The sequence below is a fragment of the Streptomyces yunnanensis genome (assembly GCF_029011865.1).
Classification (GTDB): domain Bacteria; phylum Actinomycetota; class Actinomycetes; order Streptomycetales; family Streptomycetaceae; genus Streptomyces; species Streptomyces yunnanensis.
Genome location: NZ_CP095749.1, coordinates 7,425,188 through 7,653,652, shown reverse-complemented (window position 1 = coordinate 7,653,652; position 228,465 = coordinate 7,425,188). Strand labels below are relative to the sequence as shown.

The 228,465-nt window shown below is 71.3% G+C and carries 202 protein-coding genes, 8 tRNA genes, 6 pseudogenes and 2 riboswitches (1 of these 218 running past the window's edge); of the genes and pseudogenes, 68 read left to right on the top strand and 148 right to left on the bottom strand.

The window, feature by feature from the left end; genetic code table 11:
* Window positions 1-21 precede the first annotated feature (21 nt).
* Window positions 22-936, bottom strand: coding sequence for a LysR family transcriptional regulator (locus tag MOV08_RS33485; protein WP_039638051.1), 915 nt, complete (start codon window positions 934-936; stop codon window positions 22-24).
* 137 nt (window positions 937-1,073) lie between these two features.
* On the opposite strand from MOV08_RS33485, the gene MOV08_RS33480 reads away from it, so the two are divergent.
* Window positions 1,074-1,598, top strand: coding sequence for a nuclear transport factor 2 family protein (locus MOV08_RS33480; protein ID WP_078875985.1), 525 nt, complete (start codon window positions 1,074-1,076; stop codon window positions 1,596-1,598).
* Window positions 1,599-1,608: 10 nt separating this feature from the next.
* On the opposite strand, the gene MOV08_RS33475 is transcribed toward MOV08_RS33480, so the two are convergent.
* The 10 genes from MOV08_RS33475 to fmt all read right to left on the bottom strand — a co-directional run bounded on the left by MOV08_RS33475 (window position 1,609) and on the right by fmt (window position 13,363).
* On the bottom strand, window positions 1,609-2,064 hold the full coding sequence (locus tag MOV08_RS33475; protein ID WP_039638050.1) for an Lrp/AsnC family transcriptional regulator: 456 nt from the start codon (window positions 2,062-2,064) through the stop codon (window positions 1,609-1,611).
* A gap of 10 nt (window positions 2,065-2,074) precedes the next feature.
* Window positions 2,075-3,547: an amino acid permease gene (locus tag MOV08_RS33470; protein ID WP_275310017.1), complete on the bottom strand. Its 1,473-nt coding sequence runs from the start codon at window positions 3,545-3,547 to the stop codon at window positions 2,075-2,077.
* Window positions 3,548-3,900: 353 nt separating this feature from the next.
* Window positions 3,901-5,364, bottom strand: a complete 1,464-nt coding sequence (locus tag MOV08_RS33465) for a GuaB1 family IMP dehydrogenase-related protein (RefSeq protein WP_039638048.1) — start codon at window positions 5,362-5,364, stop codon at window positions 3,901-3,903.
* Window positions 5,365-5,536: 172 nt separating this feature from the next.
* Window positions 5,537-5,980: a barstar family protein gene (locus MOV08_RS33460; RefSeq protein WP_039638047.1), complete on the bottom strand. Its 444-nt coding sequence runs from the start codon at window positions 5,978-5,980 to the stop codon at window positions 5,537-5,539.
* The gene (locus tag MOV08_RS33455) at window positions 5,977-6,441 is read right to left on the bottom strand and encodes a guanyl-specific ribonuclease (protein ID WP_275310015.1); all 465 of its coding nucleotides are present in this window, start codon (window positions 6,439-6,441) and stop codon (window positions 5,977-5,979) included. The genes MOV08_RS33460 and MOV08_RS33455 overlap by 4 nt, the downstream gene beginning before the upstream one ends.
* A gap of 59 nt (window positions 6,442-6,500) precedes the next feature.
* On the bottom strand, window positions 6,501-7,490 hold the full coding sequence (locus MOV08_RS33450) for a sugar-binding transcriptional regulator (RefSeq protein WP_018539853.1): 990 nt from the start codon (window positions 7,488-7,490) through the stop codon (window positions 6,501-6,503).
* Window positions 7,491-7,697: 207 nt separating this feature from the next.
* Complete coding sequence (rpe, locus tag MOV08_RS33445) at window positions 7,698-8,378, bottom strand: ribulose-phosphate 3-epimerase (protein WP_039638046.1); 681 nt, start codon at window positions 8,376-8,378, stop codon at window positions 7,698-7,700.
* A 130-nt stretch (window positions 8,379-8,508) separates the two neighbouring features.
* Window positions 8,509-10,731 carry an NADP-dependent isocitrate dehydrogenase gene (locus MOV08_RS33440; protein ID WP_275310014.1) on the bottom strand — a complete coding sequence of 741 codons (2,223 nt, stop codon included), beginning with the start codon at window positions 10,729-10,731 and terminating at the stop codon, window positions 8,509-8,511.
* A gap of 149 nt (window positions 10,732-10,880) precedes the next feature.
* Window positions 10,881-12,320, bottom strand: coding sequence for an RsmB/NOP family class I SAM-dependent RNA methyltransferase (locus MOV08_RS33435; RefSeq protein ID WP_275310013.1), 1,440 nt, complete (start codon window positions 12,318-12,320; stop codon window positions 10,881-10,883).
* 104 nt (window positions 12,321-12,424) lie between these two features.
* Window positions 12,425-13,363 (bottom strand): methionyl-tRNA formyltransferase, encoded by a 939-nt coding sequence (gene fmt, locus MOV08_RS33430; protein ID WP_275310012.1) that lies wholly within the window; start codon window positions 13,361-13,363, stop codon window positions 12,425-12,427.
* A gap of 250 nt (window positions 13,364-13,613) precedes the next feature.
* On the opposite strand from fmt, the gene MOV08_RS33425 reads away from it, so the two are divergent.
* A complete protein-coding gene (locus tag MOV08_RS33425) occupies window positions 13,614-14,168 on the top strand; it encodes a hypothetical protein (RefSeq protein ID WP_039638042.1) in 555 nt (184 codons plus the stop codon).
* Between the two features lie 156 nt (window positions 14,169-14,324).
* Here MOV08_RS33425 and MOV08_RS33420 read toward each other — a convergent pair whose 3' ends face one another.
* The 14 genes from MOV08_RS33420 to pyrR all read right to left on the bottom strand — a co-directional run bounded on the left by MOV08_RS33420 (window position 14,325) and on the right by pyrR (window position 31,070).
* Window positions 14,325-16,466, bottom strand: a complete 2,142-nt coding sequence (locus MOV08_RS33420; protein ID WP_078875983.1) for a primosomal protein N' — start codon at window positions 16,464-16,466, stop codon at window positions 14,325-14,327.
* 114 nt (window positions 16,467-16,580) lie between these two features.
* Window positions 16,581-17,789: a methionine adenosyltransferase gene (gene metK / locus MOV08_RS33415; RefSeq protein WP_039638041.1), complete on the bottom strand. Its 1,209-nt coding sequence runs from the start codon at window positions 17,787-17,789 to the stop codon at window positions 16,581-16,583.
* Window positions 17,790-18,063: 274 nt separating this feature from the next.
* A complete protein-coding gene (gene coaBC / locus MOV08_RS33410; protein ID WP_275311977.1) occupies window positions 18,064-19,293 on the bottom strand; it encodes a bifunctional phosphopantothenoylcysteine decarboxylase/phosphopantothenate--cysteine ligase CoaBC in 1,230 nt (409 codons plus the stop codon).
* Window positions 19,294-19,434: 141 nt separating this feature from the next.
* Window positions 19,435-19,710 (bottom strand): DNA-directed RNA polymerase subunit omega, encoded by a 276-nt coding sequence (gene rpoZ, locus MOV08_RS33405; RefSeq protein WP_039638039.1) that lies wholly within the window; start codon window positions 19,708-19,710, stop codon window positions 19,435-19,437.
* Window positions 19,711-19,789: 79 nt separating this feature from the next.
* A complete protein-coding gene (gmk, locus tag MOV08_RS33400; RefSeq protein ID WP_052287018.1) occupies window positions 19,790-20,410 on the bottom strand; it encodes a guanylate kinase in 621 nt (206 codons plus the stop codon).
* Window positions 20,411-20,448: 38 nt separating this feature from the next.
* The gene (locus MOV08_RS33395; protein WP_039638037.1) at window positions 20,449-20,772 is read right to left on the bottom strand and encodes an integration host factor; all 324 of its coding nucleotides are present in this window, start codon (window positions 20,770-20,772) and stop codon (window positions 20,449-20,451) included.
* A gap of 205 nt (window positions 20,773-20,977) precedes the next feature.
* The gene (gene pyrF, locus MOV08_RS33390; RefSeq protein ID WP_039638036.1) at window positions 20,978-21,820 is read right to left on the bottom strand and encodes an orotidine-5'-phosphate decarboxylase; all 843 of its coding nucleotides are present in this window, start codon (window positions 21,818-21,820) and stop codon (window positions 20,978-20,980) included.
* Window positions 21,817-22,926 (bottom strand): quinone-dependent dihydroorotate dehydrogenase, encoded by a 1,110-nt coding sequence (locus MOV08_RS33385; protein WP_275311975.1) that lies wholly within the window; start codon window positions 22,924-22,926, stop codon window positions 21,817-21,819. Before MOV08_RS33385 ends, pyrF begins: the two co-directional genes overlap by 4 nt.
* Before the next feature lie 81 nt (window positions 22,927-23,007).
* Complete coding sequence (gene carB / locus MOV08_RS33380; RefSeq protein WP_275310010.1) at window positions 23,008-26,319, bottom strand: carbamoyl-phosphate synthase large subunit; 3,312 nt, start codon at window positions 26,317-26,319, stop codon at window positions 23,008-23,010.
* The gene (gene carA / locus MOV08_RS33375; RefSeq protein ID WP_275310009.1) at window positions 26,312-27,487 is read right to left on the bottom strand and encodes a glutamine-hydrolyzing carbamoyl-phosphate synthase small subunit; all 1,176 of its coding nucleotides are present in this window, start codon (window positions 27,485-27,487) and stop codon (window positions 26,312-26,314) included. The genes carB and carA overlap by 8 nt, the downstream gene beginning before the upstream one ends.
* On the bottom strand, window positions 27,484-28,071 hold the full coding sequence (locus MOV08_RS33370) for a PH-like domain-containing protein (RefSeq protein ID WP_275310008.1): 588 nt from the start codon (window positions 28,069-28,071) through the stop codon (window positions 27,484-27,486). Before MOV08_RS33370 ends, carA begins: the two co-directional genes overlap by 4 nt.
* Window positions 28,068-29,354 (bottom strand): dihydroorotase, encoded by a 1,287-nt coding sequence (locus MOV08_RS33365; RefSeq protein ID WP_039638030.1) that lies wholly within the window; start codon window positions 29,352-29,354, stop codon window positions 28,068-28,070. The genes MOV08_RS33370 and MOV08_RS33365 overlap by 4 nt, the downstream gene beginning before the upstream one ends.
* A gap of 5 nt (window positions 29,355-29,359) precedes the next feature.
* Window positions 29,360-30,337 (bottom strand): aspartate carbamoyltransferase catalytic subunit, encoded by a 978-nt coding sequence (locus MOV08_RS33360; RefSeq protein ID WP_039638029.1) that lies wholly within the window; start codon window positions 30,335-30,337, stop codon window positions 29,360-29,362.
* A 94-nt stretch (window positions 30,338-30,431) separates the two neighbouring features.
* The gene (gene pyrR / locus MOV08_RS33355) at window positions 30,432-31,070 is read right to left on the bottom strand and encodes a bifunctional pyr operon transcriptional regulator/uracil phosphoribosyltransferase PyrR (RefSeq protein ID WP_039638028.1); all 639 of its coding nucleotides are present in this window, start codon (window positions 31,068-31,070) and stop codon (window positions 30,432-30,434) included.
* A gap of 222 nt (window positions 31,071-31,292) precedes the next feature.
* On the opposite strand from pyrR, the gene bldD reads away from it, so the two are divergent.
* Window positions 31,293-31,793 carry a transcriptional regulator BldD gene (bldD, locus tag MOV08_RS33350; RefSeq protein WP_018539834.1) on the top strand — a complete coding sequence of 167 codons (501 nt, stop codon included), beginning with the start codon at window positions 31,293-31,295 and terminating at the stop codon, window positions 31,791-31,793.
* A gap of 209 nt (window positions 31,794-32,002) precedes the next feature.
* Here the strand turns inward: bldD and nusB are convergent, their stop codons facing one another.
* The 15 genes from nusB to rpsD form a co-directional block, all read right to left on the bottom strand.
* Entirely contained in the window at window positions 32,003-32,440 is a 438-nt protein-coding gene (gene nusB / locus MOV08_RS33345; RefSeq protein WP_039638025.1) for a transcription antitermination factor NusB, read from the bottom strand.
* Window positions 32,441-32,442: 2 nt separating this feature from the next.
* Window positions 32,443-33,009 carry an elongation factor P gene (gene efp / locus MOV08_RS33340; RefSeq protein WP_016572352.1) on the bottom strand — a complete coding sequence of 189 codons (567 nt, stop codon included), beginning with the start codon at window positions 33,007-33,009 and terminating at the stop codon, window positions 32,443-32,445.
* A gap of 66 nt (window positions 33,010-33,075) precedes the next feature.
* Window positions 33,076-34,200: an aminopeptidase P family protein gene (locus tag MOV08_RS33335; RefSeq protein WP_275310006.1), complete on the bottom strand. Its 1,125-nt coding sequence runs from the start codon at window positions 34,198-34,200 to the stop codon at window positions 33,076-33,078.
* Window positions 34,201-34,266: 66 nt separating this feature from the next.
* Window positions 34,267-35,181, bottom strand: coding sequence for a Pro-rich N-terminal domain-containing protein (locus MOV08_RS33330; RefSeq protein ID WP_275310004.1), 915 nt, complete (start codon window positions 35,179-35,181; stop codon window positions 34,267-34,269).
* Between the two features lie 229 nt (window positions 35,182-35,410).
* Entirely contained in the window at window positions 35,411-35,851 is a 441-nt protein-coding gene (gene aroQ / locus MOV08_RS33325; protein WP_039638021.1) for a type II 3-dehydroquinate dehydratase, read from the bottom strand.
* Window positions 35,848-36,939, bottom strand: coding sequence for a 3-dehydroquinate synthase (gene aroB, locus MOV08_RS33320; protein WP_039638020.1), 1,092 nt, complete (start codon window positions 36,937-36,939; stop codon window positions 35,848-35,850). The genes aroQ and aroB overlap by 4 nt, the downstream gene beginning before the upstream one ends.
* Window positions 36,936-37,490 carry a shikimate kinase gene (locus MOV08_RS33315; RefSeq protein WP_275310003.1) on the bottom strand — a complete coding sequence of 185 codons (555 nt, stop codon included), beginning with the start codon at window positions 37,488-37,490 and terminating at the stop codon, window positions 36,936-36,938. Before MOV08_RS33315 ends, aroB begins: the two co-directional genes overlap by 4 nt.
* Window positions 37,487-38,671 (bottom strand): chorismate synthase, encoded by a 1,185-nt coding sequence (gene aroC / locus MOV08_RS33310; protein ID WP_039638018.1) that lies wholly within the window; start codon window positions 38,669-38,671, stop codon window positions 37,487-37,489. Before aroC ends, MOV08_RS33315 begins: the two co-directional genes overlap by 4 nt.
* A gap of 114 nt (window positions 38,672-38,785) precedes the next feature.
* Window positions 38,786-39,622, bottom strand: coding sequence for a shikimate dehydrogenase (locus MOV08_RS33305; protein ID WP_039638017.1), 837 nt, complete (start codon window positions 39,620-39,622; stop codon window positions 38,786-38,788).
* Between the two features lie 10 nt (window positions 39,623-39,632).
* Window positions 39,633-41,522 (bottom strand): endolytic transglycosylase MltG, encoded by a 1,890-nt coding sequence (gene mltG, locus MOV08_RS33300; RefSeq protein ID WP_275310002.1) that lies wholly within the window; start codon window positions 41,520-41,522, stop codon window positions 39,633-39,635.
* Between the two features lie 126 nt (window positions 41,523-41,648).
* Window positions 41,649-42,113: a Holliday junction resolvase RuvX gene (ruvX, locus tag MOV08_RS33295; RefSeq protein ID WP_275311973.1), complete on the bottom strand. Its 465-nt coding sequence runs from the start codon at window positions 42,111-42,113 to the stop codon at window positions 41,649-41,651.
* Between the two features lie 14 nt (window positions 42,114-42,127).
* Window positions 42,128-44,797: an alanine--tRNA ligase gene (gene alaS / locus MOV08_RS33290; protein WP_039638014.1), complete on the bottom strand. Its 2,670-nt coding sequence runs from the start codon at window positions 44,795-44,797 to the stop codon at window positions 42,128-42,130.
* A complete protein-coding gene (locus MOV08_RS33285) occupies window positions 44,797-45,132 on the bottom strand; it encodes a DUF6167 family protein (protein ID WP_039638013.1) in 336 nt (111 codons plus the stop codon). The genes alaS and MOV08_RS33285 overlap by 1 nt, the downstream gene beginning before the upstream one ends.
* Window positions 45,133-45,140: 8 nt before the next feature.
* On the bottom strand, window positions 45,141-45,575 hold the full coding sequence (locus tag MOV08_RS33280) for a DUF948 domain-containing protein (RefSeq protein ID WP_203232607.1): 435 nt from the start codon (window positions 45,573-45,575) through the stop codon (window positions 45,141-45,143).
* Window positions 45,576-46,014: 439 nt separating this feature from the next.
* Complete coding sequence (gene rpsD, locus MOV08_RS33275; RefSeq protein WP_275310000.1) at window positions 46,015-46,626, bottom strand: 30S ribosomal protein S4; 612 nt, start codon at window positions 46,624-46,626, stop codon at window positions 46,015-46,017.
* Between the two features lie 182 nt (window positions 46,627-46,808).
* Between rpsD and MOV08_RS33270 the strand changes: the two genes are divergently transcribed.
* Window positions 46,809-47,561: a DUF2470 domain-containing protein gene (locus MOV08_RS33270; protein ID WP_275311971.1), complete on the top strand. Its 753-nt coding sequence runs from the start codon at window positions 46,809-46,811 to the stop codon at window positions 47,559-47,561.
* A gap of 33 nt (window positions 47,562-47,594) precedes the next feature.
* Here the strand turns inward: MOV08_RS33270 and MOV08_RS33265 are convergent, their stop codons facing one another.
* From MOV08_RS33265 to MOV08_RS33250, 4 genes are all read right to left on the bottom strand, one after another.
* The gene (locus MOV08_RS33265) at window positions 47,595-48,956 is read right to left on the bottom strand and encodes a replication-associated recombination protein A (RefSeq protein ID WP_275309999.1); all 1,362 of its coding nucleotides are present in this window, start codon (window positions 48,954-48,956) and stop codon (window positions 47,595-47,597) included.
* 105 nt (window positions 48,957-49,061) lie between these two features.
* Window positions 49,062-49,703, bottom strand: coding sequence for a vitamin K epoxide reductase family protein (locus MOV08_RS33260; RefSeq protein WP_039638008.1), 642 nt, complete (start codon window positions 49,701-49,703; stop codon window positions 49,062-49,064).
* Between the two features lie 194 nt (window positions 49,704-49,897).
* Complete coding sequence (gene hisS / locus MOV08_RS33255) at window positions 49,898-51,160, bottom strand: histidine--tRNA ligase (RefSeq protein ID WP_275309998.1); 1,263 nt, start codon at window positions 51,158-51,160, stop codon at window positions 49,898-49,900.
* A 12-nt stretch (window positions 51,161-51,172) separates the two neighbouring features.
* Complete coding sequence (locus tag MOV08_RS33250) at window positions 51,173-51,889, bottom strand: MBL fold metallo-hydrolase (protein WP_275309997.1); 717 nt, start codon at window positions 51,887-51,889, stop codon at window positions 51,173-51,175.
* 226 nt (window positions 51,890-52,115) lie between these two features.
* Between MOV08_RS33250 and MOV08_RS33245 the strand changes: the two genes are divergently transcribed.
* Both MOV08_RS33245 and MOV08_RS33240 read left to right on the top strand, forming a co-directional pair.
* Window positions 52,116-52,925: a peptidylprolyl isomerase gene (locus MOV08_RS33245; protein ID WP_275309996.1), complete on the top strand. Its 810-nt coding sequence runs from the start codon at window positions 52,116-52,118 to the stop codon at window positions 52,923-52,925.
* Window positions 52,926-53,167: 242 nt separating this feature from the next.
* Window positions 53,168-54,397, top strand: a complete 1,230-nt coding sequence (locus MOV08_RS33240; protein WP_039638003.1) for a DUF349 domain-containing protein — start codon at window positions 53,168-53,170, stop codon at window positions 54,395-54,397.
* 145 nt (window positions 54,398-54,542) lie between these two features.
* On the opposite strand, the gene MOV08_RS33235 is transcribed toward MOV08_RS33240, so the two are convergent.
* From MOV08_RS33235 to pgsA, 18 genes are all read right to left on the bottom strand, one after another.
* Window positions 54,543-55,685: a caspase, EACC1-associated type gene (locus tag MOV08_RS33235; protein ID WP_052287017.1), complete on the bottom strand. Its 1,143-nt coding sequence runs from the start codon at window positions 55,683-55,685 to the stop codon at window positions 54,543-54,545.
* Entirely contained in the window at window positions 55,669-56,064 is a 396-nt protein-coding gene (locus tag MOV08_RS33230) for an effector-associated constant component EACC1 (RefSeq protein ID WP_275309995.1), read from the bottom strand. Before MOV08_RS33230 ends, MOV08_RS33235 begins: the two co-directional genes overlap by 17 nt.
* Window positions 56,057-57,352 (bottom strand): serine/threonine-protein kinase, encoded by a 1,296-nt coding sequence (locus tag MOV08_RS33225; RefSeq protein WP_052287015.1) that lies wholly within the window; start codon window positions 57,350-57,352, stop codon window positions 56,057-56,059. The genes MOV08_RS33230 and MOV08_RS33225 overlap by 8 nt, the downstream gene beginning before the upstream one ends.
* A gap of 43 nt (window positions 57,353-57,395) precedes the next feature.
* Complete coding sequence (locus MOV08_RS33220; protein WP_039638002.1) at window positions 57,396-59,936, bottom strand: RelA/SpoT family protein; 2,541 nt, start codon at window positions 59,934-59,936, stop codon at window positions 57,396-57,398.
* 196 nt (window positions 59,937-60,132) lie between these two features.
* Window positions 60,133-60,681 (bottom strand): adenine phosphoribosyltransferase, encoded by a 549-nt coding sequence (locus MOV08_RS33215; protein ID WP_039638001.1) that lies wholly within the window; start codon window positions 60,679-60,681, stop codon window positions 60,133-60,135.
* Window positions 60,678-61,802 (bottom strand): protein translocase subunit SecF, encoded by a 1,125-nt coding sequence (gene secF, locus MOV08_RS33210; protein WP_275309993.1) that lies wholly within the window; start codon window positions 61,800-61,802, stop codon window positions 60,678-60,680. The genes MOV08_RS33215 and secF overlap by 4 nt, the downstream gene beginning before the upstream one ends.
* Window position 61,803: 1 nt before the next feature.
* The gene (secD, locus tag MOV08_RS33205; protein WP_039637999.1) at window positions 61,804-63,558 is read right to left on the bottom strand and encodes a protein translocase subunit SecD; all 1,755 of its coding nucleotides are present in this window, start codon (window positions 63,556-63,558) and stop codon (window positions 61,804-61,806) included.
* Between the two features lie 154 nt (window positions 63,559-63,712).
* Window positions 63,713-64,252, bottom strand: coding sequence for a preprotein translocase subunit YajC (gene yajC / locus MOV08_RS33200; RefSeq protein ID WP_039637998.1), 540 nt, complete (start codon window positions 64,250-64,252; stop codon window positions 63,713-63,715).
* 163 nt (window positions 64,253-64,415) lie between these two features.
* Entirely contained in the window at window positions 64,416-65,504 is a 1,089-nt protein-coding gene (gene ruvB, locus MOV08_RS33195) for a Holliday junction branch migration DNA helicase RuvB (RefSeq protein WP_039637997.1), read from the bottom strand.
* A 76-nt stretch (window positions 65,505-65,580) separates the two neighbouring features.
* Entirely contained in the window at window positions 65,581-66,201 is a 621-nt protein-coding gene (gene ruvA / locus MOV08_RS33190) for a Holliday junction branch migration protein RuvA (RefSeq protein WP_275309992.1), read from the bottom strand.
* Window positions 66,198-66,749 (bottom strand): crossover junction endodeoxyribonuclease RuvC, encoded by a 552-nt coding sequence (gene ruvC / locus MOV08_RS33185; protein ID WP_275309990.1) that lies wholly within the window; start codon window positions 66,747-66,749, stop codon window positions 66,198-66,200. Before ruvC ends, ruvA begins: the two co-directional genes overlap by 4 nt.
* Window positions 66,750-66,882: 133 nt before the next feature.
* Entirely contained in the window at window positions 66,883-67,635 is a 753-nt protein-coding gene (locus MOV08_RS33180) for a YebC/PmpR family DNA-binding transcriptional regulator (protein ID WP_039637994.1), read from the bottom strand.
* 63 nt (window positions 67,636-67,698) lie between these two features.
* A complete protein-coding gene (gene pdxT / locus MOV08_RS33175; protein ID WP_275309988.1) occupies window positions 67,699-68,292 on the bottom strand; it encodes a pyridoxal 5'-phosphate synthase glutaminase subunit PdxT in 594 nt (197 codons plus the stop codon).
* 14 nt (window positions 68,293-68,306) lie between these two features.
* A complete protein-coding gene (gene pdxS, locus MOV08_RS33170; RefSeq protein WP_018539801.1) occupies window positions 68,307-69,218 on the bottom strand; it encodes a pyridoxal 5'-phosphate synthase lyase subunit PdxS in 912 nt (303 codons plus the stop codon).
* Between the two features lie 146 nt (window positions 69,219-69,364).
* Window positions 69,365-69,910: a LemA family protein gene (locus MOV08_RS33165; RefSeq protein ID WP_039637992.1), complete on the bottom strand. Its 546-nt coding sequence runs from the start codon at window positions 69,908-69,910 to the stop codon at window positions 69,365-69,367.
* A gap of 588 nt (window positions 69,911-70,498) precedes the next feature.
* Complete coding sequence (locus MOV08_RS33160) at window positions 70,499-71,650, bottom strand: glycosyltransferase family 4 protein (protein ID WP_275309986.1); 1,152 nt, start codon at window positions 71,648-71,650, stop codon at window positions 70,499-70,501.
* Window positions 71,647-72,573, bottom strand: a complete 927-nt coding sequence (locus MOV08_RS33155; RefSeq protein WP_039637990.1) for a phosphatidylinositol mannoside acyltransferase — start codon at window positions 72,571-72,573, stop codon at window positions 71,647-71,649. The genes MOV08_RS33160 and MOV08_RS33155 overlap by 4 nt, the downstream gene beginning before the upstream one ends.
* Window positions 72,573-73,226, bottom strand: coding sequence for a phosphatidylinositol phosphate synthase (gene pgsA, locus MOV08_RS33150; protein WP_039637989.1), 654 nt, complete (start codon window positions 73,224-73,226; stop codon window positions 72,573-72,575). The genes MOV08_RS33155 and pgsA overlap by 1 nt, the downstream gene beginning before the upstream one ends.
* 276 nt (window positions 73,227-73,502) lie before the next feature.
* Between pgsA and MOV08_RS33145 the strand changes: the two genes are divergently transcribed.
* Together MOV08_RS33145 and MOV08_RS33140 are read left to right on the top strand one after the other, a co-directional pair.
* On the top strand, window positions 73,503-75,701 hold the full coding sequence (locus MOV08_RS33145) for an elongation factor G-like protein EF-G2 (protein WP_039637988.1): 2,199 nt from the start codon (window positions 73,503-73,505) through the stop codon (window positions 75,699-75,701).
* Between the two features lie 184 nt (window positions 75,702-75,885).
* Complete coding sequence (locus tag MOV08_RS33140) at window positions 75,886-77,544, top strand: hypothetical protein (protein WP_275309985.1); 1,659 nt, start codon at window positions 75,886-75,888, stop codon at window positions 77,542-77,544.
* A gap of 68 nt (window positions 77,545-77,612) precedes the next feature.
* Here the strand turns inward: MOV08_RS33140 and MOV08_RS33135 are convergent, their stop codons facing one another.
* The 6 genes from MOV08_RS33135 to MOV08_RS33110 form a co-directional block, all read right to left on the bottom strand.
* Window positions 77,613-78,821: a YncE family protein gene (locus tag MOV08_RS33135; RefSeq protein ID WP_275309983.1), complete on the bottom strand. Its 1,209-nt coding sequence runs from the start codon at window positions 78,819-78,821 to the stop codon at window positions 77,613-77,615.
* On the bottom strand, window positions 78,821-79,624 hold the full coding sequence (locus tag MOV08_RS33130) for a polysaccharide deacetylase family protein (protein ID WP_039642094.1): 804 nt from the start codon (window positions 79,622-79,624) through the stop codon (window positions 78,821-78,823). Before MOV08_RS33130 ends, MOV08_RS33135 begins: the two co-directional genes overlap by 1 nt.
* A gap of 92 nt (window positions 79,625-79,716) precedes the next feature.
* Window positions 79,717-80,274, bottom strand: a complete 558-nt coding sequence (locus tag MOV08_RS33125; protein WP_039637985.1) for an HIT family protein — start codon at window positions 80,272-80,274, stop codon at window positions 79,717-79,719.
* Window positions 80,275-80,346: 72 nt separating this feature from the next.
* The gene (gene thrS, locus MOV08_RS33120; RefSeq protein ID WP_275309982.1) at window positions 80,347-82,329 is read right to left on the bottom strand and encodes a threonine--tRNA ligase; all 1,983 of its coding nucleotides are present in this window, start codon (window positions 82,327-82,329) and stop codon (window positions 80,347-80,349) included.
* 102 nt (window positions 82,330-82,431) lie between these two features.
* The gene (locus MOV08_RS33115) at window positions 82,432-83,634 is read right to left on the bottom strand and encodes a hypothetical protein (protein WP_275309981.1); all 1,203 of its coding nucleotides are present in this window, start codon (window positions 83,632-83,634) and stop codon (window positions 82,432-82,434) included.
* Window positions 83,634-84,221, bottom strand: a complete 588-nt coding sequence (locus MOV08_RS33110; RefSeq protein ID WP_039637982.1) for a DUF4365 domain-containing protein — start codon at window positions 84,219-84,221, stop codon at window positions 83,634-83,636. The genes MOV08_RS33115 and MOV08_RS33110 overlap by 1 nt, the downstream gene beginning before the upstream one ends.
* 226 nt (window positions 84,222-84,447) lie before the next feature.
* Between MOV08_RS33110 and MOV08_RS33105 the strand changes: the two genes are divergently transcribed.
* The gene (locus tag MOV08_RS33105; RefSeq protein ID WP_039642092.1) at window positions 84,448-85,173 is read left to right on the top strand and encodes an exonuclease domain-containing protein; all 726 of its coding nucleotides are present in this window, start codon (window positions 84,448-84,450) and stop codon (window positions 85,171-85,173) included.
* Between the two features lie 138 nt (window positions 85,174-85,311).
* Here the strand turns inward: MOV08_RS33105 and MOV08_RS33100 are convergent.
* The 3 genes from MOV08_RS33100 to MOV08_RS33090 form a co-directional block, all read right to left on the bottom strand.
* Window positions 85,312-85,383: transfer RNA gene (locus MOV08_RS33100), tRNA-Val, on the bottom strand.
* Window positions 85,384-85,466: 83 nt separating this feature from the next.
* Window positions 85,467-85,937, bottom strand: a complete 471-nt coding sequence (locus MOV08_RS33095; RefSeq protein WP_039637981.1) for an SRPBCC family protein — start codon at window positions 85,935-85,937, stop codon at window positions 85,467-85,469.
* Between the two features lie 87 nt (window positions 85,938-86,024).
* Window positions 86,025-86,096: transfer RNA gene (locus MOV08_RS33090), tRNA-Val, on the bottom strand.
* Between the two features lie 374 nt (window positions 86,097-86,470).
* Here MOV08_RS33090 and MOV08_RS33085 point away from each other — a divergent pair.
* Both MOV08_RS33085 and MOV08_RS33080 read left to right on the top strand, forming a co-directional pair.
* Window positions 86,471-86,884: an SsgA family sporulation/cell division regulator gene (locus MOV08_RS33085; RefSeq protein WP_003959770.1), complete on the top strand. Its 414-nt coding sequence runs from the start codon at window positions 86,471-86,473 to the stop codon at window positions 86,882-86,884.
* Window positions 86,885-87,109: 225 nt separating this feature from the next.
* A complete protein-coding gene (locus MOV08_RS33080; protein ID WP_039637975.1) occupies window positions 87,110-87,676 on the top strand; it encodes a CGNR zinc finger domain-containing protein in 567 nt (188 codons plus the stop codon).
* 73 nt (window positions 87,677-87,749) lie between these two features.
* Here MOV08_RS33080 and MOV08_RS33075 read toward each other — a convergent pair whose 3' ends face one another.
* Together MOV08_RS33075 and MOV08_RS33070 are read right to left on the bottom strand one after the other, a co-directional pair.
* On the bottom strand, window positions 87,750-87,905 hold the full coding sequence (locus tag MOV08_RS33075) for a hypothetical protein (protein WP_167390759.1): 156 nt from the start codon (window positions 87,903-87,905) through the stop codon (window positions 87,750-87,752).
* Window positions 87,906-87,973: 68 nt separating this feature from the next.
* Complete coding sequence (locus MOV08_RS33070; RefSeq protein WP_039637974.1) at window positions 87,974-88,420, bottom strand: hypothetical protein; 447 nt, start codon at window positions 88,418-88,420, stop codon at window positions 87,974-87,976.
* 174 nt (window positions 88,421-88,594) lie between these two features.
* Here MOV08_RS33070 and MOV08_RS33065 point away from each other — a divergent pair, with 174 nt between their 5' ends.
* Window positions 88,595-89,155 carry a DsbA family protein gene (locus tag MOV08_RS33065; protein WP_039637973.1) on the top strand — a complete coding sequence of 187 codons (561 nt, stop codon included), beginning with the start codon at window positions 88,595-88,597 and terminating at the stop codon, window positions 89,153-89,155.
* A 70-nt stretch (window positions 89,156-89,225) separates the two neighbouring features.
* Here the strand turns inward: MOV08_RS33065 and MOV08_RS33060 are convergent, their stop codons facing one another.
* Genes MOV08_RS33060 through MOV08_RS33050 form a run of 3 tightly spaced genes read right to left on the bottom strand, consistent with a single transcriptional unit; the run spans window position 89,226 to window position 91,987 of the window.
* A complete protein-coding gene (locus MOV08_RS33060; RefSeq protein WP_275309980.1) occupies window positions 89,226-90,056 on the bottom strand; it encodes a GNAT family N-acetyltransferase in 831 nt (276 codons plus the stop codon).
* A gap of 39 nt (window positions 90,057-90,095) precedes the next feature.
* A complete protein-coding gene (locus MOV08_RS33055; RefSeq protein ID WP_039637971.1) occupies window positions 90,096-90,920 on the bottom strand; it encodes an aminotransferase class IV in 825 nt (274 codons plus the stop codon).
* Entirely contained in the window at window positions 90,917-91,987 is a 1,071-nt protein-coding gene (locus MOV08_RS33050; protein WP_275309979.1) for a chorismate-binding protein, read from the bottom strand. The genes MOV08_RS33055 and MOV08_RS33050 overlap by 4 nt, the downstream gene beginning before the upstream one ends.
* 177 nt (window positions 91,988-92,164) lie before the next feature.
* Here MOV08_RS33050 and MOV08_RS33045 point away from each other — a divergent pair.
* From MOV08_RS33045 to MOV08_RS33025, 5 genes are all read left to right on the top strand, one after another.
* A tRNA-Gly gene (locus tag MOV08_RS33045) sits at window positions 92,165-92,237 on the top strand.
* 40 nt (window positions 92,238-92,277) lie between these two features.
* A tRNA-Cys gene (locus MOV08_RS33040) sits at window positions 92,278-92,351 on the top strand.
* A gap of 1 nt (window position 92,352) precedes the next feature.
* A tRNA-Val gene (locus tag MOV08_RS33035) sits at window positions 92,353-92,424 on the top strand.
* 24 nt (window positions 92,425-92,448) lie between these two features.
* A tRNA-Val gene (locus tag MOV08_RS33030) sits at window positions 92,449-92,520 on the top strand.
* A 39-nt stretch (window positions 92,521-92,559) separates the two neighbouring features.
* Window positions 92,560-92,631, top strand: a tRNA-Val gene (locus MOV08_RS33025).
* 247 nt (window positions 92,632-92,878) lie between these two features.
* Here MOV08_RS33025 and MOV08_RS33020 read toward each other — a convergent pair.
* Complete coding sequence (locus tag MOV08_RS33020) at window positions 92,879-93,088, bottom strand: hypothetical protein (protein ID WP_039637969.1); 210 nt, start codon at window positions 93,086-93,088, stop codon at window positions 92,879-92,881.
* Window positions 93,089-93,698: 610 nt separating this feature from the next.
* On the opposite strand from MOV08_RS33020, the gene MOV08_RS33015 reads away from it, so the two are divergent.
* Window positions 93,699-95,057: a serine/threonine-protein kinase gene (locus MOV08_RS33015; protein WP_275309978.1), complete on the top strand. Its 1,359-nt coding sequence runs from the start codon at window positions 93,699-93,701 to the stop codon at window positions 95,055-95,057.
* 54 nt (window positions 95,058-95,111) lie between these two features.
* Here MOV08_RS33015 and MOV08_RS33010 read toward each other — a convergent pair.
* Window positions 95,112-95,543: pseudogene (locus MOV08_RS33010) on the bottom strand (TrmH family RNA methyltransferase); the annotation flags it as partial.
* 73 nt (window positions 95,544-95,616) lie between these two features.
* Between MOV08_RS33010 and MOV08_RS33005 the strand changes: the two are divergent.
* Window positions 95,617-97,365 carry a recombinase family protein gene (locus MOV08_RS33005; protein ID WP_275309977.1) on the top strand — a complete coding sequence of 583 codons (1,749 nt, stop codon included), beginning with the start codon at window positions 95,617-95,619 and terminating at the stop codon, window positions 97,363-97,365.
* Window positions 97,366-97,755: 390 nt separating this feature from the next.
* Here the strand turns inward: MOV08_RS33005 and MOV08_RS33000 are convergent, their stop codons facing one another.
* Complete coding sequence (locus MOV08_RS33000; RefSeq protein WP_275309975.1) at window positions 97,756-97,893, bottom strand: hypothetical protein; 138 nt, start codon at window positions 97,891-97,893, stop codon at window positions 97,756-97,758.
* A gap of 119 nt (window positions 97,894-98,012) precedes the next feature.
* On the opposite strand from MOV08_RS33000, the gene MOV08_RS32995 reads away from it, so the two are divergent.
* Window positions 98,013-100,202, top strand: a complete 2,190-nt coding sequence (locus MOV08_RS32995) for a protein kinase domain-containing protein (RefSeq protein ID WP_275309974.1) — start codon at window positions 98,013-98,015, stop codon at window positions 100,200-100,202.
* Window positions 100,203-101,338: 1,136 nt separating this feature from the next.
* On the opposite strand, the gene MOV08_RS32990 is transcribed toward MOV08_RS32995, so the two are convergent.
* The 3 genes from MOV08_RS32990 to MOV08_RS32980 form a co-directional block, all read right to left on the bottom strand.
* Window positions 101,339-101,761 carry a hypothetical protein gene (locus MOV08_RS32990; RefSeq protein ID WP_275309973.1) on the bottom strand — a complete coding sequence of 141 codons (423 nt, stop codon included), beginning with the start codon at window positions 101,759-101,761 and terminating at the stop codon, window positions 101,339-101,341.
* A gap of 173 nt (window positions 101,762-101,934) precedes the next feature.
* Window positions 101,935-103,107: a serine hydrolase domain-containing protein gene (locus tag MOV08_RS32985; RefSeq protein WP_275309971.1), complete on the bottom strand. Its 1,173-nt coding sequence runs from the start codon at window positions 103,105-103,107 to the stop codon at window positions 101,935-101,937.
* Window positions 103,108-103,175: 68 nt separating this feature from the next.
* Complete coding sequence (locus MOV08_RS32980) at window positions 103,176-104,498, bottom strand: NsdA family TPR-like regulatory protein (protein WP_275309970.1); 1,323 nt, start codon at window positions 104,496-104,498, stop codon at window positions 103,176-103,178.
* A 192-nt stretch (window positions 104,499-104,690) separates the two neighbouring features.
* Here MOV08_RS32980 and MOV08_RS32975 point away from each other — a divergent pair, with 192 nt between their 5' ends.
* The 6 genes from MOV08_RS32975 to MOV08_RS32950 all read left to right on the top strand — a co-directional run bounded on the left by MOV08_RS32975 (window position 104,691) and on the right by MOV08_RS32950 (window position 110,941).
* Window positions 104,691-105,941, top strand: a complete 1,251-nt coding sequence (locus MOV08_RS32975; RefSeq protein ID WP_275309969.1) for a methionine adenosyltransferase — start codon at window positions 104,691-104,693, stop codon at window positions 105,939-105,941.
* Complete coding sequence (locus MOV08_RS32970; protein ID WP_275309967.1) at window positions 105,941-106,858, top strand: aminoglycoside phosphotransferase family protein; 918 nt, start codon at window positions 105,941-105,943, stop codon at window positions 106,856-106,858. Before MOV08_RS32975 ends, MOV08_RS32970 begins: the two co-directional genes overlap by 1 nt.
* A 9-nt stretch (window positions 106,859-106,867) precedes the next feature.
* The gene (locus MOV08_RS32965) at window positions 106,868-107,578 is read left to right on the top strand and encodes a histidine phosphatase family protein (RefSeq protein WP_275309966.1); all 711 of its coding nucleotides are present in this window, start codon (window positions 106,868-106,870) and stop codon (window positions 107,576-107,578) included.
* Complete coding sequence (gene serS / locus MOV08_RS32960; RefSeq protein ID WP_275309965.1) at window positions 107,571-108,866, top strand: serine--tRNA ligase; 1,296 nt, start codon at window positions 107,571-107,573, stop codon at window positions 108,864-108,866. Before MOV08_RS32965 ends, serS begins: the two co-directional genes overlap by 8 nt.
* Window positions 108,867-108,983: 117 nt before the next feature.
* Complete coding sequence (locus tag MOV08_RS32955) at window positions 108,984-109,883, top strand: glycosyltransferase (protein ID WP_275309964.1); 900 nt, start codon at window positions 108,984-108,986, stop codon at window positions 109,881-109,883.
* Window positions 109,884-109,930: 47 nt separating this feature from the next.
* Window positions 109,931-110,941: a hypothetical protein gene (locus MOV08_RS32950; protein ID WP_275309963.1), complete on the top strand. Its 1,011-nt coding sequence runs from the start codon at window positions 109,931-109,933 to the stop codon at window positions 110,939-110,941.
* Between the two features lie 2,265 nt (window positions 110,942-113,206).
* Here the strand turns inward: MOV08_RS32950 and MOV08_RS32945 are convergent.
* Together MOV08_RS32945 and MOV08_RS32940 are read right to left on the bottom strand one after the other, a co-directional pair.
* The gene (locus MOV08_RS32945; RefSeq protein ID WP_275309961.1) at window positions 113,207-113,443 is read right to left on the bottom strand and encodes a hypothetical protein; all 237 of its coding nucleotides are present in this window, start codon (window positions 113,441-113,443) and stop codon (window positions 113,207-113,209) included.
* Window positions 113,444-114,046: 603 nt separating this feature from the next.
* The gene (locus MOV08_RS32940; RefSeq protein ID WP_275309959.1) at window positions 114,047-114,601 is read right to left on the bottom strand and encodes a lytic transglycosylase domain-containing protein; all 555 of its coding nucleotides are present in this window, start codon (window positions 114,599-114,601) and stop codon (window positions 114,047-114,049) included.
* 517 nt (window positions 114,602-115,118) lie between these two features.
* Window positions 115,119-115,289: riboswitch (M-box (ykoK) riboswitch) on the top strand.
* Window positions 115,290-115,591: 302 nt separating this feature from the next.
* On the opposite strand from MOV08_RS32940, the gene MOV08_RS32935 reads away from it, so the two are divergent.
* From MOV08_RS32935 to MOV08_RS32910, 6 genes are all read left to right on the top strand, one after another.
* Window positions 115,592-117,238 (top strand): NRAMP family divalent metal transporter, encoded by a 1,647-nt coding sequence (locus MOV08_RS32935; protein WP_275309958.1) that lies wholly within the window; start codon window positions 115,592-115,594, stop codon window positions 117,236-117,238.
* A 70-nt stretch (window positions 117,239-117,308) separates the two neighbouring features.
* Window positions 117,309-117,644, top strand: a complete 336-nt coding sequence (locus MOV08_RS32930) for a hypothetical protein (RefSeq protein ID WP_275309956.1) — start codon at window positions 117,309-117,311, stop codon at window positions 117,642-117,644.
* A 116-nt stretch (window positions 117,645-117,760) separates the two neighbouring features.
* Entirely contained in the window at window positions 117,761-117,982 is a 222-nt protein-coding gene (locus tag MOV08_RS32925; RefSeq protein ID WP_275309954.1) for a hypothetical protein, read from the top strand.
* A gap of 297 nt (window positions 117,983-118,279) precedes the next feature.
* Window positions 118,280-118,684 carry a hypothetical protein gene (locus tag MOV08_RS32920; RefSeq protein WP_275309953.1) on the top strand — a complete coding sequence of 135 codons (405 nt, stop codon included), beginning with the start codon at window positions 118,280-118,282 and terminating at the stop codon, window positions 118,682-118,684.
* Between the two features lie 59 nt (window positions 118,685-118,743).
* Complete coding sequence (locus MOV08_RS32915) at window positions 118,744-119,082, top strand: hypothetical protein (RefSeq protein ID WP_275309951.1); 339 nt, start codon at window positions 118,744-118,746, stop codon at window positions 119,080-119,082.
* Window positions 119,083-119,388: 306 nt separating this feature from the next.
* On the top strand, window positions 119,389-119,595 hold the full coding sequence (locus MOV08_RS32910; RefSeq protein ID WP_275309950.1) for a hypothetical protein: 207 nt from the start codon (window positions 119,389-119,391) through the stop codon (window positions 119,593-119,595).
* A gap of 164 nt (window positions 119,596-119,759) precedes the next feature.
* Here the strand turns inward: MOV08_RS32910 and MOV08_RS32905 are convergent, their stop codons facing one another.
* From MOV08_RS32905 to MOV08_RS32895, 3 genes are read right to left on the bottom strand one after another with little or no spacing between them, the layout of a single operon-like run.
* Window positions 119,760-120,161, bottom strand: coding sequence for an ArsR/SmtB family transcription factor (locus MOV08_RS32905; protein WP_275309949.1), 402 nt, complete (start codon window positions 120,159-120,161; stop codon window positions 119,760-119,762).
* Window positions 120,145-120,528: a hypothetical protein gene (locus MOV08_RS32900; RefSeq protein WP_275309948.1), complete on the bottom strand. Its 384-nt coding sequence runs from the start codon at window positions 120,526-120,528 to the stop codon at window positions 120,145-120,147. Before MOV08_RS32900 ends, MOV08_RS32905 begins: the two co-directional genes overlap by 17 nt.
* Window positions 120,525-120,833, bottom strand: coding sequence for a winged helix-turn-helix domain-containing protein (locus MOV08_RS32895; protein WP_275309946.1), 309 nt, complete (start codon window positions 120,831-120,833; stop codon window positions 120,525-120,527). The genes MOV08_RS32900 and MOV08_RS32895 overlap by 4 nt, the downstream gene beginning before the upstream one ends.
* Window positions 120,834-121,391: 558 nt before the next feature.
* Window positions 121,392-121,564: riboswitch (M-box (ykoK) riboswitch) on the bottom strand.
* Between the two features lie 416 nt (window positions 121,565-121,980).
* On the opposite strand from MOV08_RS32895, the gene MOV08_RS32890 reads away from it, so the two are divergent.
* The 3 genes from MOV08_RS32890 to MOV08_RS32880 all read left to right on the top strand — a co-directional run bounded on the left by MOV08_RS32890 (window position 121,981) and on the right by MOV08_RS32880 (window position 124,775).
* Entirely contained in the window at window positions 121,981-122,508 is a 528-nt protein-coding gene (locus MOV08_RS32890; RefSeq protein ID WP_275309944.1) for a DUF6542 domain-containing protein, read from the top strand.
* Window positions 122,501-124,147: an LCP family protein gene (locus tag MOV08_RS32885; protein ID WP_275309942.1), complete on the top strand. Its 1,647-nt coding sequence runs from the start codon at window positions 122,501-122,503 to the stop codon at window positions 124,145-124,147. Before MOV08_RS32890 ends, MOV08_RS32885 begins: the two co-directional genes overlap by 8 nt.
* A 292-nt stretch (window positions 124,148-124,439) precedes the next feature.
* A complete protein-coding gene (locus MOV08_RS32880) occupies window positions 124,440-124,775 on the top strand; it encodes an ArsR/SmtB family transcription factor (RefSeq protein ID WP_275311969.1) in 336 nt (111 codons plus the stop codon).
* Between the two features lie 200 nt (window positions 124,776-124,975).
* Here the strand turns inward: MOV08_RS32880 and MOV08_RS32875 are convergent, their stop codons facing one another.
* Both MOV08_RS32875 and MOV08_RS43875 read right to left on the bottom strand, forming a co-directional pair.
* Complete coding sequence (locus MOV08_RS32875) at window positions 124,976-125,242, bottom strand: hypothetical protein (protein ID WP_275309941.1); 267 nt, start codon at window positions 125,240-125,242, stop codon at window positions 124,976-124,978.
* On the bottom strand, window positions 125,173-125,637 hold the full coding sequence (locus MOV08_RS43875; RefSeq protein WP_338057255.1) for an STAS domain-containing protein: 465 nt from the start codon (window positions 125,635-125,637) through the stop codon (window positions 125,173-125,175). Before MOV08_RS43875 ends, MOV08_RS32875 begins: the two co-directional genes overlap by 70 nt.
* 17 nt (window positions 125,638-125,654) lie before the next feature.
* On the opposite strand from MOV08_RS43875, the gene MOV08_RS32870 reads away from it, so the two are divergent.
* Window positions 125,655-126,422 carry a transposase gene (locus tag MOV08_RS32870; protein ID WP_275309939.1) on the top strand — a complete coding sequence of 256 codons (768 nt, stop codon included), beginning with the start codon at window positions 125,655-125,657 and terminating at the stop codon, window positions 126,420-126,422.
* A gap of 89 nt (window positions 126,423-126,511) precedes the next feature.
* Here MOV08_RS32870 and MOV08_RS44225 read toward each other — a convergent pair.
* Window positions 126,512-126,943: pseudogene (locus tag MOV08_RS44225) on the bottom strand (IS982 family transposase); the annotation flags it as partial.
* A 360-nt stretch (window positions 126,944-127,303) separates the two neighbouring features.
* On the opposite strand from MOV08_RS44225, the gene MOV08_RS32855 reads away from it, so the two are divergent.
* The gene (locus tag MOV08_RS32855) at window positions 127,304-128,128 is read left to right on the top strand and encodes a trypsin-like serine peptidase (RefSeq protein ID WP_275309935.1); all 825 of its coding nucleotides are present in this window, start codon (window positions 127,304-127,306) and stop codon (window positions 128,126-128,128) included.
* Window positions 128,129-128,517: 389 nt separating this feature from the next.
* Here the strand turns inward: MOV08_RS32855 and MOV08_RS32850 are convergent, their stop codons facing one another.
* Window positions 128,518-128,889: a beta/gamma crystallin domain-containing protein gene (locus MOV08_RS32850; RefSeq protein WP_275309934.1), complete on the bottom strand. Its 372-nt coding sequence runs from the start codon at window positions 128,887-128,889 to the stop codon at window positions 128,518-128,520.
* Window positions 128,890-129,516: 627 nt separating this feature from the next.
* On the opposite strand from MOV08_RS32850, the gene MOV08_RS32845 reads away from it, so the two are divergent.
* Window positions 129,517-130,122 carry a cadmium resistance transporter gene (locus MOV08_RS32845; RefSeq protein WP_275309933.1) on the top strand — a complete coding sequence of 202 codons (606 nt, stop codon included), beginning with the start codon at window positions 129,517-129,519 and terminating at the stop codon, window positions 130,120-130,122.
* 64 nt (window positions 130,123-130,186) lie between these two features.
* Here the strand turns inward: MOV08_RS32845 and MOV08_RS32840 are convergent, their stop codons facing one another.
* Window positions 130,187-131,965 (bottom strand): DUF1003 domain-containing protein, encoded by a 1,779-nt coding sequence (locus tag MOV08_RS32840; protein WP_275309932.1) that lies wholly within the window; start codon window positions 131,963-131,965, stop codon window positions 130,187-130,189.
* A gap of 890 nt (window positions 131,966-132,855) precedes the next feature.
* On the opposite strand from MOV08_RS32840, the gene MOV08_RS32835 reads away from it, so the two are divergent.
* From MOV08_RS32835 to MOV08_RS32825, 3 genes are all read left to right on the top strand, one after another.
* On the top strand, window positions 132,856-133,434 hold the full coding sequence (locus tag MOV08_RS32835) for a TerD family protein (RefSeq protein WP_275309931.1): 579 nt from the start codon (window positions 132,856-132,858) through the stop codon (window positions 133,432-133,434).
* Window positions 133,435-134,263: 829 nt separating this feature from the next.
* A complete protein-coding gene (locus tag MOV08_RS32830; protein WP_275309930.1) occupies window positions 134,264-134,737 on the top strand; it encodes a hypothetical protein in 474 nt (157 codons plus the stop codon).
* Window positions 134,738-134,849: 112 nt separating this feature from the next.
* Entirely contained in the window at window positions 134,850-136,166 is a 1,317-nt protein-coding gene (locus MOV08_RS32825) for an NRAMP family divalent metal transporter (RefSeq protein ID WP_275309929.1), read from the top strand.
* Window positions 136,167-136,221: 55 nt separating this feature from the next.
* Here MOV08_RS32825 and MOV08_RS32820 read toward each other — a convergent pair whose 3' ends face one another.
* On the bottom strand, window positions 136,222-136,347 hold the full coding sequence (locus MOV08_RS32820; protein ID WP_275309928.1) for a hypothetical protein: 126 nt from the start codon (window positions 136,345-136,347) through the stop codon (window positions 136,222-136,224).
* A gap of 308 nt (window positions 136,348-136,655) precedes the next feature.
* Between MOV08_RS32820 and MOV08_RS32815 the strand changes: the two genes are divergently transcribed.
* Window positions 136,656-139,934, top strand: coding sequence for a tetratricopeptide repeat protein (locus tag MOV08_RS32815; RefSeq protein ID WP_275309926.1), 3,279 nt, complete (start codon window positions 136,656-136,658; stop codon window positions 139,932-139,934).
* 118 nt (window positions 139,935-140,052) lie between these two features.
* Here MOV08_RS32815 and MOV08_RS32810 read toward each other — a convergent pair whose 3' ends face one another.
* Window positions 140,053-140,529 carry a CcdC protein domain-containing protein gene (locus MOV08_RS32810; protein ID WP_275309924.1) on the bottom strand — a complete coding sequence of 159 codons (477 nt, stop codon included), beginning with the start codon at window positions 140,527-140,529 and terminating at the stop codon, window positions 140,053-140,055.
* Between the two features lie 71 nt (window positions 140,530-140,600).
* Between MOV08_RS32810 and MOV08_RS32805 the strand changes: the two genes are divergently transcribed.
* The 6 genes and pseudogenes from MOV08_RS32805 to MOV08_RS32780 all read left to right on the top strand — a co-directional run bounded on the left by MOV08_RS32805 (window position 140,601) and on the right by MOV08_RS32780 (window position 144,765).
* Window positions 140,601-141,218, top strand: a complete 618-nt coding sequence (locus tag MOV08_RS32805) for a TetR/AcrR family transcriptional regulator (RefSeq protein ID WP_275309922.1) — start codon at window positions 140,601-140,603, stop codon at window positions 141,216-141,218.
* Between the two features lie 560 nt (window positions 141,219-141,778).
* The gene (locus tag MOV08_RS32800; protein WP_338057253.1) at window positions 141,779-141,961 is read left to right on the top strand and encodes a hypothetical protein; all 183 of its coding nucleotides are present in this window, start codon (window positions 141,779-141,781) and stop codon (window positions 141,959-141,961) included.
* Between the two features lie 24 nt (window positions 141,962-141,985).
* On the top strand, window positions 141,986-142,762 hold the full coding sequence (locus tag MOV08_RS32795) for an MgtC/SapB family protein (RefSeq protein WP_275309919.1): 777 nt from the start codon (window positions 141,986-141,988) through the stop codon (window positions 142,760-142,762).
* Between the two features lie 304 nt (window positions 142,763-143,066).
* Window positions 143,067-144,149 carry a TolB-like translocation protein gene (locus MOV08_RS32790; RefSeq protein ID WP_275309918.1) on the top strand — a complete coding sequence of 361 codons (1,083 nt, stop codon included), beginning with the start codon at window positions 143,067-143,069 and terminating at the stop codon, window positions 144,147-144,149.
* Window positions 144,150-144,321: 172 nt separating this feature from the next.
* Window positions 144,322-144,531: pseudogene (locus tag MOV08_RS32785) on the top strand (recombinase family protein); the annotation flags it as partial.
* Complete coding sequence (locus MOV08_RS32780) at window positions 144,508-144,765, top strand: helix-turn-helix domain-containing protein (protein ID WP_275311967.1); 258 nt, start codon at window positions 144,508-144,510, stop codon at window positions 144,763-144,765. The pseudogene MOV08_RS32785 and the gene MOV08_RS32780, both read left to right, overlap by 24 nt.
* Before the next feature lie 64 nt (window positions 144,766-144,829).
* Here the strand turns inward: MOV08_RS32780 and MOV08_RS32775 are convergent.
* Window positions 144,830-145,114, bottom strand: a pseudogene (locus MOV08_RS32775) (family 4 glycosyl hydrolase); the annotation flags it as partial.
* A gap of 175 nt (window positions 145,115-145,289) precedes the next feature.
* On the opposite strand from MOV08_RS32775, the gene MOV08_RS32770 reads away from it, so the two are divergent.
* Window positions 145,290-146,170 (top strand): IS5 family transposase gene (locus MOV08_RS32770; RefSeq protein WP_275311966.1). Its coding sequence is split into 2 segments (ribosomal slippage): window positions 145,290-145,653 and window positions 145,653-146,170, totalling 882 coding nucleotides; the frame shifts between segments, so codons are not numbered across the junction.
* A gap of 12 nt (window positions 146,171-146,182) precedes the next feature.
* On the opposite strand, the gene MOV08_RS32765 is transcribed toward MOV08_RS32770, so the two are convergent.
* The 9 genes from MOV08_RS32765 to MOV08_RS32725 form a co-directional block, all read right to left on the bottom strand.
* On the bottom strand, window positions 146,183-146,689 hold the full coding sequence (locus MOV08_RS32765) for a DinB family protein (protein WP_275309917.1): 507 nt from the start codon (window positions 146,687-146,689) through the stop codon (window positions 146,183-146,185).
* A 265-nt stretch (window positions 146,690-146,954) separates the two neighbouring features.
* On the bottom strand, window positions 146,955-147,863 hold the full coding sequence (locus tag MOV08_RS32760) for a TrmH family RNA methyltransferase (RefSeq protein ID WP_275309916.1): 909 nt from the start codon (window positions 147,861-147,863) through the stop codon (window positions 146,955-146,957).
* A gap of 53 nt (window positions 147,864-147,916) precedes the next feature.
* Window positions 147,917-149,155: a uroporphyrinogen-III C-methyltransferase gene (cobA, locus tag MOV08_RS32755; protein WP_275309915.1), complete on the bottom strand. Its 1,239-nt coding sequence runs from the start codon at window positions 149,153-149,155 to the stop codon at window positions 147,917-147,919.
* Between the two features lie 253 nt (window positions 149,156-149,408).
* Window positions 149,409-153,464 carry a nicotinate-nucleotide--dimethylbenzimidazole phosphoribosyltransferase gene (gene cobT / locus MOV08_RS32750; protein WP_275309914.1) on the bottom strand — a complete coding sequence of 1,352 codons (4,056 nt, stop codon included), beginning with the start codon at window positions 153,462-153,464 and terminating at the stop codon, window positions 149,409-149,411.
* Between the two features lie 235 nt (window positions 153,465-153,699).
* Complete coding sequence (gene cbiE / locus MOV08_RS32745; protein ID WP_039637963.1) at window positions 153,700-154,929, bottom strand: precorrin-6y C5,15-methyltransferase (decarboxylating) subunit CbiE; 1,230 nt, start codon at window positions 154,927-154,929, stop codon at window positions 153,700-153,702.
* Between the two features lie 169 nt (window positions 154,930-155,098).
* A complete protein-coding gene (locus tag MOV08_RS32740; RefSeq protein WP_039637962.1) occupies window positions 155,099-155,734 on the bottom strand; it encodes a GNAT family N-acetyltransferase in 636 nt (211 codons plus the stop codon).
* Between the two features lie 282 nt (window positions 155,735-156,016).
* On the bottom strand, window positions 156,017-156,874 hold the full coding sequence (locus MOV08_RS32735) for a MetQ/NlpA family ABC transporter substrate-binding protein (RefSeq protein ID WP_275309912.1): 858 nt from the start codon (window positions 156,872-156,874) through the stop codon (window positions 156,017-156,019).
* Between the two features lie 100 nt (window positions 156,875-156,974).
* Window positions 156,975-157,709 (bottom strand): methionine ABC transporter permease, encoded by a 735-nt coding sequence (locus tag MOV08_RS32730; RefSeq protein ID WP_039637961.1) that lies wholly within the window; start codon window positions 157,707-157,709, stop codon window positions 156,975-156,977.
* Complete coding sequence (locus tag MOV08_RS32725) at window positions 157,706-158,764, bottom strand: methionine ABC transporter ATP-binding protein (RefSeq protein WP_275309911.1); 1,059 nt, start codon at window positions 158,762-158,764, stop codon at window positions 157,706-157,708. The genes MOV08_RS32730 and MOV08_RS32725 overlap by 4 nt, the downstream gene beginning before the upstream one ends.
* Window positions 158,765-159,408: 644 nt before the next feature.
* Here MOV08_RS32725 and MOV08_RS32720 point away from each other — a divergent pair.
* Together MOV08_RS32720 and MOV08_RS32715 are read left to right on the top strand one after the other, a co-directional pair.
* A complete protein-coding gene (locus MOV08_RS32720; RefSeq protein WP_275309910.1) occupies window positions 159,409-159,777 on the top strand; it encodes a hypothetical protein in 369 nt (122 codons plus the stop codon).
* Window positions 159,770-160,231 carry a hypothetical protein gene (locus tag MOV08_RS32715; protein WP_275309908.1) on the top strand — a complete coding sequence of 154 codons (462 nt, stop codon included), beginning with the start codon at window positions 159,770-159,772 and terminating at the stop codon, window positions 160,229-160,231. The genes MOV08_RS32720 and MOV08_RS32715 overlap by 8 nt, the downstream gene beginning before the upstream one ends.
* 49 nt (window positions 160,232-160,280) lie before the next feature.
* Here MOV08_RS32715 and MOV08_RS32710 read toward each other — a convergent pair whose 3' ends face one another.
* Complete coding sequence (locus MOV08_RS32710; protein ID WP_275309907.1) at window positions 160,281-160,769, bottom strand: GNAT family N-acetyltransferase; 489 nt, start codon at window positions 160,767-160,769, stop codon at window positions 160,281-160,283.
* A gap of 196 nt (window positions 160,770-160,965) precedes the next feature.
* On the bottom strand, window positions 160,966-162,147 hold the full coding sequence (locus MOV08_RS32705; RefSeq protein WP_275309906.1) for a glycerophosphodiester phosphodiesterase: 1,182 nt from the start codon (window positions 162,145-162,147) through the stop codon (window positions 160,966-160,968).
* A 315-nt stretch (window positions 162,148-162,462) separates the two neighbouring features.
* Between MOV08_RS32705 and MOV08_RS32700 the strand changes: the two genes are divergently transcribed.
* A complete protein-coding gene (locus MOV08_RS32700; protein WP_275309905.1) occupies window positions 162,463-163,134 on the top strand; it encodes a lysophospholipid acyltransferase family protein in 672 nt (223 codons plus the stop codon).
* A 65-nt stretch (window positions 163,135-163,199) separates the two neighbouring features.
* Here the strand turns inward: MOV08_RS32700 and MOV08_RS32695 are convergent, their stop codons facing one another.
* The 6 genes from MOV08_RS32695 to MOV08_RS32670 all read right to left on the bottom strand — a co-directional run bounded on the left by MOV08_RS32695 (window position 163,200) and on the right by MOV08_RS32670 (window position 171,056).
* Window positions 163,200-165,170: a bifunctional metallophosphatase/5'-nucleotidase gene (locus tag MOV08_RS32695; RefSeq protein ID WP_275309904.1), complete on the bottom strand. Its 1,971-nt coding sequence runs from the start codon at window positions 165,168-165,170 to the stop codon at window positions 163,200-163,202.
* A gap of 235 nt (window positions 165,171-165,405) precedes the next feature.
* Window positions 165,406-167,034, bottom strand: a complete 1,629-nt coding sequence (locus MOV08_RS32690; RefSeq protein ID WP_275309903.1) for an MFS transporter — start codon at window positions 167,032-167,034, stop codon at window positions 165,406-165,408.
* Window positions 167,031-167,582: a TetR/AcrR family transcriptional regulator gene (locus MOV08_RS32685; protein WP_275309902.1), complete on the bottom strand. Its 552-nt coding sequence runs from the start codon at window positions 167,580-167,582 to the stop codon at window positions 167,031-167,033. Before MOV08_RS32685 ends, MOV08_RS32690 begins: the two co-directional genes overlap by 4 nt.
* 180 nt (window positions 167,583-167,762) lie before the next feature.
* Window positions 167,763-169,190 (bottom strand): argininosuccinate lyase, encoded by a 1,428-nt coding sequence (gene argH, locus MOV08_RS32680; RefSeq protein ID WP_039637949.1) that lies wholly within the window; start codon window positions 169,188-169,190, stop codon window positions 167,763-167,765.
* Between the two features lie 116 nt (window positions 169,191-169,306).
* A complete protein-coding gene (locus MOV08_RS32675; RefSeq protein WP_275309900.1) occupies window positions 169,307-170,503 on the bottom strand; it encodes an argininosuccinate synthase in 1,197 nt (398 codons plus the stop codon).
* Window positions 170,504-170,654: 151 nt separating this feature from the next.
* Window positions 170,655-171,056 (bottom strand): DUF488 domain-containing protein, encoded by a 402-nt coding sequence (locus MOV08_RS32670; protein ID WP_052287013.1) that lies wholly within the window; start codon window positions 171,054-171,056, stop codon window positions 170,655-170,657.
* 144 nt (window positions 171,057-171,200) lie between these two features.
* Here MOV08_RS32670 and MOV08_RS32665 point away from each other — a divergent pair.
* Window positions 171,201-171,274, top strand: a tRNA-Pro gene (locus tag MOV08_RS32665).
* Between the two features lie 128 nt (window positions 171,275-171,402).
* Here MOV08_RS32665 and pstS read toward each other — a convergent pair.
* The 12 genes from pstS to MOV08_RS32605 all read right to left on the bottom strand — a co-directional run bounded on the left by pstS (window position 171,403) and on the right by MOV08_RS32605 (window position 182,856).
* Window positions 171,403-172,548, bottom strand: coding sequence for a phosphate ABC transporter substrate-binding protein PstS (gene pstS, locus MOV08_RS32660; protein WP_275309898.1), 1,146 nt, complete (start codon window positions 172,546-172,548; stop codon window positions 171,403-171,405).
* A gap of 185 nt (window positions 172,549-172,733) precedes the next feature.
* The gene (locus MOV08_RS32655) at window positions 172,734-173,288 is read right to left on the bottom strand and encodes an arginine repressor (RefSeq protein ID WP_039637945.1); all 555 of its coding nucleotides are present in this window, start codon (window positions 173,286-173,288) and stop codon (window positions 172,734-172,736) included.
* Window positions 173,289-173,295: 7 nt separating this feature from the next.
* Window positions 173,296-174,564, bottom strand: coding sequence for an acetylornithine transaminase (locus tag MOV08_RS32650; RefSeq protein ID WP_275309897.1), 1,269 nt, complete (start codon window positions 174,562-174,564; stop codon window positions 173,296-173,298).
* Entirely contained in the window at window positions 174,561-175,520 is a 960-nt protein-coding gene (argB, locus tag MOV08_RS32645) for an acetylglutamate kinase (RefSeq protein WP_275309896.1), read from the bottom strand. The genes MOV08_RS32650 and argB overlap by 4 nt, the downstream gene beginning before the upstream one ends.
* Window positions 175,521-175,584: 64 nt before the next feature.
* Window positions 175,585-176,739, bottom strand: coding sequence for a bifunctional glutamate N-acetyltransferase/amino-acid acetyltransferase ArgJ (gene argJ, locus MOV08_RS32640; RefSeq protein ID WP_275309894.1), 1,155 nt, complete (start codon window positions 176,737-176,739; stop codon window positions 175,585-175,587).
* Window positions 176,736-176,888, bottom strand: a complete 153-nt coding sequence (locus tag MOV08_RS32635) for a hypothetical protein (RefSeq protein ID WP_275309893.1) — start codon at window positions 176,886-176,888, stop codon at window positions 176,736-176,738. Before MOV08_RS32635 ends, argJ begins: the two co-directional genes overlap by 4 nt.
* Complete coding sequence (gene argC, locus MOV08_RS32630; protein WP_039637942.1) at window positions 176,885-177,913, bottom strand: N-acetyl-gamma-glutamyl-phosphate reductase; 1,029 nt, start codon at window positions 177,911-177,913, stop codon at window positions 176,885-176,887. Before argC ends, MOV08_RS32635 begins: the two co-directional genes overlap by 4 nt.
* A 51-nt stretch (window positions 177,914-177,964) precedes the next feature.
* A complete protein-coding gene (locus MOV08_RS32625) occupies window positions 177,965-179,455 on the bottom strand; it encodes an FAD-dependent monooxygenase (RefSeq protein WP_275309891.1) in 1,491 nt (496 codons plus the stop codon).
* A 7-nt stretch (window positions 179,456-179,462) separates the two neighbouring features.
* On the bottom strand, window positions 179,463-180,173 hold the full coding sequence (locus tag MOV08_RS32620) for a VC0807 family protein (RefSeq protein WP_275309890.1): 711 nt from the start codon (window positions 180,171-180,173) through the stop codon (window positions 179,463-179,465).
* Window positions 180,170-180,817 carry a TetR/AcrR family transcriptional regulator gene (locus MOV08_RS32615; RefSeq protein ID WP_039637939.1) on the bottom strand — a complete coding sequence of 216 codons (648 nt, stop codon included), beginning with the start codon at window positions 180,815-180,817 and terminating at the stop codon, window positions 180,170-180,172. The genes MOV08_RS32620 and MOV08_RS32615 overlap by 4 nt, the downstream gene beginning before the upstream one ends.
* Before the next feature lie 76 nt (window positions 180,818-180,893).
* The gene (locus MOV08_RS32610) at window positions 180,894-182,468 is read right to left on the bottom strand and encodes a N,N-dimethylformamidase beta subunit family domain-containing protein (RefSeq protein WP_275309889.1); all 1,575 of its coding nucleotides are present in this window, start codon (window positions 182,466-182,468) and stop codon (window positions 180,894-180,896) included.
* A gap of 196 nt (window positions 182,469-182,664) precedes the next feature.
* Window positions 182,665-182,856 carry a DUF1059 domain-containing protein gene (locus tag MOV08_RS32605; RefSeq protein ID WP_039642084.1) on the bottom strand — a complete coding sequence of 64 codons (192 nt, stop codon included), beginning with the start codon at window positions 182,854-182,856 and terminating at the stop codon, window positions 182,665-182,667.
* A gap of 131 nt (window positions 182,857-182,987) precedes the next feature.
* On the opposite strand from MOV08_RS32605, the gene MOV08_RS32600 reads away from it, so the two are divergent.
* Both MOV08_RS32600 and MOV08_RS32595 read left to right on the top strand, forming a co-directional pair.
* On the top strand, window positions 182,988-184,091 hold the full coding sequence (locus MOV08_RS32600) for a class I SAM-dependent methyltransferase (protein WP_052287578.1): 1,104 nt from the start codon (window positions 182,988-182,990) through the stop codon (window positions 184,089-184,091).
* A 131-nt stretch (window positions 184,092-184,222) separates the two neighbouring features.
* Window positions 184,223-185,002 (top strand): helix-turn-helix transcriptional regulator, encoded by a 780-nt coding sequence (locus MOV08_RS32595; RefSeq protein ID WP_275309888.1) that lies wholly within the window; start codon window positions 184,223-184,225, stop codon window positions 185,000-185,002.
* A gap of 118 nt (window positions 185,003-185,120) precedes the next feature.
* Here the strand turns inward: MOV08_RS32595 and MOV08_RS32590 are convergent, their stop codons facing one another.
* Both MOV08_RS32590 and MOV08_RS32585 read right to left on the bottom strand, forming a co-directional pair.
* Window positions 185,121-185,573, bottom strand: a complete 453-nt coding sequence (locus MOV08_RS32590; RefSeq protein ID WP_039637937.1) for a GNAT family N-acetyltransferase — start codon at window positions 185,571-185,573, stop codon at window positions 185,121-185,123.
* Window positions 185,574-185,641: 68 nt separating this feature from the next.
* Window positions 185,642-187,108, bottom strand: coding sequence for an aminotransferase-like domain-containing protein (locus tag MOV08_RS32585; RefSeq protein ID WP_039637936.1), 1,467 nt, complete (start codon window positions 187,106-187,108; stop codon window positions 185,642-185,644).
* Between MOV08_RS32585 and MOV08_RS32580 the strand changes: the two genes are divergently transcribed.
* The gene (locus tag MOV08_RS32580; RefSeq protein WP_039637935.1) at window positions 187,107-188,072 is read left to right on the top strand and encodes a DMT family transporter; all 966 of its coding nucleotides are present in this window, start codon (window positions 187,107-187,109) and stop codon (window positions 188,070-188,072) included. The genes MOV08_RS32585 and MOV08_RS32580 overlap by 2 nt on opposite strands.
* Before the next feature lie 205 nt (window positions 188,073-188,277).
* Window positions 188,278-188,487, top strand: coding sequence for a DUF1918 domain-containing protein (locus MOV08_RS32575; RefSeq protein WP_039637934.1), 210 nt, complete (start codon window positions 188,278-188,280; stop codon window positions 188,485-188,487).
* A gap of 58 nt (window positions 188,488-188,545) precedes the next feature.
* Here MOV08_RS32575 and MOV08_RS32570 read toward each other — a convergent pair whose 3' ends face one another.
* The gene (locus MOV08_RS32570; protein ID WP_275309886.1) at window positions 188,546-189,775 is read right to left on the bottom strand and encodes a glycoside hydrolase family 10-like protein; all 1,230 of its coding nucleotides are present in this window, start codon (window positions 189,773-189,775) and stop codon (window positions 188,546-188,548) included.
* A gap of 159 nt (window positions 189,776-189,934) precedes the next feature.
* Here MOV08_RS32570 and MOV08_RS32565 point away from each other — a divergent pair, with 159 nt between their 5' ends.
* On the top strand, window positions 189,935-190,804 hold the full coding sequence (locus MOV08_RS32565) for a 3-hydroxybutyryl-CoA dehydrogenase (protein ID WP_039637932.1): 870 nt from the start codon (window positions 189,935-189,937) through the stop codon (window positions 190,802-190,804).
* Window positions 190,805-190,919: 115 nt separating this feature from the next.
* Window positions 190,920-191,108 (top strand): annotated as a pseudogene (locus MOV08_RS32560) (IS5/IS1182 family transposase); the annotation flags it as partial.
* Window positions 191,109-191,117: 9 nt separating this feature from the next.
* Here MOV08_RS32560 and MOV08_RS32555 read toward each other — a convergent pair.
* Window positions 191,118-191,747, bottom strand: a complete 630-nt coding sequence (locus MOV08_RS32555) for a UbiX family flavin prenyltransferase (protein WP_275309885.1) — start codon at window positions 191,745-191,747, stop codon at window positions 191,118-191,120.
* An 81-nt stretch (window positions 191,748-191,828) separates the two neighbouring features.
* Window positions 191,829-193,298: a UbiD family decarboxylase gene (locus tag MOV08_RS32550; protein WP_275309883.1), complete on the bottom strand. Its 1,470-nt coding sequence runs from the start codon at window positions 193,296-193,298 to the stop codon at window positions 191,829-191,831.
* A gap of 226 nt (window positions 193,299-193,524) precedes the next feature.
* Between MOV08_RS32550 and MOV08_RS32545 the strand changes: the two genes are divergently transcribed.
* Together MOV08_RS32545 and MOV08_RS32540 are read left to right on the top strand one after the other, a co-directional pair.
* Complete coding sequence (locus MOV08_RS32545) at window positions 193,525-193,959, top strand: MarR family winged helix-turn-helix transcriptional regulator (protein WP_275309882.1); 435 nt, start codon at window positions 193,525-193,527, stop codon at window positions 193,957-193,959.
* 255 nt (window positions 193,960-194,214) lie between these two features.
* Window positions 194,215-194,454, top strand: a pseudogene (locus tag MOV08_RS32540) (hypothetical protein); the annotation flags it as partial.
* 229 nt (window positions 194,455-194,683) lie between these two features.
* Here MOV08_RS32540 and MOV08_RS32535 read toward each other — a convergent pair.
* Window positions 194,684-195,631 (bottom strand): LysR family transcriptional regulator, encoded by a 948-nt coding sequence (locus tag MOV08_RS32535; protein WP_039637926.1) that lies wholly within the window; start codon window positions 195,629-195,631, stop codon window positions 194,684-194,686.
* Between the two features lie 99 nt (window positions 195,632-195,730).
* Here MOV08_RS32535 and pcaD point away from each other — a divergent pair, with 99 nt between their 5' ends.
* The 3 genes from pcaD to MOV08_RS32520 all read left to right on the top strand — a co-directional run bounded on the left by pcaD (window position 195,731) and on the right by MOV08_RS32520 (window position 199,279).
* Window positions 195,731-196,537, top strand: a complete 807-nt coding sequence (gene pcaD / locus MOV08_RS32530) for a 3-oxoadipate enol-lactonase (RefSeq protein ID WP_275309881.1) — start codon at window positions 195,731-195,733, stop codon at window positions 196,535-196,537.
* 835 nt (window positions 196,538-197,372) lie between these two features.
* The gene (locus MOV08_RS32525; protein WP_275309880.1) at window positions 197,373-198,644 is read left to right on the top strand and encodes a hypothetical protein; all 1,272 of its coding nucleotides are present in this window, start codon (window positions 197,373-197,375) and stop codon (window positions 198,642-198,644) included.
* Window positions 198,641-199,279 carry a hypothetical protein gene (locus tag MOV08_RS32520; RefSeq protein ID WP_159030919.1) on the top strand — a complete coding sequence of 213 codons (639 nt, stop codon included), beginning with the start codon at window positions 198,641-198,643 and terminating at the stop codon, window positions 199,277-199,279. The genes MOV08_RS32525 and MOV08_RS32520 overlap by 4 nt, the downstream gene beginning before the upstream one ends.
* Before the next feature lie 154 nt (window positions 199,280-199,433).
* On the opposite strand, the gene MOV08_RS32515 is transcribed toward MOV08_RS32520, so the two are convergent.
* Window positions 199,434-201,584: a tetratricopeptide repeat protein gene (locus tag MOV08_RS32515; protein ID WP_275309879.1), complete on the bottom strand. Its 2,151-nt coding sequence runs from the start codon at window positions 201,582-201,584 to the stop codon at window positions 199,434-199,436.
* Window positions 201,585-201,844: 260 nt separating this feature from the next.
* Between MOV08_RS32515 and MOV08_RS32510 the strand changes: the two genes are divergently transcribed.
* Entirely contained in the window at window positions 201,845-205,123 is a 3,279-nt protein-coding gene (locus tag MOV08_RS32510) for an AfsR/SARP family transcriptional regulator (protein WP_275309878.1), read from the top strand.
* Window positions 205,124-205,601: 478 nt separating this feature from the next.
* Here MOV08_RS32510 and MOV08_RS32505 read toward each other — a convergent pair whose 3' ends face one another.
* Genes MOV08_RS32505 through MOV08_RS32495 form a run of 3 tightly spaced genes read right to left on the bottom strand, consistent with a single transcriptional unit; the run spans window position 205,602 to window position 210,093 of the window.
* Window positions 205,602-206,999 (bottom strand): lanthionine synthetase C family protein, encoded by a 1,398-nt coding sequence (locus MOV08_RS32505; protein WP_275309877.1) that lies wholly within the window; start codon window positions 206,997-206,999, stop codon window positions 205,602-205,604.
* On the bottom strand, window positions 206,996-207,781 hold the full coding sequence (locus tag MOV08_RS32500) for a thiopeptide-type bacteriocin biosynthesis protein (RefSeq protein WP_275309875.1): 786 nt from the start codon (window positions 207,779-207,781) through the stop codon (window positions 206,996-206,998). The genes MOV08_RS32505 and MOV08_RS32500 overlap by 4 nt, the downstream gene beginning before the upstream one ends.
* A complete protein-coding gene (locus MOV08_RS32495) occupies window positions 207,730-210,093 on the bottom strand; it encodes a lantibiotic dehydratase family protein (protein WP_275309874.1) in 2,364 nt (787 codons plus the stop codon). The genes MOV08_RS32500 and MOV08_RS32495 overlap by 52 nt, the downstream gene beginning before the upstream one ends.
* Window positions 210,094-210,582: 489 nt before the next feature.
* On the opposite strand from MOV08_RS32495, the gene MOV08_RS32490 reads away from it, so the two are divergent.
* Window positions 210,583-210,840 (top strand): hypothetical protein, encoded by a 258-nt coding sequence (locus MOV08_RS32490; protein ID WP_039637921.1) that lies wholly within the window; start codon window positions 210,583-210,585, stop codon window positions 210,838-210,840.
* Between the two features lie 12 nt (window positions 210,841-210,852).
* Here MOV08_RS32490 and MOV08_RS32485 read toward each other — a convergent pair whose 3' ends face one another.
* The 9 genes from MOV08_RS32485 to infC form a co-directional block, all read right to left on the bottom strand.
* Window positions 210,853-211,383 (bottom strand): NUDIX domain-containing protein, encoded by a 531-nt coding sequence (locus MOV08_RS32485; protein ID WP_039637920.1) that lies wholly within the window; start codon window positions 211,381-211,383, stop codon window positions 210,853-210,855.
* Between the two features lie 48 nt (window positions 211,384-211,431).
* Complete coding sequence (locus tag MOV08_RS32480) at window positions 211,432-212,769, bottom strand: NsdA family TPR-like regulatory protein (protein ID WP_275309872.1); 1,338 nt, start codon at window positions 212,767-212,769, stop codon at window positions 211,432-211,434.
* Between the two features lie 171 nt (window positions 212,770-212,940).
* Window positions 212,941-215,466, bottom strand: a complete 2,526-nt coding sequence (pheT, locus tag MOV08_RS32475) for a phenylalanine--tRNA ligase subunit beta (RefSeq protein WP_275309870.1) — start codon at window positions 215,464-215,466, stop codon at window positions 212,941-212,943.
* The gene (gene pheS / locus MOV08_RS32470; protein WP_039637916.1) at window positions 215,466-216,590 is read right to left on the bottom strand and encodes a phenylalanine--tRNA ligase subunit alpha; all 1,125 of its coding nucleotides are present in this window, start codon (window positions 216,588-216,590) and stop codon (window positions 215,466-215,468) included. The genes pheT and pheS overlap by 1 nt, the downstream gene beginning before the upstream one ends.
* Window positions 216,591-216,800: 210 nt before the next feature.
* A complete protein-coding gene (locus MOV08_RS32465; RefSeq protein ID WP_039637914.1) occupies window positions 216,801-217,916 on the bottom strand; it encodes a sensor histidine kinase in 1,116 nt (371 codons plus the stop codon).
* 74 nt (window positions 217,917-217,990) lie between these two features.
* Window positions 217,991-218,854, bottom strand: coding sequence for a TrmH family RNA methyltransferase (locus MOV08_RS32460; protein WP_275309869.1), 864 nt, complete (start codon window positions 218,852-218,854; stop codon window positions 217,991-217,993).
* A gap of 194 nt (window positions 218,855-219,048) precedes the next feature.
* Window positions 219,049-219,435: a 50S ribosomal protein L20 gene (gene rplT, locus MOV08_RS32455; RefSeq protein WP_039637911.1), complete on the bottom strand. Its 387-nt coding sequence runs from the start codon at window positions 219,433-219,435 to the stop codon at window positions 219,049-219,051.
* A 107-nt stretch (window positions 219,436-219,542) separates the two neighbouring features.
* Window positions 219,543-219,737, bottom strand: coding sequence for a 50S ribosomal protein L35 (gene rpmI / locus MOV08_RS32450; protein ID WP_016576627.1), 195 nt, complete (start codon window positions 219,735-219,737; stop codon window positions 219,543-219,545).
* A gap of 123 nt (window positions 219,738-219,860) precedes the next feature.
* Complete coding sequence (gene infC, locus MOV08_RS32445; RefSeq protein WP_078875979.1) at window positions 219,861-220,475, bottom strand: translation initiation factor IF-3; 615 nt, start codon at window positions 220,473-220,475, stop codon at window positions 219,861-219,863.
* Between the two features lie 439 nt (window positions 220,476-220,914).
* On the opposite strand from infC, the gene MOV08_RS32440 reads away from it, so the two are divergent.
* On the top strand, window positions 220,915-221,304 hold the full coding sequence (locus MOV08_RS32440) for a DUF1844 domain-containing protein (RefSeq protein ID WP_039637910.1): 390 nt from the start codon (window positions 220,915-220,917) through the stop codon (window positions 221,302-221,304).
* A 92-nt stretch (window positions 221,305-221,396) separates the two neighbouring features.
* Here MOV08_RS32440 and MOV08_RS32435 read toward each other — a convergent pair whose 3' ends face one another.
* From MOV08_RS32435 to MOV08_RS32420, 4 genes are all read right to left on the bottom strand, one after another.
* Window positions 221,397-222,167, bottom strand: a complete 771-nt coding sequence (locus MOV08_RS32435; protein ID WP_039637909.1) for an MIP family channel protein — start codon at window positions 222,165-222,167, stop codon at window positions 221,397-221,399.
* Window positions 222,168-222,303: 136 nt separating this feature from the next.
* On the bottom strand, window positions 222,304-223,035 hold the full coding sequence (locus MOV08_RS32430) for an SseB family protein (protein ID WP_275309868.1): 732 nt from the start codon (window positions 223,033-223,035) through the stop codon (window positions 222,304-222,306).
* A gap of 175 nt (window positions 223,036-223,210) precedes the next feature.
* A complete protein-coding gene (gene mycP / locus MOV08_RS32425; protein ID WP_275309867.1) occupies window positions 223,211-224,404 on the bottom strand; it encodes a type VII secretion-associated serine protease mycosin in 1,194 nt (397 codons plus the stop codon).
* Window positions 224,401-225,717, bottom strand: a complete 1,317-nt coding sequence (locus tag MOV08_RS32420; RefSeq protein WP_275309866.1) for a hypothetical protein — start codon at window positions 225,715-225,717, stop codon at window positions 224,401-224,403. The genes mycP and MOV08_RS32420 overlap by 4 nt, the downstream gene beginning before the upstream one ends.
* Before the next feature lie 172 nt (window positions 225,718-225,889).
* Between MOV08_RS32420 and MOV08_RS32415 the strand changes: the two genes are divergently transcribed.
* Window positions 225,890-227,191, top strand: coding sequence for an amino acid deaminase/aldolase (locus MOV08_RS32415; protein WP_275309864.1), 1,302 nt, complete (start codon window positions 225,890-225,892; stop codon window positions 227,189-227,191).
* A 78-nt stretch (window positions 227,192-227,269) separates the two neighbouring features.
* On the opposite strand, the gene MOV08_RS32410 is transcribed toward MOV08_RS32415, so the two are convergent.
* A protein-coding gene (locus MOV08_RS32410; protein WP_275309862.1) for an HAD family hydrolase crosses the window boundary here: on the bottom strand, window positions 227,270-228,465 show its 3' portion. It continues 94 nt past the right edge of the window; only the last 1,196 of its 1,290 coding nucleotides appear in the window; its start codon lies beyond the right edge, outside the window; it ends in the stop codon at window positions 227,270-227,272.

The following is a 228,465-nucleotide window of genomic DNA, read 5'->3' as shown; positions in this document are numbered from 1 at the left end:
GCGGGGCGCCCGCGGAGTGGTTCAGGCCACCACGGCGGCCACCGTCGCGCGCACCACCCCGCGCAGCCACACATGGCCCGGGTCGGCGTCCTGCCGGGGGTGCCAGGCCATCACCATCCGCAGCGGCGGGAGGTCCAGCGGGACGGGCAGGGTGCGCAGACCCAGTTCCCTGATCATCGAGGCCCCGGCGCGCTCCGGGCCCATGCCCACCGCGTCGCTGTCCCGCACCATCATCAGCGCCGCCGCCAGGGTCGGGACGGTGGCGATCACCCGGCGGCGCAGCCCGTGGTCGGCCAGTGCGGCGTCGATGGGGCCGGTCAGCCGCCCACGCCGGGAGAAGTTGAGGTGCGGCGCGTCGGCGTACCGGCGGACGGTCAGCGGTCCGGCGGTCAGCGGGTGTCCGTCGCGGACGACCGCGACCGCGCGGTCGGTGAACAGCGGCACGGTGCGGATCTCCGACTGCGGGCCGCCGCCCACGCCCAGTTCCAGGTCGGCCGCGCCGTCCCGCAGCAGCGGCAGATCGACATGCCCCTCGCTGAGGAACCGCAGCACCACCCCCGGCGCCTGCCGGGCGACCCGGGCGAGCAGCGCGGGCCCGAGGAGGGTGACGAAGAGGTCGCTGGCGTTGATGGCGAAGCTCCGGGTCAGCCGCGCCGGGTCGACGGGGGCGGACGGGGTCAGCACCACCTGCGCGGCCTCGACCAGCCGCCGCACCTCGGCCTTGATCTCCAGGGCGTGCGGGGTCGGCACCATGTGGCGGCCGGCGCGGACCAGGATCGGATCGCCGACCGTCCGCCGGATCCGGCCGAGCGCCCGGCTCATCGCGGGCCCGGAGAGCCCGATCCGGCCGGCGGCGCCGGTGACGCTCTCTTCCTCCAGGAGTGCGTCCAGGGCGATCAGCAGATTGAGGTCGATGTTTGCGTATCGCGCAATCATGGCGGCACACCTTGCAGTTGAGATCAACTGAGCGGGACTCTACGCGCGGCCCATGATCACGTCAGCACCGCCGTCGACCGGCGCCGCACGCTCCCCGCACTTGACCTCAAGTTCGCTTGAGGTCGCAGGATCGCGGCATGACCACACATGAGAACGCGACCACCGCCCCGATCACCCCCGCCGCCGAGGCCGCCGAGACGGCGCGGCAGCTGCGCCACCTCACCGACCGCGCCGCCGTCGCCGACCTGCTGGGCCGCCAGCTGCGCTCCCTGGACGAGGGGGTGTTCGACGAGGCGTGGGGCCGCGCCTACTTCACCGCGGACGCCACCGCCGAGATGCCGCTCGGCACCGTCCGCGGCCGGGACGCCATCGTGGCGCGGATCCGTGCGGGGATGGCGCTGTTCGACCGGACCATGCACCTGGGCGGCACCCCGGTCATCGAGATCGACGGCGATCGGGCGACCGCCCACGGACCCCAGCTGAGCACCCATGTGCTGGCGGACGGGTCCGAGGCGCTCTTCGTCTCCGGCGGCCAGGCCGAGACCGAGCTGGTGCGCACCCCGGACGGCTGGCGGATCGCCGCCTGCGCCCTGCGCGTCGCATGGACCCGGGGCACCCCGCCGCGCCTGCCGGCGGGTATGGGACCGGCGGACGCCGCCTGAGCGCCGGACCTCAGCCGGGCGTCCCCGCCCCGTAGCGGCGCAGCAGCGGGGAGAGGACCAGGACGGACTTGGTGCGCTCGACGAACGGTTCGCCGGCGATCCGCTCCAGGACCCGTTCGAAGTGCCGCATGTCGGCGGCGAAGACCTGCACCAGGGCGTCCGCCTCACCGGTGACGGTGGAGGCGGACGCCACTTCCGGATAGCGCGACAGGCCGCGGTGGATCGCCTCGGGCGAGGTGTTGCGGCGGCAGAAGATCTCGATGAACCCCTCGGTCTCCCAGCCGAGGGCGGCGGGGTCGACGCGCACCGTGAACCCGGTGATCGCGCCGTCCGCCCGCAGCCGGTCCACCCGGCGCTTGACCGCCGGAGCGGACAGCCCGACCTCCTGGCCGATGTCCGCGTAGCTGCGGCGGGCGTCCTCGGCGAGGGCGTGGACGATGCGTTCGTCGAGATCGTTCAGTCGCACTGCGGGTGGATCACTTCTCTGCGGTGGCCAATCGGGAGCGGCGCATGCCGTATCCGAAGTAGATCACAAGGCCGACCACCATCCAGACACCGAAGACCACCCAGGTCACCGGGCCGAGCTGGGTCATCATGAAGGCGCAGAGCAGGAAACCGATCGCCGGGAAGAGCGGGGAGAACGGGGTACGGAACGCCCGCGGCATGTCGGGACGGGTCTTGCGCAGCACGATCACGGCCACGTTGACCAGCGCGAACGCGAAGAGCGTGCCGATGCTGGTGGCGTCGGCCAGCTCGCCGAGCGGCACCGCGGCGGCGAGCACGCCGCAGAAGAGGCAGACGATCACGGTGTTCACCCGCGGCACGCCGCTCTTGGGGTGAACCTTGGAGAACGACTTGGGCACCAGCCCGTCCCGGGACATCGCGAAGAGGATCCGGGTCTGGCCGTAGAGCACGGTCAGCACGACGCTGGCGATGGCGACGACGGCGCCGAAGGCCAGCAGCACCGACCAGTAGCCGTGACCGGTGACGGTCTTGAGGATCCCGGCGAGCGCCGCCTCCGAGCCCTTGAACTCCTGCCACGGCAGGGCGCCCACCGCGATGGCCGCGACCAGGCAGTACAGGGCGGTGACGATCACCAGCGACAGCATGATCGCGCGAGGCAGGTCGCGCTGCGGGTTCTTGGCCTCCTCGCCCGCCGTGGAGGCGGCGTCGAAGCCGATGTAGGAGAAGAACAGGGTGGCGCCGGCGGCGCTGACCCCCGCCATGCCCATCGGCATGAAGTTGGCGTAGTTGCCGGACTTCACGCCCTGGATCGCGACGCCGCAGAAGAGCAGCAGCGTGGCGATCTTGACGATCACCATGATGGTGTTCGCCCGGGCGCTCTCCCTGGCGCCGCCCAGCAGGAACACCATCGCCAGCACCACGACCAGCAGGGCCGGCAGGTTGAAGTAGCCGCCCTGGCCCGGCGGCGCGGAGAGCGCGTCGGGGATGGTGAAGCCCAGCGTGCCGTCGAGGAACTCGTTGAGGTACTGGCCCCAGCCGACCGCGACGGCCGCCACCGAGACGCCGTACTCCAGGATCAGGCACCAGCCGCAGACCCAGGCGACCAGCTCGCCGAGGGTGGCATAGGCGTAGGAGTAGGACGAGCCCGAGACCGGGATGGTGCCGGCCAGCTCGGCGTAGGAGAGCGCGGAGAACAGCGCCGTGATGCCGGCGATGACGAACGAGAGGACGACCGCGGGCCCGGCGTCCGGGACGGCCTGGCCGAGGACCACGAAGATGCCGGTGCCGAGCGTGGCACCGATGCTGATCATCGTCAGCTGCCAGACGCCCATCGAGCGGCGGAGGGTGCCCCCCTCGCCCTGGCCGCCCTCGGCGACCAGCCGCTCCACCGGCTTGCGGCGCATCAGCCGAGTGCCGATTCCTCCGGCGGCGGGCGGCCCGGAATAGCTGTCCCGCGGGGGCGGGACTGCGCCGTTCTCCAACACAGGGGCTCCTTCGTCGCTGCCGGTCAGACTGACACATTCCGGCACATTCCGGTGACAGGACCGCAGCGGCCAGGCAGGCAGGACGAACCACCCTGCAGCAGGAGACCGCCGAGCAGGCGGTCTCCGCCACTCCACGTACAGCGCATGACCTTACGGCCCCTCGTTGACCTGCCGTAATGCAGGATCCTTGCGCAACCGCGGTGGAACGTTGCGCACGGCGGCGAAGGGCGGCGGAACGTTGCGCTCCACCTCAGTGAATCACGGTCCCGCCCGCAGAACGCAACCGGCCCCGCACCAGGTCGGTGCGGGGCCGGTGAGCGGCGCTGGCGGAGCCGGCAGCGGGCTCCTGGAGGTCAGCTCCAGCTGTTGTGCAGGGGCTTGCCCTCGGCGTAGCCGGCGGCGCTCTGCACGCCGACCACGGCCTTCTCGGCGAACTCCTCGACCGAGGCGGCGCCGGCGTAGGTGCAGGAGCTGCGGACGCCCGCGATGATCGAGTCGATCAGGTCCTCGACGCCGGGACGGGCCGGGTCGACGAACATCCGCGAGGTGGAGATGCCCTCCTCGAACAGCGCCTTGCGGGCGCGGTCGTAGGACGACTCCTCGCTGGTGCGGTTGCGCACCGCACGCGCGGAGGCCATGCCGAAGCTCTCCTTGTACGGCTGACCCTCGGCGGTGTGCTGGAGGTCGCCGGGCGACTCCAGGGTGCCCGCGAACCACGAGCCGATCATGACGTTGGACGCGCCCGCGGCCAGCGCCATGGCCACGTCGCGGGGGTGCCGGACACCGCCGTCGGCCCAGACGTGCTTGCCGTACTTGCGGGCCTCGGCGGCGCACTCCAGCACCGCGGAGAACTGCGGGCGGCCCACGCCGGTCATCATGCGGGTGGTGCACATCGCGCCGGGCCCGACACCGACCTTGATGATGTCCGCGCCGGCCTCGATGAGGTCGCGCACGCCGGCGGCGGCGACGATGTTGCCCGCGACGATCGGGACCTGCGGGTCCAGCGCTCGAACGGCCTTGATCGCGCTGATCATCGACTCCTGGTGGCCGTGCGCGGTGTCCACGACGAGCGTGTCCACGCCGGCTTCCAGCAGCGCCTTGGCCTTGCCGGCCACATCGCCGTTGATGCCCACGGCCGCCGCGATCCGCAGCTTGCCGTCCGCGTCCGTGGCGGGGGTGTACAGGGTGGCGCGCAGCGCGCCCTTGCGGGTCAGGATGCCGACCAGCATGCCGTCCGCGTCGACCGCGGGGGCCAGCTTGCGGTTGGCGGCGTCGAGGCGGTTGAACGCCTCGCGCGGGTCGATGTCCGCGTCCAGGACCAGCAGGTCCTTGGACATGACCTCGGACACCTGGGTGAAGCGGTCCACCCCGGCCAGGTCGTGCTCGGTGACGACACCGACCGGCCGGCCGCTCTCGACGACGATGCCCGCGCCGTGCGCGCGCTTGGGCAGCAGCGACAGCGCGTCCGCCACGGTCGAGACCGGGGACAGCACGATCGGCGTGTCCAGCACCAGGTGGCGCTGCTTGACCCAGGTGATGACGTCGGTGACGACGTCGATCGGGATGTCCTGCGGGATGACGACCAGGCCGCCGCGGCGGGCGACCGTCTCGGCCATGCGGCGGCCGGCGATCGCCGTCATGTTGGCGACCACGAGGGGGATCGTCGTGCCGGAGCCGTCGCGCGAGGCGAGGTCCACGGCCTGGCGGGAGCCCACCGACGAGCGGCTGGGCACCATGAAGACATCGTCGTAGGTCAGGTCGTAGGGCACCGAAGAACTCTCTTCGAGGGCGCCGTTCTTCGGATTGAGGAATCGCATACCGCCAGGATACGGGCCCTGACCAGGACTCATGTGATAGTCCTACGGCCACCCTGGGCCGTGTGTGCGATCCGCCAATCCGCGGTCCACCCACCGGGACGCCGCCTCACGGGACGCATGCGTCACGTCGCGGAACGACGCGGAACGGCGTCCCGTGGGGCCGTGCCCCCGGCTACGTCCCCTGCCGGCCGCGCCCGCCGGCCATGATCACCGAGAGCCCGGTGTCGGTGTCCCGCCAGTAGCCCACGGCGTCCGCCAGCACCTGCTCGAACACGCTCCAGTCCTCCGGCACAGCGCCCGCGTACCCCTGCCAGTCGGTGACGACCAGCAGCCGGCCGCGCGCCGGGGGGCACCAGGACAGATCGGTCAGACAGTCGGCCAGCGCGTCCCAGTTGTGGCCGAAGTACGCCGGGAAGTCCAGGGCGGCGGCGCACCGGTCGAGGAACCCGGCCTTGTCCGCGACCCCGTCGAGATCCAGCGCGGCAGCGCTCCAGCCGGCGTCCTCGGCCGCGGCCAGGGCGTCCGCCACCGGGCGGTCGGCCGGCCAGGGCAGCACCCCCGCCGGCGTCCGCCCGTCGAGCACCGCGGCCAGTGCCGGGGGTACCTCGGGGCTCACCGCAGCACCGCCTTGAAGTTCTTGTAGTGGTCGTCGGTGTAGAAGAACTCGTGGTGCTTGCCGGTGATCAGGCGGCGGGCGCCGCGGTTGCGGGCGCCCGGGGTGTCGACCGTGTACTCGTGGTAGTAGCCGCGCGGCTCGCTGGGCAGCCGCTTCTCGTAGTTGCCGAAGACGGTGCCGTCCTTCGGGTACGGGAACGGCCCGCCGGCGTCGATCAGCTTGAGGGTGTGCTGCGCCTCGGCGGGCAGCCGGCCGACCGGGACGGTCGGCAGGCCCTTCGCCCAGCCCGGTGCGGTGGTGCCGCCGGACGGCCGGCTGGCGGACGCGGACGGCCGGTGCGTGCCGGCCGAACTCCCTTTGCCGTCACCGCCGGTGGAACAACCGGTCAGGACGAGGAGCAGCGCGGCGAACAGCGCGCCGACAAGGGCGGCGGCCCGGCGCGGGGCGGTGTGGATCAGCATGCGCCGATGCTGTCACAGCCACGCGCGGGCTGCTCGCCGGCGGGCGCCGGGGACCCGCTTCACTTCCCGTCGGGGTCCGCCCGGTCCAGGGCCGGCCGCGGGCCGGGACCGGTCTCCAGCAGCAGGTGGTCGGCGGCCGCGGTGTCCGTCACCAGGCTCGTCACAAGCCCGGAGCGGAGCACCGCGCCGATGGCCGCGGCCTTGCGCCGGCCGCCGGCGATCGCCACGACCTCCGGGATGCGGCGCAGCCGGTCCGCCTCGACGGTGATGCACCGCTCCCCGAGGTCACGGCCGACCCGCCGGCCCTCGGCGTCGAAGAGGTGCGAGGACGACTCGGCGACCGCGCCCAGCGAGGCGTAGTGCTCCCGCTCCTCCTCCGACAGCATGTCGTAGACGGTCGAGACGCCCGGCTCCCAGGAGCCGATGGAGACGCAGGCGACGGTGACCTTGTCGAAGTACTCGAAGGCGCGGGCGATGCCGGTCTGGCCGCGCAGCGCGGCGGCGGTCGCCGAGTCGGGCAGCAGCATCGGCGCGTAGATCGGGTGCGCCTCGCCACCGGAGACGTCGGCCGCGCGGCGCACCGCCTCGACCGAGCCGCGGTCGGCGGTGCCGGCGTCGTAGACCCCGGTCAGCTGGACGACGGTGCACGGCGGGAGGTGGTGCAGCGCCGCCGCCATGTGGATCATCGAGCGGCCCCAGGCGAGGCCCAGCACATCGCCCTCGGCGACGAGTTCGCCGAGGAGGTCGGCGGCCACCTCGCCGAGGTTCTCCGGGTCAGCGGCGTCCTCCGAGGCGTCCGCGGGCGATTCGACGACGACCGCGTGCCGCAGGCCGTAGCGGGCACGCAGGGCGTCGGAGCGCTCCGCGTCCAGTTCGGAGGGCACCCGGATCTCGATCCGTACGAGATCACGCTCCAGGGCCGTCTCCAGGACACGGGCGACCTTGAAGCGGCTGACGCCGAACTCCTCCGCGATCTGGATCTTGGACTTGCCCTCGAGATAGAAGCGGCGGGCCATGGCCGCGGCCTGCACCAGCTCGGCGGGGCCCATTCCGGACTGCGGGCGGCTGGCTACCACGAAATTCTCCCCTTTTGCGCATCTGATCGAGTCTTTGCTCATCCTTTCAGAAACCCGAGGTGTACGGGGACCAAGAGCGGCACGACGGGCATGAACGCTCGGTTGCCACCAGGTCAACCGCCGGCACGCAGCGCGCCGGACGGTCCGGTCCCGGGCCCCGTGACGAGCCGGGCGACTCGATCAGTGGGCGCAGCCCCAGCTCGCGGCCGTCGCCGCCTCGGCCTTCTCCCGCAGGTCGCGGACGGCCTTGGCCGGATCGTCCGCGCCGTACACCGCGGAACCGGCCACGAACACGTCGGCGCCGGCCTCCGCGCACCGCTCGATGGTCTCCGCCGAGACCCCGCCGTCCACCTGGAGCCACATCTGAAGACCGTGCCGCGAGATGAGCTCCCGGGTGCGGCGGATCTTCGGCAGCATGATGTCCAGGAACGCCTGACCGCCGAAGCCGGGCTCGACGGTCATGATCAGCAGCATGTCGAGTTCGGGCAGCAGGTCCTCGAACGGCTCGATCGGGGTCGCCGGCTTCAGCGCCATCGACGCCCGCGCACCCTTGGCCCGGATCTCCCGCGCCAGCCGCACCGGCGCCCCGGCCGCCTCCGCGTGGAAGGTGACCGAGCCGGCCCCGGCCTCCACGTACTGCGGCGCCCAGCGGTCCGGGTCCTCGATCATCAGGTGCAGGTCGAGGGGGGTGTCCGTCGCCTTGCTCAGCGACTCGACGATCGGCACGCCGAGCGTGAGGTTGGGGACGAAGTGGTTGTCCATCACGTCGACATGGAGCCAGTCGGCGCCCTCGACGGCCCTCGCCTCCTCGGCGAGGCGGGCGAAGTCCGCGGACAGGATGCTGGGGTTGATCAAGGCCATGCCCCCAGTATGGCGGTCCCGTCACGGACCGACCGCGCCGGGCCGCGAGAGCCCCGTCACCCCGGCGGCACCGGGCCGCCCCGGCCGGACGCGCGGCCCGGCCGGGGCGGACGAGGTGGTGCTACGGTGCTCAGCCCCGCAGGGCCGCCAGCGCCTGGTTCAGCGTCTTCGAGGGACGCATCACCGCGGACGCCTTGGCCGGGTCGGGGCGGAAGTAGCCGCCGATGTCGACCGGGGAGCCCTGCACCGCGATCAGCTCGTCGACGATGGTCTGCTCCTGCTCGGTCAGCGTCTTGGCCAGCGGCCCGAACGCCTCGGCGAGCTGCGCGTCGTCGGTCTGCTTGGCCAGCTCCTGGGCCCAGTAGAGCGCCAGGTAGAAGTGGCTGCCGCGGTTGTCGATGCCGCCCAGCTTGCGGCTCGGCGACTTGTTCTCGTTGAGGAACGAACCGGTCGCGCGGTCGAGGGTGTCGGCGAGGACCTTGGCACGGGTGTTGTCCGTGGTCGTCGCGAGGTGCTCGAAGCTGACCGCGAGCGCGAGGAACTCGCCCAGGCTGTCCCAGCGCAGGTAGTTCTCCTTGACCAGCTGCTGGACGTGCTTGGGCGCGGAACCACCGGCACCGGTCTCGAACAGGCCGCCGCCGTTCATCAGCGGGACGACCGAGAGCATCTTGGCGCTGGTGCCCAGCTCCAGGATCGGGAACAGGTCGGTCAGGTAGTCGCGCAGGACGTTGCCGGTGACCGAGATGGTGTCCGCGCCGCGGCGGATCCGCTCCAGGGAGAACGCGGTCGCCTCGACCGGGGCCAGGATCTTGATCTCCAGGCCCTCGGTGTCGTGCTCCGGGAGGTAGGCGTTGATCTTCGCGATCAGCTGGGCGTCGTGCGCGCGGGTCTCGTCGAGCCAGAACACCGCCGGGTCGCCGGTGGCGCGGGCGCGGCTGACGGCCAGCTTGACCCAGTCCTTGATCGGCGCGTCCTTGGTCTGGCAGGCGCGGAAGATGTCACCGGCGGCGACGGCCTGCTCGATGACGACGTTGCCCTGCGCGTCGACCAGGCGGACGGTGCCCGCGGCCGCGACCTCGAAGGTCTTGTCGTGGGAGCCGTACTCCTCGGCCTTCTGCGCCATCAGGCCGACGTTCGGCACCGAGCCCATGGTGGCCGGGTCGAACGCGCCGTGCGCCCGGCAGTCGTCGATGACGGCCTGGTAGATGCCGGCGTAGCTGCTGTCGGGGAGCACCGCGAGGGTGTCCGCCTCCTGGCCGTCCGGGCCCCACATGTGGCCGGAGGTGCGGATCATCGCGGGCATGGACGCGTCCACGATGACGTCGCTGGGGACGTGCAGGTTGGTGATGCCGCGGTCGGAGTCGACCATGGCCAGCTCCGGGCCCTCGGCCAGCTCGGCGTCGAAGGACGCCTTGATCTCGGCGCCGTTGGACAGCGCCTCCAGGCCCTTGAAGATGCCGCCGAGGCCGTCGTTCGGGGTGAGGCCGGCCGCGGCCAGTGCCTCGCCGTACTGGGCGAAGGTCTTGGGGAAGAAGGCCCGTACGACGTGGCCGAAGACGATCGGGTCGGAGACCTTCATCATCGTGGCCTTCAGGTGCACGGAGAACAGCACACCCTCCGCCTTGGCGCGCACGACCTGGGCGGCGAGGAACTCACGGAGCTGGGCGACGCGCATGACGGAGGCGTCCACCACCTCGCCCGCGAGCACCGGCACGGACTCGCGCAGCACGGTGGTGGTGCCGTCCTCGGCCACCAGCTCGATGCGCAGGGAGCCGTCCTCGGCGATCACGGCGGACTTCTCGGTGGCGCGGAAGTCGTTCTCGCCCATGGTCGCGACGTTGGTCTTGGAGTCGGCGGTCCAGGCACCCATGCGGTGCGGGTGCGCCTTGGCGTAGTTCTTCACCGACGCGGGCGCCCGGCGGTCCGAATTGCCCTCGCGCAGCACGGGGTTGACGGCGCTGCCCTTGACCTTGTCGTAGCGGGCGCGGGTCTCGCGCTCCTCGTCGGTCTTCGGGTCGTCCGGGTAGTCCGGCAGCGCGTAGCCCTGCTCCTGGAGCTCGGCGATGGCCGCCTTGAGCTGCGGGATGGAGGCCGAGATGTTCGGCAGCTTGATGATGTTCGCGCCGGGGGTCTTGGCCAGCTGGCCGAGCTCCGCGAGAGCGTCGGCGATCCGCTGGTCCTCCTTCAGGCGCTCGGGGAAGCTGGCGATGATCCGGCCCGACAGGGAGATGTCGCGGGTCTCCAGCGTCACCCCGGCCTTCGCGGCGTACGCCTCCACCACCGGCAGGAACGAGTACGTCGCCAGGGCCGGGGCCTCGTCAGTGTGGGTGTAAATGATGGTCGAGTCAGTCACCGGGTACTCCGCTCCATCCACGTCTCAAATATTGCTCGACGTCAAGATATCAAGATTGCTCGACATCAAGATATCTGGTGCCCCGATCCGCTCCCGCGGCGGTGCGGCCCCTCGTACGACCGGGGCCGCCCACCGCGGGAACGGGCCCGTCAGCCGGTCCGCCGCAACAGCGCCAGATACATCGCGTCGGTCCCGTGCCGATGCGGCCACAGCTGGACGTCCGGCCCGTCGCCGAGCTCCGGAACACCCGGCATCAGCGGCCGGGCGTCGATCCACTCGGCCTCGACCGCCGGGCCGCCGCGCCCCTTGAGGACGTCCTCCACCACCGCCCGGGTCTCCGCCGGATGCGGCGAACAGGTCGCATAGCCGACCACGCCGCCGACCCGCACCGCCGCCAGTGCCTGCCGCAGCAGCTCCCGCTGGAGCGGCGCGAAGCCGTCCAGGTCCTCGGGGCGGCGCCGCCAGCGCGCCTCGGGCCGGCGGCGCAGCGCGCCCAGACCGGTGCACGGCACGTCCACCAGCACACGGTCGAAGGCACCCGGCCGCCACGCCGGACGCGTGCCGTCGGCGGCGATCACCGCGTACGGCCCGGGGTTGCCCTCCAACGCCCGGGCCACCAGCCGGGCCCGGTGCGGCTGCTTCTCCGACGCCAGCAGCGCCGCGCCCCGCTGCGCCGCCAGCGCGGCCAGCAGCGCCGCCTTGCCGCCCGGTCCCGCGCAGCCGTCCAGCCAGGTGCGGTCCGGGCCGTCCAGCGGCGCGCCGGCCAGCGCCAGCGCGACCAACTGGCTGCCCTCGTCCTGCACTCCGGCGCGCCCCTCGCGCACCGCGTCCAGCGCGCCCGGCTCCCCGCCCTCGGCGAGCCGGACCGCGTACGGCGACCACCGGCCCGGCACCGCGCCGTCCTCGCCCGCGGCCGCCAGCAGTTCCGCCGCCGTGGACCGGCCGGGCCGCGCCACCAGCGTCACCTCGGGGCGCTCGTTGTCCGCGGCCAACAGCTCCTCGATGCCCGCGCGACCGCCGCCCAGGGCGTCCCAGAGCGCGGAGACGACCCAGCGCGGGTGCGCGTGCACGATCCCCAGGTGCTCCTCGGGATCCTCGTCGTACTCCGGCGCCACCCGCTCCAGCCAGTCGTCCAGATCGTGCGCCGTGACCTTGCGCAGCACCGCGTTGACGAACTTCGCCCGGCCGTCGCCGAGCACCACCCTGGCCAGCTCCACGGTGGCGCTGACCGCGGCGTGCGGCGGGATCCGGGTGCCGAGCAACTGGTGTGCGCCGAGCGTCAGCACGTCCAGCACCGGCGGGTCCACCTCGCGCAGCGGCCGGTCCACGCAGCGCGCCAGGATCGCGTCGTAGGTGCCCTGGCGGCGCAGCGAACCGTAGACCAACTCGGTGGCCAGCGCCGCGTCCCGGGCGTCGAAGTCGCCGGCCTCCCGCGCCTTGCGCAGCAGCGGCGGCAGGACCAGATTCGCGTACGCGTCCCGCTCGTCCACGGCCCGCAGCGCCTCGAACGCGAGGATCCGGACCGGGTCCTTCTTCGGGCGGCGGTAGGGCTTGCGGGTGCCGTGACGACGCGGCGGCTGCTGACTCACAGAAAGGTGCTCCGGTATTACGGGACGGGGTCCGCCCCAGCCTACGCGGGCCGGAAGCCGGCGGCGCGGGCGGACGGCCCCCGGCGGCGCACCGCAGAAGCGCCCTAGTCGCCCAGGCGCTCCCCGGCCGCGATCCGCACGCCGCGCGCCCAGTCCGCGGCCTGCATGGGCTTCTTGCCCTGCGGCTGGACCCAGAGCAGCTGCACGGGGTGGCTGCCGCTGCCGACGTGCACCGTCTTCTTGGTGACGCCCAGTTCGCCCGGCTCCAGGGCCGGTCCGTCGTGCCCGGCGGCCGGCGCGGCCGCCATCACCTTCAGCCGCTCGCCGCGGAAGACCGTCCAGGCGCCGGGCGCCGGCGCACACCCGCGGACCACCCGGTCCACCCGCAGCGCGGGCGCCGTCCAGTCGATCCGGGCGTCCTCGACCTCGATCTTCGGGGCGAGGGTGACCCCCTCCGCCGGCTGCGGCACCGCCTTGAGGGTGCCGTCCTCGATGCCGTCCATCGTGGCGACGAGCAGACCGGAACCGGCGAACGCCAGCCGGGTCAGCAGATCGCCGCTGGTGTCCGCGGACCGGATCTCCTCGGTGAGCACCCCGTACACCGGGCCGGAGTCCAGCCCCTGCTCGATCTGGAAGGTGGTGGCGCCGGTGATCTCGTCGCCGGCGAGCACCGCGTGCTGCACCGGCGCGGCGCCCCGCCACGCCGGCAGCAGCGAGAAGTGCAGATTGACCCAGCCGTGGGTCGGGATGTCCAGCGCCGCCTTGGGCAGCAGCGCTCCGTAGGCGACCACCGGGCAGCAGTCCGGCGCGATCTCCCGCAGCCGGGCGAGGAAGTCCTCGTCCCGCGGCTTGACGGGCTTGAGCACCTCGATGCCGGCCTCCTCCGCGCGCTCGGCGACGGGGCTGGCGACCAGCCGGCGGCCCCGCCCGGCCGGCGCGTCGGGCCGGGTCACCACGGCCACCACCTCGTGCCGGTCCGAGGCGATCAGGGCATCGAGAGCGGGTACGGCGACCTCGGGGGTACCGGCGAAGACAAGCCTCATGGGTGACGGACTACCTCTCACGCGCTGCGGAACGACGCACCAGTCTATGGGCCTTGGCGCAGGTCATGGGCCGGAACGCCAGGGGGCGTGCGAAGTCGCCCGCGCCCCGCGCACACGCTCGTACGCCCCTGCACCGTGACCAGAGTCGCTGCTGGCGCGTTGGTCAAGCAGCATTGACCGCTTCACGGGCCGCTTTGGCGGCCCGATCGCTTTCCCCCTTCCTTTCCACGCCGGTTCGAGAGGCTTGCTCATGGCCGACCACGCAACCCACGACGCCCAGGCGCGCGCCAGCCTGCATCTCCTGGTGCGGGACATCGAGCGGGTCCGCCGGCAGGTGGACGCCCTGCGCACGCTCACCGCGCAGCTCGGCAACGTCTACCGGCCGCGGCGCACCGGCCCCTCCGCGGGCTTCGTCGTCTACGGACGGGCACCCGCCCCCACCGTGCGCCTCGCCCAGGAGCTGCGCGACAGCGTCGAGACGCTCGTCACCGCGGCAGTCGACTTCGACCGTTCGCTGGGCTTCTCCTGGGACGCGGTGGGCTCCGCGCTCGGCGTCACCAAGCAGGCGGTGCACCGGCGTTACGGCGCCCGGCGGGCCGCCACCCAGCCGTCCGGCGACAGCGGCGACGAGGCGGTGCGCTCCCCGGACGCCTCGGCGGCCTCCGCTGCCCGCGCGGTCAGCATGGCCGGCGGCCTGACCGGCCCCGCCGCCGTCCCCGCCGCCCGCTCCATGCCCACCCAGCCCACCGCGTCCTCCCGCGACGAGGCCCGCCCCGGCGCCTTCCCCGGCCCCCGCAACGGCTGAACGACTCCCCCGCCCCCGGACACCACGCCCCGTGCCGCACCGCGCGCCGGCACCCGGGACCGCCTGCCGACTACGGTCCCGGTGCGCTGCATGGTGCGACACCGGGCCGTTCGCGCGCGCGGCCGACGCGGCGCCCACCGGACCGCGCGGCGCCCCTCAGCCCAGGTCCAGCGGATCGACCCGCACCCGGAGCGGCTGCCCCTCCCGCTTGACCAGCCGGGCCGCCTGCGCCGCCTTCAGCGCCGCCGCCAGCGCCCCGCCCCGGCCCGGTCGGACCCGTACGAGCACCCGCTCCCACTCCTCGCCCGGCGGAGGATCCCCCGGCCGGCGGGGCCGTCCGGGATCCGGCACCGGCACCGGAACGGGGCCCAACACCTCGGCATCCGCAGGGAGTTCGGCCGCCGCCAACAGCCCCGCCACATCCTCGGCACGGCCCGCCACGGAAGCCATCCTCGACACCGGCGGGAACCCCAGCTCCGCCCGCTCGGCCAGCTCGCGGACCGCATGGCCGACCGGATCCCAGCGTACCAATGCCTGCACGGGCCGCAGCGTCGGCTCCGCGATCACCACCACCGTGCCGCCCTCCGCCTGGCCGCGGACCAGCGCCGCCGCGCCCAACCAGCGGCGCAGCGCCTCCTCACCGGCGCGGAGATCCGGCCGGCCCAGCAGCGCCCAGCCGTCCAGCAGCAGCGCCGCGGCATAGCCCGCGCCCTCGGCGAGCGGTTCGGCGCCGGGCGTGCTCACCACCAGCGCGGGCAGGTCGGGGACCGTCTCCAGGATGTGGTCCCGGCCCGAGGTGCGGACCGGCACGCCGGGAAACGCCCGCCCGAGCTCCTCCGCCGTCCGCCGCGCGCCGACGATCTGCGCCCGCAGCCGGGTGCCGCCGCACTCCGGGCAGGCCCAGTCCGGCGCCGCCTGCCCGCACCAGCCGCAGCACAGCGCGCTGCCCTGGCTCTGCGCCTCCAGCGGCCCCGCGCAGTGCCGGCACCGGGCCGGCTCCCGACAGCGCCCGCACGCCAGCCGGGGGACGTACCCCCGCCGGGGGACCTGCACCAGGACCGGCCCCCGGGCCAGTGCCTGGCGCGCCGTCTGCCAGGCGAGCGACGGCAGCCGGGCGGCGCGCGCCGCCTCGTCCCGCGCCTCCTCGGTCTCGTCGACGGTGCGGACCAGCGGCGCCACCCTGCGCACCACCTCGCGGTCGGCCGCCAGCGAGCGCGCCCAGCCGTTCTCCACCAGCTGGGTGGCCTCGACCGTGCGGCCCACGTCCCCGACCAGGCACGCGGCCTTCTCATGGACGGCACGGAGCAGGAGCACGTCCCGGGCGTGCGGATGCGGTGCGTGGATCTCGCTGTGGCTGCCATTGCCGTCGTCCCAGATGGCGACGAGCCCGAGGTCCGCGACCGGTGCGTACATGGCGGCGCGGGTCCCGACCACGGCCCGCACCGCGCCGCGGCGTATCGCCAGCCAGCGGCGGTAGCGCTCCTCGGGGCCCGACTCCGCCACCAGCAAGGTGTGCCGCCCCGACCCGATCAGCTCGGTCAGCGCCGCCTCGACCCGGGCCGCCGACCGCCCGTCGGGCATCACGACCAGGGCGCCGCGGCCGGACGCCAGGGTGGCGGCCACCGCGGTGGCGAGCTCGGCCGGCCAGTGCGGCCCCGGGAGGGCGGTCCACACGGCCCGTGGCGCGTCCCCACGGGCGAGCGCCTCCAGGAACGCCGGTCCGGCCGGATACCGGCTCCAGCTCGCCGGCGCCGGGGCCGCGGGCGGCGGCGGGGGCACCGGGAAGCGGGCCGCCTCGGCCTTGGCGTTCCGCGGTGGGAGGGCGAGTTGCAGGACGTCGGCGAGCGAGCCGGCGTAGCGGTCGGCCACCGCCCGGCACAGCGCCAGCAACGGCTCGCTGAGCACCGGCTCCGGCGAGACGACCTGGGCGAGCGCGGCGAGCGGCCCGCGGTAGTCGGACTCCGGGATCCGCTCGACGAGGTACCCGTCGAGCAGTCCCCCGCCCTCGCGGCGCCCCTCGCGCACCTTGCCGGTGCCCGCGCCGAACCGCACCCGCACCCGCACCCCGGGCTGGGCCTCGGCGTCCATGGCGGCGGGCACCGCGTAGTCCCAGAGCTTGTCCAGGTGCACGGGGCCCTTGTCCACCAGCACCCTTGCCACCGGCAGCCGGGGCGCCAGCGCGGCCCCCCGCCAGGTACGCGGCTTGGCCCGCTCCGCCTTCGTCTCCCGCACGGTCTCCCGGATCAGGGCCAGTTGCTCGCCCTGCTCCCCCGGTTCCCGCCCGTTCTCCCTGCTCACAGCAACCAGTCTTAGCAGACGGCACCGACAACGGCGGGTGCGCGGGAACGGCCGAGGGCCCCGGACCGACCAGCGGTCCGGGGCCCTCGGTGGTAGCCCTGGTGGTGCGGAGCCTTAGAGGCCAGCGGCCTTGCGGAGGGCCTCCACCCGGTCGGTGCGCTCCCAGGTGAAGTCCTCCAGCTCACGGCCGAAGTGGCCGTAGGCGGCGGTCTGGGAGTAGATCGGGCGGAGCAGGTCGAGGGCGCGGATGATCGCGGCCGGGCGGAGGTCGAAGACCTCGCCGATGGCCTGCTCGATCTTGTCGGTGTCGACCGCGTTGGTACCGAAGGTCTCGACGAAGAGACCGACCGGCTCGGCCTTGCCGATCGCGTAGGCGACCTGGACCTCGCAGCGCGAGGCGAGGCCGGCGGCGACCACGTTCTTGGCGACCCAGCGCATCGCGTACGCGGCGGAGCGGTCGACCTTGGACGGGTCCTTGCCGGAGAAGGCGCCGCCACCGTGGCGGGCCATGCCGCCGTAGGTGTCGATGATGATCTTGCGACCGGTCAGGCCGGCGTCGCCCATCGGGCCGCCGATCTCGAAGCGACCGGTCGGGTTGACCAGCAGGCGGTAGCCGTCGGTGTCCAGCTTGATGCCGTCCTCGACGAGCTCGTTGAGGACGTACTCGACGACGAACTCGCGGATGTCGGGCGCCAGCAGCGAGTCCAGGTCGATGTCGCTGGCGTGCTGGGAGGAGACCACCACGGTGTCGAGGCGGACGGCCTTGTTGCCGTCGTACTCGATGGTGACCTGGGTCTTGCCGTCAGGGCGGAGGTAGGGGATCGTCCCGTTCTTGCGGACCTCCGAGAGCCGGCGCGAGAGACGGTGCGCCAGGTAGATCGGGAGCGGCATCAGCTCGGGGGTCTCGTCGCAGGCGAAACCGAACATCAGGCCCTGGTCGCCCGCGCCCTGGCGGTCCAGCTCGTCGTCGTCGCCCTCGACGCGGAACTCGTGGGCGGTGTCGACACCCTGGGCGATGTCCGGGGACTGCGCGCCGATGGACACCGACACGCCGCAGGAGGCACCGTCGAAGCCCTTCTTGGACGAGTCGTAGCCGATCTCCAGAATCTTGTTCCGGACAAGGTTGGGGATGTCGGCGTACGCCTTGGTCGTCACCTCGCCGGCGACGTGCACCAGGCCGGTGGTGATCAACGTCTCCACGGCGACCCGGGAAGTCGGGTCCTCCTTCAGGAGCGCGTCGAGAATCGTGTCGCTGATCTGGTCAGCGATCTTGTCGGGGTGGCCCTCGGTGACGGACTCCGAGGTGAACAGGCGGCGGGACACATCGCTCCCTGGGGTTGCAGCGGCTGCTGGCTGATCATTTAGCGGAACGGCCGAGAGCTGCGCTCGGCCGGATCCGCTGCCAGTTTATCGGTCGAATGTGGCGTCCGGGCAATCAGTCTCGATTTATGGAACCCCCGTGACCTGGGACACCACTGACTCACGGTAGTGACGATCACCTTGCGGATCGGTCGGGTCAAGGGGGCACACCGATTTTTGGTGGCCGAATACGCATCCTCGGCGGCCCGCCACGGAGGTTCCGTACGGGTCGGCGGCGTCAGGGGCGGGACTCGGCCAGTCGGGGGACGACCAGGTCCCAGACGGTGTCCGCGAGGGCTTCTTTCGGACCGTACGGGACGGGGGTCTCGGTGCCGTCAGTGGCCAGGATCACGGCCTCGTTCTCAGTCGAGCCGAAGGTCTTGTGCTCGCCGACCTCGTTGACGACCAGGAGGTCGCAGCCCTTGCGGGCGAGCTTGGCGCGGCCGTTGGCGAGCACGTCGTCGGTCTCGGCGGCGAAGCCGACGACCAGCTGGCCGGGGCGGGCCCGGTCGGCGGAGAGCTCGGCGAGGATGTCCGGATTCCGTACCAGGGCGACCGGTTCCGGCTCCTGGCCCTCCTGCTTCTTGATCTTGCCGGTGGCGTAGACGGCGGGGCGGAAGTCGGCGACCGCGGCGGCCATCACCACCGCGTCGGCGTCCGCGGCGGCCTTCAGCACGGCCTCGCGCAGCTGCCGGGCGGTGCCGATGCGGACCACGTCCACGCCGGCCGGGTCGGGCAGCTCGGTGTTGCCGGCGACCAGGGTGACCCGGGCGCCGCGGGCCGCGGCGGTGCGGGCGAGGGCGTAGCCCTGCTTGCCGGAGGAGCGGTTGCCCAGGTAGCGCACCGGGTCCAGCGGCTCGCGGGTGCCGCCGGCGCTGACCACGACGTGGCGGCCGGCCAGGTCCTGCGGCAGGCCCTTGGCACCACGGGCCAGCACGTGGCGGCACAGCTCGAAGATCTCCACCGGGTCGGGGAAGCGGCCCTTGCCGGTGTCGACGCCGGTGAGCCGGCCCACCGCGGGCTCGATGACCAGCGCGCCGCGGCGCCGCAGCGTGGCGACGTTCTCCTGGGTGGCGGGGTTCTCCCACATCTCGGTGTGCATCGCGGGCGCGAAGATCACCGGGCAGCGGGCGGTGAGCAGGGTGTTGGTCAGCAGGTCGTCGGCGAGGCCGTGGGCGGCCTTGGCCAGCATGTCGGCGGTGGCCGGGGCGACCACGACGAGGTCGGCGGCCTGACCGATGCGGACGTGCGGGACCTCGTGGACGGACTCCCAGACCTCGGTGGTGGCCGGGTTGCCGGACAGCGCCGACCAGGTGGCCTCCCCGACGAAGTGCAGCGCCGAGGCGGTCGGCACGACGCGCACGTCGTGGCCGGACTCCGTGAGCCGGCGCAGCAGCTCGCACGCCTTGTAGGCGGCGATCCCGCCGCTCACCCCCAGGACGACCCTGGGTCGCTCCCGCTTGTCCATCGTTTCCCCGCTCCCCGAGCCTAGGTCCGCACGCATGACCCTCAACCTATGCCCTCCCGGCACACCAAGGGCCCGGCAGGGGCACCCCCAACGTGGAGCTGGGGGAACCTGCCGGGCCCTTGGTGAGGGTTGCGGTGCCGCTTACTGGCCGGCCGGGCCCTCGATGGCCTCCGAGGTCAGCAGACCGGCGTTGATCTCGCGGAGCGCGATCGACAGCGGCTTCTCGTGCACGTGGGTGTCGACCAGCGGGCCGACGTACTCCAGCAGGCCCTCGCCGAGCTGGGAGTAGTACGCGTTGATCTGGCGCGCACGCTTGGCGGCGTAGATCACGAGGCTGTACTTCGAGTCGGTGGCCTCGAGCAGCTCATCAATGGGCGGGTTGATGATGCCCTCGGGTGCGGTGATGGAAGAGGACACTCTCTACCTTCCGAAAGGGGATGAAGCAGGTGATGGCGCACAGGCGCCGAAATCCGTGGCGCCGCGATCGGGACCGGAGTCAGTCGCCGGTGGTCCGGTCTTCAGGGCGGCGCAGCATCAAGGCTAGCAGCTCACGGCTGACGTCCTCGACGGAGGTGTTGACGAGCGTCACGTCGAACTCCTTCTCCGCCGCGAGTTCGATCCGGGCCGCCTCCAGGCGCCGGTCGATGACCTCGGGCGCCTCCGTGCCGCGGCCGGTGAGCCGGCGGACCAGCTCCTCCCAGCTCGGCGGGGCCAGGAAGACCAGATTGGCGTCCGACATGGACTCGCGCACCTGACGGGCGCCCTGCAGGTCGATCTCCAGCAGGACCGGCTCGCCGGCCTCCAGCCGGTCCAGCACCGCCTTGCGCGGGGTGCCGTAGCGGTTGCCGGCGAACTCGGCCCATTCCAGCAGCTCACCGTTGGCGATGAGCTTGTCGAACTCCTCGTCCTCGACGAAGAAGTACTGGACGCCGTGACGCTCCCCCGGGCGCGGCCTACGGGTGGTGGCCGAGACCGAGAGCCAGATTTCCGGATGGACCTTGCGCAGATGCGCGACGACCGTGCTCTTGCCGACCCCCGAGGGGCCGGAGAGCACGGTCAGGCGCGGTTGTCTGGCCGGGGGTACGGGGGCGGACCCCCGGGAGACTGCTGAACTCATGCAGCGATTATTCCAGCTTCCCGGCGGTGCCGGAAAACTCAGGCGCCGCTGCCGCCGAACTCGCGCTCCAGCGATGCGATCTGGTTGGACCCCAGACCGCGGACCCGGCGGCTCTCGGAGATGCCGAGTCGCTCCATGATCTGCTTCGCGCGGACCTTGCCCACGCCCGGCAGGGACTCCAGGAGGGCGGAGACCTTCATCTTGCCGATGACATCGTTTTTCTGGCCCTGCTGGATGACCTCGTGCAGGGAGGCCCCGGAGTGCTTGAGCCGATTCTTGACCTCGGCGCGCTCCCGGCGAGCCGCGGCGGCCTTTTCGAGCGCGGCAGCGCGCTGTTCAGGGGTAAGGGGCGGAAGAGCCACGCCTACGTCACCTCGGATGTCGAACTGTCGGATACGGACCGGTGTGGAACCTAGTCGCCCCGCAACAGCGGAGCAACGAGCAACGCGCTTACGTGCAGTGCTCTCGACGGAGACTAGCGGCCGATCGCGCTGGAGTCAGCGAGAACAGACGAAAAGTCCTGGTCAGACTCAGCTGACCAGGACATTTCGGGACCAAATAACCGCGTTATGCGACGGCCGCGCGCACTTCGTCGGCGCAGCGGGCCGCCGCCGCGCGCAGCGCGCCGGTGTCCGGACCGTGCTTCAGCACTCCCCGGCTCACGCTCGGGACCACGTTGCGGACCGCCTTGCCGAAGACGGTGGGCAGGTCCGCGGGGGTGGCGCCCTGCGCCCCGATGCCGGGCGCCAGCAGCGGGCCGTTGATCGCCAGGTCGAAGGCGGAGAGATCGCCGAGGGTGGCGCCGACGACCGCGCCGAAGGACCCCAGCGGCTCGGCTCCGGCGTTCTCGGCGGCCAGGTGGCCGAGCATGGTCGCGGCGACGCTGCGGCCGTCCTCGCGGACCGCCCGCTGGACCTCCGCGCCCTCCGGGTTGGAGGTCAGGCCGAGCACGAAGAGCCCCGCGCCGCTCTGCCGCGCCAGCTCCACGGCGGGCCGCAAGGAGCCGTAGCCGAGGTACGGGGAGACCGTGAGCGCGTCCGAGAACAGCGGCGAGTCCGGGCGCAGGAACGCCTCGGCGTAGGCGCTCATGGTGGAACCGATGTCGCCGCGCTTGGCGTCCATGAGGATGAGCGCACCGCGGTCCCGGGCCTCCTCGACGGCGGTCTCCAGGACGGCGATGCCGCGCGAGCCGAACCGCTCGAAGAAGGCCGACTGCGGCTTGAAGACCGCGACGTGCTCGCCGAGCGCCTCCACCACGGTCCGGGTGAACCGGGCCAGGCCCGCGACGTCGTCGTTCAGGCCCCAGTCGGCCAGCAGCGAGGCGTGCGGGTCGATGCCGACGCACAGCGGGCCGCGCTCGTCCATGGCACGGCGGAGGCGGGCGCCGAAGGGCTCGGGGCTGGCCGTCATGAGGTCACCTTCTTGTGGTCGGCGCCGACCGCGTCGGCGAGGGTGGCGTACGGGCTGTTGCGCAGGCGCGCGGCCAGGCCCTTGTGGATCGCGCGGCACCAGAACGGGCCCTGGTAGATGAAGGCGCTGTAGCCCTGGACGAGGGTGGCGCCGGCGAGGATGCGCTGCCAGGCGTCCTCGGCGGTCTCGATGCCGCCGACGCCGATCAGGGTGATCCGGTCGCCGACCCGGGCGTAGAGGCGGCGCAGGACCTCCAGGGAGCGCTCCTTGAGGGGGGCGCCGGAGAGGCCGCCGGTCTCGGCGGTCAGCTTGGGGTCGGAGGTCAGGCCCAGGCCGTCGCGGGCGATGGTGGTGTTGGTGGCGATGATGCCGTCCAGGCCCAGTTCCAGGGCGAGGTCGGCGACCGCGTCCACGTCCTCGTCCGCGAGGTCGGGGGCGATCTTGACCAGCAGCGGGACCCGGCGGTCGGTGACCGTGCGGTCGGCGGCCTCGCGGACCGCGGTGAGCAGCGGGCGCAGGTGGTCGACGGCTTGGAGGTTGCGCAGCCCCGGCGTGTTCGGCGAGGAGACGTTGACGACCAGGTAGTCGGCGTGCCGGGCCAGGCGCTCGGTGGAGGTGACGTAGTCGCCGATCGCCTCGGACTCCGGAACGATCTTGGTCTTGCCGATGTTGACGCCGACGGTGGTCCGGAAGACCGGGTTGCGGGCGGCCAGCCGGGCCGCGACCGCCGCCGAGCCGTCGTTGTTGAACCCCATCCGGTTGATCAGCGCGCGGTCCGGCACCAGCCGGAACAGCCGCTTCTTGGGGTTGCCGGGCTGCGGCTGGGCGGTGACCGTGCCGATCTCGACGTGGTCGAAGCCGAGCATGGTCATGCCGTCGATGGCGACGGCGTTCTTGTCGAAGCCGGCGGCCAGGCCGAACGGGCCGTGCATCCGGCGGCCCAGGGCCTCGGTGCGCAGCTCCTTGTGGCGGGGGGCGAGGGCGGCCGCGACGAAGGTGCGCAGCACGGGGAGGCGGGCGGCCAGGCGGATCCAGCGGAAGGCCAGGTGGTGGGCCTTCTCGGGGTCCATGCGCTGGAAGACCAGCTGGAAGAACAGGCGGTACATGGTGGTGGCAGGGCCTTTGCGCGAGGGGTCGGGTGGGCTCATGAAGAGGGGGACACCGCTGCGGTGTCCCCCTCTCCCGGCCTACTCCTCGCGGGCCGCGGTCAGTTGCCGGGCGTGCTCCTGGAGGGAGCGCACCCCGACGTCGCCGCGGGACGTCGCCTCGATGCCCTGGACGGCGGCGGCCAGCGCCTGGACCGTGGTCAGGCACGGGATGCCGCGGGCCACGGAGGCGGTGCGGATGTCGTAGCCGTCGAGCCGACCGCCGGTCCCGTAGGGGGTGTTGACGATCAGGTCGACCTGGCCGTCGTGGATCAGCTGGACGATGGTCTTCTCGCCGTTCGGGCCCTGGCCCTCGGACTGCTTGCGCACCACGGTGGCCTTGATGCCGTTGCGGCGCAGCACCTCGGCGGTGCCGGAGGTGGCCAGCAGCTCGAAGCCGTGGGCGACCAGCTCGCGGGCGGGGAAGATCATCGAGCGCTTGTCGCGGTTGGCGACGGAGACGAACGCCCGGCCCTTGGTGGGCAGCGCGCCGTAGGCGCCGGCCTGCGACTTGGCGTACGCCCTGCCGAAGACCGAGTCGATGCCCATGACCTCGCCGGTGGAGCGCATCTCCGGGCCGAGGACGGTGTCCACGCCGCGGCCCGAGGCGTCCCGGAACCGCGACCAGGGCATGACCGCCTCCTTGACGGAGATCGGCGCGTCCATCGGCAGCGTGCCGCCGTCACCGGTCCTGGGCAGCATGCCCTCGGCCCGCAGCTCGGCGATGGTGGCGCCGAGCGAGATCCGGGCGGCCGCCTTGGCCAGCGGGACCGCGGTGGCCTTCGAGGTGAAGGGCACGGTGCGTGAGGCGCGCGGGTTGGCTTCGAGGACGTAGAGGATGTCCCCGGCCATCGCGAACTGGATGTTGATCAGTCCGCGGACGCCGACGCCCTTGGCGATGGCCTCGGTGGAGGCTCGCAGCCGCTTGATGTCGAAGCCGCCGAGGGTGATCGGGGGCAGCGCGCAGGCGGAGTCGCCGGAGTGGATGCCGGCCTCCTCGATGTGCTCCATGACGCCGCCGAGGTAGAGCTCGTGGCCGTCGTAGAGCGCGTCCACGTCGATCTCGATGGCGTCGTCGAGGAACCGGTCGATGAGGACCGGGTGCCGGTCGATCAGGCCGGCGTGCCGCTCCAGGTACTCGGCCAGCGAGGGCTCGTCGTACACGATCTCCATGCCGCGGCCGCCGAGCACGTAGGAGGGGCGGACCATGACCGGGTAGCCGATCTCGGCGGCGATGTCCTTGGCCTCGGCGAAGGAGAAGGCGGTGCCGTACTTGGGGGCCGGCAGCCCGGCCTCGGTCAGCACCCGGCCGAACGCGCCGCGCTCCTCGGCGAGGTCGATGGCCTCGGGCGAGGTGCCGACGATCGGCACGCCGTTGTCCTTGAGGGCCTGCGCCAGGCCGAGCGGGGTCTGCCCGCCGAGCTGGACGATCACGCCGGCGACCGGGCCCGCCTGGGACTCGGCGTGCACGATCTCCAGCACGTCCTCCAGGGTGAGCGGCTCGAAGTAGAGCCGGTCGGAGGTGTCGTAGTCGGTGGAGACGGTCTCCGGGTTGCAGTTGACCATCACGGTCTCGTAGCCGGCGTCGCTGAGCGCGAAGCTGGCGTGGACGCAGGAGTAGTCGAACTCGATGCCCTGGCCGATGCGGTTGGGGCCGGAGCCGAGGATGATCACCGCGGGCTTCTCGCGGGAGGCGACCTCGGTCTCCTCGTCGTAGGACGAGTAGAAGTACGGGGTCCGCGCCGCGAACTCGGCCGCGCAGGTGTCGACCGTCTTGTAGACCGGGCGGATGCCCAGCGCGTGCCGGACCTCGCGGACGACGTCCTCGCGCAGGTCGCGGACGGCCGCGATCTGGGCGTCCGAGAAGCCGTGACGCTTTGCTTCCGCAAGGATTTCCGGTTCGAGCTTGTCGGCGGCCGCGATCTCGTCCGCGACCTCCTTGATCAGGAAGAGCTGGTCGACGAACCACGGGTCGATCTTGGTGGCGTCGAAGACCTCCTGCGGGGTGGCGCCGGCCCGGATCGCCGCCATGACCGTGTTGATCCGGCCGTCGGTCGGGACCTGGGCCCGCTCCAGCAGCTCGGCCTTGTCACCGGGCTCGCCGGTGAAGGCGAACTGGCTGCCCTTCTTCTCCAGCGAGCGCAGCGCCTTGTTGAGCGCCTCGGTGAAGTTGCGGCCGATGGCCATCGCCTCGCCGACCGACTTCATGGTGGTGGTGAGGGTGGCGTCGGCGGCCGGGAACTTCTCGAAGGCGAACCGCGGCACCTTGACCACGACGTAGTCGAGGGTGGGCTCGAACGACGCCGGGGTCTCCCGGGTGATGTCGTTGGGGATCTCGTCCAGGGTGTAGCCGACGGCCAGCTTCGCCGCGATCTTCGCGATCGGGAAGCCGGTGGCCTTGGAGGCGAGGGCGGACGAGCGCGACACCCGCGGGTTCATCTCGATGACGATCACGCGACCGTCCTCGGGGTTCACCGCGAACTGGATGTTGCAGCCGCCGGTGTCGACGCCGACCTCGCGGATGATCGCGATGCCGACGTCCCGCAGGATCTGGTACTCGCGGTCGGTGAGCGTCATCGCCGGCGCGACGGTGATCGAGTCGCCGGTGTGCACGCCCATCGGGTCGAAGTTCTCGATGGAGCAGACGACCACGACGTTGTCGTGCTTGTCGCGCATCAGCTCCAGCTCGTACTCCTTCCAGCCGAGGATGGACTCCTCCAGGAGCACCTCGGTGGTCGGGGAGAGCGTCAGGCCCTGGCCGGCGATCCGGCGCAGTTCCTCCTCGTCGTGCGCGAAGCCGGAGCCGGCGCCGCCCATGGTGAAGGACGGGCGGACGACGACCGGGTAGCCGCCGAGCTCCTCGACGCCCGCCAGGACGTCGTCCATGGAGTGGCAGATGACCGAGCGGGCGGACTCGCCGTGGCCGATCTTGCGGTTGACCTCCTCGACGACCTCCTTGAACAGGTCGCGGTCCTCGCCCTTGTGGATCGCCTCGACATGGGCGCCGATCAGCTCCACGCCGTACTTGTCGAGGACGCCGGACCCGTGCAGGGAGATCGCGGTGTTCAGGGCCGTCTGACCCCCGAGGGTGGGCAGGAGCGCGTCGGGGCGCTCCTTGGCGATGATCTTCTCGACGAACTCCGGGGTGATCGGCTCGACGTACGTGGCGTCGGCGATCTCCGGGTCGGTCATGATCGTGGCCGGGTTGGAGTTGACCAGGACGACGCGCAGGCCCTCGGACTTGAGGACCCGGCATGCCTGGGTGCCGGAGTAGTCGAACTCGGCGGCCTGACCGATGACGATCGGGCCGGAGCCGATGACCAGGACGGACTGGATATCGGTGCGCTTAGGCACGCTGGCCCTCCATCAGAGAAACGCTGTGCTGATTGTTGTCTCGCATAAGCTCGACGAACCGGTCGAAGAGGTACGCGGCGTCGTGCGGGCCGGCGGCCGCCTCGGGGTGGTACTGAACGCTGAAGGCCGGCTGGTCCAGGAGCTGGAGCCCCTCCACCACGTTGTCATTGAGGCAGACGTGGGAGACCTCGGCGCGGCCGAAGGGAGTGTCGGAAACCTTGTCGAGCGGGGCGTCCACGGCGAACCCGTGGTTGTGCGCGGTGATCTCGACCTTGCCGGTCGTGCGGTCCTGCACCGGCTGGTTGATGCCGCGGTGCCCGTACTTGAGCTTGTACGTGCCGAAGCCCAGCGCCCGGCCCAGGATCTGGTTGCCGAAGCAGATGCCGAACAGCGGCGTCTTCCGGGAGAGCACCTCGCGCATCACGGCGACCGGGTGGTCGGCGGTGGCCGGGTCGCCCGGCCCGTTGGAGAAGAACACGCCGTCGGGGTTGACCGCGTAGACGTCCTCGGCGGTGGCGGTGGCCGGCAGGACGTGCACCTCGATGCCGCGCTCGGCCATCCGGTGCGGGGTCATGCCCTTGATGCCGAGGTCGACCGCGGCGACGGTGAACTTCTTCGCACCGATCGCCGGCACGACGTACGGCTCCTTGGTGGCGACCTGCGCGGAGAGGTCGGCGCCCTGCATCTCGGGCTGCTGGCGCACCTCGGCGAGCATCGTGCCCTCGTCGGGCAGCGCGTTGCCGGAGAAGATGCCGGCCCGCATCGCGCCGCGCTCGCGCAGGTGGCGGGTGAGCGCGCGGGTGTCGATGCCGCAGATGCCGACGACGCCCTGGTGGCGCAGCTCCTCGTCGAGGGAGCGGCGGGAGCGCCAGTTGGACGGGACCCGGGCGGGGTCGCGGACGACGTAGCCGGAGACCCAGATCCGCGCGGACTCGGGGTCCTCGTCGTTCACGCCGGTGTTGCCGACGTGCGGGGAGGTCATGACGACGACCTGGCGGTGGTACGAGGGGTCGGTCAGCGTCTCCTGGTAGCCGGTCATGCCGGTGGAGAACACCGCCTCGCCGAAGGTCTCCCCCACGGCCCCGTAGGCACGGCCGCGGAAGGTGCGGCCGTCCTCCAGGACGAGTACGGCGGGGATTTTGCCGGTCCCCTTGGTGGAGGTCGTCATCGTGCGCCTTCCGTTTCGGTGTGCTCGGTGGTGTGCTCGGTGCTGCTGAGCTGGTTGATGGCCTCGACCCAGGCGGGGTGTTCGCCGGCCCGGTCGGAGCGGAAGCCGGAGTCGATCTGCTTGCCGCCGTGCTCCCAGGTGACGACCAGCAGGCCGCCCTCGGGGAGGACCTTGCCGGCGATGCCCGCCTCCAGGCGGGCGCCGCGCAGGGCGGCGGCCGGTACGAAGAAGTCGGTGGCGCCGGGCCGCACGACGTCCAGGCCCTGTTCGGTCAGGGTCAGTTCGGCCTTGCTGCGGGTGCCCAGGTCACGGGCGACGATCCGGTCGAGCCACTGCCCGGCGGTGGTCGAGCCGTGGTAGCGGCCGCTGAGGGTCAGCCGCGGCTCGGCCGCGTCGTCGGGCGCGGTCGGCAGCTCGGGCAGATCGCCCTGGAGGGTGCCGCGCCACTTCCAGCCCTGGCGCATCAGCCAGTAGACGAAGACGACGAAGACCAGCAGACCGACCACCCAGGCGATGCGTCCGGCCCAGTCGGTGACCGGGGCGGAGTGCGGGGCCGCGGCCACGTGGATGAGTGAAGGAGTCACGCCAGCTTCCCGTCGACGACCGTTGCGCGGCCCCGCAGGAAGGTGTGGGTGACGCGTCCCGGCAGCTCACGGCCCTCGTAGGGGGTGTTGCGGCTGCGGGAGGCGAAACCGGCGGGGTCCACCTCTCCACGGTAAGCGGAATCGACCAGCGTGAGGTTGGCGGGCTCGCCGGCCGAGACGGGGCGCCCGTGGCCGGCCAGCTGCCCGATCCGGGCCGGGGTGGCGGACATCCGGTCGGCGACGCCGGCCCAGTCCAGCAGCCCGGTCTCGACCATGGTGTGCTGGACGACCGACAGCGCGGTCTCCAGGCCCACCATGCCCATCGCCGCCGCGGCCCACTCGCAGTCCTTGTCCTCGTGCGGGTGCGGGGCGTGGTCGGTGGCGACGATGTCGATGGTGCCGTCGGCGAGGGCCTCGCGCAGCGCCAGCACGTCGCGCTCGGTGCGCAGCGGCGGGTTGACCTTGTAGACCGGGTTGTAGCTGCGCACCAGCTCGTCGGTGAGAAGCAGGTGGTGCGGGGTGACCTCGGCGGTCACGTCGATGCCGCGGGACTTGGCCCAGCGGACGATCTCCACGCTGCCGGCGGTCGAGAGGTGGCAGATGTGGACCCGGGAGCCGACGTGCTCGGCGAGCAGCACGTCCCGGGCGATGATCGACTCCTCGGCGACGGCCGGCCAGCCGCCCAGCCCCAGTTCGGCCGAGACGATGCCCTCGTTCATCTGAGCGCCCTCGGTCAGCCGCGGCTCCTGGGCGTGCTGGGCGACGACACCGCCGAACGCCTTCACGTACTCCAGGGCGCGCCGCATGATCACCGCGTCGTCGACGCACTTGCCGTCGTCGGAGAAGACCGTGACGCCGGCCGCGGACTCGTGCATCGCGCCCAGCTCGGCGAGCTTCTTGCCCGCCAGGCCGACGGTGACCGCGCCGATGGGCTGCACGTCGCAGTAGCCGGACTCCTTGCCCAGCCGGTAGACCTGCTCGACGACGCCGGCGGTGTCGGCGACCGGGAAGGTGTTGGCCATGGCGAACACCGCGGTGTAGCCGCCGCTGGCCGCGGCCCGGGTGCCGGTCAGGACGGTCTCGGAGTCCTCCCGGCCGGGCTCGCGCAGATGGGTGTGCAGGTCGACCAGGCCCGGCAGCAGGACCTTGCCGTCGGCCTCGATGACCTCGGCGCCCTCGGCGGACAGACCGGTGCCCACCGCCTCGATGAACTCCCCGTCGATCAGGACGTCCTGCGGCGCACCACCGAGCACCTTCGCACCGCGGATCAGGATCTTGCTCATGGGTCTTACTTCTCCTCGGTACGGGGGTTGGTGAGGGCGGGCTCGTTGCCGCCGAGCAGCAGGTAGAGGACGGCCATCCGGATGGAGACGCCGTTGGCGACCTGTTCGACGACCGTGCAGCGGTCGGAGTCGGCGACCTCGGCGGTGATCTCCATGCCGCGGACCATCGGGCCGGGGTGCATCACGATGGCGTGCTCGGGCATCCGCGCCATCCGGTCGCCGTCCAGGCCGTAGCGGCGCGAGTACTCGCGCTCGGTCGGGAAGAAGGCGGCGTTCATCCGCTCGCGCTGCACCCGCAGCATCATCACGGCGTCGGACTTGGGCAGCACGCTGTCGAGGTCGTAGGAGACCTCGCACGGCCAGGTCTCGACGCCGACCGGCACCAGGGTGGGCGGCGCGACGAGGGTGACCTCGGCGCCGAGGGTGTGCAGCAGGTCGACGTTGGAGCGGGCGACGCGGCTGTGCAGGACGTCGCCGACGAGGGTGATGCGCTTCCCGGCGAGGTCCTGGCCGAGCCCGGCGTCCGGGCCGACGAGCCGGCGCCGCATGGTGAAGGCGTCCAGCAGGGCCTGGGTGGGGTGCTGGTGGGTGCCGTCGCCGGCGTTGATCACGGGGGCGTCGATCCAGCCGGAGGTGGCCAGCCGGTAGGGGGCGCCGGAGGCGCTGTGCCGGATGACGACGGCGTCGACGCCCATCGCCTCCAGGGTCTGGGCGGTGTCCTTGAGCGACTCGCCCTTGGAGACGCTGGACCCCTTGGCGGCGAAGTTGATGACGTCCGCGGAGAGCCGCTTCTCGGCGGCCTCGAAGGAGATCCGGGTCCGGGTCGAGTCCTCGAAGAAGAGGTTGCAGACGGTGCGTCCGCGCAGGGCGGGGAGCTTCTTGATCGGCCGGTCGGCGACCCGGGCCATTTCCTCGGCGGTGTCGAGGATCAGCACGGCGTCGTCCCGCGTGAGATCGGCGGCCGAGATGAGGTGACGCTTCATCCGGTTATCTCCGGGTGTGAGGGAGGTGTACGGGAATGTCCGTTGAGCAGGCATGGGTGCGGGCCCGGGGTCACCGGGTCCGTACGCGCGTGCGCTAGCGCTCGTCGGCCGGGACGGTCTGCTCGGCCGCCGAGGACGCGGCGTCGGAGCCGGGGCGGGACGGCGCGGAGCGCAGGCCGAGCAGCACGGCGTCGCGGCCGTCCTCCTCGGTGAGCTGGACCTTGACCGCCTCCCGCAGCGACGTGGGGAGGTTCTTGCCCACGTAGTCGGCGCGGATCGGCAGCTCCCGGTGGCCGCGGTCGACCAGGACGGCGAGCTGCACGGCACGCGGGCGCCCGATGTCGCCCAGGGCGTCCAGGGCGGCGCGGATGGTGCGTCCGGAGAAGAGGACGTCGTCGACGAGGAGGACCAGCCGGCCCTCGATGCCGTCGGTGGGGATCTCCGTGCGGGCCAGCGTGCGGGCCGGACCCAGGCGGAGGTCGTCGCGGTACATCGTGATGTCGAGCGAGCCGACCGGAATGGCGCGACCGGTGATCTCCTCGAGCTTGGCGGCCAGCCGCCGGGCGAGGAATACGCCGCGGGTGGGGATTCCCAGCAGCACCACATCGTCCGCGCCCTTGGCGCGCTCGACGATTTCGTGGGCAATACGGGTCAGCATCCGCGCGATGTCGGGGCCTTCGAGCACCGGCCGGGCGGGAGCTTGCGTGCGCGAGTCGGAACTGCGTGCGTCCATACGAAACGGACCTCCTTCTCCGCCTCACGGGACGGACTTTAAAGGACGTCGGAATTACGAGGTTCAGGCTATCAGGAGGCCCTCGGAGACCCGTACGCCCCCCTGACGGGTGATGGTCTGCCCCATTCGGCTTGACGAAGTCAGATTACGCTGCGTAACCTCACAGTGAGTTACCAGCCACGCGGCGGAGCCGCATGTCGATACAGCCGTCTGGGGAGCTTTATGTCCAGCGAATACGCTAAACAGCTCGGGGCCAAGCTCCGCGCCATCCGTACCCAGCAGGGCCTCTCTCTCCATGGCGTCGAGGAGAAGTCCCAGGGCCGGTGGAAGGCCGTGGTCGTGGGGTCGTACGAGCGCGGCGACCGTGCCGTGACCGTCCAGCGCCTCGCGGAGCTCGCGGACTTCTACGGCGTGCCGGTGCAGGAGCTGCTGCCGGGCACGACGCCGGGCGGCGCCGCAGAGCCGCCGCCGAAGCTCGTGCTGGACCTGGAGCGCCTGGCCCACGTACCGCAGGAGAAGGCCGGCCCGCTCCAGCGCTATGCCGCCACCATCCAGAGCCAGCGCGGGGACTACAACGGCAAGGTCCTCTCGATCCGCCAGGACGACCTGCGCACCCTCGCGGTGATCTACGACCAGTCGCCTTCGGTGCTCACCGAGCAGCTGATCAGCTGGGGCGTGCTGGACGCGGATGCCCGCCGGGCCGTGCAGCACGAGGAGATCTGACCGGCCTCGCCCCTTCGCTTCACCAGCAGAAACGTACCGCCGCTCCGGGCTGCCCGGGGCGGCGGTCGGCGTATCCGGGGCTGTCACGGCCCCCGGGGCGCTCGGAGAGGGACGCACGCGGCAGACGAACGGGCCCGGAGCGATGTCGCATCGCTCCGGGCCCGTTCGGTGCCTCGGGTCTCAAGCCGATCAGCGGCCGTACGACCGGATCAGCGCGTCTCCTCGCGGCGCAGCCCCGGCTTCAGCTCCTTGAGCCGGGCCAGCAGGCCGTTGACGAAGGACGGCGAGTCGTCCGTGGAGAACTCCTTGGCCAGCTGCACGGCCTCGTCGATCGCCACCGCGTCCGGCGTGCCGTCCACCCACAACAGCTCGTAGGCCCCGAGCCGCAGGATGGAGCGGTCGGCCGCCGGCATCCGGTCCAGGTCCCAGTCGACCGAGTAGGTGGAGATCAGCTCGTCGATGCGGGCGACGTGGTCCGCGTACCCCTCGACCAGTTCCAGGGTGTACTCGTGCACCGGCGGCTGCCGGGGGTCGGTCCGGGCATGGCGCATCCAGTCCGCGAGCACGGACTGCACATCGGCACCGCGCTGGTCGGCCTCGAAGAGGATCTGGAAGGCGCGCTTACGGGCCTTGGTGCGGGCAGCCACGGTTAGCTGTTCACCCGGCCGAGGTAGTCGCCGGTACGGGTGTCGACCTTGATCTTCTCACCGGTGGTGATGAAGAGCGGGACCTGGATCTCGTAGCCGGTCTCCAGCGTGGCGGGCTTGGTGCCACCGGTGGAGCGGTCGCCCTGGAGGCCCGGCTCGGTCTCCTTGATGACCAGCTCGACGGCGGCCGGCAGCTCGACGTAGAGGACCTGGCCCTCGTTCTGCGCGACGACGGCCTCGAAGCCCTCAAGCAGGAAGTTGGCGGCGTCACCGACGGTCTTGCGGTCGATGTGCAGCTGATCGTAGGTGTCCATGTCCATGAAGACGAAGTAGTCGCCGTCCATGTACGAGAACTGCATGCCCCGCTTGTCGACGGTCGCCGTCTCGACCTTGGTGCCGGCGTTGAAGGTCTTGTCCACCACCTTGCCGGAGAGCACGTGCTTGAGCTTGGTACGGACGAAGGCCGGGCCCTTACCGGGCTTGACGTGCTGGAACTCGACGACGGACCAGAGCTGGCCGCCTTCGAGCTTGAGCACCATGCCGTTCTTGAGGTCGTTCGTGGAAGCCACGGTTGCGGAATCTCCTGGACTACAGGTGGTGGATACCGAGGAACCGCCCGCAGCGAGCCCGGTGGCTCACAGGGCGAGCAGCTCCTTGGTCGTGATCGTGAGTAGCTCGGGTCCGCCGTCCGCCTCGGGGCGGACGACGAGGGTGTCGTCGATCCGGACACCCCCACGGCCCGGGATGTGGACCCCTGGCTCGACGGTGACCGGCACGCAAGCGTCCAGTTTACCCATGGCGCCGGGTGACAACTGAGGGTCCTCGTCGATTTCGAGTCCGACACCGTGCCCGGTCCACGGTCCGAGGCCGTCTCCGTGGCCCGCCGTCTCCAGGATATGACGGGTCACCCGGTCCACCTCGTGGCACTCCACGCCCGGCGCCAGCGCCTCCCGACCGGCCTTCTGGGCGGCGAAGACCAGGTCGTACAGCTCGATCTGCCAGTCCGCCGGGGTGGTGCCGATGACGAAGGTGCGGCCGATCTCGCAGCGGTAGCCGCGGTAGTTCGCGCCCAGCCCGACGGTCAGGAAGTCGCCCTCCTCGACGCGCCGGTCGGTGGGCAGGTGCCCGGCACGCCCGGAGTTCGGACCGGTGGCGACGGAGGTGGCGAAGGCCGGGCCGTCCGCGCCGTGGTCGACCAGGCGGCGCTCCAGTTCGAGCGCGAGGTGCCGCTCGGTGCGGCCGACCAGGATCGACTCCAGGAGTTCGCCCAGCGCCTGGTCGCTGATCTCGGCGGCGATCCGCAGGCAGGCGATCTCGTCGTCGTCCTTCACCAGCCGCTGCGCCTCGACGGCGCAGGCCAGGTCGGCGAGCCGCATCCGTGGGGCGACCTGGGACAGCGCCCGGTGGCGGGTGACGGTGAGGTGGTGCTCCTCGACGGCCAGGACCTCCGCGCCCGCCTTGGCGGCCAGGCCGGCGGCGGCCACGACGGGGTCGGTGTCGCGGGCGGGCAGCACCGTGACCCGTACGTCGTCGGCGGGCCGCCCCTCGGTGGGGTCGCCGGTCAGCGGACGGCAGCAGACCAGAACATCGCCGCCGGGGCCGCCGGGACCGCCGGGGCCGAGCAGCAGGGCGGCGCCGGGCGGGGTGCAGCCGGTGAGATAGCGGACGTTGGCGGGGCGGGAGATCAGGGCGGCGGTACTTCCGGTTGCGGCGCAGCGGTCGCGCAGCTGCGCGCGTCGGACTGCGTACAACTCGGACATATCGCCAGCGTACGACCGCTCTCCCCGGGCGGCCGTTCGAGACGGCCGGCCGGGGGACGGGACCGGCTACCAGCTGGGCGGGCTGGCGAGGCCGCGGGCGACGACCTCGTCGAGGGCGCGCACGGTGGTGGCGACGTCGTGCTGGGAGTTGTCGATGATCGGCAGGCCGGAGCCGTACCAGCCGGCCATCCGGCCGTGGATCCGGGCCACTTCCTCGTCGGAGAGACGGCGGTTGCCGGTGCGCCGGGCGTTGCGCTCCAGGACGACCTCCAGGCCCGGGAGCAGCACGATCGGCAGCAGGCCGGGGCCGACGTGGCGTTTCCAGCCGCCGAGGCCGACCACCGGGCGGTCCGGGAAGACCGCGTCGTCGAGGATGCAGGAGATGCCGTTGGCGAGGAAGTTGCGGGCGGCGAAGCCGCAGGTGCGGCGGGCGAGCCGGTACTGCGCCTCGGAGTTGTCGTTCCAGCCGGACTGCGGGTCCGCGAAACCGGCCCGGACCCATTCCCGGACGTCGTCCAGGCTGATGTGCGCGGTCGGCACCCGCCGGGTGTCGGCCCAGTGCCGGGCGACGCTGGTCTTGCCGGCGCCGGCCGGGCCGATCAGCAGCACCGCGACGGCGGCGTGCGCGGCGTCCGGGGTGGCGTTGCTGGGTACCGGGACGAGGGCGCCGGGGGGCAGCTGGATGTGGCCGGTGATGTCCCCGCTGTGCGGGCTGGGCGAGCTCGGGTGCGGCGCGGCGGGCTGGTTCGGGTGCGGCGCGGCGGGCGGGGCCTGGTGGGGTGCGGGGGCGGGCCAGCCGCCCTGGCCCGGGGCGGCGGGCACCGGCGGGGCGGGAGGCGGCGGCGGGACCGCGGGGGCGTGCGGCGCGCCGGGCGGGTGGGGCTGGCCGGGGTGCGGCGTCCAGTTCATGCTCATGCCGGCGCCTTGGGTGTGAAGCGGGCCGCGGGGCGGTGGCAGCGGAGCCCCCACTGCGTACTGCATCCGGTGGCTCTCCGTCTCGTGCGGTCGACGTGGTGCGGGGCGGCGCACCGGGCGGGGCGGCCCGGTGCGCCGTGGCGGCAACTACGGGGCGGGCACGGGCCGTTGGTGCCCCACCGCCGGGTGGTGCTGCGGTGAACCGTACTCCCCCGGCGGCTGCCGGAAGGTGTCCCTACCCCCGGCGTCCGTCGAATGAACGGCCGAGGGGACGGGTGTGTGGCCGACGCGCCGGTCAGGCGTCCAGTTCCTCGGCGAGGGCGCGCAGCGCGAGGCGGTACGAGCCGATGCCGAAGCCGGCGACGGTGCCGCTGGCGACGGCCGCGATGACCGAGGTGTGGCGGAACTCCTCGCGGGCGTACGGGTTGGAGATGTGCACCTCGATCAGCGGGGCGGTCCGCTGGGCCGCCGCGTCCCGCATCGCGTACGAGTAGTGCGTGAAGGCACCGGGGTTGATGACGACCGGGAGGGAGCCGTCGGCCGCCTCGTGCAGCCAGCGGACCATCTCGCCCTCGTCGTTGGTCTCCCGGACCTCGGTCTCCAGGCCCAGCTCCTTGCCGAGCCGGGCGCACTCGGCGACCAGCCCGGCATAGGAGGTGGCGCCGTAGACGTCGGGCTCGCGGGAGCCCAGCCGGCCGAGGTTGGGACCGTTGAGGACCAGCACCCGGCGGCTCATGAGGCGATCTCCGCATGCGCGGCGAGCAGCATCGCCGGGTCCGGGCTCTCCAGGACGACCGGCTTGGCCAGGCCGTCCAGGACGATGAAGCGGAGCCGGTCGCCGCGGGACTTCTTGTCGACCTTCATGGTCTCCAGCAGCTTGGGCCACTGGTCGCCGCGGTAGCTCAGCGGCAGTCCGACGGAGGCCAGGACGGCGCGGTGCCGGTCGGCGGTGGCGTCGTCCAACCGGCCGGCGATCCGGCCGAGTTCGGCGGCGAAGACCATGCCGACGGAGACCGCGGCGCCGTGCCGCCAGTTGTAGCGCTCGTTCTTCTCGATGGCGTGGGCCAGGGTGTGGCCGTAGTTGAGGATCTCCCGCAGACCGGACTCCTTGAGGTCGGCGGAGACCACCTCGGCCTTGACCCGGATGGCCCGCTCGATCAGCTCGGCGGTGTGCGGGCCGTCGGGGCGCTTGGCGCCCTCCGGGTCCGCCTCGATCAGGTCGAGGATCACCGGGTCGGCGATGAAGCCGGCCTTGATGACCTCGGCCAGTCCGGAGACGTAGTCGTGGACCGGGAGGCTGTCGAGCGCGGCCAGGTCGCACAGCACCCCGGCCGGCGGGTGGAAGGCACCGACGAGGTTCTTGCCCTCGGCGGTGTTGATGCCGGTCTTGCCGCCGACCGCGGCGTCCACCATGCCCAGGACGGTGGTCGGGACGGCGATCCAGCGCACTCCGCGCAGCCAGGTCGCGGCGACGAAGCCGGCGAGGTCGGTGGTGGCACCGCCGCCCACGCCGACGATCACGTCGGTGCGGGTGAAGCCGGTCTGGCCGAGCGCCTTCCAGCAGTAGGCGGCGACCTCGGCGGTCTTGGCCTCCTCGGCGTTGGGCAGCTGGATGGCGATCGCCTCGTAGCCCTGCGCGGCCAGGTCCTCGCGCAGCGCCTCGCCGGTGGCGGCCAGCGCCTCGGGGTGCAGCACGGCGACGCGCTTGGCTCCGGTGCCGATCAGGCCGGGGAGTTCGCCCAGCAGCTGCCGCCCGACGAGGACCTCGTACGGATCGGTGCCGGCGGTACCGCCGACCTGGATGCGGGTGGCGTGCTCCGTCATGCCTGTTCCTCCCTGCCGGCGGGGCGCGCGGGCTCCGCGGCCGGCCGTAGCTCCAAAGCGTCCACGATCGCGTCGGCGACGGCCGCGGGGGGGCGGTCCCCGGTGGCGATCACGGCCCGGGCGACCTCGGTGTAGAGCGGGCGGCGCCGCTCCATCAGCTCGCGCCACTGCTTGCGCGGGTTGACCGCGAGCAGCGGGCGCGGCGCGTCCAGCCCCACCCGCTTGACGGCGTCGGCGAGTTCGACGTCCAGGAAGACCACCGGCAGGCCGGTCAGCAGCTTCCGGGTGCCGTCGTCCATGATCGCGCCGCCGCCGAGCGACAGCACGCCGGGGTGGGTGTCGAGGGCGGTGCGGACCGCCTCCCGCTCCAGCGCGCGGAAGTGCCCCTCGCCGTCCTCGATGAAGATCTCGGCGATCGGCTTGCCGGCGGTGACGACGATGTCGGCGTCGGTGTCGCGGTAGCCGACGCCGAGCCGCTCGGCCAGCAGCGCGCCCACGGTGGACTTGCCGGCCCCGGGCGGGCCGACCAGCACGACGACGGGCGCGGTCACTTGATCGCCAGGTTGTCGAGGAAGCTCCGGACGTTGCGGTGGGTCTCCGGCACGCTGTCGCCGCCGAACTTCTCCACCACCGCGTCGGCCAGCACCAGCGCCACCATCGCCTCGGCGACGATGCCGGCGGCCGGGACCGCACAGACGTCGGAGCGCTGGTGGTGCGCCTTGGTGGCCTCGCCGGTGGTGACGTCGATCGTCGCCAGCGCCCGCGGCACGGTCGCGATGGGCTTCATCGCGGCCCGGACGCGCAGGAGTTCACCGGTGGTCAGGCCGCCCTCGGTGCCGCCGGAGCGGCCGGAGGCGCGCCTGATGCCCTCGTCGGTGGCGACGATCTCGTCGTGCGCCTTGGAGCCGGGCACTCGCGCCAGGTCGAAGCCGTCGCCGACCTCGACGCCCTTGATGGCCTGGATGCCCATGAGGGCGGCGGCCAGCCGGGCGTCCAGCCGGCGGTCCCAGTGGACGTGCGAGCCGAGGCCGACCGGCACGCCGTAGGCCAGCACCTCGACGACGCCACCGAGCGTGTCGCCGTCCTTGTGGGCCTGGTCGATCTCGGCGACCATCGCCTTCGACGCGTCGGCGTCCAGGCAGCGCACCGGGTCGGCGTCCAGCTTCTCGACGTCGGCGGGCGTGGGGTAGACGCCGTAGGGGGCCTTGGCCGAGGCCAGCTCGACGACGTGCGAGACGATCTCGATGCCGGCCGTCTCCTTGAGGAAGGAGCGGGCGACGGTGCCCAGGGCGACCCTGGCGGCGGTCTCGCGGGCGGAGGCGCGCTCCAGGATCGGGCGGGCCTCGTCGAAGCCGTACTTCTGCATGCCGGCGAGGTCGGCGTGGCCGGGGCGGGGCCGGGTCAGCGGGGCGTTGCGGGCCAGCGCGGCCAGCTCCGCCTCGTCCACCGGGTCGGCCGCCATGACCTGCTCCCACTTGGGCCACTCGGTGTTGCCGACCATGATCGCCACCGGAGAGCCCAGCGTCCGGCCGTGCCGCACGCCGCCGAGGAAGGTGACCTCGTCCTGCTCGAACTTCATCCGGGCACCGCGGCCATAGCCGAGCCGGCGGCGGGCCAGGGCGTCCGCCACCATCTCCGTGGTGATCGGCACGCCGGCGGGAAGGCCCTCCAGCGTCGCCACGAGTGCGGGGCCGTGCGACTCCCCCGCCGTCAGCCAGCGCAACCTGCTCAACGGTGCTCCTCAGTACTGCTCATATGCTGCTCATCCGCGTACGGTCTCCTCTGATCCTCCCACGTCGCACCGGCCGCGCGGCGCGCCGTCCAGGGTGCGGACCGAAGCGACCGGTCAGCGGGCCGCGAGCGCCGACTCGCCGGCCCGACGCATCGCGGCGAGCGGCGCCGGCGCCCGGCCGGTCATCTGCTCGACCTGGAGGACGGCCTGGTGGACCAGGAGGTCCAGACCGCCGACGACGGCGCCGCCGCGGTCGGCCCAGGCGGCGGCCAGCGCGGTCGGCCAGGGCTCGTAGAGCACGTCGAAGAGGGTGCCGGGGCGGTCGGGGACAGCGGCGGCGAGCGGGTCGGTGCTGCCCGCCGGGGTGGTGGCGATGACCAGCGGCGCCTCGAAGGCCGCGGCGGCGTCGTCCCAGGGGGCGGTGCGGACCGGGACCCCCAGCCGCTCGCCCCAGCCGCGCATCTCGTCGGCGCGCGCCGCGCTGCGGACGTACGCGGTGACCTCGCCGGTGCAGATCCGGGCGAGCGCGGCCAGCGCCGAGGAGGCGGTGGCGCCGGCGCCGAGCACGGCGGCCCGCTCGACCTGCTGGACGCCGCGTTCGCGCAGCGCGGCGAGCATGCCGGGGATGTCGGTGTTGTCGCCGCGCCGGCGCCCGTCGGGGGTGAACACGACGGTGTTGACCGCCTCCACGGAGGCCGCGGTGGGGCTGATCTCGTCCAGCAGCGGGATCACCGCGCGCTTGAGCGGCATGGTCAGCGACAGACCCGCCCACTGGGGGCCGAGCTTCTCCAGGAACGCGGGCAGGGCCGCCTCGTCGACCTCGTGCCGGCCGTACTCCCAGCCGGTCAGACCGAGTTCGTCGTAGGCGGCGCGGTGCAGCACCGGCGAGAGGGAGTGCGCGATGGGCGATCCGAGGACCGCCGCCTTCTTGTGCTCGGGGCTGTGGGACACCGGTCGGCCTTCAGTTTCCGTTCTGCTTCTGTTCCTGCTGCCGCTTGTTGAATTCCTGGACGAGCTTCGAGTGGTCGGCGTAGTTGGTGGTGAAGTCCGTCTTCTTGCCGTCCACCGAGATGAAGTAGAGCCACTTCTCCGAGTCGTCCGGATTGATCGTCGCCTTCAGCGCGTCCGCGCCGGGGTTTCCGATCGGACCGGGCGGCAACCCCCGGTAGAAGTACGTGTTGTAGAGGTCGTCGAAGTTCCGGATCTCCTTCGTACCGATATTGATCTTGCTCTGGTTCTTGAGGTAGTTGAACGTCGAGTCGAATTCCAGCTTCTGGTTCGTGGCGGTGTTTGTCGGGGCCAGTCGGTTGTAGACGACGGCCGCCATCTTCCGGAAGTCATCGTGCGTCATGCCCTCGGCCTGGGTGAGGCTGGCGACGGTGATGAGCTGGAGCGGAGAATCCAGATGGAATTTCTTGGCGTTCGTTTCGAGATCGTACTTCTGGTATTCCTGGGTGGCCCGCGAGATCATCTGCTTGAGCACGTCCGCGGGTTTGGCGTGATCGCCGACGCTGTACGTCGAGGGGTAGAGGAAGCCCTCCAGCGGGTCCTTGATCTTCGGGGAGTCGCCGGCCCAGGACGGCAGGCCGAGGTTCTTGGCCTGGCTGTGCGCGATCTCCTTGGTGGTGCCCGTCTTGAGCTTGAGCTTCTTGTCGATCAGCTCGTAGACCGCGCTGGACCGCAGGCCCTCCCGGATCGTCAGACCGTTGCGGCTCTTGGGATCCAGCATGAGGTCGATGGCGGACGCCGCCGACATCTGCTTGCGCAGCGAGTACGTCCCGGGCTGGAGGCTCTGCGCCTTCTTGTTGTCGCGGGCCGCCTCGGTGAACGCGCCGGCGCTCTTGATCACGCCGTCGCGGGCGAGGATCGTGCCCATCTCGGAGAGCGGCACCCCGTCCGGAATGTCCACCTGGACCTCGCCGCTGCCCTCGCCCTCGTAGTCGGGGGACGAGCCGAAGTGGCGCATGAAGAAGTCGTAGCCGAAGTAGCCGACGCCGCCGACGACACCGGCCAGGGCGAGGGTCACGACCAGGCAGGCGGTACCGCTGCGCCGCTTGTTCTTCTTGTTCTTGCTCTTCCGGCCCCGGCGATCGCGGCCGGACTGCCGGTCGTCCTCGTCGTCGTCCTCGGCGTCCGGGTCGTCGGCGAAGAACGGGTGGTCCCGCTCCGGGGCGCGCGGCTCCCGCTCGTCGGCGTCCGGTGCCGCCCGCCAGTCGTCGCCGGCGCCCGGCTCGTCGTGGTGCGGGCCGGCCTGCGGGTGCTGCTGCGGTCCGGGGCCCGGCGGGTAGTCGCCCGGCCGCTGCGGGTGCGGGGCCTGTCCGTAAGGCTGTCGGTGCGGGTCCGCCGGGGCCTGCTCCGGCACCCCGTGCTGCGGGGCCGGCGGCTGGGCGGGCATCTGCTGGGTCCCGTCGAGCGCATAGCCGTCGTGGCCGGCGTAGTACTCCTGGCCCGCGTACTCCTGGCCGGCGTAGTGCTGGCCGGGGTGCTGCTGGCCGGTGTGCTGCGGGGCCCGGTAGTCCTGGCCCGGCTGGAGGTACGGATCGGCCTGCGGGTGCTGCCCGTAGGGGTCGTACGGGTCGTACGACCCCTGGCCGCCCGGCTGCTGGGTGCCGTCCCAGCCGCCGTGGCCCGCCGGGTACTGCTGGGGGTGTTGCTGGGGGTGCTGCTGCTGGTGCTGCTGCTGGTGCTGCTGGTGCTGCGGGTGGGGGTACTGCTGTTGGGGATACCCGGCGGGCTGCTGTCCGGCCCACTGCGGCTGCTGATCCTGGCCTCCGTACTGACCCCGGTCTCCGTAGAGCGGGTCGTCGGGATGCCACGGTTCGGAGCCGTAGCCCCGGCCATACTCGGTCATCGATCCCCTAGAGCCGCGAGGCGGGGCGCTCCATCCGGGCAGCGCCTGACGTACCGTTCCGCCTCTACTTGCACGCGCGGCTGTTCGAACCGCCGCCACAACGCGCGGAACGTTACCGTACCGCGATCAGATGACCACTTCGACGTGCTCCCCGGGCGGTCGCCCGGAGGTCCGTTCGGTCTCCAACGCGCTCTGGAGGATGACCACCGCGGCGGCCTGGTCGACCACCGAGCGGCCCTTCTTGCTGCGGACGCCGGAGGCCCGCAGCCCGTGGGTCGCGGTGACCGTCGACATCCGCTCGTCGACCAACCGGACCCCGACGGGGGCGATGTTCCCGGCGAGTTCCCGGGCGAAGGCCCGGACCTTGGCCGCGGCCGGCCCCTCTCCCCCACTGAGGGAGCGGGGCAGGCCGACCACGACTTCGAGCGGCTCGTACTCCTCGACGATCGCCTTGAGCCGCCGGTGCGCCGCCGGGGCGTCCCGCCCCGGCACGGTCTCGACGGGGGTGGCGAGGACCCCGTCGGGGTCGCACGAGGCGACCCCGATCCGGGCGTCCCCGACATCCACGGCGATGCGGCGGCCGCGTCGCATCTCACTCACGGCCGTCAGGCCGCCTCGGCCACGAGGCGCTCGACGGCCTCGACGGCCTCGGGCACCGCGGCGGCGTTCTGCCCGCCGCCCTGGGCGACGTCCGGCTTGCCGCCGCCACCGCCGCCGAGCGTCTTGGCCGCGGTGCGGACCAGGTCGCCGGCCTTGATGCCGCGCTCGCGGGCGGCCTCGTTGGTGGCGATGACGGTCAGCGGGCGGCCGTTCGCCACGGTGAACAGGGCCACCACGACGGCGCGGTCGCCCTGGATCCGGCCGCGCACGTCGAGGACCAGCTTGCGCAGGTCGTCGGCGGAGGTGCCGTCCTGGACCCGGGCGGCGACCAGGGCCACCCCGCGGACGTCCTTGGCGCCCTCGGCCAGCCCGGCCGCGGCCTGCAGCACCTTCTCCGCGCGGTACTTCTCGATCTCCTTCTCGGCGTCCTTCAGCTTGGCCAGGACACCGGAGATCTTCTCCGGCAGCTCCTCGGGGCGCCCCTTGACCAGCTCGGTGAGCTGCGAGACGACGGTGTGCTCACGGGCCAGGAAGCGGTAGGCGTCCACGCCGACCAGGGCCTCGACGCGGCGCACGCCGGAGCCGATGGAGGACTCGCCGAGCAGCTTCACCAGGCCCAGCTGGGCGGTGTTGTGGACGTGCGTGCCGCCGCACAGCTCCTTGGAGAAGTCACCGATGGTGACCACGCGGACCCGCTCGCCGTACTTCTCGCCGAACTCGGCGATGGCGCCCTGCTTCTTGGCCTCGTCCATGCTCATGACCTCGGCGTGCACGTCGAGTTCACGGGCCAGGACGTCGTTGATCTTCTGCTCGACGTCGGTGAGGACCGAGCCGGGCACGGCCGTCGGCGAGCCGAAGTCGAAGCGGAAGCGGCCCGGGGAGTTCTCCGAACCGGCCTGGGCGGCCGTCGGGCCCAGGGCGTCGCGCAGCGCCTGGTGGGTGAGGTGGGTGGCGCTGTGGGCGCGGGCGATGGCCCGGCGGCGCTGGATGTCGATGCCGGCGTACGCGGCGGAGCCGAGCACCACCTCGCCGACCTGCACCACGCCCTTGTGGACGATGACGCCGGGGACCGGCTGCTGGACGTCGCGCACCTCGACGACGGCGCCGTTGTCCAGCTTGATGCGGCCGGTGTCGGCGAGCTGACCGCCGCCCTCGGCGTAGAACGGCGTGCGGTCCAGCACGACCTCGACGTCGTCGCCCTCGTGGGCGGCCGGGGCGGAGGCGCCGTTGACCACCAGGCCGACGACGGTGGACTCGCCCTCGGTGTCGGTGTAGCCGGTGAAGACCGAGGAGCCGGAGGTGTCGGCGATCTCGCGGTACGCCGACATGTCGGCGTGGCCGTGCTTCTTGGCCTGGGCGTCGGCCTTGGCGCGCTCCCGCTGCTCCTTCATCAGGCGGCGGAAGCCGTCCTCGTCCACCGACAGGCCCTGCTCGGCGGCCATTTCGAGGGTGAGGTCGATCGGGAAGCCCCAGGTGTCGTGGAGCAGGAACGCCTTGTCGCCGGCGAGCACCGTGCCGCCGCCGGCCTTGGTCTCGGTCACCGCGGTGTCGAGGATGTTGGTGCCGGCCTTGAGGGTCTTGAGGAAGGCGGCCTCCTCGGCGAGGGCGACCGTCTCGATCCGCTTGCGGTCCTCCAGGAGCTCCGGGTACTGCTGCCCCATCGCCCGGATGACCACGTCGAGCAGGTCGCCGACGACCAGGCCGGTGGCGCCGAGCAGGCGCATGTTGCGGATGGCGCGGCGCATGATGCGGCGCAGGACGTAGCCGCGGCCCTCGTTGCCGGGGGTGACGCCGTCGCCGATGAGCATCGTGGAGGTGCGCATGTGGTCGGCGACCACGCGCAGCGAGACGTCGGAGTCGACGGCGGCGCCGTAGCGGACGCCGGTGAGCTCGCCGGCCTTGTCGATGACCACGCGGAGGGTGTCGGTCTCGTACATGTTGTGCACGCCCTGCAGGATCATGGCGAGGCGTTCCAGGCCGAGGCCGGTGTCGATGTTCTTCGACGGCAGCTCGCCGAGGATCTCGAAGTCCTCCTTGCCGATGCCCTGGCCGCGCTCGTACTGCATGAAGACCAGGTTCCAGATCTCCACGTAGCGCTCGTCGTTGACGGCCGGGCCGCCCTCGACGCCGAACTCGGGGCCCCGGTCGTAGTTGATCTCCGAGCACGGGCCGCAGGGGCCCGGGACGCCCATGGACCAGTAGTTCTCCTTCTTGCCCAGGCGCTGGATGCGCTCCTTGGGCACCCCGACGACCTCGTGCCAGATGCGCTCGGCCTCGTCGTCGTCGAGGTAGACGGTGATCCAGAGCTTCTCGGGCTCCAGGCCGTAGCCGCCCTCCGCCACGGGAGACGTCAGCAGCTCCCAGGCGTACTTGATGGCGCCTTCCTTGAAGTAGTCGCCGAAGGAGAAGTTGCCGCACATCTGGAAGAACGTGCCGTGCCGGGTGGTCTTGCCGACCTCTTCGATGTCCGGCGTGCGGACGCACTTCTGGACGCTGGTGGCGGTCTTGAACGGGGGCTTGACCTCGCCGAGGAAGTACGGCTTGAAGGGGACCATGCCCGCCGGGACCAGGAGCAGCGTCGGGTCGTCCGCGATGAGCGACGCCGACGGCACGACGGTGTGCCCGCGCTCTTCGAAGAAGCGCAGCCAGCGGCGGCGGATTTCAGCCGACTCCATCAGTGGTCCTCATTTCCGGTCGGTCCGGTCAGGCCGGGTGTTCTCGTGGTTCGGTAGGGCAGGTGAGGCACCGCGCGGCGCGGTGCGGGCAGCTCGCGCACCTCGGTGGGCTCCGCGAGCCCGAGGGCGTCGTGCAGTTGCTCTTCACGGTCCGCCATTCCGGCCCGTACGTCCAATGCAAATTGACGCAGCCGGTGTCCGGTCTCGACGGCCTTGTCCGCGGCCTGCGCGGCGAGGCTGTCGGGCTGCAGCTTGCGCAGCTTCTGGTGGACCTTGTTGGTGGCCCACACCCCGGCGGCGGCGCCGGTGGTGAACCAGAATGCACGGCGGAACATCGCGGTGATCAGTCCTTGGAGCGACGGGAGCGGCGCCCGCCACGGCGGGCGCCGGGCAGGGTGCGGCCGACGACGACGGTGGGGTCCGGCTCGGGCAGGCCCTTCTTGCCGATCGCGCGCCGTACGCCGTAGCCGAACGCGGCGACCTTGACCAGCGGCCCGCCGAAGGCGGAGGAGACGGTCGAGGAGAGCGCCGAGGCGTTGGCGGTGACCTCTTGGACGTCGGCGGCGATGGCGTCGACGCGGGCGAGCTGGGTGTGCGCGGAGCGGACGGTCTCGGACGCGTCGGCGAGGAGCGGAACGGCCTGCTCGGACACCTGGGTCACCATCTTGGTGGTCGCCTTGAGGGTCTGTGCGAGCCTCACCAGCACGAGGGCGAGGAACGACACGAGGATCGCCCAGAAGACGGCCACGAGGATCCCGGCCACCTCTCCACCGGACACGCTGGCACCACACTCCGACTGGTCTGCTCTGGTCTGGTCTCGTCCTGCTCGAACGGCAACCTTGACCTTATCGCGCCGTGACTGTCCGTCCGTACCGCGTCGCCGTTCCCGTCCGGGTCGCCAAGAGGGGGGAGCGCACGGTCCGTTGCGAGGCGACCACGCTCCGTCGGCGTGCGGCGCCTCGCGCGGCGGCGGCGCCTTCCGTCGCGGGGTGCGGCCATCGCCCCTCGCCGGACGGTCCGGCACGACGGCGGCCGCGCACAGCCACCGGGGACGGGACTCGGCCACCCCTGAACTCCCGGACGCCGGAAGGGAGTTGACCGCCGGATCGGCAGCCCGGGAGGCGCGGATCACCGCCCCGGAAACGCGCCGGCCCGCCGGCCCCCCGTCCACGAGTGGAGGGGAGCCGGCGGGCTGAGCGGTGTGCCGGCCGAGTGGATCAGCGGGCGTAGTACTCGACGACGAGCTGCTCGTCGCAGATCACCGGGATCTCCTTGCGGTTGGGGTCCCGGTCCAGGCGGAACGCCAGCGCCTGGAGGTTGACCTCCAGGTAGCGCGGGGTCTCGCCGTCGGTGGCGTAGCCACCCTCGCGGGCAACCTGGAAGGGGTGCTTCTCGCGGCTGCGCTCGCGGACCATCACGACGTCGCCGGGGCGGACGCGGAAGGACGGCTTGTCGACCTTGCGGTCGTTCACCGAGATGTGGCCGTGGACGACCATCTGGCGGGCCTGGTAGATGGTCCGGGCCAGGCCGGAACGCAGGACGAGCGCGTCCAGACGGCGCTCAAGCTCGATGATCAGGGCCTCGCCCGTCTTGCCTTCGACCTTCCGAGCGCGGTCGTAGGCACGGACCATCTGGCGCTCACTGATGTCGTACTGAGCGCGCAGACGCTGCTTCTCCAGCAGTCGGACCTTGTAGTCGCTGCTCTGCTTGCGGCCACGGCCGTGCTCGCCGGGCGGGTAGGGACGGGCCTCGAAGTACTTGACGGCCTTCGGCGTCAGCGCGATGCCGAGCGCACGGGACTTCTTGACCTTGGGACGCGACTGGTTCACGTGGAACGTTCCTCCATGTAAGTTAGGTGAGGCTTACCTTAGCGCGAGGAGAACGCATGTTTCGACCTGGGATCCACCTGCCCGGCGCGGACCGCACCGGGACGGGTCAGCCGCGTCCCGTGGAAGACGCCCAGCGGCCCTCGGCGGCTGAGCGCGTACGAACTCTCGTCGACTCCCATGGTATGGCGTCGCTGGACATCCCCGGAGTCGAGGATTCCGACGAGACCGGCCTCTCGGCTCCCGTCTGCCGGACCGTGACGCCCGAAGGAGACGTGCTGCTCTTGGTTCCTGGGGGTTCCGCGGCCGCTCGGGCCGCCGCGCACGCCCAGGACGACGACCTTCCCGCCGTGATGGAGATCACGGATGTGGCGCCGGTTTCGGTGCCACATCGGATCCGCGGCCGGGCCTGGGTGGCCGGCTGGCTCACCCCCGTGCGCAACGAGCAGCGCGCCCGGGCCGCGATGCTGCTCGCCGAGCGGCACCCGGTCGGCGAATTGCTGGGCATCGACGAGGCCCTGGCACCGGACCCGGCACCGGGCCTCTACGGGCGGCCCGCCTGGATGCTGCTGCGCCTGGAGGTCGGCGAGGGCGCGGTGGACGACCTGTGGGGCGCGGAGTCCTTCGAACCGGAGGAGTTCGCCGCCGCGGCACCCGACCCGCTGGTCGCCCACGAGGCGGAGCTGCTCCAGCACCTGCACACGGCCCACGCCGAGCAGGTGCGCGGGCTGTGCGCGCTGCTCGGCGAGCGCGGCGAGGTCTGCGGGCTGCGCGACCGGGCCGTGCCGGTGGGCCTGGACCGCTTCGGGCTGCGGGTCCGCTTCACCGAGGGCGACCGGCGGACCTTCGACGCCCGCTTCGACTTCCCCGAGCCGGTCCGGGACATCGTCGAGCTGCGCCGGGCGATGCACGTCCTCTTCGAGGCCGCGGCGAGCTGACCGCCCGCCCCGGCCCCGGCCGGCACCGGCCGCTCAGTCGCCGCCGCTCTCGCCGCGCAGCCGGGCCCGCACCCGCTCGGCGACATCGGCGTAGCGGGCCTCGGTGCCGTGCCGGGTGGGGGTGTAGTAGCGCGTGCCGTGCACCGCGTCCGGGGCGTACTGCTGGGCCGCGATGCCGCCCGGCAGGTCGTGCGGGTACTGATAGCCCTGGCCGTGACCGAGCTTCTGGGCGCCCTGGTAGTGACCGTCGCGCAGGTGGGCGGGGACCGGCCCGGCCTTGCCGGCCCGGACGTCCGCCAGCGCGGCGTCTATCGCCAGATACGCGGCGTTCGACTTCGGGGCGAGGGCGAGCGCGATGGTGGCCTGGCTCAGCGTGATCCGGGCCTCGGGGAAGCCGATCAGCGCCACCGCCTGGGCGGCGGCCACCGCCGTCTGCAGCGCCGTCGGGTCGGCCAGGCCGATGTCCTCGCTGGCCGAGATCATCAGGCGGCGGGCGATGAACCGCGGGTCCTCCCCCGCCTCGATCATCCGCGCCAGATAGTGCAGCGCGGCGTCCACGTCGGAGCCGCGGATGGACTTGATCAGGGCGCTGGCGACGTCGTAGTGCTGGTCGCCGGCCCGGTCGTACTTCACCGCCGCGCGGTCCACCGCCTCCTCCAGCGTCTGGAGGGTGATCTCCTGCTCCCGCTTGGCCAGCGCGGATCCGGCGCCGGCCTCCAGGGCCGTGAGCGCCCGCCGGGCGTCGCCGCCCGCGATCCGCAGCAGATGGGCCTCGGAGTCCTCGGGGAGGGTGACCGCCCCGCCGAGCCCGCGCTCGTCGGTCAGCGCCCGGCGCAACAGGCCCCGCAGGTCGTCGTCGGTGAGCGGTTCGAGGGTCAGCAGCAGGGAGCGGGAGAGCAGCGGGGAGATCACCGAGAAGTACGGGTTCTCGGTGGTGGCGGCGATCAGCGTCACCCAGCGGTTCTCCACCGCGGGCAGCAGGGAGTCCTGCTGGGCCTTGCTGAAGCGGTGGATCTCGTCGAGGAAGAGGACGGTGTCCTTGCCGTAGCCGCCCGAGGCGCGGCGGGCGCCGTCGATGACCGCCCGGACCTCCTTGACGCCGGCCGTGATCGCGGAGAGCTCCACGAAGCGCTTGTTCGTCGCCTGGCTGACGACGTACGCCAGGGTCGTCTTGCCGATGCCGGGCGGGCCCCACAGGAACACCGACGACGGGCCCGCGGGTCCTCCGGCTCCCTCGCCGACCAGCCGCCGCAGCGGCGAGCCGGGCTTGAGCAGATGCTGCTGCCCGACGACCTCGTCGAGGGTGCGGGGGCGCATGCGTACGGCGAGAGGGGACCCCGCTGGGTCCTTCTCCTGACGGTCTTCCGCGGCGGCGGTGAACAGGTCGGGCTCCACGCCTACGGAGCCTATGTCACCCCACTGACAACGCCCCGGCCGCCGGGGTCGGCGGGCCGGGGCGGGGGGCGGTTCCGGACGGGTCCGGACAGGCTCCGGGGCGGCTCAGAGCAGGCTGCTCCAGTACGACCACCAGCGGGTCAGGATCAGCAGCGCGATCACGCCGTACCAGAGCACCGGGACCACCCAGTGGAACTCCAGGACCGCGTCGCGCAGCCCCCGGGGCGCCGGGATGATGCCGTGCTTGAGGTTGTGCACGGTGGTGTACCAGAACATCAGGATGGTCACGCACCAGGTCAGCGTGCACCACAGGCAGAGCGCGTTGATGTCGTAGAGCGACTGGGTCATCAGCCACATGCAGAAGACCGCGGCCAGCAGCGTGCCGACGTTGAGGCCGAGCCAGTACCAGCGGCGGAAGCGGGCACCGGCCAGCAGGGCCATGCCGATCGCGACGACCACCCCGAAGCCGACCAGTCCGGCCATCGGGTTGGGGAAGCCGAAGACCTCCGCCTGCTTGCTCTGCATGACGCTGCCGCAGGAGATGATCGGGTTCAGGCTGCAGGCCGGCTTGAAGTTCGGGTCCTTCAGCAGCTCGAACTTGTCCAGGGTGATGACCCAGGCGGCCAGCCCGCCGAGCGCACCGGTGATCACCAGGAGCAGGGCGAAGGCGCGACCGGAGCCGGTCGTCTCCGCGGCGCCCACGTGGTCGTCGTCGGTGGACACGTCGTCAAGCTCTGTCGTCGTCATATGGCCGTTCCGTCGGTCCCGTGGGAGGTGTCACCCGGCCGGCGGACCCGGCCGCGACCTTCATTGTGCCGCACCTCCCTGTGAACCCGGGGCGCTCTGCGCGGATGCGGGGTGATGCGGCGCGGCCGCCGTTGACGCGAGGGGCCCGGACGGCGCACTGCCGTCCGGGCCCCTCGGGATCTGCCGGGTCGGGCTCAGCCCAGTGCCCGCCGGACCTCGTCGACCACCGCGTCCAGCGCGATCGCGGTCTGCTCGCCGCTCACCAGGTCCTTGAGCTGGACCACGCCCTCGGCCAGGTCCCGCTCGCCGGCGACCAGGGCCAGCCGGGCACCGGAGCGGTTGGCGGACTTCATGGCGTTCTTCAGGCCCTTGCCGCCGTAGGCGAAGTCGGTCGCGACACCGGCCCGACGCAGCTCGGTGACCTTGCCGAACAGCACCCGGCGGGCCTCCTCGCCGAGCGGGACGGCGTAGACGGCGGTGGCGGCCGGGATGTCGAGGGTGATGCCCTCGGCCTCCAGGGCCAGCACCGTGCGGTCCACGCCCAGCGCCCAGCCGACGGACGGCAGCGCGGGGCCGCCGATCATCTCGGACAGGCCGTCGTAGCGGCCGCCGCCGCCCACCGCGGACTGCGAGCCCAGGCCGTCGTGGACGAACTCGAAGGTGGTGCGGGTGTAGTAGTCCAGGCCGCGGACCAGCTTCGGGTCGTCCTCGAAGGCCACGCCCGCCGCGGTCAGCAGCTCGCGCACCTGCTCGTGGTAGGTCTTGCACGCCTCGCAGAGGTAGTCGCGCAGCATCGGCGCGCCGATCAGCTGCTCCTGGACCGCCTCGCGCTTGTCGTCCAGGACCCGCAGCGGGTTGATCTCGATCCGGCGGCGGGTGTCCTCGTCCAGCTGCAGCCCGCGCAGGAAGTCCTGGAGCGCGGCGCGGTAGACGGGGCGGCACTCCTTGTCGCCGAGCGAGTTCAGCAGGATCCGGAAGTCGCGCAGGCCCAGCGAGCGGTACGCCTGGTGGGCCAGGATGATCAGCTCGGCGTCCAGCGCCGGGTCCTCCGCGCCGATCGCCTCGGCGCCGACCTGCGAGAAGTGCCGGTAGCGGCCCTTCTGCGGGCGCTCGTAGCGGTAGTACGAGCCGGAGTACCAGAGCTTGACCGGGAGGTTGCCGCCCTTGTGGAGGTTGGCCTCCAGCGCGGCGCGCAGCACGGAGGCGGTGCCCTCGGGCCGCAGGGCGAGCTTGTCGCCGCCCTTGGTCTCGAAGGCGTACATCTCCTTGGTGACGATGTCGGTGGACTCACCGACACCGCGGGCGAACAGCTCGACGTTCTCGAAGCCGGGCGTCTCGATGTAGCCGTAGCCGGAGTTCCTCAGCGGTACGGAGATCGCCTCGCGCACCGCGAGGTACGTCGCGGAGTTCGGCGGGATCAGGTCGTAGGTGCCCTTGGGTGCCTGAAAGGTGCTCACGGAAGGTTCTCGTCACATTCCTCGTCGCGGAGCGGCGGTCGGGATGCCGTCTCCGAGGCCGGCGGCCACCTGCCGGAGGAAGGGGTTGGTGGCGCGCTCGCGGCCGATGGTGGTCTGGGGGCCGTGGCCGGACAGGACGACGGTGGAGTCCTCCAGCGGCAGGCACACGCGTGCCAGCGACGTGAGGATCTCGGCGTGGTCGCCGCCCGGCATGTCGGTACGTCCGATGGAGCCGGCGAACAGCAGGTCGCCCGAGAAGAAGACCGAGGGGATGTCGGCCTGCTCGGGCATCCGGAAGGTCACCGACCCCTTGGTATGGCCCGGGGCGTGCGCAACCGAGAACTCCATTCCGGCCAGTTCCAGGAGGCTGCCGTCGGCCAGTTCCTTGACGTCGTCCGGCTCGCCCACGGTCAGCTCGCCCATGAGCCGCTGACCGATGGAGCGGCCCAGGGCCTTCTCCGGGTCGCTCATCATGTAGCGGTCCTCGGGGTGGATCCAGGCGGGGACGTCGTGCGCACCGCACACCGGGACGACGGACGCCACGTGGTCGATGTGGCCGTGCGTGAGGATCACCGCGACGGGCTTGAGCCGATGCTTCCTGAGCGCGTCCTCGACCCCGGGGGCCGCTTGGTGGCCCGGGTCGATGATCACGCACTCCTCGCCGGCGGCGGGGGCGACCAAGTAGCAGTTGGTCCCCCAGGCCCCGGCGGGGAACCCGGCAATCAGCACGTTCGTCCTTAAAGATCGGCGGGGAGCGGCCAGCGGGGCCGCGCCCGGAACATCTCGGCAGCTCCAGAGCCTACCGGCGGGACTCCCGGCAGGGCGAACCCGTATACGGTACGGCCACGACCGGCGCCTGTCGTCGTACCTCCCGCCGTCCGCCCGGAACGGCGGGCGGGAGTCCGGCGCGAGGGCCCGGCGGCAGCGATCGACGCCCAGGACAAGGAGGCGACCGGTGGTCGACAAGGACCGGCGGCGGCGCGAACTCGCCCGGCAGAAGTACGCGCGCCAGCAGCAGCGGAGGGTCGAGTCCGCGCAGCGGGCCAAGCGCCGCAACGTGCTCATCGCGGGCGTCGTGGCCGTGGCCCTGGCCGCGGGCGCCACCGCCTACGCGTCCGTCAAGCTGATCGGCGGCGACCGGTCGACCACCGACGACGCGTCCGCCGACCCGTGTGCCCGGCCCGCCCCGGGCACGCCGTCGAAGAAGACCTGGCCGAAGGAGCCGGCGATGGCGATCGACGCCTCGGCGCCGTACACCGCCCGGCTGGCCACCACCTGCGGGCAGATCACGTTCACGATGGACGCGGCCAAGGCGCCGCACACCGTGAACTCGTTCGCCTTCCTCGCGGGCCAGGGCTACTTCGACCACAGCCGCTGCCACCGGCTGGTCGACCAGAACATCTACGTCCTGCAGTGCGGCGACCCCAAGGGCACCGGCGAGGGCACGCCCGGCTACACCCTGCCGGACGAGAACCTCAAGGACCCGCGGATCAAGGGCAATGTCTATCCGGCGGGCACGGTCGCCATGGCCAACCGCTACGACGGCACGAACCCCAAGACCCGCAATTCCGGCGGCAGTCAGTTCTTCCTCGTCTACAAGGACAGCCAGCTGCCGCCGAACTACACGCCGTTCGGCCGGGTCACCGGTGGGACGGACGTCCTGAAGAAGATCGCCGACGCCGGTTCGCACCCCGAACCGGCGACCGGCAACACCGCGCCCAACGCCACGGTGGTCATCGACCGGGCGACGGTCGGCAAATCCTGAAGCGATCGGGCCGGCCGGGGGCGCGTTCCGGCGTCCCGGCTGCAATTTCGGTCGTGCTGGATGCGGACAGCCGACCTCCGGTCGCCTAGATTGGCGTTGTGTAGGGTGCCTGCTCCGACGGCCTGCCACCCTCACCGCAATTCAGCCCGTCGGACCGGCCGGGGCGCTGCCCCGCCGGACAGAAACTGTGGACGATGCCGGGGGGCCACAGGCCCGCGTCGGCATCATGTGGAGGAGGCGCTGTGAGCAGCGACCCATGGGGCCGCGTCGATGAGACGGGGACCGTGTACGTGCGTACCGCCGACGGCGAGCAGGTCGTCGGATCGTGGCAGGCGGGAACTCCCGAGGAGGCCCTCGCCTACTTCGAGCGCAAGTATGAGGGCCTGGTCGTGGAGATCGACCTCCTGGAACGGCGGGTCAGGACCACCGACCTCTCGGCGAAGGACGCGCAGACCGCCATCGACCACCTGCGCCAGCAGGTCGACGAGCACCACGCGGTGGGCGATCTGGCGACGCTGGGCAAGCGGCTGGACGCGCTGGTAGCCGTGGTCGACTCGCGGCGCGAGGAGCGCCGGGCGGCCAAGGCCCGGCAGACGGACGAGGCCCGGCAGTCCAAGGAGAAGCTGGTCGCCGAGGCCGAGGAGCTGGCCGCCAGCGAGCAGTGGCGGGTGGCCGGCGAGCGGCTGCGGGCGCTGGTGGACACCTGGAAGGGCCTGCCGCGGCTGGACCGCAAGACCGACGACGAGCTGTGGCACCGCTTCTCGCACGCCCGGTCGGCGTTCTCCAAGCGGCGCAAGGCGCACTTCGCCTCGCTGGACGCGCAGCGCGAGGACTCCCGCAAGGCCAAGGAGAAGCTGGTCGCCGAGGCCGAGTCGCTGTCCGGCTCCACGGACTGGGGGGCCACCGCCGCCCGCTACCGCGAGCTGATGCAGGACTGGAAGGCCGCCGGGCGCGCCCAGCGCGAGCACGAGGACGACCTGTGGAACCGCTTCCGCGGTGCGCAGGACGTCTTCTTCCAGGCGCGCGGCGAGGTCTTCGCGGAGCGCGACGCCGAGCAGCGGGAGAACCTGACCCGCAAGGAGGAGCTGGCCGCCGAGGCGGAGAAGCTGCTCCCGGTCACCGAACTGAAGGCGGCCCGGGCCGCGTTCCGGGGGATCAACGAGCGGTGGGAGGCCATCGGCCACGTGCCGCGGGACGCGCGTCCCAAGATCGAGGGCCGGATGCACGCCGTCGAGCGGGCCATCCAGGACGCCGAGGAGGCCGAGTGGCGGCGGACCAACCCTGAGGCGCGGGCCCGCGCCGCGGGGCTGACCGGTCAGCTCCAGGACGCCGTCGACAAGCTCCAGAAGCAGATCGACCAGGCCCGGGCGGCCGGCAACACCGCCAAGGCCGACAAGCTCGGTCGGGAGTTGGAGGGCCGCAAGGCGCTGCTGGACCAGGCGTTGAAGGGCCTGGAGGAGTTCGGCGGCTGAGCCGCGCCCCTCTTTGCGGCTTGGCCGCCGCCGCTTTGGCGGAGGTGGTTGTTCGCCGTCGGGGTTCCTCAACTGATGGCTGATGTGTCGCACAGTGACGGCCCGCCGGGATTCCCGGCGGGCCGTTCCGTGATTTCGGGGCGTTTCACAGTCGGCTGCGATGGCCCGTCTCCATCAGGTCCAGGGCGTGCTTGAGCACCTCGCACGCCTGGATGTGGTTGCCGGACTCCTGGAGCAGGTCGGCCAACCGCCGGCAGACCAGCACGGCCTCCGGTCCGTAGACCTGCCGGGCCTGGTGGAACGCCTGCTCCAGGACCTCGATGGCCTCCTTGATCTGCCCGGTCTCGGCGAGGAGTTCGGAGAGCTCCAGCTGCACCGGCAGCAGGCTGCCCGCGTCCTGCGGGGCGCGCTCCCTGAGGGCGAGCCGGAGCACCGGCAGCGCGTCGCGGCTGTTGCCGGTCGCCCGCAGCATCCGCGCCAGGCCGAGGCCGGACGCCACCATGGCGGCGCGGACCTCGGCGTCGAGCACCGGCCCGGCGGGGGCGCGGCGCTGCGCCAGCGCCCGGTTGCGGGCCAGCGGCAGCCGTCCCACGCCGTTCTCCTGCGCCCGCTGCGGCAGGGGCCGGTTCTTGGCGCCCAGCCGCTCGGTCAGCGCCCGGTAGAGGGTGTCAAGGTCGAGCAGTTCGGGGCCGTCGGTGAGGCCGTGCCGGAGGATGCCGAGCAGTTCGCCGGTGAAGGCGGTGTGCCGCTCGCCGTCCGGGGCCAGGGCGACCCGGTCCCGTGGGGAGGCGGTCAGGACGTACGCGCCGTCCACCGCGGCCCGGGCGGCCAGGACGTCGCCCTGGCCGGCGAGCGTGCGGACGGCCCGGCCGCTGAAGCAGCAGTCCAGGACGATGATCTTGCGGCGGGCCCGGGCGGACCGGATGGCGCCGCGCAGGTGCTGGTAGGCGACCGCGGTGTAGCCGACGCCGTCCCGGGAGCCGGTCAGGCCGAGGTAGAGGTCGGCCGACTCGGTGTCCCGCATGCCGTGGCCGGCGTAGTAGACGACGAGGGTGTCGGTGGCCTCGTCGCCGGCGCGGTGCACGGGGTCGAGCATCGCGTCGGCACTGCCCGGATCGAGCACCACCTCGCAGTGCGGCTCCGGCAGGCCCCAGACCGTGGCGTCGCCGAGGGTGGCCGCCAGGTCGCGCAGGTTGGCCTCGACGGACGGGAGCGCGTCGAGGTGGCGGTAGGAGGCGGTGCCGAGCAGTACGGCCCGGGAGGTGGCCGGATCAGGCAGTCCGGTCATCGCCCCCGGGCTCCCGGGCCTCGTCGAGCAGGGCGGCGATCCGGCGCACCGTCTCCGGGTCGCCGGCCGCGTCGCGCGGGATGCGGATCTCGATCTCGCCGGCGCGCAGGGTGAGTTCCGGGGCGCGGCGGCGGGCGTCCCGCCACTGGAAGATCGACACCGCGAGCGAGCCGCCGGAGACCGCGGTGCCGAGGGCCAGTTGGAGCAGGTCGAAGCCGAGGCCCATCTCTCCGGGCCGGGGGCCGCGGGAGGCGGTGAGGGTGCCGCGCACCTGGCGGTGCAGCCCCTCGTCCTCGTGCAACCACCGCATCAGGGAACGGAGTTCCTCCTCCGGGTCGCCGCCCGGTTCCGTTGCCGCCCGTACGTCGAGATCAGTCACGATCCCGCCCCCTCCTGTGTTCGGTTGCCGCGTTGACCCGTGAGAACAGTTCCAGTGCCTCCGCGCCGGCCCCGAGCCGCGCCAGGCACACCGCCTGCCAGTACTGGCTGGTCAGGGTGGTCGGATGATCCGGCCCCAGGGCCGAGGCACAGACCTGGGCGACCGCGGTGATCATCCGCACCGCTTCCTGGATGTCGCCGCGCAGGACGAGGTTGACCGCCTCGCGCTGGCGGGACCGGGCGCTCTCCGCCGACATGCTGCGCAGCAGCAGCTGGCGGGTGCCGTCGCTGAGCGTCAGCTGCCGGTGGACGTCCGGGCCGGCCGGCTCCGACTGCGGGATCGCCGCCCAGTCCAGCAGCTCGGGCGCGGAGGCGTCCAGGGCCGGCGGGCTGTAGACGAACTCCACGGCCTGCTCGCGGACGCAGCGCGCCACCAGTTCCCGCAGTCCCCGCCCGTCGTCCGCGTCCAGCAGCTCCGCCAGCGCCGCCTCGGTCTCCGCCGCGGAGGGCCGGTCCCGCGGATCCTGCCGGCACAGCGCGTCCACCAGCCGCGCCAGCTCCTCCGGGAGCCCGCCGCCGGCCCGGCCGGCCAACCGCGGGACGCCCGGGCCGACCGCCAGCTCCACCAGCGCGCCGACGTCGACGGCCTCGGTGCCCAGCGGCGGCGTGCCGGTCAGCATCAGGTACAGGCAGGCGCCGAGCCCGTACAAGTCGGCGGCGGCGCCGGGGAGTTCGCCCCGCATCAGGTCCGGGGCCATGTACTGCGGGGTGCCGATCAGCGCACCGGCCTGGGTGATGGCCGGTTCCTCGACGAGCCGTGCCAGGCCGAAGTCCTGGAGCACCACCCGGCCGGCGCGGGTGATCGCGACGTTGGTCGGTTTGACGTCGCGGTGCAGCACACCGGCCGCGTGGGCGGCGGCCAGCGCCCGGCACATGCCCAGCCCGACCTCGGCGGCCAGCGGTGGCGGCAGCGGCCCGTGGCTCTCGACCAGTTCCGCCAGCCCCACCCCGTCGAGCAGCTCCATCACGATGTACGGCGTGCCCTCGTGGACGCCGCTGTCGTAGACGTGCACCACTCCCGGGTGGCTGATCCGAGCCAGTCCCTGGGCCTCCCGCCGGAAGCGCCGCAGGGCCGTCGAGGCCGCGTCCGGACCGCCCACGGACAGCAGCCGTTTGACCGCCACCCGGCGGTCCAGACCGGTGTCCACCGCCTCGTGGACGGCGCCCATCCCGCCCCGGCCGATCAGCCGGACCAGGCGGTACCGCCCGCCGAGCACGTCCTCCCCCATCGCCCTCCCCCTCGTCTCCCCCGCCGTCCGCCCCGCGCCGCGCTCAGGGCCGCCGTGCCGAGGTCACCCGGTAGACGTCGTAGACCCCCTCGACGCCCCGGACCGCCTTGAGCACATGGCCCAGGTGCTTGGGGTCGCCCATCTCGAAGGTGAAGCGGGAGGTGGCGACCCGGTCGCGGGAGGTCTGCACGGCCGCGGAGAGGATGTTGACGTGCTGGTCGGAGAGGACCCGGGTGACGTCCGACAGCAGCCGGGAGCGGTCCAGCGCCTCCACCTGGATGGCGACGAGGAAGACCGAGGACTGGGTCGGCGCCCACTCGACCTCCAGGATCCGCTCGGGCTGCTGGGAGAGCGAGTCGACGTTGACGCAGTCACCGCGGTGCACCGAGACACCGCTGCCGCGGGTGACGAACCCGATGATGGGGTCGCCCGGCACCGGCGTACAGCAGCGGGCCAGCTTGACCCAGACGTCGTCCACGCCCTTGACAACCACGCCCGGGTCCGCGCTGGACCGGCGCTTGGAGCGCGGCCGGATCGGCGTCGACTCGGCGATGTCCTCGGTGGCCTCGTCCTGGCCGCCGAGCGCCTGCACCAGCTTCTGGACGACGCCCTGCGCGGCGACATGGCCCTCGCCGATGGCGGCGTAGAGCGAGGAGATGTCCGGGTAGCGCATCTCGTGCGCGAGCGTGACCAGGGAGTCGCCGGTCAGGATCCGCTGGATCGGGAGGTTCTGCTTGCGCATCGCCCGCGCGATGGCGTCCTTGCCCTGCTCGATGGCCTCGTCGCGGCGCTCCTTGGAGAACCATGCGCGGATCTTGTTGCGGGCGCGCGGCGACTTCACGAAGCTCAGCCAGTCGCGGGACGGGCCCGCGCCGGGCGCCTTGGAGGTGAAGACCTCCACCAAGTCGCCGTTGTCCAGCGTCGATTCGAGCGGGACGAGGCGGCCGTTGACCCGCGCCCCTATCGTGCGGTGGCCGACCTCGGTGTGCACCGCGTACGCGAAGTCGACCGGGGTGGCGCCGGCGGGCAGCGCTATCACGTCGCCCTTGGGCGTGAAGACGAAGACCTCGTTGCGCGAGAGGTCGAAGCGCAGCGACTCCAGGAACTCGCCCGGGTCCTCGGTCTCCTTCTGCCAGTCCAGCAACTGCCGCAGCCAGGCCATGTCGTTGACGGTGTCCTGGCCGACGCCCTTGCCGCTGCCCTTGGGCGCGTCGGTGCGCACCTTGGAGGCGCCGGCGACCGCCTCCTGCTTGTACTTCCAGTGCGCGGCGATGCCGTACTCGGCGCGCCGGTGCATGTCGAAGGTGCGGATCTGGAGTTCAACGGGCTTGCCGCTGGGGCCGATCACCGTCGTGTGCAGCGACTGGTACATGTTGAACTTGGGCATCGCGATGTAGTCCTTGAACCGGCCGGGGACCGGATTCCACCGCGCGTGGATGGTGCCCAGGGCCGCGTAGCAGTCCCGGACCGTGTCGACGAGGACGCGGATGCCCACCAGGTCGTAGATCTCGGCGAAGTCGCGGCCGCGCACGATCATCTTCTGGTAGACGCTGTAGTAGTGCTTGGGTCGGCCGGTGACGGTGGCCTTGATGCGGGCGGCCCGCAGATCGGCCTGGACCTCGTCGGTCACTATCGCGAGGTACTCGTCCCGTTTGGGCGCCCGCTCGGCGACCAGCCGGACGATCTCGTCGTACATCTTGGGGTAGAGGATCGCGAAGGCGAGGTCCTCCAGCTCCCACTTGATGGTGTTCATGCCCAGCCGGTGCGCCAGCGGGGCGTAGATCTCCAGCGTCTCGCGGGCCTTCTTCTCCTGCTTCTCCCGCTTGAGGTAGCGCATCGTGCGCATGTTGTGCAGCCGGTCGGCGAGCTTGATGACCAGCACCCGCGGGTCCTTGGCCATCGCCACGACCATCTTGCGGACCGTCTCGGCCTGCGCCGCCTCGCCGAACTTGACCTTGTCCAGCTTGGTGACGCCGTCGACGAGCAGCGCGACCTGGTCGCCGAAGTCCCGGCGCAGGGTGTCGAGCCCGTACTCGGTGTCCTCGACGGTGTCGTGCAGCAGCCCCGCCATCAGCGTCGCCGGGTCCATGCCCAGCTCGGCGAGGATGGTGGTGACCGCGAGCGGGTGGGTGATGTACGGGTCGCCGCTCTTGCGCTTCTGGCCGCGGTGCCAGCGCTCGGCGACCTGGTAGGCCCGCTCGACCTGGCGCAGGGTGGCCGTCTCGATCTTGGGGTCGTTGCTGCGCACGGCCCGCAGCAGCGGCTCCAGGACCGGGTTGTACGGGCTGGAGCGCTGGACGCCCAGACGGGCGAGGCGGGCCCGGACGCGGTTGGGCGAGCCGGAGCGGCCGACCGGGCCGGCCGGCAGGTTCCTGGCCGGCGGCTGCGACGCCGGGGACGGGCGGGACCGGCCGGCGGGGGCCTGGGACGCGGTGGGCGCGGCGGTGCCGTCGGCCGCGCCCTGCCGCTCGGGCTTCGGCGCGTCGGAGGAAACCGCGGACTGCGGCTTCGGCTCGTCCGGACGCACGGCGGGGGTTCCCGTCGGACGCGGTCCGGGGGAGAGCGGCTGGGCCTCGTCTGGCAAGGGCACTCCTCATGCGGGTACGGACCCCAGGGCCTCGAAGCGGCCGGGGTGCCATGGTATCGAGCCCATGGCCATGGCTGCCCCGCGGCCATGGGTCCGTACATGACACAGCAGCGGGGGCATCCGGAATGTTCCGAATGCCCCCGCTGTCGCCACGGGTGCCGGACGGTGCCGGCGACGAGCCCCGAGCGGGCTCTCAGACGGTGATCAGGGCCTCCAGCGGAGCGCCCTTCAGGCCCTCCTCCAGCCGCTGCCGGCCGTCCAGGAAACCCAGCTCCAGCAGCACCGCCAGGCCCGCCACCTCGGCGCCGGCCCGTCGGATGAGCTGGAGCGAGGCGTCCGCGGTGCCCCCGGTGGCCAGCACGTCGTCGATCACCAGGACCCGGTCGCCGGGCGCCAGCGCGTCCGCGTGGATCTCGATCTCCGCGGTGCCGTACTCCAGCTCGTACGCCTGGCCGAGCGTCGCGCCGGGCAGCTTGCCGGCCTTGCGGACCGGGACGAAACCGATGCCGGCGGCCACCGCGACCGGTGCGGCGAGGATGAAGCCGCGGGCCTCCAGGCCCACCACCTTGTCCGCCCGGAAACGCTCGCACAGGTCGACGAAGGCAGCGGTCAGGGCGCGGAACGCGGACGGATCGGCGAGCAGCGGGGTGATGTCCTTGAACATCACGCCCGGCTGCGGGTAGTCCGGGACGTCCGAGATCCGGCTGAGCAGCAGCTCGCGCAGCTCGACGGGGGCGCTCATCGACGCCTCCCCGAGGGACGGCCGCCGCGGCCGCGGCCACGGGTGTCGGTCTGTCCGCGCTGGCCGACCACCGCGGGGCCCTCGGCGTCGTCCTCGGCGCCCTCCGCCTCACCGGCGCCGCCCTCGTCCTGACGGGCGGCTTCCTTGGCGGCGGCCGAGGCGCGCTTGGCGGCGACCCGCTTGGCCAGCGCCTTCATCTCCGGCTCGCTGTTCTTCAGGTCGGCGACCAGCGGCGTCGCGATGAAGATCGACGAGTAGGCGCCGGCGGCCAGACCCACGAACAGGGCCAGCGAGATGTCGTTCAGCATGCCCGCGCCCAGGACGCCGCCGCCGACGAAGAGCAGCCCGGCGACCGGGAGCAGCGCCACGACGGTGGTGTTGATCGAGCGCACCAGGGTGCCGTTGATGCTGCGGTTGGCGATCTCGCTGTAGGTGAAGCGGCTCTGCTTGGCGATGTCCTTGGAGGCTTCCTTCAGGCTGTCGAAGACCACCACGGTGTCGTAGAGCGAGTAGCCGAGGATGGTCAGCAGACCGATGACCGTGCCCGGGGTGACCTCGAAGCCGACCAGGGCGTAGACGCCGACGGTGATCGTCAGGTCGTGGATCAGCGCGACCAGTGCCGCGACCGCCATCCGCCACTCGAAGGCGATGGCCAGGTAGAGCACCACGAGGACCATGAAGATCCCCAGGCCCAGCCACGCCTTGTTGGCGATCTGCTCGCCCCAACTCGGGCCGACCAGCTGGGCGTTGACGTCCTTGACCGGGACCTTGAGGTCCTTGGCGATCTCCTCCTGGACGGGCAGCGACTGCTTGGTGTCCAGACCACTGATCTGGATGCGCAGCGCGCCGCCGCCGAGCTTCTGCACCGTGGCCTGGTGGCCGGGAGCGGCCGACTCGGCGTGGTGCTGGGCCTCCGAGGTGGAGACCGAGGTGTTCGGGGTGGTGAAGACCGCGCCGCCGGAGAACTCGATGCCCATGTTCAGGCCGCGCACCGCCAGGCCGACGATGGCCGTGATGGTGATCAGGATCGAGACGCCGTACCAGATCTTGCGCTTGCCGATGAAGTCGTAGCCGACCTCGCCGCGGTAGAGCCGGGCGCCGATGTTGCCGAGCTTGGACATCTCACGCCTCCTTCGTCTGGGTGGGGGCGGTGCGACGACGACGCAGCGGGGGCTTGGCGCCCAGGCGCTTGGGATCGAGACCGGACCAGGAGTGGCCGTCGGAGAAGAACTTCCGCCGGGCCAGCAGCGTCATCAGCGGCTTGGTGAACAGGAAGACCACGACGACGTCGAGCAGGGTGGTCAGGCCGAGCGTGAACGCGAAGCCCTGCACCTTGCCGACGGTGACGATGAACAGCACCGCCGCGGCCAGGAACGACACGAAGTCGGAGACCAGGATCGTGCGGCGGGCCCGCGGCCAACCGCGCTCGACGGCCGGGCGCAGCGTGCGACCCTCGCGGATCTCGTCCCGGATGCGCTCGAAGTAGACGATGAACGAGTCGGCGGTGATACCGATGGCGACGATCGCGCCGCAGACCGCCGGGAGGTTCAGCGCGAACCCGATGGCCGGGCCGAGCAACGTCATGATCGTGTACGTCAGGATCGCCGAGACGCCCAGGCTCGCCAGCGCGACCAGCGCCAGCCCGCGGTAGTAGGCGACCAGGTAGACGATGACCAGCGCGAGGCCGATGGCACCGGCGATCAGACCGGCGTGCAGCTGCTCGCCACCGAGCGCCGCGGTGACCGTGGTCTCGTCGTCGATCTTGAACGAGAGCGGCAGCGCACCGTAGGACAGCATGTTGCCGAGGTCCTCGGCGGACTGCTGGGTGAAGCCGCCGGAGATGGTGGCGTTGCCGCCGTTCAGCCGCTCTTGGACGCGCGGGTCGGAGACCACCGCGCCGTCCAGCACGATCGCGAACTGGTTCTGCGGCGGCGTCTTGGTGGCGAGCTTGCCGGTGATGTCCGCGAACTTCTTGCCGCCGTCGGAGGTGAAGTCCATCTGGACGATCCAGCCCTGGCCCTGCTGGCTGTCGAAGACCGCCTTGGCGTCCTTGACGTCCGTGCCCTCGACGCCCACCGGGCCGAGCACGTACTTCTGGGAACCATCGTCCTTGCAGGCCACGACCGGGTCGGTGGGCTTGGAGCCGGCGGCCTGCTCATTGGCCTGGGCCAGGCCCTTCTTCGTGGAGCAGTCCAGCGCCGCGAACTGCTTCTGCAGCGCGGGCGGGATGTCCGCGCCGCCGGGGACGGGCGGAGTCGGCGGCGTCGAGGGCTTGTCCGACGCGGAGGCCGAGGGCGGGGCGGACGGCTTCTTCAGCGCGTCGGTGACCGCGCGGCCCTGGCTGGTGGAGCTGGCGCTCGGGGTCGGCGAGGCGCTCTGCTGCGAGCCCTTGCCGCCGGTGGCCTTCTCGCCCTCCTTGCCCTTGCCGCCCTTCGAGGGGCCGGGCGTGGGCTCGGGGGCCTTGGTGCCGGCGGCGGTGGTCAGCACCGGCCGGAACGCGAGCTGGGCGGTGGTACCGACCTGTTGGCGAGCCTGTTTCGCGTCCGTCCCCTTGGGGATGTTCACGATGATGTGGTTGCTGCCCTGGGTCTGGACCTCGGACTCGGTCACACCGAGACCGTTGACCCGCCGCTCCATGATGCCGGCGGCGGTGTTCATGTTGGTCTCGTTGATCGCGTTGGGCTTGCCCGGCTGGTTCTGCGCCGCCAGCGTGAAGCTCGTGCCGCCCGCCAGGTCGATGCCCAGGCGGGGAGTCTTCGTGCCGGAGTAGAACATGCCTCCGACGAGCGCCGCCATCGCGATCAGGACCAGGATCAGGGTGCGCCCCGGATGCCCCTGGCTCGCGGGCGCCCTGCGGCCCTTCTTCGGTGCTGCCACCTTGTCGTTTCTCCCTGTCCAACCCCTCGGCCTGGGATGTCTGCCGAGCGGCCACGAAGTCTTGTGGGGACGTGCCCCCGCCGGAGCCTAGACCGTCCGGGAACCGCGGTGCGCCCGATCGGGGGCGTGCCGCGGTTCCACGTTACGGAACGGACTACTTCGCGTCGGCGTCGCCGGCCTTCTTGTCCTTGCCGGTCTCGGCGGCCGGCTCGTCGGCCTTTCCGGCCTTGTCGCCCTCGGCGGCCTCGGCCTTGTCGGCGGTGGGCTCGGTGCCCTCGCCGGCCTCGGCCTTGCCCAGGTCGATCTTGCCGGACTTGTCACCCTTTTCGGTGGCCTTGTCGGCACCGTCACCGGTCAGCGACGAGACATCGTCCGGTACGACCGGGCTCTCCTCGGCGACGATCGGGTCGGCACCGTCCAGAATGCGGTTGTACTCCTCATCCGCGAGCACCGCGCCGATGGCGTTCTTCGCGTAGATGGCGTGCACGCCGGGAGCGACCTCCAGGAGGACGGTGTCCTCGTGGATTTCCTTCACGGTGGCGTACATGCCACCGATCGTCCGGACGCCGGTGCCGGGCTGCATCTCATTGCGCATCTGCTGGGCCGCCTGCTGCTTCTTCTTGGCGGACCGCGTCATCAGGAACATGGCCCCGATGAGGACGATGAAGGGGAGGAGAGTCACGATATTGGGCACGGGACGGAAATCCTTCGCACGACCGCTTCTCTCGCGGTCTCATATAGCGGGGTGGGTATACCGATCCTGACGGACGGCATCGGCGGAGTCTAAGCGAGTCCGCACCACAGGAACAACGCCCAGCATCGCACCGCAGTTCCTGACCGGGCGAGTCTCCGCGCCGTCATGCCTCGAACAGGCCGTGCTGTCCGCCGCCGCCCGCCTGCTGCGGCGGCACCAGCCCGAGGTGGGCCCAGGCCGCCGGGGTCGCGATCCGGCCGCGCGGCGTACGGGCCAGCAGCCCCTCGCGCACCAGGAAGGGCTCGGCGACCTCCTCGACCGTCTCGCGCTCCTCCCCCACCGCGACCGCGAGGGTGGACAGCCCGACCGGGCCGCCGCCGAACAGCTTGAGCAGGGCGGTGAGCACCGCCCGGTCGAGCCGGTCCAGCCCGCGGCCGTCGACCTCGTAGACCCCCAGGGCCTGCGCCGCGACCTCGCGGGTGATCACGCCGTCGGCCTTGACCTGGGCGTAGTCGCGGACCCGGCGCAGCAGGCGGTTGGCGATCCGGGGCGTGCCGCGGGAGCGGCCGGCGATCTCGGCGGCGCCCTCGGGCTCTATCGCCACGTCCAGCAGGCCGGCGGAACGGTGGATGACGCGCTGGAGCTCGGCCGGGGCGTAGAACTCCATGTGGCCGGTGAAGCCGAACCGGTCGCGCAGCGGCGGCGGCAGCAGCCCCGCCCGGGTCGTCGCCCCGACCAGCGTGAACGGCGGGAGCTCCAGCGGGATGGCGGTGGCGCCCGGCCCCTTGCCGACGATCACGTCGACCCGGAAGTCCTCCATCGCCATGTAGAGCATCTCCTCGGCGGGCCGGGACATCCGGTGGATCTCGTCGAGGAAGAGCACCTCGCCCTCCTGGAGGGAGGAGAGGATCGCCGCCAGGTCGCCGGCGTGCTGGATGGCGGGGCCGGAGGTGATCCGGATCGGGGCGCCCATCTCCGCCGCGATGATCATGGAGAGGGTGGTCTTGCCGAGCCCGGGCGCCCCGGAGAGCAGGACGTGGTCGGCGGTGGCGCCACGCGCCAGGGCCGCCTTCAGCACCAGGTCGAGCTGCTCGCGCACCCGCTCCTGGCCGACGAACTCGTCCAGGTCCTTGGGCCGCAGCGCGGCCTCGACGGCGTTCTCCTCGCCATCGGCGTCGGCCGCCACCAGCCGGTCGGCCGGGGCGCCGGCGCTCTCCTCGGCGGTCGACGGTGCGGTGTCGTCCCAGTTCACTGCGGATTGCCTCGCGGGGTCGGGGCGGCCGGGCCGCCTGCGTGGTCGTGGGGTCGGGGGCGCCGGAGCGCGTCGGTCAGCGGGCCCGGTTGAGGGTCTGGAGGGCCGCCTTGAGCAGCTGCGGCACCTGCGGCGTGCCGCCCGCGGCGGCGGCCGCCTCGGCCTGCGGCGCCACCGCGGCGACCGCCTCGTCGGCCTCCCGCGCGGCATAGCCCAGCCCCATCAGCGCGGCCTGGAGCTGATCGCGCCAGCCGGCCGGCGCCGCGGCCCGGGCCACCGGGCGGGCGGCGCCGGTCGGTGCGCCGAGCCGGTCCTTGAGCTCCAGCAGCAGCTTCTGCGCGCCCTTCTTGCCGATGCCCGGTACGGCCGTCAGCGACTTCTCGTCCCCGGTGGACACCGCGAGTCGCAGCGCGTCCGGGGAGTGCACCGCGAGCATCGCCTGGGCGAGCCGGGGGCCGACGCCGCTGGCGGTCTGCAGCAGTTCGAAGGTCTGCCGCTCGTCGTCGTCGGCGAAGCCGTAGAGGGTGAGCGAGTCCTCGCGGACGACGAGGGAGGTGGCGAGCTTGGCGTGCTCGCCGACCCGGAGGCCGGAGAGGGTGTTCGGCGTGCACTGGACGGCCATGCCCACACCGCCGACCTCGACGACGGCGAGATCCGGTGCGAGGGCCGCGACCGGGCCGGAGACAAAGGCGATCATCGGGTGCCCTTCAGCGTGCGTACGGGAGCGGGGGTGCGACGGGCCGCGGCCCGGGCCTGCTGGAGGCGGTTGACCGCGGGGGCGCGCCAGATGTGGCAGATGGCCAGGGCGAGGGCGTCGGCGGCGTCGGCCGGCCTGGGCGGCTCGGCGAGCCGCAGCAGGCGGGTGACCATCGCGCCGACCTGCGCCTTGTCGGCCCGTCCCGAGCCGGTGACGGCGGCCTTGACCTCGCTGGGGGTGTGCAGCGCGACCGGCAGTCCGCGGCGGGCTGCACACAGCATGGCGACCGCGCTGGCCTGGGCGGTGCCCATGACCGTACGGACGTTGTGCTGGCTGAACACCCGCTCCACGGCGACGTATTCGGGGCGGTGGGTGTCGAGCCACTCGTCTATGCCGCGCTCGATCAGCACCAGGCGGTGCGCGGTGTCCGCGTCCGACGGGGTCCGCACGACGCCGACGCCGACCATGGTCAGGGGACGCCCGGCGACCCCGTCCACCACGCCGACCCCGCACCGGGTCAGTCCCGGGTCCACCCCCAGCACCTTCATCGGCCCCGCCCCTCGCCGTCGTTCGGTCGCCTGTTCCTTATGTTCCTGCAGGTTAGTGGCTGCCACTGACAAACCGACGGGCCGGCGGGGTGTGTCCCCGCCGGCCCGTCGTAGACCGGTAAGCCCGTGGCCGTCAGGCGTCGACCTTGGCCATGACCTCGTCGGACACGTCGAAGTTGGCGAAGACGTTCTGCACGTCGTCGCTGTCCTCCAGCGCGTCGATCAGCTTGAAGATCTTGCGCGCGCCCTCTTCCTCCAGCTCGACCTGCAGGGTCGGGACGAAGTTGGCCTCGGCCGAGTCGTAGTCGATGCCGGCCTCCTGGAGCGCGGTGCGCACCGCGACCAGGTCGGTGGCCTCGCTGAGCACCTCGAAGGACTCACCGAGGTCGTTGACCTCCTCGGCACCGGCCTCCAGGACCGCGTCCAGCACGTCGTCCTCGGACAGCTCGCCCTTGGGGACGATCACCACGCCCTTGCGGTTGAACAGGTACGAGACCGAGCCCGGGTCGGCCATCGAGCCGCCGTTGCGGGTCATCGCGACCCGGACGTCGGACGCGGCACGGTTGCGGTTGTCGGTGAGGCACTCGATCAGGACGGCGACGCCGTTGGGGCCGTAGCCCTCGTACATGATCGTCTCGTAGTCGGCGCCGCCGGCTTCGAGACCGCCACCACGCTTGATCGCGGAGTCGATGTTCTTGTTCGGGACCGACTGCTTCTTCGCCTTCTGCACGGCGTCGTACAGCGTCGGGTTGCCTTCCAGGTCGACGCCGCCCATCCGCGCCGCGACCTCGACGTTCTTGATCAGCTTCGCGAAGAGCTTGCCGCGCTTGGCATCGATCACGGCCTTCTTGTGCTTCGTCGTAGCCCATTTAGAGTGGCCGGACATCCGCCTGTCTCCTTCGCGTAACCCATTTCAGAAACGATCGCCCCAGATCCTACCGGGATTGCGTCAGGCCCCCGCACGCACCATGTCCACGAAGAACGCGTGGATGCGGTGATCGCCGGTCAACTCTGGATGGAACGACGTGGCCAGGACGTTACCCTGCCGCACTGCCACCGTATGTCCACCGTACGTCGCAAGGACATCGACGGAGGCACCGACCGACTCGACCCAGGGCGCCCGGATGAAGACGCCCTCCACCGGGCCGCCGTCGATCCCGGCGACCTCGACGGCCGCCTCGAACGACTCGTTCTGCCGCCCGAAGGCGTTGCGGCGCACGATCATGTCGATGCCGCCGAGCGTCTCCTGGTCCTCGCGGGCGTCCAGCAGCTTGTCGGCGACCATGATCATGCCGGCGCAGGTGCCGTAGACCGGCCGGCCGGCCCGGACGAAGGCGCGCAGGGGCTCCAACATCCCGAACGCGACCGCCAGTTTGGACATGGTGGTGGACTCGCCGCCCGGTATGACCAGGCCGTCGACGCCGGCGAGCTCCTCGGGACGGCGTACCGGCAGCGCCCGGGCGCCGGCGTCCGCGAGCGCCGTGAGGTGCTCGCGGACGTCGCCCTGGAGCGCCAGCACACCGATGGTGGGAGTGGTGCTCATCAGTTTCTGCGTCCTTACCAGCCGCGGTTGGCGTAGCGCTCGGCCTCGGGGAGGGTGTCGCAGTTGATGCCGACCATGGCCTCGCCCAGGTTGCGGGAGACGTCCGCGATGACCTTCGGGTCGTCGTAGAAGGTGGTGGCCTTCACGATCGCGGCGGCGCGCTTGGCCGGGTCGCCGGACTTGAAGATGCCGGAGCCGACGAAGACGCCCTCGGCGCCCAGCTGGCGCATCAGCGCGGCGTCGGCCGGGGTGGCGACACCACCGGCGGAGAACAGCACGACGGGGAGCTTGCCCAGTTCGGCGACCTCCTTGACGAGCTCGTAGGGGGCGCGCAGCTCCTTGGCGGCGGCGAACAGCTCGTTGTGGTCGCAGCCGCGCAGCTTGGCGATCTCGCCCTTGATCTGACGCAGGTGACGGACCGCCTCGACGACGTTGCCGGTGCCGGCCTCGCCCTTGGAGCGGATCATGGCCGCACCCTCGGCGATCCGGCGCAGCGCCTCACCGAGGTTGGTGGCACCGCAGACGAAGGGGGTGGTGAAGGCCCACTTGTCGGAGTGGTTGACCTCGTCGGCCGGGGTGAGGACCTCGGACTCGTCGATGTAGTCGACGCCGAGCGACTGCAGGACCTGGGCCTCGACGAAGTGGCCGATCCGGGACTTGGCCATGACCGGGATGGAGACGGCGTTGATGATGCCGTCGATCATGTCCGGGTCGGACATCCGGGCCACCCCGCCGTCCTTGCGGATGTCGGCCGGGACCCGCTCCAGGGCCATGACGGCGACGGCACCGGCGTCCTCGGCGATCTTCGCCTCTTCCGGCGTGACGACGTCCATGATCACGCCGCCCTTGAGCTGCTCGGCCATTCCGCGCTTGACGCGCGCGGTTCCGGTCTCGGGGGTCTGGGGCGTGGTGGGCGTGCTGGACACGTTGACCTCACTCAGTGCGGGTGGTTGTACTTCGCCGCCCACACAACCGTTGGTCAGCGGCCCGGGAAAAGGGCCAATTAGAGGCCGGTGGCCTGTCGGGTCTGCCGTCTCGACATCCGGACGCACCACTTCCGCTTCGTGGTCGGTCAGTTCCCGCCCGAGCGGTCGTCCAGGACGGCCGGCGGCTCGTCGTCCATCTCGAAGGCCATCGGGAACGGCGCGTGGCCGGCCAGCCGCAGATAGCGGACCAACCGGTGCCGACGGACCGCCCGCGCGGCCCGCACCGCGTCGTTGTGGAACCGGCGCGCCATCGGCACCCGCCGCACCGCCGCGATCAGCTCCGCGACCGTCCGCTCCCCGCCCGGGGCCTCCCGCACCGCCTCCAACTGCGCCTCGTCCTCGAACACCGCACGCAGCGCCTGACTCAGCTCGCTCTCCGCGACCTCGCGATGATCCTCCGCCGCCTGCCGGGCCTCGTGCGCGGCCTGGTACAACACGATCGACGCGGCCGGATCCAACACCCCCGACGTGCCCACCTCCTGCGCGACCGAGGCCCGCCGCAGCAACTGGGCGTCCAGCGCCGCCTTCGCCGCGTCGATGCGCGCATGCAGTCGGTCGAGCCGACCGGCCGTCCAGCTCAGGTAGACACCGATGAGGACGATCGCGGCGGCGATCCAGATAAACGTGGTCACGCGGGGTCACGTTACCCGTCCGCTGCGCTTGGCTGGCGTCCCACGTTGTTGGCTATCCCGCCGTGGGGGTTCGCGCCTTTGCGCCTGCGGCGGGGCCGCCTGACGGCGGGGTGTGCCGGTTCCGCTGCGCGGGGCGGGTCCGCTGCGCGGGGCTTTTCGGCCGCGGTGCCGGGTCTGTGGGGTGGGGGATGTGCGGACTGCTGCGCTTTACGTCCGCACATCCCCCACCCCACAGACCCGTCCCCTCCCGTGGGTGGTCATGAAGACGGTGGGTGGGGGCGGGCGCCAGTGGGTCCCTGCTGGCTCATTGCTGAGTGGTGACCGTCAGCGGACCACCGGCATTGGCGTCCGCGTGCCTGTTTTTCCCACCCTCCACGGGAGGGGACGGGTCGGAGGGGGTGGTGTGCAGGACGTAAAGCGCAGCAGTCCTGCACACCACCCCCGCAGGCCCGTCACCGCACCCAACAGCCCCGCGCAGCGGACACCGCAACACCCGCCGTCAGGCGGCCCCGCGCCGCAGGCGCAAAAACGGCGGCGAACCCCTACGGCGGAAACACCGGCTACGTGGGAAGCCAGCCAAGCGCAGCGCTATGGCCAGCGACGGCCCCGGGCTCCCACTCGTTCGTCGGTCGCCACTGCCGAGGCGCCCGTCGTCACCGTCTCGTAGACGGCGAGGATGTCGGCGCCGACCGTGGTCCAGTCGAAGCGGCGGACGTGCTTGGCGCCGCGTTCGCGGAGTTCGGCGAGGCGGTCCGGGGTGTTCAGCAGGCGGACGGCCGCGGCGGCGAGCGCGGCGGCGTCCTCGTTGGCGAAGAGTTCGCCGGCCTCGCCCTGGTCCAGGACCTGGGCGAACGCGTCGAGGTCGCTGGCCAGTACGGGGGCCGCGGCGGACAACGCCTCCACGAGGACGATGCCGAAGGACTCGCCGCCCGTGTTGGGCGCGACGTAGACGTCGACGCTGCGCAGCAGTCGTGCCTTGTCCTCGTCGGAGACCATGCCGAGGAACTCGACGCGGGAGCGCAGTTCGGCGGGCAGGCCGGCGACGGCCTCGTCCTGGTCGCCGCGGCCGGCGACCAGCAGTCGGGCGTCGGGGACCGCGGCGAGGATCGCGGGCAGCGCCTTCATCAGGACCGGCAGGCCCTTGCGGGGCTCGTCGATCCGGCCGATGAAGCCGATGGTGCGGCCCTGCCATTCCGGCCGGGGCTCGGCCCGGGCGAAGAAGTCCACGTCCACGCCGTTGGGGATGACCACCGCGTCGCCGCCGAGGTGCTCGACCAGGGTCCGGCGGGCGTACTCGCTGACCGCGATCCGGGCGCTGATCTTCTCCAGGGCGGGCTGCAGAATCGGGTACGCGGCGATCATGGCGCGGGAGCGCGGGTTGGAGGTGTGGAACGTCGCCACGATCGGGCCCTGCGCCGCCCAGCACGCGAGCAGGCCCAGGGACGGCGAGGCAGGCTCGTGGATGTGGATGACGTCGAAGGCGCCGTTCTGGAGCCAGCGGCGGACCCGGGCGGCGGAGAGGAAGCCGAAGTTGAGGCGGGCGACCGAGCCGTTGTAGGGCACGGGGACGGCGCGGCCGGCCGGGACGACGTAGGGCGGCAGCGGGGTCTCGTCGTCGGCGGGGGCCAGGACGGAGACCTCGTGGCCGAGGCGGATCAGGTGCTCGGCCAGGTCGCGGATGTGGAACTGCACACCGCCGGGGACGTCCCAGGAGTACGGGCAGACGATGCCGATCTTCACGCGGGCTCCGTTTCGGCGGCGCCGCCGCGCGGCTCCAGATCGGCGAGCCACAGGCGCTGGAGCATGTGCCAGTCCGTGGGGTGGTCGGCGATGCCGGAGGCGAAGGCGTCGGCCAGCGCCTGGGTCATGAGGGCGGCCTTCTCGGTGCGGGTGCCGTTCTGCGGCACCTCGATCTCCGGGTGGACCCGGCCGCGCATGATGGGGGTGTCGTCGTACCAGAGGGTGACCGGCAGCAGCATCGCGCCGGTCTGGAGGGCCAGCATCGCGGGCCCGGCCGGCATCTTCGTCTCCTCGCCGAAGAACTTCACCGGTATCCCGGAGCTGGACAGGTCGCGGTCAGCGACCAGGCAGACCAGGCCGCCGGCGCGCAGCCGCCGGGCCAGCGTGCCGAACGCGGCGCCTCCGGTGTGCGGCAGCACCTCCATGCCCAGTCCTTCGCGGTAGGCGACGAACCGGTCGTAGAGGGACTCCGGCTTGAGGCGCTCGGCGACGGTGGTGAACGGGGTGTCGAGCTTGGTGGTGACCCAGACGCCGGCGAGGTCGTAGTTGCCCATGTGGGGCAGCGCCAGGATCACCCCGCGGTCGCTCTTGAGGCCGTCCTCCAGGTGGTGCACGTCCTCGGGGGTGAAACCGGCCTTTATCCGCTCCGGGCTCCACACCGGCAGCCGGAAGGACTCCATCCAGTAGCGCATGTACGACCGCATCCCGGCCCGGGACAGCTCGGCCAGTCGCTCCGGGGAGGCGTCCGGGACGACCCGGGCGAGGTTGGACTCCAGGCGCTGGACGCCCTTGCCGCGGCGTCGCCAGGCCAGGTCGGCGAGCTGCCGCCCGAGCTGCACCGCGACTCCTTCGGGCAGCCGCTTGACGGTGCTCCAGCCCAGGCCGTACAGCCCGTCCGTCAGCTTGTCGGTGTCGATCCGCATCAGCCGTTCCCCCCTTGCGCCACGGCGTCGGCCTCGGCCGACTCCCGGCGTACCGTCACCACGCGCTGGCCGAGGGTGACGGCGCTGCCGACGGCGACCACCCACAGGGCGATCGGCAGCAGGACCTCGACGCCCGGCACGCCGAACGTGTGCAACCCGGACAGACCGCAGGCGACCAGCGTGATGACCAGCCGCTCGGCCCGCTCCACCAGACCGTTGACGTCCACCGGCAGCCCGATGGCCTCACCGCGCGCCTTGGTGTACGAGACGACCTGGCCGCTGGCGAGGCAGAAGATGGCGATCGCGCAGAGCGCCAGGCTGTCGCCGCGGCCGGCGTACCACAGGGCCAGCCCGCCGAAGATCGCCGAGTCGGCGACCCGGTCGAGGGTGGAGTCCAGGAAGGCGCCCCACCGGCTGGAGCGCCCCAGCTGCCGCGCCATGTTGCCGTCGACCAGGTCGGAGAAGACGAACAGCGTGATCACGACCGTGCCCCAGAAGAACTCGCCCCGGGGGTAGAAGACCAGGGCGCCGGCGACCACACCGCCGGTCCCGACGAGGGTGACCGCGTCCGGGCTGACCCCGAGACGGATGAGCAGGGCGGCGAACGGTGTGAGAACACGCGTGAAGAACGCACGCGCGTACTTGTTCAGCATGACCTTCCCGGAAAGTCGATACGGGCCGCGCGGTCAAGGGGCCACCGGCTGGCCCATCGTAGCCACGAGGCCGTGGGGCACCGCGAACGCATCGCGGCGCGGGGTGCATCCCGCGGCTCGGACCGGCCCCCGCGCGCCCGCGAGCGCGCCGGCGGGCCCCGGAGGACGGCCGACGGCCCCCTTGAGCGCACCGCGCGCACGTGCCACGTATGGACGCATCCTGAACCCGGTGGAAAGCTCGAATCACCGCAAAGTGTCGACCTGGAGGCGAGACACATGAGCGAGAAGTCGAGTACGAACCCAGGAGCCGCCGGAAGGGCACCGGCGGCCGACCGGCCCGCCGCCCTGCGCAATGTGGTGCTGGTCGGCCACAGCGGCTCGGGAAAGACCACTCTGGTCGAGGCCCTGGCACAGGCGTCCGGCGCGGTCAACCGGGCGGGCCGGGTCGAGGACGGTGGCACCCTGTCCGACTACGACGAGATCGAGCACCGGCAGCAACGCTCCGTACAGCTCTCCCTCGTCCCGGTCGACTGGGGCGGAATCAAGATCAATCTGTTGGACACCCCCGGATATGCCGATTTCGTCGGGGAACTCAGGGCCGGTCTGCGCGCGGCGGACGCGGCCCTTTTCGTCGTCTCGGCCGCCGACGGCGTGGCCGGCGCGACCCGGATGGTCTGGGACGAGTGCGCGGCCGTCGGCATGCCGCGCGCCCTGGTGGTCACCCACCTGGAAGCCGCCCGCGCCGACTTCGACGAGATGACCCGGCGGTGCGCGCTGACCTTCGGCGGCGACGACCTGGACGCCGTCCTGCCCCTGTACCTGCCGCTGTACGGCACCCCCGGGTCCGACGGCCACGCCCCCGTCGACGGCCTGATCGGCCTGCTCTCCCAGCGCGTCTTCGACTACTCCTCGGGCACCCGCACCGAGCGCGCGCCCACCGACGACGAGCTCCCGCTGATCGAAGCGGCCCGCAACCGCCTCATCGAGGGGATCATCGCCGAGAGCGAGGACGAGACCCTCATGGACCGCTACCTCGCGGGCGAGGACATCGACCTCAAGACGCTCGTCGGGGACCTGGAGACCGCGGTCGCCCGGGGTTCCTTCCACCCCGTGCTGGCCGCCGCCCCGGCCGTCGACGGCGCCAAGCAGGGGCTGGGCACCGTCGAACTGCTGGAGCTGATCACCGGTGGCTTCCCCACCCCCGCGGAGCGCGAGGCCCCCGCGGTCACCGGCCCGGACGGCTCGCCGCGGCCGAGCCTGGGCTGCGACCCGGAGGGTCCGCTGGCCGCCGAGGTGGTCAAGACCTCCTCCGACCCGTACGTGGGCCGGCTCTCCTTGGTCCGGGTCTTCTCCGGCACCCTGCGCCCGGACGACACGGTGCATGTCTCCGGGCACGGCCTGACGGACCGCGGCCACGAGGACCACGACGTCGACGAGCGGGTCGGCGCGCTGTCCGCGCCGTTCGGCAAGCAGCAGCGGCCGCTCCCCCTGGCCGTCGCCGGCGATCTGGCCTGCGTCGCCAAGCTCACCCGCGCCGAGACCGGCGACACCCTCTCCGCCAAGGACGACCCGCTGCTGATGGAGCCGTGGGCGATGCCGGACCCGCTGCTGCCGATCGCCATCCGGGCGCACAGCAAGGCGGACGAGGACAAGCTCTCCCAGGGCCTGGCGCGGCTGGTCGCCGAGGACCCCACGATGCGTCTGGAGCACAACCAGGACACCCGCCAGGTCGTCCTGTGGTGCATGGGCGAGGCGCACACCGACGTGGCCCTGGAGCGGCTGCGCTCGCGCTACGGCGTCCAGGTCGACGCCGTCGAGCACAAGGTCGCGCTCCGGGAGACCTTCAGCGGCTCCGCCGCGGGCCGCGGCCGGCACGTCAAACAGTCCGGCGGCCACGGCCAGTTCGCGATCTGCGAGATCCAGGTCGAACCGCTGCCGGGCGGCTCCGGCATCGAGTTCGTCGACAAGGTCGTCGGCGGCGCGGTCCCCCGGCAGTTCATCCCGTCCGTGGAGAAGGGCGTCCGCGCCCAGGCCGCCCGCGGGATCGCCGCCGGGAACCCGCTCGTCGACATCCGGGTCACCCTGCTCGATGGCAAGTCCCACTCGGTGGACTCCTCGGACGCCGCGTTCCAGACGGCGGGCGCGTTGGCGCTGCGGGAGGCCGCCGCGCAGACCAGGATCGACCTGCTGGAACCGGTCTCCGAGGTACGCGTCCTGATTCCGGACGAGTACGTCGGCCCGGTGCTCAGCGACCTCTCCGGCCGCCGCGGACGGGTGGTGGGCACCGAGCAGTCCGGCGCCGGCCGCACCCTGGTCCGCGCGGAGGTGCCGGAGATCGAGATCGGACGGTACGCCGTCGATCTGCGGTCGCTCTCCCACGGCACCGGCCGCTTCAGCCGCGGCTACCTGCGGCATGAGCCGATGCCCGGCCAGCTCGCCGCCCGGATGCGGGAACAGGAGGCGGTCAGCGCGTAGTTAACGGTCGGTCAGCCGCCGTCCCGGACAGCCCACTTGGGCCGGGCCGGCGGCTGTACGCTGGGACTCCACCGCCGCGCCGCGCGTTCCGGGCCAACCTGCGAGTACGCCGGCCGGGCAGGTGTGCGCGTCGGCGTAGTCGGGTAGAGCGCATCAGCGGATACGCGCGTGATGGGGGCGGGTAGTGGCAGACGGCTTTGACTTCAGTCCGGGGGCGCAGGTCCCCATCTCGGGCGGTGCCGGGCAGACGGCGGCGACCCAGGCCCTGGCCTCGGCCGCCTACCGCGACTGCAAGCTCTCCAAGATCTCCGAGGCGGACTCCGATTCAGGGAAGTCCGAGATCAAGAAGCCGAAGCTGTCGCTGTTCGCGCCCAACCTCGGCGAGGCGTTCTCCCGCGCCGTCCAGGTGCGGATGCTCGGCGGCGGCCGCAAGCCGCTGATCCAGTCCTTCGGGACGGAGCCGCAGACGATCGTCGAGCACTGCCTGTCGGCCACCCGCATCCGCAAGCAGCGCGACAGCCGGCTGACGGTCCTGATGGTGGTGTGCGGGCTGCTGTTCCTGCCCGGTGTGCTGCTCTGGCTGGGCGCCTTCCAGCTCCGGAAGATGTTCTCCAAGGACGGCGAGGGCAAGGGCATCTCCCTGGCGGGCGGCGCGCTGCTGGTCCTGCTCGCGCTGGCCGGCGTGTTCTTCATGGTCAAGCTGCCGTTCACCGGCTTCTGGCCGCTGTACGCCCGCGGCATGCTCATCGCCCCGGTGGTGGGCTGGTGGCTGGCCAAGCAGATCTGCGAACGGACCGCGGTGACCCTGCGGGAGGCGTGGAAGGGGCTGCTGGAGGGCGGCGGGGTCGCCGCGAAGATCCCCGAGGCGGTGCCGCAGGACCCCAACCACACCTCCGCCGAGACCCTCCGGCACAACCTCGCCAAGGTCTCCGCCGAGCAGCGCAGCAACGTCGTCTTCTACGCCGGCCCCAAGGGCATACTCGGCATGGGCACCCGCTGGGGCAGCTGGCAGCTGGCCGAGGAGCTCCGGCCGGCCCAGGAGGGCACCGACATCCACCCCTTCCGCAGCTGGGACGTGATCCGCGCGATCCACGACCGGCTGCGCCTGCTGGAGCGCAGCCCGCTGCACACCGGCGGATTCCAGCAGCCGCCGTCCGTCCGCCACTGGATCGTCTCCCCGGTGGGTGAGAAGGCCAAGGCCGTCGGCCGCCCCGACGGCGCCCACGTCGACGGGTACGAGGTCCGCGGCCACGAGATAGAGCGGATCTGCAACGAGCAGCAGTTCGGCAGCGGCGACCGCCACTACCTCGGCGTCCAATTCGTCCTGTGGGACGGCCAGTTGGTGCTCACGCTGATGATCACCGTCACCGTCCTGCACGAGACGCTGCGCATCGAGGTCAGCGGTCATGCCCTCGGTCCGGTCCACTCCCTCTTCACCAGCAAGCCGGAGCCCAAGACCAAGGAGATCGCCAAGGTCGTCCGGTTCTGGGAGACCAGGACCCAGACGCTGCCGCTGATCGAGCCATCGGAGGTGGTCCGGCTCGCCGCCCGCGCCCCGCTGACGTGGTTCCCGCCGGTGCTGGACTTCCTCGGCGGCAAACTCGCCCTCCCCGAGCCGTTCGGCCTGCGCCACGTCTGGGCCGACAAGCCCTGGCGCCACCGCTTCATGGCCGATGACGCGCTGCGCGCCGCGACCCCGGTGCTGCGGGCGGTGCACGCCGCCGCGATGAGCGTCCTGCAGGAGCACGGCGTCAACACCGAGCGCTTCGACAACCGCTCCCTGGTGCTCAGCGGCATGGTCCAGAGCGCCGAGCCGAAGAACGCCGACGAGTACCACGCGTAGCGCCACCCCGCGCACCGCACGGGCGGGCGCGCGCACGGCCTCCCGCCGTGCGCGCGCCCGTCCCTTCGCTAGCGGAAGATCCCGGTGTGCCCCAGCGAGTACCGCCCCGGCTGCGGGTACACCGCCAGCCCGTGCGGGCCCAGCCCCACCGGGATCTTCGCCAGGGTCTTCCCGGTGTGAGTGTCGAGCGCGTAGACCTCGGAGTTGTACCGCCCGGACAGCCACAGCACGTTGCCGTCCGAGGAGACCCCGCCCATGTCGGGGCTGCCGCCGCCGCGGATGTGCCACTTGTCGGCGAGTTCGCCGGTCTTGAAGTTCAGCAGCGAGATGGACCCCTCGCCCCGGTTGGAGATGTACATGGTGCGGGAGTCGCGGCTGACGTAGAGCCCGTGCGTGCCCTTGCCGGTGGGCAGCAGCTTGGGCCGGCCGAAGGTGTCGCCGTTCAGGATCCACACGCCGTCCGCCATCATGTCGGCGACGTACCAGGTCCTTCCGTCCGGGGAGATCTTCACGTCCTGGGGCATGGCGCCCTCGAACGGCAGCTTCTGCTGGCCGATCACCGCCATCTTCGCGGTGTCGACCTTGAGCAGCTCGCCGGAGAACTCGCAGGAGACGATGAAGTACTTCCCGTCCGGCGAGAAATCGGCGTGGTTGACGCCCGCGCAGCTGACCGGGACGGTCTTGCGGACCTCCATCGTGTGCGGGTCCCGGAACACCAGCTGCTTGTCCATCGACGCCATCACCACCGCGTACTTCCCGTCCGGCGTGAAGTAGAGGTTGTACGGGTCGTGGACCTTGACCGGCTTGCCGGCCTTGCCGGTGGCCGGGTCGATCGGGGTCAGGTCGTGCCCCCGGTTGTTGTTGACCCACAGGGTCTTCATGTCCCAGGACGGCACCACGTGCTGCGGCTGCACGCCCACCGGGATCGTCTCGATGACCTTGTACGTCTTGGGGTCGATGACGCTGACCGTGTCGGAGCCGGTGTTGGGCACGTACACCCGCGACGGGTAGTGCTTGACCTGCGGCGCCAGCCGGTTGGGCCGGTCCGCGGCGTACAGGTCGTGGTCGTCCAGCGGCGGCGGCATCCCGGGCAGGCCCTGGGTGACGGCCTTGTGGGGCGAGGGCCCGACGGGGCGCGTGGGGGCGGACTGCGCCCCGCCGCCGGCGCAGCCCGCCGCCACCAGGGCGCAGGCCACGACCAGCAGTGCGGCCCGGCGGGTGGGGCGGTCGGGGCGGGAGCCGGTCGGGCGGGGGTGGGTACGGTTCCGGTCAGCCATCAGGTCACAAGCTCCGTTGTCGTCACCGCGCGCAGACCGCGCCGGCGGAGGCCGTCGAGGATCGGGGGCAGCGCGGCCACCGTGCCGGCGTGCCCGAGGTGGAGACTGACGACCGAGCCCGGGCGGATGCCGTCCAGGACCGTGCGCTGGACGGCCGGGGCGCCGGGGTCGTTCGCATCGAGGGAGTCCACGTCGTACGACAGGACGTGCGGATAGCCCGCCCGACCCGCCAGCCGGATCACCTGCCCGGTGGCCCGCTGGGTCTGCGAGGGGCGGAACCAGCTGCCGATGCTGCCGGTGAGCTTGTGCAGCCGGTCGGCGCACTGGCTGATCTCGGCGTACGCGGCGTCGGCGGGCAGCGCGCAGATGTTGCGGTGGTGCATGGTGTGGTTGCCCAGCTCATGGCCGCCGTCCAGGATGCGGCGGGCCATCGCGGGCTGCGCGTCGAGCCAGTCGCCGACCGCGAGCACGGTGATCCGGGCGCCGGCCCGCTCGACCTCGCCGAGCAGCGCCTCGGCCAGCTTGGGGTCGCCCCGGCCGTGGAAGGTGAGGGCCACCGCGTGGCCGTCCCGCGGCCCGTGTTCGATCTCCGCGGGCAGGCCGGGCGCGCGGGTCGGGGGCCGGGCGGCGGGGTGTCGGGCGGGGGCGGACCGGCCCGTCTCCCGGGGGCTCGGTCCGCCGGCGGCCCGTACGGAGGGGGCGGAGTCCGCCGATCGCTTGGGGTCGCAGCCCGACGCAAGCGCACCGGCCGCCGCGGCCGAGGCGGCCACGCGCAGCACGGAGCGACGATCCAGGGAGGTCACCACCCCATTAGAGGGGCAAGAATTCCCAATCGGGGCGATTCATACGATTCATCCGGGCGCGTGTCGCCCCGTTCACCCGGCGTGCACCCCGGCTACGCCGGCCAGGCCGCGGCCAGCATCGCCCGGGTGTCGGCGAGGAGTTGGGGCAGCACCTTGGTGTGCCCGACCACCGGCATGAAGTTGGTGTCGCCGCCCCAGCGGGGAACGACGTGCTGGTGGAGGTGGGCGGCGATGCCGGCGCCGGCGACCGCTCCCTGGTTCATCCCGATGTTGAAGCCGTGCGCCCCGGACGCGCCGCGCAGCGCCGTCATCGCCCGCTTGGTGAAGTCCGCCAGCTCCGCCGTCTCCGGCTCGTCGAGGTCGGTGTAGTCGGCGACGTGGCGGAACGGGACGACCATGAGGTGGCCGCCGTTGTACGGGTAGAGGTTCAGCACCGCGTACACGTACGTACCGCGGGCGACCACGAGGCCGTCCTCGTCCGACTTCGAGGGAATGGTGCAGAACGGACAGCCGTCCTCGGCGCCCGGGCCGCTCGGCTTGTTCTCCCCCTGGATGTAGGCCATCCGGTGGGGCGTCCACAGGCGCTGGAAGGCGTCCTGCGTCCCGACTCCGATCTGCTGTTCCGGCTCACTCGTCATGTTGCGAAGCATATTCTCCCCGGCCGGCGGGGGAGGCGGCGAGGGGCGGTCCCACCGGGACCGCCCCTCGTCACCTGGACTGCGTCAGACCTGGACGCGGCGCTCCACCACGTCCAGCAGCTTGGCGATCGCCTGCTCGCGCGGGATCCCGTTCTCCTGCGAACCGTCGCGGTAGCGGAACGACACCGCCCCTGCGGCCATGTCCTCGTCGCCGGCGAGGATCATGAACGGCACCTTGGCCTTCTGCGCGTTCCGGATCTTCTTCTGCATCCGGTCCGAGGAGGAGTCCACCTCGACCCGCAGCCCCTTGGCCTTCGCCTGGGCGGCGAACTCCTCCAGGTACGGGACGTGGGCGTCGCCGATCGGGATGCAGGTCGCCTGCACCGGGGCCAGCCACGCCGGGAAGGCACCCGCGTAGTGCTCCAGCAGCACCGCGAAGAACCGCTCGATGGAGCCGAACAGCGCCCGGTGGATCATGACAGGCTGCTGCTTGGAGCCGTCCGCCGCGGTGTACTCCAGGCCGAAGCGGGCGGGCTGCTGGAAGTCGACCTGGATCGTCGACATCTGCCAGGACCTGCCGATGGCGTCCTTCGCCTGCACCGAGATCTTCGGCCCGTAGAACGCGGCGCCGCCCGGGTCGGGGACCAGCGGCAGCCCCTGCTTCTCGGCCGCCTGGCGCAGCGCCTCGGTGGCCTCCTCCCACTCCGCGTCCTCGCCGATGAACTTGTCGGACTCGGGGTCGCGGGTGGACAGTTCCAGCTCGAAGTCGGTCAGGCCGTAGTCGCGCAGCAGGTCCAGGACGAAGGTGAGCAGGCTGTCCAGCTCGTCCGCCATCTGCTCCTTGGTGCAGTAGATGTGCGAGTCGTCCTGGGTGAAGCCGCGGGCGCGGGTCAGGCCGTGCACGACGCCCGACTTCTCGTAGCGGTAGACCGTGCCGAACTCGAAGAGGCGCAGCGGGAGTTCGCGGTACGACCGGCCGCGCGCCTTGAAGATCAGGTTGTGCATGGGGCAGTTCATCGCCTTGAGGCGGTAGTTCTGCCCGTCGAACTCCAGCGGCGGGAACATCGCCTCGCCGTAGTTCGGCAGGTGCCCCGAGGTCTCGAAGAGAGCTTCCTTGGTGATGTGCGGGGTGTTGACGAACTCGTAGTCCGACAGCTCGTGCCGCTTGCGGGAGTAGTCCTCCATCACCCGGCGCACGACGCCGCCCTTGGGGTGGAAGACGGCGAGGCCGGAGCCCAGCTCCTCCGGGATGGAGAAGAGGTCCAGCTCGGCACCGAGCTTGCGGTGGTCGCGCTTCTCGGCCTCGGCGAGGAAGTCCAGGTACGCCTTGAGCTCGTCCTTGGTCGGCCAGGCGGTGCCGTAGATGCGCTGGAGCTGCGGGTTCTTCTCGCTGCCGCGCCAGTAGGCGGCGGCGGACCGCATCAGCTTGAAGACCGGGATGTGCCGGGTGCTGGGCAGGTGCGGGCCGCGGCACAGGTCCTTCCAGCACAGCTCGCCGGTCTTGGCGTCGAGGTTGTCGTAGATGCTCAGCTCGCCGGCGCCGACCTCGGCGGAGGCGCCCTCGGCGGCGTCCGCCGCGGAGCCCTTGAGGCCGATCAGCTCCAGCTTGTACGGCTCGTCCACCAGCTCGGCGCGGGCCTCGTCGTCGGACACCACACGGCGGGCGAACTTCTGCCCGCGCTTCTGGATCTCCTGCATCTTCTTCTCGATGCGCTTGAGATCGTCCGGGTGGAAGGGCTTCTCGACGTCGAAGTCGTAGTAGAAGCCGTCCTTGATCGGCGGACCGATGCCGAGCTTGGCCTCCGGGAAGAGCTCCTGCACGGCCTGGGCCATCACGTGCGCGGCGGAGTGCCGCAGGATGTTCAGGCCGTCCGCGGAGGTGATCTCCACGGGCTCGACCTCGTCGCCGTCGGCCAGCTCGTGGGTGAGGTCCTTCAGCTCGCCGGCCACCCGTGCGGCCACGATGCTGCGCTCGCCCTGGAAGAGGTCGGCGGCCGTAGTGCCCGTGGTCACCACGCGTTCTTCCCGCTCGGAATCGCGTTGGACGGTCACACGGACGTCTGACACCGGTCTCTCCTGACTCATGTCTTACTCGCGTCAGCGTTTGCTGCGCTCCCGAATCGTACCGAGCCGCAGGACCGCACCGCGAAACGGATTGCCCCCGCCCGCTCAGGCGTCCGCCGGCGACCCGCCGCACGCCTCGTCGGCGTCGTCGAATCCCCCGTCCCCGGGCTCCTCTCTGAGCGCCTTCAGCAGCCGGTCGCGGTCGGCCGGATCGACCTGTACGGGGGTGACGTCCCGGCCGCCGGTGATCCGCCGGAAGCCGCCCCGGCTCTCCAGCCGGCCGCTGACCCGGATCGGCAGCCCGGCCAGATGCGCGTGCCCGGCGATGCGGTAGTCCTCCTCCTCCAGCGCGGCCCGCACCTGCCCCACGTCCGCCCCGGTGATCACCCGCAGCCGCACCGACCCCGGGCCGTCCGGCCGTTCCCGGCGCAGCCGCACGACGGTGCCGGTCACCCGCACCGGCAGCGACGGCTCGGTGCGGACGTAGCGCCGGGCCGCCTGCTGGAGCGCGGGCAGGTCGCCGGGGGAGAACTCGACCGGTTCGGGGCGGGCCGCGGAGCCGGCCGGGGCGCCGGCCGCGGGCGACCAGGCGATGCTGATCCGCACCCCCTCCGCGCCCCGCACCAGCGCGATCAGCGCCTGCGCCAGCTCGTGGCAGACGCCCAGCCCGACCGCCGCGTCGAACGCCTCCATGCCGCCGGTGGCCCGCTGGTAGTCGGTGGCGTCCCGGGCCGCGTGCAGCGCCCGCTGGAGCCCGGCGACCACGTCCCGCCCGGCCGGTACGGGGACGAACGCGGCCAGGTGCCGCCCCGCCGGCGCCGGGCCGACCAGCACCTGGCCCAGGAACCCCTCGGCCCGCCGCTTGTGCCGGGCGCCGTAGAAGCCGGCCCGGGAGTAGCTGCCCAGCGCGCCGGCGGTCAGCAGGGCTCGGGCCGCGCCGCGCAGCTGCTCCTGCGCCACCCAGTGCGCGGTGCCGGGACCGCCGTCGGGCACCTCGCGCTCCCAGCGGACCTCGTCGCTGGGCACCGCCAGCCCGACCAGCACCTCCCGGGCCGAGGGCGCGGCGCTCCGCTCCAGCGCCGCCAACGCCTCGGCCAGCAGCTCGGCGCTGTCCGGAAAGAGTCGGTCGTGGGGCACCAGCAGGCTGGTGCCGCCCGTCCCGTCCGGCGGGATCCAGCGGGCGTAGTCGCCGGCCGGACCGCCGCGGCGCCGCCAGCCGTGCCGGGCCAGCAGGGCGCCGAGCACCGCCGGGTCGAGTCGCGCGGGGTCCGGTGACCGCGCGCCGTAGTCGTCGATCGGCCGGTCCATCAGGGCCTCCCTCCCGCCCCGACCCGCGTCATGATCTCGCGGAGCGCGCGGTCGTCGAAGATCCGCGTGGTCGGGATCCGCACAGTGGTCCTGCGCCGGCCGGTCACCGGATGGCCGGCGAGGTTGATCCAGTAGCAGCAGTGCCGTAGTTCGAGGTGGTCGTGCCCGGCCCGCAGCCAGTCATCCGGATCCCGCGGGACGAGCATCACGACGAGGATCTTGTGCACCGCCACCGGCGTGCGGGCCAGCTTCACCAGGTGGTCGTTGTCGAGCGTGAAGGCGAAGGTGGGCCCGGGCGGGCGCGGGGCGGTCTGGTAGGTGCACTTGAGCTGCACCTTGATGGTCACCTCGTCGTCGACGGCGTGGTCGGGCGCGGCGTGGCTGACGTGCCAGTCGATTCCGTTGTCCGGGAAGGGCTGGGCCAGCGAGCACCCGGAGGCGGCGGCGACCGCGTGCAGGTAGCCCACCTGGAGGGTTTCCATGCAGGCCGTGGTGGCCAGGCCACCGCGCTGCGAGGTGAGGGAGGGCCGGGGGTACCGCCCGCTTGCGGGGGACAGCCCGCCCGGTTCGGGCTGCGCGAGGGTCATCGCGGGATGCCTTCCGGGCCGTGCCGAATCGATGCGGCGGGGCGGCGGGGCGGGACCCGGCGCGGGGGAGACGCCGGGCCGCGCGGTGTGCGCCGGCCCGTCACTGTGGTTGTCTCCGCGTCAGACCGGCCGCAAACAAGGGCGGTTCGAGCCGACCTGGTCTCGGGTATCACCAGCTCGGGTGACGTGCACCGTCATCCCCCGTACGACCGCGAGGAGTTGGATGATGCCGCGCTGGTATGACGGTCCACTTGCCGCCTTCGACACCGAGACGACGGGCATCGACGTGGAGCGCGATCGCATCGTCTCGGCCGCCCTGGTCGTCCAGGAGACCCCGCGCGCCGCCCCGCGCATCACCCGCTGGCTGATCAACCCGGGGGTGGAGATACCCGAGGCCGCGACCGCGGTGCACGGACTCACGGCCGATCACCTCGCACTGCACGGCCGCTGGCCGGCGCCGGTGCTGGAGGAGTTGGCCCGCGCACTGGCCGCCCAGGCGGTGGCCGGTCGTCCGCTGGTGGTGATGAACGCCCCGTTCGATCTCACGCTCCTGGAGCGGGAGTTGAAGCGCCACCGCGCCAGCTCGCTGAGCGCCTATCTGGGGGCGTACCCCCTGCACGTCCTCGACCCGCGCGTCCTGGACAAGCACCTGGACCGCTACCGCAAGGGCCGCCGCACCCTCACCGATCTCTGCGCGCACTACGAGGTCGAGCTGACCGACGCCCACGAGGCGGCGGCGGACGCACTGGCCGCGCTGCGGGTGGTCCGGGAGCTGGGCCTGCGCTTCGCCGAACGGCTGGAGGGGCTGCAGCCGGCCGAGCTGCACACCCGGCAGGCGGTCTGGCACGCGGCCCAGGCCCGCGGCCTCCAGGCGTGGTTCGCCCGCAGCGGCTCCCCCGAGCCGGTCGATCCGCACTGGCCGCTGCGGCCGGAACTCCCCTCCGCGGCCTGATCCCTCATCAGGATTCCCACCGCGCCTTCCCCGCGGGCCACCGCCGTCGACCGCGCAATCGCCCGCCCCGGATCACGGCCGCACCCGACCAACAAAAAGAACCGGACCGCCTTTTGGCGGCCCGGTTCTCGATCCCGGTGGGCGATACTGGGTTCGAACCAGTGACCTCTTCGGTGTGAACGAAGCGCTCTCCCACTGAGCTAATCGCCCGGGTGTCGGCGGGGTTTCCCCCGCGAACGACCTGAACGATACAGGTCGTCACGCCCTTCCATCAAATTCCTGTCCCGCCGCCCTCAGCCGCGGGCCAGCCAGGCCCTCAGACCGCGCCGCCCGGCCCGCATCATCAGCGCGTGATTGACCCGGAACACCGGCCGCCCCAGCAGCGCCCAGCGCCGCAGCACCGGCTTGCGGACCTCCACCTCCTGCTCGAAGACGGCCCGCGTACCGCCCTCCCCCGGCATGACCGTCCAGCGCGCCCAGCCGGCCAGGTCCCCGCGCATCCCTATTTCCAGCACCCGGGCCGCCGGATCCCGCAGGGTCTCGGTCGCCACCACGGTCAGCTCGTACGGCAGGAAGGACCGGAACCGCGCGGTGCCGCTGCGATCGTCGAGCGGGACGACCTCGCGCACCTGCGGCCACCAGCGGGGATACGCCTCGGCACGCCCCAGTACCGCGTAGACGACGGCGGGCGGGGCAGGCAGCAGCCAGACGCTACGGAAGCGGTAGCGGTGCAGACGGCACGATCGACCTGACGAGTCGGGCATGATCCCAGTGTGCGCCCCCGCCGCCCGGGAACGGCCCAACAACCGCAACGGCCCGGAGACTTGAAGTCTCCGGGCCGTCGTCCGGGGTGGGCGATACTGGGTTCGAACCAGTGACCTCTTCGGTGTGAACGAAGCGCTCTCCCACTGAGCTAATCGCCCGGGCGCATCGACAACATTACCGCACGTCGGGGGCGCTCCTGACCACCGTCGCGGCATCGCCGATCTCCACCCGGCACGCACCGGGCACCCGGCCGTGCGCCATGCACCGGCCCCCGACGCCCGGCACGCCGAACCGCCCGAGATCGTCGCGAAGCGCTCCCCGCTCCATTACTCTGCGTATTCGTATCGCCTATGCGACCGGCATGTTCGCCTGGCCGAACTCACCACCGAGGACGCTCGCGCAATCCGCCGTAAGAGGTACCTGAAGCCACACAAAACCGTCAGAGGGGTTTACAACGGCACCGTAGGTGGCATGTCGATTTCGCCGACGTGCGAATCCCCGAGCGCACACTGAGCGAAAGGCCCTGGCGCTTATGAACACCACGGTCAGCTGCGAGCTGCACCTGCGCCTCGTTGTGTCGAGCGAGTCCTCACTGCCTGTACCCGCGGGCCTGCGGTATGACACGGCCGATCCGTATGCCGTGCACGCCACCTTCCACACCGGAGCCGAGGAAACGGTTGAGTGGGTCTTCGCCCGCGACCTCCTCGCCGAGGGCCTGCATCGGCCCACGGGCACCGGAGACGTCCGCGTGTGGCCGTCCCGGAGCCACGGACAGGGCGTCGTCTGCATCGCCCTGAGCTCCCCGGAGGGGGAAGCCCTCCTGGAGGCGCCGGCGCGGGCATTGGAATCGTTCCTCAAGCGGACGGATGCCGCCGTACCGCCCGGTACGGAACACCGGCATTTCGACCTCGACACCGAGCTCTCCCACATCCTGGCGGAGAGCTGAGACGCAGCACGCACACCCACCGCATCCACCCGCTCACACTTGCGACCGTCCGACTCGGGGAGACGGCGCAGGACCGACAAGTTCACACGGCACACTTCGGCGCCGTCGCCGCGGACCCACCGCGGGGACGGCGCCGAGGCTTGTCCCAGGCGCTAGAGTCGGCGACCATTCGCCAACGACACCGGGGCGGCAGCGGCCGACCCCACCCGGCCAGGGAGCGGAACCGTGATGATCACCCATGACACCCGGTGCGCGCTGGACGCGGTCGTCGATCTGCTGAACACCGCCCCCGAGGGCGACTCCCCCGGCGCCCCGGACAGCCTGACCGACCTCGCGTCCCTCGCGGAGTTCGTCCGGCGCAACGACGTCAGCGACGTCGGATCCCTCGGCCCGGACGACCTGGCGGCCGTACGGGCCGTCCGGGCGCGGTTCGCGGAGGTCTTCGCCGCCGGCGACGACCGCGCCGCCGCCGCACGGCTGAACACGCTGGTCGCCTCGGCGGGCACCACCCCGCGACTGACCGACCACGACGGCTACGACTGGCACGTCCACTACTTCGCGCCGGGCGCCTCGGTCGCCGACCACCTGGCCGCGGACGGCGGGATGGCGCTGTCCTTCATCCTCGTCGCCGGGGAGCGCGAGCGGCTGCGGCGCTGCGAGGCGCCGGACTGCCGGCACGCCTTCGTCGACCTCTCCCGCAACCGCTCGCGGCGCTACTGCGACAGCCGGACCTGCGGGAACCGGCTGCACGTCGCGGCGTACCGCGCACGGCGGCGGGAGGCGGCGGGCTGAGCGACCGCGGCGGGTACGGCCCGCGGTCGCACGGTGACCGACGGGCCGGGTCCGCACCCGGCCCGTGCGGACCTCAGAGGATGTAGAGGTCGTGTACCGCGCCTAGGAGGAGCAGTAGGCCGATCACGGCTAGGAAGAGCATCAGCGGCGGCTGGGACAGCGCGAACAGGCAACCGCGTGGCTCGGGGGACGGGGCGTCGTCTTGGGCGAGGGCGCACTCATCGTTCATCTCGCGCGCATCATCGCGCAGATGATCGTCCCGGAAGCCGCAAGAGGCCGCTCAGCAGCGGGAGTTCATCAGATCCCGTGTTTTTTCAGGATCGCTTCGATGTCCGAGAAGTCATCCTTGGGAGCGCTGCCCGCGCTCGGCGCGGGGGTGCTCTTCGGGGCCTTCCGGCCGGGGCCGAGGGACGGTGCGGAGGCGGCCGGCGCCACCGCCGGCGCCCCAGAACCCGCCGCGGCCCGGCGCTCCTTGCGACCGGCTATCCCGCGGCGCCGCTCCACCAGCCTGCTGATCGCGAACAGCCCCGCGGAGAGCGCGAGCACCCCGAACCCGGCCCAGACCGTGGGCTTGAAGACGATGCTGGTGACCCAGTCGATGACGCCCGTCATGACCAGGCCGATCGGGATCAGGGCGAAGGCGGCGATCCGGGTCGCGGCCAGGAAACGCTTGCGATAGGCGGTCAGCGCGGCGATACCCAGGCCCGCTGCCGACACCGCGGCACAGACTGTCGAGGTCAGCATCCGGTCCTCCTGCCGGTCCCATGGGCGAGCGGGCGTTCCGCGCTCCCCTCCATCCTGCCCCCTCCGACCCCGCACAGGCCACGTCCGGGCCAGGACCTCAGGGAGATCTCCGGGTCGCTCTCCTCCGCAGGTCCGGGTTTCCTCCCCAGGGCGGCGGGCTGGAAGACTGGCCGTATGAACGACGCCGCCGCCTCCGGCCCCACCAGTCCCGTCAGCCCCGACCGCCCTGTCAGCCCCGTCCTCGACGTGTGGTGCGATCTGCAGTGCCCGGACTGTGCCACCGCCCTCGCGGACGTACGGGCGCTGCGCGAGCGCTTCGGCGACCGGCTGGAGATCCGGCTGCGGCACTTCCCGCTGGCCAAGCACAAGCACGCCTACGCGGCCGCACAGGCCGCCGAGGAGGCCGCCGAACAGGGGCAGGGCTGGCCGTACATCGAGGCGTTGCTGGCGCGGACCGCGGAGCTCGGCAAGCACGGCGAGAAGGTGCTGCTCGACGTCGCCGGGGAGCTGGGGCTGGACGCCGAGGAGATCGACACCGCGCTGGTCGACGGGCGGCATCTGCTGGCGGTGGACGCGGACGAGGCCGAGGGCAAGGCGATCGGGGTGACCGGCACCCCGACGTACGAGATCGGCGGCGAGCGGCTGGACGGCGGCAAGAGCCAGGAGGGGCTGCGCGCCCGTATCGAGGAGATCGCCGAGCGGCTGCTGGCCGGGCCGGACCCCGCCGCCGGCTGACGCGACCGCGGCCCGGCCGCCCGCCCCGGTCGGGCCCGTCAGGCCCCCGCGGGCCGGTCGGTGGAGCGGGTCAGAGGATCGGCTTCCACATCCGGTACGCGGTGGTCCGGTAGCCCAGCGAGCGGTACAGACCCAGCGCCGCGGCGTTGTCCGCGTGGACGTTGAGCGCCAGCGAGGAGCGGCCCGCGGCCAGGGTCTCCCGTTCGGCGACGAGCATCAGGCTGCGGCCGTGTCCCTCGCCACGACGCTCGGGCGCCACCCGCACGTCCATCACGTACCCGCCGGGCTGCCCGGGGAGCCGCAGCGCGAGCCACAGGGTGCCGACGTCGGTGCCCTCGTGGGCGAGGACCCGCAGGACGTGACCGGGGGTGGCCGCGCCCTCGGGGAGCAGTGCCGCGTGCTCGGCGGGCACGGTCGCCTCGGCGCGTTCGCGGGACATCCCCTCGGCGGTCTGCTGCCGGACGCGCTCGGCGATCGCGGCGTCCCGCCAGGCCGGGTACCCGTCCTGGGACATCGGCCGGTCGACGCTGCCGTCGGGGAGCCCGCCCGGGAGGGTGAGGGCCCGGGTCATGATCCGGCCTCGTTCGGTGTAGCCCAGCGCCGCCGAGAGCCGCACCGCGGCCTCGGCGTCCGTGGGCACGGTCAGTTCGATCTGTCGGCAGCCCCAGCCGCGCAGCACCTCCTCGGCGGCCAGCGCGGCGACCGTGGCGCGGCCCCGGTGCCGGTCGGGGGCCTCGACGTGCAGGGCCTCGATCCGGCCGGCGGTGGGCCCGAAGCGGGCGTCCGTGGCCAGCTGGATCCCGCCGACCCGGCGGCTGTTGACGCAGATGTCGTAGGGGCGGGACCGGCGGCCGTCGTCGTGTCGTACTTCGGGGCCCGCAGGGCGCAGCGTAGTGGTCACGAAGGACTTTCTACTCGCCCGCCCGCAGGCCCGTCACCCTCAGCGCGGGTCGAAGTCCGCGGCCGACTCCCGGTCGAAGATCCGCATCGCCTCGGCGGTCACCGGGCCCGGCTCGTCGGCGAGTTGGCGGCCGTCGATCCGGGTCACGGCCTGGACGTCGCGCAACGTGGAGGTCAGGAAGATCTCCTCGGCGCTCTCCAGGACGTCCAGCGGCAGGTCGGTCTCCTTGGCGCCGGCCCAGGCGACGGTCAGGGCACGGGTGATGCCGGCCAGGCAGCCGGCGGCCAGCGGCGGGGTGTGCAGTTCGCCGTCGAGGACGACGAAGACGTTGGAGCCGGTGCCCTCGCAGAGCGCGCCGGTGGTGTTGGCGAACAGCGCCTCGGAGGCGCCCTGTTCGCGGGCGCGGGCCAGGGCGACCACGTTCTCGCCGTACGACGTGCTCTTCAGGCCGGCGAGGGCGCCGCGCTCGTTGCGGGTCCAGGGGACCGTGACGGCGGCGGTGGTGTCCGGCCGCCGGCTGGTCGCGGAGACGGCGACGACCAGGGTCGGGCCGGCCTCGCCGCGATCCGAGCCGAGCGGCGAGACGCCGCCGGTGTAGGTGATCCGCAGCCGGCCCAGCGGCATCGGGTTGGCGTCCAGGACGGCCGTGCAGCCGCGCCGCACCTCGTCCAGGTCGGGTTCGGGCAGGCCGAGCCCGCGGGCGGAGGTGGCCAGGCGCTCCAGGTGGCGGGTGAGGGCGAAGGCCCGCCCCCGCTCGGCCTTGATCGTCTCGAAGACCCCGTCGCCGACCGTGAGGCCGTGGTCGAAGACCGAGACGCGGGCGCCCTCGGCGTCCCGCAGTTCCCCGTCGAGCCAGATCTTCATCGCTTGGGTCCTTCCGTCACTTCGTGCTCACCTGACGCTACCGCCAGCAGCCGCCGCGCCTTCAACTCGGTCTCCGCCCACTCCCGCTCCGGGTCCGAGTCCCAGATGATCCCGGCCCCCGCGCCGAAGCGGAGCACCGGCCCCTCGGCGGTGGCGCGGTCGATCCAGAACGTGCGGATGCCGACGTTGAGCCAGCCGGTACGGCGGTCGGCGTCCACCCAGCCGATGCCGCCGCAGTACGGACCGCGCGGGGCGGTCTCCAACTCGTCGATGATCCGCAGCGCGCTGGACTTGGGGGCTCCGGTGACCGACCCGGGCGGGAAGGTGGCACCGAGCAGATCGGCCCACGCCGTCTTCTCGTGTGCCTCGGCCAGTTCACCGCGCACGGTGGAGACGAGGTGGACCAGGCCGGGGTGCTCCTCCACCGCGCACAGGGCGGGGACGGTCACCGAGCCGCTGGCGCAGACCCGCCCGAGGTCGTTGCGGACCAGGTCAACGATCATCACGTTCTCCGCCCGGTCCTTCTCCGAGAGGTCCGCGGCGATGCGGCCGGTCCCCTTGATGGGACCGGACTCGACGGTGCGGCCGTCCCGGCGCAGGAAGAGCTCCGGGGAGGCGGTCGCGATCTCGACGCCGTGACCGGGCAAACGAATCGTTCCTGCGTAGGGCGCGGGGTTGCCGTGCGCCAGGACCGCGGAGAGCGCGTCCACGTCGGCGCGCTCGGGGTCGGGCAACGGCGCGGTCAGGACCCGGCAGAGGTTCACCTGATAGACCGTGCCGGCCGCGATGTGGGCCCGGATGCGCCGGACGCCTTCCGTATAGGCGGCGCGGTCCAGCGAGCTGCGCCAGTCGGCCGGGGCGGGGCCGCGCCAGGCGCCGGGCGCCGGGGCGTCCGCGGCGGTGGCGGGGCGTACGTCGCCGAAGCGGGCGCAGACCACGCCCCCCTCGAAGTCGGCGGTCACCGCCCACCAGCCCGCGGAATCCAGTGCCGCCGGATCGCTGGTCACATCGCGCAGGTCGGTGGCTATCAGGCCGCCGAAGCGGGCCATCGGAGCGAAATCGTGCACGTCAGTGAGTCTATGGCGGGGCACCCTCGATCGCCCGGGCCGACCGAGCACCGCAGCACGCTGCACAAACGCGTTTTTGTACTGGCCCAGGAATCCGCTAGAGTTCAACACGTCGCCGGGACGCGGAAGCGCCCCGGAGGCCAGGTAGCTTCCCGACCTAGTCAGGGAGAGCCGCCCGCGGACGTAGCTCAGTTGGTAGAGCACCACCTTGCCAAGGTGGATGTCGCGAGTTCGAGTCTCGTCGTCCGCTCGATGTGGGGGATCATCCCGAACCCCCTGCACACACTCCTGGTGGAGTGGCCGAGAGGCGAGGCAACGGCCTGCAAAGCCGTCTACACGGGTTCAAATCCCGTCTCCACCTCCAAGGACGATTAGCTCAGCGGGAGAGCGCTTCCCTGACACGGAAGAGGTCACTGGTTCAATCCCAGTATCGTCCACTGATCCGGTAACGCCGGATCCCCGCGCGATTAGCTCAGCGGGAGAGCGCTTCCCTGACACGGAAGAGGTCACTGGTTCAATCCCAGTATCGCGCACGCAGTACCCGCGGTGATCTTTGAGATCCGCGGTCCCGAGGACGATTAGCTCAGCGGGAGAGCGCTTCCCTGACACGGAAGAGGTCACTGGTTCAATCCCAGTATCGTCCACACCGAAGCCCGAGGGCCGGAGCAGCAGCTCCGGCCCTCGGTCGTTTGTGTCACCGCATTGCGGCGGCCAACTCCCCCAGGCGGCGAGGCAGTTCCCGACAGGCCCGACGGGCGGTTCCCGAAAGCCCGATGGCCGGGCATCTCCCCAGATGCCCGGCCACTCGTGCCGTCCGCCGCACCCCCGTCCCCACGGGGTTTCGGCCGGAAGTCCCCGTCCCGGGCCGCTCTCCCAGGACCGGGGCGCCGCTCAGCGCCCCAGCATTCCGACCACGGACGACGCCTGTGTGACGACGGCCTCCCAGCCGCCGAAGACCACGGCCAGGAGGAACACCAGCGGCAGCACCATGGCGACCGCTATGAGGGGATGGCGGGTGCCGGCGGGCCGGCTGCCGCCGAGCGCGGTGGTGGCCTCGCGGCCCCGCGTCCGGAGGGCCGTCCGCCCCGTACTGTCCGCCATCCTTCTGCTCCTGTCGTGTTCCAGGGCGGCGGGCGTCTGACCTCGGGGGACGAGTGCTGCACCCGCCGCTTGACCTCAAGCCTAGGCGGGCGTGGGGGTAGCGGGCGTCATGCCGTCGTACCGCTTGGCGGGCCTCCGGGAGGATGACGGGAGGGGGCCCGGAGTACTCCCCTGGGTGGAGAGAACGGGGGCGGGGCCCGGAGAGATCCCTGACAGGGGCGCACGGCGCAGGTGGGCGGCGCGACGGCGGGTATCGGGTTTGCCGGGCGCAAGGGTGTCGAAACGGTGACTTCGATCACTCGGGGCGCTCCCCCGCGGCCGGCCGCCCCCGCCGCGGGGTGGGGCGCGCGGGATCCGAGGCCCGCGCCGCCCCCGCACCTTTCGCACCGTCAAACTCCCTTGGGAAAGGGATCATTGGGGGGCGGTGCGGGTAGCGAGGCCGGGGGGCGGGCCGATTTCCTTCCGTGCGGCGGGGATCGGGACGGCCGCGGGTAATCCGGTTGCCGACGCATGCGCGGCCTCTCAGCACAGCGAGCCGGCAATCCGTAAGCTGTGCCACGTCAGACGGTTGAGCGGAGTGGGGCCTCCCCACCGCAGGCAGGGGACGGACATGGCGATGATGCGGCTCCGACGCGAGGACCCGCGTGTCGTCGGCTCGTTCCGACTGCACCGCCGGCTCGGCGCGGGCGGGATGGGCGTGGTCTACCTCGGCTCGGACAAGCGCGGGCAGCGGGTGGCCCTGAAGGTGATCCGGCCGGATCTGGCGGAGGATCAGGAATTCCGGTCGCGGTTCGCCCGCGAGGTCTCGGCCGCCCGGCGGATCCGCGGCGGCTGCACGGCGCGGCTGGTGGCGGCCGACCTGGACGCCGACCGCCCGTGGTTCGCCACCCAGTACGTCCCCGGCCCCTCGCTGCACGACAAGGTGAACGAGGAGGGGCCGCTCTCCCCCGCGCAGGTCGCCGCCATCGGCGCGGCGCTGTCCGAGGGGCTGCTGGCCGTCCATGACGCGGGCGTGGTGCACCGGGACCTGAAGCCGTCCAACATCCTGCTGTCGCCCAAGGGCCCGCGGATCATCGACTTCGGCATCGCCTGGGCCACCGGGGCCAGCACGTTGACGCACGTCGGGACGGCCGTCGGGTCGCCCGGCTTCCTGGCGCCGGAGCAGGTGCGCGGCGCCGCGGTGACGCCGGCCACCGACATCTTCTCGTTGGGCGCCACGCTCGCCTACGCCTGCACCGCGGACTCGCCGTTCGGACAGGGCAGTTCGGAGGTCATGCTCTACCGCGTGGTCCACGAGGAGGCGCAGCTGGCCGGGGTGCCGGACGCGCTGGCGCCGCTGCTCGCGGCCTGCCTCGCCAAGGACCCGGCGGACCGGCCCAGCACGCTGTCGCTGTCGCTGCGGCTGAAGGAGATCGCGGCCCGTGAGGCGCACGGGCACTCGGGCGGGGCCTGGGAGAACGGTTCGGGGGGCGGGGACGGCTGGGAGCGCGCGGAGCGGCGGCCGTCGGGGCGTCCGACCGGACAGCGCGCCGAGGAGTACGCGCGCCAGCGGACCGAGCGGGGTGCGGACGGCACACCCGCGCCGCGTCCCCGGCCGGCCCGGCCGGCGGCGTCCCGGGACGCGGCGTCCCGCGGCGGGGCGGCGCGGGCGCAGGGCCCGGCGTCGGGGGCCAACTCGCGGACCGGCGGGCGGAACACCGGGCGGGGGCCGGCCTCCCGCCCCACCGGGCGAAACGGTTCGCGTACCCCGGTGCGCACCGGCGCGGGCGGCCGGCGGCCGGGCCCGGACCGTCGGCTGCTGCGGCAGCGCGTCGTGGTGTTCGTGGTGGTGACGCTGCTGGTGGCGCTCGGGATCGCGGCGGCCCAGGGGTGTCAGGGGCCGACCCGCGGGCTGGGTGTGGAGCGGCCGGTGAGTGTCGCGTCGCACGACGGCGGCGGCACGCCCGGTGGCGGAGCCCAGCGTCCCTGACGGCAGGGGGTGCGTGGGCCCCCTGCGGGGCCACAACGGGCGTGGGTGGGGGGATTATTCCGGGGGCCGGCGGGGCGTGGAGACCGCGTAGAAGGCGACCGCGGCGGCGGCGCCTACGTTGAGGGAGTCCACGCCGTGGGCCATGGGGATGCGGACCCATTCGTCGGCGGCGCGCAGGGCGCCCGTGGTCAGGCCGCCGCCCTCCGCGCCGAGCATCAGGGCGACGCGTTCGAGGGTGTGCGGGGCGATCTCGTCGATGCCGGTGGCCCCTTCGGCCGGGGTCAGCGCGAGCAGCTTGAAGCCCGCCTCCCGTACGACGGCCAGGTCGCGCGGCCAGCTCTCCAGGCGGGCGTACGGGACCGAGAACACCGCGCCCATGGAGACCTTCACCGAGCGGCGGTAGAGCGGGTCGGCGCAGTCCGGGGACAGCAGGACGGCGTCCATGCCGAGGGCCGCGGCGCTGCGGAAGATGGCGCCGATGTTGGTCGGTGGCACAAGTTAACTACCAAGCCGACGTGTGTGTGAAAAAGGATCATCACGACACACGAGGGGCACCTGAATGGTCGACGTGCGGGACAAGCCGCGCCGAAAGGGACGTGGATACATACGCGTCTCGAAGAAACGCCGGGACATGATCAGCCCGGAAATCCAACAGGACGAGATCGATCTCCTCGCAGAGCGCGAGAACATCGAACAGGTAGCCGAGCCACTCCAGGATCTCGGACTATCCGGTCGCGAGTTCGAAGAGCGACAGATCAACAAGCTCGTCGAAGACGTCGAAGCCCGCCTGATCGATGTCGTGCTTCTCTGGAAGTGGAGCCGGTTCGGACGTAACACCCTCCAGTCGCTACTCAACATTCAGCGCATTTACGACGCAGGCGGGGATGTCCGCGCCGCAACGGAGGACTTTGACGGTAGGACGAGCGTAGGCCGTCTCCAGATCACCCAGATGCTCGGCTGGGCGCAGTTCCAATCCGACCAGATCGGCGAGAACTGGCAGTCCGCCCACAAGTACCGGCGTAAGAAGGGTCTCCCCCACAGCGGGTTCAAGACGTTCGGTTACAAGATCTGTTTTACGTGCCCGCCGAATGAGCCAGGCGAGCGCCGCAACAAGTGCAACGAGTGCCGCGAGGGCATCCAGAAGCTGGATCCTGCCACGAAGGATGTGCTCGCCGAGGTGTGGCGGCGCTTCACGTTCCAGAACGAGCCGATGAAGCGCATCTGCGATGACCTATGGGAACGCGGCTATCGGACGGAGAGTGGAGAGCGGATCACGCCTACCCAGATGTACAAGTGGCTGGACAGTGGCTTCAGCCTCGGTTGGGTTCGCTGGCGGTCCAAGGAGAAGATCCTCCAGGACAAGAAGGTAGTCCGAGAGGGTAGGAAGAACTACTACCGCAGTTCGCGCCCGGAGTACTTCGATGTCTGGGTGACCGGGGCGCATGAGCCTGTCATCAAGGACCCCAATGAACGGGAGATTCTCTGGCTGACCTATCTGTCCAAGCGCTTCGGCTCTCCTCAACTCCCCAAGTCGCACCACGACCCGAAGTACAGCATCTCTGGTCTTGCTCGATGCACGGGGCTGCGTCTCTTCGAGATCACTCGGGAACGCGGGAAGTGGAAGCATGCGGTCTGCGGGCGCAACGAGGGGGCCTTCTCCCGGGGCAAGGAGCGTATCGAGCAGTACCCACCGCTTCCTAACGGAGACCGAAATCCTCACACGGTGTACTTCCGCTGCACTCATGGGGCCCTCTATAAGGACTGTACAGGCAGCGGGTCAATTGGTGTCGCCCGTGCCGAGCGGGAGCTACTCGATTGGTTGACGCAGCAAGCCAAGGGCGCAGCATCGGTCGACGAGAAGATGGCCACAGCGAGGGACCAGTTCGCCTTGAAGGGCTCAGCGGATGAGCAGGAAGAGGTAGCTAAACAGCTCAAGGAGTTGGACGAGGAGTCATCGCGTTTGGTGCGTGGCTACACGAAAGGGATCATCGACGAGGATAAGTACGTCGAGGAGAAGCAGCGGATCGAGTCGGAGATCTCTGAGGCTCGGGAGCGCCTGGAGCGCTCGTCCGGGAAGGTAGTTACGCTGCGTCCTGCGCAGGCCCGGTTCCTCGGCTTGATTGAGGAGTGGGAGCATATGACGTATTCACGGAAGCGGCAGGCTTTGTCGACCGTGATATCCCACTTCTGGGTGTACCGGGATAGGAGGCGCAGCAAGCCGCGAATTCGCGTGGTTCCACTGTGGGCGGAGGAGCACGACAGACTCGCTCCGCCCTCTCCGGTCCATCCTTCGGATGAAGCCGATTAAACGGCGTCACTGAGAGGCGGGAGTGGGGGTTGCTGCCCCTGCTCCCACCTCTTCTGTCGTTCGAGCGCCGCGTGGGCGATGACGGTCCAGAAGTTGTCCCAGCACTGTTGTTCCGCGGGCTGTGGATTCTCGTTCGCCATCTCGACTCCCGTTTCTCGTTCGAACACGGGAACGCTATGGCGGACGCTTAGAAAAGTGTTATCTACCCTCATGCAGCCCCCACCATCATCTGACGGTGGGGGCTTCTTCATTTCTGGAGGTTCACATCTTGTCTGACCCCTGGATTGTCACAGCCTGATCGAAGCTGACAGAAGGAGGCGCCAGCGTAAGCCCCGACCTGACGAAAAGAGGGGTCCGAAGAACCGGGCCCCTCTGTGCACCTAAGCGGGTTTACGAAGTTCGCTGCTGATCCTTGGATGCGGGTTCGTTGCCGTCGCTGCTCGTTCTGTGTTGCATCATGCCGACCAGCCGCCGACGCACCTCGGCTTGCTGCTCGGAGTTCAACTGCACTGTCAGGATCTTCACCATCGTCATCCTTCCGTCAACGTGTCTACCTCCATGGGGAGTTGAACTCGCCGAGATCAACCAATGGGGTGCGAGATGCTGCATAGGTACGGCAGCATGTAAGTGTGGGTGGGATAACGAGGTTGGAGCCGTCCGATCCGGCGGAGATCGGGCCGTACCGGGTCGTGGGCCGGTTGGGTGCGGGTGGGATGGGCCGTGTCTACCTGGGGCGCTCGAAGGGTGGTCGGCTGGTAGCGGTGAAGGTGGTCCGGCCGGAGCTCGCCGAAGAGCGCGGCTTTCGGCGGCGGTTCGCCCGTGAGGTGGATGCAGCGCGGCGAGTGAACGGTCTGTTCACCGCAGGGGTGGTCGACGCCGATCCCGACGGTGACGTGGCCTGGCTGGCGACGGTGTACGTGCCAGGCGTGGCGTTGTCGGAGACGGTCGTCGAGCACGGGCCTTTGCCGGAGACCGCGGTGGCCGCCTTGGGCGCTGGTCTGGCAGAGGCGCTGGAGGCGATCCACGCCGCTGGAGTGATCCATCGGGATTTGAAACCGTCCAACGTCCTACTGTCCGCGGACGGGCCACGGGTGATCGACTTTGGCATCTCGCTCACGACCGAAGCGAGTGCCTTAACGCGTACGGGTGGAGTGGTGGGCACACCGGGGTTCATGTCTCCGGAGCAGTTGACCGGCGAGCCGATCGGGACACCGAGTGATGTGTTCTCCCTGGGGGCCGTGCTGGCCTTTGCCTCGTGTGGAGAAGCGCCGTTCGGCGGAGGGCCGGTGCAGGGCCTGATGTTCCGTATCGTGCACGAGGAGCCGGACCTGGCCGGTATCCCTGAGCGACTTCGTGAGCTGGTGGCTCGGTGCCTGGCTAAGCATCCCGCTCAACGTCCTTCCATAGCCGGCCTGTTGGAGCAGCTGGCCGTGTCGAGCCATATGGGGTTACATGACGCGGGGAGTGTGTTCGACTCGGATTGGATGCCGACTGTCCTGGCACGGACTGTGGAGGGCCGAAGTTCGGCAGTTCCTGTCACCCCGGCGGATCCTCCCGCAGAGCCTGTCGCCCGCACAGTCGAGCCTCCGACGCACTCCGAGGGAGTCCTGGGCCCGTCTGCGACAAGCGCAGATGAGGCTGTCCCTGCGGTGCCGCTCGCAGATGAAGCCGTGCGGCAACCGTCCCTGGGCTCGAGCGGTCCATCTCGGAGCGGTGTCCCAGCTGAGACCGCCCACGGGCACTCTGCGCAACAGGCCCCTTCGCCATCGGTGCCCCCGGGGCTCCCGAGCTCTCAAGCATCCGCGGAGCGGGTGCCGACCACCCCACTTTCCGCCTCGGAGAACAGCAGTGAACGCGTCCCCGCCGCTCCAGTGGCGCTATCCCGGCGGACCGTGCTCGTCGGCGTTCTCGGAGTAGCGGCACTGGCGGGTGGTGTGGCCTCAGCAGTCCTGCTGTTAGACAACGGCCCGACTGTCATCCTCACCGGCCACACCGGCCCCGTTGGATCGGTGGCGTTCAGTCCCGACGGCGAAACTCTCGCCACTGGCAGCAGCGACCACACGGCACGGTTGTGGGACGTGGCTACCTGGAAGACCATCGCCACCCTCACCGGCCACACCGACCGCGTCGATTCGGTGGCGTTCAGCCCCGATGGCAAGATCCTCGCCACCGGCAGTGCCGACAACACGGTGCGGTTGTGGGACGTGCCGACCAGGAGGACCACGGCCACACTCACCGACGCTGATAGCGGCCCGTCTATGGCGTTCAGCCCCGATGGCAAGACCCTCGCCACCGGCCACATGGAGATGCGGTTGTGGGATGTGGCGACAAGGAAGATCACCGCCACTTTCAACGACGACTACACCAACGGCGACCGCATAGCGGCGTTCAGCCCTGACGGTAAGACTCTCGCCACCGATCGCGACAACGGCACCGTGTGGTTGTGGGATGTGGCCACAAGGAAGAGGACCGCCACCCTCAACGTCGACCAGGCGAGATCGTTGGCGTTCAGCCCCGACGGCAAGACCCTCGCCACCGGCAGCCCCTACGACGGGGTGCAGTTATGGGACGTGGCGACCAGGAAGACTATCGCCACCCTCAAGGTCGACGACGGTGTGTCATCGTTGGCGTTCAGCCACGACGGCAAAACGCTGGCCACCACCGCTGGCGGCTACGACGACCCGGTGCAGTTATGGGACGTGGCTACCTGGAAGACCATCGCCACCCTCACCGGCCACACCCGCTTCGCCGAATCGGTGGCATTCAGCCACGACGGTAAAACCCTCGCCATCGCCAGCAGTGACGAAACCGTACCTATCTGGAATGTGAACAGGTAAGCGGCTTTGGGGGAGGCCCCGTGCTGGCTCCTCTCGCCCCATACAGGTGCGCTCCCTGGCGCTCACAGGAATCAGCACTCGACTTCGTCCAACCCGCTTAGTGCTCCTCGATCACAGTTCCGTTACCCTCCCATTCGACACAGGCGTCTATCTGTGAGTAGCGACCTCGGCAGCTGGGCAGGGCTTCTCTGAGTTCCCCGGATCTACGTAAGTGTCGTTCCACGTCGCCGTCTCGGTTGCGTACTTACTCGGCATGGCCGTCCTCAACGATGTCGGCGTGGATGATCTGCGCCTAGGTGTCGCCATCTCCGGGGCGGGGAGGCTTGCTCAGATGGAGAGTCTTCGCGTCCGAACAGCCGGGAAATGAGGCCGGCCTGAGCCTCGCCCTTCCGGGAGGCTTTGATGGAGATGGAGAACGAGGTCTCATCTGCCTTGCGTTTCTTGGCTACTAGATTGCTCCACCTGTCGATCTCTTCGGAGAGAACGGGGTCGAGTTCGCCATCCTGGTACGACTCTCCTTGACGGGCCCGCTTGTAGACACGCCCGAGTTGGAGTTCCAGGACGCTGGCCTCAGCGTCTGCGAGCTGATCTCTGGTATGAACACGGAGCGGCTCGTCGCGTCTCCAAGCGGGCACAGGAGTTACTCCCTCGTGCCGCTCTTCCAAGGCATGCGTATCAACTGTACTGGGCACCAGATCCGCTTTTCTTCGACTTCCAGTTCGGGATGGGTACTTACTCCGCAATCTGTTCCAGACGTAGACGGCAAATTCGAGGACCTTGGTGGAAGCCGGAGAAAAGGTTATGGCCTTCGTCCCAGGACGACCGCGGAACCGAGCACAGAGCCGACTGTTGGACTGGCGATGGGCTCAGCCCAGTGGCTCGTGAAGTGTCCAGGGATCGGGCAAAATCGGTGAGCATCCGATCGGGCGAATGCTGTCGGCAAGGAGCGTCGCGCGGAGTGAGCCGTCGCTCCGCGAGGGTTACTGGGCGTCGTCGGCGCAGGCGGCGACAGCCTTGGGAAGACCTGTGAAGTCGGTCTGGAGCGGATTGAGTCGTTCAAGGATGGAGAGCGCAATAGTCTTTTGGCTCGGGCATCGCTCGTCAAGGATGTGGCTAGGCAGGACGTAGAAGGTCCACTAGTCGAGGTCCAAAGGGTCGAGGGTTTCCTTGTCTTGGTGATGCAGCAGGCAGAAGACGTAGATTTCCGAGCGACGCCGTACCTGGGGTGAGGCGCGGCCGGTCTGATGCTCCCAGCCGGAAGCCGGAGCGATGCGGAACTTGATGTTCGACGGCTTGGACTGCGCCCACGACTGCAAGTAGGCCGCTGACTTCACTTCGACGCGCCACCCTTCGGGCGTGTGAATATCCACGCTCTCCCATTCGGTGCGGGTGCCGGTGGCGGCGTTTAGTGCGGTAGCGACGAGGTACTCGGCAAGAATGCCACGCTTGGTGTTGTTGGCCAGGTCTGACCATGCCCAGCTCCAGAAGTCGGCGAGCACACCGACCGTCTTGCCATTGGCGTGTATCGGCTCGCTACCGCTGCGGCGATTGACGGACATTGGTCCAAGGTTGGCTATCACGCTTCTCCTCCTGACGACGAGGTGCGGCGGTGGCCAGCTTGCCAGGGAGCACTGACAGCGAGCTTGTGCTCCTCGCGGAGCACTGGCCGCCCCCTCCGGATCGCTGCCCGCGGCCCGGCCATGGAGCGAACAGCTGCCGCGTCCGTGCTCAGTTACGCCAGTGACCTTCGCACCGCGTCAACCAGCAACGCCGCACGGACATCGTCAGGGCCTCCGATGATGTTGTTCATCGCGTAGCCGAACGCGATGCCGTGTTCCGGGTCGGCGAAGCCGAGTGAGCCGCCTCGGCCGGTGTGCCCGAAGGAGCTCGGGCCGATCATGGGGATGGTCTCGGTGGGCAGCATGTACCCGGAGCTGAACCGGCTCGGCGCCACCAACACCTGGTCCCTTCCGCTGGCCTGCTCCTTGGCCGCCGATGTGAGGGTCTCCGGAGTAAGCAAGTGCACGCCGTCCACCTCGCCGATTACCGCGGCGTACATGCGCGCCAGTCCGCGTGCGGTGCTGATGCCGTTGGAGGCCGGGAGTTCCGCGGCCTGCACCTCGGGGGAGTTGAAGTCGATCGCAGCTGGCTCGGTTACCTGGTACGCCTTGTTGCTGAATGAGTTCGGGTCGCGCCAGGCCGCGACCTGTTCGCGGAGCTCCTCGGGGACCGACTCCGTGGGCAGCGTGGTGAGGTCGATCTCGGGCTGCTGGTACACCATCTGGCTGACACGGGCGCGTTCGCTCGCCGGCAATCCGATGAAGAAGTCCAGACCCAGGGGGGCGGCGATCTCGTCCGCGAAGAAACGGCCTGGCGTACGGCCAGATACTCGGCGGATAACCTCGCCGACCAACCATCCCCAGGTCCGGCCGTGATACCCGTGAGCCGTGCCGGGGGTCCACAGAGGACGTTGAGCGGCCAGTGCGTCCGCCATCGGCTGCCAGGCCAGTGCATCGGCCAGCGGCACCGGTTGGTCCAGCGCGACCAAGCCGGCCTGGTGGGACAACAGCCACCGCACCGGAATATCCGCCTTGCCATTCGCGGCGAACTCCGGCCAGTACTTGGCCACCGGGGTGTCCAGTTCGAGCGCGCCTCGCTGGACTAGCAAATGCGCTGCGGTGGCCGTTGCACCCTTGGTCGCCGAGTAAACCAGTTGCAGGGTGTCCCGCTCCCACGGACGACCGGTGGTGGGGTCGCCTATCCCACCCCACAGGTCCACTACCGGCAGGCCATCCTTGTAAACGCACACGGCCGCGCCGATGTCCCCATGTTGATCGAAGTTCGCCGCGAACGCTTCGCGTACTGGCTCGAACCCGGCTGCGACCTCACCGTTGATCGTCGTCATGCGGTCCATCCTGGCATCTCAGCCACCTGTTCCGAGAGGGCTCTTTCGGGGCGCGTAACCCGTACCGATCAGGCCGCGTCGGGCAACGCCTGGAGGCGCTCGCGGAATTCACGGACGGCCGGGACGGACTTGTGGGGGTGAAGCTGCTCGGAAAACTCCTTCAGGCGGTCCTTGGCGCGCACGGAGCTGACCTTGTCTTCGAGGAGCTCGGCGCCATAGTTGGCGGCGTCAAGGGCTCCGTCCAGGTCGTTGCCAGCGAGACGGGCTTCGGCCAGACGGGCGGATCGTACAGCCTTGTCGCGAGGGGCGGCCTTCTTGACGGAGGTCTCCAGTGAGCTCGTCGCGCGCTCCAACTGTCCTGCGCGCAACAGGACTTTGCCCTCGGTCGACTTCAGTTGCGCCTCGCCGAACCAGTCGAGCCAGTCGGGGTTTTCCTCCACGGTGTGGCGCTCCCAGAGGGAAGCGGCGCGGTTGAGCGCCGTACCTGCCCTCTGGTGATCGCCGTCGCGGGAAAGCGCCTCGGCTTTGTGCAGGTAGAGGAAGGATTGGGTGTAGGGCGACAGCGTTCGTGGCGCGTTGTCGATGGCGGTCGAGATGAGATCGACTCGCTCGGCGGTCCGTCCGGCCTCGGAGACGTGGACGCCCATCTCCGCCAGGACGAAGGCCCCGAAGGCGTCGTCGCCGGCGGTGCGGGCGCTGCGCATGGCCCCGACGTAGTACCGCTGTCCCGCGGAGCGCAGCCCTGCGTCGTAAGCCATCCAGCCGGTCAGATGCGATACGCGAGCAGCCAGCGCGTAGAGACGGGTGCGGATCTTGTCCGTGTATCGGCCGGCACTCAGGAGACTGGTGATCAGGGCGAGGTCGCCGCGAGCCTGCTCCAGGAGTCGGGCTCCCCCGAGTTGGTCGTCGAGCGTGCGCAATGTACTGATGCGCTGCTCGATCGTCGAGACCATCGTGTCGGTGACTCGATCTCCGTTGAGGGCGGATGCGAAGGCGGAGGGCGCCTCGGCCCAGCTCGCTGCAAGCCCCGTCAGAGCGGCACCGGTGATGGTCAGAAAAACTCGACGGTCCATGCGGCCACTCCCCACCAGGTCAGCCAGTGCCTCGACGGTACCGGCCTCTGTCCAGGGAACAGTAAGCCCGGTGACCTCCCATACGGGAAGCCAGCGCGGCCATCCTTCCGCCTGGGCCCGTTCGTGCGGAACGCACAGCAGGTCGGCGAGGACGCGCTGAGCGTCGGCGTCCGGTTCTTGGCCCTGCTCCCACTTCCACACGGTGGTGCGGTTGGTCGCCAGAGGGACGCCCAGTTCCTTCCCTCGCGCCTGCATGAGTCGGGCGAGCTCGGCCTTCCCCCATCCGCTCGACTGGCGGACGAAGGTCAGTGGGTGCATTGCTAACGACTCACCAGCCACGACATGTCTCCCGTCAACTCCGTGCAGTGATGGGGAGATTACCCACGCCGACGTGCGCATGAGAGCCCTCAGCTCCGAGAGAAACCCCCTAGAAACGTTCCCGCCCGATCGCCAGACGGCTTCACTCGTCATCAGCCGCTCAGCCGTCGACCTTGAGATGGGAGCACGTCCATGCCCCGCACGAGCACGACCTTCGGCAACAGCCACCTGGTGATCGAAACCGGTACAGCCCGGCCCGACGCGACCACGATCGTGGAGCGCAAGGGGCTCGGTCACCCCGACACCCTCGCCGACCATCTGGCCGAGAGGCTGTCCCGGGCCTACAGCCGGTACACCGTGCGCCACTTCGGCGCTGTCCTCCACCACAACTTCGACAAGCTCGCCCTGCTCGGGGGCGCCAGCGAGGTCCGGTACGGCGGTGGGGGTATGACCGCGCCCGTCCGGGTTCTGGTCAACGGCAGGGCGGCGCCCATGTGTGGCGGTGAGCGCATCCCCGTCACCGAGATCGTCGAGACCGAGATCCGGGCGTTCTTCGCCGAGCGGCTCCCCGAGGTCTCGGACCACCTCGACATCGTCTTCAACATCACCAGCAACTCCAGCCCCGGAGCCGTACTCACCGGTGACGCAGTCCCCGACCGAACGCGGTGGTTCAACCCGCGCTCGATCGCGGACCTGCGCGAGCGGCGGATACGGCTGTCGAACGACACGTCGCTGGGGACGGGATGGGCACCGGAGAACGCCTTCGAGTCGTTCGTACGGGAGCTCGTGGACCACTTCTCCGGCGACAGCGACTTCACCCGCGCCCACCCCTGGTGCGGCTCCGACGTCAAGCTCATGGGCTACTGGGACGGGGAGCAAGCCGACGCCGTATTGTGCGTCCCCCAGAAATCACGACACGTCGCGAGCCGGGCGGAGTACATCCGCAACACCGAGACCGTGCTCGACGAGTGCCACCGCATGGCCGCGCTCCGGCTGCCCGGTGTCACGGTCGGCTTCCGGCTCAACGCCCGTGACGTCCCCGAGAAGGACGAGCTGTACCTCACCTACACCGGCAGCTCAATCGAATCCGGGGACGAGGGAGTCGTCGGCCGGGGGAATCGGGTCAACGGTCTGATCACGCCGCTGCGACCTATGAACCTGGAGGGCGCCAACGGCAAGAACCCCGTCTACCACGTCGGCAAGCTCTACAACATCGCGGCGCAGCGGCTGGCGCACCGGCTGCACGAGGCCACGGGTGAGCACGCCGAGGTCCACCTTGTCAGCACGACCGGGCAGCGGCTCGACCAGCCGTGGCGCATTCTGGTGCGGCTCTCGTCGGCTGATGTGGAGGTCGACAAGGTGCAGGCACTCGTCAACGAGGCCATGGACGAGTTCCCTGCTCTGACCGACGAGCTCGTCTCGGACGGGATGGTGCTGAGCTGATGACGGCACGATCGCTCGGCAGCGTCCTCCCGGGAGCACGGGACCGACTTCTGGCTCACTACGGTCCCGGTGCCGGTGAGTGGCTCGACGCTGCCCCGCAGCTCCTGGAGGAGGCAGCCGAGCGATGGAAGCTGACGTTGCGGGGCTACTACGACGCGGGGCATTCCTCGGTGGTCGCCGTGGCCAGAGATAGCCAGGACACCCCCGTCCTGCTCAAAGCCTGGTACGAATCTTCCCGCTACCGCGACGAGGTCACCGCGCTGCGTCTGTGGGGCGGTGGCCCGACGGCGGATGTCATTGAGAGTGCGGATGACCTGTCGGTGGCCTCGATGGAACTGGTGGGCGGCAGGCCGGGCGGCACGGCCAGGCCCGAGCGGGAAGTCCAGATGGTGGCCGCGGTGATCCAGGGGCTCCATGCGGTTGGTGCGAAGCAGGGCCGACCAGCGCTCCCTCGGCTGGGAGATCATCTCCAGCACACGGTGCTGCCGCGTGTTGCCAGACGGGTGGTGACCCTCGATCTCGGGCGGCGAGAGTGGCTCGTACGTGAGGCAATGCCCGAGCTTCAGGCGCTCAGGGAGTCGCCCGCTCGTACGACGGTTCTCCATGCCGATCTCTACCGGGAGAACGTGATCTTTGATGCCCGGCGGAACGCCCGGCTCATCGATCCGCATCCGATGGTCGGTGACGCCGTATACGACTGGGCGTTCTGGAGCGTCTATTACGACCTCGGTCAGGCGACTTTCCACCGCATGGCGATCGCGTCGCGGATATCCCGGATCCCGGTTCCGGAGATCTCGGCCTGGTGCCGGGCCGTCGCCCTGGACGGGCTCCTCTATTACACGGAGATCGGCGATGAGGCTCAGGAACTGGCAGCGGACGTCCTGGTCGCGCTGATGGCATCAGGCTTGGAGGGGTGAGGGGTTCGAATGACGACGCACATCCTGCGCCACGGGGAGACCCACTGCAGCCGCCAGTACCTCGTGAACGGGGACCCGACGCGTCCGATCCCGCTCAGCAAGGACGGCGTCATGTCCTGCGGCCAGGTCTGGCACATGCTGCCCTTGCGGCGGGTGTCCACGTGGATCTCCAGCGAGTTTCCGCGGGCCCGTCAGACGGCTTCGAGGCTGATGGGTGTCCCGGAGCCGGGCCCGGTCGTCGACCCGCGGCTCAACGAGCTGGACTACGGCGACTTCGAAGGGGGGCCGTTCCTGAAGTACGCCTCCTGGCTGGAGCAGCACGGCGCGGGGCATCGGCCGCCGGGAGCGCGCGAGTCCCAGTGGGAAGGCATCAAACGCATGCTCGTAGGGCTTCAGGCAGCTGTGGAGCATCCCAGCCCACGGGTGATTGTCTGCCACGGGCTGCTGGTCTCGGTTCTCCACTGGCACCGGGAGCGGTCCGCTGGCGACCCCATGCCGCTGTTCTTCCCGGAGGCGCCGTACGTCCAGCCGATCTCGTTCGAAGACGAGGACCTGCAGAGCTGTGTGAGGAGCCTCCTCGCCGACATTGCCGCAGGACCCGAAAGTGATTCGGGGCCGCGGGGTGATGCGGAGAAAACCCGGGCGGAGTCGGAACTGGATGTTGCTACCTTCGATCGGGTAAACCACCCGCACGCACAGAGGGAACTTCCCGATGCATGATGCTCGCGTTCTGATCGACATGGGCGAGGACGCCGTCCGCCGCCTGGCCCGCCGCGGCTACACGCTGGACCTCTCCTCTCTGGAGAGCCTCCAGTCCCGTCGGAACAAGAGCATCCAGTCCGGTGACGAGCTGCGCTCCGAGTCGAAGCGCATCGCGCAGGAGGTCCAGCAGACGGCGAAGGCAGGCGGCGACATCTCCACCCTCAAGGAGACCGCACGCAAGCTCAAGGAGCAGATTCGGGAGACCGAAGCCGAGCAGGAGCGCATCCAGCAGGAGCTGACCGAGCTGCTGCTCACCATCCCCAACCTGCCAGCCGACGAGGCACCCGACGGCGACTCGGAGGAGTTCGCCGTCGAGCAGCGCCGCGTCGGCACCCCGCCGGCTTTCTCCTTCGAGCCCAAGGACCACGTCGACCTCGGCGAGGCCATGGGCATCCTGGACTTCGGCCGGGCGACCAAGCTGTCCGGGCCACGCTTCAGCGTCCTGCGCGGTGTCGGCGCGGCCCTGGAGCGCGCGCTGGCGACGCTGTTCCTCGACCTGCACACCCGCCGCCACGGCTACGTCGAGCACTCGGTGCCGTTTCTGGTCAGCCGCAAGACGATGACCGGGACGGGCCAGCTGCCGAAGTTCGAGGAGGACCTGTTCAAGACGGGCGTCGCGGACCGGGACCTGTTCCTGATCCCCACGGCCGAGGTCCCCCTCACGAACCTGTACGCGGACGAGATCATCCCGCCGACTGAGCTCCCGGTCGCGCTGACCGCGCACACCCAGTGCTTCCGCTCAGAGGCCGGCTCGTACGGCCGCGACACCCGCGGCCTGATCCGCCAACACCAGTTCGCCAAGGTCGAGATGGTGCGTATCGCCGCACCGGACCAGGCCAGCGCCGAGATGGAGAAGATGGTCAGCCACGCCGAGGCGTGCCTGAAGGAACTGGACCTGGCCTACCGAGTGGTCACGCTCGCCGCCGGCGACACCGGCTTCTCCGCCCAGCTCACGTACGACCTCGAAGTCTGGCTGCCCAGCCAGGCCACCTACCGCGAGATCTCCTCGGTCTCCGACTTCGGCACCTTCCAGGGCCGCCGCGCGGGCATCCGCACCCGCGACGAGAACGGCAAGCCCACCCCGGCAGCCACGATCAACGGCTCCGGACTACCGATCGGCCGCACCCTCGCGGCCGTCCTTGAGCAGCACCAGCAGGCCGACGGCTCGGTCCTGCTGCCCGAATCCCTCGTGAAGTACCTCGGCTACCGCCGGATCAAGGCGGACGGAACCCCCTCGGAGGAATAGGTGCTAGTCGGCGTCTGCGACTTCCCCGGTAGTTACGCATTCCCCCCGGCCGGATACGGCGGGATCGAACGATGGCTCTGGGCAGTCGCCGTAGGAGCCCGCACCGCAGGCGCCGACGTGCATCTCCTCGGGCCGGGCTGGCTTACGGACCTCGAAGATCAATGGGTCCGCAAGCCGGTCCGCCTTGAGGACATCACCCCGGGCTCCCTCGCCGAGCGCGACCTGAAGTCCGCCGGCTACGACCTCCTCGTCGTCGGCCACGAATACCCATCCCGGCCGGCATGGGTCCGAACCTGGCGCGAGCTGGACTGCGACGTCGCCACCTTCCAACACTCGCCGACGTTCCGGCACGCCCCCACCGCCTTCGACGGCGATCGCTCACGGCTCCACTGCTACTCGCCCGAGATGATCGAGCGGTACGCCGCCCACAACCCGACCGCCGAACTCGCCGTCCACCTGGGGCTCGACGAAGAGGAACCCCCGGCCGTGAAGGGCCGAGACCTTGTGTGGCTCGGACGAATAGACGAGGACAAGGCACCCCACCTCGCCGTTCGGGCGGCGCAGATTCTCGGACGTCGCATACACATCGTCGGCCCGATCTTCGACGAGGAGTACCTAAGCCGCCACGAGACGACCTTCGCTTCGGACCACGTGGAATGGGTCGGGGAACTGGGCGGAGCGGCCAAGACCGCCGCCATCGCCGAGGGCTCAGTCTTCGTCTACACCTACGCGCGGAACTACGTCGAGGCCGGCGCAGCCGTCTTCGGAGAGTCCCTGCGGGCCGGAACCCCCATCGCCGCCTTGACCTGGCGTGACGGCACCTGCGCTCAAGCAGCACTCTGCGACCGCACTGGAGCAACCATCGTCGGCGACCCCGCAGCCGACGACGAGAGCGCAGCCCATGCGCTCGCCCAGGCCATCGAGCACGCCTCCTCACTCGACCACGTCGAGGTACAGGCAACGGGATTGGCGCGCTTCGACCCCGCGAGCCACTTCAAGGCTCTGGCGGCGCTCTGATGGAGAGCCACTCGCGAGCCCACCAGGCAGTTGCCGCCTTACGCCAAGTGCTCGGCCCTCAGTGGGAGTTCTCCCTTGCCGACGGCACTTTCGAGATCTGTCACCGTGACCGCGGCACTCCGTACATCCCGCCGCGCTCGACTCCTTCGTGGACCGACCTGCTGACCACCCTCACCACGGCTTTCGCCGCACGAGGCGTCATACGGGATGAGTGCCTACCTTTGCGCTGGGGCCGTGAGACCGAGCTGACGATCTCTGCTGTGCAGGCCCTCGATCCATTGCTAAAGGGCGGTCGCACCCTCACGTACCGCAAGGGCTTCCTCCCTCAGCCCGTGGTCCGTTTCACCGGAGAGCGCGATGAACGCGGAGACTTGCTCGACGGTTTCCTGACGGCCTTCGTCAACGTCTCCCGGGTCCAGCCCATCACCAGCATTGGCGACTATGCCGAGGCACTGGATGACTGGCTCTTCGTCCTCTCCCAACTCGGTTTCCATGCAAGGCACATGGAGATCCATGGGCGCGTCGAGGTATGGCATCGCAGGCAGGTCGCGGGAGTGACCCTGATGTTCAACCACCTGGACCTCACCATCGGCGACCTCGTTCTCCTATGGAACACGGAATATCCCGAGCGCATGGCCCTGGACCTCGGTACAGGGCTCGAACGCCTCGCCTGGGCGCGGGCCCGTCGGGACTGGAACGAGCTGGCGTTCGGCTCGTTCGCCTCGGCTGCGCCCGCCTCCGTCCTGGACGCGGTCCGGACGGCGACACTGCTCCTGGGGAGCGGCATCACCCCCTCGGCGAGGGGCGCCGGCGGCGTCGCCCGGCGAGTGATCGCGACCATCCCGCCCGGCCTTGTACGGCTGGGGGTCAGCGCCATTGTCCGAGTGTTCCACCAGCATTGGGCGGCCAGCGCGAATCTTCCGGTGCCGTGGCCTGCGATCTGCAGTGTCATGGAGGAGGAGGTTGCCAGCCGATCCGTTCGTACATCACCTGGGCGCCGCGTTGGTGGAGAGCTTGTGGCGCCGTACGGGACAGACGGGACCTGCCAATGGAGTTGAACATCTCCGCAGCGCGGTTGGTCTGTTCATGACCGGGCGGTAGTGGGCCCGTGGACAGTTGACGTGGTCATACTTGGAGGGTGTCGAGGTACAGGTCGACGGTGCCTTGAGCACCGCTGGGCTGTTCCGGCCTGCTGCGCCTCGCGGAAGGTTTTTACGAGGGCGGCGCGGTCGGTGTGGCCGACGAGGTGGGTTGCCCGTGTGGCGCGGGATATGCGCTGGCCCCAATAGGCAAGGAGGGTACGGGTGGTTCACTCCTCTAGCGGCTTGTCGGTGTTCCTCGGCCGCAGACTCTGGACGGGAGCCTTCTCTTCCCAGAGGGTTGCTGGATGACCACCATGGGGTTGAGATCCGCGTCGGGGTCCTCGCGTTGCTAACGAGGCTTGGGCTCAAGTCGCCGTGGGCTCCAAGAATACTCCGCCATGTAATTCATAGCAGTTGATACCTGTCCTTGCCTCACCCGAGCGGAGCGAGGGTTAGGAATCAGAGCCCGAAGGACGGAGATTCCGCGTGATCAAGGTATCCGAGGTCGGCGGACCGATTGTTGAGCAAGTTGTACAGCCTCGTTACCGCTTATGCGCTCGCGAGCCGCAGGCGAAGCGATAGGGGCGAAGCCCCTCCTCTGAGCCGGCAATGGACGTGTACCCGACCGCGCTGTTTCTCCTCACGTCGCGGCCGAGAGAGGGGGCTTCGCCCCATCCTTCGCAAGCTCAGGAGGGCAAGAAATTGTTATCCACTCAGAGTTGGAGAGACGAAGGCGGCAGCTTCGCTGCCTAACCCTCACTCCACTCGGGTGGGACTACATGACCAGGCCAGAGACTTGTCGTTACAAGCCGAGGCCGACTGACCAGTGGTGGTCCGACTGGTTAGAGAAACGCTTTCGACTCGGCGTGTCATTCCCGCAGTCTCTATGAAGTGGCCCACACCAACAATTCTCTGGAAGTTGGTACGCAGCAGGTCCTGCTGACCGTCTCTCTACGTATCGCTGCGCGGTTGACTGCGCCCTGGATGGCATCGGTGCAGTTACAGGAGACGTTGATGCGGAGGTCGATGTTGCAGGTGCAGGAGAGATGTTCAACCAGGGCTTTGAGAGTGCTACCGGTGCGGCGCGCATGCGACTTGAAGGGGCGGGCGGGGAGATTGATGTCGGCTTCGAGGACGCCGAGGCGAGGTCGTAGTGCAGCACAGGGCCCTGAGCCAGTTGATGCAGTGCGCGTCGGCAGTCGCCGACGATCATCAGCGTTTCAAGGTACTGATGCTGTTCGGTGAGACGCCGGGCAAGCAGGCGAAGCAACACGGGCTTACCAGCTCGGCCCATCAAGGGTCGACTAGGAATACCACTCATTCCTGACGAGCCTTCAAGCACCCCTTTAAGGAAGTATTTCTTGGCCGTACGGCAGAACCATACCTGACGGTCGTTGACAGCTCTCCACATAGGGAAGTACTTGGGCAGACGTCGTGCTACGGATCGTCGTTGAAGCGTGCTGATACTGCCTCGACTACTACCATGCCAGCCACGAGAGGAGTCAGGGGACCTCGCTGAACTGCGAACATTTAAGGGTGGGGGGGCACTTCACCCGTGCCAAGCTTACGAGCCAACAGCCATTACGTCATGCATAGCGGACGGATGGCTTTCACTGTGCCGTGAAATGACACTAAGCCGACTAGCTCAGGCTAACTGATACTGCCGACAGCCACGAGATGCGACCTGGGAATTCCTCCTGGCCACCAGACCGGGGCATCCGAGGGGAGTTGCTACGCACGTAGCGTCTTAGCCTTAGAAATCGTCTCATTTGACGAGTATGCGGTAGAAGATGACCACCTGGTCGGCCTCCGAGTTTCCAAGGATAGGGAGGGGGACCCGCACCACGCTCACCGAAGCGCACTGCGCACCCTGCACGGCCGTCTTCTCCACCCTCGTACACGCCAGCCAGCAGTAACCCGGCATCCACCCACCCCCCTTTAGCGGTGACCGTTCATGTCCTTACATGCGCGGACACGCGCGAAGGCCACGAACGCAAAGGTAGGGGCGGCGTGACGAGTCGAGATTCACACGACGTTCTTGAGGACGGACCAGGCAAGCTCGATTGGTCTAACCTGTCGTGACGCCTTCTCCGTGAACTCGCTGGAGAGTGCGCCGCTCCCTCTCACGTGGCCGGCGCGACTCGCTCGGAGTCGGGGCCACAAAGCCCCACCCTTGAGTTCGAATACGTACACCGCGGATTGCTCCTCGACCGGGCTGAGTCGTGGGTTGGCGAGAGGGTTTCAGGTGAGGATCTCGTGCACCGTCTGCAGGGTGATCGCGGGCTCCAACTGTGGAGGCGCTTCGGGATCGTGATCTTGCATGTCTGAGAGGCGGACGGACGCAAAGGTCGCCAGGGTGGCCTGGTCGTGGAGTGCATTGCCCTGGCGGGCGATCTCGCCCTGTTGCTCTCCCGGTTCGCTCATCGCTGCGCTGCGGATGGCTTCTTCGGTAGCTGAGGAGGCCGGTCGCCGTGCCATACGCCAAGCCCCTCATCTCCTCGCCGAAGGTGCCCCCGTCCTCACCTTTGCCGGTGCCAAGACGCTGCCTACCGGGCTCGCCGCCCGGCGCGGACGCTCTGCGCCAGGCCGTGCTCGCCGCACACTGAACCGTTCCGACACGAGGACATCGCCCACGATGCCGATCTGGATCTAGCCACCATCGATGAATGGACAGTCGGGACAGCCGTCGGCCCGCGCTCTGTGGCAGTGCATCACAGTAAGCGGCACGGACCGGGCGGTAGACGCCTCGGATGAAGCAGGAGAGCACTCGGCATCCGCTTCGTACGCCGCCTCCCGCGCACCGTTCAGGGTGCGGCGGGGCTCGGTACCGTCCGGGTCGCGCTGCTCGCATGGACGGCCCTCGGCCTGCCCCAGCCTGTGACCGGCTCATGGTCGAATGTGTGGTGCTGGTACCGGCCGTCGCGCTCTTCGCCGCAGTCGCCGTCCGGGTGCACCTACGCCACCATCCGGGGAAGCCGCAGGGCCGGCCACGGTCGCCGGAAGGCGTGGGCGACGCCTGGTTCACCTCTCTCGGCGTCATGCCCAATCCTGCTGTTTCGCTTGGCGCTAACTGTGTGGTCGTCAGTTGCCCGGAGGGCTGGGTGCCACGCTGATCTGCTTGGCATAGGTCTGGGTGTACTTCGGGATCAGTGCCTCGATCCGTTTGACGTAGTTCTGCGTCTCGGGGATCCGTGGGATGCCCTGGGCCTTGAGCACCGCGCCGGGGCCCGCGTTGTACGCGGCGAGGGCAAGCTGGGTGGGGTCGCCGGGGATGCCCTTGGCCTCCTTGAACAGGTGGCACATGTAGGCGCCCTGAGCCGGGATGGCGTCGGCTGGGTTCCACACGTCGGCCTTGCCATCACCGGTGTGGTCCTTGCCCCACTCCGCCCAGGTCGACGGGTGGAACTGGGCGATGCCCTGGGCTTGGCCAGAGTCTGCCTGCGGGTTCCAGTGGCTCTCCGCGTCGAGTTGCGCGGCCAACATCGGAACGCTCAGCTCCGGGCAGGCTTTGGTGGCCGACTGAACGGTCGCCAGATACTGAGGGGGAATAGTGGGCAGTGCAGGCGGCCGGGTCAGCCACCAGACGACGCCAAGGGCGGCGGCGATCACGAGTACGGCGCAGAGGGTCAGCCCCACCAGACATCCTCGGCGGCCGGAGCCTCTGGATCCTCTCGCCGCCGGAGAAGATCGGTACGTTGTGGCGGGCGCCGATACCACCCAGGAGGGACATGTCGACTGCTGGCCTTCTCCCCATACCCTGCCGCTGGCCGTCGCTCCGGCTTGCCGCTCTTGCATGTACCCAGTCTGTCCGATCGGCCATCCGGTGATCTGTCGATGACAAATGGGACGCATCAGGGCTCCACGTTAGTTGCAAGATCGCGCAACCGAGCGAGGTCTATGGGGATTGCCACACGGGGGAACTGCCCTCGGTCGCCCGCCGCGATACCGCCGCCAGCTGCACTGCAAGAGTTATCCCGGGCGCGATCTCCGAGGCCCTCGAAGGCTTGCCGGCACGGACCATCGACCCGATGCTGCACCACCCCCAGTCGGAACAGCACCGTGAGAGGTGCCGCACCGGGCAGCGGTGGTCAAGAATGAGTCAAGTAGTTGCGTCGATATGCAAGTGGCAGGCACACTCGTGGAGGTTTGAAACAAGGCACCTCGTTCGGTGAGGCGTCTGCACGGACACAGGCCACTGACCCCACGACGTCGAGAGACGCCCAGGTTCAGGACAGGTCTCCCCGACTTAAGGGGTGACCCCAAGTGGCTGCCCCCACAGGATTACGCCGTGCAGTGCCAAAGCTCTGACGAGTTGGGGTGAACCGGCCATGCGGGCCGGTCTGCTCTTTGCCGAGTCGATTGGCGCGATTGCGCGCCCCGGCCGGGAGGAGGCGAGAGACATGGATTGCGGTTGCAGTAGTCCGGGCCACAGTAGGCCCCGCCTCCGCCTGTTCTCGCCCTGTCCCGGCATGCGGTAACCACCTTCTGCGCGTACTCGCGTCCCTGTTCCAGCGCCCGGCACCCGTGCGGCTTGACGCCGTCCCGGGCCGCCGGCCTGCGCGTGCAGCGTGCGCGTTGCCCAGGCATGCCCAAAACCTCCCCCTTCGGGGGAACGGGAGGTCTGTCATGACCGAAACGACGCTCACCCACCCCACCGCTCCCGCACAGCGCAGCGCAGTCCTCGACGACGCGCACGTGGGCGACATCCGCGGTGCGCTCGGCACCATCAAGCACGACGACACCGGAGAGCGCCGGGGTCTGTCCGCGAAGTTCAAGACGCTGCTGGCGATCGTCGGCCCCGGCCTGATCGTGATGGTCGGTGACAACGACGCCGGCGCCTTCGCCACCTACGGCCAGGCCGGTCAGAACTACGGCACCCAGCTGCTGTGGACCCTGCTCCTGCTCATCCCCGTCCTGTACGTCAACCAGGAGATGGTGCTGCGTCTCGGCGCGGTGACCGGGGTGGGGCACGCGCGGCTGATCCTGGAGCGGTTCGGGAAGTTCTGGGGCGCGTTCTCCGTCATCGACCTGTTCCTGCTCAACGCGCTGACGCTGGTGACGGAGTTCATCGGCATCACCATGGCCGCGGACTATCTGGGCCTGCCGAAGGCCGCCTCGGTGATCCTGGCCGCCGCCATCATCATCGCCTCCGCGTTCACCGGCTCCTTCCGCCGTTTTGAGCGGATCGCCGTGGCCCTGTGCGCCGCCTCGCTGCTCCTGGTCCCGCTCTACTTCATGCTCCACCCCAAGACCTCGCAGATGGCGCACGACTTCGTGACCCCGGTCATCCCCGGCGGCAGCGGCGAGCTAGCGACCGTGATGCTGCTGATCATCGGGATCGTGGGCACCACGGTGGCGCCCTGGCAGTTGTTCTTTCAGCAGTCGTACGTGATCGACAAGCGCATCACCCCGCGCTTCATGAAGTACGAGAAGGCCGACCTGTGGATCGGCATCGCCATCGTCGTCATCGGTGCGGCCGCCCTGATGGGCCTGGTGGCGGCAGCGTTCGCCGGGACGAAGGGGTTCGGGAACTTCGACGACACCGCGGGCCTGATCACCGGCATCTCGGCCAAGGCCGGCAAGGTCGCCGGCGTCCTCTTCGCGATCGCCCTGCTGGATGCCTCGATCATCGGCGCGTTCGCGGTGTCGCTGTCCACCGCGTACGCGATCGGTGACGTGTTCGGGATGAAGCACTCCCTGCACCGGGGGGTCAAGGGCGCCAAGGGCTTCTACGCCGTCTACGCCGGCCTGGTCGCCGCCGCGGCCACCATCGTGCTGATCCCCGGCTCCCCGCTCGGTCTGCTCACCCAGGGGGTGCAGACCCTCGCCGGCGTCCTGCTGCCCTCCGCCTCCGTCTTCCTGCTGCTGCTCTGCAACGACAAGCAGGTCCTGGGACCGTGGGTGAACGGCCCGAAGACCAACGCCTTCACGGCGGCGGTCGTCGGTGTCCTGGTGTCGCTGTCGATCATCCTGACCGCCTCGGTGCTCTTCCCGGGCATCAGCTCCAACATGATCCTGGACATCATGGCCGGCTGCGGTGTCGCCGGGGTGCTGGCCGCCGGCTACGCCTTCACCCGCCGGCGCACCGCCACCAAGGAAGACCCGATCGACCGCACCGGCCGCGACTCGTGGCGGATGCCGCCGCTGGAGACGCTGACCCGGCCGGTCATGTCCACCGGCCGCAAGATCGGCATGGGCGCTCTGCGCACCTACCTGCTGATCGCGATGGTCCTGGTCGTCATCAAGATCGTCCAGGTCGCCCTCGGTAACTGACCACTCACCTGGCCGGGTGGTGGCGGGACCTCCCCGCCCACCGCCCCCTCACGGAGAAGGGAGGCCACCGATGCGCTTTCTCCCGCACCTGACCAAACTCACCGCACCGGCCCGACGACACCACCACATCACCGACAACGGGCCCGGCCCGAACGCCACCGGCCACATCTGTCCGCGTGTGCGCCTGGCCCTGTACGACGGCACCGAGCGGGACTACCTGCTCGACGTCCCCAGCACCTGCCCCCACCCCCAGGGCCCACACGCCCGCTACGAACCACGCGTGCACCTGGCCTATGTCCTTGCCCGGCAGGGCCACGGCGCCCACTGGCTCGCCCGCTTCACCGACCTGCCGCTCCCTGCGGCCGAGCGCATCACCGAAGCCATCACCCTGGCCGTCCACGCCTGACTCGGGCCCCAGCGCCGCGCGGACGCTGAAGCCCGCACACCACTGAATCGTTCACCCGCCCTCGGCCACGCCTGCCCGCAGCCGACCGCGCCGCTTATCGGAGGTGAATCTCCCGCATGTCCGTCTTCACCGCTGTCCACATCCACCGCCCCGCCATCCACCGCCCCTCCGCCCGAAGCCGGAACACCGGCCGCGCCATCCTCGGTCTGCTCGCCACAGTGGTACGGCGCATCGCCGACAGCCCCCTCGACAGCCCCGTCCTGCGCACTCTCCCCGGCCCGGCCTCTGTCACCAGGGCCACCGACAAGGAGCGGTCCGCTCGCCCGCACGCCCACTGACACACCATCACCGTCCCCGGTCGCCGACTTCCCTGGCGTCCCCACTGACCGCCCGCTACTTCTCGGTGTTCCATGCCCAGCTGCCGGTATGCCGCCTCAAGGAGGTGACCTCGATGTCCGTCCTCTTCCTTGCCCGTCCCTGGTACGCGGCGCCACGCGTCATCCGTGCCGTGCGGTCCCTCCTCCACCAGACCGTTCGGCGGATCGCGGACGGTGTCGGGCACCTCAAGTCCCCTCGGCATTCGGCTTCTTGACCACGGCAACCACAACGCCCGACGACGGAGAGGAGGCCCCGCCATGGCCTTTGTGAACGCTCTGCTGCTCGCCAGCGTCAGACAACTCATCGACCGCTCCCCGCCTTCTCCCACCGAGCCCACCGTTGTGGCGACTGTCCATGCCCGCTGCGACCCCGAAGCGGAGCCTCACATACGGGCCCGGCTCTCCCAGGCCCTTCAAGCCCACGGCGTGGGAACCGGCGAGCCCCGCGTCCTGGCTGCCGGTCCGGACGTCGTCCACCTGGAGGCGCATTTCACGACCTCAGGCCCCATCACGGCGCCACTGGGCCAACTGATCGCCGACGTCTGGCTGAATCCCGCCGTCCACGAACTCCACTGGCACCTGGACACCGTCGCCCCTGGAAGGCCCACGTCACGACAGCCCGTGCAGCCCACGACCCCTGCGCGGAGAGCAAACCGGCTGTAACGGCAGCCAACTGCTCACCTACCAGGCTCCGTTAGCCGGTCAGCTCGCAAGGTGCCCGCATGAAAATCCGGTTTCGCCCGCTTACCCGGCGCACGACGGTCGTCGTGCGTCCCGTACCGACCCACTGCACGCTCCAGGCCGTGTGCGACCGCAGCGTCGAGAAGAAGGTACGCGCCCTGTGCTTCCTCGCGTTCGCGGACACCGACACGTGCCTGCACAGTGTGCACACCATCAATCGGGACGGCAGCGTCGGTGTTCTCCTGCAGATGACACTCACCCCGGAAAGCCCCGCAGCCGCTGCCCTGGAACGACTGGTCGTCCACCTGACACACGAACCCCAGGTGCGTGATCTGCGCTGGCACCTGTACCCCGACAACATCCCTCCGAGCACTGCCTGACCGTCCGCCCGGAGCGAGCAACGGCCCACGAACATCGGCGACCCTCCTGCGTGAGAACGGACTTCGCCCCGGCTCCTCAGGCCCGACACCTTCCGAACGGGACGAGAGTGTCATGACTGTCCATACCTGCAGCCACTTCACCCTCAGCGGCGTGCATCACGTGCAGCTCGCCATACCGCCGGGCGACGAGGGCCGAGCCGCGTGTTCTGGCGAGATCTGCTGGGGATACCCGAACTGGACAAACCCCCGGACACGGAGAGTCTGGACGGATGCTGACTCCGCGGCGGCGGCCTGGAAGCCCACCTGGTGACTGAGACCGACCTCCGCCCGTTCCGCAAAGCCCGCCCGGCGTTCCTGGTACGCCGCCTCGGCAACCTCGTCGACCACATGGAAGACCACGGACACCCGGTCACCGGGGAACAGGGCTACCCTGGCTTCGACCGCTTCTGCACGTTCGACAAGGCCGGAAGGCAGCCAGCGGTGGGCCGTAAGAAGTGGGTCGGCGGATCGTAAGACGACGCCCCGGTGTGCGGTGCCCCGGCATCCACCGGTACCGGGCGCCGCCGGGTCGGCGTGACACCCGTGACCTGTCTCGGCACCGCAACCTGGGACGATCCGGCGAGGCGGTCGGTGACGGGGCATCCCCACCCACGTCGCCGACCGCCTCGCCGCTGTATTTACGTGTGCTGTTGTGCCGCCGCGTGCTCACCAGGGCTGCCCGGCCGCGTAGGCGTCGGGTAGGCCGCCAAGTGCCGGGCGGCGGCGAGCAGGGCCGGGAGGTGCGGGTTGGCGGTGCGGTAGAGCACGCGGTGGCCGCTGCGGCGTACCGCGACCAGGCCCGCCGCCCGCAGGCGCGCGAGATGCTGGGAAACGGCCGCATAATGCGCTCCGACGCGCTCCGTCAGCTCCCCGACCGAGAACTCCCGCTCGTCAGCCAGAGCCTGCAGCAGCCGGAGCCGGATAGGGCCGGCGACTGCCTTCAACACCATTGTCACGGTGGCGATTTCGTTGTCTTTGAGTGGCGCGGTTGTCGTGTGCGCCGGGAGGAGGACGACGTCAGGCTCAGTGAGCACATGCACCGGGCAGTCCCCTTTCCGCGGCGTAGGCGAGGGCGGCGGGTTCGTCGTGGCGGTGCCAATGCACGTCGCGCACGGACGATACGCCGGAGAGCATGTCTACGAGCCGGTCCAGCAGGCCGGTCTCCGGGCCGTCCAGGGTGAGCAGCATTTGCACGTTAGTGGTGAACGCGTCGTACGGACCGGTGTGCACGGCCTCGACACGGGCGCTGGGTCGGCTGAGAGCCAGCACGCACAGCGCACGCACCTTGGTCTCCGCTCCCCGGTCGCAGTGGACGTGGAAGGTGACCAGTTCGCGGGACCGGGACGCCGTCGTCTCGGCGCCGGGGGGCCTGGCCTGCTTGCGGAGGCAACGGGGCAGGAATCTCATGACGGTATCCCTTGGAAGCTAAGCGCCAGGAAGACCAACGAGCCGCTCGTCCATCGTCCCTTCATCAGGGGCGGAGCTTGGTCGTGGCCGGCGGCTCGAAGGCGTAGCCGATCTGCCGTACGGTGCGGATCAGTGCCCGGTGTCCGGTGTCCGGGGCCGAGCTTTTGGCGCAGGCGGGCGATGTGTACGTCGACCGTGCGCATGTCCCCTGTGGCGGTCTGCTGCCACACCAGTGCCATCAGCTGCCCGCGGGTGTAGACCCGGCGCTGGTTGGCCACCAGATGGGCGAGCAGCTCGAACTCCATGCAGGTGAGCTCAAGTTGGCGTCCGTCGACCGACACTCGGCGGGAATCGCAGTCGACGACAAGGCCGCGGATGCGGTGGACCGGCGCCCGGGGCAGATCCGCGGCCTCATGCGGGGACGCCAGTGGATGTGGAACGGCGTGGAGCCAACGCACGCTGGAAGGCCGGCCCAGTAGGGTGCGGCGGACCGATCGGTGGTGGAGGTTCATGGCTGCTTCCCTCGGATCGGGGGCTGGCGGCGAAGGTCATGGCGAAACCCCGCCGCATGCCTGGTCTGGGAGAGGTGTTGACGGCGCACGGAAGACGCCCGCCCTGCGAGCGCGCAGCCCGGCCGCCCGGGTCGGCGAAAGCCACACGGGTGCCTGGCAAAGAGGGTTCGCGAACGCGTCGGGAGTGCTGGTTACCGCGTACCGGAGGTCGAGAACGACGTACGGATACGGATCAGGGGCCTACTGTGGCCCGGACTACTGCAACTGCAATCCATGTTTCTCGCCTCCTCCCGGCCAGGGCGCGCGATGGCGCCATACGACTCGGCAAGGAGCGGACCTGTCCCAGGGACAGGCTCACCCCAACTCGTCAGAGCTTTGGCACTGCACGGCGTAATCCCCTTGCGGGGAAGCCACTTGGGGTCACCCCTTAGGTCGGGGAGACCTGTCCTGAACCTGGGCGTCTCTCGACGTCGTGGGGTCAGTGGCCTGTGTCCGTGCAGACGCCTCACCGAACGAGGTGCCTTCTTCAAACGCCCATAAGTGTGCCTGGTACTTGCACGCCGACGCAACTAATTAACCAAGCCTTGACACACCTCTGTCCGTGCCCCGTGCCGAAGGGATGGAGCTACGTGGTCGTTGACGGCTTGGCCCAGCAGGTAGCCGAGCCTTGAGACGCTGAACTCCGCACGTTCGCCGGACGAACCCGGCGCTGGTGTTCATGCCGCCGCCCACGCTTGCTAGATTGCGCAATTGAGCAGTCGAATCAGCAACCGGCCCGGCGCGTCCAGCGTCTTTCACGTCGGAATCGTCATCTCCTGACCCACTGGGCAGGAGGCGCACACGACCGACACGTCGGTCGGCCGTATGAGGGATGCGAATGACAGGTCAGCGCAGCGATACCCCCAACGGGTACGGCGACCTGGCGCGAGACCCTGCACAGGTGTCACGCCAGGTACCAGGTCCACGACGCCGGGGGACGCAGGGCCTGAGTCCGGATGAGGACTGGTCCTACGGCTATGCCGTCCAGGACGGCACCCGCTCGGCACGCGTGGGCCGGGCGGACAGAAGGGGCAGAGCGGGCAGCGCGACTCTGGTGGCGCTGGTCCTGGCGATCGCGGGCGCACTCGCCGATATGGCGATCGCCTCGCGGCCGGGGTGGGTGTTCGCGGTCACCGCTGCGCTCGGGGCCGCCCTCGCCGCGAAGGCGTGTACGCGAGCGGGCGCCTGGTGGCTGATATCCGCTCCCCCGCTGGTGGTGGCGATGATCACCGCGGCATGTGAGCAGGTCGCGGGAACCACCTCCGTACAGGGCAAGGGGCTGACAACCACGGCGGTGCGCTGGGCCGTGGACGGGTTCCCCGCCATGGCGGCGGCCGAGACCGTGCTGACCGTCGTGCTGGTGGCGCGGCTCGTCGGGACCAGGCGGCAAAGCGGGAGGAACGGAAGCAGGAGGAATAGCGGTGCGTGACGAGCAGAGCCGGTACGGGGCGAGCCCCTACGGGCCGGGCCCGGAGGAACGCGGCGGAACGGGCGGGCGGGCGGCCCGGCGACAGTCGGCCGGCGGTGGTGCGGTACAGGGCGGACAGCGGCGCTCTCCGCTCGTCGTCGTGGGACGGACCGCGCTCGCGCTCTCCTCGGCGGTCGTCCTGCTGGCGAGCGGGGTGTCCTGGGCGGCGTACAGCTGGGTCAGCAGCGGACTGAACACCTCCGACGCGCTCAACGCCATCGGCGGCAAGAACGCACCCAAGCACCTGGACAATTCGGTCAACCTGCTGCTGATCGGCCTGGATTCGCGCAAGGACATGAACGGCAACGACCTGCCGCGGGAGTTCGTCAAGGACCAGCTGCACGCCGGGTCCAGCGACATCGGCTACTACAACACCAACACCCTGATCCTGATGCACATCCCGGCGGACGGCGGGAAGGTCACCGCGTTCTCCGTCCCGCGCGACGACTATGTGCAGACCTTCAACGGGGACGGCACCTCCCAGGGGCACTTCAAGATCAAGGAGGCGTACGCCAACGCCTATACGGGCGCCCACGACAAGTTCTCCGCCCAGGGGGTCAAGGGCGCCGACCTGGAGAGCCGGAGCCGGGAGGCCGGCCGGGAGGCGACGCTGGCGACGGTGCAGAACTTCCTCCAGGTGCCGATCGACCACTTCGCCGAGGTCAACCTGCTGGGCTTCTACGACATCGCCAAGGTGCTCCAGCCGATCGAGGTCTGCCTGAAGCACCCGGTCAAGGACCGCTACTCCGGCGCCGACTTCCAAGCCGGACACCAGCAGCTCAACCCCAAGCAGGCACTCGCGTTTGTCCGGCAGCGGCACGGCCTCCAAGGCGGCGACCTGGACCGCACCCACCGCCAGCAGGCATTCATCTCGTCGGTCACCCACAAGCTGAAGAGCCAGGGGATGTTCGGCGACCTCGGGAAGCTCCAGGGGCTGTTCGACGTGGTGAAGAAGGACCTGGTCATCGACAGCAAATTCGACATCCTGGACTTCGCCCAGCAAGCCACCAACCTCACCGGCGGAAACGTCGAGTTCCATACCCTGCCCATCGCCGGTTTCGGCACCCGCAACCGCGAGTCCGTCAATCTCGTGGACGTCCCCAAGATCCAGTCCATTGTGAAGGCGATGATCGGCGACAAGCCCGGGTCCTCGGACGGCTCGGGCGACTCGGACGGGTCCAAGCCGCCCGCGAAGGCTGCCCCGGCCACCGTCGACGTCCTCAATGGCTCCGGCAAGACCGGCGCCGCGGCGGGCGAGCTCAAGGCGCTGACCGACCTCGGCTACTCGGCGGGCCGGACGTCCAACTTCGCGCCCCGTCAGAAGACCGCAGTCGTCTACGGCTCCGGCGCCCAGGAGGCCGCCCAGCAGATCGCCTCCAAACTCGGGACGGCCGCGGCCGTCTCCTCGCCGTCCGTCCCCGCCGGACACGTCCACGTCGTCCTCGGCAAGGACTTCACCGGGCCTCCCGCGACGGGTTCGGACGGCTCCTCGGGGAGCTCGGGCGACAGCGGCAATTCGGGCGGCGCGCCGTCCCCGGTCCCGTCGAACGCCTTCGCGGGCGACTCCGTCAAGGAGGGCGGCATCCCCTGCGTCAACTGACGTGCCAACGATGCGGTCGGCGGGACGCGGCCCCAGGTCCCGCCGACCGAGCCGGAGAAGCACCTCTCTGACGTGACGTCAGATCACGAACGATGCCAGGTCGGCCTGCCCGTCGCTGATTCTCACCACGGTCCGGCCGTACGGCGACGGCCCCGGGCCGTACGGCGCGGACCCGTCCATGGCCCACCGACAGGCCCTAAGCTGGACGTTCCGGGGCGGGGTGGGGTGAGGACACGGGGGGCAGCCTCAAGTGGTGAAGAGCATCGAAGGCGCAGGTAAGGAGGCGGACTCCATGGCCGATTCGTCCGCCGAGGTGCTGGCCGAGGTGGCCGCGATGTTCAGTTTGCTGGGCTCTCCCCGGCGGTTGCACATCGTCTGGGCGCTGGCCCAGGGTGAGAGCGATGTCAGCGGACTCGCGGAGCGGGTGGGTGGCGCGCGGCCGGCGGTGAGCCAGCACCTGTCGAAGCTGAAGCTGGCTGGCCTGGTGCGCTCGCGCAGGGAAGGCCGACGGGTCGTCTATCTCATCGACGATCCCGATGTGGTGACGGTGGTCCGGCTCCTGTTCGCCCAGCTCGCTGCCCGCCCTCGACAGCAGCAACCGGCCCATCTGCGCCACCTCTGCGCCTGAGAGAGGCCGCCCCGGACCACCTGGCCCGTCAAGTCGCGTTGGCGTCGAAGGGCGGGCGCCGCCCCTGGAGCGCATCCACGTCTCCCCCCTTACGGAGATCCACCGAGGCCGGTCCACCACCGGAATTCGTCGATCAGGACGACGATGTGCCGGTAGCCGTCCAGGCCCAGGGGCTCCAGCGACGGCCGGAGGGCCAGTTCTCACGGCTTGTGGCCCACGGCGAGGTTCTCCAACTGCTCCTGGAGGTCCTCCTTGGGACGCAGGGGCGCTGCAATGTCGATCGGCGAGCCGGGCTCGACCAGGCAGTCCAGCAACGTGATGATCTTGGCCGCCCGAGGATTCCACCCGATCGTCAGGATACGGTCGAGGGCCGACGGCCGACCGGGGGCCGAGGTGATCACTTGACCGACGATCGCGGGCCGGGTGTCCGCCAGGCGGATGAGCAAGTCGCCCTCGGGGACGAGCATCGTAGGTCGAGGGTATGGCGCACCTGGCGTCCGGCATGGGTGGCGATCACTCGCGTACCGTGCCAGCGTGCCGCCAGGAGAGCCGTGAAGAAGGCCGCTCCGCCATCGCCGCTGAGGTGACTGACACCAACGAGGTCGACTTCAATGACACCGGGCCCGGAGCTGATAGCCACCTGGAGCTCCTTCCCGATGCGCTCGGCGTTCTCGAATGTGACCTCCTTGGGCAGTCGAACGACGATGTGGTCTGGGCTGGACGTGGCGCTGCTTCCGCTCGTTCCGGTCAAGAGCGCGTTGGTCGTGCTGCTGGCGGGGCTGGAGCGCGAGCATCGGCCCGAGCTGGTCAATGATGAGGTCCGCCTTCGCCTCCGGCCTCGCCGGCTGGAGGGACCAGCCACAGTGGAATGATCTTGCCGTGGCTGGTGTGATCACGGCGTCGGAGCCGTCCTGGATAGCCCCGTTCACCGGGCTGAGCCCGCGGCAGTTCGGCAAGCTGGTGACGCATCTGCGGCGCAAGGGTGCGGACATGGTCCGCAGGGGCCGGCCGTGGAGCCTTCCACTGGAGGACCGGGCACTGCTGGTCGCGGCCTACTGGCGAACGAACCTGACGATGCGGCAGCTCGCACCGCTGCTCGGGGTCCCGAAGTCGGCCGCTGACCGCAGCATCGACCACCTCGGGCCGATGCTCGCGCTTCGACCCCGTGAGCGGTTTGGCAAAAACACTGTCCTCCTCGTGGACGGAACCCTGGTCCCCACCCGCGACCACACCATCGCCGCAAAGTCGAAAAACTACCGGTACTCCACCAACCACCAGGTTGTCATCGACGCCGACACCCGCCTCGTCGTCGTGGTCGGCCGGCCGCTCGCCGGGAACCGCAACGACTGCAAGGCATGGGAGGAGTCCGGCGCCAAGGCCGCCGTCGGCAAGACCCTGACGATCGCCGACGGCGGCTACCCGGGCACCGGACTCGTCATGCCACACCGCCGCGAGCGCGGCCAGGCCGAACCCCCGGATTGGAAAGAGCAACACAACAAGTTCCACAAGCAGGTGCGGGCCCGCGTCGAGCACGTCTTCGCCCGGATGACGTGGAAGATCCTCCGCGACTGCCGCCTCAAAGGCGAGGGCGTTCACCAGGCCATGCTCGGCATCGCGCGGATGCACAACCTCGCCCTCGTCGGATAGAAGCGCCGACCACACGACCACCGAGCATGCCCGAGGCCACTCGGAGATCATTTACGGGACAACTCTTAGACGAGTCTTTCCGAACACGTTTAGTGGTCGTAGGCAGTCAGCGAGCGGCTGACCGCCTGGCCTGTCTGGAAGTTGTGCCAGATCGCGGCGGTCAGCGCGATGACGCCCTGCGCGACGCGCACGGCAACGCCCTCGCATGTGCGGCCACCGTGTTGTTCCAGGTCGAGCTGGCCCTTGAGAGGGTCGTTCACCGACTCGATCAGCTGGCGGACCTACTTGAGCATTGGCTCTCCGGGGCGGGCGAACTCACGTTTCACCGACGGCCGCAGCAGCGAAATGCCCCGCTCGCACAATGACCGCTCGAAGACTCTGGACGCGAAGCCCTTGTCCGTGATCAGCAGCAGGCCGGGCCGCTCACGCACGAGCGGGGCGTCGACCTCCAACATGGCAGCCAGGACTTCGCGCTCGTCGATCTTCGGGCTGGCCAGGGCCCACAGGACTGGCATACCGGTGGCGCGGACGTCGCGCAGGAAGGCGATGACGTCGAAGGCGGCGCCCGCGAGCACCAGCATCCGCGGCTCCAGGCGGTTCAGCAGGAGGGCGGCGTAGGCGAGTTCGCCGTCGGCCTCGGGCCCGAACGCGGCGGCCAGTATCGCGCGGGTGCCGGGTCTCGACCAGCGTGACCAACCGGAGCAGCAGGTAGCCGAACTCGCGCTGCTCGCCGCGCCGCTTAGGGAAACGGGCGGTGGCCCTCATGATGGCCGTGCGGATGCTGACCCTGTGGCTGCGCGCCCGCTCCGGGCGGTGAATTGTGACGGGAGCCTCCCGCTGAAGCACCTCCCCAAGCCCGGGCCCACGTCGATAATGACCGAGTGCGCTCGCTTGCCAGGAAGTCCGTCCTGCCCCTGACGCTGGTCATCGTCGGGGCAGCCGCAGTGGTGGGCTACACCGCGGAGCCGGGCCAGGTGCCCCAGGACCAGGACCCCTCCGCGACCGCCACCGCCCAGGACGGCACCGCGTACACCCCACGCAGGACCGAGGAGAACGCCCGGATCGGCACGGTCTTCGAGAAGGACGACCACGGCGCCCACTTCTGCACCGCGAGCGTGGTGCAGAGCCCCGGCCGGAACATGCTGATCACCGCGGCCCACTGCGCCTTCGACGCCGACGCCGGCAAGCCAGTGAGCGACCTGGTCTTCGCCCCCGGCTACCGCAACGGCGACGAACCCACCGGCCTGTGGAAGGTCAACACGGTCACCGTCGACGACCGCTGGGCCAAATCACAGGACGAAGACCTCGACGTCGCCTTCCTCATACTCGACCCGAAGGACGGCAAGAACATCCAGGACGTCCTGGGCGGCAACAGCCTCGGCATAGACCGCGGCTTCAACAACGACGTCAAGATTACCGGCTACCCCACCAGCCGTGACACCCCGATCTCCTGCCAGAACCGCACCACGAAATTCAGCAACACCCAACTGCGCATCCAGTGCACCGGCTTCGAGGGCGGCACCAGCGGCAGCCCCTGGCTCGCCGACTACGACCCCAAGAGCCACACCGGCACCGTCATCGGCGTCCTGGGCGGCCACGAAGGCGGCGGCGACGAGGACGACGTCTCCTACGCCGCGTACTTCGACAACGACATCGCCAAGCTCTACCAACGCGCCCAAGACGAGGACGGGAGCAACCCGACGTAGCGCGATGGGGGAGCACGAGCCCTCCTACCCTCGGGCCGAGGTCCAGTTCCCGGACGGCCAACGGATCCGGGTGGCAGTGACGCAGTGCTGGCCCGACCGGCATGGCCGGTGGTGGTACGACTGCGAAGTCCACCACCTGCGTGAGCTCGCCCAGATGCCCCGGCGCGAACACCCCGGCCGCTACCGCGACCACCCGCGTGATGACCGGCTTCTCCCGCAACGGGACCCCTGACCTTGATCGACTTGCTTCGCCGATTCGTTGATCTACAGGCGTCCCGTTGCCTCCCTCAACCCCCTTGACCTGCGACTGTCCACATGAACGAGGCGGTAATCAGCCCGTTCGCCCCCAGAGGGCAGCGGCTACCGGGCTGACGCTGGCCGTGTGCTGTTCAGTGGATCCACAGATAGGTGAGGTAAGAGTCGCCAGCCCAGCCCATGAGGGAGTAGCAGTCGTGCCGTTGGATGAACTGGCCCACCGGCCCGCCTGAGCCGAAGGTGACGGTGATGTCGTTGTTCCCGCTGCACACCTGCTGGACGTTGTGGATGTTGGGGTGGGTGCTACCGGCATTGGCGTAGCAGGTGGAACCGGAGTCGGAGTACACGGTGACATAGTCACTGCCGTCGCAGACGGGGTTGGTGATGGCGGGCCGTGCCGTCAGGCCGCCGGTTGTGCCAGTGCTCTCCTGGGCCATAGCGGGTGCGGCAATGGCAAGGCCGAGTGCGATCGATGCGGTGGCTATCCCGATCATGCGCTTGAACATGAGGAACCTTCCCTGAGTCGATCCCGTTACGTCCGGTACGGGCGAGAGGATCGTCCTCAATCGAGAGCCCGGATGCGAGATCCATCTCGGCCATCTGTCTCCGGCCGCCATTCGCTATCCGACCCTCGCGCGAGAGCTGTCGTCTACTGAGGCGGCGAGCGGGCGGGAGTTGGAGGCCCGATACCGAAGGTATGCGAGGGGTCCTCGGCGACGTGACCGACTTGTATCTCGACCACCACGTTAAACGCAGCGGCTTTGAAACCATCACCGCGAAACGATCACGTCGCGGACCGGTCCGAGCACCCCACCTACCCAGGCCAGCGATCTGTGACTTCGGGTTGGAATTTGCCCATTCGCAGAGGTCGGCGATAGCCACCGATTCGCTTCACCGGACCGGCTGGCTTCGTGGGCGGGGCCGACTTCGCCGGTGCGTCTTGGCTGTGTCAAGGCCCTCGTGGGCGCAGTCCACTCCTGGTAGCTTGTCCTCGCGCTCGTGACGACACAGGAGGATGGTGTGCACCAGCCCATCCAGCGGCGCTTATCGGTCTCCTCCCATGTGGTCCAGCCATGACGTGCGCCTTGGCGGCCGTCGACTCTGTCGGCCCGTTCGTCGCGGGATGGCTCTAGGTGGCCGGTGTCGTGGCGACGGCGGCCACGGCGGTGGGGCTGTTCGCCGGGACCAACGTCGATGACCTTGTGGTGCTGGCGGTGCTGTTTCTGTCCAGCCGGGCTACCGGGGTGCTCAGGTCCGGGCAGATCTGGGCGGGGCAGGCCGCCGGGTTCACCGTCCTGGTGGCCGTCTCGGTGAGCGCCGCGCTTGGCTTGGCCGTCGTCCCCGACAGATGGGTCGGTCTGCTTGGCCTTGTCCCGCTGGTTCTGGGGGGCTTGGGCTTGGTCAGAGTTGCACGGGCACGGCGCTCCGGCGAGCCGGTTCCGGCGGTTGCGGCCACGGGTCCGGTGTCGGTGATGGTCCTGACCGTGATCAATGGGGCCGACAACCTCAGTGTCTATCCTCCGGTGTTGCGGACCATCGGCGTCGGCTCGGCCGTGGTCACCCTCGTCGTGTTCGGCGGCGGCGTGGTGCTGTGGTGCGCGCTCGGCTCCTGGCTCGGCTCCCATCGGAAGATCGTCGAAGTCATCGGGCGGTGGGGACACTGGATCATCCCCACCGTCTTCATCACCATCGGCGTCATCATTCTGCTCGGCTCCGGCGTCCTCGCCGCGATCCGCTGAGCCGTCCGATTCCGTGGGGGGAGAGGGACCGGTGGATCGCGCGGGGACACCGACACGCCCGCGGCTACAACTCCTGCCCCCGGCACGCCGCAGCGGGCGCGATTTCCGCCTGATCAAGCTCTGTTGCCGCTTTGACGGCTTCCATCGCCGCGACCTCGTTCGGTACGCGGGGCCGGGCACCCAGACCCAGGAAGCCGCCTTCGTTGTTGGCGTCCGCGACGGTCGCGGTGATGTCCATCAGGAATGCGCGGAAATCGGTGAGTTCCTCCGGCGCGGTGTGGGCGACGATGCCCGTGGCCTCACGGATCGTTTGCAACGCGGGTCCCGCGTAGTCGGCGTACCTGGTGCCCGGCTGGAGTCCGGTGTCGAAGGTGGACGCCTCCGCAAGTTCGCGGATCAATCGCCTGGAATGGCTGATGCTGGCCTCCCGCAGCAGCTTGACCAGCGCGAAGATCTCCTCGGGATCGGCGACGCCCTCGGCGAGCGCCACCAGTACTCCTGAGGCCATCAAGGACTTCCCCAGCGTCGCCCACTCCTCAGGGGTGAAGTCCAACTCCCCGACACCGTCGGCGCCCTGCCCCGTGCGCAGGACCTGGAAGCCGACGTCGGCCAGCACGGCGGGAACGCGCCCGGCCGCTTCCACGGCCTGCGCCCGTGCGTGGTCGGAGAGGTCCTCCCAGGGCACCATGTCGGGTTGCCTGCCGTCACGCTGTCCGGGCAGGCCGGCCGCTCCGTAAGTGCCGTGTCCGGGCAAGCGGTGCTCGTACTCCAGCCGGGCCAGCACCTGCGCCTCCTCCTCGGTGAAGGCGGTGGTGAGCGTTGGATCGGATGCGGGGACCATCAGGCAACCGATCGCGGCCAGCCGGTCACCGAGCTGGTGCGCCTGAAGACGGTTCGCCTCTTTCAATTCTTCCGGCAGCTCGTCCCAAGGGCGCAACGCGGTCCCGCTGTCAGGCTCCTGGCCGTCATCAAGGGCGGCCAGGAGCCTGCTCTGATGGATGGCCCGCGCCAGGTGTCCGGTGACCTGGGCACTGGCGTAGTCAGCAAGGCTGTTGATGACGCGGTCCTGTGCCATCAGACGTGCCTTCATCCGGCGGCACTCGTGCAAGATGGCCTCGGCGTCCAGGAGGGTCTGCTCCGCACGGCGGTCCGCGGCCTGGCCCAGCACGTCCTGCCCGACCATGATCACGATCATGAAGAGGAGTTGGGCCAGGGTGGACAGGAAGCTCATGAAGGCGAACGGGTACGGATCGAACCCCTGCAGGCCCAACAGCGACATGCCCATCCAGACCACCTGGGTCCCGACGGCGATGTAGAAGGCCCACATACTGCCCAGCCGCTGCGTCAGCCAGGCAGCGATCCGGCCGTTCACACCCGCGACCTGATCCATGGCCTGGGGCGGCGGCTGCACCCGGTGCCGCTCGATCCACGGGTGCGGACTCGACTCCAGCAGGCTCACCCCACGACCGAGCGCACGGTCGTGCCGGTCCAGGTGCGCCTGGAGATCCGCGACCCGCTCGAAGATCCCCTCAGCGTTCTCATACGTCTGGACCGCCCGACGGTCAGCAGCCGCGCCCAGCACGCGCTGACCGACCATGATCACAAGACAGAGAACAAGCTGGACCACGTTGTCCAGGAACAGCAGAAACCCGAACGGATAGGGATCGACCCGGTGCAGCGGGCCCCAGGTCGCCAAGGCCATCCATCCGCCGACGACAGCCAGGGTCACATATAAGGCGGGCATCGAACCCGCCGCTCGCGTCAGCGCGGCCGCGAAGGCACCATTGAAACCGACCCGCTCGTCGGCGATCGTCACCGGCTGCTGCCGCGGCAGATCCGTCACCGTATCGGCTGCGCTCATGCCTGCCCCCACGATAGATGCCGAGACTGCTGCCGCAGCCCCGCACATGATGGCACCTGCCCATCCGGCCAGTCGACTACTGGATCGTCTCCTGACGGATCATCAATATTCCTATGCTGGCGAGTGCTTGGTGTCATGGGATCAATCTCATCCGGATGAATGCCCGTCACACGCCCCTGTTGCTACCAAGCGTTGCTGGTACTGACGAACACTGCGGTCGCCCGGTGGTAAACAGTCATCTCGACGCGATCAGGCCGCCGACCGGCCGGAGCATCGCATCCGTCACTCACCCCAGTCCCTGTGACCTGCAGAAATCAAGATGGAAATGTCCCAATGGGCACTCCACCGACACCAGCGTCCCCACCTGTCCCGGCGCCAACGACGCACCGGCCAACAACGGCACCTTCATCTTCCGTCCGAGAACCATGGCCCGATCAACACCTGCACAACGCCCTCGTCCGCAGCAACCTCCACCGCAGGTCGGGCGGTTGCAGTACCCGGCCGACCGGCACAAAAGGCGCCAGCACCAGTAGGACGCGGACCATCGCGCGGTGTACGGCCGCGGTGCCGTTCGCGGCCCAGCTGGCTCTTGAAGGTCTCATTGACCACCTCGATGACTTGCCGTCAGGGCTTGCACGGGTATGTTCCGGGCCGCTCGCTAGCCGGTGTCACGTCCCGCACGTCCGCCCGATCGGAGACAGTCGGAGCCCGGCGCGGATCGCACGCCTACCGCGCGCCCTCACCGTGCATTTCAAGCCGTTGCGGCGCCTCCGGCGGGTGCCAACACTTAGGGGCGGTGCAGTTGGGGGCCAGTGCGCTTTGGCGCCCCGCCAGAGGACGGACCGGAGCCCCCTTGACACGGGAGGAAGCCAGTGAACGATTCTCTGCCACAGGACAGCGCCAGGCTGCCGGACGAAGCGGCCACCGGACTGACCGCCGTGACGGTCGGCCTAGGCTGGAACGGCGCCGATGCCCCGGCTCCGGACTGGGACTTGGATCTCTCCGCGCTGCTGTGCGACGAGTCCGGTAAGGTCCTCTCGGACCGGCACTTCGTCTTCTACAACAACCTCCGCAGCCCGGACGGCTCGGTCTGGCACACGGGCGACAGTATCAACGGCGGTGACGGCGGCGGCGATGACGAACAGATTCTCGTTTGTCTTTCCACCGTGCCGGCCGAGGTCGCCAGGATCGTCTTTCCGGTTTCCATCCATGAGGCCGAGAAACGGGAACAGTGCTTCGGACAGGTGCGCGACGCCTTCGTCCGAGTGACGAACCAGGAGGACCGCCGGGAGGTCGCCCGCTGCAACCTTAGCGAGGACGCCTCCGCACAGACTGCCGTCCTGTTCGGCGAGGTCTACCGTGATGGGCCGGAATGGAAGTTCCGGGCGCTCGGGCGTGAATATGCCTCGGGTCTGTTCGGTATCGCCAAGGACTTCGGCGTCAACCTCTGAGGTCGCAGGAAAAGGGGCGCGCGAGGCGAGGTGGACGCTGCTACACGCGCCTCGCGCGATTCCAGGACCTTCCGCGCCACCCGAATTCATTATTGACGATGTTGATTTGTGGCAGTATTCGACCACGCAGGCATCGCGTTAGAAAATTCATTCGTACAGAATCGGCAAAGAGGTGGGCTCCACTTTCGGTGGGGTACCCACCTTGCTTCCACTGCTGCGTATTCTTATACTTCGAGTCGTGTCCGAATTGAACCCCGGGGCTGGGGTCGAACACCTGCCGTTTCCCGAGTTAGCCAGGCTGTAACTAACTCATCGTTGACCCCGGACTTTCGCCTACCCAAAAGCGACGAAGCTGGCAGTTCTGACTGCACAAGACTTCATTCCAGTATCGCCTGGGCAGCACCGGACACTTCACCTTCTCCTTATTTGCCGACTTGCTCACCATATCGCAGTTCTGTTTGCCGTCGGAGGAGATCGCTGGGAAGGGGAGTGGAATACGATGTGGGAATACTGGCGCAAGAGGACGTCGGGGTTCTCCGGGATGCAAAAGCCCGGCCCGTCGTCGGTGGAGACGGACTGCAGCCTCTGGAGCTACCTCGTCCGCGCCCGGCCCCGAACAAGCGCCTTCGGCGACGATCCTCTGCACCACCGACTGTCGATAGGCCACCCCGTCGTCTCTCTCACCGACCACGGAGTAACGGCGGGTAATCTGCGCGTCAATCTGACCTGGCAGGTCCCGTCAGCCGAGTACCTTCCGGACAAGGCGTCACCGTCGCTCCCTCGCCGCCCCAAACGGGACACTGTGTGGGGACAGCCGCAGGGGCCGGTCATGGTGACCGTGGACTTGGACCTGGCCTGCCTGTACGAGCTGGCCGATGGGCGTAAGGGCGTGGTGCAACCGCTCGGCGGTCTGTGCGGGGACCTGCATGGCCCGCCGTACATCACCCTGGGCAACGACAACCGGTTCGGCGCAGCTTCGGGAGAAACCCTCTACATCAATCTCGACAGGGCCGACCAGTTCAGGCGCTTGCTGATCTTCGCCTACATCTACAGCGGTGCACCCGCCTTCAGTCGGGTGCACGCGGCCGTCAGCTTCCTTCCGCCAACGGGGCAACGCTTCGTGGTCGAGCTTCGCGAGCGTGTCCACCATGCCCGTTCGTGTGCGGTCGCATTGATCGAAAACCGCGAGGGTCGGCTGTTCATGCGTCGGGAGGCGCGGTACGTCTACGGCTACCAGGCCGACATCGACCGGCTCTACGGGTGGGGCCTGCAATGGGCGCGTGGGCATAAAGCCGCGCCGTGAACGACAGAAAATCACTTCCGTAGCCGTAGCCACATATGTCCGCCGGTGTCGCGCACCGGTGACAGGTCTTGCGCCAAATCGAACCGAACATCGCAGGTGAAGGGATATCGTCATGTCGTCCACGCCCGAGCCGAAGACCACAACCGACTCGATATCCTCCGAGATATCGGGCGAGGTTGGTCGTTCGCACGACCGGCGGACCTGGGCCGTCACCTGGCGGACGTATCTGCGTGCGGTCGGTCCGGGACTGATCGCCGGCGCCTCGGATACCGATCCGACGACGGTGGCGACCATCGCCATCATCGGGGCCGGCACTGTCTACGGCATGGGCTGGTGCGTGCTACTGCTCTTCCCAGTCATTGCGGTGATCCAGTCGATCGCCACCCGGGTGGGGGTGGCCGGACGGCTTGACCTGCAGGCCGCCGTCAGGGCGATCTACCGCCCGGCCCTTGGCTGGCTGCTTTTGGGGTCGATCCTGGTCGTCAATATCGTCACCATCGCCGCCGACCTGGAGGCTGGTGCCGCCGCTCTGGGGCTTCTCACCGGCGGGGACTGGCGCTTGTTCGCCGCCCCCTTGTCCGTGGTGCTGCTGGCGGCAGTGATGCTGCTCGGATACCACGCACTGCAACGGGCCATGAAATACCTGCTGTTGGTCCTGCTCGCCTACGCGGCGACCGCGGTGCTGGCGCACCCCGACTGGGGCGCGGTGGCCCGGGGCAGCCTTGTCCCGCGGGTGCAGTGGAACCGTGACTTCCTGTTCAACGTGCTGTCGCTGATCGGCACCACCGCCACGAGCTATGTCTACGTGTGGCAGACCATCTCCCAGTCCGAGGAGAAGATTCCCTGGCACTGGCACCGCGTCCGGCAGTTCGACGCTGTGGCGGGCAGCCTCTTCGCCACGGTGGTGTTCTGGTTCATCCTGGTGGCCACGGGAGCCACCTTGGGCGTGAACGGGTTGAGCGTCGAAACCGCTCAGGACGCCGCCCGGTCGCTGCGCCCGGTCGCCGGGGCCTGGGCCGGTTCTCTCTTTGCTCTGGGACTGTTGGCATCCGCCCTGGTGGCGCTGCCGGTCATCATCGCCACCACCGCGTACGTCACGGGCACCCACCTCAACTGGCGGCGGGGTCTGTCCCTGCGGCCTCGGGAAGCGCCCAAGTTCTTCGCCGCCATGGGTGCATCGGTGTTGGTCGGCCTGGCTGCCGCCTCCGCCGGGATGTCCCCCATCCAACTTCTTTACTGGGCCGGGGTTGTTGGCGCCTTCGGAGCCCCTGTGGGACTAGCTGTGCTCGTGGGCGTCGCTTCGAACTCCGAGCTGATGGACGGACACGCCATCGGCACCGGGATGAAGACCGCCGGATGGTCCATCGCTGTGCTAATCACGCTGGTCAGCGCAGCGGGCCTCTACCAGCTGATCGCTGTCGGCCCCTGAACATCAAGCGGTGCCGTGGTCAGGCCAGGCAGGGTGTCCAAAAGAAATAGGGAGTTCACAGGTGGCACATGAGCAGGAGAAGACGGCGTCGGCGCAGGGGCCGTCGCCGCGCATACGGGGTGCCGTGTCCCAGATCGAGGACCTGTACGCAGAGCTGCGCACTGCCCGACACGAATCCCATCGGACGCGGCTCCTGCTTGATCTCGCCTGGGTCGCACAGCGCCTCGCAGATCTGGCGCGCATCTCGTCGGGCAGAGGCCAGGTTCCCCGGCGCCTATCTCGGCGGGAACGGCGTCGGCTGCTTGCAGCCCGCGGAGCCGCATGGATCACGGCACACACCACCCGTGGCAGACGACAGGACGAAGCCGGCGCCGGGCCCCTGCCACCCACGTAAACCACGTTCTGTGCCACGGACTTGCCCGATACCCTGCCGAAACGGCCGCCGACGCGGAAGACTTGGCACACCACGTGTCGGGAAAGGGGCCCAGCATGCCAGGCGCGCCGAGCGGTTTGCGGGAGGAACACCGCAGGGACGTAGAGAGCCTGCTGACGCGGGCCGTCGAAGAGGAAGTGCGCCGCTCGGGCGGGCGCGCGAACGGCGAGGTGCTGCTTCGGCGGGCACGTGGTGAGACGGACGCTCTCGCAGCGAGCGCCGCCGAGGAGTACGCCGCATATGTACAGGCCCTGGACGAGGAGGAAGCGTCGGTCCGGCCACTGGTCAGCCACCTGTCGAGGGCCTCGCTCGGCACCCCCATGCTGGTCACGGCAGTAGCCGCAGTGGCCGCGTACGGAGCCGACCTCGGATATGAGACCTCGTCGGGCACGGCCTTCGGCACGGGCCTAGCGGTAGCTGTGGCGGGCTCGGTCACCACTGTCGTGAAGCTGACGGCCGGGCGCTGGTCGGCCGCACACCGGCGGGCGGCCAAGCGGGGACAGCCGGACGGCACCGAACAGTTGCGCCTGCAATGGCTGTCGGCCATCGACGTGCGTGGTGTACGTCCGTTTTTGGACCATCAGCGTATGGTGACGGGCGCGACGCGCACCCGTAGCAGCAAACCGGACATGCGCGCCGAAAGTACCGGTCGGGGGCCGGTCCTGCGCGGCAAGGACCGCAGCACGGCAGCACATCAGCGCCATGCCCTCTCCCGCTCGTTCGACCGTCTTCCCCAAGCCTCAGGGCCGTTCGTGGGTCGCCGGACCCAACTGGCTCAAATCAACCGCTGGGTGCAACAGGCGCGGGCGAGCACGGAGACCAAGCCGACGGTGGTAGTGCTGCACGGGCCGCCAGGATCCGGCCGATCCACCCTTGCGATGCACGTCGCACACCATCTGCGCGACCAGTTCCGCGGCGCCGGCGTCGTCGACCTGCGAGGTGCAAGCCCCGACGAGCGGCCTCTGCCGGGCAGGGAAGCGCTCATGCAGCTGCTGCGCCAACTCGGTGCACCACGCGAACAACTGCTCCTACGGGAAAGCTCCACCTCCGAACAGCACGCGCACCGGCTGTCGGAACTCTACGACCGGCACCTCGCCGGCATGGCGGCCGTCATCGTGCTCAACGACGCCTCCGATACCGAACAGGTCCGTGCGCTGATCCCGCAGCGCTCCGACAGTCTCGTCCTTGTCACCGCCCGCACCCCGCTGTCCCTGCCCCCAGATCTGGTGGCCTGGGTGCACGAACTCCAGCTCGGCCCGTTGGACCCGCCCGGCACGGAGGAACTACTCAAGGCCGTCGCGCAGGAACCCGAGCTAGGTGGGTTCCAGGTACAGGCGCTGGCCCACGTGCGGGAGCTGTGCGGCGGGCTGCCGCTGGCGCTGCGCGTGGCGGGCACCGCCCTGGGGCCGCGAACCCTGTCCGTCCTGGGCGCCGAACTGGCAGCCGCAGGGCAGTCCGACCCCATTGAGCGAGCCCTGTGGCTGCGCTACCTCGACCAAAGCGAGGGCACACGACGGCTGCTGCGCCGTCTGGCCCTGGCCGGGCGGGCCTCGCTGGGCCCGGCCGCCGCCGCGGCCCTGCTCGGACAGGACGAGCAGGAAGCCACGCAGGGGCTGGCGGAGCTGGCACGTACGGGGTTGATCGAACCCGTGCGCGCCAACCGGTACCGGATGCACGACCTGGTGCGCGCCTTTGCCCAGGCCAGGTTGCACGAAGAGGACGAGCCCGGTGAACGCGCCGACGCGCAAGGGCGGCTGTTCAGCAGCTACGCGGACCTCGCGGATACCGTCATCCGCATGGTCGACGGCAAGACCACCACCCGCACTGGAGTCTTCGCCAGGGGCGCGGCCGGAGGACACGGCTTCACCTCGCTCGACGTGGCGCTTGGCTGGATGGACGACGAATCGGGCTTCATCACCTCCTCCCTGCGGCACGCCCAGGGCGTGGACCAGGCCGTGATCCAGCGTCTGTTGAGCGCTCTGTGCGACTACTGCCTGCTGCGCGGCGACCTCCACCGGCTCGGCGAACTGAGCGAACTCACCCGGGCCATGGACAAAGGGCTGCTCTCGCGCTCCGTGCAGTGGCGCACCGGTATCGCCGCGCGCCAGCTGGGCGAGCTGGACAAGTCGCGGGCGACCCTGACCGCGGTGGTCGACCTGCACCTCCAAACCCACAACCAGGAAGAGGCAGCCCTGGCCCTGCGCGACCTGGGCGTCACCCTTCACCACCAGGGGCAGCTTCCCCAAGCAGAAGAAAAGCTGCACCAAGCGCTGGATCTGCAGGCCGCGCCCGAGCTCAGCGGCGACCGCGCCTGGACGATGCACGCGCTGGCGGCGGTAGAACGGGACCGCGGACAGCTCGCCCAGGCGCTCACACTGCTGAACGACTCCCTGCAGCTGCACCGCGAGAGCGAAAGCCTGCACGGCCAAGCATGGGCGCACCTCCAACTGGGCCAGCTGCGGCTAGGCACCCGCCAGCCAGACGCAGCGCACGAGGAACTCACCCAGGCGCTGCAGCTGCACCGGAGCACCCATGACGCACGCGGCGAGGCATGGACCCTGACCCACCTCGCACGCACCTCCTTCGCCAACGGCGACGCCGCCGCAGCAGCCGAACAGCTCCGGCAGGCCGCCACCCGGCTCCGGCAGCACGAGGACACCCGCGGCGAGGCGTGGACCCTGTACTACCTCGGCCAAACCCTCGAAGACCTGGGCGACCGCACGGCGGCAGTACGCGAACTGGAGCGCGCACGCACCATGTTCAACCGCATGCACGATATGTATGGACTGGGCTGCGCCCGACACGAATCCGGCCGCGTCTCCCGCGACCAACGGGCCGCCCAGACCGGCTCACTGCGCAACAGCGGCTACGCCCGGCAACTGCTGCAGGAAGCCCGCACCGACTTTCACCGCGCAGGCGTCCCCCACGGCGAGGCATGGTCATGCCTGGAGCTGGCTGTCATCGACGCCGGCAACGACAACCCCGGGGCGGCACTTAAACTCGCGGACGCAGCCACGCAGCTGTTTACCAGCTACAGCGACCGGCATGGCGCAAGCTGGGCCCGCTTCCTGCGCTGCACCCTGCTGCCGCTCGCCTCACCGGGCGGCTCGGTAGTCGGAACAGCAGTGGCCAACGAGGAACTAACCGCCCTACAGGACGAGATCCACACAGCAGACTGGCCGGTCGACCCCGCACTGAAGGAAGCGACGCGGGCCTACTCCCTGGTCTTGGAGCAAGGCGTGGAGCCGGAGGACGGCTGGCAGGCGTGGAAACTCGGCATGGTGCCGGGTCCCCGTGCCCGCGACGTCATGGCCGTACTGCCCGGCAACGCCTGAGTAGCGACGGGGCCTGGAGCGGTGGCTGTTTCTCCGTCGCCAGCCCCCGTTGCTGTCATCCGTCTCTGGCTCTGCTCGTGACCTGCCGGACGGTGCGGGCACGGGGTATGGCGATGAGTCAGCGAGTACGTGCCGGGGCGAAGGGGATTCCCGAGGTCATGCCGCGATAGCCGACCATGAGGGCCTCGCCGAGGAAGCTCACGCCGATGGAGAGCTGGAGGGGGCGTGCGTTCTCGTGCATGCCCATCTTCACCGCCAGGATATTGAAGCCGGCCGTGACCGCCAGGGCGCCGATCAGGGTGAGGAAGGTGCGGCCGGTGTATCGCTGCCACAGGAAACCTCCCTTGTCGACGAGTTGAACGGTGGCGCCGCGGAGTGCGTCGAGTGCCACGCCGAGGACGGCGCCCGCGATGACCCAGGCGAGGTCGGTGTCGGTCAGGTCCGTGTTCTTGACGAGGGACAGGATGCCGATCCCGGTCAAGATCGCCGGGGTGATGAAGAGGTCCTTCGCGTTGACCGGTTCACCGGTCATCCGTTTGATCACGACCGCGATCACGACCACCGCGATGATCGCAGCGAGCAGCCAGGGGTTCACGCAGATACCACCCATCTTTATAGCACGGTTACGCTAAAAAATATTAGCTCGGCCGTGCTATAAAGGGCAACGTGCCGAAGATCGTCGATCCCGTAGCCCGCCGCAGGGCAGTGGCGCAGGCCGTCCTGTCCGTCGCCGCCCGGCAGGGGCTGGAGCATGCGTCGCTGCGCAACGTCGCCGATGAAGCCAGACTCGCCATCGGTTCGGTCCGCCACTACTTCGCCGACCACGACGAGTTGATGACCTTCACGATGAGGGAGCTGAGCCGGCGCATCGGCGACCGCATCCGCATCCATGCCGAGCGGCTCCTGACTCCCGACGGCAGTACCGACCGCCGGGCCGGAACAGAAGAGCTCCTGGCCGAGTTCCTCCCCCTGGACGAGGCCCGCCGCCAGGAGTCCGCGCTCTGGCTCGCCTTCACCGCCGCCGCACACACCCGTCCTCAACTGCGGCCCTGCGCCGCCGAGATGCAAGCCGACCTGCACACCCTGATGACGCGCGTGCTGCACGAAGCCCGGCGCGCCGGCGGGCTGCCAGGCAACATGGACATCGAACTGGAAAGCACGCGGCTGGCCGCCCTCCTCGACGGCCTCACCCTCCAGGCAACGCTGCTGCCGGACCGCTATCCATCCAAGCTGCTCCGGCAGGTACTGCGACGGCACCTGGACGCCCTCAGAGCCGGCAGCTGACCTCCGGCCAACGCGTTCAGCGCGCACGCTTCGCAGGCACCAAGGGCCCACCGATCACCTGGCCGGCACTTCCTCGCGGTTCGCCGCCTTGCCGGTGTGGCAGGCAAAAGCCCGCAGCCTCCACATCGACTGTCGACCAGCGCAGGCAGTATCGCGATGCGATGCTGCCCGCCCGCGCGCCAGCCCTTCACTCCCTCACTGAGGACGGGCACCGCGACCTCAGCACGCTCGGCGTCGGCCATTTGCGTCCGAGCCGCTTGGCATGAGGGCCAATCCCCGGCCGACCCGTCGCCACTCGCGCGACGGTCTGACCCATCGGACAGGGCCTAGGAGCCCCGACAAGCGGTGCCCCTGAACCGCTATGGGGGCACCGAGGCGGGACTGTCGGGCAACAGTGGTCGACTGTGGCGAAGTTGATGCATCGGGGCAGGGTGCCTACGGCATCAGGAGGGGAATGACATCCGCGACAGTAAACCATTTGCGCAATTGGGAAAGTTAGAGGCGAACAGATGGCTGACAGGGTCAGTGGTGTCGTCCGGTGGTACAACCAGGCCCGAGGCGTGGGATACATCGACGGGGACGACGACCGCGAGATCAGGGTGGACAGCCGCGCCATCGAAGACGGAACCTTCGTCGTCGAAGGGCTGCGGGTGACCTACGTGCCCGTGGAAGACGAGAACGGCTGGCATGCGGAACACCTGAACATCGTCAAACACTCTCCGGGAGCCGCTGGTCACCAGTGACCCGAACGACTTGCCGCCTCGGGGGTGGAAGGGGAGCGCGTACACCCCCGAGGCTTCGGCGCTGTCATCGGCCTTGAGCGGCAGTGGCGGGCCCGGATGGCTGGGCTGCGGACGAACGCACTGGTGGCCGCCGGGTCCGCGCTCTTTGTCCTGTTGTCCAACTACGGTTTCGCGCAGGCCACCAGCACTGTCGGTTATGACGGCTCGCGGGTCGCGGCTCAGATCGTCTCCGATATCGGCTTCCTCGGTGCCGGTGTCATCATCAGGGATGGGCTGAGCGTGCGCAGGCTCAATACCGCGGCCACGCTGTGGTGTGCGGCTGCGGTAGGCGCTCTGGCTGGTACGGGGTTGTACGTCCTTGCGGGGCTCGGCACGGTGGCGGTGGTGTGCGCCAACCTGCTGCTGCGACCGCTGGGTCGGCACTTGGACCAGGTGCCGCGCGGCGGCGCTGAGGTCGTCACCGACTACTACTTCGAGGCCGTGTGCACCAAGGCGGAGGAGGCGCACATCAGAGCCTTGGTCGTCCAGGCCGTCGCCCGGCCTGGCTTCCGGCTGCGCTCGGTGTTCGCGGAGGAGGACAAAGTGACCGTTGCTGCGGAACTCACCACCGAGCGTCGTGATGACTCCCTTCTCGAAGCGGCCGTCAGCCGGCTGTCACTGGAACCCGCGGTCTCCGCAGTGAGCTGGACGGTGATCGGCCATACGGACGAAGGCAACGGCGACTACCCCGTGGACCAGACTGCCCGCCGCCGGTTCCGGGACTTCTTCACCGAATGGGGACACGGGGGACGGCGAAGGTAGCCGCGTACCGCCGAAAGTGCTCCTCCCGCTCTCCTTCGGGACGTCTGGGTGCTGTGAGCTGGGTCGACAGGCGAAGCACGCCGTTTCTTGCGAGGCTCGCGGAGGTCACGCTCTGGTGGCACGGGCGAAGGTCGGCCCGGCTGATGTGGCCGGAATGCGCCTCTCGATATGTCATGTACGCATTGACCCTACAGTGCCATCGCGGTTGGATCCCTGTGGTCCTCTGGTAGCGAACTGGAGGAGAGACTGTGTCCTTTCTGGGGGGAAAATGAGGAGCAACGCGAACCGAAGCACCGCCAGACGGGTGGGGGCCGCCCTGAGCGCGGCGGTCGTGGTCTGCGCGGTCACCGCGGTGCTGCCCGCCGCCGCCTCGGCCGAGCCCACGGCCGTGGCGGGCGGCCTCGGAGCCGGTGTCGAGAGGATCAGTGTCGCGGCCGACGGCACCCTGGCCGACGACAACTCCGCCGGCGCCTCGATCACGTCCGACGGCCGCCACGCCGTCTTCTCGTCGTCGGCGCAGAACCTCACGCCCAACGGCACGACGGGGCGCGACAGGGTGTACGTCCGCGACCAGAGGACGGGGCAGTTCAAGCGGATGGGGGACCTGACCCCGCTCCAGCCCCCGGTGATCAGCGGTGACGGGGAATACGTCGCCTATACGGTGAAGTGGATGAGAGACGTACGGGTTCGCCAGTATCAGGTGAGCACGGGAAGGACGGCTTCCGCCAACTGCTCGGCCTACAGCTGCAACCAGCCGTCGCTGAGCGCGGACGGCCAGCACACCGCCCTGGCCATCCTCATCAAGCGACCGTCGTTGCCCGAGCACCAGACCATCGAGGTTCAGGACTGGAACACCGGCGGCACCAAGGCGACCGTCGCCGAGTTCGACCACACCTACCCGTCGCGGCCGTCCATCAGCGGCGACGGCCGCTACGTCGCCTACCAGGACGGCGAGGCGAACGAGGTCTTCGTGTGGGACCGGACCAGCGGCACCACCTCCGGCCCGATCGAGGACTCGTCCGAGGGGGCGTCACTGGTCCAGCTCAGCAAGGACGGCAGCAAGGTCGTCTACCTCTCGGGCTCCGACACCTACGTCTACGACGTGCGCTCGGGCACCGCCCAACTGGTGCCGAATGTGCGGGGCGTGGCCATCGATCCCACCGGCCGCTACCTGCTGTACGCCCCGAACGACACGAACGGACCGTCGCTCACGCTGCGCGACCTGCAAACAGGCACCGACGCGGTCGTCTCGAACCAGCCCGCCTCGGCCGAGACCGACGCGGTAAGTGCCGACGGGCACGACGTGGTCTTCCAGTCCACGGCCGGCGACATCATGCCCGGCGACACCAAAGGCAAGTCGCACATCTACGTCCGCCACTTCTCCTGACCGCCCCGGCACCCGCAACGGAGCAGGCGGCCGAGGAAGGTCCCACCCGGGATCCTCGGGTACGGCCCCGGCGCAGAGGCCGAACCCACGAACCGGGACGCCTACACAGGCTCGCCGTACTCGGCGACGTACGCCTCACCGTTCCCCGCGGTGACTACCCGCCCTCGTCGTCCCCTCCCTCGACCGGCTCGGCCGCTCCATCCAGGACCTCATCGCCATCGTCGCTTGCCTTCGCAAGCGCGGCGTCGGCCTCACCTCGCTCCACGAGACACTCGACACGACCACACCCGGCGGGCGCTTGGCCTTCCACGTCTTCGCCGCCCTGGCGGAGTACATCCGCGAACTCATCGTCCAGGGCATCCACGAGGGCCTGGACGCGGCCCGTGACCGCGACGCACGGCTTGGCCGCCCGCCAGCCATGACCGAAGAACGGATCCGCCACGCACGCGACCTGCTCACCCGGCCCGAGACCACCGTCACCTCGATCGCCCCGCTCCTCAGCGTCTCCCGGAACACGATCTACAAGTACGTGCCCGAGCTGAAAGGTGGCCGACTCGCGCTCGCCATGGCAGCCACAACACCTGAACTGCCCCGGCCTGCCGGACCCGTCAAGTGACGACCGCACCGCATTTCAGCAGGTCAGATGGCACTTCGTTGTTCTTTCGGCGAGTACTACCGGGCCCCCGGCCCCCCTCTCGCAGCGGCGCGCAGGACAGCGTCCGGGCCCCCTTGGCGGTCACCTCGCAGACCGTCTCCACGATCGCGTCCGGCGCCAGCTGTGGCACCGTCGTCCCGTTGCAGACGTCGAGGATCAGCCGCCGTCCGGAATCGCCGGCGATGGCGTGCATCAGCGCCAGCGCCACGCGGTCGTAGCCGCCGCCCTCCAGGTCGTAGAGTCCTGCGATTCCGTAGGTGAGCATGATCGGTACTTGGGCCTCCTGAACGACCTCCGTTCGCAAGAGCACAAGGGCGTCGTGCTCAGTGACGTTGAAGGCAATGGCAGTTCAGCTCGGCGCGCAGCGCTCATCAACATTGCACAGAGGTTCGAAGCGGAGGTGCATCTCGCCACCGACGGAACATCCGACTAAGCCTGTCCGGCGGATCATGTGACCGCCTCGACCATGGCTCGTTGGCATGCTCATGGGGCGGGGAGATCTGACAAGCGAAGAATGGGCCCGACTGAAGTCGCATCTGCCGAAGTCCGGGCAGCGCGGGGGTCGTTGGGCCAGCCACCGCAGGATCATCAACGGGGTCCTGTACCGGAACAGGACCGGGGTGCCGTGGCGGGATCTGCCTGCACGTTTCGGTAGATGGAAGACCGTGTACGAGCGGCATCGACGCTGGTCGGCGGATGGCACATGGGACAGGCTCTTCGCGGCTGTCCTGGCCGACGCCGATGCGGAAGGCCGGATCGACTGGTCAATGGTGAGCGTCGATTCGACCTCCTGCCGGGCCCATCAGCACGCCGCCGGGGCTCGTAGGAAACCGCCACGAGTGCCGGGAAAAGACGCACGCCCCGGCAGCACCGTCCCGATGAGGGACTTGGACGCTCCCGGGGCGGCCTGACCTGCAAGATCCACCTGGCCGGGGAGGGTGGGCGCCGCCCGCTGGCCCTGCTGATCACGCCGGGTCAGTGGGGCGACGCGCCGCAGCTCATCCCGGTCATGGAACGCATCCGCGTCGGCCGCCTCGGTGGCGGCCACCCGCGCACCCGGCCCGACCATCTCGGCGGCGACAAGGCGTACTCCTCCCGTCGCAACCGCCGCTACCTGCGACGACGCCAGATCAAGCACACCATTCCTGAACCGAAGAACCAGCGGGCCAACCGCCAACGAAGGGGCAGCAAGGGCGGTCGACCCGCAGGCTTCGACAAGACGATTTACAAGCGAAGGAACGAAGTCGAGCGGACGATCAACGCGTTGAAGAACTCCCGGGCCGTGGCCACGCGGTTCGACAAACGCGGCTACGTCTTCCACGGCACTGTCACCGTCGCCTCGATCCGACTCTGGCTCCGCCCGTGATCTCCGCCGGATCTAGCCGCCGGTGGTGCCATCGAGCATCTCGCGCAGGATGTCCAAGTGGCCGTTGTGGCGGGCGATCTCCTCGGTGAGGTGGAGGAGGATCCAGCGCAGGTCGACATGGAGACCGTCGCGGATGGCTCGCTGGGCCTGCTTGTCCAGGCCACTCCCGGCGACCAGTTCGCGGTAGCGGGCGCTCTGTTCCGCGTATTCGTCGAGCAACTGCGTGAGCGGGAAGTCGACGGCGATACGCATCTCGCGGTCGGGGTCCTCATCCGTCATGGGAGCCCGGTCTTCCTCGCCGAGGAAGACCACCTGGAACCAGTAGTACTCGACCCAGCGGAGGTGGTTGATCACTCCGCTCATCGTCATCAGCGGTGAGCCCGGCAGGAGCGCCTTACGGGCGTTCTCCGCAGAGACGCCATCACACTTGGCGCGGGCGGTGTCACGTGCGTAGTCGAGAAAGGTGGTGAGCTGGGTATGCTCGTCCCACGCGGGCGGCGTGTCATCGATTCTGGTCATCGCGCGAAGCGTCCCCGATCACCACGACCGGTGTCGAGGCATTTATCGACGGTCCCAACCTGATCCATCTAGCTCCTTGCCTGGCGGGTCGCTACAGCGATTCAGCGCCAGTGGGCCGTCCGGCATGATCCGCCGGACAGGCCCTAGCCACGTATGCAGTACGAGGCTTCATGAGCTGTGCCCTCGTGGAGCCTCGCACGACGGACGTCCCTTGAACGCCGACAGCAATGACGAATCCCCCGGCGCGCCCTACTGGGCCAGTTGATCACCGCAGCGTGTAGAAGCTGATCGCTGCCGCAGCAGCGATGTTGAGGGAGTCAACTCCGTGGGACATGGGAATACGTACCCATTCATCGGCGGCTCGCAGCCAGTTCGGCGAGAGCCCGTGCCCCTCAGAACCCAGCATCACTCCGAATTTTCCGAGTTCCTCTTGGTTGACCTCGTCGAGCAGTGTTGCCTTCACGTCGGGCGTCAATGCCAACATTTTGAAGCCTGCTTCCCTCACCACCTCAAGGGCGCGAGGGCCAGGTTCAAGTCGGGCGTAGGGGATAGTGAACACCGCGCCCATGGAGACCTTCACGGCCCGCCGGTAGAGCGGGTCGGCACAGTCAGAGGACAGCAGCACAGCGTCGATGCCCAGGGCGGCAGCGCTTCGGTACACCGTGCCCAGGTTCGCGTGGTCCACGATGCCCTCCAGGAGGGCGATCCGGCGAGGTGGCGCCACGTTTTCGCAGGTCAGAGCCCCTTGCGCCCTTGGGTATGATGCTGTGTCACACATGTTGGTGTGGTCGTTGACCGCCTCCATGACCGCGATCCGGCGGGTGCCGGCGAGGAGTTCGGCGGCCGTGGGCAGCGGCTTGCGCTGCATGGAGGCGAGCGCGCCGCGGTGCACGTGATAGCCCGTCACCCGCTCGGCGAGGTCCGGGCTGACGGCGTAGACCGGGGCCGGGACCTCGTCGATGACGTCGCGCATGACGTCGACCCACTTGGCCGAGAGCAGCATGGAGCGCATCTCGTAGCCGGCGTGCCGGGCGCGGCGGATGACCTTCTCGCCCTCGGCGATGAAGAGTCCTTCGGCCGGTTCGCGGCGGCGCCGCAGCTCGACGTCGGTGAGGCCGGTGTAGTCGCGCAGCCGCGGGTCGTCCGGGTCATCGACGGTGATGATTTCTGCCACGGGGAGATAGTGCCTTGTCGGTGTCGAGGAGCCTATGCCGGGGAGCGGTCCGGTTACTGGGCGGGCGCGGCGGGGGTCAGGGCGACGACCTCGCCGATGACGATGACGGCCGGCGGGCGGACGCCCTCGGCCCGTACCGTCTCGCCGAGGGTGGCGAGGGTGGCGTCCACGCGGCGCTGGGCGGCGGTGGTGCCCTCCTGGACGACGGCGACCGGGGTGTCGGCGGGGCGGCCGCACTCTATGAGCTTGGCGGCGATGGCGCCGCTGTTCTCCACGCCCATCAGGACGACGAGGGTGCCGCGCAGCTTGGCGAGCGCCGCCCAGTCCACCAGGGAACGCTCGTCCTCCGGGGCGACATGGCCGCTGACCACGGTGAACTCGTGGGCGACACCGCGGTGGGTGACGGGGATGCCGGCGGCGCCGGGGACGGAGATGGTGCTGGAGATGCCGGGGACGACGGTGCAGGGGATGCCCGCGTCGGCGAGCGCCTGGGCCTCCTCCATGCCGCGGCCGAAGACGAACGGGTCGCCGCCCTTGAGGCGGACCACGGCCTTGCCGGCCTTGGCGTGCTCGATCAGGGCGTTGTTGATGGCCTCCTGGGCCATGAACCGCCCGTAGGGGATCTTGGCGGCGTCGATGACCTCGACGTGCGGCGGGAGTTCGGCGAGCAGGTCGCGCGGCCCGAGCCGGTCGGCGATGACCACGTCCGCCTCGGCCAGCAGCCGACGGCCGCGGACGGTGATCAGGTCGGGGTCGCCGGGGCCGCCGCCGACCAGCGCCACACCGGGGGTGTGCGGGCGGCGGTGGTGCGGGGCGGCGATGCTGCCGTCGCGCAGGCCCTCGACGATGGCGTCGCGGACGGCGGCGGAGCGGCGCGGGTCGCGGCCGGTGAGGACGGCCACGGTGACGCCTTCGCTGCGGCCGGTGGCCGGCGTCCAGGCGGTGGCGGCCTCGGCGTCGTCGGAGCGGACGGCCCAGACGCGGCGCTCCTCGGCCTCCTGGGAGGCGGCGGCGTTGGCCTCGGGGTCGTCGGTGGAGATCAGCGCGTACCAGGCGCCGTCGAGGTCGCCGGCGCGGTAGCGGCGGCGCTCCCAGCGGAGTTCGCCGGCGTCGGCCATCGCCTCGACGGAGGGGGTGGCGGACGGGGAGACCAGCAGGACGTCGGCGCCCGCGGCGAGCAGCGCGGGGAGCCGGCGCTGGGCGACCTGGCCGGCGCCCAGGACGACCACACGGCGGCCGGACAGCCGCAGTCCGACGGGGTAGGCAGCGTGTTCGGCAGCAGGCTCGGCCATGGTGGGGTGGGCTCCTTGTGCGGTGGTGCGAATTCGACGACCGTTCAGTCGCTGCGGCGCCGGAGCGGCTGAGGGGTGGTGCGGCCCTTCGGGGCGTGCCCGTGGGAGCTTACGGCCCCAGCCCACAGCCTAGGGCCTGTCGGCGCGCTCCCGCCGTGCGCCCGGAGGGACGACAGACGGGGGTGCGCCGACAGGCAGGGGGCTGCGGGCCGGGGGTCATGCGGGGCGGCCTCGGCTGGGGTCGGCCCCGGTGTCAGCTCTTCTCGGTGACTCCGGCGGAGTCGAAGGTGGCGACCTCGTGCATGGCGCGGGCGGCGCTCTGCACGACGGGCAGGGCGAGCAGGGCGCCGGTGCCCTCGCCCAGCCGCAGGTCGAGGTCGACCAGCGGGCGCAGGCCCAGCTTGTTGAGGGCCGCGACGTGGCCGGGCTCGGCGCTGCGGTGGCCGGCGATGCAGGCGGCCAGCGCCTCGGGGGCGATGGCCCGGGCCACCAGGGCGGCGGCACCGGCGCTGACGCCGTCGAGGATCACCGGCGTGCGCAGGGAGGCGCCGCCGAGGATCAGACCGATCATGGCCGCGTGCTCCAGGCCGCCGAGGGCGGTGAGGACGCCGATCGGGTCGGCCGGGTCCGGCTGGTGGAACTCCAGGGCGCGGCGGACCACCTCGACCTTGCGGGCGTGCGTCTCGTCGTTGATGCCGGTGCCGCGGCCGGTGACCTCGGCCGGGTCGACGCCGGTGTAGACGGCGATCAGGGCGGCCGAGGCGGTGGTGTTGGCGATGCCCATCTCACCGGTCAGCAGCGCCTTGTTGCCGGCGGCGACGAGGTCCCGGGCGGTCTCGATGCCGACCTCGATGGCCTTGAGGGCCTCCTCCTGGGTCATCGCCGGGCCCTGGGTGAAGTCGGCGGTGCCGGGGCGGACCTTGCGGGGCAGCAGTCCGGGGGTGGCGGGCAGGTCGCCGGCCACACCGACGTCGACCACGCAGACCTCGGCGCCGACCTGGTTGGCGAAGGCGTTGCAGACCGCGCCGCCGCCCAGGAAGTTGGCGACCATCTGGCCGGTGACCTCCTGGGGCCAGGGGGTCACGCCCTGGGCGTGCACGCCGTGGTCGCCGGCGAAGATGGCGACCGCGGCCGGCTCCGGGATGGGCGGCGGGCACTTGCGGGACAGGCCGCTGAGCTGCGCGGAGATGATCTCCAGCATGCCGAGCGCGCCGGCCGGCTTGGTCATCCGCTTCTGCCGCTCCCACGCCTCGCCGAGCGCCTTGGCGTCCAGCGGGCGGATGCCGGCGAGGGTCTCCTGGAGGAGGTCGTGCGGGTCCTCGCCGGGCAGGGCGCGGCGTCCGTAGGTCTCCTCGTGGACGACCCACGACAGCGGGCGGCGCTTGGACCAGCCGGCCTGGAGCAGTTCGGGCTCGTCCGGGAACTCGTCAACGTAGCCGACGCAGAGGTAGGCGACGATCTCCAGGTGGTCGGGCAGGCCCAGTTCGCGGACCATCTCCCGCTCGTCGAAGAAGCTGACCCAGCCGACGCCCAGGCCCTCGGCGCGGGCGGCGAGCCAGAGGTTCTCGACGGCGAGCGCGGAGGAGTACGGGGCCATCTGCGGCTGGGTGTGCCGGCCGAGGGTGTGGCGGCCGCCGCGGGTGGCGTCGGCGGTGACGACGATGTTCACCGGCGTTTCGAGGATGGCCTCGATCTTCAGCTCGCGGAACTGCTTGGCCCGGGCCTTGGGCAGCGACTTGGCGTAGGCGTCGCGCTGCCGCATGGCGAGCTCGTGCATCTTGCCGCGGGTCTCGTCGGAGCGGATGACGACGAAGTCCCAGGGCTGGGAGTGGCCGACGCTGGGGGCGGTGTGGGCCGCTTCCAGGACGCGCAGCAGGACCTCGTTGGGGATCGGGTCGGAGCGGAAGCCGTTGCGGATGTCGCGGCGTTCGCGGATGACGCGGTGGACGGCGGCGCGCTCGGAGTCGTCGTAGCCGGGCGCGGGGGCCGTGGCGGGCGCCGGCTCGGCGGCAGGGGCCTCGGCCGGGTGCGTGTCGTCGCCCTCGGCGTGTTCGACGAGCTGGGCGTCGTCCTGCTCGTGCGGGCGGGCTTCGGCGGCGACGGGGTCGGCTTCGGGGGCCTGCGCTGCCTGGTCGGCGGCGGGCTGCGGCGCGGCGACGGCCGGCTCGGGGGTCGCCTGGGCGGGGTCCTGCGGGGCGGGGGCCGCCGCGGCGGGCAGGGGTGCCTGGTCGGCGGTCTCGTCGGCGGCCGGCGGGGCGGGGGCCTCGGCCGGCTCGCCGGGGTGCTCCGGGGCGGCGTCGGCGGCCGGCGCGGGCTGCGCGTCCTCGGGGGCGGGCTGCGGTGTCGCCGCCTCCTCTGCGGGCTGCCGGCCCGCGGCGTCCTCGGGGGCGGTGGGCTCCGGCTGTCCGGCGTCCTGTGACGGCGTTGCGACTGCCTCTATGACGGGCTGCCGGGGCGTCTGCTCCGGGGCCGGCGCGGCGTCGGCTTCCTGGGGGGCGGGCGTGGCGTCCGCCGGGGCCGGCTCGACCTCGACGGGGGCCGGCTCGGTCTCGACGGCGGCCTGCTCGACCTCGGCCACGGTGCCGTCCTCGACGGGCTGCGGCGCGGTGGCCTGGCCCTCGGCGGTGGGGGGTTCGGGCTGCGCGGCCGGGGTGGCGGCCTCGGGGGCGGGCTGCTCGGCCGGGGCCTCGGGCTGCGGCTGATCCGCCGTCGGGGCCTGGACCGGGGCGTCGGCCGCCGGCTGCTCGGCGGGCTGCTCCACCACGGGCTGGGCCTCGGGCTGGGCCGCGTCCTGCGGGGCCTGGGGCGCCTCGGCGGTCGCCGGCGCCGGCTGGGGCTCGGCGGCCGGCGGCTGGACGGCCTCCGGACTCGCCACCGCGGCCTCCTGCGCCGCCGCCTCGGGCTGCTCGGGAGCGGCCTCCGGCGCGGCCTGGGCCGGGGTGGGCGGGTCCGCGACCGGCTGCGCGGCGGCGGCCGGCTCGGGGGCGGTCTGCTCCGGTGCGGGCTGCTCGGCGGCGGGCTGCTGAGCGGCGGGGTCCGGGGCGGCGACGGCCTCGGTGGGCGCGTCCACGGCCTGCGGCTGCTCGGCAGCGGGCTCCGCCGCCGGGGCCTGCGCCTGGGCGGCGGGGTCGGTCTCGACCGGCTCCGCGACGACCGGGGCGGCGGCGTCCTCGGCGACGGCCGGCGCGACCTCGGTGGGCACCGGCGCGGGCTGCTCCTGCGGCTGCGCGGCCGGTACCTGCTCGGCCGTCGGCTGGTCGGCGGGCAGCTCGGCAGGCGGCTGCTCGGCGGTGGGCTGCTCGGCGGGCGTGCCCTCCTGGGCGGGCGGCTGTGCCTCGGGCGCGACCGCTTCGCCGCCGGCCGGGGCGACCGGGGCGGCCGTCGGCTCCGCGACGGGCACCGCGGCGACCTGGGCGGACGCCTCGCCCCACGGCTGTACCTGGGCCGGCACATGGGACGGGATCTCGCCCAGCTGCGGGCCGGGCAACGGGCCCTGGCCCGCTGCCCCGTAGGACTGCTCGGCGTACAACTGGCCTTCGTAGGGCTGCTGGCCGTACGGCGTCACCGGGGCGGCCGGCGACTCCTGGTGGGCGGTGTCCACGGGGGCGGCCTGCTCCGGGAACGGCTGGGCGGGCACGGCCTGCGCGGCGGCCGACCCGTCGTCAACCGGCTGCGGCTCGACGGCCGGCGCGGCGGCGGGCTGTTCCTGGGCGGGGAGCGGTACCGGCTGGGGGGTCTCGGCCGGGACGTCGAGGTACTCGGGGCCGCCGGTCGGGCGGGCGCTCTGCCGGACGGCCTGCTGGGGCGCCTCGGCGGGCCCGCGGTCGGCCAGCGAACGGACCACGCCGCCGGTCGCGTCCGGGACCGGCGGGCCCATGTGGAGCGGGCGGCGGGGCGCGGCGGCGGTCTGCTCGCCGGCGTGCGCGCGGACCTGCTGCGGGACGGTGGGCTGCGGGGCGCGGACGGCAGTGAGGTCGACGGCGCCGGTGTCCCGGCCGCCGCTCTCGTGGTCGCCGGCGGCGGGGTCGAACGGCACGGCCTGCTGCGGCGGTACGGCCTGCGGTTGGGGAAGCGGCTGGGCGGGCTGCGGCATCTGCTGGGCGCCCTGCTCGCTCCAGGCGCCCTGGGCACCGGGCATCAGCAGGTCGTCGTCCTCGACGACGCCGTCGGCCGGGCCGAGGTAGGGATAGTCGCCGGGGTGCTGGGTGGGTCCGGGGTCGGCAGGGGTGGGAACGGCCTGCGGCTGCCCGCGGTGTCCGCCTGCGTTCTCCGGCTGTCCCTGGCCCGGGACCTGGCCGGTGTCGGTCATGCGTACCCCTCGCCCACTGCTAGTGCTCCTTCCAACCGCTCGTGCGACGCGCCGACCGGTGCGCACCGACGCCCCGATAGCGAGAACGAGCGAGCACGCCTCCCGGCACGTCCGCACTCAAGTGCTTCATTTTCGTCCAAAACCACGGCAATTTCCGGATATTGGCGTACGAAGCCGAACGCGGAACGGCGGCGCAACGATCCGCCAGCCTACCGCGCGCGGGTGGCCTTCCTGGTCACGGGTGAGGAACGCGATAGCCGCTCAGCAAAAACACCACAGAGCGTTCACGTTCGACCCAGACGGAGGTGTCGAGTTCCACGGACTGCAGAAGGGCGCACTCGACTTCGTAGCCGCCGTCGGCGAGGGCGCGGCCGAGCGCCTCGGCCTCGTCGCGGGTGGCGGCGTGGGTGACGATCCGTTCGGGGCGACGGGTCGCGCAGGCGGCGACCACGGCCGCTCCCCCGGCGCCGACGCGCACCACGTCGGGCTCCGGGAGGTCCTCCAGGATCTGTGGTGCCAGGCCGTGCACGGCCTGGAGTTGGACGCCGTACCGGCGGGCGAGGGCGGTGGCGCGGCCGCAGGCGTCGGGGTCGGCGTCGACCGCGATGACCGCGGCGCCGAACCGCGCGGCCTCGACCGCCGCGGCCCCGCTGCCGGACCCGATGTCCCAGACCAGGTCGCCCACCCGCGGCCCGAGGCGGGCGAGTTGGGCGGTGCGCAGCTGGACGGCCTCGCCCTCGCCGAGTGCTCCGCCGTAGGCGCGGTCCGGAAGTCCCCAGCCGCGCGGGCCGGTGGGGTGGCCCGCGGCGTTGCCGGGGGTTCCGGCGATCCAGCCGGTGCCCTGGGCGGCGGCGCCGGACGGCGAACCGCCGACGACGATGACGACGTTGGGGTCGCGCCAGACGTGGTCGGCGACCTTGTCGGATGTGAGGACCGTCACCCGTTCCCGTTCGGTGCCCAGGTCCTCGCAGATGACGAAGGTGCGGTGCACGCCTTCCAGGAGGAGGGCGAGTTCGGCGGGTCCGGCGCCGGGCGAGGTGAGCACCGCGACCTTGGGGTGGGCGCGGCAGACGTTGACCGCGCGGCGCAGGTCGCGGCTGTGGGCGACGACGATCTGGGCGTCGTCCCAGGGCATGCCGGCGCGGGCGAAGGCGGCGGCGACGGAGGAGACGGCCGGTACGACCTCGACCTCCAGGCCGTATTCGGGGTCGCGCAGGGTGCGGACCACGCCGAAGAAGCCGGGGTCGCCGTCGGCGAGGACGACGGCGGTGCCGCGGTGCTGGGCGATGCGGCGGGCGGCGAGGGTGGCGCTGCCGAGCCGGATCCGTTCGGCGGCCGGCGGGACTTCGGGCAGCGCGAGGTGGTGGGCGGCACCGGCGACGAGGGTCGCGGCGGCGAGGGCGGAGCGGCCGGCGGCGGTCAGCGTCGAGCCGTCCCATCCGATCACCGTGACCCGGTCGGCCATACTCGTCAGTCTCCTGGGGCTGGTGGGAATTCCTGGGGCGGTTGACGGGTGCGGTGGCCGCCGTCCGGGGGTGCTGCGGGGTGCCGGTCCGCGCTGGTCGGGGCGGGCCCGGCCGCCGTCCGGCAGGCCGAGGGTACCCCGGCGACCGGGGGTGGGAGGTGCCGCGCGGTCAGTTCCACTCGGGGTAGGCGAAGCCGTTGGCGTCGACCGTCCGGGCGGGCGGCCCGTCGAGGTCTTCGGGGAGCAGGCTCCAGAGGATCTGATCCGTGCGGACGTCGGTCCAGCCGCCGTCGTCGGCACGGGTGCGGGCTATGCAGGCGTTGCGCAGCACGCCCTCGCTGATGCAGCCGATCTTCTGGGCGACCTGTTGGGAGGCGGTGTTGCCGGCGGCGGTGCGCAGCTCCAGGCGCTCGAACTTCTGGTCCTCGAAGAGCCAGCGGGCGGTGGCGAGGGCCGCCTCGGAGGCGTAGCCCTCGCCGCGGGCCCAGGAGGCGACGATGTAGGAGATCTCGGTGGAGCGGACCCGCCAGTTGGTGTGGCCGAGCTGGACGATGCCGACCAGGCGCTGGGTGAGGAACTCGGTGACCGCGAGGTCGAGGCCGCGGCCGGCGATGCGTTCGGTGGGTGCGTACGCGGTGACCCAGGTGCGGGCGGCGTCCTCGGTGTACGGCTGGGGCACCGCGGTCCAGGCGGCGACGAGTTCGTCGTTCATCATCGCGGCCAGGGCGGGGATGTCGTCCTCGTCGAGCGCGCGCAGCACCAACCGGTCCGTGCTGAGGGAGATGTCCGGAAAGGTGGATGTCATGCCGCTGCTCCAACGCCGTTGACTGGGGTGCCCCGGGATGTCGCGGGCCGTGTGCACCGCGCGGCCGGGGCCGTCCTGACCGTCTTGAATGCACCAGCATGCAGCATGGGCCCGCGGGCGTGCCACGCGCCCGGGCCCCGTCCGCGCGGGCGGGCGCGGCCGGGGCCCGTGACCGCGGCCGCCCACCCCTGTGGCAGGGGCGGGCGGCGCGGAGAGGAAAGGGAGGCACGGTGGGGCGGCCGCGTGGAGCGGGGACGCGCCCCGCCTCCCGGTATCGGGGCGTCAACCCTTGACGGGACCGAAGGCCGGGATGACCGAGCCGTCCTTGTACTTGTCCTCGATGAACTTCTTGACCTCGTCGGAGTTGAGGAGCTTGGCGAGCTTCTTGATCCGCGGGTCGTTCTCGTTGCCCTGCTTGACGGCGAGGAAGTTGGCGTAGGGGTTGCCCTGCGCCTTCTCCAGCGCCAGCGCGTCGCTGGAGGGCTTGAGGTGGGCGCCGACCGCGAAGTTGCCGTTGATGACGGCGGCGTCGACGTCGGCGAGACGCGGCGCGGTCTGGGCGGCCTCCAGCTCGGTGATCTTGATGCCCTTGTTGTCCTTGACGTCGGTCAGCGTGGCGTCGGAGCCGACGCCGGGCTTGAGGGTGATCACACCGTTCTCGGCGAGCAGCTTGAGCGCGCGGCCCTCGTTGGACGGGTCGTTGGGCACCGAGACGGTGGAGCCGGCCTTGAGGTCGGAGAGCTTGTGGATCTTCTTGGAGTAGACGCCCAGCGGCTCGATCTCGACGTTCACGACCGGGACGATGTGGGTGCCGTTCTCCTTGTTGAAGGTGTCCAGGAACGGCTTGTGCTGGAAGAAGTTGGCGTCGACCTGGCCGTCGTCGGTGACCTTGTTGGGGAGCTTGTAGTCGTTGAAGGTCTTGACGACCAGCTTGAGACCCACCTGGGGCGCCAGCTTCTCCTTGACGTAGTCGAGGATCGTCGCGTGCGGGGTGGGGCTGGCGGCGATGACCAGCGGGGCGTTCTTGTCGCCCTTGTCGCCGCTCGCGCTGACGTCGGAGGGGGCGCTGCAGGCGCTCGCGCCGAGGGCGACGGCGGAGGCGGCGGCTATCGCCACGGTGGTCTTGATGGTGTTACGCACGAAGAGTGCCTCTTTCTTGTGCACACGGGGATCCGTGTGGGCTGCGCCCGGCAAAGGGTCCGGGCTTTGGGGATGCGGGTGACGCGGGTGGTGCGTGGGGTCAGGCGGCCTCGGTGACCCGGGTCGGCTCCTCGGTGCGGACCCGGCGCAGGCCGACCCGCAGGGCGGAGGAGCGGGTGCCGCGGGCGGCGAGCCGGCGGACGATCAGGTCGCCGAGCAGCTGGACGAGGGTGACCAGCAGGATCAGCTCCACCACGGTGATGATCATCAGCGAGGTCTCGTACTGCTGGTAGCCGTAGGTGTAGGCGAGGTTGCCCAGTCCGCCGCCGCCGACCGCGCCGGCGATCGCCGAGTAGCCGATCAGCGTGATGACGGTGGTGGTGACGGCCGCGATCAGGGCGGGCAGCGCCTGCGGGAGCAGCACCTTGAAGACGACGGTCCAGGTGCCGCCGCCCATCGCCTGGGCGGCCTCGACCAGGCCGTGCTCGACCTCGCGCAGCGCGGCCTCCACCAGGCGGGCGAAGAACGGGATGGCGGCGATGGCGAGCGGCACCACCGCGCCGGTCGGGCCGATGGAGACGCCGACGACGAGCCGGGTGAAGGGGATCAGCACCACGATCAGGATCAGGAACGGGAAGGACCGTCCGATGTTCACGATCGCGCCGAGGACCTTGTTGACCACGACGTTCTGGAGCATCGCGCCGCGGTCGGTCAGGTGGAGCAGGACGCCGACGGGAATGCCGATGAGGACCGCGTAGAACGTGGACCACCACACCATGAAGAGGGTGTCGAGGGTGTTGTCGTACAGCAGCGGCTGCATGTCGTTCCAGCTCACTTGGCATCTTCCTTCTGGAGCGGGGTGGTCGCCGGGGCGGCGTCGGCGGCGGCGCCGTCGACGACGTCGACCTGGAGGCCCTGCTCGCGCAGGTAGCCGATGGGCACGACGTTGTCCTCGAAGCGGCCGGGCAGCTCGATGCGCATCCGGCCGACCTGCCTGCCGCCGATGGTGTCCATGGCGGCGCCGAGGATGGAGATGTCGACGTTGTAGGTGCGGGCCAGCTCGGAGATCACCGGGCGGGTGGCGGCCGCGCCGTGGAAGGTGACGTCGACGACGGTGCGGTCCTCGGCGGAGGGCTCGCCGCCGACCGGGAACAGCTCGCGGGCCAGCTCGGAGCCGGGGGTGGCGAGGAGCTCGGCGACGGTGCCCTGCTCGACGACCCGGCCGCCCTTCATCAGCGCGGCGGAGTCGCAGATGGTCTTGACGACGTCCATCTCGTGCGTGATGAGGACGACGGTGAGGCCGAGCTGCTGGTTGAGGTCGCGCAGCAGCGTCAGGATGGAGCGGGTGGTCTCCGGGTCGAGGGCGCTGGTGGCCTCGTCGGAGAGCAGCACCTTGGGGTCGCCGGCCAGGGCGCGGGCGATGCCGACGCGCTGCTTCTGGCCGCCGGAGAGCTGGGCGGGGTAGGCGTCGGCCTTGTCGGCGAGGCCGACCAGGTCCAGGAGTTCCAGCGCCTTGGCGGCGCGGTCGCGGCGGCCGACCTTGAGGATCTCCAGGGGCAGTTCGACGTTGTCCTGGACGGTGCGCGAGGACAGCAGGTTGAAGTGCTGGAAGACCATGCCGATGTGGCTGCGCGCGGCGCGCAGCGCGGCGCCCGCGCGCAGCCCCCGTCCGCCGAGGGCGGTGAGGTCCTGGCCGGCCACGGTGACCGTGCCGGAGGTGGGGCGCTCCAGGAGGTTGAGGCAGCGGATGAGGGTGGACTTGCCGGCGCCGCTCTGGCCGACGACGCCGTACACCTCGCCCTCTCGGACGTGCAGATCGACGCCGTCCAGGGCGGTGACCTCACGGCCTCCCGATCGGTAGACCTTGGTCAGGCCCGTTGTGGTGATCACAGGGGAATTCCGTCACTGTCGAGTGCTCGGCGGCTGGCCCGCCGGGCACGGGGCATTCTTGCGAGTGCGGCAGGGGGAAACGGGGAGCGGCGGTGGGCGCGGGGCCCGGCTCCTGGTTCCGGTGACGCGGGGCGGCCGATGGCGCCGGGGTGCGACGTTCGGCTCATGGCGGGAGGTCTCGCTTCGGGGCGCGAGGCTCGGACGGGGGCCCTCAGCGGTCACACATTCGACACATGCAACGAGCACCGGGCGCGGGAAGCGCCTCGGTCGCAGGGGTGCGGCTGCTCGTCGTGGTCATGGCGGTCAGTAAACCAGACAGCGGTGTGGCCCGATCAAGCCTGTCCGTATAGCGGACGGCGGCGACCGGAGCCTGGACCGGGCCCCGCCCGCCCCGGATGATCTCGGCCGGTCCGCGCGTGGCCTGCGCGGATGCCGCCGGCGGGGCGGGGGCACGGCGCCCGGTCGGCCGGTGCGGTGCGGGGCGGGCTGTGGCCAACGCCACGGCCGCCGGGGCGGCGCCCGTCCCGGCGGGTGCCGCGTCCGGCCGCGGCGGGGCCGGACGCGGTGCCCGGCCCGGCGCCGATTAGCATCGGGCGCATGCCCCACAACCCCACGGCGCGCGGCCGCCTCGCCCGGAGGCCGCGGTGATCGACGCGCTGACGCTCGCGGTCGGCGTGACCGCTCTCGCGCTGGCCGCCTGGTGCGGCCTCGCCGCGTACCGCAACGAACCCACCAAGGACTGGCACTTCATCGGCATGGCCGTGGTGTCCGTGCTGTGCGTCGTCCAACTGGCCGTCGCCGTCGTGCAGTTGGCGCGCGGGCAGCACCCGGACAAGGGCACCGCGCTCTTCCTGGCGTATCTGCTGGGGGCGGCCGCGTGCGTCCCGGCGACCGGGTTCATGTCGCTCTCCGAGCGCACCCGGTGGGGCTCGGCCACCGTCGCCGCGGGCTCCGTGGTGCTGGCCGTTCTGGAAGTACGGCTCTTCGACATCTGGGGAGGCGGCAGTGCCTGAGACTGCGCCGAGGACCACGGCGGCCGGTGCCGCGGACGAGAACACCGGCCGGGATCCGGTCACGAAGCTGGGCGCGGGCCCGGGGCGGCTGCTGGTCACCCTCTACGGCGTCTTCACCGTGGCCGCCGCGTCCCGCTCGCTCTACCAGCTGATCGCCCAGTTCGACCGCGCCCCGCTGGCGTACCTGCTGTCGGCGGTCTCCGCGCTGGTCTACGGCTTCATCACGTTCTCGCTGGTGCGCGGCGGTGAGGGGGCCCGGCGGGCGGCGGTGGCCTGCTGTGCGCTGGAGCTGATCGGGGTGGTCGGCATCGGCACCTGGACGCTGGTGGACCCGGCGGCGTTCGCGGACTCCACGGTCTGGTCGTACTTCGGCATGGACTACCTCTTCATCCCGGTCGCGCTGCCGGTCACCGGGCTGATGTGGCTGCGCCGGGCCCGTACGGCGACGGCGTAGCGCACGGTCGGACGTCCGGGCCCGCCGTGGACGCGGGCCCGGTCCCGGGTCACGGCGCGGCGCTCGGCTCCTTCTCCAGGGTGACCAGGCTCAGCCGGTGGGTCAGCTGCTCGGTGCCGACCGGCGCGTAGCCGTGGTTGCGGTAGAGCCGGAGGTTGCCCTCGCTGCGGTGGCCGGTGAAGAGGCGGTAGCGCTTGGCGGAGCGCTCCTCGGCCAGCCGCCGCTCGACGGCCGCCAGCAGCCGGCCGCCGAGGCCGTGCCGCTGGAGCCGGGGGTGCACGATCAGCTTGCCGATCTTCGCGGTGCCGTCGGCGTCCACGGTGCCGCGCACCGACCCGACGACCTCCCGGCCGAGTCTGGCCACCATGACGCAGCCCTCGGCGAGTTCGGCGCGCAGGGAGTCCAGCGTCTGGGTCAGCGGCTCGATGCCGTAGTCGTCGTAGAGCGCGGCCTCGGCCTGGTAACAGAGGTACTGGAGTTTGAGGATCTGCTCGCCGTCGTCGTCGGTCGCCGTCGAGATGGTCACGCTCGTGCCCATGCGCGTCTGCCTCCCCTTTTTGGGTTCGCTGTCCGCTTCCGGACTCCCCGGCATTCGGCGGTGGCAATCTCCGCCGCGGGCATTCTGCGCAGGCATTCGGGACAAGCGGAACGGACCGGCGCCAAGCTCCCCTGTGACATTCCCAACTCGGATGAGTACGCGGGTGGATGGGGCCGGGCGCCGGTCCGGGCGCGGCCTAGTGCCGGCGGAACTCCTCGGCGGCCAGCAGCGCGGTGTCCGGGTTGTCGGAGAAGAGCCCGTCGATGCCGGTGGCGAAGAGCGCCTTGAAGTACGCGAGCGAGTTGCCGTAGTCGCCCGGGTTCTTGCCGACCCTGAAGTCCAGCGGCAGGAAGGTGTTCTCGTTCCGCACGGTGTACGGGTGGAGGACCAGACCCGCGGCGTGCGCGTCACGGACGAGGGTGGTGGGCTTGCCGAGCTTGCCCTGTTCGTCCTGCGCGATGATCTGCGGCAGCCAGGGGCCGATGCCCTGGGCGAAGCCGGAGATCCACTTGAGCCCCTCGGGCGTGAGGAGGTCGGCGGTGGTGCGCGGGTCGCCGGACTCGACGAAGTCCCAGGGCTTGACGGAAGGCTCGTCGAGCAGGACGACCTTGGGGCACTTCACGCCGAGTGTGCCGAGCCGCTGGATGCTGCTGGGCTCGAAGGACTGCACGAAGTTCGGGGCGTGCGCGGTGTGCCGGCCGTAGCGGCGCAGCAGCTTGGCGAGCGGCTCCTCGATGCCCAGGCCCAGCTTGCGGAAGTAGGTGGGGTGCTTGGTCTCGGGGTAGATCCAGACGGGGCGGCCGCGGCGACGTCCCTCGCGCTCGGCCCACTGGAGGACCTCTTCGAAGGTGGGTATCTGCCAGTGGCCGTTGTACAGGGTGTTGTGCTGGCGGACGTCGGGGATGCGCTCCTTGGCGCGCAGGGTCTTCAGCTCGGCGAGCGTGAAGTCCTCGGTGAACCAGCCGGTGAGCTTCTTGCCGTCCACGGTCTTGGTGGTCCTGCGACCGGCGAACTCGCGGTGGTCGGCGACGTCGGTGGTGGCGGAGATGTCGTTCTCGTGCCGGCAGACCAGGTGCCCGTCCTTGGTGGGGACGAGGTCACCGGCCTCGATGACGTCCGCGCCCATGTCGAGGGCCAGTTGGTAGGAGCCGAAGGTGTGCTCGGGGCGGTAGCCGCTGGCGCCCCGGTGGCCGACGACCAGCGGGACCGGCAGCTTGTCGGGCCGTCCGGCGGGCGCCGGCCGGGCCGCCGGGCCCGCCGCCCGCTCCGCCGGGCCGGCGGCCTGGGCCTGTCCCGCGCCGGCCAGTACCGCCGCCCCCGCGCCCAGGGCGGCGGCTCCCAGTACTGTCCGCCGCCCCGGCTCGTGCCGCTTCTCCATGCCCGTGCTCCTCGTTCTGCGTCGTGCCCCGGCCGGCCCGGTGATGTTCCGGGTGTTCCAGGGCGTTCCGGTGTATCAAGGTGTCCCGCGAGCTGTATACGCACATCTCCCGGAAGCGCCTTGATCGTAAGCACGGACGGGTGATGCCGGGGAGACGTGCGGGGGTACCGCGCGGAACATGGACGTGACGCACGTCAACTCTGCGTATCGGCCCCGTGAACCCGATGTGCGCGCGGGAGTGACCCGCGAGTATGGTCCTGGGCTGCAGAGCGCTGCGTCGCCCTGATCCTGTCCAGCCACGACCCGGAGGGCCCGTTGTCCCGCATTGTGCTGAAGGCGATCCTCGGACTGATGATGCGTGTCCTGTTCCGCCCGAAGGTCGAGGGCATCGAGCGGATTCCGGGTACCGGCTCGGTGATCATGGCCGGGAACCACGTCACGTTCATCGACTCGATCTTCCTCAGCCTCGTGGTCAAGCGCCCGGTGTTCTTCATCGGCAAGGACGAGTACGTCACCGGCAAGGGGATCAAGGGCCGGCTGATGGCCTGGTTCTTCACCACCGCCGGGATGGTCCCGGTGGACCGCGACGGCGGACACGGCGGGGTGGCGGCGCTGATGACCGGCCGCCGGATCCTGGACGAGGGCCACGCCTTCGGCATCTACCCGGAGGGCACCCGCTCCCCCGACGGCCGCCTGTACCGCGGCCGGACCGGCGTCGCCCGGCTCGCGCTGATGACCGGCGCCCCGGTCGTCCCGTTCGCCATGATCGGCACGGACAAGGTGCAGCCCGGCGGCAAGGGCCGTCCGCACATCGCCCCGGTGACCGTGCGGTTCGGCGAGCCGCTGGACTTCTCGCGCTACGAGGGCATGGACCGGGACCGCTATGTGCTGCGGGCGGTCACCGACGAGGTGATGAGCGACGTCATGGAGCTGTCCGGCCAGGAGTACGTCGACGTGTACGCCACCAAGGCCCGCGCCGCCGCCTGACCCGTCCCACGCCGCCAGGGGCCCCGTCCGTATCCCGGACGGGGCCCCTCGCCGCTACCGGGCGGTCAGCAGGGCACCTGGAAGCCGCCGGGCGCGCGCTGCCCCTCGGCGTCGCCGGTCAGCGCGGCGCGCAGGGCCACCTCCGGGCGCGGGACGTGGTGGGCGTCGGCCTGCAGGAGCTGCTGGTGCTCGGCCACGGAACCGACGTGGGCACCGGGGCGATGGGCGTTCTTGGCCATGACGCGGTTCGGTTCGGACGGGGACAGCCTCCGCCGGGTGCGGACGTAGGAGACGAAGCTCTCGAAGTCCCGGGTGTGCCGGACGGGTTCGGTGAAGCCGGTGAAGGCGCTGAACCCGTCCTGGTTGATGAGGGTGTAGGAGGGTGCGGCGAGGCGGTAGCGGCGGGCGGGGTCCAGCGGCTCGCCGTCGACGAGGACGTCGGCGGGGTCGATCCGGTGGCCGGCCGGGCCGGTGGCGTCGAAGGTGTAGCGGACGTTGCCGGAGACGGCCAGCGGGGAGAAGGACATCCCGCCGCCGGGGGTGGGGGCCCACTGCTGTTCCAGGGCGTCGTGGATCTGTCGGCCGGTGACCGTGACGGTCATGATCGGGTCGCCGAAGCCGACCGCGTTCCACGCCTGCCCGAAGGTGACCACGCCGTCCGACGCCTCGTCACGCACCAGGTCGCCGGCGATGATCGCGGCACCGACCCGCGGGGCCAGCGCGATGACGGCGAGTTCGGCGGGGACGTTGCGGTGCCCTCCGCGGTCGTCCATCGGGCCGTGCGGTCGGCCGCCCGCCCACAGTGCCCAGTCGGCGACGAGGTTGCCCATGGTGGACTCCCCCATCGCGTTGCGCCGCCGGGTGAACGAGGCGGTCTGGGTGCCGATACGGGCGCGGGCGCGGCGGGCGCCGTAACCGGCCCAGTAGTCGGCGATCGACTTCAGCTCCGGATCCGGCGTCACATCACGGGTGTTGGGGTGGTTGACGGAGGTGGTCAGCTCCCGGATCACCCTGCCCGAGACCGGGTCCAGCCGCAGGTTGATCTCGTTGATGATCTGGCCGTAGCAGCCGGCCTCGACGAACGGGCGGGGCACGCCCTTGGGGTCGGGCAGCATCATGGTGAAGGCGCAGTGCCAGTGGCCGGTGACGATGGCGTCGATGGCGGGCGAGACCCGCAGCGCCAGTTCGTAGGCGGGGCCGGAGGGGTTGGTGCCGCTTTCGAAGTTGCTGCCGGCGACCGCGCCGTCGTGCATGCTGAGGACGATCGCGTTGACGCCCCGGCTCTTGAGGGCCGCCGCGCAGCGGTTGGCGGTCTCCAGTTCGTCCAGGGTGCGCAGTTGGGGCTGGTAGGAGCCGGGGAAGGACTCGGTGCCGATGGCGGTCAGGTGGATGAAGCCGATCGGCAGCCGGCGGCCGCGGCCGGCGTCCACGTGCACGATGTTGTACGGCGGCAGCACCCGTTCGCCGGTGTCGTGCCAGACCATGTTGGCGCTGTAGTAGGGGAAGTTCGCGCCGCGGAAGCGGTGGCCGGTGGAGTCGGTGAAGGAGACGTCGCGGCCGACGACCGGGAACGGCCGGCCGCGCTCCATGTGCTCCCGCAGGAAGACCGTCGACTTGTCGAACTCGTGGTTGCCGGCCGAGGCGAAGTCCATCTGCAGGGCGTTGAGGGCCTCGATGGTGGGCTCGTCGGCGAAGGCGGCGGCGTCGAACTCCCAGCCGGAGAAGAGGTCGCCGGGGGCGAAGAAGAGAGAGTTGCGCCGTCCGGCGCGCAGCCGCTCCAGGTGGGCGGCCATGTAGGCGACGCCGCCGACGGTGTGGCGCTTGCCGCCGGTGCCGGTGATGACGGAGTTGGCGCCCGGGGCGCCCTGTAGATAGCCGTGCAGATCGGTGATGTTGAGCAGCTGGACGTCGACGTACTCGTCGGCCGTGGCGGCGTCGCGGGCGTGGCCGGTGGCGTAGGCGTTGCTGCCGATCGCGCTGGCGGTGGCCATCGCCCCCGCGGCGGTTACGAAGGACCGTCGTCCGATGTCGCGCACTGCGTCACTCTCCTGAGCGGGTCCGACCGTTGGGGGGACGACGCGAGAGTCAAACGAGCCGTGCGGGACAACCGGTCACCAGGACGCGTACCGGGCGTGAACGGCAGGGGACAGTCGCCCCCAGGGGCGTGTCCTGTGGATCATGGCCGGTGCGCGCGGTCACGATCCACGGGACACGCCTGTGCGGGGGCAGGGGGCGGGGTGGTGTCCCTCGTTCGCCCGCCGGGTGGGGCCCTTACGGGTGCCCGTTCGGGCCACCGGCGGTGGAGCCGGAGCCGGCCACCGGAGCGGCCTCGGCCTCCGGCGCGGGCTGCGGCTCCGCGCTGTCGGCCAGGGTCTGGCCGCGGAGCAGGAACCACGCGGCCACCGCGGCGCCCAGCAGCACCACCGCGCCCAGTCCGGCCGCGGTGTCCACGCCGTTGACGAAGGAGTCCTGAGCGGCCTTCAGCAGGGCGGCGCCCTGCTCGGCGGGGAGGTGGGCGGCGGCGTCCACGGCGCCGCCGAGCGAGGAGCGGGCGGCCTCGGCGGCGTGTTCGGGCACGCCGGCGGGGACGCTGAAGCCCTGGTACATGCTGGTGACGATGGAGCCCAGCAGGGCGATGCCGAGCGCGGCGCCCAGCTCGTAGGCGGTCTCGGAGACCGCGGAGGCGGAACCGGCCTCCTCCTTGGGCACGCTGGAGAGGATGACGTCGGCGGTGACGGTGAAGGCGAAGCCGGCGCCGACGCCCACGACGAAGAGGATGACGCACAGCGCGAGGGTGCCGGTGTCGGCGTGCAGGGCCATGCAGCCGGCGAGCGAGAGGCCGACCACCGCGAGGCCGCCGGCCACCACCAGGCGCACCGACAGCCGGCGGGCGACCCAGCCGGCGGCCAGGCCGGCGCCCACCGCGCCGACCGCGGCCGGGAGTTCGACCAGCCCGGCGTTGAACGGCGAGCGCATCTGCACCATCTGGAGGAACTGGGAGAGGAAGAAGACCAGACCGGACAGTCCGAGGATGGTCAGCAGGTCGGCCAGCACCGCGCCGGAGAAGCCCCGGTGCTGGAAGAGCTTCATGTTCAGCAGCGGCGAGGCGAGGGTGTGCTGGCGGCGGACGAACAGCAGCAGGGCGAGCACGCCGATGACGGCGGCCGGCCCGATGTCCCAGCGGAAGCCGTGCACCGCCGCTTCCTTGATGGCGTAGACGACGCCGACGATGCCCACCAGCGACAGCACGACGCTGGGGACGTCCCACGGACCGGGGTCGGGGTTGCGGGACTCGGGGATCACCTTGGCGCCGACGACGACCAGCAGCGCCATCACCGGGAGGTTGATCAGGAAGACCGAGCCCCACCAGAAGTGGCCCAGCAGGAAGCCGCCGAGGACCGGCCCGACCGCCGTGCCGGCCGAGGCCATGGCGCCCCAGATGCCGACCGCCAGGCTGCGTTCCTTGGGGTCGTGGAAGAGGTTGCGGATCAGGGCGAGGGTGGAGGGCATCAGCGTCGCCCCGGCCACGCCCTGGAGGCCGCGGGCGATGATCATCATCGACGGGCTGGTGGCGTAGGCGGCGAGCACCGACAGCGCGCCGAACGCCACCGAGCCGATGAGCAGCAGCTTCTTCCGGCCGATCCGGTCGCCGAGGCTGCCCATGGAGACCAGCAGTCCGGCGATGACGAACGAGTAGATGTCACCGATCCACAGCAGCTGGGTGCCGGACGGCTTCAGGTCCTCGCTCAGGAACGGGGTGGCCAGGCCGAGCACGGTGGCGTCGACGCCGACCAGCAGGACCGCCAGGACCAGGACCGAGAGGGCGAGCCAACGGCCCGGCCGGGGCTGGTCGTCCACATGGGCCGAACCAGCCCGCCTTTCGGCTATGGGATCGCTCATTTCTCCATGCTCCGTCGGATGCCGCCGAGCAGCAGCTCGGCGATCGAGTGGTCGAGGTCGTTCCGGGCGACGCGGCCTTCGTGCACCGCCCAGGCGCCGGCGCCGAGGAGGCCGTAGAACGCCTCGGTCAGCCAGATCGCGCTGAGGTCGACCCGGAAGGTGCCCTCCTCCTGGCCGCGCCGGAACAGTGCGGTGAGCCGGGCGTCGAGCTGGGCCCAGCCGGCGTTGACCGGCTCGTTCTCGAAGAGCTGGTTCTCGGTGAAGAGGAAGGCCAGCACGCCGGCGACCGGCTCGGCCTCGCGGACCAGTCGGCGCAGCGCGCCGGCGGCGTCCCCCTCGTCGAGCCGGGCGGTGTCGATGGCCCGGGCGAACCGCTCGATCCCGTGCTCCTCCAGGGCGCGGATCAGCGCGTCGCGGCCCGCGAAGTGCCGGTGCAGGGTCGCCCGGCTGATGCCCGCGGCGCGGGCGATCTCGTCCATCGACGTCGTCGCGCGCCGGGCGAGCAGGGCGGCGGCTTCGGTGAGTACGTGTTCTCTGTCCACGGGCATGAGACAGAGGATACCCGAATGAGACATTGACGTCTCATTCAATTCCGCGCTGTCGCATGCGGGCGCCCTCCGGGCCACCGCGCCGGGCCCGGCCGGGCACCACGGGAAACGCGAGGGCGGCCGCACCTGATCAGGTGGGGCCGCCCTCGTCGGCCGGCGCGGGCCGCGCCGGCCGCGCCGTCACTTCTTGGCCGCGGCCCACTCCTGCTGCCGCACCAGGTCCGCCCGCACCTCGGCGAGCTGCACCGCCACCGCCGACGGCGCGGTGCCGCCGCGGCCGTCGCGCGCCGCGAGCGCACCGGGGACGTTGAGGACGCCCCGGACCTCGGGCGTCAGGTGCGGCGAGATCTTGGCGAACTGCTCGTCGGTCAGCTCGTCCAGCTCGATGCCCTGCGCCTCGCACTCCTTGACGCACTCGCCGGCCACCTCGTGCGCCACCCGGAACGGCACGCCCTGCTTGACCAGCCACTCGGCGACATCGGTGGCGAGCGAGAAGCCGGCCGGCGCCAGTTCCTCCATCCGCGCGCGGTTGACGGTCAGCGTGGCCATCATCCCGGTGAACGCCGGAAGCAGCACCTCCAGTTGGTCGCAGGAGTCGAAGACCGGCTCCTTGTCCTCCTGGAGGTCGCGGTTGTAGGCGAGCGGCAGGGCCTTGAGCGTCGCCAGCAGCCCCGTCAGGTTGCCGATCAGACGCCCCGACTTGCCCCGCGCCAGCTCCGCGATGTCCGGGTTCTTCTTCTGCGGCATGATCGACGAGCCGGTGGAGAAGGCGTCGTGCAGCGTGACGAAGGAGAACTCCTTCGTGTTCCAGATGATGACCTCCTCCGCGATCCGGGAGAGGTTGACCCCGATCATCGCGGTGATGAAGGCGAACTCCGCGACGAAGTCCCGGGAGGCCGTGCCGTCGATGGAGTTCCCCGCCGAGCCCCGCTCGAAGCCCAGGTCCGCGGCGACCGCCTCCGGGTCGAGGCCGAGGCTGCTGCCGGCCAGCGCGCCGGAGCCGTACGGCGAGACCGCGGTCCGCTCGTCCCACTGCCGCAGCCGCTCGGCGTCCCGGGACAGCGACTGCACATGGGCGAGCACGTGGTGGGCGAAGAGCACCGGCTGGGCGTGCTGGAGGTGGGTGCGGCCGGGCATCGCGACGTCCGGGTGCGCCTCGGCGAGGCCGATCAGCGCCTCCTGGAGGTCGGCCAGCAGCCCCCCGACGATCCGGGCGTGGTCCCGCAGATACATCCGGAAGAGCGTGGCGACCTGGTCGTTGCGGGACCGGCCGGCCCGCAGCTTGCCGCCGAGGTCCGGGCCGAGCCGTTCCAGCAGCCCGCGCTCCAGGGCGGTGTGCACGTCCTCGTCGGCGATGGTGCCGGTGAACGAGCCGTCGGCGACGTCCCGTTCGAGCCGGTCCAACCCCTCGATCATGCGGGCCAGTTCGTCGGCAGTGAGCAGTCCGGCCTTGTGCAGCACGCGGGCGTGCGCGCGGGAGCCGGCGATGTCGTACGGGGCCAGCCGCCAGTCGAAGTGGACGGAGGCGGAGAGTTTGGCCAGCGCCTCGGCCGGTCCGTCGGCGAAGCGACCGCCCCAGAGCCGGACGTCGCCGTTGTTGCTGCTCACTTGCTGTGCTCCTCGTCGGTGGTGGATTCACGGCGAGCGCCGGACGGACTGACGATCAGCCCGTTCGGCGCTCGAACGGCGGGCGGGTCGGCCCCGTGCGCCGGATCCCGGAAGGGTCAGCCTGCCAGGTCGCGCTGCGCGGCAATCTTGCTCGACATGCCGAAGAGCTCGATGAAGCCCTTGGAGAGCGACTGGTCGAACGTGTCGCCGGTGTCGTAGGTGGCCAGGTTGAAGTCGTACAGCGACTGCGCGGAGCGCCGGCCGGTGACCACCGCGCGACCGCCGTGCAGGGTCATCCGGATGTCGCCGGAGACCGCCGCGTTGGCCTCGTCGAGGAAGCCGTCCAGGGCCCGCTTGAGCGGCGAGAACCACAGGCCGTCGTAGACCAGCTCGCCCCAGCGCTGCTCGACCTGCCGCTTGTAGCGGGCCAGTTCGCGCTCGACGGTGACGTTCTCCAGCTCCTGGTGCGCGGTGATCAGCGCGATCGCGCCCGGGGCCTCGTACACCTCGCGGGACTTGATGCCGACCAGGCGGTCCTCGACCATGTCGATCCGGCCGACGCCCTGGGCGCCGGCCCGCGCGTTGAGCTCCTGGACGGCCTGGAGGACGGTGACCGGCCTGCCGTCGAGGGCGACCGGCGCGCCTTCCTTGAAGGTGATCACGACCTCGTCGGCCTCGCGCGGGGTGGCCGGGTTCTCGGTGTACTCGTAGAGGTCCTCGATCGGCGCGTTCCAGATGTCCTCCAGGAAGCCGGTCTCCACGGCCCGCCCGAAGACGTTCTGGTCGATGGAGTACGGCGACTTCTTGGTGGTGGCGATCGGCAGTTCGGCCTTCTCGGCGAAGGCGATCGCCTTGTCCCGGGTCATCGCGTAGTCGCGGACCGGGGCGATGCACTTCAGGCCGGGGGCGAGCGAGGAGATGCCCGCCTCGAACCGGACCTGGTCGTTCCCCTTGCCGGTGCAACCGTGCGCGACCGTGGTCGCGCCGTGCTTCTCGGCGGCGGCGACCAGGTGCTTGACGATGGCCGGCCGGGAGAGCGCGGAGACCAGCGGGTAGCGGTCCATGTAGAGGGCGTTGGCCTTGATCGCCGGGAGGCAGTACCCCTCGGCGAACTCGTCCTTGGCGTCGGCGACCTCGGCCTCCACCGCACCGCAGGCGAGCGCGCGCTTGCGGATGACGTCCAGGTCCTCGCCGCCCTGGCCGACGTCCACGGCAACGGCGATGACCTCGGCGCCCGTCTCCTCGGCTATCCAGCCGATGCAGACGGAGGTGTCCAGGCCGCCCGAATAGGCGAGTACGACACGCTCGGTCATGGGTTTCTCCTTACGGTGCATTCACTGCTAGGCATAAGTATGCACTCCACTGCATGCTTCGTCAACGGATTCGGAAAACCCCAGGTCAGCGCCGCTGCCAGCGGCCCCACACGGACGCGGGACCCACCCCCGAAGTGCCGCGCCGCACCCCTCAGCCCTTGCGGAGCGCTTCCAGCAGCACCGCCGTATGGCTCAGCGGCACTTCCTTCGTCGCCGTCAGCAGCGTCAGCGGGCCGTCCGCCGCCAGCTCCCGCAGGTGCTCCAGCGCCGCGCCCGGCGCCCCCTCGGCCAGTTCGGCCCGGTACCGCTCGGCGAACTCCTCGAACCGCGCCTCGTCGTGCCCGTACCACTTGCGCAGCTCCGTCGAGGGCGCCACGTCCTTGCACCACTCGGCGTCGGCGACCCGCTCGTCGCCCTTCGCCATCCCCCGGGGCCACAGCCGGTCCACCAGGACCCGCGCCCCGTCCGCAGGTTCCGGCGGGTCATACACCCGGCGCACCTCGACCGTGCGCGACCTGTTTGTTTTCTTCGTTTTCTGCGCTTTTGCCGGCATATTCCCATCAGAACACGGTCGCCGCGGACCCGCCGGGAGGCCCCGGAGCACCCCAAAGGGGACCCGCTTTGGATTCATCGGCCCGGACAGGGTATTTTTCTGTCTGCACGGCCCGACCGGGAGTCTCCGGTCGGAACACGGCACCGGGACGTGGCGCAGCTTGGTAGCGCACTTGACTGGGGGTCAAGGGGTCGCAGGTTCAAATCCTGTCGTCCCGACGGTGTCGCAAGGCCCGTCGATCCGGGAGGAATCCCGGATCGACGGGCCTTGCGCCGTATGGGGCGCGGCGTCGGGCCGCACGCTTCCGGACCGCGAGCTCACGGCCCGTCAGCTGGCCGCGCGGGGCTCAGGACAGCGTGCCGATCTCGCGCCGGACCGCGTCCACGACCTTGGCCGGGAGCGTCGCATAGCCCTGGAAGGTCAGGTTCTGCTGGCCCTTCTGGCTGGCCATGTACGCCAGGAACGCCTTGGTCGCGGGCCAGGTCTCCGGCTTGTTGCCCTTGTCGCAGACGATCTCGTAGGTGACCACGTCGATGGGATAGGCGCCGGGGACCTTGGTCCCGTAGTCGAGGTCGAGGATGACGTCATGGCCGGTGTTGACCGTCCGGGCACCGGCGATCGCGTGGGATGCCGCGATCACGTTGGCGTCGGCGGGGGTCGCCGCGCCGGTGGCGACCGAGACGGTGCGCAGCATCCGGTCCACCGCGTACGGCAGTTCGACGTAGCCGATCCCGCCCGTGGTCCGCTGCACCTGGGCGGCGAGGTCCGCGGAGCCCTTGGCGGATCCGCCGCCCTGCGCCGGCCACTCCTTGGCGTGCGGATACGGCCAGGCGTCCCGGGCGGTGGCGGCGAGGTACGCCGTGAAGTTGTCGGTCGTGCCGGAGGAGTCGGAGCGGTGGAACGTCCGGATCGGCGTGGCGGGGAGCTTGGCGTCCTTGTTGAGCCCGGCGATCGCCGGGTCGTCCCACCGCGTGATCCGGCCGTTGAAGATCTTGGCGAGGGTGGGGGCGTCGAGGACCAGCCGATCGACCCCGGGGAGGTGGAAGGCGACCGCGATCGGCCCGCCGACGATCGGCAGGTGGATGGCGCGGCCGCCGTCCGCGCAGACCTTCTCGGACTGCTTGACCTGGTCGGCGTCGAGCGGGGAGTCCGAGCCGGCGAAGGCCGTCCGACCGTGCAGGAAGTCGTCCTGGCCGGCCCCCGAGCCGTTGCCGTCGTAAGCGATCTTGGTGCCGGCGCAGGCCCGCGTGTAGGTGGTGATCCAGTACTTCATCGCGTACTGCTGGGCCGTCGAGCCGGAGGCCCGCAGGGTGGCCGCCTTGCCGCAGGCGATGGCGCCCGTGGCGGCGGACGGGCTGGGGGGCGGGGCGGACGGGCGGGGGGAGGGGGCCGAGCCGCCGTTCGCACCGCAGGCCGTGAGGGCGAGGGCGCCGCACACGGCCACCGCTCCGAGGGCCCTGGTGCGCGGGCCGGCCTTCCGCTGAGGCTTCACTGTGCAGCGCTCCTTCCTGCGGACCGGCCCCGGCCGACGCAGCTGAGGGTGATGACGCCGCACCGTCGCGGCGTCCGTCCGTACGGCGGCAGCTCGCACGGCGGTGAGCGCCGGAGCCACCACCGCACCCTCAGTCACTATATGCACTTATATGCCTACGGATGGTGATTGCCGCTGTGGGGCGGTCACGGCGCCCCGCGGTCGTCCTTCTGCGCCAGCCGCAGCAGATGGTCCGCGAGCGCCTGCCCGCCCGACGGGTCGCGGCTGATCAGCATCAGGGTGTCGTCGCCCGCGATGGTGCCGAGGATGTCGTGGAGTTCCGCCTGGTCGATGGCGGAGGCCAGGAACTGGGCGGCGCCCGGCGGGGTGCGCAGGACAACGAGGTTGGCGGACGCCTCGGCGGAGATGAGGAGTTCGCCGGAGAGGCGGCGCATCCGCTCCTCCTTGGCGGACTCCCCCAGCGGCGCCCGCGGCTTGCGGTCGCCGCCCTCGCTCGGTACCGCGTAGATCAGCTCCCCGCCGGTGTTGCGGATCTTGACCGCGCCCAGTTCGTCCAGGTCGCGGGAGAGCGTCGCCTGGGTGACGGAGAGCCCGTCGTCGGCGAGCAGCTTGGCGAGCTGGCTCTGGGAGCGGACGGGTTGCCGGTTGAGGATGTCCACGATCCGGCGGTGGCGGGCGGTGCGGGTCTGCGGTACGGCCGGGCCGCTGGTGTGCGACTCGTTGCCCTGCGGCTCGGTCATCGTTGCGTCAGTCTCCGGATGCTCGTTCCCCGTTGGCCGATTCCTCGGCCTTCTTGAGGACGCCGGGGAGCTTCTGGAGGAAGGTCTCCACCTGCTCGTCGGAGACGATCAGCGGCGGGGCGAGCCGGATGACGTCCGGCGCGACCGCGTTGACCAGAAGGCCCGCGTCCTGGGCCGCCTGCTGCACGTGTGACGCGAGGGGCCCGGTCAAGACGATACCGAGGAGCAGCCCGGCGCCGCGGACCTGGCCGACCAACGGGTGCTCCAGGGCGGCGATGTCGGCGCGCAGGCGCGCACCGACCCGCTGGACGTGGTCGAGGAGGCCGTCCGCCTCGATGGTGTCCAGGACGGCGAGGGCGCCGGCGCAGACGACCGGGTTGCCGCTGAACGTCGAGCCGTGCGAGCCGGGGGTGAGCAGGTCGGCGGCCGGGCCGAAGGCGAGGGTGGCGCCGATGGGGAGGCCGCCGCCGAGGCCCTTGGCGAGGGTGATGACGTCGGCCTCGACGCCCTGGGCCGTGGACGCCAGCCAGTGGCCGGTGCGGCCGATGCCGGTCTGGATCTCGTCGAGGACCAGCAGGGTGCCGGTGGCGGCGGTGATCTCGCGGGCGGCCCGGAGGTAGCCGGGCGGCGGGACGACCACGCCGTTCTCGCCCTGGATCGGCTCCAGGACGACCATGGCGGTGTCGGTGGTGACGGCGGCCCGCAGGGCGTCCACGTCGCCGTACGGGACGTGGTCGACGTCGCCGGGCAGCGGGCGGAACGGGTCCTGCTTGGCGGGCTGGCCGGTGAGGGCCAGGGCGCCCATGGTGCGGCCGTGGAAGCCGCCGGTGGCGCTGACCATGTGGGTGCGGCCGGTCAGCCGGCCGATCTTGAAGGCGGCCTCGTTCGCCTCGGCACCGGAGTTGGAGAAGTAGACCCGGCCGGGCCGGCCGGTGAGCGCGAGCAGGCGCTCGGCGAGGGCCACGGTGGGTTCGGCGACGAAGAGGTTCGACACATGGCCGAGGGTGGCGATCTGGTCGGAGACCGCGCGGACCACCGCGGGGTGGGCGTGGCCGAGCGCGTTGACCGCGATCCCGCCGAGGAAGTCGAGGTAGGCATTGCCGTCGGCGTCCCAGACGGTGACGCCCTCGCCGCGGACGAGCGGGACGCGCGGGGTGCCGAAGTTGTCCATCATGGCGCCCTGCCAGCGCCCGGTGAGCCCCTCGTTGGTGACCGGTCCTCCGCCGGTCACCGTGCCCCGGGTGGCCGGGGTGTCCGCCGCCGTGCCGTTGCTCATGCCGTCCCCTCCGCAGTGTGGTGTGTGGTGCTGCCGTGCCGGCCGGTGGCCGACGCCGGATCGGGGTCCGGGACCACCATCGTGCCGATGCCCTCGTCGGTGAAGATCTCCAGCAGGATCGAGTGCTGGACCCGCCCGTCGATGACCCGGGCGTTGCGCACGCCGTTGCGCACGGCGTGCAGGCAGCCCCGCATCTTCGGGACCATGCCGCTGGCCAGGTCGGGCAGCAGCTTCTCCAGCTGGCTCGCGGTGAGCCGGGAGATCACCTCGTCGCTGTGCGGCCAGTCCTCGTAGAGGCCCTCGACGTCGGTGAGCACCATCAGGGTCTCCGCGCCGAGCGCCGCCGCCAGGGCGGCTGCGGCGGTGTCGGCGTTGACGTTGAAGACGCCGGCGCCGTCGCCGTCGTCGCTGCTGCGGGCGACGGACGAGATCACCGGGATCCGGCCGTCGTCCAGCAGCGCCTGCACCGCGCCGGGGTCGATGGCGGTGATCTCGCCGACCCGGCCGATGTCGATCCGCTCCCCGTCGACGTCCGCGTAGTGCTTGGTGGCGGACATCAGCCGGGCGTCCTCGCCGGTCATGCCGACGGCGAGCGGGCCGTGCTCGTTGAGCAGGCCGACCAGCTCGCGCTGGACCTGGCCGGCCAGCACCATCCGGACGACGTTCATCGCCTCGGGCGAGGTGACCCGCAACCCGGCCTTGAACTCCGACTGCAGGCCGAGGAGTTCGAGCTGGGCGCTGATCTGCGGGCCGCCGCCGTGGACGACGACCGGGCGCAGTCCGGCGTGCCGCAGGAAGACCACGTCCTGGGCGAAGGCGCGCTTGAGCTCGTCGTCGACCATGGCGTTGCCGCCGAACTTGATCACCACGGTCTTGCCGTGGTGCCGGGTCAGCCAGGGCAGCGCCTCGACGAGCGTGCGGGCCTTGGGGAGCGCGGTGTGCTTACGGGTGGTCATGCGGCGGCCTCGTTCCGCTCCGTGGGGTGTCCGTCCGGTACGCGCCGGTGCGCGGCGGGTCCGGTCATGAGGAGTACGCGCTGTTCTCGTGGACGTAGTCGGCGGTGAGGTCGTTGGCCCAGATGACCGCGGACTCCGTGCCGGCGGCGAGGTCGGCGGTGATCCGCACCTCGCGGTAGCGCATGTCCACCAGCTCCCGGTCCTCGCCCACCGAACCGTTCTTGCAGACCCAGACGTCGTTGATCGCGACGTTGAGCCGGTCCGGGTCGAAGGCGGCGGTGGTGGTGCCGATCGCGGAGAGCACCCGGCCCCAGTTGGGGTCCTCGCCGTGGATGGCGCACTTGAGCAGGTTGTTGCGGGCGATGGAGCGGCCGACCTCGACCGCGTCGTCCTCGTCGGCGGCGTTGATCACCTCGATGCGGATGTCCTTGCTGGCGCCCTCCGCGTCGCCGATCAGCTGCCGGGCCAGGTCGTCGCAGACCTCCCGGACCGCCTCGGCGAAGGCGTCCTGGTCCGGCACGACACCGGAGGCGCCGGAGGCCAGCAGCAGCACCGTGTCGTTGGTGGACATGCAGCCGTCGGAGTCGACCCGGTCGAAGGTGGCGCGGGTGGCGGCGCGCAGCGCGGCGTCCAGCTGCTCGGCCGGCACGTCGGCGTCGGTGGTCAGCACGGCGAGCATGGTGGCCAGGCCGGGGGCGAGCATGCCGGCGCCCTTGGCCATCCCGCCGACCGTCCAGCCGTCCTTGGTGACCTGGGCGGTCTTGTGGACGCTGTCGGTGGTCTTGATGGCGATCGCGGCCTTCTCGCCGCCGTGGCCGGTGAGTTCGGCCGCGGCCTTCTCGACGCCGGGCAGCAGCCTGTCCATGGGCAGTCGCACGCCGATCAGGCCGGTGGAGGCCACCGCGACCTCGGCGGCGCTGTGCCCGTCCAGCACCTCGGCGACCTTCTCCGCGGTCGCGTGGGTGTCCTGGAAGCCGAGCGGTCCCGTACAGGCGTTGGCGCCACCGGAGTTGAGGATCACCGCGGAGACCCGGCCGCCCTTGAGGACCTGCTCGGACCACCGCACCGGCGCCGCCTTGACGCGGTTCGAGGTGAACACGCCGGCGGCGGCCAGGCGCGGCCCGCTGTTGACCACCAGGGCGAGATCGGGGTTGCCGTTCTCCTTGATCCCGGCGGCGATGCCCGCCGCGAGGAATCCCTGCGCTGCCGTCACACTCACTGCTTCTCCTCGTTCGCCCCGCCGCCGCAGCGGCTCGTGTCCTTCTCGCCCGCGCAGCGCAGCGGCGCGGCATCCTCCCCCAGTGCCTCAAGGGCCTGGGAGTTGCCCCCGCTCGTCCGCCGGCCGGTGGCCGCGCGTGCGACGCTCACGGCGCGACTCCCGTCGCGGAAAGCCCCAGCTCCTCGGGGAGGCCGAGGGCGATGTTCATGCTCTGGACCGCGCCGCCCGCGGTCCCCTTGGTCAGGTTGTCGATGGCGCTGATCGCGATGATCCGGCCGGCCGCCGGATCGAGGGCCACCTGGATCTGTGCGGCGTTGGAGCCGTACACGGCGGCGGTGGTGGGCCACTGTCCCTCGGGCAGCAGCCGGACGAACGGTTCGCCGGCCAGCGCCTTCTCGTAGGCGGCGCGTACCGCCTCGGCGTCCGTGCCGGGTCGGGCCTTGGCCGAGCAGGTGGCGAGGATGCCGCGGGGCATCGGCGCCAGGGTCGGGGTGAAGGACACCGTGACCGGCTCGCCGGCCGCCGCGCTGAGGTTCTGGATCATCTCCGGGGTGTGCCGGTGTCCGCCGCCGACGCCGTACGGACTCATCGAGCCCATGACCTCGGAGCCGAGGAGGTGCGGCTTGAGGGCCTTGCCCGCGCCGGAGGTGCCGGACGCGGCGACGATCACGGCCTCCGGCTCGGCGAGGCCGGCCGCGTAGGCCGGGAACAGCGCGAGCGAGACGGCGGTGGGGTAGCAGCCCGGGACCGCGATGCGCTTGGACCCCTGCAGCGCCGCGCGACCGCCGGGCAGCTCCGGGAGGCCGTACGGCCAGGTGCCGGCGTGCGGCGAGCCGTAGAACGCCTCCCAGTCGGCGGCGTCCTTCAGCCGGAAGTCCGCGCCGCAGTCCACCACCAGCACCTCGGGGCCGAGCTGCTCGGCGACCGCCGCGGACTGGCCGTGCGGCAGCGCGAGGAACACCACGTCGTGGCCGGCCAGCGCCTCGGGCGAGGTCGGCGCCAGCACGCGGTCGGCCAGCGGGGCCAGGTGCGGCTGGAGCGCGGCCAGGCGCTGTCCCGCGTTGGAGTGCCCGGTCACCGCGCCGATCTCGACCTCCGGGTGCCCCAGGAGCAGGCGCAGGAGTTCCCCTCCCGCGTATCCGCTCGCACCGGCGACTGCTGCTCGTACCGTCATGACCCCTGGACCCTCCGTCTCGATGGCATGACTATACGGATGATTGCAGTTTTATGCAATGCCGGGCGAGGGGCCCGGACGGGGCGCGCCGAACCACCGGGCGAGGGCGGCGCGCAGGCCGCCTGCTTCGCCATCCCGGCGGGCCCAGCAGACGTGCCCGTCCGGGCGGACCAGCAGCGCCTCGCCGGCGCCCACCGCGGGACCGGCGTCGGCGCGGTCGACCCGGTCCGCCCAGCCGTCCGTCGCGGCGGCGGCCGTCGAGGCGGCGCCGGCCAGCAGGACGCCGCGGCCGGACGGCAGCCGGACGCCGGGCACCCGCGCCCCCAGCAACGGGTGGTCCGGCGCGTCGGGCATCGGGTAGCGGATGTCCGTGCCGGCGATCATGGCGGCGACGCGGCGGTTGGCCTCCGGCACGGCGAGCAGGTCGGCGAACACCTCGCGGACCACCACGGCATCCGGGTCGGGGAGCGTCAGCACCGTCTGTGCGCGGGTGTTGGCGAGCACCCGGGCGCCGACCGGGTGCCGCTCGGCGTGGTAGGTGGCCAGCAGGCCGTCCGGGGCCCGGCCGCGGATCACCGCGGCCAGCTTCCAGCCCAGGTTGAACGCGTCCTGCATGCCGAGGTTGAGGCCCTGCCCGCCGGCGGGGGCGTGGATGTGGGCCGCGTCGCCGGCCAGCAGCACCCGGCCGTCGGCGTACCGCTCGGCCTGCCGGGCGGCGTCGGTGAAGCGGGACGCCCAGCGGACGGCGCGCAGTTCGCGCGGCGGGCCGGGGCAGCGGGCCAGCGCCGTGCGCACCTCGTCCTCGGTGACCGGGGCGTCGCGGTCGACGCCCTGCTGCTCGGGGCCGCCGAGGAGCAGCCGGTGCACCCCGTCGCCGAGCGGGAGCAGGAAGGCGACGCCCGCGGGGTCCGGGGTGAGGTCGGGCAGGCGCCATGCCTCGCCGGGGCCGGCGGATCCGGCCTCCGCCGCGGCGGGCGCGACGAGTTCGACGTCGGCGACGGCCATGCCGATCCGGCCGTCCCACCCCGGGAAGGGCGTGCCCAGGACGCGGCGCACGGTGCTGCGTCCGCCGTCCGCGCCCACCAGGTACCCGGCCCGGACGGTGCGCTCCGCGCCGTCGGGCCCGAGGAGGGTGGCGGTGACGCCGCCCTCGTCCTGTCGGAACGACGTCAACTCCCGTCCCCGCAGCACCGGGACGCCGTACTCGGCGAGGTGGTCCTCCAGGAACTCCTCGACCCGGGCCTGCGGGATGCCGACCTGGTGCGGGAACGGCGTGTCCAGCGCGTCGTAGTGGAGCGGCAGTCCGGCGAAGTGGCCGGCGGGGAGCAGCGTCAGCGACCGGTCCAGGACCGGGTCCAGCCAGCCTCGGCAGTCCAGCACCTCGGCGGTGCGCGGCTGGAGGTTGAGCGCCTTGGACCGGCCGGTGCGCAAGGGCAGCCGTTCCACGACGGCCGCCCGCACTCCGGCCAGGCCCAGCTCGTTGGCGAGCAGCAGGCCGGTCGGGCCCGCCCCCGCGATCAGTACCTCGTAGTCGGTGTCCACGGCTCCCCTACAGCTTCATGCCGTGTCGGGTGACATACCAGTTGTGCCAGGTGAGCAGCCCACCGAGCATCACCAGCCACAGCACGGTGCTGGTGAGCGGGAAGGCGTCCACCGGGATCGTGTACGCCAGCACCACCCGCAGCACCGCGTCGAGCAGGAAGACCGCGCCCCACACCGCCGTGACCAGCCGTAGGCGATGACGGAACGTCGGCCCGGTGTCCCACCGCGCCTCCCACTCGACCAGTCCGGCCTCGCCGACCTTGGCGATGACGATGCCGCGCGAGGCGGTCATGATGAACGGGCGCCGGGTGAGCAGCGTGCCGAGCACCCAGAGGCCGATCGACGCGGTCAGCCAGCTGTCCCGGATCATCACCACCCGGGGGCTGCCGGAGATCAGGGTCAGCACCGTGCCGATCACCACCAGGCTCAGCGTGAACACCGCCATCGCCTCCACCCGGCGCTGCCGCACGACGCCGTAGACGATCCACGGCAGCAGCAGCGCGCCGCCGACGGCCATCGCGAGCCACTGGTCGAGGCCGGCCGCGCGCAGTCCGTAGTAGGAGCCGAGCGGGAGGGCCAGTTCGAAGAGGAGCTGCGCGGCGAGCCGGCGGCGCAGCGCCTTCGTGCGGCGCCGGGCGGCCGCGGCGGGGGCCCCGTCCGCTTCGGTCCGTGGTGCCCGGTGCGTGGCCATGGTGTGTGCCCCCGTGTCTGCGGTCATGACGCCCTCCTGGTGGCGCGGTCGAACAGGTCCGCCAACTCCCGGCCGGCGGCCCGTACATCGAGATCGGGATCGTGGGTGGCGCGGCGCACCACGTCGTCGATGGCGGCGCGGATCGCGCGCATCATCACCCACGGGTCGAAGTCGCAGAACTCGCCGGCGCGCTGCGCCTTGCGGAGCTGCTCCACCTGGACGGCGAGGTTCGCCTCCGTCGTGCCGAGGAAGGCGACCATGCCGGGGTCCTCGCCGCGGAGGTTGCCGAGGATCTCGACGATCGCCGCGAGGTGGTTGGGGTACTCGGCGAACAGGTCGAGGTTGCCCTCGATGGAGGCGCGCAGGCGGGCCGCGTAGCTCTCGTGGGCCTCGATGCGGGGGCGGACGAAGCCGTCCGCGAGCCGCATCACCTCGGTGACGACCTCGCGCATCAGGTCGTCCCGGCCGTCGAAGTGGTAGGAGATCATCCCCGTGCTGCTCAGCCCGGCGCGCTCCGCGATCTTCGCGAACGAGGCCCGGTGATAGCCGATCTCGGCGATGACGTCGATCGCCGCGGCGACGATCTGGGCCCGGCGGCCCGACTCGGTGAACGAGGGCCGGCCGGTCTTGCGCGTCGCCTTTTGCTTGGCCGTACTGTTCTTTGCTTGCATGAGCAAGACGGTAGCCGGGTTTGCTCGCCCGAGCAAGACGTTGTGCTCACCCGAGCAAGACCGGGGGCCGGCCGGCTCATCTCCCGTACACCCGGCCGGTGTTCGGTTCCGGCGCCGGGCGGTGGTGCGCCGCCGGGCCCGCGGCGAAGGCGCGCAGCAGGTTCTCGGTGGTGCGGGTGACGAAGGCGCCGGTGCGGCGGTCCATGCCGTGGTCGCGGCCGTCGTCCCGGGTGCCCGCCATGAGGGCCTCGACCCAGCGCATGGTGCCGGTGGCGAAGACGCCGGCTCCGCCGGGGACGGTGTAGTAGGCGGAGTCGGCGTGGCTGGCGCGGCCCTGGCAGACCAGCGGGGAGTGCGCGACGATCTCCAGGTCGGCGGGGGTGGGGACCTCGGGCGTGACCCGGTCGTACTCCACGCCGACCAGGTGCGGGAAGGCGTCGCCGGTCCTGACGCCGGTGCCCTCGAAGAGCCAGTGGCCGGCGCCGTGCACCACGTAGGGCGCGTCCGTCGGGTAGCCCTCGTAGAACACGCCGGTCAGGGCCGACTCCGGGTCGGCGGCGGGCGGTGCGCGGAAGTCGTGGGTGGGCGGGTCGCCGCGGTCGGCGAACCCCGGGTCGTCGCGGTAGGCGGTCTTGTAGCAGGTCACGGTGCGCAGCGGGCCGTCCTCGCCGGCGTCCAGACGGACCCGGCGGAAGCAGGCGTTGGCGCCCAGGAAGGCGAGGTTGGTGCCGCTGTCGCGGGCCCGGGTGACGTGCGCACGCTGCTGCGGCGTCCAGTATTCGTCGTGGCCGAGGGAGAGCACGGCGGTGGCGCCGCGCAGCGCGGACGGGTCGCGGTGGACGTCCACCGAGGTGGTGTAGGCCAGCGGCAGGCCCAGGCGTTCGGCCAGCACCACCAGGGCGCGCTCGTAGACCAGGAACTTCTCGGCGCCGGTGGCGTCGTAGGGGCGGTCGAAGGTGACCGCCAGCGAGCGGGTGGCGTAGGCGCCGTCCCGGCCCCGGTAGAGGCTGTGGCCGCCCCAGGCGTTGTACGCCTGCCAGGTCGTCACCGCGTGCATCAGGGCGGTGCGGCCCGCGGCGCCGGCCGAGCGGACGATCAGCGGGACGTACCGCTGGTGGCCGTGGTCGGTGTCGAGGCGGAGCAGATAGGCGCCGGGCGGCCAGCCGTCGGTGCGGACGGCCGTGGTGCGCGGCCAGCCGGCCACCACCGTGCGGGTCGCGGCCAGCAGCCGCGGGTCCGGGCCGCGCCGCCCGGCGAGCCGCGCCGAGCGCCACACCAGCCGCGCCTGGGCGCCGCCGTACCAGCCGACCCGGTAGGCGCGAATGCGGAAGCCGGGCGCGGTGGTGGAGACGTGCAGGCCGAACTCCTCGCCGGGCAGCACGCTCACCCGGTCCGCATAGCCCTCGATCGCGTCCGGCGGGCCGGTGGCGCGCAGCCGCCAGTCCGGGCTGCCGGGGCGGGTGCGCTCGGCGGTGAGCGGGTCCGCGGGCCGGTGGCCGCGGGTGCCGCCCGGGGAGTCGCAGCCGGTCAGGCCGGTGGCCAGGGCCGCGATGCCGGTGGCGGCGCCGAGGAAGTGCCGGCGGTCCAGGCCGGCGGGCGGCCGGTCCGCGGCGCGGTGCTCCCCCGCGTCGCGTGCGGCGCCGTCCGCCATCGGGTCGCTCCCGTCCGTGCGTTCCTGGTGCCTGGTCCGTCCCGGGACGATCCGTCCCAGGACGATCCTGCGCCCGGCGGCGCGGCCGGACGACCGCAGCGGGCCCGAACGCGGGCATCGGGGGCCCGCCCGGGGCACACGGGGCCCGGCCGCCCCGCGGGGACGGCCGGGCACGGGCCACCGCTCCCCCGTCGGCTCAGGCGGGCTGCGGCGTCTCGTTCCTGAGGGACCTGCGGAGCTGTGCGCGCAGTTCGGGGCCGTCCGTGCGGCCGTGCGCGGAGATCGCGTGCTCCGTGGCGGCGCGGAGCACTTCCTCCTCCTCGCCGATGAGGACGAGGCTGCACCGCGTCTCACTGGGGTGGTCCCGGCAGTCGATCAACTTGCGCATCACCACCACCTCCTCGTCCCCAGTGTCGGCCGCCGGGGCCCGCCGCGCCGCGCGTATACGGGGAACCGCGTATGGCGCGACGGCGGTCGGAGCTGGTGCAGTGGAAGCAGCAAGGCGAGGAGGTGACGGCCATGGCGGTGTCCGCCCCGGCCGCACCGGGCGCCGTCGGTGGCGGCGGGACCACCCGGCAGGAACGGGTGAGCGCGTTCCTGGAACGGGTGATCACCGACGGCGGGGCCGCGGTCGCGGGCCTGTGCACCTCTCTCGGCGACCGGCTCGGGCTGTACCGGGCGATGGCCGGCGTCGGCCCGCTGACCTCCGCCCAGCTCGCCGCCCGCACCGGGCTGGTCGAGCGATACGTCCGGGAGTGGCTGGCGGCCCAGGTGGCCGGCGGGTACGTGACGTACGCGCCGGACCGCGACACCTACCTGCTCCCGGACGAGCACGCCGCGGTCCTCGCCGAGCCCGGGCTGCCCAGCTACGCGGCCGGCTTCTTCACCATGCTCCAGGCGCTGTACGCCACCGAGGACAGCCTGATGGACGCGTTCCGCACCGGCGAGGGCATCGGCTGGGAGGAACACGGAGCGGCGCTGTTCGAGGGCACCGCGAAGTTCTTCCGCCCCGGTTACGCGGCGTCGCTGGTGCCCGAGTGGCTGGCCTCGCTGGACGGTGTGGTGGAGAAGCTGGAGCGCGGGGCCGCGGTGGCGGACGTCGGATGCGGTTACGGCTACTCGACGGCGCTGATGGCGCGGGCGTTCCCCCACTCCCGCTTCACCGGCTACGACTTCCACCGCCCGTCCGTGGAGGCGGCCCGCGGGATCGCCGCCGAGCAGGGCGTGGCCGACCGGGTGACCTTCGAGGTGGCGGGCGCCGACGACTTCCCCGGCGAGGACTTCGACCTGATCACCTACTTCGACTGCCTGCACGACATCGGCGACCCGGGCGCCGCGCTCCGGCACGCCGAGCACGCCCTCGCCGAGGGCGGCACCTGCATGATCGTGGAACCGAACGCCTCCCCGCACGCCGACGAGAACGCCACCCCGGTCGGCCGGGTGCTGACCGCCGCCTCGGTGGCCGTCTGCCTGCCGTCCGCGCTGGCCCAGCACGGCCCGCAGGCGCTGGGGAACCACGCGGGCGAGCGGGCGTTGCGGGAACTCGCCGACGCGGCCGGGCTGCACCACTGGCGGCTGGCGGCCCAGAGCCCGGTCAACCGCGTCTATGCCGTCGGGCGCTGACCCGCCCGACGCCCCCGGCCGGTCTTCCCCCGGCCGGCCGGGCGGCCCCGCTCCGGGCGGTTCACGGCAACGCCCCGGGAGCCGCTCCGAGCGGCCTTGACCCGGGCCGGAGGGCTCGGCAGGCTGGACGTATGAGCGCGGCCGCGGAGGCCGGCCTGCGGCGCATCCTCTCCGTCGTCGACCTCCTGATCGACGCCGTGGACGAGGACACCCTGGTTCCGGCGCTGCTGCCGCTGCTGCTCGGCGCGCTGCCGGGCGACAGCATCATCTGGTCGCCCCGCCCCGACCCCGCCCATCCGCTGCGCACCCTCCCGGACGACCTGCTGAGCCAGGACGTGCTGGACGCGTTCGACCGCGGCTGGTGGTGCGACTCCTTCGTCCGGCACACCCGGATCGGCAGCGGCGTCCCGCTGCGCCGCTCGGCGCTGCAGACCCCCGGCGAGTTCCACGCGCTCCCGGTCTACTCCGATGTCTACCGGCCGTTCGGGGCCGAGCGGCAGCTGGCGATGTCCTTCCCGGCGGGCTATGCCGCGGGCGTTCCGCGGCGGGTCTCGGTGGTGGTCAGCCGCGACCGCCACGGCAGCGACTTCAGCGACGCGGACGTGGCCGCAGCGGTGCTGCTGCGCACCCGCCTCAGCCGGGTCATGGGCCGCCTCGCCCCGCCGGCCCCGGCCCCGGCCCCGGCCCGGGACCTGGTCACCCGCCGCGAATCGGCCGTGCTGCGCCTGCTCGCCGACGGTCTGACCAACCAGCAGATCGCGCACCGGCTGGCGATCAGCCCCCGCACGGTGGACAAGCACCTGGAGCACGCCTACGCCAAGCTGCGGGTGGGCGGCCGGGTCGCGGCGGCCAACGCCTGGCTGATGCGGGAGGCCGGGCAGCCGGGCCGGGGGCCGGACGCCGGGGCGTGAGGCACCGGGCGGGCCGCCGCCGCGGGACGGGACGGCGGGCGCCCCGCAGCCCGTCGAGGATCTCGGTGCCGAGGTCCGGCATCGGGGCCGGACCATCCGGCGACCGCCCGGCCGCGGGTCAGGGGCCGACCGGGCCCGGGTCGAGCAGCCCCAGCGTCATCCACTGCTCCGGGGCGGCCAGCGGCCGGAAGCCGACCTTCTCGTAGACGCCGTGCGCGTCCTTGGTGGCGAGGGTGAGCCGGGCCAGTCCGTGCGACGCCAGGTGCTCGGCGACCTCCTCGACCAGGGCGGTGCCCAGGCCCTTGCCGCGGTCGTCGGGGGAGACGTAGACGTCGCAGAGCCAGGCGAAGGTGGCGTGGTCCGTGACGACCCGGGCGTAGGCGACCTGACGGCCCGAAGCCGCCTCGTACAGGCCGAAGTTGAGCGAGCCGGCGACGGCGCGGTCGTGGTGCGCGCGGGTACGGCCCAGGGCCCAGTAGGAGTCGCCTGCGAGCCAGTCGTGGACCAGGCCGGAGTCGAGGCGGTCCGGGTCGGTGGAGATCTCGTAGCCGTCGAGGGCGCGGGCAGTCATGCCCGGAGCCTGGCAGAAGGGTCGGGCCCGCGTCGAACGGGTTGCCGGGCCCGGCCCCGCCGTCCCGTTCAGGCCACCGGTACGCCCAGTTCGTCGCAGGCGGTGCGGAGCCGGCGGACCCCCTCGGTCAGCTCGGCGGCGCCGGCCGCGGAGGCGTAGCTCAGCCGGAGGTGGGCGGCCGGCGGCTCGGCGGCGAAGTAGGGGCGGCCGGCCGCGACCGCGACGCCCGCGTGCAGTGCGGCGCCGGTCAGCGCCGCCTCGTCGGTGCCGTCCGGCAGCCGCAGCCACAGGTGGTAGCCGCCGAGTGCGGTGCGCTGCCCTGCGCCCGCCACGGCCAGCGCCGGCAGTTCGCGCTGCAGGGCGGCCCGGACGGTCTGCCGACGGGAGGTCAGCTCGCCCGCGATCAGGCGGAGGTGACGCGGCCAGGCGGGCGAGCCGACGAGTTCCAGTGCGGCCTCCTGGAGCGGGCCGGGCACGAAGAAGCTGTCGACGACCTGGATGGCGCGCAGCCGGTCGAACACCGGGCCGCGGGCCGCCAGGGCGCCCACCCGCAGGCTCGGCGAGGTCGCCTTGGTCAGCGAGCGGACGTGCACCACGGTGCCGTCCGGGTCGTCGGCGAGCAGGGTCGGCGGCAGCGGGGGCGCGTCGGCGTGCCCCAGCAGCCGGGCGAAGTCGTCCTCGACGACGAAGGCGCCGGCCGCCCGGGCCACCCGCAGCACCTCCCGGCGGCGCTCGGCGGCCAGCACCGCGCCGGACGGGTTCTGGAACAGCGGCTGACAGACGAACAGTCGGGCGCCGCTGACCCGGAAGGCGTCGGCGAGCAGATCGGTGCGGACGCCGTCGGCGTCCATCGGGACCGGCACCGGGCGCAGCCCGGAGGCCCGGGCGACGGCGAGCATGCCGGGGTAGGTCGGCGACTCGACGAGGACCGGGGCGCCGGGCGCGGCGAGGGCGCGCAGCGCGGCGGTCAGGGCACTCTGGCCGCCGGCGGTGATCAGCACGTCGTTGGCGGAGAGCGGGCCGCCGGGGCCGCCGATCTCCCGGGCGAACCAGGCCCGCAGCTCCGGCACCCCGTCGACCGCCGGGCGGCTCCAGGCGCCGGGCCGCCGGCCGGCCCGCGCCAGCGCGGCGGCCAGGGCGCGTTCGGGCTGGAGGGTGGGCGGCAGATAGCCGCCGTTGAGCTCGATGACGCCGGGCCCGGGGGCGGAGAGCGTGGCCAGGACCCCGGAGGCGTCGACGCTGCGCGGCACCTGGTCGCCGGCCGGTTCGGCGCTCAGCGCGATCTCCTGCCAGGAGGTGTCGACCGGGGGCGGGGTCGCGCGGCGCGGCTCGGCGCGGAAGGCCCCGGCACCGGGGCGGGTGACGACCAGCCCCTCGGCGGCCAGTTCGGCGAGCGCCCGGGAGACCGTCACCGGGCTGACCCGGTGCCGCTCGACCAGGGCGCGACTCGACGGCAGCTTCTCACCGGGAGAGTAGCGCTTCAGCTCCTCTCGCAGGATCGCGGCCAGCTCGGCACCACTGCTACGCTCATGCATGAGAGCCAACGATAGCGCTACTGCCGCCACGCCGATAGCGGTCACCGCCCCGGATCCCACCCCGGCCGCCGGCCCCGCCGCACCGCGCTCGGCGCCCCCGGCCCGCGCGTCCGGCTCCGGCGCCCTGCTCGCCGCCCTCGGGGTCGCCACCTTCTCGCTGACCTTCCCGGCGACCGCCTGGGCGCTGACGGGCATGGGCGCCTGGACGGTGGTGATGCTGCGCAGCGTGCTGGCCGCCGCCCTGGCCGGGACGTGCCTGGCGGTGTGCCGGGCCCGGGTGCCCGAACGCCGCCACTGGGCCGGCATCGCGGTGGTCGCCGGCGGGGTGGTGCTGGGCTTCCCGCTGCTGACCACCCTCGCGCTGAAGACCTCCACCACCTCGCACGCCGCCGTGGTGATCGGCCTGCTGCCGCTGGCCACCGCCGCCTGCTCGGTGGCGCGCACCGGGGCCCGGCCCTCGCGCACGTTCTGGATCGCCGCGTCGGTCGGCGCCGCCGCCGTGATCGCCTTCGCGCTGCAGCAGAGCGGCGGCGCGCCGACCACCGGCGACCTGTATCTCTTCGCGGCGCTGCTGGTGTGCGCGGCGGGCTACGCCGAGGGCGGCCGGCTGGCCCGCCACATGCCGGGGTGGCAGGTGATCGGCTGGGCCCTGGTGCTGGCGCTGCCGGTGACCGGGCCGGGCGCGGTGTGGGCGCTGTGCGCCGAGCCGCCGCACCTGACGGGCCGCGCGGTGGCCGGGCTGCTGTGGCTGGCGGTCGGCTCGACGTTCCTGGGGATGGTGGTCTGGTACCGCGGGATGGCCGCCATCGGCGTCTCCCGGGCCAGCCAGCTCCAGCTCGCCCAGCCGCTGCTGACCCTGGTGTGGTCGGTGGTGCTGCTCGGCGAGCAGCTGCCGCCGGCCGCGCCGCTGACCGCGCTGGCGGTCCTGGCGTGCATCGTGGTCACCCAGCGGGCGCGCACCTGACGGGCCCGGGCGGCGGGGCCGCGGGCCGGGGCGCGGGCCCGCTTCACCGGGTGCGCCCCGGGCGTGCGGACATAAACTGGCGGCGACGGCAGTCGTGCCGTCCGGGCCGTTCCCGGGCCCGCAATCCGTTTGGCCGTTCCACCGCCCGGCCGTCGTGCGCGTCGGCCGCCCCGGTCGGCGGCCACCCGAGGCGGGAGGAGCCCAGATGCACGCGAGCAAGGGCGACCGGCTGCTGGTGCACGGCAGAACCGTCGGTCACGGCGACCACATGGTCGAGATCGTGGAAGTGCTGGGGACCAACGGCGAACCGCCCTACCGCATCCGCGCCGAGGACGGCCACGAAACGATCATGTGGCCCGGCCCGGACTGCGTCGTCCAGCACCCCAAGTCGACCGAACCCCACACCATCCACTGACGGACCTCGCGGCGGTGGCGGGCGGCCCGCCACCGCCGCGTCCGTGCCACCGCCGCGGTCACCGCCGGGCCGGGCCCCCGTAGTGGTCCTCGACGACCCGGGCCAGCGCGCCCAGCGGGTCCCGCACCACGTCCTTGGCCGAGAAGTAGACGTGCCCGCGAACCTGCGGGTAGCGGTGGGCGAAGGAGACATGGCGGGAGAGCTCGGCCGGGTTCCGCCAGGCTTCCGATTGCGCGTTCCGGTCCGCCTTGTAGAGGGCCTCGCCGATGTAGAGCTCCACCTGGGTGCCCGCCACGGTCCGGGCCCACCACGGCACCAGCTCCGCGTAGTCGGCCGCGGCGAAGCCCAGCGGCCAGTACACCTGCGGCACGATGTAGTCGATCCAGCCCTGCCGCACCCAGCGCCGGGTGTCGGCGTAGAGGTCGTCGTAGGTCTGTACCCCGGCCTCGGTCCGGGAGCCGCGCGGGTCGGTCGCGGCGTTGCGCCAGACCGCGAACGGGCTGACGCCGAGGCGCACCCGCCGGTCGATCGCCACCATCCGCTGCCCCATCTCCCGGATCAGCAGGTCGATGTTGTCCCGCCGCCAGTCGGCTCGGGAGGCGAAGTCCGCGCCGTACGCCTCATAGGCCGCGTCGTCGCGGAACGCCTGGCCGGCGACCGGGTACGGGTAGAAGTAGTCGTCGAAGTGCACCCCGTCGACGGGGTAGCGGCGCACCGCGTCCAGCATCGCGTCCTGGACGAAGCGGCGGACCTCGGGCAGCCCGGGGTTGTAGTAGAGCTTGCCGCCGTAGGGGACGATCCAGCCCGGGTGCCGGCGGGCGGGGTGGTCGGGGCTCAGCCGGCCGAGGTCGGTGTGGTTGGCCACCCGGTACGGGTTGAACCAGGCGTGCAGCTCCAGGTCGCGCCGGTGGGCCTCGCGGACCGCGAACCCCAGCGGGTCCCAGCCCGGGTCACGGCCCTGGACCCCGGTCAGGTACTGCGCCCAGGGCTCGTACCGCGACGGCCACAGCGCGTCCGCCGTCGGCCGCACCTGGAAGAACACCGCGTTCAGCCGCCGCTCGACCGCGGTGTCCAGCAGCATGATCAGTTGCCGCTGCTGGGTGGAGCGGTCCAGGCCGGGGCGGGTCGGCCAGTCCAGGTTGGCGACCGTCGCCAGCCACATCCCGCGCAGTTCCCGCGCGCCCGGCGCGCCCTCGGCGGCCCGGGCGACCTCGGCGCCCGCGCCCAGCAGCCAGGAGGCCGCGCCCAGTGTCGCGGCGCCGAACCCGCGGCGTGTGATCCCTCGCATGAAAAGCCCCCATCTTGTCCGTTTCGTCCGATGTGGCAGGCTCAGAATGCCCGCCCCGGCGCCGTCCTCCCAGCACCTCGCGGAGTAACGTCGGGGGCGAGGCGGGCGCCGGACCCTTACGGCGTACCGCCGGTCCTGAAGATCAGCGAAAGGCACGAGGTGACGGACTCATTCGCCGACATTGCACGCGTCGGAGTGGTCGGCTGCGGCCAGATGGGCGCTGGCATCGCCGAGGTGTGCGCCCGCGCCGGGCTGGACGTCAAGGTCGCGGAGACCACCGGCGAGGCATTGGAGCTGGGGCGTACCCGCCTGACCAACTCCCTCGGCAAAGCCGCCGAACGCGGCAAGATCACCGTGGCCGAGCGCGATGCGACGCTCGGCCGGCTCAGCTTCACCACCGACCTCGGTGAGTTCGCCGACCGCGACCTCGTCATCGAGGCCGTGGTGGAGAACGAGCAGGTCAAGACGGAGATCTTCCAGGTGCTCGACCAGGTGGTGGTCCGCTCGGACGCGATCCTGGCCTCCAACACCTCGTCCATCCCGCTGGTGAAGCTGGCGGTGGCGACCTCGCGGCCCGACCAGGTCATCGGCATCCACTTCTTCAACCCCGCACCGGTGCAGAAGCTCGTCGAGCTGATCCCCGCCCTGACCACCGGGGAGGAGACCCTCAAGCGCGCCGAGTCGCTGGTCCAGGACGTGCTCGGCAAGCACGCCATCCGCGCCCAGGACCGCTCCGGCTTCGTGGTGAACGCCCTGCTCATCCCGTACCTGCTCTCCGCGATCCGGATGTTCGAGTCCGGCATGGCCAGCCGCGAGGACATCGACCACGGCATGGAGATGGGCTGCGCCCACCCGATGGGCCCGCTCAGGCTCTCCGACCTGATCGGCCTGGACACCGTGGCCTCGGTCGCCGCCTCCATGTACGAGGAGTACAAGGAGCCCCTCTACGCCGCTCCCCCGCTCCTCCAGCGCATGGTGGACGCGGGCCGGCTCGGGCGCAAGAGCGGGTCGGGGTTCTACTCGTACTAGCACGCGCGACGACGCCGCCAAGTGGCGCTGCTTCAGGGGGAGTTCATCTGGAGCGGCGCCACTTGGACGTCGTCTCATCTGGCCTCGTCGGTAGTCTGAGCTCGTGCTGATCGTGGAACGCTTGGTGCCGGACGAGCTGTACGACCCACCGATCCGCTCGCGACGCGGACCGCGCCGACGCACGATGTCCTGGCTCGCCGGCTGCGGCCCCCTGCACCGCCGCTACGAGCGCAAAGCCGAACACTTCCTCGCCTTCACCACCATCGCCTGCAGCCTCATCTGCTACCGCAGACTCACCACATGAGACGACTTCTCAACCGGTGACGTTCGCCGGGGGGCCGGCCGGGCGAGGAGTACGGCGGGTGCGCGGGCCGCGGGCCGTGGAGGGGCCTTCCCAGCGCACGGCTCGCTCGCTGTCCAGGTCGAACTGGTCCATGACACGGGCGACGATGTGGTCGACGAGGTCGTCGATGGTCTCCGGCTTGTTGTAGAAGGCCGGCATCGGCGGCAGGATCGTCGCGCCCATACGGGACATGGCCAGCATGTTCTCCAGGTGGATGGTAGACAGGGGCGTCTCGCGGACACCGAGCACGAGGCGCCGGCCTTCCTTGAGGACGACGTCCGCGGCCCGCGCGATCAGGTCACTGCCGTAGCCGGCCCGGATCGCCGCGAGGGTCTTCGCGCTGCACGGCAGGATCACCATGCCGTCGGTGCGGAAGGAACCGCTGGAGATCGACGCCGTTTGGTCGTCCGCGCCATGCGTGACGTCGGCGAGGGCGGCAACGTCCCGGGACGTCCATCCCGTTTCCATGGCGATGGTTGGCTTCGCCCAGCGGCTCATGACCAAGTGTGTCTCCACGTCCGGTTGTTCCCGCAGTTGTTGCAGGAGTCGGATGCCGAGCACGGCCCCGGTGGCTCCGGTCATTCCGACGATCAGTCGCATCAGACAACCTTTCGGGTGCTTCTCGCTTCGTTGTGTCGTTCAGTGGCCCTGCTTGCTCATCGCACCGGCCTCCTCGCTGCGTCAGTTTGGGTACCGTGCCTGCACCTTGGCCCGTACCTCGGCCGGATACGCGTCCGCGAAGGTGCTCTGCGGCTCGCGTTCGCCGGGCGCGGAGAGGAGGGCCTCGTGGACCACCTTGGTCGCACGGGCGGCGTGCCGCTCCTGAGGGGTGTAGCAGGTGAGCAGAGGCAGGACCGGGCCGTCCTCGAAGCGGACCACGCGCCCGTCGGGGTGGACGCGGGTGGCCAGCGCCCACAGCAGGTCGGCATCGTCGGTGGGGTCGAAGTCGTCGTCCAGCAGGAAGACCTGCGGGAGGCAGGAGCCGAACTTGGTACCGAACACCGCCTCGCCGACGCGGCGCGCGTACTGCTCCTCGCTGACCCCGGGCAGCAGCTCGCGCCAGTTCCCCGGCGCGGTGACGACCAACCAGTGGCTGGCGGCACTCAACGGCGCCCAGGCGGAGGCCACGGGCAGGCCGGCCTCACGGATCGCGTCCAGCGCGCCGGCGGCTTCGCCGATCCCGGTCACGGTGTGGAAGTCGTCCGTCGGCTTGCCCTCCGCGACCAGCGGCCAGATCGGTGCGTCCCGGTGGGTGATGGCTTCCACGGTGTAGACCGGCTGGAGGCTGGTCTCGCGCGGGATGTAGCCGGCGAACTCGCCGAACGGGCCCTCCACTCCGTCCCGTTGGACGGACAGGTGACCCTCGATGACGATCTCGGCGCCGGCCGGGACCATCAGGTCGGACAGCTCCGCCTTGACCACCTCCAGCGGGCGGCCGATCAGCGCGCCGATGTACGCGGATTCCGCCACGCCGTCCCCGATCGGGATGCCGCCGACGTACGGGATCGCCGGGTCGCCGCCCTGGACCAGCGCATAGGGCATGGGCTTGCCGAGGTCGGCCCATTGCTGCCAGACCTGCGCGATGTGCTGGGGGTGCATGACGAGACCGGTCATGTGCTTGCCGTCGATCATCATGATCCGGGCGATGGACCAGTTGGTCCACGAGCCGTCCGGGGTCTGGGCGATGATCACGCCGTAGGTGTTGGCGTAGCGGTTGCCGTCGCCCTCGTGCACGAAGGGGACGGGAAAGCGGTTGAGGTCCGCTTCCTCTCCCAGCAGGACGTTCGCCTTGACCGGGGCCGCCTCGGCGGCGACCGCGACCGGCGGCACACCCGGGCGGTGCCGGGTGGCGACCAGGTGCTCGACGACCTCGCGCCCGGTGGCCTCCGGTCGCAGGCCGACGCTGAGCGCGACCCGCGCGTACGGCCGGCTCGGGTCGGAGCTCAGTGCGGCCGGGGCGCCGAGCAGACGGAAGCCCTCGGCGACGCCCGCGACGTTCTCGAAGAGCGGGGCCGGGAGGTGGTGCTCGGTGCTGTATCGGGTCTGGGCGGCGGCCTCCAGGTTCCAGTCCACCTCATCGTGGACGCGGTCGAGATCGCCCAGCTTCTCCAACGCCTCGATGTGCTCGCGAAGATCGGACGGATGCTGCACGGGTACCTCCTTGACGAAGACCATCTGCACGTACACAGATCATCAGTACACAAACTCACAGTACACGAACATCAGTGCACAGACATTCCGTGTACGGACATGCCTGGTCGAGCCTGCGCATTCGCCCTGCTCCCGGCCGGCTGCGCCAAGTGGTCTTCGTCAGGAACCCGCACGCCGTCCCCGCCCCACCCCCACCTGCGCCGCAACGGTCGGAGATACTGCGGTCATGGCCCAGCAGCCCCTCACCGACACCCCGATGCACCTCCTGCGCCGCGCGCTACAGCAGCTCACCGCGGTCTGGCAGGCCGAGGTCCCCGACCTCACCGCCCCCCAGTACGCCGTCCTCACCGTCCTCGCCGACTCCCCCTGCCTCACCCAGGTCGAGCTCAGCAAGGCCACCGCGATCGACCGGTCCACCATGACCACCATGCTCGACCGGCTCACCTCCCGCGGTTGGATCACGCGCGAGGTCGACCCCGCCCACCGCCGCCGCCACCAGGTCCGGCTCACGCCCGAGGGGCACGCCCTCCTGCGTCGCGTCGCCCCCGCAGCCGACCGCGCCAACCACTGGCTCACCGACCGGCTCGGCGCACAGCGAGTGGACGAACTCCTGCCGCTACTGCGGGACCTGGCGGAAGTGGACACCGAACGCAGCGACTGAGGGCTCAACACGGCCAACCACCCCGACTCCCAAAGGAGTTCGAGGCGAACAGCCACTGAAGCTCGCCGACCGCGGGGCGAACAGGCCCACCACCGCCAGACGCCTCGGCCCTGGAGGGCGGACGGGGCTTGCGCAACAGTGCCGACGTAGACAGCCCGGGGGCGGCAGGGCGAAGTGGGGCCCTCCCGATCTCCCTACGCCGGCACGGGTACGGGTACGTGCCCGCATGCTGGTGGCGTGGAAGGGAGCCCGGCGATGTCCGATGCGAGCATCCGCATCCCCGAAGAAGCCAAAGACCGCCGCGCCGCCATCGCCGCCGCCGAAGGACTGTCGTTGCGCGCCTAGCTGGCGCGGCTGGCCGAGACCCTCCTGACCCCGGCCGAGCGTGCCGAGCGGGCGGAGAAGACCAAGGCGGTGCCGCAGGAGTGGAACGGATACGCACCCACGTCGGGCGAGGAGCAGGACCTCGACGACGAGCTCGACCGGCGCCTGGCAGCGGCGGCCGGCCACCGTCCAACTTTGGCGTGCCACCCTGCGATTGCTTCGCTCACCGGCTGGGCAACACCGCCGCGACAGCAACGATCATGTCGTGGTCCCTACGCCGGGCGGTGCCGCAACGACGCAGCCTTCGCCGCCCTCACCGGCGTCAGCCCGCCGCCTCCCCAACCCACTTGACGACGCGCAGAAGCGACCTTGGTACACCCCAACGGTGGTCGTGGCGATGTCACCTGTAGTGTTCCGGCGCTTTCTTCGCCTTGGGCACATGGCCTAGCGTCGGCCGTAGGACCGGTGCTTGGCGGGCCAAGAAGTCCCACAGCTGGTCAGCGACCGGCCCGTGCGGCCGGTCGCGCCGGCGAGCTGCCGAGAGTTCCTCAACCACACCGGGAAAGTGCCGTCCGGCGATGGAAAGCAGGCTTCCGTCACGCAACTCGGTCTCGATCATGAACCGCGGCACGTGTCCCCACGCCATGCCGTGCAAGATCAGCTCCTTCTTCATGAGGTGGTCCGGAACGGAGCTCCGGGGCGCGCCTTCGACCAGGAAATGGCCTTGCTCCGACGGATGCCGCGCCGAATCCCGGACCACGCACTGGGTGAAGGCCTGCATCCGCTGCGGTGTGATGTCGGTGTCCGGAGGGAAGGGCAGGAAACCGGGCGCCACGACGGGCACCAGCGCGACGCGGCCGAGATCGATCCACTCCATCCGCACGTCGCTTTTGGGGACGCGGTGCACGATGAGGTCGGCTTCGTCCTCCAGCAGCCGCTCCCAGGGGCCGGTGACCGTCTCGAACTGCAGGTGCAGTCGTGTCTGCGGGACTTGCGCGAAGAAGCGGCTGAGCATCTCCAACACCGGCGGGAGTGGACACAGGTCCCCTAGCACCACGCGTAGTTCGGCCTCTTCGCCCATCGCCAACTGCGCGGCGTAGGTCTGCAGCTCCTCGGCCTCGTGCAGCAGGAAGCGCACCTTGCGGTGGAAGGCGTGCCCCGCCTCGGTGAGCTGAACCCGATAGCCCGAGCGATCCAGCAGTTCCAGGCCCAGCTGGCGCTCCAGCTTGGCGACTGCTGCGAACACAGAAGGGTGCGAGCGGTGCAGCCGCTCGGCGGCGGCCTGGAAGCCGCCGTCGAGCACAACGGCGTTGAAGCACTGCAACTCGTGGAGCGTGAAGTTTGACATTGTCCAGCCAACCTACAGGGCTCGTTCGATCTTTGTAATAGAACTCTGCAGGTGGTGTTCATAGGCTGAGCGCATACCCGCTAGATCACTGGAGCTGACATGACTTCTCAGACCCGTACTGCCATCACCACCGGCGATGGCGTCCGCATCGTCTACCGCTTCGACGGTGACGAGAACAAGCCGGTGCTGCTGCTCTCGAACTCCATCGGCACCGACCTGCACATGTGGGATGGCCAGGTGTCGGCTCTGACCGAGCACTTCCGGCTGCTGCGCTACGACGCGCGCGGCCACGGCGCTTCCGATGTCCCGAGCGGCCCGTATTCCCTGGACCGACTGGGGCGCGACGTGGTGGAACTGCTGGATGCCCTGGGCCTGCAGCGGGTGCACGTGCTGGGCCTGTCTCTGGGCGGAATCGTCGCGCAGTGGTTGGGAATCCACGTTCCGGAGCGCGTTGACCGCCTGGTGCTCTCCAACACCGCCGCGTACCTCGGCCCGGCGAATCAGTGGGATCGACCGATCGCCGAACTGCTGGAAGCCTCCGACATGCAGGTCACCGCGGAGAGGTTCCTGCACAACTGGTTCCCGGCCCGCATGCTGCAAGGCGACGACGAGGTTGTCGAGGGCTTCCGCCGCACCCTGCTCGCCACCCAGCGCGAGGGCGTGGCCGGGAGCTGGGCTGCGGTGCGCGACTACGACCTGCGCCGCACGGCCACGCTCATCCACAACCCGACACTGGTCGTCGCGGGCGAGCACGACACCGTCACGTCCGCCGACCACGGGAAGGAACTCGCCGCGACCGTCCCCGGCGCGCGGTTCACCGTCCTGCCCACGGTGCACATGGCGAACGTCGAAGCGCAGGCGGAGTTCGTGGACGCTGTGGTGGCCTTCCTCACAGAACAGTCCTGACGGTTACTGCGTCGTGTCCGGACGGCTCCTTCCCCACTGTCCCGACCGACAGGCTCTTACCTTGATGCTGTCGGTGATACTGGAGTTTCCCGGTGCGACGGCATGATCGACGGGCATGCTCGGGGCTGTTCCGCAGGCCGATGCAGTTGTTGGGGTGTCCGTTGTCCGTCCGTCCCCGTTCCGGTGAGCAAGTCCCTTCTCTGACCGCGCAGATCGCGCGGGCGAGCAATGCGAAGGGCACGCCGGCGATGTGGGTGCGGGACCCCTTGGACGGGCTGTGGCACGACGAGGACTTCGCCGGCTGGTACCCGCGCGAGGGCCGTCCCGGTCTTTCGCCCGCCGAGCCGGCCACCATCTGCCTGCTACGGCCGCCCGGTCCGTTTGGGCAAGAACCCCACCCGGCCCAAGAGCGCCACCTGACCGGCGAGCAACGTGTGCGACCAGGCGCCGCTGCCCCCTCCCGCAGGCAACTCGTCCACGCAGTCGGAGCTGTTGGAGGGCACCCGGGCCTGGTCGTCGGCCGCGGCGCCGAAGCCCCGGTCGGCGACGACCGTGCCTGGTGGGTGCTCACGTCAGCGGCACGGAAACGCGGCGTGCACGCCGACCCGTTCGAACCACCCCGCCGGCCGGCCACCTGCGACAACAACAACCCCTGACCGGCGCAAACGCGCCAGGACCTGTCGGCGTCGCCCGCGCCGCAAGTTTTCTGCAACCCCCCGGCAAGCCTTTCGCACACCCACCCGGGCACCTCCTCCATACCCCCGCGGATCGGCAGGGGGCAACGGGAGGCGGCCGTCACGACGACGGCGGCGGACAGCAGGCATTGGGGGATGTCATGTCGGCAATCACCACGTCCTACGGGCTGGGACGGGAGAGCCAGAAACCGGAGCACAAGCGCGAGTGGCTGACGCTGGTCGGCCGCAAACGCGTCCTGGTCATCGTGCACACCGTGACCTACGGGAAGCGACTGCGGGAGGTGTTCTCGCTGCTGGAGTCGGACTTCCGCGTCCAGGTGATGTTCACCGCGCCGCCGCACGAGTTCGGTGACGGGGTAGCGCAGTTGCTCCGCCGGCTGGGCAGTGTGCAGCTCACCTGGCAGGAAGCGGTGCGGATGGAGTTCGATCTCGTACTGGCCGCCGGTCCACGCGGCGTGGAGGAGATCCGGGGACCGCTGATCACACTGCCTCATGGCGCCAACTACCTCAAGCGGGTGGGGCCTTCGGGCAAGCAGTGGGTGGCGGGGCTGTCCCGGCGGGACATCGTCCCGGACGGCAGGCCGCTGCCGGCCGCCGTCGTACTGCCCCACGAGGACGATGCGGGCGAACTGGCACGTCACTGCCCGGCGGCCCTTCCCGTGGCGGTCGTGGCCGGTGACCCGGCGCATGACCGGATGGCGATCAGCCTGCCGCAGCGCGATGCCTACCGTAGGGCGCTCGGCCTCGGTGCCCGGGAGCGGCTGATCGGCGTGGTCTCCACCTGGGGTCCGCATTCGTCCTTCGGCTCGTTCGAGACGCTGTTGCCCCGGCTCCTGAGCGAGCTGAACGACGACTCGCTACGGGTGGCCGTCCTCGTCCACCCCAATGTGTGGTCCGGGCACGGGGCCTGGCAGGTACGCGCCTGGCTGGCGCAATGCCGGACGCGGGGCATCGCGGTGGTGCCGCCCGAGGCGGACTGGCGCACGGTCCTGATCGCGGCCGACGGCATCATCGGGGACCACGGCTCGGTCACGCTCTACGGCACGCTCACCCACGCGCCGATCCTGCTGGCGGCGTCACCGGAAGCGGAGATCAACCCTGCCTCGCCGGCCGCCGCGCTCGCCCTCACCGCACCGACGCTGTCGCCCGCCCATGGGCTGCTGGAGCAACTGGACTACGCGGCGGCCGAGTACCGACGGCAGGACTACGCCGCCATCGCCGCGCGCATCACCTCCGAACCCGGTCGGTTCAGCCGGAACATGCGGCGGCTGATGTACCGCGTCCTGGGCCTCGGCCAGCCCGCGTTCCCGGCCCTCACCCGGCGCCTGCCGCTTCCGCCGGCGTTGGAGACCTGGGTGGCGAGGGACGACGGGGACGCCTGGCACGCGGGAGAGTCGGAGGTCCCGGCATGACTGCGTCCACGTCCGATGCGCCCCGATGGGTGCGGCGCGGCGGCCGGCTGGTGAGCGTCGAACCGGCCACGGCAGCGGGCGGCCGGTGGGCCCTGCCCGGCACCGGGGCGCCGACGCTGCGGATGGTCCTCGGCACGCCGGGGGGCGCCTATGTGGTGGCGGCCGTGCGGGAAGGCGTGTACGTCGTCGACGCACAGGGCGACGCGACGGCCGGGACCGCCGATGAACGCGTCGACGCAGGCCGACTGCCCTGCCTGCATGACCACTTCGCGGTCGATATCGACCTCTGTGCCGACGAACGCTGGCTCGGGTGCGCCGACCTGCTGCACGGCAGCGTCCCCCGCCCACGTGAGCACGCCCTGCGCTGGGTGACGGACGTCCTCGCCGACCGGGTCGGCTGCCGGCTCGCCACGCTGCCCCTGGATGACGGGGGCTGGGCGGTGGCGGAACGCCGGGGCGGCCGGGGGCAGGTGCGACCGTGCCTGGTGCCCGCGCCGTCCTGGTGCGGAAGTCCGCCCACGGCCGCGGACCGCGCGTTGCTTCCCTCTTGCCTGTACGGCTGGGCGGCAGCGGGGCAGCCATGGGGCAGGCTGGCGTCGATGGTCGTACTCACCCGCGCTACGTACACAGCCTGAGAGCCTGGTACGTACCGAGGCGCCAACGGGTCGCTCACGCGCCGAGCAACGGGAAGACCGCCGCCGCCCGCCGCGTTGTGGACCCGTAGGGGGTGCTCGCACCCCCTACGGGTTGTGTTCGAGCGCCCCTGGGGAGTGTCCGCCCCCAGCAGCTTCACCCGCCCAGCTCGCCCAACCGCCCCGCCAGCCGCTCCGCCTCATCGGGGCTGTGCGGCAGGTGAGCCGCCCGGGAACGCTCGTAGAACTCCCGGGCGGCATCCGTGTCGCCATGGTGCTGGGCACTCCGGCCGAGCAGTTCCAAGGCCCTGGCCTGCCAGTGCGTCGCTCCCGACGCCTCGAACACGGCCAGTGCCTCCCGGAGTTCGCCGATGCCTCGCTCGTAGGCGTCGGCCCCGGCGTCTGCGGCCCGCTTCCTCGGGCTTGCGGCCAGTGTGTGCGCGTATCCGAGGAAGGCCAGCGCCCGCGCCGCGTCGTACGGGTCCCGTACGTCGGTCAGCACGGTGTGCGCCTGGGAGAAGCAGCCGACGGCGCGGTCGATGTCGTCGCCCTCCAGGGCGATCTCACCGACAATGATCCGGGACAGCGCGGCACCGCGCCGATAGCCGCAGCTCTCCCACGCAGTGATGGCCTGGGCGAGGTACGAGACGGCCTGCCCGGTGCGGCCCGCCTCGCGATGGCACGTGCCCAGACCGTGCAGCGCCTGTCCTTCGTCCCGCACATCGCCGGCCTCGCGCGCGGCGATCAGGGACCGGTGGTACCAGTCGATGGCGTCGTCGATGCGATGCGCGCTGGTGAAGCCGATGGCGCCGGAGTTGAGCATCTGGCGCTCCGCGGCCCGGTCACCGGCGCGCTCCGCGGCGGCAAGTCCCAGTTCGTGGGCCTCGATCCACAGGCCGTAGTGTCTCAGCCGCAGAAACAGCGGCCACATCGCGTCGACGATCTGCCAGCCCGTGTCGTACCAGCCCTGTCCGGTCGCGGTGCGGACGGCTTCCAGCAGGTCCAGCCGGTGTGCGGCCAGCCACTCCAGCGCCCCGATCTCGTCGTCGAACGGGAGCGGGAGACCATCGGGACAGAAGGCGAAGTCCCGCCGCAGGGTGAGCTGAATGGGCGTCAGCAGCCGTTGCGCCTCGGTGGCGGTCGCCAGGTACCAGTCGCACGCCCGGCGCAGGGTCTCGCTGCGGCCGCCGTCCGTCTCGTCCAGGAGACCGCGCTCGCGCGCATGGAGCCGCACCAGGTCATGGAAGCGATAGGCGTCAGGTCCGGACTCCTCGATCAGATTGGCCTCGACCAGCGCGTCGATCAGCCGCTCGGCCACCCGCAGGGGCACCCCGCAGACCGCCGCCGCGCTGCGTACTTCGAACACCCGCACCGGCAGCAGGCCCCAGCGCCGGTACAGCCGCGCGGCGCCCTCCGACAGGACCGCGTACGAGCCGTCCAGTCCGCTGCGTACCGCCTTTTCCCCTTCCACTGTCAGCTCCTCCAGGCGATCGCGATCCTCGGCGAGCGCGTCGACCAGGGCGCGCAGCGGCTGCTGGGGCCGCGCCGCGAGACGCGCGGCGGCCAGGCATACGGCCAGGGGGAGGCCGGCGCACAGCAGAACCACCTCGCGAGCCGCCGCGGCCTCTTTCTGCACCCGTTCCCGACCCACTCCACGCGACAGGAGTTCCTCGGCCGCCGCCGGGTCCAAGACGCCCAGGTGGTACACCAGAGCGCCGTCCACGCCCAGTCCGGTCAGCCGGTTTCTGCTGGTCACGACGGTGAGGCCGCCTCTGCCGCCGGGCAGGACGGGCCGGACCTGGGCCGCGGACAGAACGTTGTCGATCACTAGGCCGATCCGGAGGTTCGCGGTGACCGAGCGCCAGAGCGCGGCTTGTTCGGCCAGCCCGGCCGGGACCGGGCCCACTCCGAGGGCCCGTAAGAACTGGCCGAGAATCTCTCCGGGCTCGGCTGGCCCCTCGGGGGAGTGCCCGCGCAGGTCGGCGTAGAGGTGGCCGTCCGGATACGTCTCGTCGGTATCGTGCAGCCACCGTGTCACCAACGCCGTCTTCCCGACGCCGGCAGGGCCGCTGACCACGATCAGCGGCGCCGCGTGTCCATCGTGCCGGGAGCGCAGAGCGTCCAGGGCCGCCAGGTCGTCGTCGCGGCCCATGAAATGGGCCGTGAGGGGCGGGAGTTGGCGTGGCACCGGAAGGGGTGGCCGCCGCTCGGCGCCATGCAGATGGATGCCGCCGGTGACCTCTCCCGCCTGGATGACGGGGCCGTTGAGCTGCGCCTTGCCGCCGACCACGTTCCCGTCCCGACGCATCCGCCCCCCTGTTCCGCCAACCCCACTACCGATCACCTCTGCACCAAAAAGTGGATCGACTCGCTCACGGATCGGTTGCGGACGGGCGATCGGCCGCACATTGATCGGAAGGGGACTACCCATCAAGTACGGCACAGAGACCCTGACATAGAGCGATGGCATAGTAATTCGGCCATTGCGCCAGGCCCTCTGGCCCCTCTTTTGTGACCCCTGTCATAGTCGCTCTCGGCGGGGTGTGCGCTGCCAGGGGGGAGGCGCTGGTGGAAATCCAAGTGCTCGGCCCGGTCGGACTCGTGGCACAAAGTCGCCGTTTCGGCCTCGGTTCGGACAAAGAACGTCTGATCCTGGCCTCACTCGCTCTGGAAGCCGGCCGTCCGGTCTCGCTGGATGCGCTCATCGATCGCCTCTGGGAGGGCGATTCGCCGGCCAACGACCGCAAGAACGTGCACGTCTACGTATCGCGCATCCGCAAGGCACTGCGCGAGTACGGCGCCGGACCCGATTCACCACATATCGCACGTCATGCGCACACCTACGCGCTGCGCGTGAACGCGGGCTCGATCGACTGGCACCGCTTCCAACACCTGACCTCCCAGGCCCGCTCCACAGCGGACCGCGGGGAGGCCGAAGCCGCCGTCGACCTCCTGCACCAGGCCGACGATCTCTGGCGTGGCGACGCGCTCGCCGGGCTGCCCGGGCTGTGGCCCGAGCGCACACGGAGGAAGCTCGCCCAGCGGCGCCTTGGTGTCACGTCCTCCCGGATCGCCCTCGAACTGCGGTTGCACCGTTTCGCCGACGTCGTCGGGGACCTGGCCGACCTGGTGGACCAGCACCCCGACGACGAGACGCTGATCGGCCACCTCATGGTCGCCTACTACGGATGCGGACGGCACGCCGACGCCCTCCGCGCCTACCAGGTCGCCTTACGCAGACTGCGCGCCGAACTGGGCACGGAGCCGGGTGAGGAACTGGCGCACATCCATCAGCGCATCCTCCGGCGCGCGCCGCTGCAGGACCTGCTTCCCGGGAGCGCCGAGTCCGCCGGATCCACCGGGGCCACGGGGCCCACAGGGCCCACCATGCCCCTCGCGTCCGCCGCGTCCGCCGGCGCCACCGCGGCGACGTGGTCCGTCGCGGCCCCCTCCGGCGCCGTGCCGCCCGTAGCGATGCCCGCACCGCACAATCTGCCTCGGCAATCCGCCCTCGTCGGACGGCAGGCGGAGCTACGGCGGCTGAGCCAGACCGTCGAAGCGGTTGCCGACCACGGGTCGGTGGTCACCCTGGAATCGATCTCCGGGATGGCCGGGATCGGCAAGACGGCGCTGGCGATCAATGCCGCGCGGCACATGGGCGACCGGTTCCCCGACGGGCAGCTCTATCTCGATCTCCGCGCCCACGCCCGCGTACAGGAACCGCTGGAGGCCGGCCAGGCACTCGCCATGCTGCTGCGACTGCTGGGCGTTCCCGCCGACGCCATCCCCGCCGACATCGAGGAACGCACCGCACTGTGGCGCACCATGCTGGCGCGCCGGCGCGTGATCCTCGTCCTGGACGATGCCGCCTCGCCCTCCCAGGTCATCCCCCTCCTCCCCAGCGACTCCCGCAGCCTGGCGATCGTCACGAGCCGATGGCACCTGGCCGGCCTGCCCGGCGCCCACTCGCTGGCTCTGGACGTACTGCCGCCACAGGACGCGATGGCGCTCTTTCTGCAGTTCGCCGGGGAGCACCGCAGCCAGGACATCAGAGAGGTCGACCAAATCGTCCACCTTTGCGGGCATTTGCCGCTGGCGATCGAGCTGGTCGCCAACCGCTTCAGCGCCCACCCGTCGTGGACGCTGGCCACCCTCCGCGAGCGCCTCACACGCGGTTCGGGTCGGCTGGGAGAAATCCGGGACGGCTTCCGCGAAATAGGCCGCGCATTCGAAATCTCGTACCACACGCTGACGCCCGGCCAGCGGTCCGCATTCCGCCTTCTCGGCCTGCATTTGGGATCGGAGTTCGGACCACACGCGGCTGCCGCCCTGCTGAACCGGTCGCTGGAGGCAACCGAGCGACTTCTCGAAGCCTTACTACAGTGTCACCTGCTGCAGGAACCCGCCCCGAACCGGTACCGATTCCATGATCTTCTGGGTGAGTACGCGCGTGCCCTGGTCAACTCCGAGGACGACGACGCCGAGCGGTGTAATGCCCTCGACCGATTGACCGATTTCTATCTGTGCACCGCGTCACGGGCCGACGCCCTGATCTACCCTCAGCGGCTGCGCTCGGCCCATGAACTCGCCCCAGGACCCTGGCCGTTACCGATCTTCGGGGATGTTGACGACGCCCGGTCATGGCTGAGCCTCGAACGCGCCAACCTCCTCACCACAGAGCACTACAACCGCGTTCACGGCTCCCCCGGGCGCGCCGCCCAGCTCTGTCACATACTGGCCGGCTTCCTCGACGCCGAATGCCACTGGACACACGCCGACCGGCTGCACGGACACGCCGTCAGCCACTGGCAGCGCACCGATGACCGGCGCGCGCTCTGCCTCGCCCTGCTGGATCTGGGCGGCGCGCACGCACAGACCGGCCACTACCCGCAGGCCGAGGAAGCCTGCCACCGCGCACTGGAACTGGCCCGCACCCTGGGCGACCCGGATGCGGAGAGCGAGGCGCTGCGCGCGCTCGGCGTGCTCGACTGGAATCGCGGAGAGTACCGGACGGCCCTGGACTTCTACTTGCAGGCGCTGGCCGTACAGAATGAATCCGGGAGCGCCGCGAACCGCGCCAAGTACGTGAACAACATCGCCATCGTCCTGCTGCACCTGGGCGAGTACCAAAAGGCGCAGGAGCGTTTCCTGGAAGCCATTGACGAATCCCAGCGGGTCGGCGATACGAGGACTGTCGGTAAAACGAAGAACAACCTGGGCGATCTCCATGTACGCATGGGAAATATCTCATTCGCTCGACGGTGTATCGAGGAAGCGCTCGACATCGCCAAGGAAATCAGAAACCCGCTCGACGAAGCGATAGCTCGATTCAACCTCGCAGACATTACGGCACTCGCCGGAAACGCCGAGGAAGCATCAAAGCTCTATCGTGACTGCCTCCTCGATTTTCAGCGGCTCGGTGACCGGAAGAACGAGGCCAACGGACTCATCGGCCTCGGCGCGGCCCTGCACCATCTGGGGCGCTTCCCCGAGGCCATCGAATACCACACCCGGGCACTTGACCTCGCACGTAGCATCGGTGCCCGCTACGAGGAGTGCCGAGCCCTGCGCCACCTGGGGAACGCGGAAGCCGCCATGCGACAGCTGGGGCCGGCCGCCGAGCACTTCGAGTCCGCGCTCCTCCTGGCCCGCCGCACCCAGGATCCCGAGGAAACCGGGCGAGCTTCGGAGGCCCTGGCGGAAATCCGGCACGACGAGGGCGCCCTCGATTCAGCGCAGACGCTCTGGAAAAATGCCCTTGGCATATTCCACGACCTCGGCGACGAGGGCGCGGCCGCACGCGTGAGCGGCCGGCTTCAACAGACCTCGAATGGGGCGACGGACTGAGTCTTAAAGGTTCCCTCCAGGACCTATGAACTGGATTTCGCAATGCCGTGCGGCCCCGTGTAGCGTCGCTCATGCATTTCATTGATTCCTCGACCCCATTAGCCGTGGCTTCACATGTGCGCACGGATAATGGGGCATGAAGTAAAGTAAGGCTAACCTCATGATGCGTGCTGCCGCTATCGGCCTGCTCGCCCTTATTCCGACGGTGGCGACGGCCGCCGACCAAGCACCCTCCACGACCCACCCATCGACAGTCGTCGTACCGTCCGCAACACACACCCGCGCCGCCCACGAGACGTCAACCGCTGCTGCCCCGACCATCTGCAACCCGTCCTTCAGGCAGGACGCCTGAAGAAATCACCGGCGTGGGCCCGTCCGGACCGAGGTCCCGGCGGGCCCATGTCCCTGAGAAGTCCCTGGGCACCCGGCCCGTTCGGCCGCGTGGTCGTGCCCGGGCGGCGGGGAGGGGGCGGGCGCTTCAGCTCATGAGGAACGCCGCGTCCCAGCCGGCGGTGTCCTCGATCGCCTCTCCGCGGCGGGCGTCGGCGTAGTCGGCCAGGGCGAGGGCGATGCCGGCGGCGCCGTCCAGCAGCCCCGGGTGGTGGACCCGGTGCGGTGCCGGCCGCGACGTGCCGGAGGGCGGCAGAACCTGGCGGTAGCCGAAGGGAGTTCGGGCGTCGAAGTCCGCCACGAGTTCCCGGGCGAGGGCGTCCGCCGCCGCCCACAACTCCGCCGACCCGCCGGCGGCGGCCATCCGACCGACGACGTGCAGGATGCCCGCGCGGCCGTGGCAGAAGCCCGGATCGACGGCGGTGACCGCGTCCCGCTGGCGGTGCACGAGGCCGCGGACCGCGTCCCGGGCCAGGGTCGTCAACCGGTGGTCGTCGAGCGCCTGCCCGGCCAGTTGCAGGGTCCAGGCGATCCCGGATGTCCCGTAACACCATCCCGGTGAGCTGCTCCCGCCCGCTTCCCCGGACGGCCGGGGCGGCGGGGAGGTCTCCCCGGGCGCCCTCGGGTAGGCGGCGACGCGGCCGGGCCACCGGCTGCCGCGGTCGTCGGCACGGCCCACGCCCACCACCCAGTCGGCCATGCAGCGCAGGGCGTCCCGCATGCCCGGCACCCGGTGTCCGGCGCGGTACGCCAGCGACATCAGGGCGAGCGGACCGCAGATCCCGTGGGCGACGCCGACGTTGAGGTCGCCTCGGGGGAACTCCGCGCGATCGCGCGGGAGGAGATAGCGGTCGGGCGCGCACCACCACCCCGGCACCCGGCTCCCGTCGCCTTCCGCGGGCCGCACGGGGTGCGTCATCCCGACCAGGAAGCCCAGGACGTCGTGGAGTACCCGCGCGCACCGCTCGTCGCCGTCGTCGGCCGCCGCCAACAGGCCGCGTGCCCGTCCCGCCAGGCCCGAGATCACGTCGTAGTCGCCGTACGCCAGCCCCGGGCCGTGCTCCTGCCGCCGCGTCACGAGCCGGGCGACGCGCGCTCCGACGTATGCGGCGTGCACCTCGGCGGAGCGCGCCAGCAGCCGGGTGTACCCGCCGTGGGCGTGCGCATGGAGCCGTGCGGGCAGCAGCAGGTCACCGACCGCGGCCGGGCCGGCGTCGGTGGTCGCCGCCACGGCGGCCGCGAGATGGGCGTGCCCGATCGCCGCGTACCGTGCGTCGTTCCGGGCGCACCTGGTGTGCAGCAGCGCTATGCCGGGGTGCCCCAGCAGCAGCGATGCGGGCTGCCAGGCGGGCGGCGGCACCTCGGACGGCAGCGCGGCGAACGCGCTACGGGCGGCGCCGGCCACCCGCTCCGGCGAGCTCAGCAGCTCGGCGACGCGGTGGGCGGTGTCCGATGCCTCGTCGCACAGGGCGCGGGGTGCGGTCATCCGGTGTTCCGCTTCCGGCCGAGCCACAGCGCGAGCGCCTCACGGGCCGTCACCTGCGCGGTCAGTTCCTGCTCGGGCCGGGGGCCGAGCAGCCGGTTGACGTGCATATGGGCCAGGCTCAGGGCGATCCGTGCCCGCCGCCCGGGGTCCGGCGCGTCGGCGGACAGCACCTCGCGCAGACCGGACAGCGCGGCGGCGCGGGCGCTCCACCCCGCGTCCCCGCCGTCCGCCGGGGCCGGCGGCCGGGGCCTGGCGCGGGAGTCCAGCAGAGCGGCGACGGCCTGCTTCCGCTCCCGCGGGACGTCCCCCCGGCGCGCCAGCACCGCCGGGCTGCTGAGCCAGCCGAGCGCCTCGTCCGGGGAGCCGAGGCGGGTGACGATGTCGAGTATGCCCGGCACTGCCGCCGACGTCGGATCGTCAGGCCGGGCGGCGGACCCGGCGAGCAGCGCGACGACGGCCTCGCTGTCGGCGTGGAAGAAGCGCTCGGCATGCGGGAGGGCGGCCGGTCCCCCGTACCGTTCGACCTCGGGCTCGTAGGTGTCCAGGACCACCTTCCCGACGACCCCCGCCTCCTCGTGCGCCCGCGCCCAGGCGTGGAGTTCGGGCAGCAGCACCGGCCACAGGGACTCCGGGGTGCCGTGGAAGCGCAGCCGGATGTGCGGGGCCGGATCCTCGTAGCGGACGAAGAACCAGAGGTCGACGCCGGCCCTGCGCAGCAGCCCGGGATCGGTCAACGGCCCGAGGTGGCGGGCCAGCACCTCCGCCTGGCGGGCCTGCGGCACATGGATCTTCGCGTAGAGCCACGCGCCACCGGGCAGATGGGCACGCGCTCCGCGGCCCGTGGCGGCGTCGCCCGGAAGCGGCGGGACCGGCCGGCCGGGTGCCGCGCGCCGGGCCCGGGCCGGTGGGCCTGGCGAAGACGGGGAAGAAGAACTCGGCGGCATGGGCACCCTCGGGGCCCCGGAACCACTGCCGTTCCGCCGGCCCTGCGTACCGCTCCACCACCGTCAGTCCGGGCCGCCCGCCGCACCTCGTCGCGGAACACCAGGAGGTGCAGCGGGTCGTCGAGATCGACCGCGACGCGGTGGTCGGCCTTGGTGAGCAGCACCCGCCGGGGGACGTCCCAGCGCCGCCGCCACCGCCCGACCTGTCCGCTCCACTCCGCGTCCCCGCGGTCGGCCGCGGCACGCAGCGCGCGGTCCGGCAGCCAGCGCGCCGGGGAGAGCACGGTCCGGCCGTGGCGCACCCGCGGCAGCGCGGGGGCCGCGGCCCAGCCTCCCCAGCTCCACGGCGCGCAGAAGGACCGCCCCTCCTGCCCGATCTCCAGCAGGAACCGTGCCACGTACGGAAGATGGCGGCCGCTGGGGTTGAGCATCGAGTACGACAGCGGCCGGGCCCTTCGGCCGGTCACGGTGTCGACGAGCCGGAGGCCGTCGGTGTCCGCGCAGACCGCCAGGTGCTCCAGGCGCAGGTCGTGGGCCGTCCCCGCCGCGGCGGGTCCGACCCCCAACGGGATGCGATGGGAGAGCCATTGGGGGACGGCGGACACATTGGCGGACCGCATCACCCTGGGCCGGAAGGCGACACAGGCGGGGATCTCGTCCTGCGGTGCGCTCCGCTCGGTGCGCAGCGCCAGCTCCCGGACCTGTGCGGCCGACCGGCCGAGCACCGGCGCGAACCGGCTGAAGGTCGCCCCGGCCAGCGGGGAGACCGCATCGGGCGCGAGCACCAGACGGAAGTCCCCGCCGCACAGGGCGTCCCAGCCCGGTGTCAGCAGCTCGGCTCCCACCTCCATGCTCGGCGGGGCGGCCCCCCGTTCCGCCGGCTCCAGGGCGCGCACGGTCTCCTCGTCGAGCACCACTTCCCGGCCGCCGCCGCGGGCCGCGGCCATCAGCAGCTCGCCGAGCACCAGGTCGCGCGTGGCGGCCCCGGGGGCGGGCGGTGGTACGGGGGGCCGACGGTAGTCGCGGGGCAGCCCCAGCCCGCGGACGTCGTCGAGCAGTTCCAGGACCGGCACCGACCGGTCGGTGCCGTACCGCTCCAGGAAGTCCAGGTGGTAGTCGCGCAGGTGCGGATTGCCGCGGTGGACGGGAGAGGTCCGCCACAGCACCGTCGCGGCCCGTTCCGCTTCCCGGGCCACTTCCTGCGGCAGGGTCAGCCGCACCGCCGGCGCCAGGTCCGTCTGGAGGACGTCCGCGCCGGGCCGCACCGCCCGCATCCGCGCACCGACCGCGGTCAGCCGGGCGCGCCGGCCGTCCGGCGGCGCGGCGTCCAGGGAGCGCAACTCGGCGCGCAGGCCGTGCAGTTCGTGGGCCGTGGGGTGATCGACTCCCCGCAGCCGGTCGCATACGTGGTCGAGGGGGGCGGTGCAGTCGGGCGGCGGGGTCAGGTCGCCGAGCAGGAAGTGGCCGCGGACGAGTTGCCGGATGCTGTCCTCGATCGCGCCCTGTGGCGCGTGCGGGAACTCCCGCCTGGCCGCCTCCACCAGCCGGGGATGGGGCGTGGGGTGCGCCGCGGCCGCCAGGAGCTGCCGGACCACCCTGGTGTGGCGCACCGACCCGGCCAACTGCCGCTCGCCGTCGCGGTCGTGGTCGTCGACCAGCACCAGCCGGCCGTCCCGTACGACATGCAGGTTGTTGGCCGTGAGCAGCGAACGCTCCAGCACGGCGGGGACGTCGAGCAGCGTCTCCAGAACGCCGTCCAGCCAGGCCGCGTCCGGCCGGGTCACCCGGTGCCCGCCGCCGATCGGCTCGCGCGCGGGCACGGAGCCGAACCCGGCGAGGCCGACCCCCGCGAAGAGGCCGAAAGGCGTGGGTCGGTGGGACATCCGCGAGTGGTACTTGGTCAGCGAGAGCGCGATCCGGCGCAGGGACTTGAGCCTGAGCCGCTCCCCCGCGACGGCGCGGTCGACCTCCGCCGCCAGGCCCGCGCTGGCCAGGCCCACCGCCTCCATGAGCCCTGGGTCGGCGGCGAGTTCGGCTATCCGCCGGCGCAGCCGGTCCTCGTCGTACGGGGCCCCGTCGGACGACCGTGACCGCCCCTCGGGGGCGTCGTCCGGGGGCAGCGGGAGGGCCGCGGCGCGTACCAGGACCACCGTCCCGCATGCGAAATCAACCTCACCCGTACCACCCACGCCGGCCCCGCCCCGCTCCCCGTACGCTCCTTCACCTGACAGCGGTGCGGGGTGGTGGGGACGACGTCCCGGGCACCACCCCGCACCTGTGGCTCGGCGGCCGTTACCAGCCGCAGCGCCAGGACGTACGGGGAAACGGGGGCCGTCCGCCCGCCGCTCGGGGGATGGTTCGGCGGGCGGACCCGGCCGGCGGGCGCCCGACCGCCGGCTTCGGCCCCCGTACTAAGAGTCAACTCCCTTCCCGCCGTTGATGACAGCGTGTGAATGCGCCATCTCCGTGCGCCTGGTTCGCACCCCGTGCGAAACGCTCACGCTGTGTCACTTCGCACGGGGTGTGAACCGCTGACCCGGATCCGCCCGCCGCACACGCTCCCGCCTTCCCTCCCTGGGTAGTTGACTGGTGCGGGTAACCACCCGACCGTCACTCGGAGAAGGAAAGAGGAGCGGAACGTGACCGCCCATCGGGACCCCGATACGATCGCCGCCGACTTAGCGGAGCTGCGACGCCTACTCGACGTACGCACCGCCACGGTCGACGGCCAGCTCAGGCTGCAGGCCCAACGCTGCGAACAGAACACTCGGGACGCGGACGAACTCCAGGCCCGCATCACGCGGTTGGAGAGCCGCCGCTGGCCGCTGCCCTCGCTCGCCGCGCTCACGGGACTCGCGGCGATGGCGGCCGCCTTGTGGCAGGCGTCCGGGCGCTGAGGCCGGCCGGCCTCAGCCGAGCCGGATGTGGTGCAGCATCAGCAGCGCCGCGGCCATGTTCGCGGCCGGCACCTCCCCCCTCGCGACCATGTCGGGCACCAGCTTGAGGTCGATCCACTCCCGCCGGTCCGATTCGAAGTCGTCCTGCGGCGCGCCGAGGTACTCCGCCCGGTCGGACCAGTAGATGTGGTGCCGCGCGTCGGTGAGGCCGTTGGACGGCTCCACCGAGAGGAGGTGTTGGAGGGGTCCGGGTCGCCACCCGGTCTCCTCCTCCATCTCCCGCGCGGCCGCGGCGACCGGGTCCTCCCCGTCCTCCACCACGCCGGCGGCCAGTTCCCAGCCCCAGCTGTCGGTGATGAACCGGTGCCGCCACAGCAGCAACACCTCATTAGCCTCGTTGACCGCGGTGGCCACCGCCACCGGCCGCATCCGGATCAGGAAGTGATCCAGGTGACGGCCGTCGGGGAGTTCCACATCGGCCAGATTGACCCGGAACCAGGGATTCGCGTAGACCGGCTTTTCGCTGAGATTGTTCCAACGCACGTAACTGCCACCTTCCGCTTGAGGGCCGGCAAGGTGACACGAGCCCGGTCACAGCGGAACGCGCAGCACCTCGTCGATGAGATCGGCAGCCGCGTCCGTCGCGGAGCTCCCGGTCTCCGCCAGATGCTCGCGCACCGCCCGCAGCCGGTCCCGCAGGCGTTGCGACTCCATGCCCCGAGCCTGCTCCGTCATCTCCGCGGCGTTGGCCACGGCCCGGTCCGCATCCCCTTGGCGCAGCTCGATATGAGTGAGCATGGCCAGCCGGTGAACCCGGCCGCGGTCGTGTGCGGGGGTGTCCACGGCGGCGTCCGCCTGCTCCCGGGCGGACCGCAGGTCCCCGAGGCTGAGCAGCGCCTCCGCCACCTGTACGTTCACCAGGCCCGGCTGCACATAGCCCGTCTCGGCGGGCTCCAGCCCCGGGCGGATCCGCTCCGCCGCGGCCTCGGCCCGCCGGATGCAGTCCAGCGCGCCCGCGCCGTCGCCCAGCCGCGCATACGCCTTGGCCTGCATGGCGTAGAGGTCGGCCGAGAGCGCCGGGGTGAGCTGCCCGCCGGCGGTGCGCAGGGCCGCCTCCGCGAAGGCGACCGCCTGGCGGTACTCCCGTACGAAGAGGGACTGGTTGACCAACAGCGCGATCACATACGCGCCGAGTCCGCGGTCCCCGCTGGCCTTGGCCAGCCGCAGCGCCTGATGGAAGTAGCGCTGGGCCAGCCCGAGAGCGTCCGAGTCGTACGCGCAGATGCCCGCGACGGCCACCAGCCCACCGGTCGCCCGGTGCAGCTGACGCCCCGTCGCGTCGCTGTAGCTGCCCCGCAGCAGCGGCGCCGCCTCGGTGTTGAGGAATCCGACGATGCGCGCTCTGGTAGCGATACCACCCGCCTTCCGGTACATCTGCTCGTAGTGGGTCCGCGCGACCCGCAGCATCTCGATGTCGGCCATCCCGACCCGGGTCACCCCGTCGCGCGAGACGTCGAAGTCCTCCGGCGGGTTCTCCCACTCCCACACCGGGATGATCGCCGAGGTCCCGGTGAGCGCGGGCGCCGCGACCACGTGCGGCCGCTGCTGCTCGTCGGACCGCCACAGCGCGGTGGCCCGCTCGACGAACCCGGACAGCGGGGTGCCCGGGGCCTGGCGCGCCCCCGGCACGCTGAGCCCGATGTCGGCCAGGCCCACCGGCCGGTGCAGCCGCTCGCCGAGGATCTCGCAGATCAGGTCGGGCACCTGCCCGCGCGGCCGCTGCCCCTTGAGCCACCGCGCCACGGCCGTGTGCTCGTAGCGCAGCGCGAGCCCGCGCCGCCGCCCGAGGTGGTTGATCCGCGCCGCGAGCCCGGCGTGCGAGATACCGGCCTCGTCCAGGATCGCGTCGAGCAGCGTGTTGGGCTCCATGCCTCGCCCCCAAGGACGTACGGACTCCGTAAGTCCAGCGTAATCAGGGGGAGTTCACACCCCGTGTGAAGCGGCGCCGAACCGGCCGGCGGCGCCCGCCCGCACAGCACGACGGGCCCCCGCCCACCAGCGTGGACGGGGGCCCGTACGAGGCACGGGGGCCGCGGGGCGTCAGCCGCGCAGGGCCGCGCCCACCCGCTCGACCGCGACGGCGACCGCCGCGTCCCGGGCCGCGGTGGCCTCCTCGGCGGTCAGCGTCCGGTCGTCCGCCCGGAACCGCAGCGCGTAGGCCAGCGACTTCTTGCCGTCGCCCACCTGCTCACCGGTGAAGACGTCGAACAGCCGCACCGACTCCAGCAGTTCGCCGGCGCCGTCCCGCAGGGCGGCCTCGACGTCCGCCGCCGCCACCGAGGCGTCGACGATCAGCGCGACGTCCTGCGTGGCGACCGGGAAGGTGGAGATCCGCGGCGCCTGCAGCGAACCGGCCGAGGCCCGCTCCAGCCGGTCCAGGTCGATCTCCATCGCGCTGGTGCGCTCCGGCAGTCCGAGGGTCTTGACGACCCGGGGGTGCAGCTCACCGGCGTTGCCGACGAGCACCTCCTCGCCGTCGACCAGGGCGAGCAGCGCCGCGCACCGGCCGGGGTGCCACGGGGCGTGCTGGTCCTGACGGACGATCAGCTCGACGCCCGCCTCCCGCGCGACGGCCCGACCGGCCTCGACGGCGTCGGCCCACCCGGACGGGTACCCGGCACCCCACCAGCCGGCCTGCTCGCGGGCGCCGGCCAGGACCACCGCGGCCCGGCGCGGCTGCTGCGGCAGCGAGGCGTCCAGCGAGGCGATCTCGTCGTCGGTCGGCCGGCGGTCGACCACCAGCCGGCGGGCCGGCAGCTCCGTGCCGGTCGCCCGGAACACCGGACCGGTCTCGAAGAGCGCCAGATCGTGGTTGCCCCGCCCGTAGTTGCGGCGCAGCGCGGCCAGCAGCCCCGGGATCAGGGTCGTGCGGAGGTCCGGCTCCTCGTCCGAGAGCGGGTTCACCAGGGTGACCGCGTCCCGTCGCGGGTCGTCCGGCTCGATGCCGAGCTGGTCGAGGACGGCCGGGCCGGTGAACGGGTAGTTCAGCGTCTCGACGTATCCGGCGCCGGCCAGTGCCCGGCCGACCCGGCGGTGCAGTCGCTGACGCTCGGTCAGCCCACGGCCGGCGGGCGGCAGCGGCAGCGTGGAGGGCAGGTTCTCGTAGCCCTCCAGCCGGATGACCTCCTCGGCCAGGTCGTTCGGGTCGCCGAGGTCGGGCCGCCAGGACGGCACGGTGACCACCAGCTCGTCCTGCCCGTAGACATCGCAGCCGACCTGCTGAAGGCGGCGGACGACGGTCTCCCGCCCGTACGCCACACCGGCGACCTTGTCCGGGTGGTCCGCCGGGATGGTGATCGTCCGCGGCCCGCGCGGCGAGACGACCTCGGTGACGCCCTCCTCGGCGGTGCCGCCGGCGAGCAGCACCAGCAGGTCCACGGTCCGCTGGGCCGCCGCGGACGCCGCCTCCGGGTCCACCCCGCGCTCGAAGCGCTTGGCGGCCTCGGAGGACAGCCGGTGGCGGCGGGCGGTCCGGGCGATGGAGATCGCGTCAAAGTGCGCGGCCTCGATCACCACGTCGGTGGTGCCGTGCACCCGCCCGGTCCCGGGGTCGGCGACCGGCGCGGCGATCTCCGTGTTGGCGCCGCCCATCACGCCGGCCAGCCCGATCGGGCCGCGGTTGTCGGTGATGACCAGGTCCTCGCCGTCCAGCACCCGCTTGGTGCCGTCCAGGGTGACCAGCTCCTCGCCGGGCGTGGCGCGGCGGACGCCGATCGGACCCTCGACGGTCGTCCGGTCGTAGGCGTGCAGCGGCTGGCCCAGCTCCAGCATCACGTAGTTGGTGATGTCCACGGCGAGCGACACCGGCCGCATCCCGGCCTTCTGCAGCCGGCGCTGCATCCAGAGCGGGGTGCGGGCCTCCGGGTCCAGACCGGTCACCGTACGCGCGGTGAAGCGGTCGCAGCCGATCGGGTCGCCGACCTGGACCGGGTAGCCACCGGCGTTCGGCGGCGCCACGTCCAGCAGCGCCGGGTCGCGCAGCGGCAGCCCGAACGCGATGGCCGCCTCACGGGCCACGCCGCGCATCGACAGGCAGTAGCCGCGGTCCGGGGTGACGGCGATGTCCAGCACCTCGTCGCGGAGCTCCAGCAGCTCGATGGCGTCGATGCCGACCTCGTACTCCGGCGGCAGCACGATGATGCCGTGCGTGCCGTCGTCGCCCATGCCCAGCTCGTCGCCGGAGCAGATCATGCCGTGCGACGTCCTGCCGTAGGTCTTGCGAGCGGCGATCTTGAAGTCGCCGGGCAGCACCGCGCCGGGCAGCACCACGACGACCTTGTCGCCGACCGCGAAGTTCCGCGCACCGCAGACGATCTCCTGCGGCTCACCAGTGCCGTTGGCCTGGCGGACGTCCACCGTGCAGAAGCGGATCGGCTTCTTGAAGCCCTCCAGCTCCTCGATGGTCAGCACCTGGCCGACGACCAGCGGACCGCTCAGGCCCTCGCCGAGCTGCTCGACGGTCTCGACCTCCAGGCCGACCCCGATCAGCTTCTCCTGGACGTCGCGGCCGGTCGTCGTCGCCGGCAGGTCGACGTATTCCCGCAGCCAAGAAAGCGGGACCCGCATCAGATCTCCATCCCGAACGGCCGGGTGAACCGGACGTCGCCCTCGAACATGTCGCGCATGTCTTCCACGTTGTGCCGGAACATCAGCATCCGGTCGATTCCGAACCCGAAGGCGAAGCCGCTGTACTTCTCGGGGTCGACGCCGCAGGCGACCAGCACCTTGGGGTTGACCATGCCGCAGCCGCCCAGCTCGATCCAGCCCTCGCTGGAGCAGGTGCGGCACGGCCGGTCCGGGTCGCCCACGGACGCGCCGCGGCAGACGTAGCAGACCATGTCCATCTCGGCGGACGGCTCGGTGAACGGGAAGTAGTTGGGCCGCAGCCGGGTCTTCATGTCCGGGCCGAACAGCGCCCGGACCATGTGGTCCAGGGTGCCCTTCAGGTCCGCCATGGTCAGGCCCTCGTCGACGGCCAGCAGCTCGATCTGGTGGAAGACCGGGGAGTGCGTGGCGTCCAGCTCGTCGGTGCGGTAGACCCGCCCCGGGCAGACGACGTAGACCGGCGGCTCGCGGTCGACCAGCGTGCGGGCCTGCACCGGCGAGGTGTGGGTGCGCAGCACCACGCCCGACTCGTCGCCCTGGGTGCCGTTGCCCTGGACGAAGAAGGTGTCCTGCATCTGCCGCGCCGGGTGGTCCGGCACGAAGTTCAGGGCGTCGAAGTTGAACCACTCGGCCTCGACCTCGGGGCCCTCGGCGATCTCGTAGCCCATCGCCACGAAGACGTCCGCGACCCGCTCCATGAAGGCGGTCAGCGGGTGCCGGGCGCCGGGCGCGACCCGGTCGTACGGCAGGGTGACGTCCACCGCCTCCTCGACCAGGACGCGCGCGTCACGCTCCGCCTCCAGCTCTTCCTGGCGGGCCTTGAGCGCCTGGTTGACCCGGCCGCGGGCCTGGCCGACGCGCTTGCCGGCGTCCGCCTTGGCCTGCGGGGGGAGGGCGCCGATCTCGCGGTTGGCGAGGGCGAGCGGCGATGTGCCACCGGCGTGCGCGATCTTCGCCTGGGCGAGCGCGTCGAGGTCACCCGCGGCGGCGATGGCGGCCAGCGCCTCGTCGACCCGTCGGGCGATCTCTTCCGGTTTCAGGGCTTCGACCTCGACAGGGTCGTACGACTTATTGGGTGCGGACATCTCTTCCCGTGCTTCCGGTGGTGTGGCTTGGCGCGGCTCGCTTCGCCTCGGCTCTGCGCCCGCGTGTCCGCGATGCCTGTGCGCCAAAGGTCAAGTCTAAGGGGCGGACCCTCCCGGACCCGCCGTCGGCCCTGTCCGGGCCGTCGCGCGGCGCCCGCCGCCCGCCCGTCGCCCGGCCACCACCCCTGTCCGACGCTTCGCGGCCCCTCTTCATGCCAGGAAGGCAGGGGCCGCGACGGGCAGGCTGAATCGGAACTGGGCGCCGCCGGCCGGGGCCCGGCCGACCGTGATCGTGCCGCCGTGCGCCTCGACGATGCCCTTGACGATGTACAGGCCCAGCCCGGTGCCGCCGCGCTTGCTGCCCCGCCAGAAACGGGTGAAAACGCGGCTCATCGACTCCTCGGGGATGCCGGGGCCCTCGTCGCTCACGGTGACGCTCGTCCCCTCTCCGCCGCCGGTCTCCTTCGCCGGTCCCACCTCGATGGTGACCGTTCCCTCGCCGTGACGCACGGCGTTTTCCAGGAGATTGCCCAGGACCTGGTCCACCTTGTCCGGGTCTGCCCACAGATCGGGCAGCGGCTCCATCATCCGGATCAGGAAGCGGTCCGGCAGCTGGCCCGCGGTGGTCTGCGCCTGTACGTGCCGCCGGACCGCGGCGATCATGTCCACCCGCTGCCGGCGGACCTCCAGCCGCCCGGAGTCGATCCGGGAGATGTCCAGCAGCTCGGCGATGAGCCGGGTGACGCGGTTGGCGTCGGCGTCCACCGTCTCCAGCATCAGCCGCTTCTGGTCGTCGGTGAACCGTTCCCACTTCTGGAGGAGGGTCGCGGTGAAGCCCTTGACGGAGGTCAGCGGCGAACGCAGCTCGTGGGCGACGGTGGCGATCAGCTCGGCGTGGCTCAGCTCGGTGCGCCGCCGGGCCTCGGTGCCGCGCAGCGCGATCACCAGCCGCCGCACCGGGCCGGTGGGCCGACTGCGGACGTAACGGGCCGAGACCAGCACCTCGCGACCGCCCAGCAGCAGGTTCCGCTCCGGCTGGCCGCGGCGGATGGCCAGTCCCCCGTACGGGTCGGTCAGCTGCCACCAGCGGCGCCCCTCGATGTCCTGCAGCGGCAGGGCGTCGCCGACCGGGCGGCCCAGCGCCTGCGGCGGCTCGATGCCGGTGATCCGGGCGGCGGCGGCGTTGAAGCAGATCACCCGGCCGTGTTCGTCGGCGACGACCAGACCGTCGGGGAGGTCGTCCGGGGCCAGCCCGAGATCCGCGCCGGACTCCTCGGGCGGGCAGCCACCAGCGGTGGCAGTACTGGCCGAAGTCCTCGCCGTCATCGCCGTGTTACCCCCTCCCGGGCCGGAGCTGGCAAGACTACTAGCTCGGCCCGGCCCCACCGTCGGGTTCGCGGCTACGCCCCTCCGGCGGGTGACGTCGCGCGGCACCCTCCGGTGGCGCGCTGGGCCCGCGCGGAGGCGTACAGGCAGACCGCGGCGGCGGTCGCGAGGTTGAGGCTCTCGGCCCTGCCGTGGATCGGCACCCGGACGACGGCGTCGGCCAGCGCCCGGGTCTCCTCGGGCAGCCCCCACGCCTCGTTGCCGAAGATCCAGGCGGTCGGCCCGCCCATGGAACCGGCGTCCAGCTCCGCGTCCAGGTCGCGGTCGCCGGCCCCGTCGGCGGCCAGGATCCGCACCCCGGCGCCCCGCAGTCCGGTCACCACCTGCTCCACCGGCACGCCCACCGCGACCGGCAGGTGGAACAGCGAACCCACCGACGCCCGCACCGACTTGGGGTTGTAGAGGTCCACGGACGCGTCGGTCAGCACCACCGCGTCGGCGCCCGCGGCGTCCGCGCAGCGCAGCACCGTGCCGGCGTTGCCGGGGTCGCGCACGTTGGCCAGCACGGCCACCAGCCGCGGGCGGGCGGCGAGGATCTCCTCGAACGGCGAGTCCAGGAACCGGCAGACGCCCACCAGCCCCTGCGGGGTGACGGTCTGCGAGACGTCCGCGACGGTCCTGTCGTCGGCGAAGTGCACCAGCGCCCCCGCCGCCCGGGCCGCCTCGACGATCTCGGCGTGCCGCTCGGCGGCCTCGACGGTGGCGAACAGCTCGATGAGGGTGGGCGATCCGCCGGCGCGGTGCGCGACGGCCTCGCGGACGGCCTGCGGGCCCTCGGCGATGAACCGGCGTTCCTTGCCCCGGAAGTGCCGCCGGGCCAGCCGCCGGGCGGCGGCGACTCGCGGGGAACGCGGGGAGATCAGCTCGGGGGTGCCCATGGGCGGCGGCTCGCTTCTTTCGTTCGGTGCGGGGGCCCGGTGCGGACGAGGGGGGTCGCCCCCGCTCGAACGGGGTCGAGAGCGCGGGGGGGAAGGGCCCGGGAGTCCCGGAAACGCGGCGGACCCGCAGGCCGGGGCCCGCGGGTCCGCAATCACAACGTCGTCACATCGTCACGACGCCGTCAGGCCGCGATTCAGGCAGCAGCCTTCGGGGCGTTGACGTCGCTCGGCAGCGCCTTCTGGGCCACCTCGACCAGCGCGGCGAACGCACCGGCGTCGTTCACGGCGAGGTCGGCGAGGATCTTGCGGTCCACCTCGATGCTGGCGGCCTTCAGACCCTGGATGAAGCGGTTGTAGGTCATGCCGTTGGCGCGGGCAGCGGCGTTGATGCGCTGGATCCACAGCTGACGGAAGTCGCCCTTGCGCTTCTTGCGGTCGTTGTAGTTGTAGACGAAGGAGTGGGTGACCTGCTCCTTGGCCTTGCGGTACAGGCGGGAGCGCTGACCGCGGTAGCCGCTGGCCTGCTCCAGGATCGCCCGGCGCTTCTTGTGAGCGTTGACTGCCCGCTTGACGCGTGCCACTTGTTAACTCCTTGTAGCGGGGCCGTGGTTGTTCGTCACACAGCCCGAATCGACGTTAGGTCCCGGTCGGGACGGTGCGCCCCGCCCGTGCGGCGGAGCGCCCCGGCTCACTTGCCGAGAAGCTTCTTGATCTTCGCGGCGTCGCCCGGGGCCATCTCGGCGTTGCCGGTGAGGCGACGCGTCACGCGGGACGACTTGTGCTCGAGCAGGTGGCGCTTGCCGGCGCGCTCGCGCAGGACCTTGCCGGAGCCGGTGACCTTGAAGCGCTTGCTGGCACCGCTGTGCGTCTTGTTCTTCGGCATGCGCCGTTCTCTCCTCGTCAGTGGCGCTCCCACCGGCGGGGACCGGCACGCGGGAGCGTCAGATGTATCGGTTGTTCCGGGGCTGGCGCCCCGGCCTGGATCCGGGGCGGCTCACCCAAGAGCTCACGCCTCGGCGTGCTCCTCAGCGGGCTCCGCGGGAGCAACGCCCTGGCGCTCCGCCTTGCGGGCGGCCTGCGCCTCGCGGGCCTCGGCCATCGCCTCGGTCTTCTTCTTGTGCGGACCGAGGACCATGATCATGTTCCGGCCGTCCTGCTTCGGGTTCGACTCGATGAAGCCGAGGTCCTGGACGTCCTCCGCGAGCCGCTGGAGCAGTCGGAAGCCCAGCTCGGGGCGCGACTGCTCACGACCACGGAACATGATCGTGATCTTGACCTTGTCACCCTGCTTGAGGAACCGGACGACGTGACCCTTTTTGGTGTCGTAGTCGTGCGGGTCGATCTTCGGCCGGAGCTTCATCTCCTTGATGACCGTGTGCGCCTGGTTCTTGCGCGCCTCACGGGCCTTCATGGCCGACTCGTACTTGAACTTTCCGTAGTCCATGAGCTTGCAGACCGGCGGACGGGCGTTCGCCGCCACCTCGACCAGGTCGAGGTCGTACTCCTGCGCAAGCTCCAGGGCCTTGGCAAGCGGCACAATGCCGACCTGCTCGCCACTGGGACCGACGAGTCGCACCTCGGGGACGCGAATCCGGTCGTTGATGCGGGGCTCGGCGCTGATGGATCCTCCTCGGTAGCACCACGCGACGGCCTGGCGGACTGCCGCGTAACGTCTGTTTCGGTGTGACCAACCGCGCCGGCATACGAAAAACGCCCCGGACGGGACACAGGCGGGGCTCCACGTGGATCAGGAGCACCGCCGCGAAATCTCCGCGGGGCGCAGCCAGACCGTTGACCCGCCAACCTGAGATCGGTCGGGTGGGAGATCGGAGCCTCCACTTGTGGGCCGGTCACATGCGTGTCCGGCCGGTCGGAACACCAGAATACACGAGTCAAGAGGGCAGCCCCACTCCTGTGCGCCGGGCCCTCGCCCGGTCCGGCGCCCGCCGCTGCCCGCCGCCGCCCCGCCGGCGCCTGTCCGGCGCTCCCGGGCGCGGGGTCGCCGGACCGGGGCCATAGGCTGGGGGCGACCCGTCCAGCAGGAAGTGAAGCGCCAGCACATGAGCGAGCAGACCCCCCAGCAGCCGACCGCCCCGGAGACCGGCGACGCGGCCCGGCCCGACTTCGAGACCATGACCCGGGACATCGCGGACGTGCCGGCGGTCGAGGTGATCACCACGGTCGCGGTGCACCTGATGAGCTCGGCGGCGGTCAACCTCGGGCTCGCCGAGGGCGGCGAGGACCACAAGGACCTGGACGAGGCCCGCAAGCTCATCCACGCGCTGGCCGGGCTGGTCACCGCCAGCGCCACCGAGATCGGCTCCTACCACGCGGCGCCGCTGCGGGACGGCCTGAAGTCGCTCCAGCTCGCCTTCCGCGAGGCGTCGGTGGTCCCGGACGAGCCGGGCCAGGGCCCCGGGGAGAAGTTCACCGGGCCGGTATACGGCTGAGCCCGGCGGGTAGCCCCGCACGGCGACGACGAGCCCCGGCCGGATCCGCTCCGGCCGGGGCTCGTGTGCGTACGGGGCCACGACCCGCGCCCTCAGGCGCGGTCGCCGGAGGCCGGCGGCTCGCCCGAAGTCTTCGCTTCGCCGCGGGCGGCCCGGTCGGCGACCACGACCGGCTCCTGGGGCGGGTGGGTGATCTGGTGCACCACTGCCGCCAGCGCACCGCCGATCAGTGGCGCGATGAGGAACAACCACACCTGGGTGATCGCCGCGCCGCCCGCGAACAGGGCCGGGCCCAGGCTCCGCGCCGGGTTCACCGAGGTGCCGTCCAGCGGGATGCCGATGAGGTGGACGGTGGCCAGGGCCAGACCGATCGCCAGGCCGCCGAAGCCCACCACCGCCACTTTGTGCGTGACGCCGAGCACGACGAAGACGAACAGGAAGGTCATCACGATCTCGGCCACGAACGCGCCGCCGAGGTTGATGTGCACCGCCGAACGGTCGCCCCAGCCGTTCGTGCCGAAGGCCGCGTGGGTCTGCAGCCCCGGGACCTGCTTGGCGACCAGGAAGAGCAGGGCCGCGCCGACGATGCCGCCGAGGATCTGCGCGATCCAGTACTCGACGGCGGTCCGGACCGTGATGCGCCGGGCCACCAGCATGCCGAGCGTCACCGCGGGGTTGATGTGGCAGCCCGAGATCGGGCCTAGCGCGTAGGCAAGCGCCAGCATGACGAAGCCGAAGGCCAGGGCGATGCCGAAGGTGCCGATGTATTCGCCGGCCAGCACTGCCGCGCCGACGGCGAAGAACACCAGGAGCAACGTGCCGAGGAATTCGGATACGACCGTGCGGGTCTCCGTGGTCTCCATGGGCTCTCCTCGCGTGGATCTTGAGCTCTCCTGGCATTGTGCGGCCCGGAGAGCGGCGCCGCCCGTTGGGCGCGGGCGGCGGGCGAGCCGTCGGGCCCGCCGCGAGGAGCGTCCGGCCGGCCCGGCTGCCGGCGGATCAGCGCTGGTAGAGGAGGTCTCCGGAGGCGTCGGCGCCGGGCGGCAGAAGGGCCAGGTCGAGGCCGCGGACGAGTCGGGCGCGCAGCGTCTCGTCGGTGGCGAGCGCCTGGGCCAGGCGCTGGGCGGCCTCGGCGGGGACGGCGCCGGGGGCGAGGCCCAGGGCGAGGGTGCCGTCGGTCTCCGCGGACCGCGTCAGACGCGCGACGTGCACCGCCGGCTCGGCGACGAGGAGGGCGCGCAGCGCCTCGGTGACGGCCGGGTCGGCGAGCGGGTCGGCGCTGGTCCGGCCCTCCGCGAGGGCCCGGAGGGCGGCGCCGGTGAGCTGGTAGGTGACCGGTCCGGCCAGGTCGAGGACGACGGTGTCGGCCTGCTCGTGCGCGGCGGCCAGCAGCGCCTGGCGGAGCGGCACCGCGACCGGGCGGGCGTCCGGCCGCCAGCGCTGGAGGGTCTCCATGGAGGTGAAGGCGGGCAGGGCGCGGCGACCGTCGGGGGCGGTGAGGGTGGGCACCGCCATGTCGCTGGTCTTCTCCCGGCGCAGCCCGTCGGGGCCGGTCTCGACCTCGCCGAGGACCGCCACGACCGGGACGAGGAGGCGGGCGTCCGCCAGGGCGGCGAGCAGGGCGGGTTCGGTGGCCGGGTCCGTCGCGTAGGCCGCGAGCGCCGCGCCGAGGGCGGGGTCGGCGGAGCCGTCGTCGTCGGCGAAACCGGGGTTGGGGATGTTCTTTTGCACGGTCCTGAGCGTATCCGCCTGCGGCTGGCTGCTTCCCACGTTGTTGAGTTTCCCGCCGTGGGCCTGCGGTCGGCGGCTCCCCACGTTGTCGGGATTTCCCGCCGTGGGGGTTCGCCTTGTGCGCCTGCGGTGCGGGGTTGTTGGGTGCGGTGGCGGGTGGGTTGTTGTGGGTGGGTTACGGGTGGGTGGGGGTGTGCCTCGGGGGGCCGGTGGGGCGGGTGCGCCAGGCGAAGTAGGAGGCGGTGGTGAGGGCCAGGCCGGTGGCGGCGAGGGTCCAGGGGAGCCAGTTGACGGGGGTGTCGTCGGCGGGGTCGGTGACGGGGCCGGGGCCGAAGTAGCGGTGGGGGTAGGCGACGGGGGCCGGCTTCTGGGGGGTGGGGGCGAGGTCCGCGGCGGCCTTGAGGGCGGCGGCGGGGTCGACGAGGCCGGCGCCGAAGTCGTCGTTGCGGCCGTCTTCGGGGCGGTGCTGGGCCGTGCTGGTCAGCAGGTCGCGGATCTGTGCGGGGCTGAGGTCGCGGTGCGCGGAGCGGATCAGTGCGATGGCGCCGGAGACGAAGGCGGCGGCGGGGCTGGTGCCCTGGCCGGAGAGGTAGCCGGTGCCGTGGTCGTCCATGAGGATGTCGTAGCCGGGCGCGCTGACCGTGGCGTACCAGTGGCTGGTGGAGAACGAGGCGCGGGCGTCCAGGTGGGTGACGGCGGTGGCCGCGATGACGCCCGGGTAGGCCGCCGGGTAGGAGATGTGGTTGCCCTTCTCGCCGCCGTTGCCGGCCGAGGCGACCACCGGGATGCCCTTGCCGAGGGCGTATTGGATCGCGGAGTCCTCGCGGGGGTCGGGGTGGGCGGTCTCGCTGTCGTCGCCCAGGGACATGTTGATCACGTCGGCGCCGTGGTCGGCGGCCCAGCGGATGCCGTCGGCGAGGGCGCCGGGCTTCTGGTCGCGGGCCCGCCGGCGGTCGGGGTCGTGGTCCTCCAGGATCACCCGGATCGGCAGGATCCTGGCCTCGGGGGCGACGCCGAGGATGCCGTCGGAGCGGCCGGTGCCGTGGCCGTGGCCGGCGATGACGCTGGCCATGCCGGTGCCGTGCTGGGCCCAGGCGTCGTCGCCGGGGCGGGCGCCGAAGCCGATCAGGTCCTTCTCCGGCAGCACCTGGCCCTTGAGGTCGGGGTGGTCCGCGTCCACGCCGGTGTCCAGGACGGCGACGGTGATCCCGGCGCCCTTGGTGGTCTGCCAGGCTTCCTGGGCGTGGATGGCGGTCAGGCCCCACTGCTGGGCGCGGATGGCGTCCGCCCGGGCGGGCAGCGCGGGCAGGACGGCCAGGGCGGCGGAGGTCAGGGCGATGGTCGCGGCCCGCAGCGCGGACTTGATCATGACGCCACCTCCGTGGACCGGGCGGGGACGCCGGACGCGGTGCGGAAGGCCGCGCTGATCTTGTCCGCGAGGCCCTTGGCGTCGTGGCCGAGTCCGGACTCGGCGGCGGTGGTGGCGGTCCCGGGCTGGACCGCGGCGTCGGCGGGCTGCGGGTCGGTGATCTCTCGGCCGTCCGCGAAGCCGGAGACGGTGTAGACCACGACCGGGACGTCGGTGAGTATCCGCACCGTCCAGCTGGCCCGCTGGGCGGGGCCGAAGTCCTCTGCCGGGGTGCCCTTGGCGGCCAGCGGCAGCGGCATCAGGGCCTTGTGGTCGGCCAGGTCGTTGGTGCTGAAGCGGGCGTTGAGGTCCATCATCCCGGACCGGTCGGCCCTGGTGGTCTGGGCGCCGACGGTGATGACGTGGGTGCGGGTGGCGTCGACGTAGGTGGCGCGCAGCAGGCGGGCGCAGCCGGCCGGGGCGAGTTCCTTGGCGAGGGGGCCCTCGTAGCGGGCGGTGCAGTCGGTGTCGGGGGCGACGGCGATCCGCGTCCAGGTCCGGTCGGCGCCGCCGGGGCCGGCGGCCAGGCCCTCGACGGTGCGCGGGAAGAGGGTGTCGACGGGGGTGTTGCGCCAGGCGTCCTGGCCCTTGGCGAAGATGCTCTCGGGCGTCGGGGCGCCCTTGGCGGGGGCTTCGGCGAGCCAGCTGCCGGCCGCCGCGCCGACGATCAGGCCGACGCCGAGGACCAGGCCGGCGGCCGCGGCGACGACCCGGGTGCCGGGCAGCCGGTCGGCCAGCGGGCGACGGGGGGCGGGCTCGTCCGCCGTGGGGCGGGCGGGAGGTGCCGGCCAGGCCGGGGGAGGCGGGGGCGGGGGCGCGGCGGGCGGCGGGGGGCTCGCGGGGTGGTCGGACGACTCGTCCCACAGGGGGGCGCTGTTGGCCAGGTGGAAGGCGGCGGTGTCGCGGAACGACCGGGGGCGCGGCCGGGGCGCGGCGGGGCGGCCGGCGGCTCGGTGCGCGGCGGGGGCGGGGTGGTCGGCGGGGCCGACGGGCGGGGCGGGGCGGCCGGGGCCGGGGCGGTCTCGGCGGGGAGCGGCTGCCGGGCGGCGGGCGGCGTGGCGGAGGGGGTGGCCGGGGCCGCGGGCGGGGGGACGGTGGGGTCGGCGGGGACCGGGCGCAGGACGGTGGTCCTGGGGTCCTCGTCGGCGGGCGGCGCGGCGGGGCGGTGCGGCGGGCGCGGGGGTATGGGTGGGATGCGCGGAGCATCGGCGTAATCGGCGTCGGCGCTCACCAGCGCTCCCCTTCGCACGGTGTGCCCCGGACCCGACAGACAATCGGGGCAGGGTGGTTCGTATCCGGACATCACGCCGCTGACCTGCTGGTTGCGGTGTCGAGCCACTGTAAGGGCTGGCCCGGTCACTGCTCCAACCCCTCGGCGCTCCGGCGTCACTTCCGATGCGGTTCGTCCCCCTACCCAGTGGTAGCGGGGTCTGGCAGGCTGCGGCCATGTCCCCGCACTCCACCGACGCGCCCGCCGACAGCGCCCTTCCCCGGGCCCGCCGCCGCTCCCCCGAGCGCCCCTCCCCGCTCGTGCAGGGGGGACTCCCGCGCGCCGGGCAGACCCCGTACGACCGGGCCACCGCCCACCTCGACGCGCCGCTGGCCGTCGTCGATCTGACGGCCTTCGACGCCAACGCCGCCGATCTGGTGCGCCGTTCGAAGGGGAAGCCGATCCGGGTGGCGAGCAAGTCGGTGCGCTGCCGGGCGCTGCTGGAGCGGGTGCTGGCGCGCGAGGGCTTCGCGGGGATCATGAGTTTCACGCTGGCCGAGTCGCTGTGGCTGGCGCGGTCGGGGTTCCCGGACGTGCTGCTGGCGTATCCGTCGGCGGACCGGGCCGGGTTCGCCGAGCTGGCCGGTGACCCGGGGCTCGCGGCGGCGGTGACGGTGATGGTCGACGACCCGGCGCAGCTGGATCTGATCGACGCCGCGCGCCCGGCCGGTCCGGGCCGGGGCGAGGAGATCCGGGTCTGCCTGGAGCTGGACACCTCGTACCGGGTGCTGGCCGGGCGGGTCCGGGTCGGGGCGCGGCGGTCGCCGCTGCGGGATCCGGGGGCGCTCGCCGCGCTGGCCCGGACGGTGGTCCGGCGCCCCGGGTTCCGGCTGGTGGGGCTGATGGCCTACGAGGGGCACGTGGCGGGGGTGGGCGACGAGGTCGCCGGGAAGCCGGTGTTCTCGCGGGCGATACGGGTGATGCAGGCGGCGGCCCGCAAGGAGCTGGCGCGGCGGCGCTGGGAGGCGGTGCGGGCGGTGCGGGCGGTGGCGCCGCGGCTGGAGTTCGTCAACGGCGGCGGGACGGGGAGCGTGCAGCACACCGCGGCGGAGGCGGCGGTCACCGAGATCGCGGCCGGTTCGGGGCTGTACGTCCCGCGGCTGTTCGACAACTTCCGGTCGTTCCACGGGCGTCCGGCGGCGCTGTTCGCCCAGCCGGTGGTGCGGCGGCCGGGGCCCGGGGTCGTCACGGTGCTGGGGGGCGGGTATCCGGCGTCGGGGGTGGCCGGTGCGGATCGGCTGCCGGAGCCGTATCTGCCGGCCGGGCTGCGCTACGACCCGCAGGAGGGGCCGGGCGAGGTGCAGACGCCGCTGCTGGGGGCGGCGGCGGACGGGCTGGCGGTCGGCGACAAGGTGTGGTTCCGGCACGCCAAGGCCGGGGAGCTGTGCGAGCGGTTCGCGGAGCTGCACCTGATCGAGGGGGACCGGGTGGTGGGGACGGTGCCGACGTACCGGGGCGAGGGCCACACCTTCCTGTAACGGCGTTATAGGGCGCGGCACGGCCCCGCCCTGCCGGGTGGGGCCGCGGCCGCTCCTCGGGTGGCCGGCGCGGCCGGGTCAGCCGTGGATCCGGTCCAGTTGGTCGGCGACGACCGTGCCGTCGGGGCGGCGGACCGGGCCGTGGGTGCCGTCGGTGTTGGTGTAGCCCTTGGTGGCGCACGGGTAGGCGCCGGACTTGCGGGGCAGCGGGTCGATGAACATCGGGTTGACCACCCAGCGGCCGTCGGCGTTGTCGTAGCCGCGGCACATCAGCTCGTCCTTGTTGCGGTTGATCGCCAGGTGGGCGCCGGTGGCGTCGTCGACGAAGGTGACGTCGGTGTTGGCGTCGCCGCCGCCCAGGGCGATGCGGTGCGCGGGGTCCTGCTTCCGCCACGCCTCGGCGCCCTTGATCCCGTAGATCTCCTGGTTGATCCAGCAGCGCTTGCCGTCGACGTAGGGGATGACCTCGCCCTCGCCGTCCTTGACGTCGCCGCAGCCGGCGATGGTGGTGGTGAGGCGGCCGTGGCGGACGCGGTTGCGTATGCCGAGGGTGTGCCGGGCGTCCACCCCGACACCGCCGGACCACGCCTCGGCGACGGTCTCGGACGACGCGGAGACGATGTAGACGTCGAAGCCGGCCGCCTTGAGCGTGCGGATCAGGTCCTTCTGCTGGTCGTAGTAGCGGATGTACCCGGCCAGCTTGTGGGTGCCGACGGTCTGTACGGCGCCGACGGGCGCGGCGAGGTTCTCGGCCCGGGCCCGCTTGGCGTACGCGGTGAGGGTGGCGGGCTTCAGACCGGCGAACAGCTGGGGCACCCAGGCGTATTCGGGGACCGTGCGGCGGTGGTTCCAGTCGCCGGCGAAGGCCGCGGCGCCGCTCATGGTCCGTGCCTCGCCGCGGATCTCCATGATCTCGTCGGCGCAGGCGGCGTTGCGGGAGGTCGGCAGCGGGCGGCCGGGGGTGCCGGTGCCGCAGGCGCGGGTCAGCGCGCGGTCGGCGGCGGGGGTGAGCCAGCGGCTGGTGTCCCGCCAACTCGTGGGCCGGGGCAGCTTGTCGTGCCGCAGCATCCAGGCCAGCGTGGCGTCGGAGATGTCGTTCTTGACGACGGTGTTGTCCCAGTCGAAGGCGGCGACCGGGCGGGGGCCGTCGTGGGACGCCGAGCAGGTGCCGCGTTCGTCGATCATCTTCTGGAGCTTGGCGCGGTTGTCGCCGTACCAGGGGAGGTCCTTGGAGAGCTGCGGGCAGCGGGCGCGGGTCGGCGCCGAGCCGGGTG

Excerpts from the sequence above, each read along its gene's own strand:
- MOV08_RS32965 (WP_275309966.1), top strand. The coding sequence starts at position 106,868 with ATGACGACGCACATCCTGCGCCACGGGGAGACCCACTGCAGCCGCCAG.
- MOV08_RS32815 (WP_275309926.1), top strand. The coding sequence starts at position 136,656 with ATGCCAGGCGCGCCGAGCGGTTTGCGGGAGGAACACCGCAGGGACGTA.
- aroQ (WP_039638021.1), bottom strand. The coding sequence starts at position 35,851 with ATGAGCCGCCGGGTGCTGGTCCTCAACGGTCCCAACCTCGGCCGGCTG.
- MOV08_RS32610 (WP_275309889.1), bottom strand. The coding sequence starts at position 182,468 with ATGGCGGACGGCGCCGCACGCGACGCGGGGGAGCACCGCGCCGCGGAC.
- serS (WP_275309965.1), top strand. The coding sequence starts at position 107,571 with ATGCATGATGCTCGCGTTCTGATCGACATGGGCGAGGACGCCGTCCGC.
- cbiE (WP_039637963.1), bottom strand. The coding sequence starts at position 154,929 with ATGGCCGACCGGGTCACGGTGATCGGATGGGACGGCTCGACGCTGACC.
- MOV08_RS32585 (WP_039637936.1), bottom strand. The coding sequence starts at position 187,108 with ATGCATGAGCGTAGCAGTGGTGCCGAGCTGGCCGCGATCCTGCGAGAG.
- MOV08_RS33235 (WP_052287017.1), bottom strand. The coding sequence starts at position 55,685 with ATGACCGGACTGCCTGATCCGGCCACCTCCCGGGCCGTACTGCTCGGC.
- mltG (WP_275310002.1), bottom strand. The coding sequence starts at position 41,522 with ATGACCGAGTATGGCCGGGGCTACGGCTCCGAACCGTGGCATCCCGAC.
- MOV08_RS33070 (WP_039637974.1), bottom strand. The coding sequence starts at position 88,420 with ATGCTGACCTCGACAGTCTGTGCCGCGGTGTCGGCAGCGGGCCTGGGT.
- MOV08_RS32615 (WP_039637939.1), bottom strand. The coding sequence starts at position 180,817 with ATGCAAGCAAAGAACAGTACGGCCAAGCAAAAGGCGACGCGCAAGACC.
- argC (WP_039637942.1), bottom strand. The coding sequence starts at position 177,913 with ATGACGGTACGAGCAGCAGTCGCCGGTGCGAGCGGATACGCGGGAGGG.
- MOV08_RS32440 (WP_039637910.1), top strand. The coding sequence starts at position 220,915 with ATGAGCGAGCAGACCCCCCAGCAGCCGACCGCCCCGGAGACCGGCGAC.
- MOV08_RS32465 (WP_039637914.1), bottom strand. The coding sequence starts at position 217,916 with ATGACGGCGAGGACTTCGGCCAGTACTGCCACCGCTGGTGGCTGCCCG.
- MOV08_RS32535 (WP_039637926.1), bottom strand. The coding sequence starts at position 195,631 with ATGTCAAACTTCACGCTCCACGAGTTGCAGTGCTTCAACGCCGTTGTG.
- MOV08_RS33020 (WP_039637969.1), bottom strand. The coding sequence starts at position 93,088 with ATGGCGGACAGTACGGGGCGGACGGCCCTCCGGACGCGGGGCCGCGAG.
- MOV08_RS32675 (WP_275309900.1), bottom strand. The coding sequence starts at position 170,503 with ATGACCGAGCGTGTCGTACTCGCCTATTCGGGCGGCCTGGACACCTCC.
- ruvA (WP_275309992.1), bottom strand. The coding sequence starts at position 66,201 with ATGATCGCCTTTGTCTCCGGCCCGGTCGCGGCCCTCGCACCGGATCTC.
- MOV08_RS32900 (WP_275309948.1), bottom strand. The coding sequence starts at position 120,528 with ATGAGATTCCTGCCCCGTTGCCTCCGCAAGCAGGCCAGGCCCCCCGGC.
- MOV08_RS32575 (WP_039637934.1), top strand. The coding sequence starts at position 188,278 with ATGCACGCGAGCAAGGGCGACCGGCTGCTGGTGCACGGCAGAACCGTC.
- ruvC (WP_275309990.1), bottom strand. The coding sequence starts at position 66,749 with ATGAAGGTGCTGGGGGTGGACCCGGGACTGACCCGGTGCGGGGTCGGC.
- pgsA (WP_039637989.1), bottom strand. The coding sequence starts at position 73,226 with ATGCTGAACAAGTACGCGCGTGCGTTCTTCACGCGTGTTCTCACACCG.
- MOV08_RS32990 (WP_275309973.1), bottom strand. The coding sequence starts at position 101,761 with ATGTCCGTCAATCGCCGCAGCGGTAGCGAGCCGATACACGCCAATGGC.
- MOV08_RS32830 (WP_275309930.1), top strand. The coding sequence starts at position 134,264 with ATGGTGACCGTGGACTTGGACCTGGCCTGCCTGTACGAGCTGGCCGAT.
- MOV08_RS32825 (WP_275309929.1), top strand. The coding sequence starts at position 134,850 with ATGTCGTCCACGCCCGAGCCGAAGACCACAACCGACTCGATATCCTCC.
- MOV08_RS32605 (WP_039642084.1), bottom strand. The coding sequence starts at position 182,856 with ATGCGCAAGTTGATCGACTGCCGGGACCACCCCAGTGAGACGCGGTGC.
- MOV08_RS32850 (WP_275309934.1), bottom strand. The coding sequence starts at position 128,889 with ATGTTCAAGCGCATGATCGGGATAGCCACCGCATCGATCGCACTCGGC.
- pyrR (WP_039638028.1), bottom strand. The coding sequence starts at position 31,070 with ATGGACGCACGCAGTTCCGACTCGCGCACGCAAGCTCCCGCCCGGCCG.
- gmk (WP_052287018.1), bottom strand. The coding sequence starts at position 20,410 with ATGAGTTCAGCAGTCTCCCGGGGGTCCGCCCCCGTACCCCCGGCCAGA.
- rpe (WP_039638046.1), bottom strand. The coding sequence starts at position 8,378 with ATGGCCTTGATCAACCCCAGCATCCTGTCCGCGGACTTCGCCCGCCTC.
- MOV08_RS32710 (WP_275309907.1), bottom strand. The coding sequence starts at position 160,769 with ATGGGCACGAGCGTGACCATCTCGACGGCGACCGACGACGACGGCGAG.
- argB (WP_275309896.1), bottom strand. The coding sequence starts at position 175,520 with ATGACCACCCGTAAGCACACCGCGCTCCCCAAGGCCCGCACGCTCGTC.
- MOV08_RS33135 (WP_275309983.1), bottom strand. The coding sequence starts at position 78,821 with ATGGCTGACCGGAACCGTACCCACCCCCGCCCGACCGGCTCCCGCCCC.
- MOV08_RS33365 (WP_039638030.1), bottom strand. The coding sequence starts at position 29,354 with ATGAGCAAGATCCTGATCCGCGGTGCGAAGGTGCTCGGTGGTGCGCCG.
- MOV08_RS32930 (WP_275309956.1), top strand. The coding sequence starts at position 117,309 with ATGCGCTTTCTCCCGCACCTGACCAAACTCACCGCACCGGCCCGACGA.
- MOV08_RS33000 (WP_275309975.1), bottom strand. The coding sequence starts at position 97,893 with ATGGTGAAGATCCTGACAGTGCAGTTGAACTCCGAGCAGCAAGCCGAG.
- MOV08_RS33085 (WP_003959770.1), top strand. The coding sequence starts at position 86,471 with ATGAACACCACGGTCAGCTGCGAGCTGCACCTGCGCCTCGTTGTGTCG.
- MOV08_RS32670 (WP_052287013.1), bottom strand. The coding sequence starts at position 171,056 with ATGCCGGCAAAAGCGCAGAAAACGAAGAAAACAAACAGGTCGCGCACG.
- MOV08_RS32655 (WP_039637945.1), bottom strand. The coding sequence starts at position 173,288 with ATGACCGAGCCGCAGGGCAACGAGTCGCACACCAGCGGCCCGGCCGTA.
- MOV08_RS32895 (WP_275309946.1), bottom strand. The coding sequence starts at position 120,833 with ATGGAGTTCGAGCTGCTCGCCCATCTGGTGGCCAACCAGCGCCGGGTC.
- MOV08_RS32435 (WP_039637909.1), bottom strand. The coding sequence starts at position 222,167 with ATGGAGACCACGGAGACCCGCACGGTCGTATCCGAATTCCTCGGCACG.
- MOV08_RS32600 (WP_052287578.1), top strand. The coding sequence starts at position 182,988 with ATGGCGGTGTCCGCCCCGGCCGCACCGGGCGCCGTCGGTGGCGGCGGG.
- MOV08_RS33095 (WP_039637981.1), bottom strand. The coding sequence starts at position 85,937 with ATGCCCGACTCGTCAGGTCGATCGTGCCGTCTGCACCGCTACCGCTTC.
- MOV08_RS33180 (WP_039637994.1), bottom strand. The coding sequence starts at position 67,635 with ATGTCCGGCCACTCTAAATGGGCTACGACGAAGCACAAGAAGGCCGTG.
- MOV08_RS32690 (WP_275309903.1), bottom strand. The coding sequence starts at position 167,034 with ATGAGCGATCCCATAGCCGAAAGGCGGGCTGGTTCGGCCCATGTGGAC.
- MOV08_RS33155 (WP_039637990.1), bottom strand. The coding sequence starts at position 72,573 with ATGCGGATCGACACCGACAAGCTGACGGACGGGCTGTACGGCCTGGGC.
- MOV08_RS33065 (WP_039637973.1), top strand. The coding sequence starts at position 88,595 with ATGAACGACGCCGCCGCCTCCGGCCCCACCAGTCCCGTCAGCCCCGAC.
- MOV08_RS32545 (WP_275309882.1), top strand. The coding sequence starts at position 193,525 with ATGGCCCAGCAGCCCCTCACCGACACCCCGATGCACCTCCTGCGCCGC.
- MOV08_RS33425 (WP_039638042.1), top strand. The coding sequence starts at position 13,614 with ATGGCCGACCACGCAACCCACGACGCCCAGGCGCGCGCCAGCCTGCAT.
- pheT (WP_275309870.1), bottom strand. The coding sequence starts at position 215,466 with ATGCGGGTCCCGCTTTCTTGGCTGCGGGAATACGTCGACCTGCCGGCG.
- MOV08_RS33125 (WP_039637985.1), bottom strand. The coding sequence starts at position 80,274 with ATGCTTCGCAACATGACGAGTGAGCCGGAACAGCAGATCGGAGTCGGG.
- secF (WP_275309993.1), bottom strand. The coding sequence starts at position 61,802 with ATGTCCAAGCTCGGCAACATCGGCGCCCGGCTCTACCGCGGCGAGGTC.
- MOV08_RS32820 (WP_275309928.1), bottom strand. The coding sequence starts at position 136,347 with ATGGGATTCGTGTCGGGCAGTGCGCAGCTCTGCGTACAGGTCCTCGAT.
- rpmI (WP_016576627.1), bottom strand. The coding sequence starts at position 219,737 with ATGCCGAAGAACAAGACGCACAGCGGTGCCAGCAAGCGCTTCAAGGTC.
- MOV08_RS33285 (WP_039638013.1), bottom strand. The coding sequence starts at position 45,132 with ATGTTCCGCCGTGCATTCTGGTTCACCACCGGCGCCGCCGCCGGGGTG.
- fmt (WP_275310012.1), bottom strand. The coding sequence starts at position 13,363 with ATGAGGCTTGTCTTCGCCGGTACCCCCGAGGTCGCCGTACCCGCTCTC.
- MOV08_RS32505 (WP_275309877.1), bottom strand. The coding sequence starts at position 206,999 with ATGACCGCACCCCGCGCCCTGTGCGACGAGGCATCGGACACCGCCCAC.
- MOV08_RS32650 (WP_275309897.1), bottom strand. The coding sequence starts at position 174,564 with ATGAGCAACGGCACGGCGGCGGACACCCCGGCCACCCGGGGCACGGTG.
- MOV08_RS32590 (WP_039637937.1), bottom strand. The coding sequence starts at position 185,573 with ATGACTGCCCGCGCCCTCGACGGCTACGAGATCTCCACCGACCCGGAC.
- MOV08_RS33215 (WP_039638001.1), bottom strand. The coding sequence starts at position 60,681 with ATGAGCGCCCCCGTCGAGCTGCGCGAGCTGCTGCTCAGCCGGATCTCG.
- MOV08_RS33115 (WP_275309981.1), bottom strand. The coding sequence starts at position 83,634 with ATGGACCGGCCGATCGACGACTACGGCGCGCGGTCACCGGACCCCGCG.
- MOV08_RS32980 (WP_275309970.1), bottom strand. The coding sequence starts at position 104,498 with ATGCACCCACTGACCTTCGTCCGCCAGTCGAGCGGATGGGGGAAGGCC.
- MOV08_RS33015 (WP_275309978.1), top strand. The coding sequence starts at position 93,699 with ATGGCGATGATGCGGCTCCGACGCGAGGACCCGCGTGTCGTCGGCTCG.
- MOV08_RS32935 (WP_275309958.1), top strand. The coding sequence starts at position 115,592 with ATGACCGAAACGACGCTCACCCACCCCACCGCTCCCGCACAGCGCAGC.
- MOV08_RS33480 (WP_078875985.1), top strand. The coding sequence starts at position 1,074 with ATGACCACACATGAGAACGCGACCACCGCCCCGATCACCCCCGCCGCC.
- MOV08_RS32875 (WP_275309941.1), bottom strand. The coding sequence starts at position 125,242 with ATGCTCGTCCCCGAGGGCGACTTGCTCATCCGCCTGGCGGACACCCGG.
- carA (WP_275310009.1), bottom strand. The coding sequence starts at position 27,487 with ATGACGACCTCCACCAAGGGGACCGGCAAAATCCCCGCCGTACTCGTC.
- MOV08_RS33455 (WP_275310015.1), bottom strand. The coding sequence starts at position 6,441 with ATGCTGATCCACACCGCCCCGCGCCGGGCCGCCGCCCTTGTCGGCGCG.
- MOV08_RS33330 (WP_275310004.1), bottom strand. The coding sequence starts at position 35,181 with ATGCAGTACGCAGTGGGGGCTCCGCTGCCACCGCCCCGCGGCCCGCTT.
- MOV08_RS32920 (WP_275309953.1), top strand. The coding sequence starts at position 118,280 with ATGGCCTTTGTGAACGCTCTGCTGCTCGCCAGCGTCAGACAACTCATC.
- MOV08_RS32740 (WP_039637962.1), bottom strand. The coding sequence starts at position 155,734 with ATGACATCCACCTTTCCGGACATCTCCCTCAGCACGGACCGGTTGGTG.
- coaBC (WP_275311977.1), bottom strand. The coding sequence starts at position 19,293 with ATGGACAAGCGGGAGCGACCCAGGGTCGTCCTGGGGGTGAGCGGCGGG.
- MOV08_RS33385 (WP_275311975.1), bottom strand. The coding sequence starts at position 22,926 with ATGTACCGCCTGTTCTTCCAGCTGGTCTTCCAGCGCATGGACCCCGAG.
- MOV08_RS32970 (WP_275309967.1), top strand. The coding sequence starts at position 105,941 with ATGACGGCACGATCGCTCGGCAGCGTCCTCCCGGGAGCACGGGACCGA.
- MOV08_RS32555 (WP_275309885.1), bottom strand. The coding sequence starts at position 191,747 with ATGCGACTGATCGTCGGAATGACCGGAGCCACCGGGGCCGTGCTCGGC.
- MOV08_RS32975 (WP_275309969.1), top strand. The coding sequence starts at position 104,691 with ATGCCCCGCACGAGCACGACCTTCGGCAACAGCCACCTGGTGATCGAA.
- ruvX (WP_275311973.1), bottom strand. The coding sequence starts at position 42,113 with ATGCGACGCGGCCGCCGCATCGCCGTGGATGTCGGGGACGCCCGGATC.
- MOV08_RS33360 (WP_039638029.1), bottom strand. The coding sequence starts at position 30,337 with ATGAAGCGTCACCTCATCTCGGCCGCCGATCTCACGCGGGACGACGCC.
- MOV08_RS33270 (WP_275311971.1), top strand. The coding sequence starts at position 46,809 with ATGGCGTCGCTGGACATCCCCGGAGTCGAGGATTCCGACGAGACCGGC.
- MOV08_RS32765 (WP_275309917.1), bottom strand. The coding sequence starts at position 146,689 with ATGACCAGAATCGATGACACGCCGCCCGCGTGGGACGAGCATACCCAG.
- cobA (WP_275309915.1), bottom strand. The coding sequence starts at position 149,155 with ATGGCCGAGCCTGCTGCCGAACACGCTGCCTACCCCGTCGGACTGCGG.
- MOV08_RS32985 (WP_275309971.1), bottom strand. The coding sequence starts at position 103,107 with ATGACGACGATCAACGGTGAGGTCGCAGCCGGGTTCGAGCCAGTACGC.
- MOV08_RS32480 (WP_275309872.1), bottom strand. The coding sequence starts at position 212,769 with ATGGAGCCCAACACGCTGCTCGACGCGATCCTGGACGAGGCCGGTATC.
- pyrF (WP_039638036.1), bottom strand. The coding sequence starts at position 21,820 with ATGACGGCCAGCCCCGAGCCCTTCGGCGCCCGCCTCCGCCGTGCCATG.
- MOV08_RS32515 (WP_275309879.1), bottom strand. The coding sequence starts at position 201,584 with ATGCGTCGGGACGGGAACGTGGTCGGCGGCAAGGCGCAGCTCAACGGC.
- MOV08_RS33225 (WP_052287015.1), bottom strand. The coding sequence starts at position 57,352 with ATGGGGGAGGACGTGCTCGGCGGGCGGTACCGCCTGGTCCGGCTGATC.
- pdxT (WP_275309988.1), bottom strand. The coding sequence starts at position 68,292 with ATGAGCACCACTCCCACCATCGGTGTGCTGGCGCTCCAGGGCGACGTC.
- MOV08_RS32595 (WP_275309888.1), top strand. The coding sequence starts at position 184,223 with ATGAGCGCGGCCGCGGAGGCCGGCCTGCGGCGCATCCTCTCCGTCGTC.
- MOV08_RS32570 (WP_275309886.1), bottom strand. The coding sequence starts at position 189,775 with ATGCGAGGGATCACACGCCGCGGGTTCGGCGCCGCGACACTGGGCGCG.
- MOV08_RS33055 (WP_039637971.1), bottom strand. The coding sequence starts at position 90,920 with ATGAAGATCTGGCTCGACGGGGAACTGCGGGACGCCGAGGGCGCCCGC.
- MOV08_RS32880 (WP_275311969.1), top strand. The coding sequence starts at position 124,440 with ATGGCCGATTCGTCCGCCGAGGTGCTGGCCGAGGTGGCCGCGATGTTC.
- MOV08_RS32915 (WP_275309951.1), top strand. The coding sequence starts at position 118,744 with ATGAAAATCCGGTTTCGCCCGCTTACCCGGCGCACGACGGTCGTCGTG.
- pheS (WP_039637916.1), bottom strand. The coding sequence starts at position 216,590 with ATGTCCGCACCCAATAAGTCGTACGACCCTGTCGAGGTCGAAGCCCTG.
- MOV08_RS33110 (WP_039637982.1), bottom strand. The coding sequence starts at position 84,221 with ATGACCCTCGCGCAGCCCGAACCGGGCGGGCTGTCCCCCGCAAGCGGG.
- MOV08_RS32525 (WP_275309880.1), top strand. The coding sequence starts at position 197,373 with ATGTCGGCAATCACCACGTCCTACGGGCTGGGACGGGAGAGCCAGAAA.
- alaS (WP_039638014.1), bottom strand. The coding sequence starts at position 44,797 with ATGGAGTCGGCTGAAATCCGCCGCCGCTGGCTGCGCTTCTTCGAAGAG.
- mycP (WP_275309867.1), bottom strand. The coding sequence starts at position 224,404 with ATGATCAAGTCCGCGCTGCGGGCCGCGACCATCGCCCTGACCTCCGCC.
- MOV08_RS33075 (WP_167390759.1), bottom strand. The coding sequence starts at position 87,905 with ATGAACGATGAGTGCGCCCTCGCCCAAGACGACGCCCCGTCCCCCGAG.
- MOV08_RS32925 (WP_275309954.1), top strand. The coding sequence starts at position 117,761 with ATGTCCGTCTTCACCGCTGTCCACATCCACCGCCCCGCCATCCACCGC.
- MOV08_RS32685 (WP_275309902.1), bottom strand. The coding sequence starts at position 167,582 with ATGCCCGTGGACAGAGAACACGTACTCACCGAAGCCGCCGCCCTGCTC.
- cobT (WP_275309914.1), bottom strand. The coding sequence starts at position 153,464 with ATGACCGACACCGGCCAGGTCCCGGGCCAGGGACAGCCGGAGAACGCA.
- MOV08_RS32705 (WP_275309906.1), bottom strand. The coding sequence starts at position 162,147 with ATGGAGAAGCGGCACGAGCCGGGGCGGCGGACAGTACTGGGAGCCGCC.
- MOV08_RS32415 (WP_275309864.1), top strand. The coding sequence starts at position 225,890 with ATGTCCCCGCACTCCACCGACGCGCCCGCCGACAGCGCCCTTCCCCGG.
- MOV08_RS32520 (WP_159030919.1), top strand. The coding sequence starts at position 198,641 with ATGACTGCGTCCACGTCCGATGCGCCCCGATGGGTGCGGCGCGGCGGC.
- pcaD (WP_275309881.1), top strand. The coding sequence starts at position 195,731 with ATGACTTCTCAGACCCGTACTGCCATCACCACCGGCGATGGCGTCCGC.
- MOV08_RS33450 (WP_018539853.1), bottom strand. The coding sequence starts at position 7,490 with ATGGGCCCCGCCGAGCTGGTGCAGGCCGCGGCCATGGCCCGCCGCTTC.
- MOV08_RS32945 (WP_275309961.1), bottom strand. The coding sequence starts at position 113,443 with ATGGCACGGCGACCGGCCTCCTCAGCTACCGAAGAAGCCATCCGCAGC.
- MOV08_RS33005 (WP_275309977.1), top strand. The coding sequence starts at position 95,617 with ATGGTCGACGTGCGGGACAAGCCGCGCCGAAAGGGACGTGGATACATA.
- MOV08_RS33335 (WP_275310006.1), bottom strand. The coding sequence starts at position 34,200 with ATGTCCGAGTTGTACGCAGTCCGACGCGCGCAGCTGCGCGACCGCTGC.
- MOV08_RS33260 (WP_039638008.1), bottom strand. The coding sequence starts at position 49,703 with ATGACGACGACAGAGCTTGACGACGTGTCCACCGACGACGACCACGTG.
- bldD (WP_018539834.1), top strand. The coding sequence starts at position 31,293 with ATGTCCAGCGAATACGCTAAACAGCTCGGGGCCAAGCTCCGCGCCATC.
- MOV08_RS32460 (WP_275309869.1), bottom strand. The coding sequence starts at position 218,854 with ATGGGCACCCCCGAGCTGATCTCCCCGCGTTCCCCGCGAGTCGCCGCC.
- MOV08_RS32620 (WP_275309890.1), bottom strand. The coding sequence starts at position 180,173 with ATGACCGCAGACACGGGGGCACACACCATGGCCACGCACCGGGCACCA.
- MOV08_RS32580 (WP_039637935.1), top strand. The coding sequence starts at position 187,107 with ATGAGAGCCAACGATAGCGCTACTGCCGCCACGCCGATAGCGGTCACC.
- MOV08_RS33145 (WP_039637988.1), top strand. The coding sequence starts at position 73,503 with ATGAGCGAGAAGTCGAGTACGAACCCAGGAGCCGCCGGAAGGGCACCG.
- aroB (WP_039638020.1), bottom strand. The coding sequence starts at position 36,939 with ATGACGGAGCACGCCACCCGCATCCAGGTCGGCGGTACCGCCGGCACC.
- MOV08_RS33465 (WP_039638048.1), bottom strand. The coding sequence starts at position 5,364 with ATGCGATTCCTCAATCCGAAGAACGGCGCCCTCGAAGAGAGTTCTTCG.
- MOV08_RS33105 (WP_039642092.1), top strand. The coding sequence starts at position 84,448 with ATGCCGCGCTGGTATGACGGTCCACTTGCCGCCTTCGACACCGAGACG.
- MOV08_RS33485 (WP_039638051.1), bottom strand. The coding sequence starts at position 936 with ATGATTGCGCGATACGCAAACATCGACCTCAATCTGCTGATCGCCCTG.